This is a genomic window from Dyella sp. PARNA 12/25, assembly GCF_055702865.1.
Genome location: NZ_JBVQCI010000003.1, coordinates 169420 through 400105 on the forward strand (window position 1 = coordinate 169420; position 230686 = coordinate 400105).

197 protein-coding genes and 1 tRNA gene (2 of these 198 running past the window's edge) are annotated in these 230686 nt (G+C 61.4%); 102 read left to right on the forward strand and 96 right to left on the reverse strand.

Annotated elements, in window-relative coordinates; all coding sequences use genetic code 11:
- From zipA to AC0GUR_RS08535, 3 genes are all read left to right on the forward strand, one after another.
- Nucleotides 1-435, forward strand: partial view of a cell division protein ZipA gene (gene zipA / locus AC0GUR_RS08525; RefSeq protein WP_472877367.1) — the final stretch only. The gene continues 537 nt to the left of window position 1, outside the view; the window shows 435 of its 972 coding nt (coding positions 538-972); its start codon lies beyond the left edge, outside the window; it ends in the stop codon at nucleotides 433-435.
- A 169-nt stretch (nucleotides 436-604) separates the two neighbouring features.
- A complete protein-coding gene (locus AC0GUR_RS08530) occupies nucleotides 605-2176 on the forward strand; it encodes a phospholipase D-like domain-containing protein (RefSeq protein WP_472877031.1) in 1572 nt (523 codons plus the stop codon).
- Nucleotides 2177-2735: 559 nt separating this feature from the next.
- Nucleotides 2736-3053: a DUF2384 domain-containing protein gene (locus AC0GUR_RS08535; protein ID WP_472877032.1), complete on the forward strand. Its 318-nt coding sequence runs from the start codon at nucleotides 2736-2738 to the stop codon at nucleotides 3051-3053.
- A 150-nt stretch (nucleotides 3054-3203) separates the two neighbouring features.
- On the opposite strand, the gene AC0GUR_RS08540 is transcribed toward AC0GUR_RS08535, so the two are convergent.
- The 4 genes from AC0GUR_RS08540 to AC0GUR_RS08555 form a co-directional block, all read right to left on the reverse strand.
- The gene (locus AC0GUR_RS08540; protein ID WP_472877033.1) at nucleotides 3204-4775 is read right to left on the reverse strand and encodes a PepSY-associated TM helix domain-containing protein; all 1572 of its coding nucleotides are present in this window, start codon (nucleotides 4773-4775) and stop codon (nucleotides 3204-3206) included.
- Nucleotide 4776: 1 nt separating this feature from the next.
- Nucleotides 4777-5034 carry a hypothetical protein gene (locus AC0GUR_RS08545; RefSeq protein WP_472877034.1) on the reverse strand — a complete coding sequence of 86 codons (258 nt, stop codon included), beginning with the start codon at nucleotides 5032-5034 and terminating at the stop codon, nucleotides 4777-4779.
- Complete coding sequence (locus tag AC0GUR_RS08550) at nucleotides 5031-5303, reverse strand: hypothetical protein (RefSeq protein WP_472877035.1); 273 nt, start codon at nucleotides 5301-5303, stop codon at nucleotides 5031-5033. The genes AC0GUR_RS08545 and AC0GUR_RS08550 overlap by 4 nt, the downstream gene beginning before the upstream one ends.
- Nucleotides 5304-5389: 86 nt before the next feature.
- Nucleotides 5390-6247, reverse strand: coding sequence for a transporter (locus AC0GUR_RS08555; RefSeq protein ID WP_472877036.1), 858 nt, complete (start codon nucleotides 6245-6247; stop codon nucleotides 5390-5392).
- A gap of 420 nt (nucleotides 6248-6667) precedes the next feature.
- Here AC0GUR_RS08555 and AC0GUR_RS08560 point away from each other — a divergent pair, with 420 nt between their 5' ends.
- Together AC0GUR_RS08560 and AC0GUR_RS08565 are read left to right on the forward strand one after the other, a co-directional pair.
- The gene (locus tag AC0GUR_RS08560) at nucleotides 6668-8146 is read left to right on the forward strand and encodes a DUF1254 domain-containing protein (RefSeq protein ID WP_472877037.1); all 1479 of its coding nucleotides are present in this window, start codon (nucleotides 6668-6670) and stop codon (nucleotides 8144-8146) included.
- A gap of 60 nt (nucleotides 8147-8206) precedes the next feature.
- The gene (locus tag AC0GUR_RS08565; RefSeq protein WP_472877038.1) at nucleotides 8207-9703 is read left to right on the forward strand and encodes a DUF1254 domain-containing protein; all 1497 of its coding nucleotides are present in this window, start codon (nucleotides 8207-8209) and stop codon (nucleotides 9701-9703) included.
- Between the two features lie 22 nt (nucleotides 9704-9725).
- On the opposite strand, the gene AC0GUR_RS08570 is transcribed toward AC0GUR_RS08565, so the two are convergent.
- Nucleotides 9726-11042: an OprO/OprP family phosphate-selective porin gene (locus AC0GUR_RS08570; RefSeq protein ID WP_472877039.1), complete on the reverse strand. Its 1317-nt coding sequence runs from the start codon at nucleotides 11040-11042 to the stop codon at nucleotides 9726-9728.
- A 271-nt stretch (nucleotides 11043-11313) separates the two neighbouring features.
- Between AC0GUR_RS08570 and fabV the strand changes: the two genes are divergently transcribed.
- Both fabV and AC0GUR_RS08580 read left to right on the forward strand, forming a co-directional pair.
- Nucleotides 11314-12519, forward strand: coding sequence for an enoyl-ACP reductase FabV (gene fabV, locus AC0GUR_RS08575; protein ID WP_472877040.1), 1206 nt, complete (start codon nucleotides 11314-11316; stop codon nucleotides 12517-12519).
- Nucleotides 12520-12670: 151 nt separating this feature from the next.
- Nucleotides 12671-14089, forward strand: coding sequence for a cryptochrome/photolyase family protein (locus tag AC0GUR_RS08580; RefSeq protein ID WP_472877041.1), 1419 nt, complete (start codon nucleotides 12671-12673; stop codon nucleotides 14087-14089).
- A 1-nt stretch (nucleotide 14090) separates the two neighbouring features.
- Here AC0GUR_RS08580 and AC0GUR_RS08585 read toward each other — a convergent pair whose 3' ends face one another.
- Nucleotides 14091-15281, reverse strand: a complete 1191-nt coding sequence (locus tag AC0GUR_RS08585) for a cation:proton antiporter (protein WP_472877042.1) — start codon at nucleotides 15279-15281, stop codon at nucleotides 14091-14093.
- Between the two features lie 62 nt (nucleotides 15282-15343).
- Entirely contained in the window at nucleotides 15344-16819 is a 1476-nt protein-coding gene (locus AC0GUR_RS08590; RefSeq protein ID WP_472877043.1) for an MFS transporter, read from the reverse strand.
- A gap of 238 nt (nucleotides 16820-17057) precedes the next feature.
- Between AC0GUR_RS08590 and rnk the strand changes: the two genes are divergently transcribed.
- The gene (rnk, locus tag AC0GUR_RS08595; protein WP_472877044.1) at nucleotides 17058-17468 is read left to right on the forward strand and encodes a nucleoside diphosphate kinase regulator; all 411 of its coding nucleotides are present in this window, start codon (nucleotides 17058-17060) and stop codon (nucleotides 17466-17468) included.
- A 58-nt stretch (nucleotides 17469-17526) separates the two neighbouring features.
- Here the strand turns inward: rnk and AC0GUR_RS08600 are convergent, their stop codons facing one another.
- A complete protein-coding gene (locus AC0GUR_RS08600) occupies nucleotides 17527-18147 on the reverse strand; it encodes a phosphatase PAP2 family protein (protein WP_472877045.1) in 621 nt (206 codons plus the stop codon).
- A gap of 267 nt (nucleotides 18148-18414) precedes the next feature.
- Here AC0GUR_RS08600 and ligA point away from each other — a divergent pair, with 267 nt between their 5' ends.
- The 3 genes from ligA to gloA2 are packed head-to-tail and all read left to right on the forward strand — an operon-like array spanning nucleotide 18415 to nucleotide 22185.
- The gene (gene ligA, locus AC0GUR_RS08605; protein ID WP_472877046.1) at nucleotides 18415-20832 is read left to right on the forward strand and encodes an NAD-dependent DNA ligase LigA; all 2418 of its coding nucleotides are present in this window, start codon (nucleotides 18415-18417) and stop codon (nucleotides 20830-20832) included.
- The gene (epmA, locus tag AC0GUR_RS08610) at nucleotides 20829-21785 is read left to right on the forward strand and encodes an EF-P lysine aminoacylase EpmA (RefSeq protein ID WP_472877047.1); all 957 of its coding nucleotides are present in this window, start codon (nucleotides 20829-20831) and stop codon (nucleotides 21783-21785) included. Before ligA ends, epmA begins: the two co-directional genes overlap by 4 nt.
- A 4-nt stretch (nucleotides 21786-21789) precedes the next feature.
- Nucleotides 21790-22185: an SMU1112c/YaeR family gloxylase I-like metalloprotein gene (gene gloA2 / locus AC0GUR_RS08615; RefSeq protein ID WP_472877048.1), complete on the forward strand. Its 396-nt coding sequence runs from the start codon at nucleotides 21790-21792 to the stop codon at nucleotides 22183-22185.
- A gap of 82 nt (nucleotides 22186-22267) precedes the next feature.
- Here gloA2 and aqpZ read toward each other — a convergent pair whose 3' ends face one another.
- Nucleotides 22268-22972, reverse strand: coding sequence for an aquaporin Z (gene aqpZ / locus AC0GUR_RS08620; RefSeq protein ID WP_472877049.1), 705 nt, complete (start codon nucleotides 22970-22972; stop codon nucleotides 22268-22270).
- Between the two features lie 239 nt (nucleotides 22973-23211).
- Here aqpZ and AC0GUR_RS08625 point away from each other — a divergent pair, with 239 nt between their 5' ends.
- Nucleotides 23212-24534, forward strand: a complete 1323-nt coding sequence (locus tag AC0GUR_RS08625) for an MFS transporter (RefSeq protein WP_472877050.1) — start codon at nucleotides 23212-23214, stop codon at nucleotides 24532-24534.
- 27 nt (nucleotides 24535-24561) lie between these two features.
- Here the strand turns inward: AC0GUR_RS08625 and hflD are convergent, their stop codons facing one another.
- From hflD to AC0GUR_RS08640, 3 genes are read right to left on the reverse strand one after another with little or no spacing between them, the layout of a single operon-like run.
- Complete coding sequence (gene hflD, locus AC0GUR_RS08630; protein ID WP_472877051.1) at nucleotides 24562-25185, reverse strand: high frequency lysogenization protein HflD; 624 nt, start codon at nucleotides 25183-25185, stop codon at nucleotides 24562-24564.
- Between the two features lie 10 nt (nucleotides 25186-25195).
- On the reverse strand, nucleotides 25196-26326 hold the full coding sequence (gene mnmA, locus AC0GUR_RS08635) for a tRNA 2-thiouridine(34) synthase MnmA (RefSeq protein ID WP_472877052.1): 1131 nt from the start codon (nucleotides 26324-26326) through the stop codon (nucleotides 25196-25198).
- Nucleotides 26323-26817, reverse strand: coding sequence for an NUDIX hydrolase (locus AC0GUR_RS08640; protein WP_472877053.1), 495 nt, complete (start codon nucleotides 26815-26817; stop codon nucleotides 26323-26325). Before AC0GUR_RS08640 ends, mnmA begins: the two co-directional genes overlap by 4 nt.
- Before the next feature lie 122 nt (nucleotides 26818-26939).
- Between AC0GUR_RS08640 and clpS the strand changes: the two genes are divergently transcribed.
- On the forward strand, nucleotides 26940-27266 hold the full coding sequence (gene clpS / locus AC0GUR_RS08645; RefSeq protein WP_019466735.1) for an ATP-dependent Clp protease adapter ClpS: 327 nt from the start codon (nucleotides 26940-26942) through the stop codon (nucleotides 27264-27266).
- A gap of 134 nt (nucleotides 27267-27400) precedes the next feature.
- The gene (gene clpA, locus AC0GUR_RS08650; RefSeq protein ID WP_472877054.1) at nucleotides 27401-29668 is read left to right on the forward strand and encodes an ATP-dependent Clp protease ATP-binding subunit ClpA; all 2268 of its coding nucleotides are present in this window, start codon (nucleotides 27401-27403) and stop codon (nucleotides 29666-29668) included.
- 154 nt (nucleotides 29669-29822) lie between these two features.
- Here the strand turns inward: clpA and infA are convergent, their stop codons facing one another.
- Nucleotides 29823-30041 (reverse strand): translation initiation factor IF-1, encoded by a 219-nt coding sequence (gene infA / locus AC0GUR_RS08655; protein WP_019466733.1) that lies wholly within the window; start codon nucleotides 30039-30041, stop codon nucleotides 29823-29825.
- A gap of 82 nt (nucleotides 30042-30123) precedes the next feature.
- Nucleotides 30124-30399: a polyhydroxyalkanoic acid system family protein gene (locus AC0GUR_RS08660; RefSeq protein ID WP_472877055.1), complete on the reverse strand. Its 276-nt coding sequence runs from the start codon at nucleotides 30397-30399 to the stop codon at nucleotides 30124-30126.
- A 102-nt stretch (nucleotides 30400-30501) separates the two neighbouring features.
- Here AC0GUR_RS08660 and AC0GUR_RS08665 point away from each other — a divergent pair, with 102 nt between their 5' ends.
- The 5 genes from AC0GUR_RS08665 (at nucleotide 30502) to kdsB (ending at nucleotide 35947) form a co-directional block, all read left to right on the forward strand.
- A complete protein-coding gene (locus tag AC0GUR_RS08665; protein ID WP_472877056.1) occupies nucleotides 30502-31269 on the forward strand; it encodes an FHA domain-containing protein in 768 nt (255 codons plus the stop codon).
- Nucleotides 31270-31369: 100 nt separating this feature from the next.
- Entirely contained in the window at nucleotides 31370-32455 is a 1086-nt protein-coding gene (gene serC / locus AC0GUR_RS08670) for a 3-phosphoserine/phosphohydroxythreonine transaminase (RefSeq protein ID WP_472877057.1), read from the forward strand.
- A gap of 80 nt (nucleotides 32456-32535) precedes the next feature.
- Complete coding sequence (gene pheA, locus AC0GUR_RS08675; protein ID WP_472877058.1) at nucleotides 32536-33624, forward strand: prephenate dehydratase; 1089 nt, start codon at nucleotides 32536-32538, stop codon at nucleotides 33622-33624.
- 43 nt (nucleotides 33625-33667) lie between these two features.
- On the forward strand, nucleotides 33668-34972 hold the full coding sequence (gene aroA / locus AC0GUR_RS08680) for a 3-phosphoshikimate 1-carboxyvinyltransferase (protein WP_472877059.1): 1305 nt from the start codon (nucleotides 33668-33670) through the stop codon (nucleotides 34970-34972).
- A 195-nt stretch (nucleotides 34973-35167) separates the two neighbouring features.
- Nucleotides 35168-35947: a 3-deoxy-manno-octulosonate cytidylyltransferase gene (gene kdsB / locus AC0GUR_RS08685; protein WP_472877060.1), complete on the forward strand. Its 780-nt coding sequence runs from the start codon at nucleotides 35168-35170 to the stop codon at nucleotides 35945-35947.
- Here kdsB and AC0GUR_RS08690 read toward each other — a convergent pair.
- Nucleotides 35944-36093 (reverse strand): LPXTG cell wall anchor domain-containing protein, encoded by a 150-nt coding sequence (locus AC0GUR_RS08690; RefSeq protein ID WP_472877381.1) that lies wholly within the window; start codon nucleotides 36091-36093, stop codon nucleotides 35944-35946. The two genes, kdsB and AC0GUR_RS08690, sit on opposite strands and share 4 nt — an antisense overlap.
- A gap of 134 nt (nucleotides 36094-36227) precedes the next feature.
- Here AC0GUR_RS08690 and AC0GUR_RS08695 point away from each other — a divergent pair, with 134 nt between their 5' ends.
- The 4 genes from AC0GUR_RS08695 to AC0GUR_RS08710 all read left to right on the forward strand — a co-directional run bounded on the left by AC0GUR_RS08695 (nucleotide 36228) and on the right by AC0GUR_RS08710 (nucleotide 39356).
- Nucleotides 36228-36704 carry a low molecular weight protein-tyrosine-phosphatase gene (locus tag AC0GUR_RS08695; RefSeq protein WP_472877061.1) on the forward strand — a complete coding sequence of 159 codons (477 nt, stop codon included), beginning with the start codon at nucleotides 36228-36230 and terminating at the stop codon, nucleotides 36702-36704.
- A 17-nt stretch (nucleotides 36705-36721) separates the two neighbouring features.
- Entirely contained in the window at nucleotides 36722-38548 is a 1827-nt protein-coding gene (gene uvrC / locus AC0GUR_RS08700) for an excinuclease ABC subunit UvrC (RefSeq protein WP_472877062.1), read from the forward strand.
- 49 nt (nucleotides 38549-38597) lie between these two features.
- Complete coding sequence (gene pgsA / locus AC0GUR_RS08705; RefSeq protein WP_472877063.1) at nucleotides 38598-39206, forward strand: CDP-diacylglycerol--glycerol-3-phosphate 3-phosphatidyltransferase; 609 nt, start codon at nucleotides 38598-38600, stop codon at nucleotides 39204-39206.
- Nucleotides 39207-39280: 74 nt separating this feature from the next.
- Nucleotides 39281-39356, forward strand: a tRNA-Gly gene (locus tag AC0GUR_RS08710).
- Between the two features lie 126 nt (nucleotides 39357-39482).
- Here the strand turns inward: AC0GUR_RS08710 and cycA are convergent.
- The 5 genes from cycA to AC0GUR_RS08735 all read right to left on the reverse strand — a co-directional run bounded on the left by cycA (nucleotide 39483) and on the right by AC0GUR_RS08735 (nucleotide 44326).
- Nucleotides 39483-40895, reverse strand: a complete 1413-nt coding sequence (gene cycA / locus AC0GUR_RS08715) for a D-serine/D-alanine/glycine transporter (protein ID WP_472877064.1) — start codon at nucleotides 40893-40895, stop codon at nucleotides 39483-39485.
- Nucleotides 40896-40974: 79 nt separating this feature from the next.
- Nucleotides 40975-41700, reverse strand: a complete 726-nt coding sequence (locus AC0GUR_RS08720) for a 2OG-Fe(II) oxygenase (protein ID WP_472877065.1) — start codon at nucleotides 41698-41700, stop codon at nucleotides 40975-40977.
- Nucleotides 41701-41785: 85 nt separating this feature from the next.
- Nucleotides 41786-42784 (reverse strand): AraC family transcriptional regulator, encoded by a 999-nt coding sequence (locus tag AC0GUR_RS08725; protein ID WP_472877066.1) that lies wholly within the window; start codon nucleotides 42782-42784, stop codon nucleotides 41786-41788.
- Between the two features lie 21 nt (nucleotides 42785-42805).
- Nucleotides 42806-43690 (reverse strand): oxidoreductase, encoded by an 885-nt coding sequence (locus tag AC0GUR_RS08730; protein ID WP_472877067.1) that lies wholly within the window; start codon nucleotides 43688-43690, stop codon nucleotides 42806-42808.
- A 96-nt stretch (nucleotides 43691-43786) separates the two neighbouring features.
- Entirely contained in the window at nucleotides 43787-44326 is a 540-nt protein-coding gene (locus AC0GUR_RS08735; RefSeq protein ID WP_472877068.1) for a DUF2058 domain-containing protein, read from the reverse strand.
- Between the two features lie 83 nt (nucleotides 44327-44409).
- Here AC0GUR_RS08735 and AC0GUR_RS08740 point away from each other — a divergent pair, with 83 nt between their 5' ends.
- Nucleotides 44410-44793 carry a YidH family protein gene (locus AC0GUR_RS08740; RefSeq protein WP_472877069.1) on the forward strand — a complete coding sequence of 128 codons (384 nt, stop codon included), beginning with the start codon at nucleotides 44410-44412 and terminating at the stop codon, nucleotides 44791-44793.
- A 91-nt stretch (nucleotides 44794-44884) separates the two neighbouring features.
- Here the strand turns inward: AC0GUR_RS08740 and AC0GUR_RS08745 are convergent, their stop codons facing one another.
- The 3 genes from AC0GUR_RS08745 to AC0GUR_RS08755 form a co-directional block, all read right to left on the reverse strand.
- On the reverse strand, nucleotides 44885-46093 hold the full coding sequence (locus tag AC0GUR_RS08745) for an acetyl-CoA C-acyltransferase (RefSeq protein ID WP_472877070.1): 1209 nt from the start codon (nucleotides 46091-46093) through the stop codon (nucleotides 44885-44887).
- Nucleotides 46094-46240: 147 nt separating this feature from the next.
- A complete protein-coding gene (locus AC0GUR_RS08750; RefSeq protein ID WP_472877071.1) occupies nucleotides 46241-48625 on the reverse strand; it encodes a 3-hydroxyacyl-CoA dehydrogenase/enoyl-CoA hydratase family protein in 2385 nt (794 codons plus the stop codon).
- A 79-nt stretch (nucleotides 48626-48704) separates the two neighbouring features.
- Nucleotides 48705-49328: a TetR/AcrR family transcriptional regulator gene (locus tag AC0GUR_RS08755; protein WP_472877072.1), complete on the reverse strand. Its 624-nt coding sequence runs from the start codon at nucleotides 49326-49328 to the stop codon at nucleotides 48705-48707.
- Nucleotides 49329-49562: 234 nt separating this feature from the next.
- Here AC0GUR_RS08755 and ndk point away from each other — a divergent pair, with 234 nt between their 5' ends.
- The 8 genes from ndk (at nucleotide 49563) to moeB (ending at nucleotide 57792) form a co-directional block, all read left to right on the forward strand.
- On the forward strand, nucleotides 49563-49988 hold the full coding sequence (ndk, locus tag AC0GUR_RS08760; protein WP_472877073.1) for a nucleoside-diphosphate kinase: 426 nt from the start codon (nucleotides 49563-49565) through the stop codon (nucleotides 49986-49988).
- 11 nt (nucleotides 49989-49999) lie between these two features.
- Complete coding sequence (gene rlmN, locus AC0GUR_RS08765) at nucleotides 50000-51136, forward strand: dual-specificity RNA methyltransferase RlmN (protein WP_472877074.1); 1137 nt, start codon at nucleotides 50000-50002, stop codon at nucleotides 51134-51136.
- Complete coding sequence (gene pilW / locus AC0GUR_RS08770) at nucleotides 51126-51923, forward strand: type IV pilus biogenesis/stability protein PilW (RefSeq protein ID WP_472877075.1); 798 nt, start codon at nucleotides 51126-51128, stop codon at nucleotides 51921-51923. Before rlmN ends, pilW begins: the two co-directional genes overlap by 11 nt.
- A gap of 71 nt (nucleotides 51924-51994) precedes the next feature.
- Nucleotides 51995-52972, forward strand: coding sequence for a RodZ domain-containing protein (locus AC0GUR_RS08775; RefSeq protein WP_472877076.1), 978 nt, complete (start codon nucleotides 51995-51997; stop codon nucleotides 52970-52972).
- 151 nt (nucleotides 52973-53123) lie between these two features.
- Nucleotides 53124-53768, forward strand: a complete 645-nt coding sequence (locus tag AC0GUR_RS08780) for a YfgM family protein (protein ID WP_472877077.1) — start codon at nucleotides 53124-53126, stop codon at nucleotides 53766-53768.
- Complete coding sequence (gene bamB / locus AC0GUR_RS08785) at nucleotides 53765-54991, forward strand: outer membrane protein assembly factor BamB (RefSeq protein WP_472877078.1); 1227 nt, start codon at nucleotides 53765-53767, stop codon at nucleotides 54989-54991. The genes AC0GUR_RS08780 and bamB overlap by 4 nt, the downstream gene beginning before the upstream one ends.
- A 23-nt stretch (nucleotides 54992-55014) precedes the next feature.
- Complete coding sequence (gene der / locus AC0GUR_RS08790) at nucleotides 55015-56415, forward strand: ribosome biogenesis GTPase Der (protein ID WP_472877079.1); 1401 nt, start codon at nucleotides 55015-55017, stop codon at nucleotides 56413-56415.
- Nucleotides 56416-56625: 210 nt separating this feature from the next.
- The gene (gene moeB, locus AC0GUR_RS08795; protein WP_472877080.1) at nucleotides 56626-57792 is read left to right on the forward strand and encodes a molybdopterin-synthase adenylyltransferase MoeB; all 1167 of its coding nucleotides are present in this window, start codon (nucleotides 56626-56628) and stop codon (nucleotides 57790-57792) included.
- A 6-nt stretch (nucleotides 57793-57798) separates the two neighbouring features.
- On the opposite strand, the gene AC0GUR_RS08800 is transcribed toward moeB, so the two are convergent.
- Complete coding sequence (locus tag AC0GUR_RS08800) at nucleotides 57799-58920, reverse strand: GNAT family N-acetyltransferase (protein ID WP_472877081.1); 1122 nt, start codon at nucleotides 58918-58920, stop codon at nucleotides 57799-57801.
- 65 nt (nucleotides 58921-58985) lie between these two features.
- On the opposite strand from AC0GUR_RS08800, the gene folD reads away from it, so the two are divergent.
- The 3 genes from folD to guaA all read left to right on the forward strand — a co-directional run bounded on the left by folD (nucleotide 58986) and on the right by guaA (nucleotide 63128).
- Nucleotides 58986-59855, forward strand: coding sequence for a bifunctional methylenetetrahydrofolate dehydrogenase/methenyltetrahydrofolate cyclohydrolase FolD (gene folD, locus AC0GUR_RS08805; RefSeq protein ID WP_472877082.1), 870 nt, complete (start codon nucleotides 58986-58988; stop codon nucleotides 59853-59855).
- 108 nt (nucleotides 59856-59963) lie between these two features.
- Nucleotides 59964-61421, forward strand: a complete 1458-nt coding sequence (gene guaB, locus AC0GUR_RS08810) for an IMP dehydrogenase (protein WP_472877083.1) — start codon at nucleotides 59964-59966, stop codon at nucleotides 61419-61421.
- A 126-nt stretch (nucleotides 61422-61547) separates the two neighbouring features.
- Nucleotides 61548-63128 (forward strand): glutamine-hydrolyzing GMP synthase, encoded by a 1581-nt coding sequence (gene guaA, locus AC0GUR_RS08815; protein WP_472877084.1) that lies wholly within the window; start codon nucleotides 61548-61550, stop codon nucleotides 63126-63128.
- A 79-nt stretch (nucleotides 63129-63207) separates the two neighbouring features.
- On the opposite strand, the gene AC0GUR_RS08820 is transcribed toward guaA, so the two are convergent.
- A complete protein-coding gene (locus AC0GUR_RS08820; protein ID WP_472877085.1) occupies nucleotides 63208-63909 on the reverse strand; it encodes an SDR family NAD(P)-dependent oxidoreductase in 702 nt (233 codons plus the stop codon).
- Between the two features lie 78 nt (nucleotides 63910-63987).
- On the opposite strand from AC0GUR_RS08820, the gene tadA reads away from it, so the two are divergent.
- Nucleotides 63988-64476, forward strand: a complete 489-nt coding sequence (tadA, locus tag AC0GUR_RS08825) for a tRNA adenosine(34) deaminase TadA (RefSeq protein WP_472877086.1) — start codon at nucleotides 63988-63990, stop codon at nucleotides 64474-64476.
- Nucleotides 64477-64486: 10 nt separating this feature from the next.
- Here the strand turns inward: tadA and AC0GUR_RS08830 are convergent, their stop codons facing one another.
- From AC0GUR_RS08830 to AC0GUR_RS08840, 3 genes are all read right to left on the reverse strand, one after another.
- On the reverse strand, nucleotides 64487-65404 hold the full coding sequence (locus tag AC0GUR_RS08830; RefSeq protein WP_472877087.1) for a CHAD domain-containing protein: 918 nt from the start codon (nucleotides 65402-65404) through the stop codon (nucleotides 64487-64489).
- 75 nt (nucleotides 65405-65479) lie between these two features.
- Nucleotides 65480-66334 carry an NAD-dependent protein deacetylase gene (locus AC0GUR_RS08835; RefSeq protein ID WP_472877368.1) on the reverse strand — a complete coding sequence of 285 codons (855 nt, stop codon included), beginning with the start codon at nucleotides 66332-66334 and terminating at the stop codon, nucleotides 65480-65482.
- A 4-nt stretch (nucleotides 66335-66338) separates the two neighbouring features.
- Nucleotides 66339-67070 (reverse strand): HAD family hydrolase, encoded by a 732-nt coding sequence (locus AC0GUR_RS08840; RefSeq protein ID WP_472877369.1) that lies wholly within the window; start codon nucleotides 67068-67070, stop codon nucleotides 66339-66341.
- A 182-nt stretch (nucleotides 67071-67252) separates the two neighbouring features.
- Between AC0GUR_RS08840 and AC0GUR_RS08845 the strand changes: the two genes are divergently transcribed.
- Nucleotides 67253-68026, forward strand: a complete 774-nt coding sequence (locus AC0GUR_RS08845; protein WP_472877088.1) for a helix-turn-helix domain-containing protein — start codon at nucleotides 67253-67255, stop codon at nucleotides 68024-68026.
- Between the two features lie 9 nt (nucleotides 68027-68035).
- Here AC0GUR_RS08845 and ccoS read toward each other — a convergent pair whose 3' ends face one another.
- From ccoS to ccoN, 6 genes are all read right to left on the reverse strand, one after another.
- The gene (gene ccoS / locus AC0GUR_RS08850) at nucleotides 68036-68242 is read right to left on the reverse strand and encodes a cbb3-type cytochrome oxidase assembly protein CcoS (RefSeq protein WP_472877089.1); all 207 of its coding nucleotides are present in this window, start codon (nucleotides 68240-68242) and stop codon (nucleotides 68036-68038) included.
- Complete coding sequence (locus AC0GUR_RS08855; RefSeq protein WP_472877090.1) at nucleotides 68239-70461, reverse strand: heavy metal translocating P-type ATPase; 2223 nt, start codon at nucleotides 70459-70461, stop codon at nucleotides 68239-68241. The genes ccoS and AC0GUR_RS08855 overlap by 4 nt, the downstream gene beginning before the upstream one ends.
- Before the next feature lie 198 nt (nucleotides 70462-70659).
- Nucleotides 70660-71562, reverse strand: a complete 903-nt coding sequence (gene ccoP, locus AC0GUR_RS08860; protein ID WP_472877091.1) for a cytochrome-c oxidase, cbb3-type subunit III — start codon at nucleotides 71560-71562, stop codon at nucleotides 70660-70662.
- The gene (locus AC0GUR_RS08865; RefSeq protein WP_472877092.1) at nucleotides 71559-71765 is read right to left on the reverse strand and encodes a cbb3-type cytochrome oxidase subunit 3; all 207 of its coding nucleotides are present in this window, start codon (nucleotides 71763-71765) and stop codon (nucleotides 71559-71561) included. Before AC0GUR_RS08865 ends, ccoP begins: the two co-directional genes overlap by 4 nt.
- Complete coding sequence (gene ccoO / locus AC0GUR_RS08870) at nucleotides 71762-72424, reverse strand: cytochrome-c oxidase, cbb3-type subunit II (RefSeq protein WP_472877093.1); 663 nt, start codon at nucleotides 72422-72424, stop codon at nucleotides 71762-71764. Before ccoO ends, AC0GUR_RS08865 begins: the two co-directional genes overlap by 4 nt.
- A gap of 10 nt (nucleotides 72425-72434) precedes the next feature.
- Nucleotides 72435-73901, reverse strand: coding sequence for a cytochrome-c oxidase, cbb3-type subunit I (gene ccoN / locus AC0GUR_RS08875; RefSeq protein ID WP_472877094.1), 1467 nt, complete (start codon nucleotides 73899-73901; stop codon nucleotides 72435-72437).
- Between the two features lie 242 nt (nucleotides 73902-74143).
- On the opposite strand from ccoN, the gene fdxA reads away from it, so the two are divergent.
- Nucleotides 74144-74467 carry a ferredoxin FdxA gene (gene fdxA / locus AC0GUR_RS08880; protein ID WP_472877095.1) on the forward strand — a complete coding sequence of 108 codons (324 nt, stop codon included), beginning with the start codon at nucleotides 74144-74146 and terminating at the stop codon, nucleotides 74465-74467.
- A 5-nt stretch (nucleotides 74468-74472) separates the two neighbouring features.
- Here the strand turns inward: fdxA and AC0GUR_RS08885 are convergent, their stop codons facing one another.
- From AC0GUR_RS08885 to AC0GUR_RS08900, 4 genes are all read right to left on the reverse strand, one after another.
- Nucleotides 74473-76401, reverse strand: coding sequence for an FTR1 family protein (locus tag AC0GUR_RS08885; RefSeq protein WP_472877096.1), 1929 nt, complete (start codon nucleotides 76399-76401; stop codon nucleotides 74473-74475).
- Between the two features lie 73 nt (nucleotides 76402-76474).
- Nucleotides 76475-76894 carry a group III truncated hemoglobin gene (locus tag AC0GUR_RS08890; RefSeq protein WP_472877097.1) on the reverse strand — a complete coding sequence of 140 codons (420 nt, stop codon included), beginning with the start codon at nucleotides 76892-76894 and terminating at the stop codon, nucleotides 76475-76477.
- A gap of 31 nt (nucleotides 76895-76925) precedes the next feature.
- Nucleotides 76926-78158 carry an NnrS family protein gene (locus AC0GUR_RS08895; protein ID WP_472877098.1) on the reverse strand — a complete coding sequence of 411 codons (1233 nt, stop codon included), beginning with the start codon at nucleotides 78156-78158 and terminating at the stop codon, nucleotides 76926-76928.
- 160 nt (nucleotides 78159-78318) lie between these two features.
- Nucleotides 78319-80061 carry an amidohydrolase gene (locus tag AC0GUR_RS08900; RefSeq protein WP_472877099.1) on the reverse strand — a complete coding sequence of 581 codons (1743 nt, stop codon included), beginning with the start codon at nucleotides 80059-80061 and terminating at the stop codon, nucleotides 78319-78321.
- A gap of 271 nt (nucleotides 80062-80332) precedes the next feature.
- Between AC0GUR_RS08900 and AC0GUR_RS08905 the strand changes: the two genes are divergently transcribed.
- Complete coding sequence (locus tag AC0GUR_RS08905) at nucleotides 80333-81577, forward strand: OprO/OprP family phosphate-selective porin (RefSeq protein ID WP_472877100.1); 1245 nt, start codon at nucleotides 80333-80335, stop codon at nucleotides 81575-81577.
- A gap of 56 nt (nucleotides 81578-81633) precedes the next feature.
- Here AC0GUR_RS08905 and AC0GUR_RS08910 read toward each other — a convergent pair whose 3' ends face one another.
- The 3 genes from AC0GUR_RS08910 to AC0GUR_RS08920 form a co-directional block, all read right to left on the reverse strand.
- Complete coding sequence (locus AC0GUR_RS08910) at nucleotides 81634-83067, reverse strand: amidohydrolase family protein (RefSeq protein WP_472877101.1); 1434 nt, start codon at nucleotides 83065-83067, stop codon at nucleotides 81634-81636.
- A 154-nt stretch (nucleotides 83068-83221) separates the two neighbouring features.
- A complete protein-coding gene (gene msrB / locus AC0GUR_RS08915) occupies nucleotides 83222-83701 on the reverse strand; it encodes a peptide-methionine (R)-S-oxide reductase MsrB (RefSeq protein WP_472877102.1) in 480 nt (159 codons plus the stop codon).
- 67 nt (nucleotides 83702-83768) lie between these two features.
- On the reverse strand, nucleotides 83769-84149 hold the full coding sequence (locus tag AC0GUR_RS08920; protein WP_472877103.1) for a TraR/DksA family transcriptional regulator: 381 nt from the start codon (nucleotides 84147-84149) through the stop codon (nucleotides 83769-83771).
- Nucleotides 84150-84480: 331 nt separating this feature from the next.
- Between AC0GUR_RS08920 and fusA the strand changes: the two genes are divergently transcribed.
- A complete protein-coding gene (gene fusA, locus AC0GUR_RS08925) occupies nucleotides 84481-86610 on the forward strand; it encodes an elongation factor G (RefSeq protein WP_472877104.1) in 2130 nt (709 codons plus the stop codon).
- Between the two features lie 67 nt (nucleotides 86611-86677).
- On the opposite strand, the gene AC0GUR_RS08930 is transcribed toward fusA, so the two are convergent.
- The gene (locus AC0GUR_RS08930) at nucleotides 86678-87361 is read right to left on the reverse strand and encodes an aspartyl/asparaginyl beta-hydroxylase domain-containing protein (RefSeq protein ID WP_472877105.1); all 684 of its coding nucleotides are present in this window, start codon (nucleotides 87359-87361) and stop codon (nucleotides 86678-86680) included.
- A 252-nt stretch (nucleotides 87362-87613) separates the two neighbouring features.
- Here AC0GUR_RS08930 and AC0GUR_RS08935 point away from each other — a divergent pair, with 252 nt between their 5' ends.
- The 3 genes from AC0GUR_RS08935 (at nucleotide 87614) to AC0GUR_RS08945 (ending at nucleotide 89980) form a co-directional block, all read left to right on the forward strand.
- On the forward strand, nucleotides 87614-87871 hold the full coding sequence (locus AC0GUR_RS08935) for a hypothetical protein (protein ID WP_472877106.1): 258 nt from the start codon (nucleotides 87614-87616) through the stop codon (nucleotides 87869-87871).
- Nucleotides 87872-88285: 414 nt separating this feature from the next.
- The gene (locus AC0GUR_RS08940) at nucleotides 88286-89071 is read left to right on the forward strand and encodes a hypothetical protein (RefSeq protein WP_472877107.1); all 786 of its coding nucleotides are present in this window, start codon (nucleotides 88286-88288) and stop codon (nucleotides 89069-89071) included.
- A gap of 72 nt (nucleotides 89072-89143) precedes the next feature.
- Nucleotides 89144-89980: a transporter gene (locus tag AC0GUR_RS08945; RefSeq protein ID WP_472877108.1), complete on the forward strand. Its 837-nt coding sequence runs from the start codon at nucleotides 89144-89146 to the stop codon at nucleotides 89978-89980.
- Between the two features lie 191 nt (nucleotides 89981-90171).
- On the opposite strand, the gene ahpF is transcribed toward AC0GUR_RS08945, so the two are convergent.
- Complete coding sequence (gene ahpF / locus AC0GUR_RS08950; protein ID WP_472877109.1) at nucleotides 90172-91761, reverse strand: alkyl hydroperoxide reductase subunit F; 1590 nt, start codon at nucleotides 91759-91761, stop codon at nucleotides 90172-90174.
- 149 nt (nucleotides 91762-91910) lie between these two features.
- Complete coding sequence (gene ahpC / locus AC0GUR_RS08955) at nucleotides 91911-92474, reverse strand: alkyl hydroperoxide reductase subunit C (protein ID WP_472877110.1); 564 nt, start codon at nucleotides 92472-92474, stop codon at nucleotides 91911-91913.
- Between the two features lie 555 nt (nucleotides 92475-93029).
- Here ahpC and AC0GUR_RS08960 point away from each other — a divergent pair.
- From AC0GUR_RS08960 to AC0GUR_RS08970, 3 genes are all read left to right on the forward strand, one after another.
- A complete protein-coding gene (locus AC0GUR_RS08960; RefSeq protein ID WP_472877111.1) occupies nucleotides 93030-93806 on the forward strand; it encodes a ferredoxin--NADP reductase in 777 nt (258 codons plus the stop codon).
- Between the two features lie 98 nt (nucleotides 93807-93904).
- Entirely contained in the window at nucleotides 93905-95119 is a 1215-nt protein-coding gene (gene ispC, locus AC0GUR_RS08965; RefSeq protein ID WP_472877112.1) for a 1-deoxy-D-xylulose-5-phosphate reductoisomerase, read from the forward strand.
- 12 nt (nucleotides 95120-95131) lie between these two features.
- On the forward strand, nucleotides 95132-96070 hold the full coding sequence (locus AC0GUR_RS08970) for a polyprenyl synthetase family protein (RefSeq protein WP_472877113.1): 939 nt from the start codon (nucleotides 95132-95134) through the stop codon (nucleotides 96068-96070).
- 41 nt (nucleotides 96071-96111) lie between these two features.
- On the opposite strand, the gene AC0GUR_RS08975 is transcribed toward AC0GUR_RS08970, so the two are convergent.
- The 6 genes from AC0GUR_RS08975 to AC0GUR_RS09000 all read right to left on the reverse strand — a co-directional run bounded on the left by AC0GUR_RS08975 (nucleotide 96112) and on the right by AC0GUR_RS09000 (nucleotide 104809).
- A complete protein-coding gene (locus AC0GUR_RS08975) occupies nucleotides 96112-97767 on the reverse strand; it encodes a copper resistance D family protein (protein WP_472877114.1) in 1656 nt (551 codons plus the stop codon).
- Between the two features lie 58 nt (nucleotides 97768-97825).
- Nucleotides 97826-98194: a copper resistance CopC family protein gene (locus AC0GUR_RS08980; RefSeq protein ID WP_472877115.1), complete on the reverse strand. Its 369-nt coding sequence runs from the start codon at nucleotides 98192-98194 to the stop codon at nucleotides 97826-97828.
- A 28-nt stretch (nucleotides 98195-98222) separates the two neighbouring features.
- Nucleotides 98223-100835 (reverse strand): MMPL family transporter, encoded by a 2613-nt coding sequence (locus tag AC0GUR_RS08985; RefSeq protein ID WP_472877116.1) that lies wholly within the window; start codon nucleotides 100833-100835, stop codon nucleotides 98223-98225.
- 76 nt (nucleotides 100836-100911) lie between these two features.
- Nucleotides 100912-101649 carry a phosphorylase family protein gene (locus AC0GUR_RS08990; protein WP_472877117.1) on the reverse strand — a complete coding sequence of 246 codons (738 nt, stop codon included), beginning with the start codon at nucleotides 101647-101649 and terminating at the stop codon, nucleotides 100912-100914.
- Nucleotides 101646-103652 (reverse strand): squalene--hopene cyclase, encoded by a 2007-nt coding sequence (shc, locus tag AC0GUR_RS08995; protein ID WP_472877118.1) that lies wholly within the window; start codon nucleotides 103650-103652, stop codon nucleotides 101646-101648. Before shc ends, AC0GUR_RS08990 begins: the two co-directional genes overlap by 4 nt.
- On the reverse strand, nucleotides 103649-104809 hold the full coding sequence (locus tag AC0GUR_RS09000; RefSeq protein WP_472877119.1) for a phytoene/squalene synthase family protein: 1161 nt from the start codon (nucleotides 104807-104809) through the stop codon (nucleotides 103649-103651). Before AC0GUR_RS09000 ends, shc begins: the two co-directional genes overlap by 4 nt.
- A 314-nt stretch (nucleotides 104810-105123) precedes the next feature.
- Here AC0GUR_RS09000 and hpnA point away from each other — a divergent pair, with 314 nt between their 5' ends.
- The gene (hpnA, locus tag AC0GUR_RS09005) at nucleotides 105124-106101 is read left to right on the forward strand and encodes a hopanoid-associated sugar epimerase (protein WP_472877120.1); all 978 of its coding nucleotides are present in this window, start codon (nucleotides 105124-105126) and stop codon (nucleotides 106099-106101) included.
- 159 nt (nucleotides 106102-106260) lie between these two features.
- Here the strand turns inward: hpnA and AC0GUR_RS09010 are convergent, their stop codons facing one another.
- The 5 genes from AC0GUR_RS09010 to hpnI form a co-directional block, all read right to left on the reverse strand.
- Nucleotides 106261-107151, reverse strand: a complete 891-nt coding sequence (locus tag AC0GUR_RS09010; protein ID WP_472877121.1) for a ferritin-like domain-containing protein — start codon at nucleotides 107149-107151, stop codon at nucleotides 106261-106263.
- 163 nt (nucleotides 107152-107314) lie between these two features.
- Nucleotides 107315-108349, reverse strand: a complete 1035-nt coding sequence (locus AC0GUR_RS09015; protein ID WP_472877122.1) for a lysylphosphatidylglycerol synthase domain-containing protein — start codon at nucleotides 108347-108349, stop codon at nucleotides 107315-107317.
- The gene (hpnK, locus tag AC0GUR_RS09020) at nucleotides 108346-109176 is read right to left on the reverse strand and encodes a hopanoid biosynthesis-associated protein HpnK (RefSeq protein WP_472877123.1); all 831 of its coding nucleotides are present in this window, start codon (nucleotides 109174-109176) and stop codon (nucleotides 108346-108348) included. The genes AC0GUR_RS09015 and hpnK overlap by 4 nt, the downstream gene beginning before the upstream one ends.
- A gap of 21 nt (nucleotides 109177-109197) precedes the next feature.
- On the reverse strand, nucleotides 109198-110625 hold the full coding sequence (hpnJ, locus tag AC0GUR_RS09025) for a hopanoid biosynthesis associated radical SAM protein HpnJ (RefSeq protein WP_472877124.1): 1428 nt from the start codon (nucleotides 110623-110625) through the stop codon (nucleotides 109198-109200).
- A gap of 66 nt (nucleotides 110626-110691) precedes the next feature.
- Nucleotides 110692-111852: a bacteriohopanetetrol glucosamine biosynthesis glycosyltransferase HpnI gene (gene hpnI, locus AC0GUR_RS09030; protein ID WP_472877125.1), complete on the reverse strand. Its 1161-nt coding sequence runs from the start codon at nucleotides 111850-111852 to the stop codon at nucleotides 110692-110694.
- 115 nt (nucleotides 111853-111967) lie between these two features.
- Between hpnI and AC0GUR_RS09035 the strand changes: the two genes are divergently transcribed.
- From AC0GUR_RS09035 to AC0GUR_RS09075, 9 genes are all read left to right on the forward strand, one after another.
- Entirely contained in the window at nucleotides 111968-112489 is a 522-nt protein-coding gene (locus tag AC0GUR_RS09035) for a DUF2147 domain-containing protein (protein ID WP_472877126.1), read from the forward strand.
- A 158-nt stretch (nucleotides 112490-112647) separates the two neighbouring features.
- A complete protein-coding gene (gene idi, locus AC0GUR_RS09040; RefSeq protein WP_472877127.1) occupies nucleotides 112648-113256 on the forward strand; it encodes an isopentenyl-diphosphate Delta-isomerase in 609 nt (202 codons plus the stop codon).
- 115 nt (nucleotides 113257-113371) lie between these two features.
- On the forward strand, nucleotides 113372-114514 hold the full coding sequence (gene hpnH / locus AC0GUR_RS09045; RefSeq protein ID WP_472877128.1) for an adenosyl-hopene transferase HpnH: 1143 nt from the start codon (nucleotides 113372-113374) through the stop codon (nucleotides 114512-114514).
- Nucleotides 114515-114617: 103 nt separating this feature from the next.
- Nucleotides 114618-115733 (forward strand): glycosyltransferase, encoded by a 1116-nt coding sequence (locus AC0GUR_RS09050; RefSeq protein ID WP_472877129.1) that lies wholly within the window; start codon nucleotides 114618-114620, stop codon nucleotides 115731-115733.
- 121 nt (nucleotides 115734-115854) lie between these two features.
- Nucleotides 115855-116424, forward strand: a complete 570-nt coding sequence (locus AC0GUR_RS09055) for a LexA family protein (protein WP_472877130.1) — start codon at nucleotides 115855-115857, stop codon at nucleotides 116422-116424.
- Between the two features lie 15 nt (nucleotides 116425-116439).
- Entirely contained in the window at nucleotides 116440-117063 is a 624-nt protein-coding gene (gene imuA / locus AC0GUR_RS09060) for a translesion DNA synthesis-associated protein ImuA (protein ID WP_472877131.1), read from the forward strand.
- A gap of 12 nt (nucleotides 117064-117075) precedes the next feature.
- The gene (locus tag AC0GUR_RS09065) at nucleotides 117076-118488 is read left to right on the forward strand and encodes a Y-family DNA polymerase (RefSeq protein WP_472877132.1); all 1413 of its coding nucleotides are present in this window, start codon (nucleotides 117076-117078) and stop codon (nucleotides 118486-118488) included.
- A 186-nt stretch (nucleotides 118489-118674) separates the two neighbouring features.
- Nucleotides 118675-121752 (forward strand): error-prone DNA polymerase, encoded by a 3078-nt coding sequence (locus tag AC0GUR_RS09070; protein ID WP_472877133.1) that lies wholly within the window; start codon nucleotides 118675-118677, stop codon nucleotides 121750-121752.
- A gap of 179 nt (nucleotides 121753-121931) precedes the next feature.
- Nucleotides 121932-122675, forward strand: coding sequence for a nuclear transport factor 2 family protein (locus tag AC0GUR_RS09075; RefSeq protein WP_472877134.1), 744 nt, complete (start codon nucleotides 121932-121934; stop codon nucleotides 122673-122675).
- 37 nt (nucleotides 122676-122712) lie between these two features.
- Here AC0GUR_RS09075 and AC0GUR_RS09080 read toward each other — a convergent pair whose 3' ends face one another.
- The 3 genes from AC0GUR_RS09080 to AC0GUR_RS09090 form a co-directional block, all read right to left on the reverse strand.
- Nucleotides 122713-124116: an MBL fold metallo-hydrolase RNA specificity domain-containing protein gene (locus AC0GUR_RS09080; RefSeq protein ID WP_472877135.1), complete on the reverse strand. Its 1404-nt coding sequence runs from the start codon at nucleotides 124114-124116 to the stop codon at nucleotides 122713-122715.
- 65 nt (nucleotides 124117-124181) lie between these two features.
- Nucleotides 124182-125039, reverse strand: a complete 858-nt coding sequence (locus AC0GUR_RS09085) for a universal stress protein (RefSeq protein WP_472877136.1) — start codon at nucleotides 125037-125039, stop codon at nucleotides 124182-124184.
- Between the two features lie 40 nt (nucleotides 125040-125079).
- Nucleotides 125080-125517 carry a universal stress protein gene (locus AC0GUR_RS09090; RefSeq protein WP_472877137.1) on the reverse strand — a complete coding sequence of 146 codons (438 nt, stop codon included), beginning with the start codon at nucleotides 125515-125517 and terminating at the stop codon, nucleotides 125080-125082.
- Nucleotides 125518-125787: 270 nt separating this feature from the next.
- Between AC0GUR_RS09090 and AC0GUR_RS09095 the strand changes: the two genes are divergently transcribed.
- A complete protein-coding gene (locus AC0GUR_RS09095) occupies nucleotides 125788-126222 on the forward strand; it encodes a universal stress protein (protein WP_472877138.1) in 435 nt (144 codons plus the stop codon).
- 310 nt (nucleotides 126223-126532) lie between these two features.
- On the opposite strand, the gene AC0GUR_RS09100 is transcribed toward AC0GUR_RS09095, so the two are convergent.
- The gene (locus tag AC0GUR_RS09100) at nucleotides 126533-126760 is read right to left on the reverse strand and encodes a hypothetical protein (RefSeq protein WP_472877139.1); all 228 of its coding nucleotides are present in this window, start codon (nucleotides 126758-126760) and stop codon (nucleotides 126533-126535) included.
- A gap of 120 nt (nucleotides 126761-126880) precedes the next feature.
- Here AC0GUR_RS09100 and AC0GUR_RS09105 point away from each other — a divergent pair, with 120 nt between their 5' ends.
- Complete coding sequence (locus AC0GUR_RS09105) at nucleotides 126881-127111, forward strand: hypothetical protein (RefSeq protein WP_472877140.1); 231 nt, start codon at nucleotides 126881-126883, stop codon at nucleotides 127109-127111.
- A gap of 43 nt (nucleotides 127112-127154) precedes the next feature.
- Here the strand turns inward: AC0GUR_RS09105 and AC0GUR_RS09110 are convergent, their stop codons facing one another.
- Nucleotides 127155-128150 carry an NAD(P)H-quinone oxidoreductase gene (locus AC0GUR_RS09110; RefSeq protein ID WP_472877141.1) on the reverse strand — a complete coding sequence of 332 codons (996 nt, stop codon included), beginning with the start codon at nucleotides 128148-128150 and terminating at the stop codon, nucleotides 127155-127157.
- A gap of 336 nt (nucleotides 128151-128486) precedes the next feature.
- Between AC0GUR_RS09110 and AC0GUR_RS09115 the strand changes: the two genes are divergently transcribed.
- Nucleotides 128487-128888, forward strand: a complete 402-nt coding sequence (locus AC0GUR_RS09115; protein ID WP_472877142.1) for a hypothetical protein — start codon at nucleotides 128487-128489, stop codon at nucleotides 128886-128888.
- Between the two features lie 27 nt (nucleotides 128889-128915).
- Here the strand turns inward: AC0GUR_RS09115 and AC0GUR_RS09120 are convergent, their stop codons facing one another.
- Together AC0GUR_RS09120 and AC0GUR_RS09125 are read right to left on the reverse strand one after the other, a co-directional pair.
- Nucleotides 128916-130568 carry an MASE1 domain-containing protein gene (locus tag AC0GUR_RS09120; RefSeq protein WP_472877143.1) on the reverse strand — a complete coding sequence of 551 codons (1653 nt, stop codon included), beginning with the start codon at nucleotides 130566-130568 and terminating at the stop codon, nucleotides 128916-128918.
- A 389-nt stretch (nucleotides 130569-130957) separates the two neighbouring features.
- Nucleotides 130958-131347: an OsmC family protein gene (locus tag AC0GUR_RS09125; RefSeq protein WP_472877370.1), complete on the reverse strand. Its 390-nt coding sequence runs from the start codon at nucleotides 131345-131347 to the stop codon at nucleotides 130958-130960.
- 326 nt (nucleotides 131348-131673) lie between these two features.
- Between AC0GUR_RS09125 and AC0GUR_RS09130 the strand changes: the two genes are divergently transcribed.
- The 4 genes from AC0GUR_RS09130 (at nucleotide 131674) to pgm (ending at nucleotide 135804) form a co-directional block, all read left to right on the forward strand.
- Nucleotides 131674-133167: an efflux transporter outer membrane subunit gene (locus AC0GUR_RS09130; RefSeq protein ID WP_472877144.1), complete on the forward strand. Its 1494-nt coding sequence runs from the start codon at nucleotides 131674-131676 to the stop codon at nucleotides 133165-133167.
- Between the two features lie 79 nt (nucleotides 133168-133246).
- A complete protein-coding gene (locus tag AC0GUR_RS09135) occupies nucleotides 133247-133666 on the forward strand; it encodes a GNAT family N-acetyltransferase (protein ID WP_472877145.1) in 420 nt (139 codons plus the stop codon).
- A gap of 153 nt (nucleotides 133667-133819) precedes the next feature.
- A complete protein-coding gene (locus AC0GUR_RS09140; protein WP_472877146.1) occupies nucleotides 133820-134083 on the forward strand; it encodes a DksA/TraR family C4-type zinc finger protein in 264 nt (87 codons plus the stop codon).
- Nucleotides 134084-134151: 68 nt separating this feature from the next.
- Nucleotides 134152-135804 carry a phosphoglucomutase (alpha-D-glucose-1,6-bisphosphate-dependent) gene (pgm, locus tag AC0GUR_RS09145; RefSeq protein ID WP_472877147.1) on the forward strand — a complete coding sequence of 551 codons (1653 nt, stop codon included), beginning with the start codon at nucleotides 134152-134154 and terminating at the stop codon, nucleotides 135802-135804.
- Nucleotides 135805-135874: 70 nt separating this feature from the next.
- On the opposite strand, the gene AC0GUR_RS09150 is transcribed toward pgm, so the two are convergent.
- On the reverse strand, nucleotides 135875-136900 hold the full coding sequence (locus tag AC0GUR_RS09150) for an aldo/keto reductase (RefSeq protein WP_472877148.1): 1026 nt from the start codon (nucleotides 136898-136900) through the stop codon (nucleotides 135875-135877).
- 553 nt (nucleotides 136901-137453) lie between these two features.
- Complete coding sequence (locus AC0GUR_RS09155) at nucleotides 137454-138905, reverse strand: amidohydrolase family protein (protein WP_472877149.1); 1452 nt, start codon at nucleotides 138903-138905, stop codon at nucleotides 137454-137456.
- A 132-nt stretch (nucleotides 138906-139037) separates the two neighbouring features.
- On the opposite strand from AC0GUR_RS09155, the gene AC0GUR_RS09160 reads away from it, so the two are divergent.
- Entirely contained in the window at nucleotides 139038-139919 is an 882-nt protein-coding gene (locus AC0GUR_RS09160) for a LysR family transcriptional regulator (protein ID WP_472877150.1), read from the forward strand.
- A 119-nt stretch (nucleotides 139920-140038) separates the two neighbouring features.
- Here AC0GUR_RS09160 and AC0GUR_RS09165 read toward each other — a convergent pair whose 3' ends face one another.
- Both AC0GUR_RS09165 and AC0GUR_RS09170 read right to left on the reverse strand, forming a co-directional pair.
- Nucleotides 140039-140515, reverse strand: coding sequence for a molybdopterin-dependent oxidoreductase (locus AC0GUR_RS09165; RefSeq protein ID WP_472877151.1), 477 nt, complete (start codon nucleotides 140513-140515; stop codon nucleotides 140039-140041).
- A gap of 157 nt (nucleotides 140516-140672) precedes the next feature.
- Nucleotides 140673-141845 (reverse strand): amidohydrolase family protein, encoded by a 1173-nt coding sequence (locus AC0GUR_RS09170; protein ID WP_472877152.1) that lies wholly within the window; start codon nucleotides 141843-141845, stop codon nucleotides 140673-140675.
- Between the two features lie 264 nt (nucleotides 141846-142109).
- On the opposite strand from AC0GUR_RS09170, the gene sorA reads away from it, so the two are divergent.
- From sorA to AC0GUR_RS09185, 3 genes are all read left to right on the forward strand, one after another.
- Nucleotides 142110-143351, forward strand: a complete 1242-nt coding sequence (sorA, locus tag AC0GUR_RS09175) for a SorA family sulfite dehydrogenase catalytic subunit (protein ID WP_472877153.1) — start codon at nucleotides 142110-142112, stop codon at nucleotides 143349-143351.
- Nucleotide 143352: 1 nt separating this feature from the next.
- Nucleotides 143353-143703, forward strand: coding sequence for a hypothetical protein (locus tag AC0GUR_RS09180; RefSeq protein ID WP_472877154.1), 351 nt, complete (start codon nucleotides 143353-143355; stop codon nucleotides 143701-143703).
- A 69-nt stretch (nucleotides 143704-143772) separates the two neighbouring features.
- Complete coding sequence (locus AC0GUR_RS09185) at nucleotides 143773-145158, forward strand: FAD-containing oxidoreductase (RefSeq protein ID WP_472877155.1); 1386 nt, start codon at nucleotides 143773-143775, stop codon at nucleotides 145156-145158.
- A gap of 41 nt (nucleotides 145159-145199) precedes the next feature.
- Here the strand turns inward: AC0GUR_RS09185 and AC0GUR_RS09190 are convergent, their stop codons facing one another.
- Nucleotides 145200-146663 (reverse strand): GntP family permease, encoded by a 1464-nt coding sequence (locus tag AC0GUR_RS09190; protein ID WP_472877156.1) that lies wholly within the window; start codon nucleotides 146661-146663, stop codon nucleotides 145200-145202.
- The gene (locus tag AC0GUR_RS09195; RefSeq protein WP_472877157.1) at nucleotides 146653-146895 is read right to left on the reverse strand and encodes a hypothetical protein; all 243 of its coding nucleotides are present in this window, start codon (nucleotides 146893-146895) and stop codon (nucleotides 146653-146655) included. The genes AC0GUR_RS09190 and AC0GUR_RS09195 overlap by 11 nt, the downstream gene beginning before the upstream one ends.
- A 249-nt stretch (nucleotides 146896-147144) precedes the next feature.
- On the opposite strand from AC0GUR_RS09195, the gene AC0GUR_RS09200 reads away from it, so the two are divergent.
- Nucleotides 147145-149277, forward strand: coding sequence for an eCIS core domain-containing protein (locus tag AC0GUR_RS09200; protein WP_472877158.1), 2133 nt, complete (start codon nucleotides 147145-147147; stop codon nucleotides 149275-149277).
- Nucleotides 149278-149383: 106 nt separating this feature from the next.
- On the opposite strand, the gene AC0GUR_RS09205 is transcribed toward AC0GUR_RS09200, so the two are convergent.
- The 18 genes from AC0GUR_RS09205 to AC0GUR_RS09290 form a co-directional block, all read right to left on the reverse strand.
- Nucleotides 149384-149782: a tail protein X gene (locus AC0GUR_RS09205; protein ID WP_472877159.1), complete on the reverse strand. Its 399-nt coding sequence runs from the start codon at nucleotides 149780-149782 to the stop codon at nucleotides 149384-149386.
- 34 nt (nucleotides 149783-149816) lie between these two features.
- Entirely contained in the window at nucleotides 149817-153188 is a 3372-nt protein-coding gene (locus AC0GUR_RS09210) for a DUF6519 domain-containing protein (RefSeq protein WP_472877160.1), read from the reverse strand.
- 13 nt (nucleotides 153189-153201) lie between these two features.
- Nucleotides 153202-155415, reverse strand: a complete 2214-nt coding sequence (locus tag AC0GUR_RS09215) for a hypothetical protein (protein ID WP_472877161.1) — start codon at nucleotides 155413-155415, stop codon at nucleotides 153202-153204.
- Entirely contained in the window at nucleotides 155415-158144 is a 2730-nt protein-coding gene (locus tag AC0GUR_RS09220; RefSeq protein WP_472877162.1) for a putative baseplate assembly protein, read from the reverse strand. Before AC0GUR_RS09220 ends, AC0GUR_RS09215 begins: the two co-directional genes overlap by 1 nt.
- The gene (locus tag AC0GUR_RS09225) at nucleotides 158141-160696 is read right to left on the reverse strand and encodes a putative baseplate assembly protein (RefSeq protein ID WP_472877163.1); all 2556 of its coding nucleotides are present in this window, start codon (nucleotides 160694-160696) and stop codon (nucleotides 158141-158143) included. The genes AC0GUR_RS09220 and AC0GUR_RS09225 overlap by 4 nt, the downstream gene beginning before the upstream one ends.
- A complete protein-coding gene (locus tag AC0GUR_RS09230) occupies nucleotides 160693-161064 on the reverse strand; it encodes a GPW/gp25 family protein (RefSeq protein WP_472877164.1) in 372 nt (123 codons plus the stop codon). Before AC0GUR_RS09230 ends, AC0GUR_RS09225 begins: the two co-directional genes overlap by 4 nt.
- A gap of 4 nt (nucleotides 161065-161068) precedes the next feature.
- Entirely contained in the window at nucleotides 161069-161392 is a 324-nt protein-coding gene (locus AC0GUR_RS09235; RefSeq protein WP_472877165.1) for a hypothetical protein, read from the reverse strand.
- 44 nt (nucleotides 161393-161436) lie between these two features.
- Nucleotides 161437-161985 (reverse strand): phage baseplate assembly protein V, encoded by a 549-nt coding sequence (locus AC0GUR_RS09240; RefSeq protein WP_472877166.1) that lies wholly within the window; start codon nucleotides 161983-161985, stop codon nucleotides 161437-161439.
- A 5-nt stretch (nucleotides 161986-161990) separates the two neighbouring features.
- Nucleotides 161991-163121: a hypothetical protein gene (locus tag AC0GUR_RS09245; RefSeq protein ID WP_472877167.1), complete on the reverse strand. Its 1131-nt coding sequence runs from the start codon at nucleotides 163119-163121 to the stop codon at nucleotides 161991-161993.
- Complete coding sequence (locus AC0GUR_RS09250) at nucleotides 163114-163461, reverse strand: LysM domain-containing protein (protein WP_472877168.1); 348 nt, start codon at nucleotides 163459-163461, stop codon at nucleotides 163114-163116. The genes AC0GUR_RS09245 and AC0GUR_RS09250 overlap by 8 nt, the downstream gene beginning before the upstream one ends.
- Before the next feature lie 29 nt (nucleotides 163462-163490).
- Nucleotides 163491-164147, reverse strand: coding sequence for a hypothetical protein (locus AC0GUR_RS09255; RefSeq protein ID WP_472877169.1), 657 nt, complete (start codon nucleotides 164145-164147; stop codon nucleotides 163491-163493).
- On the reverse strand, nucleotides 164144-164425 hold the full coding sequence (locus tag AC0GUR_RS09260; RefSeq protein ID WP_472877170.1) for a hypothetical protein: 282 nt from the start codon (nucleotides 164423-164425) through the stop codon (nucleotides 164144-164146). The genes AC0GUR_RS09255 and AC0GUR_RS09260 overlap by 4 nt, the downstream gene beginning before the upstream one ends.
- A complete protein-coding gene (locus tag AC0GUR_RS09265) occupies nucleotides 164422-166371 on the reverse strand; it encodes an ATP-binding protein (protein ID WP_472877171.1) in 1950 nt (649 codons plus the stop codon). The genes AC0GUR_RS09260 and AC0GUR_RS09265 overlap by 4 nt, the downstream gene beginning before the upstream one ends.
- Complete coding sequence (locus AC0GUR_RS09270; RefSeq protein ID WP_472877172.1) at nucleotides 166368-167633, reverse strand: Pvc16 family protein; 1266 nt, start codon at nucleotides 167631-167633, stop codon at nucleotides 166368-166370. The genes AC0GUR_RS09265 and AC0GUR_RS09270 overlap by 4 nt, the downstream gene beginning before the upstream one ends.
- Nucleotides 167630-168334: a hypothetical protein gene (locus AC0GUR_RS09275; RefSeq protein ID WP_472877173.1), complete on the reverse strand. Its 705-nt coding sequence runs from the start codon at nucleotides 168332-168334 to the stop codon at nucleotides 167630-167632. Before AC0GUR_RS09275 ends, AC0GUR_RS09270 begins: the two co-directional genes overlap by 4 nt.
- Nucleotides 168331-168984: a T4 family baseplate hub assembly chaperone gene (locus AC0GUR_RS09280; RefSeq protein ID WP_472877174.1), complete on the reverse strand. Its 654-nt coding sequence runs from the start codon at nucleotides 168982-168984 to the stop codon at nucleotides 168331-168333. The genes AC0GUR_RS09275 and AC0GUR_RS09280 overlap by 4 nt, the downstream gene beginning before the upstream one ends.
- Nucleotides 168985-169141: 157 nt before the next feature.
- On the reverse strand, nucleotides 169142-169657 hold the full coding sequence (locus AC0GUR_RS09285) for a phage tail protein (protein WP_472877175.1): 516 nt from the start codon (nucleotides 169655-169657) through the stop codon (nucleotides 169142-169144).
- A gap of 35 nt (nucleotides 169658-169692) precedes the next feature.
- Entirely contained in the window at nucleotides 169693-171492 is a 1800-nt protein-coding gene (locus AC0GUR_RS09290; RefSeq protein ID WP_472877176.1) for a phage tail sheath family protein, read from the reverse strand.
- A gap of 1267 nt (nucleotides 171493-172759) precedes the next feature.
- On the opposite strand from AC0GUR_RS09290, the gene AC0GUR_RS09295 reads away from it, so the two are divergent.
- The 21 genes from AC0GUR_RS09295 (at nucleotide 172760) to AC0GUR_RS09395 (ending at nucleotide 199669) form a co-directional block, all read left to right on the forward strand.
- Nucleotides 172760-173524: a sensor histidine kinase gene (locus AC0GUR_RS09295; protein ID WP_472877177.1), complete on the forward strand. Its 765-nt coding sequence runs from the start codon at nucleotides 172760-172762 to the stop codon at nucleotides 173522-173524.
- Complete coding sequence (locus tag AC0GUR_RS09300) at nucleotides 173521-174171, forward strand: LuxR C-terminal-related transcriptional regulator (RefSeq protein ID WP_472877178.1); 651 nt, start codon at nucleotides 173521-173523, stop codon at nucleotides 174169-174171. Before AC0GUR_RS09295 ends, AC0GUR_RS09300 begins: the two co-directional genes overlap by 4 nt.
- Nucleotides 174172-174328: 157 nt before the next feature.
- Complete coding sequence (locus AC0GUR_RS09305) at nucleotides 174329-174580, forward strand: hypothetical protein (protein ID WP_472877179.1); 252 nt, start codon at nucleotides 174329-174331, stop codon at nucleotides 174578-174580.
- A gap of 426 nt (nucleotides 174581-175006) precedes the next feature.
- Nucleotides 175007-175570: a Pvc16 family protein gene (locus AC0GUR_RS09310; protein ID WP_472877180.1), complete on the forward strand. Its 564-nt coding sequence runs from the start codon at nucleotides 175007-175009 to the stop codon at nucleotides 175568-175570.
- A 43-nt stretch (nucleotides 175571-175613) separates the two neighbouring features.
- Nucleotides 175614-176393, forward strand: coding sequence for a hypothetical protein (locus AC0GUR_RS09315; protein ID WP_472877181.1), 780 nt, complete (start codon nucleotides 175614-175616; stop codon nucleotides 176391-176393).
- A gap of 21 nt (nucleotides 176394-176414) precedes the next feature.
- On the forward strand, nucleotides 176415-177986 hold the full coding sequence (locus tag AC0GUR_RS09320; protein ID WP_472877182.1) for a phage tail sheath family protein: 1572 nt from the start codon (nucleotides 176415-176417) through the stop codon (nucleotides 177984-177986).
- A gap of 65 nt (nucleotides 177987-178051) precedes the next feature.
- Nucleotides 178052-178510 (forward strand): phage tail protein, encoded by a 459-nt coding sequence (locus AC0GUR_RS09325; protein WP_472877183.1) that lies wholly within the window; start codon nucleotides 178052-178054, stop codon nucleotides 178508-178510.
- The gene (locus AC0GUR_RS09330; RefSeq protein ID WP_472877184.1) at nucleotides 178503-179000 is read left to right on the forward strand and encodes a phage tail protein; all 498 of its coding nucleotides are present in this window, start codon (nucleotides 178503-178505) and stop codon (nucleotides 178998-179000) included. Before AC0GUR_RS09325 ends, AC0GUR_RS09330 begins: the two co-directional genes overlap by 8 nt.
- A 9-nt stretch (nucleotides 179001-179009) precedes the next feature.
- Complete coding sequence (locus AC0GUR_RS09335) at nucleotides 179010-179207, forward strand: hypothetical protein (protein WP_472877185.1); 198 nt, start codon at nucleotides 179010-179012, stop codon at nucleotides 179205-179207.
- Nucleotides 179208-179900, forward strand: coding sequence for a CIS tube protein (locus tag AC0GUR_RS09340; protein WP_472877186.1), 693 nt, complete (start codon nucleotides 179208-179210; stop codon nucleotides 179898-179900).
- A 3-nt stretch (nucleotides 179901-179903) separates the two neighbouring features.
- On the forward strand, nucleotides 179904-181691 hold the full coding sequence (gene vgrG / locus AC0GUR_RS09345; protein WP_472877187.1) for a type VI secretion system tip protein VgrG: 1788 nt from the start codon (nucleotides 179904-179906) through the stop codon (nucleotides 181689-181691).
- Nucleotides 181692-181722: 31 nt separating this feature from the next.
- Entirely contained in the window at nucleotides 181723-182022 is a 300-nt protein-coding gene (locus AC0GUR_RS09350) for a PAAR domain-containing protein (protein ID WP_472877188.1), read from the forward strand.
- Nucleotides 182023-182024: 2 nt separating this feature from the next.
- Nucleotides 182025-182435 (forward strand): GPW/gp25 family protein, encoded by a 411-nt coding sequence (locus tag AC0GUR_RS09355; protein WP_472877189.1) that lies wholly within the window; start codon nucleotides 182025-182027, stop codon nucleotides 182433-182435.
- A 15-nt stretch (nucleotides 182436-182450) separates the two neighbouring features.
- Entirely contained in the window at nucleotides 182451-186485 is a 4035-nt protein-coding gene (locus tag AC0GUR_RS09360; RefSeq protein WP_472877190.1) for a hypothetical protein, read from the forward strand.
- Nucleotides 186482-187285 carry a hypothetical protein gene (locus AC0GUR_RS09365; protein ID WP_472877191.1) on the forward strand — a complete coding sequence of 268 codons (804 nt, stop codon included), beginning with the start codon at nucleotides 186482-186484 and terminating at the stop codon, nucleotides 187283-187285. The genes AC0GUR_RS09360 and AC0GUR_RS09365 overlap by 4 nt, the downstream gene beginning before the upstream one ends.
- Nucleotides 187282-189834 (forward strand): hypothetical protein, encoded by a 2553-nt coding sequence (locus tag AC0GUR_RS09370; protein WP_472877192.1) that lies wholly within the window; start codon nucleotides 187282-187284, stop codon nucleotides 189832-189834. Before AC0GUR_RS09365 ends, AC0GUR_RS09370 begins: the two co-directional genes overlap by 4 nt.
- The gene (locus AC0GUR_RS09375) at nucleotides 189831-191684 is read left to right on the forward strand and encodes a contractile injection system tape measure protein (protein ID WP_472877193.1); all 1854 of its coding nucleotides are present in this window, start codon (nucleotides 189831-189833) and stop codon (nucleotides 191682-191684) included. The genes AC0GUR_RS09370 and AC0GUR_RS09375 overlap by 4 nt, the downstream gene beginning before the upstream one ends.
- Complete coding sequence (locus AC0GUR_RS09380; RefSeq protein ID WP_472877194.1) at nucleotides 191668-193029, forward strand: ATP-binding protein; 1362 nt, start codon at nucleotides 191668-191670, stop codon at nucleotides 193027-193029. The genes AC0GUR_RS09375 and AC0GUR_RS09380 overlap by 17 nt, the downstream gene beginning before the upstream one ends.
- Nucleotides 193030-193145: 116 nt before the next feature.
- Entirely contained in the window at nucleotides 193146-195443 is a 2298-nt protein-coding gene (locus AC0GUR_RS09385) for a hypothetical protein (protein WP_472877195.1), read from the forward strand.
- 273 nt (nucleotides 195444-195716) lie between these two features.
- Nucleotides 195717-197195, forward strand: a complete 1479-nt coding sequence (locus AC0GUR_RS09390) for an eCIS core domain-containing protein (RefSeq protein WP_472877196.1) — start codon at nucleotides 195717-195719, stop codon at nucleotides 197193-197195.
- A 107-nt stretch (nucleotides 197196-197302) separates the two neighbouring features.
- Nucleotides 197303-199669, forward strand: coding sequence for an eCIS core domain-containing protein (locus AC0GUR_RS09395; protein WP_472877371.1), 2367 nt, complete (start codon nucleotides 197303-197305; stop codon nucleotides 199667-199669).
- A gap of 62 nt (nucleotides 199670-199731) precedes the next feature.
- On the opposite strand, the gene AC0GUR_RS09400 is transcribed toward AC0GUR_RS09395, so the two are convergent.
- The 3 genes from AC0GUR_RS09400 to AC0GUR_RS09410 all read right to left on the reverse strand — a co-directional run bounded on the left by AC0GUR_RS09400 (nucleotide 199732) and on the right by AC0GUR_RS09410 (nucleotide 203913).
- Complete coding sequence (locus AC0GUR_RS09400; protein ID WP_472877197.1) at nucleotides 199732-201867, reverse strand: FUSC family protein; 2136 nt, start codon at nucleotides 201865-201867, stop codon at nucleotides 199732-199734.
- 178 nt (nucleotides 201868-202045) lie between these two features.
- A complete protein-coding gene (locus AC0GUR_RS09405) occupies nucleotides 202046-202558 on the reverse strand; it encodes a hypothetical protein (protein WP_472877198.1) in 513 nt (170 codons plus the stop codon).
- A gap of 425 nt (nucleotides 202559-202983) precedes the next feature.
- On the reverse strand, nucleotides 202984-203913 hold the full coding sequence (locus AC0GUR_RS09410; protein WP_472877199.1) for a LysR family transcriptional regulator: 930 nt from the start codon (nucleotides 203911-203913) through the stop codon (nucleotides 202984-202986).
- Between the two features lie 716 nt (nucleotides 203914-204629).
- Here AC0GUR_RS09410 and AC0GUR_RS09415 point away from each other — a divergent pair.
- The gene (locus AC0GUR_RS09415; protein ID WP_472877200.1) at nucleotides 204630-205721 is read left to right on the forward strand and encodes an AI-2E family transporter; all 1092 of its coding nucleotides are present in this window, start codon (nucleotides 204630-204632) and stop codon (nucleotides 205719-205721) included.
- A gap of 54 nt (nucleotides 205722-205775) precedes the next feature.
- Here the strand turns inward: AC0GUR_RS09415 and AC0GUR_RS09420 are convergent, their stop codons facing one another.
- Complete coding sequence (locus AC0GUR_RS09420) at nucleotides 205776-206663, reverse strand: META domain-containing protein (RefSeq protein WP_472877201.1); 888 nt, start codon at nucleotides 206661-206663, stop codon at nucleotides 205776-205778.
- Nucleotides 206664-207286: 623 nt separating this feature from the next.
- Between AC0GUR_RS09420 and AC0GUR_RS09425 the strand changes: the two genes are divergently transcribed.
- Genes AC0GUR_RS09425 through AC0GUR_RS09435 form a run of 3 tightly spaced genes read left to right on the forward strand, consistent with a single transcriptional unit; the run spans nucleotide 207287 to nucleotide 212893 of the window.
- Nucleotides 207287-208339 (forward strand): efflux RND transporter periplasmic adaptor subunit, encoded by a 1053-nt coding sequence (locus tag AC0GUR_RS09425; RefSeq protein ID WP_472877202.1) that lies wholly within the window; start codon nucleotides 207287-207289, stop codon nucleotides 208337-208339.
- On the forward strand, nucleotides 208336-211476 hold the full coding sequence (locus AC0GUR_RS09430; RefSeq protein ID WP_472877203.1) for a multidrug efflux RND transporter permease subunit: 3141 nt from the start codon (nucleotides 208336-208338) through the stop codon (nucleotides 211474-211476). The genes AC0GUR_RS09425 and AC0GUR_RS09430 overlap by 4 nt, the downstream gene beginning before the upstream one ends.
- Nucleotides 211469-212893, forward strand: coding sequence for an efflux transporter outer membrane subunit (locus tag AC0GUR_RS09435; protein ID WP_472877204.1), 1425 nt, complete (start codon nucleotides 211469-211471; stop codon nucleotides 212891-212893). Before AC0GUR_RS09430 ends, AC0GUR_RS09435 begins: the two co-directional genes overlap by 8 nt.
- A gap of 52 nt (nucleotides 212894-212945) precedes the next feature.
- Here AC0GUR_RS09435 and AC0GUR_RS09440 read toward each other — a convergent pair whose 3' ends face one another.
- The 3 genes from AC0GUR_RS09440 to AC0GUR_RS09450 form a co-directional block, all read right to left on the reverse strand.
- On the reverse strand, nucleotides 212946-213206 hold the full coding sequence (locus AC0GUR_RS09440; protein WP_472877205.1) for a hypothetical protein: 261 nt from the start codon (nucleotides 213204-213206) through the stop codon (nucleotides 212946-212948).
- 734 nt (nucleotides 213207-213940) lie between these two features.
- A complete protein-coding gene (locus AC0GUR_RS09445) occupies nucleotides 213941-215458 on the reverse strand; it encodes a Na+/H+ antiporter NhaC family protein (protein ID WP_472877206.1) in 1518 nt (505 codons plus the stop codon).
- Nucleotides 215459-215569: 111 nt separating this feature from the next.
- Nucleotides 215570-217027: a tetratricopeptide repeat protein gene (locus AC0GUR_RS09450; protein ID WP_472877207.1), complete on the reverse strand. Its 1458-nt coding sequence runs from the start codon at nucleotides 217025-217027 to the stop codon at nucleotides 215570-215572.
- Between the two features lie 517 nt (nucleotides 217028-217544).
- On the opposite strand from AC0GUR_RS09450, the gene AC0GUR_RS09455 reads away from it, so the two are divergent.
- Nucleotides 217545-218969: a basic amino acid/polyamine antiporter gene (locus AC0GUR_RS09455; protein WP_472877208.1), complete on the forward strand. Its 1425-nt coding sequence runs from the start codon at nucleotides 217545-217547 to the stop codon at nucleotides 218967-218969.
- A 33-nt stretch (nucleotides 218970-219002) separates the two neighbouring features.
- Nucleotides 219003-220256, forward strand: coding sequence for an arginine deiminase (arcA, locus tag AC0GUR_RS09460; protein ID WP_472877209.1), 1254 nt, complete (start codon nucleotides 219003-219005; stop codon nucleotides 220254-220256).
- A 111-nt stretch (nucleotides 220257-220367) separates the two neighbouring features.
- Here arcA and AC0GUR_RS09465 read toward each other — a convergent pair whose 3' ends face one another.
- Entirely contained in the window at nucleotides 220368-220913 is a 546-nt protein-coding gene (locus tag AC0GUR_RS09465; RefSeq protein WP_472877210.1) for a TIGR00645 family protein, read from the reverse strand.
- 637 nt (nucleotides 220914-221550) lie between these two features.
- On the opposite strand from AC0GUR_RS09465, the gene AC0GUR_RS09470 reads away from it, so the two are divergent.
- From AC0GUR_RS09470 to AC0GUR_RS09490, 5 genes are all read left to right on the forward strand, one after another.
- Nucleotides 221551-222474, forward strand: a complete 924-nt coding sequence (locus AC0GUR_RS09470; RefSeq protein WP_472877211.1) for a LysR family transcriptional regulator — start codon at nucleotides 221551-221553, stop codon at nucleotides 222472-222474.
- A 143-nt stretch (nucleotides 222475-222617) separates the two neighbouring features.
- On the forward strand, nucleotides 222618-223343 hold the full coding sequence (locus tag AC0GUR_RS09475) for an alpha/beta fold hydrolase (RefSeq protein ID WP_472877212.1): 726 nt from the start codon (nucleotides 222618-222620) through the stop codon (nucleotides 223341-223343).
- A gap of 1469 nt (nucleotides 223344-224812) precedes the next feature.
- The gene (locus AC0GUR_RS09480) at nucleotides 224813-225139 is read left to right on the forward strand and encodes a hypothetical protein (RefSeq protein WP_472877213.1); all 327 of its coding nucleotides are present in this window, start codon (nucleotides 224813-224815) and stop codon (nucleotides 225137-225139) included.
- Nucleotides 225136-226620, forward strand: coding sequence for an ATP-dependent nuclease (locus AC0GUR_RS09485; RefSeq protein ID WP_472877214.1), 1485 nt, complete (start codon nucleotides 225136-225138; stop codon nucleotides 226618-226620). The genes AC0GUR_RS09480 and AC0GUR_RS09485 overlap by 4 nt, the downstream gene beginning before the upstream one ends.
- Before the next feature lie 50 nt (nucleotides 226621-226670).
- Nucleotides 226671-227372: a hypothetical protein gene (locus AC0GUR_RS09490; protein ID WP_472877215.1), complete on the forward strand. Its 702-nt coding sequence runs from the start codon at nucleotides 226671-226673 to the stop codon at nucleotides 227370-227372.
- A gap of 132 nt (nucleotides 227373-227504) precedes the next feature.
- Here the strand turns inward: AC0GUR_RS09490 and AC0GUR_RS09495 are convergent, their stop codons facing one another.
- Nucleotides 227505-228584: a site-specific integrase gene (locus AC0GUR_RS09495; protein WP_472877216.1), complete on the reverse strand. Its 1080-nt coding sequence runs from the start codon at nucleotides 228582-228584 to the stop codon at nucleotides 227505-227507.
- Between the two features lie 116 nt (nucleotides 228585-228700).
- Here AC0GUR_RS09495 and AC0GUR_RS09500 point away from each other — a divergent pair, with 116 nt between their 5' ends.
- Nucleotides 228701-229636 (forward strand): DNA-binding protein, encoded by a 936-nt coding sequence (locus AC0GUR_RS09500; protein WP_472877372.1) that lies wholly within the window; start codon nucleotides 228701-228703, stop codon nucleotides 229634-229636.
- A 303-nt stretch (nucleotides 229637-229939) separates the two neighbouring features.
- Here the strand turns inward: AC0GUR_RS09500 and AC0GUR_RS09505 are convergent, their stop codons facing one another.
- Nucleotides 229940-230311: a DUF3693 domain-containing protein gene (locus AC0GUR_RS09505; RefSeq protein ID WP_472877217.1), complete on the reverse strand. Its 372-nt coding sequence runs from the start codon at nucleotides 230309-230311 to the stop codon at nucleotides 229940-229942.
- A gap of 210 nt (nucleotides 230312-230521) precedes the next feature.
- Here AC0GUR_RS09505 and AC0GUR_RS09510 point away from each other — a divergent pair, with 210 nt between their 5' ends.
- Nucleotides 230522-230686: the 5' portion of a hypothetical protein gene (locus tag AC0GUR_RS09510; protein ID WP_472877218.1), read on the forward strand. The gene runs 21 nt beyond the window's last position; only the first 165 of its 186 coding nucleotides appear in the window; the start codon lies at nucleotides 230522-230524; its stop codon lies off the right edge, out of view.

Here is a 230686-nt window from a genome sequence, read left to right on the forward strand (position 1 = left end):
ATCGTCACCCTGTTCGTGGTGGCGCGCGAAGGCAGCGTGTTCAATGGTGCCGACCTTATCGTTGCCGCCGAAAAGACCGGGCTGGAATTCGGCGACATGGGCATCTACCACCGTCTGGTGGACGGCAAGCGCGAGCTGGGACCGATCTTCAGCGTGGCCAACATGCTCAAACCGGGCAACTTCGACCTGACCCGCGTCGATGTGCTGCGCACGCCGGGCCTGAGTTTCTTCATGACGCTGCCGGCACCCATCCCGGCGCTGGATGCATGGGACGCCATGCTGCCTACCGCGCAGCGTCTGGCCGAGCTGCTGGATGGTCAGGTGCTGGACGAGGAGCGCAATGCGCTGGGACGTCAGCGCGTGGCCCATATCCGCGACGAGTTGCGTGGCTGGGATCGCGACCACGAGGGCAAGGAAATCACCTTCGGGCGGTAAGCGGCCTTCGCTGCGGAACGTTTGAACGATAGCTCGGCAAGGAGCGAGCGCCATCGCAGCATCGGCGCCTCACTCCGGCCCCTCCCGGCAAGGGAGAGGGAGTAGTACAAGTACGTACAGCTTGTGCAGGGTCGCCGCTTCTCCCAGGTTCCACCTCAAGGAGATATGCATGACCGGGATATCGCTACGTCACCTTGCATGCCTCGGGCTGCTAGCGCTCGCTGCCTGCACCAATTCGCAGCTGCGCCTCGATTACCCCCGTGTCCCCAGTTCAATACTGCCCACCGAGGCGGATGCGCCACTGGTGGCGTATGCGACGCGTGTAACCGCGCCACATGGCCAGGACTCCGGTCTCCATTTGATCAGCGACGCCAACGATGCCTTGTTGGCCCGTATTGCACTGGCTGATCGTGCCAAGCACTCGCTCGACGTGCAGTACTACATCTTCGAAAGCGATGCGACCGGGGAATTGTTGGCGCAACACCTGCTTTCGGCAGCCAATCGTGGTGTTCGCGTCCGCCTGCTGCTGGATGATTTGCATGTGGCGGGCAATGACGAAGTGCTGCGCGCGCTGGATGGCCATCCCAACATCGCCATCCGGCTGTTCAATCCATTTCTGGAGCGCAACAACTCGCTTTGGGGCATAGGCAAGCAGTTTGCGGGAGATTTCTCGCGGCTCAACCGCCGTATGCACAACAAGGTGTTCATTGCCGACAGCGCGATGGCCATCATTGGTGGACGCAATATCGGTGATGCGTATTTTGATGCGAGCGGCAACGTCAACTTCCGCGACCTGGACGTCATGCTCATGGGTCCCGTGGTGCCGCAGATCGGGCAGGTTTTCGACCGCTATTGGAACAGTCCGCAATCGGTCCCTATCGGAGCCTTTCATCACGGTACGCCGGACCCTGCCGAGCTGGCCAAACTCAGTAACGCCCTGGCGCAGCATGCGCGCCAGTTCAGCCAGAGCAGCTACGCGCAGAACCTGGTGAGCCAGATGGGCAATATCGCCCATGAATCCTCCGACACCGATTGGGCGTGGGGGCCGACCACCTATCTCGCGGATGATCCCGACAAAGGCAATCCGGAGTTGAACAGCAAAGACCTGCACATGGGACCCGTGGTGCATGCGTGGGCGGACGGTGCCACGCAGCGGCTGACCTTGATCTCGCCGTACTTCGTGCCCGGCAATCGTGGCATGGGCTATCTGCAAAGCCTGCGTGACCGCGGCGTCGAAGTGGACGTTCTGACCAATTCACTGGCCTCTACCGATGCAGGCAATGTCTATCGCGCCTATTCGACCTACCGCCCGCCACTGCTGAAAGCCGGCATCCGCATCTACGAGCTGAAACCCGGCGCAACGCGTGAGCATGGCGGCAGCCACTTCTTCGGGTCTACTGCCAGCACCAGCAGCCTGCACGCCAAGGCCATTGTGGTGGATGACCAGCACGCCTTCGTGGGGTCGATGAACCTTGATCCGCGTTCGATCGACATCAATACCGAAGACGGTGTCATTGTCGACTCGCCAGTGCTCGCCAAAGCGTTGCTGCACATCTTTGCCGATGCCACCCAGCCCATACACAGCTATGAGGTGCTGCTGGACGGCAACGGCCGCGAGTACTGGCAGGCTACGCAGTCGAACGGCCAACTGATCCGTTTTGATCATGCACCGGAAACCACCTGGTGGCGGCGCTTCAAGATGGAGCTCAACGTTTTGCTGCCGATCGAAGACTTGCTTTGAACGATCGTTGCACGGCGCACTCGCGTTCTACGAAGCCGGCGCACGCTGCGGCTATGCTCGAATGACGGACGCAGTAAGCGTCACGCGGGAAAATCACAGAATGCGGTCCGCGCTGTTCGCCGAAGAGAGCGCAAGGCTCGCAGCGCTGTCCTCGATGACGATGGGAGCACCCGCAGGCTAGCGCAATGACACGCTAGTTGATGGCGAGGCAGAAGCCAGCATGGCTGAAGCCAGCGCGTGTTTTCGCGTGAGTGGAGGTCGCTCGGATCTGGTCAGCGAGGGCGGCGCCGATCCACACATGCTATGACCATTTCATAGCCTAGGGACGCTATCCAAAAGTCTTAGTCGGCAGCCTGGGGGAATTCACGCGAATTCAGCATTTGCTTCCGCATGATCCGGCCGCAAGGGCCCGAACGAATGGCTTCCGTCGCCGGGCGCGTGACATGAGTGTTACCAGGCACAGGGAGGGGCGATAGCGGTTCTCGCGTTTCTCCGGCCCCGGCGGGAGAACGCCGTGGACGGTGGGAGCGGACGGCGTAGGGGGAAAAGGGAGGAGCGTATGCGTAAAGTGACCATCAGGTTTCAGGACGTCGCCACCGAACTAGCCCAGATCAATGCCCAGCGCGACGGTGTGATGGAGCGCGCCTTTGCCATGCTCGAGCAGCGACACGGCACACTGGCCGCGATGCTGGTGCAGAGCCTGGGCGACCGGCAGCGTGCCGTACGCTGGATGTGCCGGCATCAGCATGCCTTTGATGGGCGCAGCGCCTACGAGCTGCTGGCCGACGGTGAAGAAGACACTGTGTGGGACGAGATCGCCCTGATGAGCGATGGCCCTACCGCTGCGCGGCTTAACGCGGTGCGCATGGCGTATTGAGTCGCTGCGCGACAGAGGCCGTCAGGGGCGTTCCATTCGCGGCACGCGTCGCCGCGAGGCAAAGCTCGTATTAATTTGCGATAGTCGCCTCCAGGGGCCCGCGAAGCCGTGCTATCCGCCGGTACCAAAAGTGCGAAGCGGTCGTGCCCCTCAGTGCGCGGACTCCGCGGAGGCAGGCAGCGCCCACACGCTGTTGGCGGTGCCATGGCATGCACGCCGCATGGCAGCGCGCGCAAAGCATGCGAAGACGACGCCGAGTGCAATGCCGGTCAGGTCTACGCCCAACACGCGCCAGCTCAACGGCGACGCACTAAGGACCATGGCGGGTGCATTGCTGATCAGGTCGATCATGGCGACGCCGCCAGTGAGTGCCGCCGTGGCCCACAGCAACTCCACCGTTGCTCGCGCAATGGGGCGCAGGCAGGCGTACACGCATGCGGTCAGGAAAAGGCCGTAGCAGGCGACACGCTGCGGCAGGCCGGCATCGATGCCCCAGCGTGCGGCGAACCAGGTAGCGGCGAAGGCGCCCGAGACGCCCAGGCAGGTACCGATGCACACGCCGATGGTGGCGCGCGCCATCACCTGCGTGCGTCGTGGTTGATCGGGGTGACGGCGCTTGCGTCGCGATTCGATCCACAGCAGGTTGCCGGAATAGAACAGGAATGCTCCGGCCAGTCCCAGCAAGAAATAAAGCCACTGCACTGCACGACCGCCAAAGCTGCCGAAGTGCAGGCCAAACAATGAGGCGTAGCTGATGCCGTTGAGGCTGTAGCGGTTTCCCACGTAGGTGGCGAGCACGCTGCCGTCGTGGGCAGACATGGCCACCGTGCCGTAGCTGCCCAGCGTGTGCTGCGAGAGTCCCCGCACTTCGGCCACCGCATTGCGATCGCCGTAATGCACGAAATGCAGATAGTCCGGCTCGAAAGTGGTGACGCCACTCGCCAATGCGGCAGCACGCGCGCGTTCCATCAGTGCGTCAGCCGAAAGCATGCTGGCCGGCGTGCCGCTGACGGTGACCGTGGGCGTGGTCTGCGTGGCCTTGCCGAAGGCATCGAGCAATTTGCCATCGAAGGCCACGGTATTGAGCGCAGCAAGCGTGATGGCGAACAAACAGAACAGCGCACCCGTCACCGCGAAAATCACATGAAAGGGCAGGCTGATGACGCCGATGGCGTTGTGTGCGTCCTGCCAGAGGCGTTTGATGTTGCGTCCCACGCGCAAGGCAAACAGATCGCTGACCAATTGCGGCAGATGGATGAGGATGCCGGATACCAAAGCCAAGCCATAAAGCACGCTGACGATGCCCATCAGGTAGAGACCCACTACCGGCAAACCCAGCGAGTCATGCAGGGCGTAGACGAAATCGGCCAACTCGTTCTGTGCCGCCTCGGCACGGGGCGCTTCCATCTGTTTCACGGTGGCAAAACGGGCGTGATCGCCGTCCTGCCAATACGCATACGCCGCATGCGAACTATCGGTAGGCAGCACGACACCGAAATCGTCGCGAGCGGCTGGGTGTTTGGCCAGCAGCTGCTGGATCAGCGTTTCGAGGGGTACCTCGGCATCCACGGCGCTGCGCCACGGTGGGTTTTGCCATGCCGCGATGTCGTCGTGGAATACGGTGAGTGCGCCGGCATAGAACGCGACAAACAACGCAAAACCAGCCAACAAGCCGGTCCAGGTATGCACGGTCTGATACGTGCGGATCGTGGCGGATTTCATCTCACACTCCGGCCATTCGCGCAGCCCACAACGTCATAAACACCGCGGCATTGGCGGCGCCAAGTGCCAGCCATGCCCGCGCGCCGCTGCGGAACATATACGTGCCCGCCATCACCGCGATCCACAGCGGAAAGAACAGAATCAGCGCCGGTACCACCCACGCCTCGCCGTGATTCGGCGAGACGTGCAGCGCGAGCGCAAGCAGGGCGGCAGCCAGGGGAAACCCCAGCAGGGTGCCGGCAAGGCAACGGGCCATCATGGCGCGCCGTTTTCCGCGCGAGCGCCACGCCACCAGGCGAGATACGGCAAGGCGACCCAGCTCAACATCAGCGTTGCCAGCGCCGCGGCGACGCCAGCGCCCATACCCGCCTCGTGCAGCCAACATCCCGTACCGGCCGCCAACAGCAACCAACCGATGCCACGAACGGTGGCGGGCAACGATTGAGAGCGCAGGCGTTGATGCTCACCGGTCAGGTAAACCAGCAGCGCACCTGAAAACATCAACAGCAAGGCAAAAGCGACAATCACACAGGCGTCCTGGGGCTCTAAGGTCCACTATTACTGAGAATAATTCTCATTAATAAATGGTGGGCCTGTCAAGCCAGCGTCGGACCTCAGCCTTCCGGCAGCAGCACTGTGGCTACCATGCGGAAGCCCCAGCCCTTCGCACTGCCTGGCGTGTCCTGCACCCAGTAGCGCACGCCACCGGTGAAGCTGACCGGCAGTTTGCCGACGCGCGTCAACTTCGCCACGGTAAGGTTCACCGGCACCACCCACTGGTGGTGTTTCCAGTCGTAGCTCGATTCGGCGTTGAGTCCGTAGGTCCACGCCTTCGGCGTGGTAAAGCTCAAAAAGGGCTGAATAAAGGTGCTGCTAATGTCCGGGTGCTTCGGATCGTTGCTGCGCACCGACGCGACCGACCAGATGTGGTTGGCCAACATGCCGTAGGTCCAGCCATGGGACTGCTTGAGCAGCACCGCCGTGGGGCCCAGGCCCCATTTCTTGCTACCCAGTAGCCCGTCGGTAGCGGTCGGGATAAGAAATGCAGGGCCCGCACCCCAGATGAGCCCGCTGCTGGTGGGTTTGGCAGGCGAGAAGAACAAACTCTGCGTGATGTCGCCCAGACCGCTCTGGTGACCTGATCCCGGAGAAATGTCTGATTGCGACACGACCGGAAGGATCGTGCGCGAGATCATGGTCCAGTCCTGATTCAAGTGAATCGGAATGACGGGCTGAAAGTTCAGATACGTTTTATGCCCGTCGTCCGCGGGGCCGATCTTCTGATCGTAGTTGAACTGGAAGGGCACGCTGATCAGGCTGGCCACGGGATTGGACAGCTTTTCCGCCAGCTCGGCGTTCGCCGACTGCTGGGCCTGTGCCCAACCCGGTGAGAACGCGCCCAAGGCGAGCAAAGCCAGCATCGCGACGTGCAGTGAATGCATCTTGCGTGGCGTCGTATGCGTACGAGACATCACTGATCTCCTTCGTGGTTGCCCGATCTGGCCTCAGACCTGTCGCGTGCACCTGGAGCGGCGCCGATGGCCAGCAGTCAGGTGCAAGGATGTTTTGCTGCGCGCTGCGCGAACAGCGAAGAAATACTTAGATCTTCTCGCGGCTGCACAGGGTGACTGGGTCACGGAGCGGCTGTATGGCGTCGCGCGCCAGACAATCGGTCAGGTCATCCACGTGCTGAAGAAGAGGGCATCACCTTCGCCGTGCCGGGTTCAGTTGACTTGTTTGGCTCTACGTAGTTCTACCAAGCGAACCTGCGTAGTTTCGCGATTGTCTCGCAGGCGTGCCCTCACCGAAGCTTCAGGCTGACGCCAGCCATGTGAGCAAGTCTCATGAAGATGGAACGGATGCCGCGCCCGCTGTTTCTCGGTGTAGCGCTCATGTCTGCACTGCTAACCGTGGATGGAGCACACGCCAGCGACCCCAAGGCGCCGCATCTGAAAATGACGACGCCCATTCCTGCGCAAATCACCACGCCGGCGCAGGTGGAAACCAGCATCGGCACATTGCATTACACCGATGGCATTCCCTCGGCTGAGACGGCCAGGAACGTGTACGACAATCTCGACACCATCCGCGCCACCGAGGTGTTTCTCAACGGCATTCCTGGTGCATCGATGGCGGCTATTCGAGCCGGCCTGCGCAAGGCGGGCGCGGTGGATGGGACCATTGGCGTGTTCGAAAACCTGATGGATTCGAAGTCGCTGTTTCTCACCGCCAACACCGAAACCATCTATTTCTGGAGCTGGATGGATCTGAAGAACGGGCCGGTCGTGGTGGAAACGCCGCCCAACATTCTCGGTGTGGTGGATGACTTCTGGTTTCGCTATGTCACCGACATGGGCAACGCGGGACCGGACAAAGGGAAGGGCGGCAAGTACCTGTTCGTGCCGCCGGGCTATCAGGGCGAGATTCCCTCAGGCTATTTCGTCGTCAAGCCCCCGACCTTCGGCAATCTGCTGTTTGGTCGCGCCTTCATGAAGGACGGCGATCCCAAGCCGGGTGTGGCCAGTCTCAAGCGGGGGCTGCGCGTGTACCCGCTTGCCAAGGCCTCTGCGCCGCCGGAGAACCATTTCATCAACCTCTCCGGCACGGTGATGAATACGGTGCATGCCAACAACATCGAGTTCTATGACGAGATCAACCAGATCGTGCAGGAGGAACCTGCCGGTGCCTACGGCCCGGATATGACGGGACTGTTCGCGTCGATCGGTATGGTGAAGGGCAAGCCATTCGCGCCCGATGAGCGCATGAAGAAGATCCTTGCCGACGCGGTGGCGATCGGGAATGCATCGGCGCGCGCCATTGATTTCCGCAATCGCGACAAGGCCGCACTCATCTATCCGGACCGCCACTGGAACACGCCCTTCATTGGCGGAAGCTACGAATGGCTCAATGAAGGGGCGCGCAACTTTGACGCCCGCACCATGTTCTTCTACGCGGCCACCATCGACACGCCGGCCATGGCCGTGGCCATGCCGGGCATCGGTTCGCAGTACGCCGCTGCCAACCTGGACGGCAAGGGGGAGCCATTCGATGGTGCCAAGACCTATCGCCTGCACGTGCCGGCCAAGGTGCCGGTGAAGGATTTCTGGTCGGTGGTGGTCTATGACCCGCAAACGCGCTCGATGCTGCAGACCGATCAGCAGTTCCCGAGTCTGTCCAGCGCACGCGGCCTGAAGGTCAACGCCGACGGTACGACGGATATCTACTTTTCGCCGCAACAACCCAAAGACGCCGCCAACTGGATAGAGACGGTGCCCGGCAAGGGCTGGTTCCTGATCTTCCGGCTTTATGGCCCATTGCAGGCGTGGTTCGACAAGCGGTGGCAGTTGGAAGACATCCAGCCGGTCAATTGAACGCGTCACTCCGTCTGTTGCTGCCCTGCCTGACTGTACTTTCGACGAGGAACCCACGTCATGAAGAATCACCACACCCGTTTGCTGCCCTTTGCAACCGTCTCTGTGGCGTTGTCACTCTATGCCGGCATATCGATGGCGCAAAGCAAAGATGCCAACGGTTGGCTCGACAATGATCATCTGCAGACGCGCTACGGATCGCTGGAATTCAGGGGCGGCTACCCCTCGGCAGATACCAGCCAGCGTTTGCGCGAAGCGATCACCGTCAATCGCGCTGTTGAGGTTTACATGGCGCAGATGCCAACCGTGTCCTGGTATGCCGTATGGAAAGGCACGGCCGAAGCGGGTGATAAACAGTCCAATCAGATCATCATCTGGGAGAACTTGATGGACGCCCAGACGCTGTTGCTCACCGGCAATACCGAAACTGTCTACGGGCTCGGCGCCATCGACTTGCGCAAGGGTCCAGTGGTCGTTGAAGTACCTCCGAAAATGCTCGGCGGTTTTAGCGACATTCGCCAGACGGAGATTCTCGGTATTGGTCCGACAGGCGCGGACAAGGGGCTGGGTGGCAAAGTGTTACTCCTGCCACCCGGTTACAAAGGCAATGTTCCCGGCGGCTACATCGTCGGGCACTCGCCCACCTTTCGCGTGGTGTTCGGTGTGCGCGGATTTCTCGTCGATGGCAAGACAGATGAAGCCGTCGCGTTGATGAAGAAAGCCCATATCTATGCGCTCGCTGACGCCGGGGCTCCCCCCGTTCAGGCCTTCATCAATGGCTCCGGCAAGGAAATCAAAACCGTATTCCCTGATACCGAAGCCTTCTTTGATGATCTTGGCCGCATCGCACAGGACGAACCTGCAGATATCTTCACCACCTCTGATCGCTTTGCCATGGCGAGCATAGGCATCGAAAGCGGTAAGCCTTTTCAACCAAGTGAAGCACAGCGCAAGTTGCTGGGCGAGGCAGCGCGTCTTGGCGGCGCGTATGCGCGTGTCAACGGCTTTGATTCCCAGGATCCTGCGCGACTGGTCTATCCAGATCGGAAGTGGGAGTGGATCTTCGTAGGCGGCAGCGCCACCTGGGATGCACAAGGTTTTGTCAATTCGGACCGTCGCGCGGCTTTCGCCTATTCGGCGATTGGTATGTCGCCGGCCATGGCCTCGAAGGCCGTTGGCGTGGGCTCTCAATACATCTGGGCCGTGCGCGACAAACAGGGCACCTTCCTGGATGGCGCTAAGAGCTATCACCTGCACATTCCGCCCAACGTTCCGGTAAAAAACTTCTGGTCAGTGGTGGTGTATGACGCCGTTACCCGTTCGCTGTTGCGCAATGGCCAGAAGTTTCCGACGGTAAGCCAGTATTCGGGTGCCGAGAAGAACGCAGATGGCTCTTACGATATTTACTTCGGTCCGAAGGCCCCTGCTGGCAAAGAGAAGAACTGGATCGAAACGGTGCCAGGCCGAGGCTGGTTCACGCTTATGCGCTTTTATGGTCCGCTGCAGCCCTTCTTCGATCTGAGCTGGAAGCCGGACGATATCGAAGGGGTCAAGTAGGTGTTCATTCGTGGGGCGCTGCCTAGAACTGATACTGCAGTCGCCCCACGATGGCGGTGGGATGCTTGCCGTCGGCGGGATCGCCCGGCTTGTTGAGGTTCAGCGCGTGCACCAGGTTGGCGGACAGGCGCAGGGATTTGTCGAGGTACCAATTGACTCCCACACTTAGGTTGGCTTCCTTGCCACCCATCACGTCTCGATCGTTGAGGTCGGTATTGCTGAGGCGCACGGCGAGCTCCAGCGCGCCGCCGCCACGACCGTTCCATGGGGAGTTGGGCACCACCGGGCCGAAGGTGGCGTTGCTTGCGCGATAGGGGCGGCTTTCGCCGGTGAGCATCCAGCTGGCGAAGGCGTACCAGCCGGCGAAACGTAGCGTGGGCAGCCCGTCGTCACGCTGCACGTGGGCCATCATGTACTCCGCTTGCCAGGAGAACGGACCTTCGACATGAGCAGCCTCCAGTCCAAAACGCTGCACCTGGTTCGACTCCTTGATGGTGCCCGTGTCGAGGAAGTCCGGACTGGTGGACAGCGCGACCTCCGGAGGCGATTTGAATCGCTGATTGTTGCCGGATCCCAGATTGCGCGTGGAATAGTCGACCGCCAGGTGATAAGACCCCTCGTTGGTCTGCAGTGCATAGGCCAGTCGCCCGGTAAGGGCGACACCTCGCTGTTTCTGGTCTTCGTCCTTGGCGCCGGCGGTGAAGAAGCCGTAGGTCCATATCCAGGGGCCGTGATAATCGCTTGAGCTGATGCCGACGCTTCGACTCGGGGCGAGCGCAGTGGTGGTGGCACGTTCGAGGAAGGTGGTGTTTTTGAAGCTGCCGAATTGCTCAAGCCCAAACGGCTCTTGCTGGTTGCCGATGGTAAGTACGCCGAAGTGCTCCGTTTGTTTGCGCACATAGACGTCCTTGAACTCGAAGTGCTTGTCCACCAGCTGGGCGTCGGCGTAGAGCAGCCAGTCCAGCCAAAGCTTATGCGTCAGGTTGATGTCGAGGCGGCGCAGGCTCAACTCAGAGCCTCCCAGCCCGTTGCCTGTGTAGGCGGCAGCGTCGACCATCGCATAGCCATGGATCTGAGTGTGAGTCAGGGGCGTGTCGATGCCACCATCGAGAGGGCGCATCAGCGTAAGTTTGCGTAGTGCGGTGAGGTTCTCGCCGTTCGCCGGCGGTGTCGCTGATGACGAGGCGTCGGTCGACGGGGCTGTAGACGGCGTGGCATCTACCGGCGACGTGGGCCTGGATGGCTGATTGACGCAGCCCGAAGCGAGCGCGCAAGCGAGGCTCGCTGCAATCAACGCAGTGAGCTGCCGCGTCGATGATCTACGCCCGACTTCGCCCATGGTTCCCCGTTTATCCTCAGTCCTTTGTTGCCGATGGTGACTCTGCTGGTCGCCTTTATCCCTGCAGCCGCTATTCATAGTGCTGTGATTGTGAAATCGCAGTCTGTATGTGTGCTGTTCGTGAACGAGTAGGCGGACTGCCCGACATGGCATCAGGGCTGCCGTGGCCGACCACAAAGCGGGTCCTTGGCTCCGAACCTCCCTACGGCAGCGCATGGCCGGCCACGCGGGTTAAGATGGCGGTTTGTACTGCCCTCTCAGGAGTCTTCGAGTGATCATCAACCCCAAGGTGCGTGGTTTTATCTGCGTGACGGCCCATCCGGTCGGGTGCGAGCGCAACGTGCTCGAACAGATCAACATCACCAAGGCGCAGGGTGACCTGGGCGAGGGCCCCAAGCGCGTGCTGGTCATCGGCGCGTCCACCGGCTACGGCCTGGCCTCACGCATCACGGCGGCCTTCGGCTACGGCGCGGACACCCTGGGCGTGTTCTTCGAAAAGCCCAGCAGCGAGAGCAAGCCGGGTACGGCGGGCTGGTACAACGCGGCGGCATTCGACAAGTTCGCGAAGCAAGCCGGCCTCTACAGCCGCTCGATCAATGGTGACGCGTTCTCCAATGAAACGCGCGCGCGTGCCATCGACATGATCAAGAACGAGATGGGCGGCAAGATCGACCTCGTCGTCTATTCGCTCGCCTCGCCGGTGCGCAAGCTGCCGGACACCGGCGAGCTGGTGCGTTCGTCGCTCAAGACCATCGGCGAGACCTTTACGGCCAACTCGGTCGACACCAACCGTGACACGGTGATTCAGGCCTCGGTGGAGCCGGCGACCGAGCAGGAGATCAAGGACACCGTCACCGTCATGGGCGGCGAGGACTGGAAGCTCTGGATCGACGCACTGAGCAACGCCGGCGTGCTCGCCGATCATGCCAAGACGGTGGCCTACAGCTACATCGGTACCGAGATCACCTGGCCGATGTACTGGCACGGCACGCTGGGTCAGGCCAAGCAGCATCTGGACAACACGGCCAAGCAACTGATCGCCGAGCACAAGGCCGAACATCTCGACGCTTACGTGGGCGTGATGAAGTCGGTGGTGACGCAGGCGAGCGCGGCGATCCCCGTGCTGCCGCTCTACATCGCCATTTCCTTCCGCGTCATGAAGGAGAAAGGCATCCACGAAGGCACCATCGAACAGATCAACCGCCTGTTCCGCGATCGCATGTACCGCAAGGATCACAAGGCGCCTGAGCTCGACAACGATGGTCGCCTGCGCCTGGACGACTGGGAGCTGCGCGAGGATGTGCAGCAGGTCTGCAAGGCGCTGTGGCCGACCATCACCACCGAAAACCTCAATCAGCTGACGGACTACGCCGGCTACAAGCACGACTTCCTGCGCCTGTTCGGCTTCGACCGTGACGACGTGAATTACCAGGAAGAGGTTGAGGCCGACCGCCGCTTCGACGTCGTCGAGCTCTGATGCGACATGCGGGATGCCGCCACTGGCGGCATCCCCTTCGGTACATATCTCCAGCCCACCGTGACTGCCAGCAGCAAGCACTGTCGGTTACTCCCCGTGGCGGAACGGAAGCCGGGCATACTTCGGTACCCTTTCTCCATATGCGTTCGCGATGAGTACAGCCATCGTCTGGTTTCGCCGGGACCTCCGCCTCGCCGATCATCCGGCGCTCAGTGCGGCTGCTGTGGCGCACGAACGCGTTCTTCCGCTCTATATCCACGCCCCCGACGAGGACGGCTTATGGCCGCCTGGCAGTGCGAGTCGATGGTGGCTTCATCATTCCCTTTTCAGCCTCGACCTGAGCTTGCGTGAGCGCGGCAATGCGCTGCACCTGGCACAAGGGGACAGCCTGCACGTGCTTTTCGATCTGATCGAGCGCACGGGCGCCAGCGCGGTGTACTGGAGTCGCCAGTACGAACCCTCGGCCATGGCGCGCGACACCCTCATCAAATCGGCGTTGCGCGAGCGAGGTATCGAGGCGCATAGCTTCAACGCGTCCTTGTGGTGCGAGCCGTGGCAGATCGAGACGAAGCAGCAGGGACCCTATAGCGTCTTCACTCCCTTCTGGCGGAACCTTCGCACGCGCCTCGACGCAGCAAAGCCCTTGCCGGCACCTTCATCGTTGCGTGGCGTGGTCGTCGAGGGAAGCCTGCCGCTGGAGGCACTCCGACTGCTCCCATCGATTCGCTGGGACATTGGCCTGCAAGAGACATGGCAGCCGGGAGAGCAGGGTGCGCGCGAGCTGCTGGATATCTTCATGGATGATGCGGCGGGTGATTACGCGCAGTCTCGTGATTTTCCTGCGCGTCACGGAACCTCCCACCTTTCGCCCCATCTGCATTTCGGTGAGATATCGCCGGGGCAGATCCATCATCTGTTGGCGAATGGGGCCGCAGCCATCGAGGTACGCCAGCGCCCCGATATCGAGCCTTATCTGCGCGAGCTGGGCTGGCGCGAATTCGCGCATCACTTGCTATACCACTTTCACGACACGCCCACGGAGAACTTCAACAAGCAGTTCGACAAGTTTCCCTGGGTCGACAACGATGCGTCATTCCTCGAGCGCTGGCAGCAGGGGAAGACGGGCGTCCCCCTGGTGGACGCCGGCATGCGCGAGCTCTGGCATACCGGATGGATGCACAACCGCGTGCGGATGATTGTCGCCAGCTTCCTTACCAAAAACCTGAGGCAGCACTGGCTTCATGGTGCGCGATGGTTTTGGGATACGCTGGTCGATGCGGACCTCGCCAACAACACGTTGGGCTGGCAGTGGGTGGCCGGTAGCGGCGCCGATGCCGCGCCGTATTTTCGCGTATTCAATCCGGCGACACAGGCGCAGAAATTCGATCCGCAGGGACTTTATCTGCGTCGCTGGCTGCCTGAGTTGTCTTCGGCGCCGCTACCCCTGTTGTTCGAGCCCTGGAAGGATCCCGGGCTGCTGCGTCGCAGTGGTTATCCTGCACCCATGCTTGATCTTGGCGAGACGCGTCTGGCGGCGCTCGATGCGTGGCGCGTGATGCGCAGCGCGTAGTTCAGCCGGGCTTGTCGGCTGAGGTGTCGGGTCGCCGAAGCAGCCAGGCGAGCACGGGCGGCGTCACCATGGCAGTGAGCAACGACATCGCCACGATAATGGCGTAAATCTGGTCGGTGAATACGCCGGCGGTCAATCCCAGACTGGCTATCACGACACCCACCTCGCCGCGCGGCACCATGCCGAAGCCCACGATGAGGGCGCTGCGCGAGCGCAGTGACAATGCACCGAGGTAGCCGCCGATCAGCTTGGAAGCAATGGCGATCAGGGTGACCACCAGCAACATCACGTCAGCCTCCCAGCTTGCCAGCTGATGCAGGTCGATCTTGCTGCCGGTGACAACAAAGAAGATCGGTGTGAGCAGGGCCAGCAAGGGTTGCGTCTGCTTTTCCAGTGTGTGCTGCTGGCGCGTTTCGGAGGCGATCATGCCGGCGAGAAAGGCACCGATGATGGCCGCCAGGCCAAACAAGGTGGAGACATAGGCAAGGCCAAGGCACAACGCCAGCACGATGGCGAGTGCTGAGTGAGGGCTGCGCGGCTTGTCCAGCCAGCTTGAATTCCATCGCATCATGCGGGCGCCGCCAAAGCCGATGATGGCGATAAAACCGATGGCGCCGGCCAGCACGGCCAGCAGATGGACCAGATCCACGCCTTCGCCGCCTTGCAGCGATACCACCACACCCAATAGCAACATGGCGAGAATGTCGTCGATCACGGCAGCGCCCAGGATCACTTTGCTCTCGGTGCGTTGCAGTGCACCGAGTTCCTGAAGCACGCGCGCAGTGATGCCGGCCGAGGTGGCCACGAACGCAGCTGCAATAAACAGCGAGCGGCTCCAGTCAAAACCATTGCCGTGAGCCCACACGCTTCCCATCGCAAACGGCACCACCACACCAAGCACACCCACCAGGAAGGCGACTTTGCCGACCTTCTTCAGATCTTCCAGGCGCGTTTCCAGGCCCACGGAAAACAGCAGCAGCACGACGCCGATTTCTGCCAGCACATCCAGTGGCGTGCCCGCGGCGATCAGGTCAGGCGCAATCCAGCCAAGCACGGAAGGGCCGATCACGCAGCCGGCCGCGATTTCGCCCACCACGCCGGGAAGCTTGAGGCGCTGCGCGATCTCGCCGCCAATCTGGGCGGCGATGAAAACGATGAAGAGCGTGAGCAGGATGTCGCTGGCGTGGTGCATGGAGAAGAGCCGGCCCGTGATCAGGTCTGGTGCATGCTACATGCTGGATGCGCGACTCGTCCCTAACCGGCAGCTTGCCTTGATCGCGGCGAGACATTGCTCTCCAGTCGACTGAACACCCAGCTTGCCGTGGCCGTGACGATGCCCAGCAGCAATACCGTCCAGCGGAAGGCAGGAATGTAGTCCTCGTGCGCGTGCCCTTTCAGCAGGGCTTCCATCAGCAGCGACGCGAGTGCGATGCCAAAGCTCATCGACAGGTATTGCGCGGTCGATGCCATCGATGACGCCTGTGAAGCGTATTTCACATCCAAATCGTTGTAGATCAGCGTGTTCATGGCGGTGTACTGCATGCCCATGAAGCCGCCATAGATAAACACCATCAGGGCAATCACCCACATCGGCGAACCCTTGCCAAGCAGGGCGAACGAAGCAAGCAAGACGGCGACGATCAGCGTGTTGGAAAACAGCAGATTGCGGTAACCGAAGCGGTTGAGCAGACGATTGATGAACCACTTGGCGCTGATCGAGCCAAGCGCCTGCGGCACCATCATCATGCCGGCCATCAACGGCGACCAGCCACAACCGACCTGCAGAAACAGCACGAGCAACAGGAACATGCCCGACACGCCCAGTCGCGTGAACAGGTTGCCCGCCAGCGACACCCACACGCTGCGCACGCGCAGCAGATTAAGATCGGCGACGGGGTGATCGGCGCGTCGGCTGTGCCACACGTAGGCGGTGCCGAATACGATGGCCAGCGCGCCGTAAATCGCTATCGACACCCAGCGCCCACCGCCACCGCTGGCAACTTCGGACGCGGTCAGCAACATGGACGACGCAGCGGCGAACAGCAGAAAGCCAAAGATATCGAAGCGGGGCGGCTCATCGAGCCGGTAGTCGGGCATGTCGCGTCGATTCATCCACATGCCGATCACGCCCACTGGCACGTTGATAAGGAAGATCAGTCGCCATGAGGTGTACTGCGCCAACGCGCCGCCCAGCAGTGGGCCAAGTACCGAGCCCAGCAGGCCCACGGTGGCCACGGTACTCATGGCCCTGACGAATTCACGCTTGTCGATGCTGCGCACGAGCACGTAACGACCCACCGGCATCAACGCGGCACCGCCGAGGCCTTGCAGCACGCGTGCTGCCACCAGTTGCGGTAGCGTCTGGGCGATGCCGCACAACAGTGAGCCGATGGTGAAGGTGGCGATGGCCGCGGCGAAGATACGTCGTGTGCCGAAGCGGTCGCACAGCCAGGGGCTGGCCGGAATGAAAATCGCCAGTGTCAGCACGTAGCTGGTCAAGGCGGTGCGCATGCCCAGGGGTGTGACATTAAGCGCATCGGCCATGGCGGGCACGGCGGTGTTGACGATGGTGGAGTCCAGCGCCTGCATGAAGAACGCCGCAGCCACCAGCCAGATCAGGCCACGGTAACGCTCACGGGATGATGCGGCCGGCGTCGCGGGAGCTGGCGCCTCATCGCTCGGAGGCGGATGGGGGAGGTTGGCCTCAGGGGCGGCGAAGTTTTCTGGCATGCCTCTCCATGATACCTGCTATGACAGCTTGCTTTTGTGCGCTGTCATGTCCACAGTCGTTCCCTTATCATCTTAAAGTCTGCGTGTTCGCTTCACGTCAATGGCCGCAAGGCTGGCGGCGCCACCGTTGCGAACGGACGTTGATCGCTATGCGGTCACTTATGGACCAGGCGCGCTGGGGCGGTTCCGTCCCGGCGCGTCGTCTTTTGTGATCGCCTGTACGAAGACAGGAGTCAGCATGAGCACCAAGCCCGCCATTGTCATTTCCCGCCTGGACATCGAGCGTATCGAGGCCCTGCTGGAGCGCATGCCGCACACGCAGGCGACCCAGTACGACGCGCTGCGCGCGGAGCTGGACCGTGCCGATGTGGTGGAGCCGTCGGCCATGCCGGCCGATGTGGTGACCATGAACTCCGTGGTGACGTTCAAGGACGAGGATTCCAGCGATGAGCTGACCATCAGCCTGGTCTACCCCTCGGGCGCCGGCGTGCCCGGCACGGTGTCGATCCTGGCGCCGGTGGGCAGCGCCCTGCTGGGGCTGCGGGTGGGGCAGCAGATCGCGTGGCCCACACCCGATGGCCGCAAGCGCACCCTGCGCGTGCTGGAAATCGAGTATCAGCCCGAAGCCTCGGGCGATCTTCACCGTTGACGCCATCATCACGTGATACCGCTCACGCCGGCATCACGTGGATGAATGTCAGGTGCCATCAGTCGAAGTGGTGCACATAGCCCACCTGGAAACCGCCCGGCAGCAGTGAAAGTATCCAGGGCGAGTCGCGATGGCTGGCCCACAAGCCAACACCGACACCGATAGCCGCACCGAACAGCACGTCGCTCTGCCAGTGGCCGTGGGTTTTTACGCGGGCCACCGCGTCATAGGCGGGCAACAAGGCGAGCAGATAGACGGCCGGGTGTTCGCTGCCGTAGGTGGCAATAAACGGCGTGACAGCGGCTGATACGGCTGCGACTTCACCGCTAGGGAAACTCTGGTACTGAGTACCCTGGAACCATTTGTTGGGGTTGGTGTTTTGCGAGGGGCGTGGGCGCTGAAAAGTCCATTTCATCGCCTGCGTACCGACCGCAGTAACCGCCATGGAATCCACCGAGCGCCAGAACGTGTCGCCCAGTTGATCGTTGCCGCCCAGCCAGAGGGCGCCACCCGCCACCGTGACAATGGTGCCGTAGATCAGGATCTCCTGGTTGCTGCGTTTCCAGATACCGCTGTTGTCGTAGGGCACAAGGTGGTCCATGCCCAGGATGCCGCTACCGGCCCAGGCGGGGCCGCAGGCAAGGACAAACGCCAAAGCCGCCAGCTGTCGAGTACGCATAAGCTCACCCTCCAGAGTGCAATCGGCTTGAGTTGTCAACGAACCGTACGCCGGTCCTCTTTCTTTGTGCTTACGAATTGCTGAAAACCGTTGCCTTGCCGTGAAGGCAACATTGACCACATTCCGCACACCGGCGGTGTCTCGGCTCGACCGACCACCATCCTCCCCTCGCTATGGGCGCGGTGGCCCGCGAACAGGTGGTGCTGGGGGCAACAGCGATACTTGATCAGTGTTGCCTTAAACTCCGCGGGCTATGAGGACACCTGCATGAGCCAGAGCCAAGCCCACGATGACCTCGCCCGCGCCGCCGAGCTGCGCGCGAAGATCGAGCGCGCCAACTACCGTTATCACGTGCTCGATGATCCAGAGATCACGGACATCGACTACGACCGGATGCAGCGCGAGCTGGAAGCGCTGGAGCTTGCACATCCCGAGCTGGCCACACCCGATTCGCCGACCCGCAAGGTCGGCGCGCGTGCACAAGGTGGCTTCGCGGAAGTGCGCCATGCCATACCCATGCTGTCGCTCAATAACGCGTTTGAGCTGGATGGCGACAACGATCGCGAGCGCTATCGCGAAGTGGTGGAGTTCGAACGTCGCATTGAACAGACCTTGGACAGGCGCAACCCGGTGTTCTCGGTGGAGCCCAAGCTTGACGGTCTGGCCATCAGCCTTCGCTACGAAAATGGCGTGTTCGTGCAGGGTGCCACGCGCGGCGATGGTGAGACCGGCGAAGACGTGACCACCAATTTGCGCACCGTTCGCGCGATTCCGTTGCGCCTCATGGGTGAGGGCTGGCCGCGCGTGCTGGAAGTGCGCGGCGAAGTCATCATGCGGCACAAGGATTTCGAGGCATTCAACGCCTATGCCCGTGCGCACGGCGAAAAGGTGCTTGCCAATCCGCGCAACGGTGCGGCAGGCTCGTTGCGTCAGCTCGATCCTGCCATCACGGCCAAGCGCAAGCTGAGTTTCTTTGCCTACGCCGTGGGCGACGTGCAGGGCGGTGACTTGCCTGCAACACATTCGAAGACATTGGCGCAGCTGCGTGACTGGGGTTTTCCGGTGTCGAGCGAGGTGGAAACGGCGCGCGGCTTCGATGGCCTGATTGCGTACTATCGCCGCATTGGTGCCAAGCGCGACAGCCTGCCTTACGACATCGATGGTGTGGTCTACAAGCTGGATGATTACGAAGGCCAGCGTGTCATGGGCTTCGTGTCGCGAGCGCCGCGCTGGGCGATTGCGCACAAGTTTCCCGCGCAGGAACAGACCACCACGGTCGAAGCCATCGAGATCCAGATCGGGCGCACTGGTGCCGCCACACCGGTCGCTCGCCTCGCGCCGGTGCAGGTGGCCGGTGTTACCGTCACCAACGCCACGCTGCACAACGCCGATCAGGTGGCGCGCCTGGATGTGCGCGTCGGCGATACCGTGATTGTGCGCCGCGCAGGCGATGTGATTCCCGAGGTCGTCCGCGTGATGCCTGAGCTGCGTCCCGGGCATACCCACGCCTGGCATATGCCCTCGAATTGCCCGGTGTGCGGTTCGGCGTTGCTGCGCGAAGAGGGTGAGGCCGCGTGGCGCTGCTCAGGTGGCTTGATCTGCCCGGCGCAGCGCAAGGAAGCCCTCATTCATTTCGCGGCGCGTCGCGCTATGGATATCGAAGGCATCGGCGAGCGTTTCGTCGATGCCTTGGTGGATTTCGGTTACGTGCACACGCCGGCCGATCTCTACAAACTCACGTTGGACGATTTCCTGGAGATGAAGCGTCGCGCCGACGCAGTGCAACAAGCCCCCTTGGGGGGCGAGCGCGATGGCACCACGCCGGAAACGGTCAAGCAGGGCAAGGTTGCCACGAAGTGGGCGGAGAACCTCATCGAGGCCATCGAGGCCAGCAAGCACACAACCTTGCCGCGCTTCCTGTTTGCGCTTGGCATCATGCACATCGGTGAAAGCACGGCGAAGACGCTGGTTGCCTGGCTGGGCAGTTTGGCGGTGATTCGCCGCATGCCGGCCTCCATCCTGCGCGTGCTGCCCGATATCGGCCAGGAAGTGGCAACCTCGATTGCCGGTTTCTTCGCGCAGAAGGGCAACCAGAAGGTGGTCGACGCGTTGCTGGCGTCCGGTATCGTGTTCTCCGACGAAACCCATCCGTCACCGAAGCTGCGTCAGCGCCTGGACCTTTCCGTGTTGCTCGACATGGCGGGCATCAACAAACTGGGCCCCAAGAGCATCAAGCTGTTGGCCGAGCGCTTCCCGTCGTTGGATAAGCTGCTCGCTGCCGGTCCGTCGCATTGGGTGACCGCCGGCTTGCCATCGGCAGCCTCGACCAGCCTGGGGGCATTTTTTGCGCACGAGAAGAACCTGCATCCCCTGCGCGAAGCGGACGTGGCGATGAACGAGTTGCTCGCCGCGATTCCGGCCGCTTCGAGCTCGGCGTCGGCACCACTCGACGGCCAGACCTTCGTGCTCACCGGTACGCTGGCGTCGCTCAGTCGCGATGAAGCAAAGGAGCGGCTGGAAGCGCTGGGCGCCAAAGTGGCGGGCTCAGTATCGAAAAAGACCAGCTTTGTGGTGGCTGGCGAGGCAGCTGGCTCCAAGCTCGACAAGGCGCGCGAGCTCGGCGTGGATGTATGGGACGAGGGGCAGCTGCTCGCCTTGCTGGCGCAACACGAGGGCGGGGCATGAACCTGCATCTGGCGGGCCGACTGCACCTGCGCGCGAGGCTGTATGCGCAGATCCGCGCCTTTTTTGCGGCGCGCGAAGTGTTGGAGGTGGAGACGCCCATTTTGTCCGCGGCGGGCAATACCGATCCCAATATCGAGAGCTTCAGCACCACCTTCAGTGGTCATGTCGACGCTGGTTCGCCCCAACGTTGGTTGCGCACCTCGCCCGAATATCCGTTGAAGCGACTACTCGCTTCTGGCGTAGGCGACTGCTACGAACTGGGGCGCGTCTTTCGCAACGGCGAAGCTGGTGGGCGGCACAATCCCGAGTTCACCATGCTCGAGTGGTACCGCGTCGGTTGGGACCATCATCAGCTGATGGAAGAAGCGATTGCGCTGGTGGAAATGGCACTCTCGCTGGTGGGGCGGCGCGCCGAGGTATGGGTGGAGGGTTATCGCCAGCTATTCATCGACGAGCTCGGCATTGATCCCGTACATGCACCGGTGTCGCAGCTGCAGGCGGCACTGGATGAGTTCAATATCTCCGGTGAAGGCCTTACGCGCGATGACTGGCTGGACCTGCTGATCACACACCGTCTGCAGCCATCTTTTCCCGCCAATCGCATCACCGTCATTCACGACTATCCGGCATCGCAGTGCGCCCTCGCCAGGATTCGGCCGGGGGATCCGCCGATGGCTGAGCGCTTCGAGCTTTACCTGGGGCGCTATGAATTGGCCAACGGTTATCACGAGCTCAACGATGCCGCAGAGCAGCGCCGCCGTTTCGAGCGCGACAACACCGTGCGCCAGTCACGTGGCCAGTCGCCCATTCCCCGCGATGACCAACTGCTTGAAGTGTTGGATGGCATGCCTGATTGCGCGGGTGTGGCGCTCGGTATTGAGCGGTTGCTGATGTGCCTGGTGGGCACGGACGCCATTGCCGACGTGCTCACGTTCCCGTTTTCGGAAGCCTGAGCTCGTGGCAACGCCGCTGTTGCCCGTGATCCACCACGTGGCATTGATCTGCTCGGACTATGCGCGCTCCAAAGCGTTCTATACCGAGACGCTGGGGTTTCGGATTCTCCACGAGGTTTACCGGGCGGAGCGCGATTCGTGGAAACTCGACCTGGAAGTGAGCCATGGCGTGAGCCTGGAGCTGTTTTCATTTCCTTCACCGCCACCACGCCCATCGCGACCGGAAGCGCAGGGCTTGCGCCATCTGGCATTTGCCGTGCCGGAGTTGGCGGTAGTGATCACTACGCTGGAGACGCGTGGCGTGAGCTGTGAGCCGATACGGGTGGACGAATACACCGGCCGACGCTTCACCTTTTTCGCCGACCCGGATGGATTGCCCATCGAGCTCTACGAGGCGTAACGCGGCGCCTTGACCTAAAGAAAACCCGACGGCTCTCGCGAGCGGCCGGGTTTTCTATCGGGGCGTTACGAAATATCTGCGCTTAGCTCTCGCTTGAATCGAGAAGGTGTCGATAGATCAGACCACCCACGACACCACCGATCAACGGAACTACCCAGAACATCCACAGCTGGCCCATGGCCCAGCTGCCCTGGAACACGGCCACCGCCGTGCTTCGTGCCGGATTGACCGAGGTGTTGGTGATCGGAATGGAAATCAGATGGATAAGCGTAAGGCAGAGGCCGATGGCCAATGGCGCAAAGCCGGTCGGTGCCAGCTTGTGCGTGGCGCCATTGATCACGATGAGGAAGGACGCCGTCAGTACGAACTCGGCCGCCATGCAGGCCATCAAGGAGTAGTGACCTGGCGAATGCTCGCCATAGCCGTTCGAGGCAAAGCCACCTTCGATGGGGTCGAACACAGGACGGCCGCTGGCAATCATGTAGATCATGGCACCGGCCGCGATACCGCCAATGACCTGGGCGATCCAGTAAGGCACTACATCCTTGGCGGGCAGACGTCCGCTGGCCCACATGCCTGCGGTCACGGCGGGGTTGAAGTGAGCACCGGAAATGTGACCCACGGCGTAGGCCATGGTCACTACGGTGAGGCCGAAGGCGAGGGCGACGCCAGCAAAGCCGATGCCCAGTTCAGGAAAGGTTGCAGCAAAAACAGCGCTGCCGCAGCCGCCAAACACCAGCCAGAACGTACCGAAGAACTCTGCTCCCAAACGCTTGCCCATACTCATACGGACTCTCCTTGCCAGATTTTCGGGGGAATGGCCTGGGCAGCATCCTTGCGTGACTTCCACAACGATCCCAAATTGAAACAGGCTCTTAGTGCTGGGCCCAGGTGGCCATAGGCTAGCAAAGTACCCGGCTGGGTAGTCCACGGAGCGTGACGTAACGGCAAAGCGTGACGCAGCGAATAGGCATTGTCTTTCTGTATGCTGCCCCGTCGCTCTCATCTGGAACCGTAGGATTACTGATGACGCAGGTTTTCCCGACTACGCCGGCACTGGCGCCCCCTGCGCGCCGCCTTGGCGCTCGCGATATCCAGACGCTGCTGCTGGCCTCATTGGGTGGCGCGCTGGAGTTCTATGACTTCGTGGTATTCGTGTTCTTCACGATCCCACTCAGTCATCTGTTCTTCCCGGAAAACACCGCGCCCTGGCTGGCTCAATTGCAGGTTTACGGCATATTCGCCGCGGGCTATCTGGCGCGCCCGCTGGGCGGCATCGTGATGGCCCATTTTGGTGATCGGCAAGGGCGCAAGCGCATGTTTACGCTCAGCGTGTTCCTGATGGCGCTACCCACCTTGGCCATCGGCCTGTTACCCGTCTACAAGAGCGTTGGTCTGCTGGCGCCGTTGTTGCTCCTGTTGATGCGGGTGGTGCAGGGTGTGGCGATTGGCGGAGAGGTGCCGGGAGCCTGGGTGTTTGTCGCAGAGCACGCACCGCGTGGGCGCGTGGGTTTTGCCTGCGCGTGCCTCACGTCGGGGCTGACGGCGGGCATCCTGATCGGTTCGCTGACCGCAGCATGGATCAACCATCACCTGGCTCCAGAAGAGGTGCTGCGCTGGGGCTGGCGCGTGCCCTTCTGGTTGGGCGGCTTGTTCGGCTTCATTGCGGTGTGGCTGCGACGCTGGCTCAGCGAAACGCCCGTATTTGCCGAGTTGCGCGAACGCAAGGCGCTGAGCCGCGAGTTACCTTTGCGTAGCGTGTTGCAGAGTCACCGACGCAGCGTGGTGCTGTCCATGGCGGTGACATGGTTGCTTACGGCGGCCATTCTCGTGCTGATTCTGATGTTGCCCAATCTTGCGCAGAAGTCGTTTGGCATGGCGCCGGACCTGGCCTTTTTCGGCAACAGCGTCGCCGCGTTCTGTCTTGGTCTCGGCTGCCTGGCTTATGGGTGGCTAGTGGATCGCATCGGCGCGCCGCTGGCTTTGCTCATCGGTTCGTTGGCGCTGGTGGCGTGTACCTACGCGTTGTTTGGTGATCTCGCAGCGGGTGGTGCGCACTTTCTACCCCTGTATGCGCTTACCGGCTTTCTGGTAGGTGTTGTTGGGGTAGTGCCCACCATCATGGTGGCTGCGTTTCCCGCGCCCGTCCGTTATTCCGGCATTTCGTTTGGCTACAACGTGGCCTACGCGGTGTTTGGTGCAAGCACGGCAACGCTGATCGGCTATCTCGCCGAGAAAGCGGGGCACATGGCACCCGCTCACTATGTGGCGATGACAGCGGTAGTCAGCGTGGTCGCTGCGTTGTGGCTGCTGGGATCGCGGCGCGGCTCAGGGGACGTGGCGATATAAGAAAGGGATTTGCCACTCCTCTGCTCGTCAGGTGTTGTTGATGGTCGACCCTGTCAGCAATCCGCGCGCCAGCATGCTGCACTGCTTGCGGTAGAGCAGCATTTGCCATTGGCGCCCACCCACCTGATGCCACAGCACGGCCGAACGCACGGCAGCAAGCAGGTTGGTGCGAACCTTTTCCACCACGGCCGGTTGCTGCAGTTGCTGCGGGTTGCCTGTCACCATCACGCGAGGCTTCAGCGTGGACAGCGTGCTGGCATACAAGCCAGCCAGCCGCTTCACGACTTGCGGTGAATCGGCGCCGAAATGTTCCACCTGGCGCTGGGCGGAAACGATGCCCTGCTGCAACTGCTCAAGCAGGTCGGAACGACGCGCCAGGCTGCGCTCAAGTCGCATGACGGTAAAAGCCATACGGGTGATCGCCACGTCGCGATTGTTCTCGTCCAGCAAGCTGATGAGCTGGCGCAACCCCAGTCGCACGGCGGCGACGTCGCCATAGACGCCCACCACAGATGGCGCATCGATGCGGAACACGCTGGCCATGCTGGCAGCCATGGCAATGTCGTCGCAGCGGCCATCATTGGCCAGTTGCTGGGCGAGCGTGGTGGCCTGAAACAGACCAGCCAGGGCCAGCACGCGCTCTTCATTCATGGCAAAGGCTTCAAGCACCGGAAAGGGTCTCTGAGAGGGAAGGGGCATCATTCCAGCCGCCGAACGGTGCGTCGGTGCGGTCGATCACGGCGCCACCCAGGCAGGCTTCGCCGTCGTAAAAGACGACCGACTGGCCGGGGGTGACGGCCCGCTGCGGTTCGTCGAAGATGACTTCGAGGCCGTCTTCACGTACGAACACTTCACAGGCCTGATCTGCCTGGCGATAGCGTGTCTTGGCGGTGCAGCGGAAGCGACTCGCCGGAGGCTCGCCAGCCACCCAGCTGGGTGATTCGGTATGCAGGCGTCGCGAATACAGCCAGTGGTTCTCGCCGCCCTGTGCCACGTAAAGCACATTGTTGGCTACGTCCTTGCCCACCACGTACCAGGCCTCGCCGCTGGCGCCGTGACGGCCACCAATGCCCAGGCCGTTGCGTTGGCCCAGGGTGTAATACATCACGCCCTGATGCTCGCCCACGGCCTCCCCATCCGGCGTGCGCATGGGGCCGGGCTGGGCGGGAATGTACTGAGTCAGGAAGCTGCGAAAGTCACGCTCGCCGATGAAACAGATGCCGGTGGAGTCTTTCTTGGCGTGGGTCGGCAGGGCAGCCTCCAGCGCCATCTGGCGCACCTTCGACTTCTCGATCTCGCCTACCGGGAACAAGGTGGCGGCCAATTGTTTCTGGCCTAGCGCGTGAAGGAAGTAGGTCTGGTCCTTGGACGCATCCACGGCACGCAGCAGGCGGTATTTGCCCTCATGAAAATCCACGCGGGCATAGTGGCCCGTGGCGATCTTGTCAGCGCCCAGGGCGCGGGCCTCGTCCAGAAAGGTCTTGAACTTGATCTCGCGGTTGCACAGCACATCCGGGTTTGGCGTGCGGCCCGCGCGGTATTCGGCCAGGAAGTGCTCAAACACGCCGTCCCAGTATTCGGCGGCAAAGTTGCGGGCATGAAAGGGAATGCCCAGGCGTCCACAGACGGCCACGGCGTCCTTGCGGTCGATGTCGGCAGTGCAGGGGCCGTTGCGGTCGTCCTCTTCCCAGTTCTGCATGAACAGGCCTTCGACCTCGTGGCCGGCCTGTTGCAGCAGCAGTGCAGCCACCGAGGAATCGACACCGCCCGAGATGCCAAGCATGACTTTCACGGGTAGCGGTCCTCAACCAGCAGGCTGTGCAGCATCGCCAGCGGGTAGCGTTGGCCAGCCAGCCAGGCGTCGATGCTCATCAGCACCAGCGGGCTACGCAGTTGATCGCCCAGAGCCACGATTTCCTCGCGGGTGAGCCACAGGGCGCGGCGAATACCGTCGTCGAGGGGGCGGTCAGGGTCATGACGCACCGCACGGGCGCCAAAGCTGAATCGCACGACACCATCGCCATGCTCGGTGCTACGCCACTGGTGCACACCGATCAGGTGTTCCAGCGCCACCGTCCAGCCGGTTTCCTCTAACGTTTCACGCACGGCAGCGGAAACCAGGCTTTCCCTGTCATCCAGATGGCCCGCCGGTTGGTTATAGGCAAGGCGACCGTTCACCTCTTCCTCGACCATCAGGAAACGGTCACCGTCGGCAACGACGCATGCGACCGTGACATGCGGGCACCAGACAGAGCGGGAGGTGATGGGGTGGGAATCAGCCATTGGGAATAGTTGGCGACGATATCGCCACTGGAAAAGCGGCCATTGTGCCATTACCTGAAGCCGATCATGTCCGCCAAGCCACGGCGGTATACTTTTCCCCAAGGAAAACCAACGTAGAACCCATGGCTCACGAACCCGAACACGAACAAGGCAGCGGTCACGGCCTGGCACTGGAAACCTCTCGGCCGGAGGTGGCTCGCCCCCCTCTCTTCCAGGTGGTGCTGCTGAACGACGATTTCACACCGATGGACTTTGTGGTTGAGGTACTACGCAGCTTCTTCAATCTGGATCAGGAGCGGGCCGTGCAGGTGATGCTGCATGTCCATACGCGCGGGAAGGGAGTCTGCGGGGTGTTCACCCGGGAAGTCGCTGAAACCAAGGTGACCCAGGTGAACGAATATTCACGTGCCCATCAGCACCCGTTGTTGTGCACTATGGAAAAGCTCTGAAAACGGTAGCGAGGGCGCCAATAGTTATCCCATGCCCTGTTACTCATGGCACGGATATTGAAAGGCTACGGGTATCCCCCCATCTCGTAACCATCGCGGCAATGCCGCCCTGTAACACAGCGGAGTAGGTCCGGATGTTCAGCAAGGATCTCGAAGTCACCATAGGCCAGTGCTATAAACAGGCCCGCGAGCAACGTCATGAATTCATGACGGTGGAGCACCTGCTGCTCGCGCTTACCGAAAATCAATCCGCCCTGGGCGCCCTGCGTGCCTGCGGGGTCGACCTGCCGCGCCTCTCCCGCGAGCTGGAAAAGATCATTGCCGAAACCGTGCCGGTGTTGCCGCACGGGGACGAGCGCGATACCCAGCCGACGCTGGGCTTCCAGCGCGTGCTGCAGCGCGCGGTGTACCACGTGCAATCCTCGGGGCGTAAGGAAGTCACCGGCGCCAATGTGCTGGTGGCCATCTTCGGCGAAAAGGATTCGCACGCCGTGTATTTCCTGCACCAGCAGGAGATCACCCGGCTCGACGTGGTCAATTACATTTCCCATGGCATCGCCAAGATTGGCGACGAGCCTTCCTCCAGCATGCCGGGCGCCGAGCGCGAGAGCGAAGACGGCGAGCCCAAGGGCAACCCGCTGAGCGAGTACGCCAGCAACCTCAATGAGCTGGCGCTGGAGGGCAAGATCGATCCGCTGATTGGCCGCCAGGACGAAATCGAGCGCACCATCCAGGTGTTGTGTCGCCGCCGCAAGAACAACCCGCTGTACGTGGGTGAGGCCGGCGTGGGCAAAACCGCTCTGGCGGAAGGTCTGGCCAAGCGCATCGTCGATGGCGATGTGCCGGAGGTGCTGGAAAACGCCACCATCTGGTCGCTGGACCTGGGCGCACTCGTCGCTGGCACCAAGTACCGCGGCGATTTCGAGAAGCGCCTGAAGGCGGTCATCGGTCAGCTGAAGAAGCAGCCGGGTGCGATTCTGTTTATCGACGAAATCCACACCATTATCGGTGCAGGTTCCGCCTCGGGCGGCACCATGGATGCCAGCAATCTGATCAAGCCCATGCTGGCATCGGGCGAGTTGCGCTGCATCGGTTCCACCACGTTCCAGGAATTCCGCGGCATATTCGAGAAGGATCGCGCGCTGGCACGTCGCTTCCAGAAGATCGACGTGGTCGAGCCGACCGTGGCCGACAGCTTTGAGATCCTCAAGGGCCTGCGTTCGCGCTTCGAGGAACACCACAACGTCACCTACACCAGCGAAGCACTGAAGGCAGCGGTGGATTTGTCGGTGAAACATATTCCCGACCGTCTGCTGCCCGACAAGGCGATTGACGTGATCGATGAAGCTGGCGCGCGTCAGCGCCTGCTGCCGGCAGATCAGCGCACCGGCAAGGTCGACGTGCCTGAGGTCGAGTACATCGTCGCGAAGATGGCGCGCATTCCTGCCAAGCAGGTGTCGGCGTCGGATCGCGACGTGCTGAAGAACCTCGAGCGCAACCTCAAGATGGTCGTGTTCGGTCAGGACCAGGCCATCGAGGCGCTGGCGGCATCCATCAAGATGGCGCGTTCGGGCCTTGCCGATCCGTCCAAGCCGATCGGCTGCTTCCTGCTCGCCGGCCCCACCGGTGTCGGCAAGACGGAAGTGACCAAGCAGCTGGCCATGCAGCTGGGCATCGAGATGATCCGCTTCGACATGTCCGAGTACATGGAAGCGCATTCGGTGTCGCGCCTGGTGGGTGCACCTCCGGGGTACGTCGGTTTCGACCAGGGCGGCCTGTTGACCGAAGCGGTGACCAAGCATCCGCATGCGGTGCTGCTGCTCGACGAGATCGAGAAGGCGCATCCGGATGTGTACAACATCCTGCTGCAGGTGATGGACCGTGGCGTGCTCACCGACACCAACGGTCGCGAAGCCAACTTCAAGAACGTGATCGTGGTGATGACCACCAATGCGGGTGCGCAGCAGGCGTCGCGTCGCGGCATCGGCTTCGTCAAGCAAAGTCACACGATGGACGCGATGGAGGTGATCCGACGCATGTTCACGCCAGAGTTCCGCAACCGTCTGGACGCGATCATCCAGTTCAATGCGCTGGGCTTCGACCACATCCTGCGTGTGGTCGACAAGTTCCTGATCGAACTGGAGGCCCAGCTCACCGAGAAACACGTGAGCCTGGATGTGGACGGCGATGCCCGCCGCTGGCTGGCCGAGCACGGTTTCGATCCGCAGATGGGTGCGCGTCCGATGGCTCGTGTGATTCAGGAGAAGGTGAAGCGTCCGCTGGCCGACGAGCTGCTGTTCGGCAAGCTGGCCGATGGCGGCAAGGTGCGCCTGAGCGTCGCCGATGGCGAGCTGCTGGTGACCACTGAGGCGGCCGAGGCGCTGCCGGCAACGGTGACCTGACTGTCGCTTATCTGGGAGCAAGAAAAAGGCCGCGCACCGCGCGGCCTTTTTTAAGCCTCTGTAGGAGCGCACTTGTGCGCGACCACAGGGCTGGGCTGTACCTCTTCGTAGGCCTGTCGCGCACAAGTGCGCTCCTACAAAAGAGAGCCGCGGATTACTTCATGCGGTAGGTGATACGACCCTTGGTCAGGTCGTATGGGGTCATCTCCACCTTCACCTTGTCGCCGGTGAGGATGCGGATGTAATGCTTGCGCATGCGGCCGGAAATATGGGCCGTGATGACGTGGCCGTTTTCCAGCTGCACGCGGAACATGGTGTTGGGCAGGGTCTCCTGGACCGTACCTTCCATTTCGATGACGTCGTCTTTGGCCATGCGTTCCGGTGGGGCTTGGGCAGCCGTCATGGCCGCGTAAGCCGGCGATTATGCCACGGAAGTTCCTCTGGTTAAACAATCATCAGGCAAAATGCTCATCCAGCTTGCGACGGATCTCCTGTTCCACCATGCCCTTGAGCGGGGCCAGCATCATGCCAAGCTCGGCCGTGACCTGGATGGCGTCGGTGGTCACGGCAATGCTGCCGGTCACGCCCGGGCGCGAGAAACGCAAGGTGTCGCCTTGCCACTGGCCTTCCATGCCGAACTTTTCCTGCATGCGTGCGGCCACCTTGTCGACCACGGCGCGGGCCGCGGCGACGGGGAGCTGGTGCGGTCGGCGGATATCGATTTTGGGCATGTAAGCGCTCCTGAACAGGCAAACCTACATGGTATGCCAGATAGGCTCGGAGAGAGCGCACGCATCTGTTAGAGTCCCGGCCGTCTATCGACTGGTTCACTGATGCGCATCGAGTTTCCCAATTCAGCCCGAGAGGACTTTCACTGGGACGCTCCTGCGCTACGTGTCGGCAGTGCGCCGGACAACGATCTGATCCTTGCCACGCACCAGGCCGTCGCCTATCACCTGCGCATCCAGCTGGATCGCCGTGGCTGGGTGCTGCAAGTGCTGCCCCAGGGTGGTCGCATCTACGTCAATGCGCGTCCGGTACGAGAGAAGGCGCTGGTACGTCCGGGTGACATTCTCAGCGTCGGCGATTGCCGCATGCTGCTGCGCACGGACGAGGAGCCTGCCCATAGTCTGCCGGTCACGGTGCCCGCCGAGGGGCGTTGCACCGTGGCGCTGCGCACGGTGGCGGGGCCGCTTTCCGGTCGAGTGCTGTCGCTTCAGAACAAGCTGGAACTGGGCCCGCTGGGCCGCATCCCGCTGGAGCTGCCGCAAGGCGAAAGTGCCTCCTTGTCCGTGTTCTGGCGCGACGGCTTGCTGTTGCTGGAGGCTGGGCAGCGTTCGGCCCGATATCCGCTGCGCGTCAACGGGGTGCCGGTGGAGCAGGCTAGCCTGCGACCAGGCGACCAGATTGGCCTGGGCATGCATCGCTTTGTGGTCGATGCCCCGGGCCTGGAGCCCGAGCCCGAGATTCCGCAGCCCGAACCTGAGCCCACCCATTTGCCAGAAGAAGACGCTGGCCCTCGCGGTGAAGTGTGGTGGCTGATCGCCACGGCGGCCGTGCTGGCCCTGGGCATTGCCGTGGTGCTGTTGGTCCGCTTCTGAGGCGACCAACGGGGCCGTTTCGTGGCACCTTCGCACGGGTTGACGCTGCATTGCTGCGACGCGGCATAATGCGGTGACTCTACCCGCGAAGGCTTCGTCAGTGAGCAGACTCTGGAATTTCAGCGCCGGCCCGGCCGCGCTGCCGCAACCGGTACTGGAGCGCGCCCAGCGCGAATTGTTGGACTGGAACGGTTGTGGCGCCTCCGTCATGGAGCTGTCCCATCGCGGCAAGCTGTTCATGGGGCTGGCCCAGCAGGCCGAAGCGGATCTGCGCGAGCTGCTTGGCATTCCCGAGAACTTTGCGGTGCTGTTCCTGCAGGGCGGCGCCACCCAGCATTTTGCCCAGATTCCGATGAACCTGGCGGGCGAGGGTGAGGGTGCCGACTACATCGTCACCGGCCACTGGAGCGAAAAGGCGGTAAGTGAGGCGGCGCCGTATGTGAAGGTGAGTGTGGCTGCCAGCAGCAAGGGCGAGCAGTACCGGCGCACCCCTCCACGTGATACCTGGCAGCTCAATCCACGCGCTGCCTACGTGCATTACACGCCGAACGAAACCATCCACGGCGTCGAGTTCCACGACATTCCCAACGTCGGTGAAGTGCCGCTGGTGGCCGACATGTCGTCGGACATCCTGTCAGGCCCGATCGATGTGTCGAAGTTCGGGCTGATCTATGCCGGTGCGCAGAAGAATATCGGCCCCTCCGGGCTGGTGGTGATGATCATCCGGCGCGATCTGCTCGACCGGGCCTCGCGCCCGATGGCGCGCATCTTCCGCTACGCCGATCACGCGGCGAACGACTCCATGCTCAACACTCCCAACACCTGGGGTTGGTACCTGGCAGGCCTGACCTTTCAGTGGCTGAAAGAGCAGGGCGGTCTCGCCGTGATGAGCGAACGCAACCAGGCCAAGGCGGATCTTCTGTACAGCACCATCGATGGTTCTGGCGGCTACTACTGCAACCCGGTGGAGCATGCCTCGCGCTCGCGCATGAATGTGCCGTTTACGCTGCACGACAGCGCGCTGGATGCGGATTTCCTCAAGGAGTCGGAAGCGGTCGGCCTGCTCGCGCTCAAGGGCCACAAGGCGGTAGGTGGCATGCGTGCATCGATCTACAACGCGGTGCCGCTGGAGGCGGTGCAGGCGCTGGTGTCGTTCATGGGTGATTTCGCAAAACGTCACGGATGAAACCGTTGCACGAGGACCGATAGATCAAGCAGGATCACTGGTTCCCCGTTTGGACATCTTTCCCTCCAGGTCTTCACGACATGACCGACAAGAAATCCTCGTTATCCGACGTGCGCGAGCGCATCGACAGCATCGATCAGCAGATTCAGCAGCTGATCTCCGAACGCGCCGGCTGGGCGCAGGAAGTGGCGCGCGTCAAGGGTGAGGGGCTCTCGGCCATCGACTATTACCGCCCGGAGCGCGAGGCGCACGTACTGCGCATGGTGGTGGATCGCAATGACGGCCCGCTGACCGATACCGAGATGGTGCGGCTGTTTCGCGAGATTATGTCGTCCTGCCTTGCCCAGGAAGATCCGCTCAAGGTGGGTTTCCTTGGTCCCGAGGGCACCTTCAGCGAACAGGCGGTGCGCAAGCATTTCGGCCACGCTGCCTACGGTTTGCCGTTGGGCAGCATCGAGGAAGTGTTCCAGGAGGTCGCCGCAGGTCATGCCGATTTCGGCGTGGTGCCGGTGGAGAATTCCGGGCAGGGCATGATCCAGGTGACGCTGGATATGTTTCTCACCTCCGAAGCCACCATTTGCGGTGAAGTGGAACTGCGCGTTCACCAATGCCTGCATTCGTTGCACGGCAAGCTGGAAGAGATCAAGCGCGTCTATGGACATGCGCAGTCGCTGCAGCAGTGCAAGACGTGGTTGCGCATCAATCTGCCGGGCGTCGAATGCATCGCCGTCAGCAGCAATGCGGAAGCCGCGCGCCTTGCACGGCATGCCGATGATGCCGGTGCGATCGCGGGTGAAACGGCGGGTCGTGTGTATGGCCTCAAGACAGTGGCGCAGGCCATCGAGGATCGCGCCGACAACACCACGCGCTTTCTGGTGATCGGTCGCTCGCTGTTTCCACCGTCAGGAAACGATCGCACGTCGCTGCTGATCACCGTGAACGACAAGCCGGGTGCGCTGTATCACGTGCTTAAGCCATTTGCCGATCACGGCGTCAGCCTCAATCGCATCGAGTCGCGCCCGGCGCATTCGGGCAAGTGGCAGTACGCATTCTTCATCGACGTGTCCGGCCATATCAATGACGGGCCGATGCAGGCCGCGATGTCGGAAATGGGTGAGGCCGCCGCCAAGGTGCGTGTGCTTGGGTCCTACCCGGTGGCGTTGCCCTGATACCTGCCTGACCGCACGAAGCGGCGGTCACTGGAGATTGCTTGTGAGTCGACTTGACTGGACCAGTCACAACAGCCGTGCCTTGCATGGCAGCGTGCGTGTGCCGGGCGATAAATCCGTATCGCACCGAGCGCTGATGCTGGGTGCACTGGCGGATGGCACTTCGCATATTCGTGGCTTCCTGGAAGGAGAGGACACACGCGCAACCGCTGCGGTGCTGCAACAGCTGGGCGTGCGCATAGGAACGCCGGCCGATGGCGAGCGCGTGGTGCATGGCGCGGGCCTGCACGGCCTACGAGCCACGACGGAGCGACTGGATTGCGGCAATGCCGGTACGGGCATGCGCCTGCTTGCCGGCTTGCTCGCCGGACAGGCGTTCGATAGCACGCTGGTCGGCGACGAATCGCTCTCGAAGCGACCCATGCGCCGCGTGACCGATCCGCTGGCGAGAATGGGGGCGCGTATCGATACGCAGGAAGGCTTGCCACCGCTGCATGTGCGTGGCGGCCAGCCTTTGCATGGCATTTCATACACACTGCCGGTGGCCAGTGCGCAGGTGAAGTCGGCCCTGCTGCTGGCTGGCCTCTACGCGCAGGATGAGACTGAGGTGATCGAGCCGCATCCCACGCGCGACTACACCGAGCGCATGCTGGCTGCGTTTGGCTGGCCGATCGAATTCTCGCCGGGTCGCGCACGCCTTAGTGGTGGACATCATCTGCGTGCTACTAACGTGGACGTGCCGGCGGATTTCTCCTCTGCAGCCTTTTTCCTGGTTGCGGCCAGCATCGTCCCGGGTTCAGAGCTGCGTTTGCCTGCCGTCGGCCTGAATCCGCGTCGCACCGGGCTGCTGCAGGCCTTGCGCCTGATGGGCGCGGATATCCGCATCGACAACGAACGCGAGAGCGGCGGCGAACCGGTGGGTGATCTGCTGGTGCGCCACGCGCCGCTGCATGGCATCGAGCTGCCGGAAGCGCTGGTGCCGGACATGATCGACGAGTTCCCGGTGTTGTTCGTGGCCGCCGCGGCTGCCAAGGGGCGTACCGTGGTGCGCGGTGCCGCCGAGCTGCGCGTGAAGGAGTCCGATCGTATTGCCACCATGGCCACCGGCCTGCGCGCACTGGGTGTGACCATCGAGGAGGCGCCGGATGGCGCGATCATTGAAGGTGGCGCGATCGGTGGCGGGACCATCGAGAGCCATGGCGATCACCGCATTGCCATGAGTTTTGCGGTGGCGGGGTTGGTCGCTACGGGGGCAGTGCGGCTGAACGATTGCGCCAATGTGGCGACGTCGTTTCCCGGCTTTATCGACCTGGCCAACGGCTGCGGCTTCCAGTTGGTCCCCTTGTAGGAGCGCACTGGTGCGCGACCGCAGAGGTAGGGCGACGGTTGCGTACGATTTCCACGTTCCGTTGGAGGGACTGTTGGACGCCAGTCCTTGCATGGTCCATGCGACAGAGGTTTCCCTGCCTGCGCGGTCGCGCACCAGTGCGCTCCTACAAGGGTCGGTTTGCGGTTAGGCTTTGCGTCTCACTTCGAGGTTGCCATGCCCGTCGATACACCGCCCTTCATCGTCGCCATTCCCGCCCGCTACGGCTCCACTCGCCTGCCGGCCAAGCCGCTGCGTTTGCTTGGCGGTGTGCCGATGGTGGTGCGCGTGGCGCAACGCGCGCTGCAGGCGGGGGCGGCGCAGGTGGTGGTGGCGGTGGATGATCAGCGCATTGCCGATGCTTTGGCCGGGCAGGGTGTGGAGGTGTGCATGACGCGCAGCGACCATGCCTCCGGTAGTGATCGTCTGGCTGAGTGTGCGCTTCACTATGGCTGGGCTGACGACGCGATCGTGGTGAATCTGCAGGGTGACGAGCCATTCGCACCAGCAGCCGGTATTCGCGAAGTGGCGCGTGCCCTGGCGGAAGACGACGCACCCATGGCGACGCTGGCCACGCCGATCATCGAGGCGCACGAATTGTTCGATCCCAATGTGGTGAAGCTGGTGCGTACCGCCACCGGTCGTGCCCTGTATTTCAGCAGGGCGCCATTGCCGTGGGCGCGCGATGCATTCGCCATGCATCGCAACGTGCTGCCGGAAGACGTGCCGTTTCTGCGCCACATTGGCATCTACGCCTATCGCGCCGGATTCCTTAAGCGCTATACGCAACTCTCGCGTACCCCGCTGGAGCAGGCAGAGTCGCTGGAGCAGTTGCGCGTGATCGAGCACGGCCACCCGATCGCGGTGAGGCTCACCCCTGAGCCATTCCCGCCCGGCATCGATACCGAAGCGGATGTGGAGCGCGCCGAACGCTGGTTGGCGCAAGCCAGAGGCTAGTGCCGCCTCCGCACCACGACGATGAAAAGGCCTGCCAACAACAGGCCCACAACCAACCCGATGCCGGCGCCCGATAGGGCGCCCTGGTCGCCACCCAAGTAGCGGCCCATCACGAAGCCAAGCACGAACAGAACGGGTAGTGGCAAGCAGCCCATCGCGGATCCTCCGCGCCTATCGTGGCAGCGCGTCGTCGAATCGAGCAAGACTGCCAGCTTGTGTGTGGCCGCGTTCGCCCATAAGTCTTGGCGACGGCGCATGCCGCGAGAACGACCACGACCAGATGACGCCGAAAACTCCACCAACATCCATCCTCTTCGTTTGCTTGGGTAACATTTGCCGATCCCCGCTGGTAGAGGCGGTGGCACGCCAGCGCTGTGCCGAAGCCGGACTGGATGTACAGCTTGCATCCTGCGGCACGGGCAACTGGCATGTAGGCAAGGGCGCCGACCCGCGCATGCTCAAGGCTGCGTCGGTGGCTGGCTATGACCTTTCGCAGCACCGTGCACGCCAGGTGCGCGCCGGAGACTTTCTCGCCTATGACTGGGTGCTGGCGATGGACGCCGACAATCTCGATGCGCTGCTGCCGCTGCGTGGCTCGCAAGGAGCGCAGGTCGAATTGTTCCTGCCCTGGGCCGGCCTGAGCGAGCCGTCAGAGTTCCCAGACCCTTATTTTGGCGACGCGGAAGGCTTCAGCGAAGCGGTGGCACTGGCCGAGCGGGCGGTGGATGGACTCATCGCACGACTGCGGACACGTTGAGCGGCTAGAATCGAACGATGCTGCCCACTCCGCCGCAGGCCTTCGACGGCAAGGCTTTCGTCAAGACTCTCACCACGTCGCCCGGCGTCTATCGTTATTTCGACGAGGACGGCGATCTGTTGTACGTCGGCAAGGCCGCCAACCTCAAGAAGCGCGTCAGCAACTACTTTCTGAAGCCCAAGATGGAGCCGCGCATTGCGGCGATGGTGGCGCAGATTGCGCGCGTCGAGATCACGGTGACGCGCACCGCGGGCGAGGCGCTGCTGCTCGAGTCGCAGCTGATCAAGTCGCTGAAGCCGCGCTACAACATCCTGCTGCGCGACGACAAAAGTTATCCCTACATCTACCTGTCCGGTGGCGAGGATTACCCGCGACTGGCCTTCCATCGTGGCGCGAAGAACTTGCCGGGGCGTTACTTCGGCCCCTATCCGAGCGCGTTCGCCGTGCGCGAAAGCCTCAACCTGATGCAGAAGCTGTTCAAGGTGCGTCAGTGTGAGGACAGCTATTTCAAGAACCGTTCGCGTCCGTGCCTGCAGCACCAGATTGGTCGCTGCACCGCGCCGTGCGTCAAGCTGATCACCGTGGACGACTACCGCAACGACGTGCGTCACGCGGAGATGTTCCTCGAAGGCCGCAGCAGCGCGGTGATCGACGAGCTGGCTGGCGAGATGGATAAGGCCAGCAAGGCGCTGGAGTTCGAGCGTGCCGCCTCGATGCGCGACCAGGTGGCAGCGCTTCGCAAGCTGCAGGCGGAGCATCACGTGCAAGGCGCCAGCGCGGATATGGACGTGATCGCTTGCCGCATCGAAGCCGGCATGGCCTGCGTCAGCGTGCTGTTTTTCCGTAACGGCATCAGCCTCGGTACGCGCGACTTCTTCCCGCGCTTGCCGCTGGATGCGGAACCGTCCGACGTGCTGGAGCAGTTCATTGCGCAGTACTACCTGGATCGCCCGGTGCCGCGCGAGCTGATTCTTGGCGAGGCGTTGCCCGATCAGCAGATTCTCGCCGAGATGCTGACGCAGCAATCCGGTCACGCGGTCGAGCTGAAGTCCAGCGTGCGCGGTGAGCGCGCGCGCTTCCTGCAAATGGCCGAGCGCAACGCGCAGGCCTCACTCACCGCACGTCTGGCCAGTCGACAGACGCTGGGTGCACGCTTCGACGATCTGCAGAAACTGCTCGAACTGGACGAGCCGCCGCGTCGCATTGAATGCTTCGACATCAGCCATACACAAGGCGAGCTGACGGTGGCCTCGTGTGTCGTGTTCGGCCCGGAAGGGCCGGAGAAATCGCACTACCGCCGCTTCAATATCACCGGCATCACCCCCGGCGATGACTACGCCGCCATGCATCAGGCCCTGGTGCGACGTTTCCGCAAGGTGGCGGAAGGCGAGGGCGCACGCCCGGACCTGCTGCTGATCGACGGCGGCAGCGGTCAGGTGGCGCAGGCGCTGGACGTACTCAAGGAGCTAGGAGTCACCGGCATCCAGATCGTGGGCGTGGCCAAGGGGCCGGGGCGCCGGGCGGGCGAGGAAACGCTGGTGCTCGCGGACTCCGGTCGCAACCTGCACCCCGGCTCGGCATCTCCCGCGCTTCACCTGGTAGCCGCGGTTCGCGACGAAGCGCACCGTTTCGCCATCAGCGGGCATCGCAAGCGACGCGAGAAAGCGCGCGAGCGCAGTGTGCTTGAGGATGTGCCAGGCGTCGGTGCAAGGCGTCGCTCGGCGCTGCTCAAGGCGTTCGGTGGCCTTGCCGGCGTGGAGGCCGCCGGCGTCGAGGAACTGATGCAAGTGAAAGGCATTGATCGCGGACTGGCAGAACGCATTTATGCTGTGCTCCATGGCTAGGCGCCAAGGTGCCCAAGCCCAAAGAAGAATTCACCCGGATTAAGGATTTATGCGCATCAACCTGCCCACCTGGCTGACCCTGTTCCGCGTGCTGTTGCTGCCGGTCATGGTGGTGGTGTTCTACTGGCAGTTTCCAGGGCACAACATCACGGCGGCCATCGTGTTCATGCTGGCGGCGGTGACGGACTGGCTGGACGGCTACCTGGCCCGGCGCATGAACCTCACCTCGGCCTTCGGCGCGTTTCTGGATCCTGTTGCCGACAAGCTGATGGTGGCAGTAACCCTGTTCCTGCTGGTGGAAACGCATCGTGGCGGTTGGCCCGGCATCCTGATGGCAGTGACGGCAGCCGTCATTGTGGGGCGTGAGATCAGCGTTTCGGCATTACGTGAGTGGATGGCCGAGATCGGCATGCGCTCCACCGTGCGGGTGGCCTTTATCGGCAAGCTCAAGACCGCCATGCAGATGGTGGCCCTGGTGGTGCTGATCGTGCAGCACGAGAAGAGCGCCGAGGCGCTGCGTCTGTATCACATTGGTGAGGGGCTGTTGGTCATCGCCGGCATTCTCACCATTTGGTCGGGCCTGTATTACCTGCGCGCCGCATGGCCCAGCCTCAAAGGTGAGGCTACTGCCGGCACACTGCCGCGCGACGACGGGTAAAAACGCCTTTCTGAACACATTTGTGACGAGTGCTTGACGGCCAGCGATTACCCATTACAATGCGCGACTCCGATGCGGGAATAGCTCAGTTGGTAGAGCACGACCTTGCCAAGGTCGGGGTCGCGAGTTCGAGTCTCGTTTCCCGCTCCAAATTCCGTTGATCGAAGCATCGCGATCAACAACAAGAAGCGACCGAAAGGTCGCTTTTTTGTTGCCTCGAATTTACTGGTGTGGCGTCAGCGCCTGACCGGCGAGGTGCCGGTCAGGCAGTTATCGTCAAAGCGTTTGCTTGCGGTGCTCGATCGCCTGCTTGCGGTAGAACGGATAGCAGCATGCCAACGACACGAACCAGATCGGCGCATAAATCAGGCCAGTCAGCGTGTCCTCCTTCTGTGCAAACACCCACAGCACGAAAGCAAAGAAGGCCAGCACCAGCCAGCACATGGCCACGCCGCCGGGCATCTTGAAAATCGACTTGGCATGCCGTTCCGGGTGAAGCTTCCGATAGCGCATGTACGCAATCATGATCAGCGACCACACGAAGATGAAGCAGATGCTGGAGATGGTGGTGACGATGGTGAAGGCTTTCATGATGTCGCCTTCCTGGTAGAGCAGGAACACGCCAATGAAGAGCAGCAGGCACGAATAGGCGAGGCCATTGGCCGGCACGTTGTTGTTGCTGAGTCGCGCAAACGGATGCGGACCGAGCTTGCTCTTGGAGAGGCCGAACAGCATGCGACCCGTCGAGTAGATGCCGCTGTTGGCCGAGGAGGTGGCGGAGGTCAGCACCACGAAGTTGATCAGTGTCGCTGCGATCGGAACGCCAATCAGCATGAACAGATTCACGAACGGGCTCTTGTCCGGCGATACCTGATTCCACGGTGTCACCGTCATGATCACCAGCAAAGCCAGGATGTAGAACACGATCACGCGAACAGGAATAGAGTTGATCGCTTTGGGCAGTGTGCGTTCCGGATCCTTTGTTTCCGCCGACGCTGTACCCACCAGCTCGATGCCGACAAAGGCGAATACCGCGATCTGGAAAGCCGCGAGGAAGCCCGTGCCACCATGCGGGAACCAGCCGCCTTGCGTCCACAGGTTTGACACCGCAGCCTTCGCGCCGCTGGGCGAGGTGAAGCCGATGCCGATGAGCACAGCGCCAATGGCGATCAGCGACACGATGGCGACAATTTTCACCAAGGCGAACCAGAACTCCATCTCGCCGAACAGCTTGACGGTGAGCAGGTTCAGCCCGAGTAGCAGCGAAATGCATAGCGTGCCGGGCAGCCACAGTGGCACGCCCGGCACCCAGAACTGGATGTAACCGGTGATGGCCACCACATCGGCGATGCCGGTTACCACCCAGCAGAACCAATAGGTCCAACCGGTGAAGAAGCCGGCGCATGGGCCCAGCAGGTCGTAATTGAAATCGACAAAGGATTTGTAGTGCAGGTTGGAGAGCAGCAGCTCCCCCATCGCCCGCATCATGAAGAACAGCACGCTGCCGATGATGGCGTAGGCAAAGATCACCGAAGGGCCGGCGAGGCTGATGGTCTTGCCGGAGCCCATGAACAGGCCGGTACCAATGGCACCGCCAATGGCAATCAGCTGCAGGTGACGGTTATGCAGGTTTCGCTGCAGGTGATGGTCGGACGTGGCGGGCTCTATGGCGACTTCGCGGTTTTTCATCGGCGGCACGATCCCTTCGGCGGCGGGGCGAAAGCAGCCATCCTAAAGGAATACCGGCAGGGTGTGCCGGCCCGAGTGCTCACTGCGCGTCGTGGAAAATGATCCCCACCGTGTGGCGATGCCCCGAGCGTACTTGGCTGACGCCGTGGCGCAGGTTCACCCGATACGTGCCCCGGGTGCCCTGCACGGGCCGGTGATGCACGGCGAAGATAACGGCATCCCCCTGGTGCAGCGGCACCACGGCTGGCCGCGATTGCATGCGCGGGCGCTGTTCGGTGAGGACGAATTCGCCGCCGGTGAAATCCCGTTCGGGCTCGGACAGCAGGATGGCCATCTGCAATGGAAATACATGTTCACCATAGAGATCCTGGTGCAGGCAGTTGTAGTCGCCAGCACCGTATTGCAGTAGCAGCGGCGTAGGGCGGCACTGTCCGGCGGCGTGGCAGCGCGCCAAGAAGTCCTCCAATGCCTCGGGGAAGCGTGTTTCGATGCCGAGCTGCGCGTGCCAGGCGTTGGCGATGGGCGCCAGTCTCGGATACATGTGCGATCGCAGCTGAGCGATCAGATCGGGCAGGGGATAGGCGAAGTACTTGTATTCACCACGGCCAAAGCCATGGCGCGCCATCATCACGCGGCTGCGGAAGATGTCGTTCCGTGGATAGAGCGACGCAAGCTCGGCGCAATCGTCCGAGCCCAGCAAGGCAGGCAGCATGGCGTGGCCCGTTGAGTTCAGCTGTGCGGCAACATCCACCCAGTCGATGCATTGCAGTCGCAAATCCAGTTCTGTGAATGTCTCTGCCAGCATGGGGTTCACCCGTCGTGTGTTGCTGTGCAGCTTAGGCAAAAGCGAGCCGAAAGCTCTCCGTTTCTTGCGCTGGTGACGGCGCCTTTCAGCTCACTGCCACCTGCCGTCGACGGGTGGGCGTGGCGCCCTCCCATTGGCGGAAGGCGCGATTGAACGAATTGAGTTCATCGAAACCTAGCAGGAACGCAATTTCACCCACGTCGAGATCGGTGGCGTCGAGCAGGCGGCGTGCGAGGTGATGGCGCACCTGATCCAGCACTTGCTGATAGCTGGTACCGGCGTCGCTCAGGCGACGTTGCAGGGTGCGGGGACTCAAATGCAATGCATCCGCCACCTGGGCCATGTGCAGATGGCTGCCGCGCATGCCGCGCGATAGCACGTTCCATACCTTGTCGCGCAAGGGCGTGGCTGCGCTTTGCTCGCGCAGCGAACCTTCAAGCAACGGCAGCACCTTGGCGAGATGTGCATCGTCCTGGGTAATGAAAGGCAGATCCAGATCGGACCGCTGATACACGATACGATCCTGCGGTGCGTTGAAACGCAACTCGCAGTGAAAATGCGCTGGCAGCAGCTCGCCCTCGGCAGCGCGGCGTGTCAGTTCCAAACGGCGCAGGTGCAGTTTGCGACCGGTGCCGCGTTCGGCGAGGGCAAGGTTGGAGGCGAACATGGCGTCCACCAGCAGCCGTGGCGTGTGGCCTTCGGCGAGCATCCAACGCATCGACACGGCGGCTTCATCGCGTGTGAGTTCGACCGTCACGTCCTCAGGGCAAGTGAGGCGTTTGTAGCGGGCCAGCTTGTCCAGTGCATCGCCGAGGGTGCTCGCATGCAAGGCGGCAGCAGTCACCATGTCGTAGACCTCGGTGCGCGTACCGTCGCCTAGCCGCAGGCCCAGCGAAGGGTCTGCGCTGATGGTCTCGACCGCGTGCCAGAACGCGAAGAACTGCGCCGTGGTCACCATTGGTCGCGCTGTCGCCATCAGGTCTTGCGACAGGCCCGCGCGTGTAAGCACGGCGGGCACATCCAGGCCGACCGCGGTCATCCGCGCAAAAGCGCCACGGCTGAGCGGAATCTGGTCGGCTCTCATCGTCATCTCACCTCGATGTCTTCAGAGGACCGAGCGCACCATTCGTTCGCGGTCCGCGGCGGCCTGCGGCGAAAGATCGTAGTCGGTCGAAAGGCTGAGCGTACGCCACTTGGCATCTTCCGCGGCCATCTTGACCGCCTGTTGCTCGGCCAGATAGACCGCATCGGAGCCCAGCAGCAGGCGCAATGGCGGCTGTGGTTCGCGAGCAATCGTGAGGATCGCCTGAGCAGCCTTCACCGGGTCGCCAGTTTCGTTGCCCACGTAACCTTGCCGGGCATGGAGCATAGGAGCGAGCACCTCGGCATATTCCGAATCCGCTGCGGGCTCGTGCACGGTCATGGAAGGGCCACCCCAGTCGGTACGGAACCCGCCCGGCTCAACCAGGGTGACCTTGACGCCGAACGCGGCTACTTCCTTGGCCAGTACTTCGGAGAAACCTTCCACGGCCCATTTCGCCGATTGGTAAGCGGCAAGACCCGGCACGCCGATACGTCCACCGATAGACGAGAACTGGATGATGTGGCCCGAGCGCTGGCGGCGCAGCACAGGCAGGGCGGCGCGGGTGACGTTCACGGTGCCGTAGAAGTTGGTTTCCATCTGCGCGCGAAAATCGGCGTCGCCCCCTTCCTCGATGGTGGCCAGATTGCCGTAGCCGGCGTTGTTGACCACCACGTCGAGACGCCCGAAGGCTTCTACGGCTGCCTGCACGGCAGCCTGTGCGGCCGATGCATCAGTCACGTCCAAGGCGACCGTACGCACTTGGTTGCCGTAGCGTTTGGTGAGCGAAGCTAGCTGTGAGGGTTGGCGTGCGGTGGCGACGAGCCGGTGGCCCGCCTCAAGCACAGCTTCCGCCAATGCTTTGCCGAAACCGCGAGAGCTGCCGGTGATAAGCCAGACCTGGGACATGGGTAACCTCCTGCTGGGGTCGTGTGGGTAGACAGACCTTAGGAGGCAGGCGGGCGTGCCCGGTAATCCGATCGCGCCAAATTGTGTGGAGCTGGGCTACCAAGTCAGGTCGTCGGGGACCTTGAACTGGCTATAGAACTCATCGTCCTCGCTGCCCGGCGTAGCTTCCTTGGACTGGCCGTGATCCAGCACGATGGCGGCAGCGTCTCGCTCCCGAACTTTTTCTGCGGCGGCGCGCGGCAGCAGCTCATAGCCTTCACCCGCGCGGACGATGACCAGCCCCCCCTTGGCAAGCTGCGCGCGCAGCGCTTCATTCACCAGCACGCTTTTCATCGCGGCGCCGTCGGTGAAGCGATAGCTGATCTCGCCTTCGCGCTTGACCTTGTTGGCATCGACGATCTGGCGCACTTGCGCGACGATCTCGCGAGCATGGGCCTGCGCGTTGCGCTCGGCTGCCAGCGCGCGATCACGCTCGGCGCGCTCGGCCTGCAGGCGATGCGTATCTATTTTCTCGGCCGGCGCCGAGACCGTGCTCTTACCCTGGCGCTGCTTGGCCTGTTCGCGCGCGGCCTGGTCAACCTTGCCCTTCTTGGCGAGGCCGGCCTTGAGAAGTTGTTCCTGTAGCGGATTGCGCATACGCGAGATGTGCCTGGGATCAGCGGGGTCGAGTATTGTAACCCCACGTGGCGTCGTCGCTTCCCACCCGAGAAGGGGCTACCGTGATACCTCATTTCACCGACCATGCGGCCAATGAGCGGACCTACCTGGCCTGGGTGCGCACCGCCATATCCGTCATGGCCTTCGGCTTCCTGCTGGAACGCTTCGATATCTTTTTGCTCTATGCGGCGAGGGCGACATCGCAGGTCCCCGCAACGCTGCACACCAAGGCCTCGCAGTGGCTTGGCCTGACCTTGTTGCTGGTTGGCGCACTGATGATCGTCGGCGCTACGCTGCGCTTCTATCGCAACCGTCGCGCCATTGAGGCTGCGGAGGCGTCGGTCTACGGCGACAGCTGGGCAGCGCGTGGCATGGCTCTGTTGCTGGTGCTGATGGCGATATTCCTGACCATGTATGTGGCGAGGCAGATTGCGGCACTGAGTTGATTGGGAATGACAGTGAGGGTTCCTTGCGACACGAAGTAAAACGGCGCCGTATCGCTACGGCGCCGTTCTCATTTCCAGCAGGTATTGTTGATCAGAGCGCTTCGAACACGCCTGCTGCGCCCATGCCGGTGCCGATGCACATGGTCACCATGCCGTACTTCTGCTTGCGACGGCGCATGCCGTGAATCAGCGTGGCGGCGCGGATGGCGCCGGTGGCGCCCAGCGGGTGGCCGAGCGCAATGGCGCCGCCCAGCGGGTTGACCTTGGCCGGGTCGAGGCCGAGGTCGCCGATCACGGCCAGCGCCTGCGCAGCGAAGGCTTCGTTGAGCTCGATCCAGTCCAGCTGGTCCTTGGTGAGGCCGACCTGCTTGAGCGCCTTCGGGATCGCTTCCTTCGGACCAATGCCCATCACTTCCGGCTTCACGCCCGCCACCGAGTAACCGACGAAGCGGGCGATCGGGGTGAGGTTGAATTCCTTGATGGCCTTTTCGCTGGCCAGCAGCAGTGCGCCGGCACCGTCAGACATCTGCGAAGAGTTGCCGGCAGTTACCGAGCCGCCGAACTTGTCGTTGCGGAACACCGTGCGCAGCTTGGACAGCACGTCCAGCGTGGTGCCGGCGCGCGGGCCTTCATCGGTGTCGATCAGGCGACTGTCGGTCTTGATGCCGCGTGTCGCGAGATCGGGGTAATGGTCGTCGAGCTGGAACGGGGTGATTTCTTCCTTGAATTCACCAGCGGCAATGGCAGCCAGCGCGCGGCGATGGCTTTCCACCGCGAACGCATCCTGCTGCTCACGCGTGACCTTCCACTGCTCGGCCACCTTCTCAGCGGTGATGCCCATGCCGTAGGCGATGGCGACATCTTCCTTGTTGGCGAAGATGGCGGGGTTCATCGCCACCTTGTGGCCCATCATCGGCACCATGCTCATGCTCTCGGTGCCGGCAGCGATCATCAGGTCGGCCACGCCGAGCTGGATGCGATCGGCGGCCATGGCGATAGCCTGCACGCCCGACGAGCAGAAGCGGTTGATGGTGACGCCCGGCACGGTGTACGGCAGGCCGGCCAGCAGCGCACCGATGCGGGCGACGTTCATGCCTTGCTCGGCTTCCGGCATGGCGCAGCCGACGATGACGTCTTCGATGCGATGCGGATCGATGCCCGGTGCCTGCGCCATCACGGCGCGGATCACGTGGGCGAGCATGTCGTCCGGACGGGTGTTGCGGAACACGCCGCGCGGCGCCTTACCGACCGGCGTGCGGGTGGCGGCGACGATGTAGGCGTCTTGCACTTGCTTGGTCATGGTTTTGCTCCGTGGCGTCGCGCGACATTCGCAGCGACGCTATTGGTGTATTTGATCGTCATCAGTACTGCGTGATGACGAGCCAAAACGGTCTTTGCCCTTTGCTCGTCATTCCCGCCTATGCGGGGATGACGAGCCTTGAGGTACTTAGTTACGCAGCGGCTTGCCCGTAGTCATGGTGTGCGCGATGCGGGCCTGGGTCTTCTCCGTCTTGGCCAGCTCCACGAAGTGCTTGCGCTCCAGCGCGAGCAGCCATTCCTCGTCCACCTGCGAACCGCGCTCGATCTTGCCGCCGCACAACGTGTCCGCGATGCGCGTGGCGATGGCCACGTCATGCGGCGAAGCGAAGTAGCCTTCCGCGAGGTTGGCGAGCGATGCCTGGAACGTCGCGGTGCCTACGTCGCCGGCGACCGGGATGTTGCGATTCATCATCGGCGGACGCCAGCCACTTTCGGCCAGCGACAGCGCGACCTTCTTGGCGACGTAGAGCAGTTCGTAAGCGTTGAACACGACGATGTCGCTGTCGCGCAGCAGGCCCAGCTGCTTGGCTTCCATGGCGCTGCCAGAGACCTTGGCCATGGCAACCGTTTCGAACACCTTCTTCAGCGACTCGAACGGATCTTCCGGGTTGGCCTTCGCTGCGCGAATCGCCAGTTCATGGAGGCCACCACCAGCCGGCAGCAGGCCGACGCCGGCTTCAACCAGACCGATGTAGCTTTCGAGCGCAGCCACGGTGCGGGCCGAATGCATCTGGAACTCGCAGCCACCGCCGAGGGCGAGGCCACGCACCGCCGACACCACCGGCACCAGCGAATGCTTGATGCGCATGCTGGTGGCCTGGAAGTTGGCGACCATCTTGTCGAAGTCGTCGAACTTGCCGGCCTGCAGCAGACCCAGTGCGCCCTTGAGGTCGGCACCGGCCGAGAACGGCTCGCCGGTCTGCCAGATCACCACGGCCTTGAGCTGCTGTTCGGCGACATCGATCGCCTGCTGCACGCCATTGAGCACGTGGTCGTTGACCGTGTTCATCTTGGTCTTGAACGAGATGATGCCCACACCGTCGTCGCCCAGCGTCCACAGGCGAACGCCTTCGTTCTCCCACACGGTGGTGCCCTGGTCGAACTTCTCGCCCAGAATGGGATCGGGGAACAGCTGACGCTGGTACACCGGATGCTGCGAGCGCGGCTTGTCGGTGTTGGCGCTGGCCGAGTACGAACCGTCCTTGCCGTGCACACCGGTGCGGCCGTCGGTAACCCATGCGGGCAGCGGCGCATTGCTCATGGCCTTGCCCGCGGCGATGTCTTCGGCGATCCAGCCGGCCACCTGCTGCCACCCGGCAGCCTGCCAGGTTTCAAACGGACCAAGCTTCCAGCCGTAGCCCCAGCGGATGGCGAAATCGACGTCACGCGCGGTGTCGGCGATGTCGGCCAGGTGATAGGCGGTGTAGTGGAACAGGTCGCGGAAGGTCGCCCACAGGAACTGCGCCTGCGGATCGCTGGACGCACGCAGCTTGCCGAACTTCTCGGCCGGGTCCTTGATGGCGAGGATGGCGGACACTTCATCCGACGCTTTCTGCTCGGACGGGCGGTAGTCCTGCTTGGCCACGTCGATCACGACGATGTCCTTGCCCGCCTTGCGGTAGAAGCCAGCGCCGGTCTTCTGGCCCAGTGCGCCCTTTTCGATCAGTGCAGAGAGCCACACCGGTGCCTTGAAGTACTGGTGCCACGGGTCGTCGGCCAGCGTATCGGCCATGGTCTTGATCACGTGCGCCATGGTGTCCAGGCCCACCACGTCGGCGGTGCGATAGGTGGCGCTCTTCGGGCGACCCACGGCCGGGCCGGTGAGCGCGTCCACCACGTCGAAGCCCAGGCCGAACTGCTGCGTGTGATGCATGGTGGCCAGCATCGAGAACACACCAATGCGGTTGCCGATGAAGTTCGGCGTGTCCTTCGCGTACACCACGCCCTTGCCGAGCGCGGTGGTCAGGAATGCTTCAAGGCCAACCAGCACATTCTTGTCCGTGAGCTTGGTCGGGATCAGCTCGACCAGATGCATGTAGCGCGGCGGGTTGAAGAAGTGCACGCCGCTGAAGCGGTGGCGCATTTCTTCCGGTAGCGCTTCGGCCAGGCCATTGATTGACAGGCCCGAGGTGTTGGAAGCGATGACGGCGGTCGGCGACAGGTGCGAAGCGATCTTCTTGTAGAGATCCAGCTTCCAGTCCATCCGTTCGGCGATCGCCTCGATCACCAGGTCGACGTCCTTCAGGTGTTCCAGGTCTTCGTCGTAGTTGGCCGGGATGATGGTGGCGGCGACATTCTTGTCGGCCAACGGGGCAGGGGACAGCTTCTGCAGGTTGGCAATGGCCTTCAGCGCGATGCCGCTCTTGGGACCTTCCTTGGCGGCCAGGTCGAACAGCACGGTTTCGACGCCGGCATTGCTCAGGTGCGCGGCGATCTGCGCGCCCATGACGCCGGCACCAAGTACCGCGGCTTTGCGGATACGTAGCGCTTTGGGGGTGGATGGAGCGGTCATTGGCTTCTCCGTAGTGCGAAACGCTTGTGTGGGTAAGACGGGCGGCCGTCGCCGGCCGAAGAGATTCGGTGAGGCGGAATCAGGGGGACTTGAGACCCGCCGCGGCAAAGCGGATCAGATGCTCCGCGGTCTGCTCGCGGTGACGGTGCTCGGGGACGTCGCTCTTGCGCTGGATCATGCCGAAGCCCGACATGGCGTGCGTCAGGGCGCCAGTCACCAGGTCGACGCGCCAGTACAGCTCCTCCTTGCTGAGGTGGGGCAGCAGGCGAGCGAACTCGGCGGTGAACTGGCGCATCACGTGGCCGTAGTTATCCGACAGGAACTTGCGAAGGGTGTCGTCGTGCTCGGCGAAGGCGCGGGCCAGCACTCGCATGAACAGTGAACCGTTGCCATCGTGGGAAAGCTCCAGTGCAGGCACGATGAAGGCGCCCAGCACGTCCTCGATGGTGGTGCCGGGCTCACTGGCGATCTCCTGCAGCGCTGCCAGACGGCGGCCGTTCAACTGATCCAGGCGTCGCCGGAACACCTCTTCGATCAGGCGATCCTTGGAGCCGAAGTGGTAGTTCACGGCCGCCAGGTTGACGCCGGCAGCCGCGGTCAGCTGGCGCAGGGAGGCGCCTTCGAAGCCGTGGCGGGCGAACAGCTCTTCGGCGGCACCGAGTATGCGTTCCTTGGTCGGCATGGACGAACTGGTAACGGTCATGGTCCACGGCCTCGGGTGAAATCAAACGATCGTTTGAGCATACGCGGGTCGATTTATGCCCGTCAAACGGTCGTTTCAAGGGGCGTCGGAATCCCGGCGCGTGGCTTGCGTATCGGGTAGAATCTGTCAAACTTTCGTGAGCTAAATCCGCATATCTAGGCCGGATTTGGCGTAAGTTTGCCGGCAACGACCGGCCCGCCCATTCAGATACCAGTTTTCCCGGAGCAGACCCTCATGGCGCTGGAGCGCACCCTTTCCATCATCAAGCCCGACGCAGTTGCCAAGAACGTGATCGGCGAAATCTACGCACGCTTCGAAAAGGCCGGCCTCAAGGTCGTTGCCTCCAAGATGAAGTACCTGTCGCGCAAAGAAGCTGAAGGCTTCTACGCCGTGCACAAGGAGCGTCCGTTCTTCAATGCACTCGTCGAGTTCATGATCTCCGGCCCGGTGATGATCCAGGTGCTGCAGGGTGACAATGCCGTCCTCGCGCATCGCGACCTGATGGGCGCCACCAATCCGAAGGACGCTGCGCCGGGCACGATCCGCGCCGACTTCGCCGACTCCATCGATGCCAATGCAGTGCATGGTTCCGACGCAGCTGAAACCGCTACCGTCGAGATCGCGTACTTCTTCGCCTCGACGGAAGTCTTTCCGCGCTGAGGTATGACGTTGTGAACCAGGTTGTATCCACTACCACCAACGAAAAGGTCAACCTGCTCGATTTCGATCGACAGGGCCTTCGTGATTTCTTCGCGCAACTCGGCGAGAAGCCGTATCGCGCCGAACAGGTGATGAAGTGGATCTACCACCGCCTGGAAGACAACTTCGAAAACATGACCGATGTCGGCAAGGCGCTTCGAGCCAAGCTCGAAGCGTCCTGCTATGTCGGCCCGCCGAAAACCCTGTTCGAAAAGGGTGCTGCCGACGGCACACACAAGTGGCTGCTCGGCATGGATGGCGGCAACGCCATCGAAGCGGTGTACATCCCCGAGCCGACTCGCGGCACGCTATGCGTGTCCTCGCAGGTCGGCTGCGGTCTCAATTGCCAGTTCTGCTCCACCGCGACGCAGGGCTTCAACCGCAACCTGTCGACGGCTGAAATCATCGGCCAGATGTGGGTGGCGGCCAAATACCTCGGCAATGTCACGCACCAGAACCGCCGCATCACCAACGTTGTGATGATGGGCATGGGCGAGCCGCTGCTGAACTTCGACAACGTCACCAAGGCGATGAGCCTGATGCGCGATGACCTGGGCTTTGGCCTGGCATCCAAGCGCGTCACGCTGTCCACCGCCGGTCTGGTGCCGATGATCGACAAGCTTTCGGAAACCATCGACGTGTCGCTGGCCGTGTCGCTGCACGCGGCCAACGATGAGCTGCGCACCGAGCTGGTGCCACTCAACAAGCGTTACCCGATCGCCGAGCTGATGGCGGCCTGCCAGCGCTGGCTGGACCGCAAGGCGCGTACGTCGATCACCTTTGAGTACACCCTGATGAAGGGTGTCAACGACCAGCCCGAGCATGCCCGTCAGTTGATCAAGCTGATGCGCCGCATGCCCACGTGCAAGGTCAACCTGATTCCGTTCAATCCATTTCCTGGCACGCGTTTCGAGCGTTCGGACGCCGAAACCATCCGCGCCTTCCAGACCCAGTTGCTCAATGCCAACGTGCTGACCATGCTTCGCCGCACCCGCGGTGACGACATCGATGCGGCATGTGGTCAGCTCAAAGGGCAGGTATTGGACCGCACCCGTCGCCAGGCCGAATTTCGCAAGCGTCTGGACGAAGGGGCGAGTCATGCGGCTTGATCGAATCTTGCTGAGCGCTGGCCTGGCCATGCTCATGGCAGGCTGTGTCACCACGACGACCACCGAGGCGGGCGGTCTGTCGACCAAGATTCCGAAGGCCACCAAGGCCGATAAAAAGCTGGAGGGTGCACGCATCCACACCGAGCTGGCCCAGCAGTACCTGGTCAACGGCGACCTGGAGGACGCACTGGTCAAGGTCAACAAGGCGCTGGAGTTCGATCCGAACTACGTGCCAGCGCATACCGTCGCAGCGGTGATCTACGACCGTATCAACGACCTGCCCAACGCAGAGCTGCATTATCGCAAGGCGCAGGCGCTGAGCCCGGACAAGGGCGACACCAACAATAACCTCGGCTGGTTCCTGTGCGATCGCGACGGCAAGCCGGCCGAGGCCATGACGTATTTCCAGAAGGCCGTGGCCGACCCGTTCTACCAGACACCGGCGCTGGCCTGGACCAATGCTGGCACCTGTCTGGTGCGCTCGAAGGATTTTGCGGGGGCCGAAGTGGACTTCCGCAAGGCGCTCGACATCGATCGCCAGAACGGCGAGGCGTTGTATCAGCTCGCCAATGTGCTTTATCTTCAGAGCGATGCGTTCCGTGCTCGTGCCTTCATCCAGCGTTTCGATACGTTGGGTCAGCCGACTGCGGCATCGCTCAAGCTTGGTCACGACATTGAATCCCGGCTGGGCAACAAGGATGCTGCTCTCACCTACAGCAGGCGACTGCAAAGCCAGTTCCCCGATTCGGAGCAGGCGCACGCCCTCGACGCAACTGCACGCCAATGACATCCCAGCAGTCACATTCGGTCGATAGCAGCAAACGAGCCCTCCACCTTACTGAAGCATCCGACGTCACCATGGATACGGAACACACTCTTTCGGAAGCGGGTACGGGCAGCCTGGGTGGGCGTCTGCGGGCAGCGCGGGAAGCGCGAGGCCTGGATATTGAGTCGTGCGGGCATGCATTGCGCCTGCCGATCCGCGTACTGCGCCAGATCGAGAGCAACGAATACGGCGGTATCGACTACCAGGTATACCTGGCTAGCTACCTGACCAAATATGCGCGTTACCTGGGTGTCGACGAGACCGAGGTGAAGGCCGAGCTGGAGCGCATCAAGCCCGGTCAGCCGACGCTGGTCGCCACCGGCGGCATCTCTCATTCACGTTACCTGCTGGAACACTACGCGCGCGCCGCCACCTATGTGGTGCTTACCGCCGCCATCGTGGTGCCGACCATCTGGCTGGGTGTGCGCGGCACACTGGATCGCGACGTCAGCCATCTGGCTCCGCTGGATGCCGCCCCGGTGGCACAGGTTGACGCTCCCATGGCTCCGGCCAATGCTGCCACCACGGCGGATGCAGCAGTGGATGCACCGGCGAAGGTTGATGACGGCACGGCTGTGGCTGTAGCGCCGGCCACGCAGTCAGGCCAGCCTCCGGCCCAGGCGCCCGCGCAGGATCAGCAGCCGCTGATGGCGTCCATGACACCATTCCCCAATCTTGGCTCCGATGCGTCCCGCACGCAGTCGCAGCCAGTCGCGGCCTCCGACACGGCTGATAAAGGTGCGCACAGTCTCGTGCTGAGCCTGCAGGGCGCCAGCTGGGTCGAAGTGACCACGAAGGATGGTTCCCGCCTAGAGTACGGCCTGCTACCGGCCGGCAGCTCCAAGACCTATCACAGCGACCAGCCGATGGAAGTTCGCATCGGAAATGCCACGGGTGCCCAGGTCACCCTGGATGGCCAGCCCATGGCGCTGGACAATTTCCGCCGCTCCAACGTCGCCCACTTCCGTATCGAAGTGCGTGACGGCAAGGCTGAGCCTACTGGCGCGTGATCCGCTTGCCGGGCCTGTGCGGTCCGGCGCAATCGGTTATGCTTGCCCATTGTCCGCTCGATACCGAGCGGGCCATGGGCTGATTTCATTTTCCGCATGACAGGCATTGCCTCCAGATGCCTCTGGTGTGCGGCTCCCCGAGGGTGATTGCATGGCTTTTGAAGAGTACGACGAGTACGAACAGGGCGAACGCGTACAGCAGTGGCTGCGTCAAAACGGTCTGTCCATCGTCGTCGGCATTGCGATTGGTCTGGTCGGCATTTTCGGCTGGGGCAAGTGGAACGATCACAAGACGGCTCATCAGACCGACGCCGCCAACCTCTATCAGCAGGTGCAGGTCGCGGTCGCCGGCGGCAAGTCCGATAGCGCCGACGCGCTCACCGAGCAGCTGACCAAGGATTTCACCGATACCCCGTACGCCATGTTCGCGATGAGCGACCGTGCCGAGCGTCAGGTGCGGGCCAAGCAGCTGGACAAGGCGCTTGAGTCACTTGCCTGGGCCGAAGCCCACGCCACGGATGACAACCTGAAAGCACTGGTGCAGATGCGCATTGCGCGCGTGCTGCTGGCGCAGGGCAAGGACGCCGAAGCGCTCGCCGCGCTCGACCGCATGCCGCCCAAGAGCTATGAGGGCGTGGCACAGGAACTACGCGGCGATGTGCTGGTCAAGCTTGGGCGTCCTGACGATGCTCGCAAGGCATACGAAGCTGCCAAGCTGGCGATGGGCGAGAGCGCGCCTCAGAGCGTGCAGATGAAAATCGATGATCTGGCCGTGGCCGGGAAGCAGGGTGCATGAAACCTGAAGTGAAGAAGCGCGGTGCGATGAAGCGCGTTTGGCTGGTAGCGCTGACCTCCCTGGTAGCCCTTGCCGGTTGCCATTCGTTCAAGAAGGAAAACGTCCAGCCGCCGACTCCGCTGGATAAGGACTTCAAGCCCACGGTCCAGGTCACCAAGGTCTGGACCAACAGTGTTGGCAGTGGCGCCGGTGATAGCGGCGTGCGCCTGCGCCCGGCATTTGCCGACGGCGTTCTCTACGCCGCCAGCACCGACGGCAAGCTGGCCGCCATCGACGCTGCCAGCGGCAAAACCCTGTGGTCCAAGAGCTCCCGTACCCAAGGCTGGTTCGGCTGGGGCGACAAGAAGCGGGCTGACGCCCTCTATGCGGGCGGTCCCACGGTTTCCGGCGACCTGCTCGTGGTGGGTACGCTGGACGGCCATATCTATGGCATCAACGCGAAGGACGGTAGTCCGCGTTGGGAGTCCGTAGTCAACTCCGAAGTGATTTCTTCGCCGGCCATCGCCGGCAATGTAGTGATCGCCCGTACCCAGGACGGTCGCCTGTACGGCTTCGACAGCGCCACCGGCGAGCGCCGCTGGGTGTACGACCAGGACAGCGTGCCGCTGCTCAGCCTGCGCGGCAATGGTCCGCTGTTGGTCGCCAACGGCGTGGTGTTCTACGGCAGTGACGCTGGCAAGTTGGTTGCGCTGCGCCTGGACAACGGCGAGAAGCTGTGGGAACAGACACTCGCCAGCGGCGAAGGCCGCACCGAAATCGATCGCCTCAGCGACGTGGATGGCGGCATCCTGCTTGATGGCACCACGCTCTTCGGTGCTGCCTATCACGGCAATCTGGTGGCAGTGGATGGCCCCAGCGGCCGTCCGCTGTGGGGTCGCCCGTTCTCCACCTTCACCTCGATCGACGTCAATAACAACGCCATCTATGGCGTGAATGATGAGTCGCAGGTGTGGGCGTTCGACAAGAACGGCGGCGCCGACATGTGGAAGAACGAGGCGCTGAGATACCGCTGGCTCACCGGTCCGGCCGTGCTGGGCGATCACGTTGTCGTCGGCGACCTGGAAGGCTATGTGCACTTCTTGCAGACCAGCGATGGTGCACTGGCTGCGCGCATCCGCCTTTCCAAGAAGCCCATTCGTGCCCAGCCTTTGGTGGTGGGTGACATGGTGTACGTCGTGGACGTGAAGGGCCGCATCGGCGCTTTCCGTCTCGGCGCGCGCTGATAGATTGCAAGGTTGTCTGACACATGTTGCCCGTCGTTGCCCTGGTCGGTCGTCCCAATGTCGGTAAATCGACCCTATTCAACGCAATGACGCGCAGTCGTGACGCCCTGGTGGCTGATATGCCGGGCGTCACGCGAGATCGTCACTACGGCGTGTGCCGCACCGGTGCACGCCCCTTCGTGGTGGTGGACACCGGCGGCTTGTCCGGTGAAGAAGAAGGCATCGAGGGCCTTACCGCGCAGCAGGTGCGTTTGGCTATCGAAGAAGCCAGCGTGCTGGTCTTTGTGGTGGATGCGCGTGATGGCCTGCTGCCGCAGGATCGCACCATCCTCGACGAGCTGCGCCGTAGCGGCAAGCCGATCATTGCTGCGGTCAACAAGACCGACGGCCTGGATCTGCAGAACGCCATGGCGGAATTCGCCGTGTTCGGCATTGCCAATACGCTGCCGCTGTCCGCTGCGCACAATCGCGGCACCGAAGATCTGATCGCGTCGGCGCTCACGCTGCTGCCGGAAGATGCGCACGAAGAAATCGAGGCGGCCGACCCGGATAGCATTCGCGTCGCCATCGTGGGGCGCCCGAATGCGGGCAAGTCCACCTTGATCAATCGACTGCTGGGCGAGGATCGCCTGATCGTCTCCAATGTGGCGGGCACCACGCGCGACCCGATCAAGGTGTCGCTGGAGCGCGATGGTCGCAAATACACCCTGATCGATACCGCCGGCGTGCGTCGCAAGGCGCGCGTCGAAGAGGCGGTGGAGAAATTCAGTGTCATCAAGACGCTGCAGTCGATGGCCGCCGCGCAGGTCGTGGTGGTGATGATCGATGCGCGCGAGAACCTCGCCGACCAGGATCTCACCCTGATCGGCCACGCGGTCGACGAGGGCAGGGCGCTCGTCATTGCCGTCAACAAGTGGGACGGCATGGACAGCTACCAGCGCGAAATGTGCGAGAAAGCGCTGGAGCGTCGCCTGCAGTTCGTCGACTGGGCCAAGACGGTGTTCATTTCGGCACTGCACGGCTCGGGCCTGCGTGAGTTGATGAAGTCCGTCGTGCGCGCCCATCACGCAGCAACCAAAGAGCTGGGTTCGTCTGAGCTCACCAAGACGCTGGAGCGCGCCTACGAGGGTTACCAGCCGCCGCTGGTGCGCGGTCATGCCCCCAAACTGCGCTTCGCGCATCCGGGCGGCACCAACCCGCCGACCATCGTCATCCACGGCAGTCGCACCAAGCATATTGCGCCGGCTTACCGCCGTTACCTGGAAAACTTCTTCCGCAAGCGCTATCGCCTGGAAGGCACGCCGGTGCGCATCGAGTTCCGCGACGGTGAGAACCCGTTCGCTGGCAAGAAGAACGTGCTCACCGAAGGTCAGATGCGCAAGCGTCAGCGCATGATCCGCGAGATGAAGAAGCGCAAGCGCTGAGCTAGTTCCAGCGCCGTTGCTTTCCTGTAGGAGCGCACTTGTGCGCGACCGCAGGGTTATGTCGTCACCGTCGTGATCGTTTGTCGCGTCAACGCCTCCCTGTGGTGAGCCCTTCAGGTTGCGGTCGCGCACAAGTGCGCTCCTACAGGAATGGCGCCTAGGAAACGGCGTACTCTTGGAGTGGCGGATATACCGCCGTAAGCTAGTTCAATGACAAGCCTCAACCGCGATAGCTGGCTCGAGTCCCTGCGCGCCAGCATTCCCGAAATCACTCCTGCCGACGCTCTGGCCCGGCAAGCCCAGGGCGGCCTGCTGATTGACGTTCGTGAAGATGGTGAGCGTGCCAGTGGCTCGCCGGCTGGTGCAGTGGGTCTTTCGCGAGGCTTCCTTGAGCTGCGCATCGAGCAGATCGAGGCTGATCGTGGGCGCCCCATCGTGCTGATGTGCGGCAGTGGGGTGCGTTCACTGCTCGCCTCCGAAGCGCTGCAGCGCATGGGCTATCGACAGGTGATGTCGATGTCCGGTGGCTTTCAGCGCTGGAAAGAAGAAGGGTTGCCGGTTACCCAGGGAGCCTTGGATGCCGATGCAGCCGAACGTTACGCCCGTCAGTTGGTACTCCCTCAAGTAGGCGAGGCGGGGCAGGCGAAGCTCGCTGAGGCACGCATAGCGATGTTGGGTGCGGGCGGGCTCGGGGCACCGGCAGCGCTCTATCTCGCCGCTGCGGGCGTAGGTCAGATCACACTGATCGATGACGATCGCGTCGAGCGATCGAATCTGCATCGCCAGGTGATCCATGCCGACGCTCGGGTGGGCATGCACAAGACCGAGTCGGCACAAATCGCATTGGCGGGACTCAACCCCCGCGTGCGCGTGGAGGTCCGCAACGAGCGCCTGCAAGCCAGCAATGTGGAGCGCCTGCTGGCGGACCATGATCTTGTCTTCGATGGAGCCGACAATTTCTCCGCACGCTATCTGGTGGCGGCGGCGTCCCGGCAATTGGGTCTGCCGATGGTGTACGGCGCCGTCGAGCGTTTCATTGGACAGGTGAGCGTATTTGATCCGCGGCGCGCGGATTCGCCCTGCTATCGCTGCCTGTTCCCGGAACCGCCCTCGGCGGCGGAGGCACCTAATTGCAGCGAAGCGGGTGTGCTCGGTGTGCTGCCCGGCATGGTGGGGCTGTTGCAGGCGACCGAGGTTCTAAAGCTTGTCCTTGGCATCGGCGAGCCGCTGGTGGGGCGGCTGCTGACCTTTGATGCGTTGGCCATGCGTTTCCGCGAAACACGTTTGCCGCGCGATCCGGGTTGTCCCGGTTGCGGCAGCCACGCCACCTTCACCGGCTACGAAGATATTGCGCAGCTGTGCGCTGCGGCGGGCTGAGTCCGCTCAGAGCATGTCGGTGGCGACAATCGAGTACATGGCTGCATCCAGCGACTGACCATGCAGGACAAGCCGGTTGCGGGCGATGCCTTCGAGCCGTGCGCCTGCTTTTTCCGCAACGCGTCGGCTTGCCGCATTTTCCGTTGCAATCACGATTTCCAATCGTTGCAATTCGGTGGACTGCAGCGCATGGCGGGCGAGCAGGCGTACCGCGGCCGATGCTGCACCCAGCCCCTGTCGGCTCTGGCGTACCCAGTACCCAAGATTGGCGGTGCAATATTCGGGCTGCCAATGATTGATGGCGATGCTGCCGACCAGTTCGTCGGTAGTGCGGTCAATAATGGCCAATGCGCATTCATCTCCCGCGCCACGCCATGCCAGGCGGCTGCGCGTGATCCAGTGGCGGGCGTCATCTCGGGAATAGCGCGGCGTCATCCAGTCCTGCCAGCGACCGATGCTGTCGGCGGATTCGTGCAGCGCGTCGAGGAGGGCATCCAGATCGGATAACTGGTAAGGCCGCAGGCGAATCGGCCCTTCCTCAATGACCGGGCCCGACGCAAGAGCGTCATCGTCTGCCCGCAGTAATGAATAAACGGCGGCGTTGGCGGGCTTGCCGCGATGAACGATGCGGTTGGGTGAGATGCCATCAAAGCTGGCGCCAGCGCGCTCCGCCACGCGTCGGCTGGCTGCATTGTCGATCGCGGTGACGATCTCGATGCGAATCAAGTTCAATGCGTCAAAGCCGAAGGAGGCAATGGCGCGCAGGGCGCGCGCGGCAATGCCTTTCCCTTGTTCCTGTTCGCGTACCCAGTAGCCCAGGTTGGCGTTGAGACGCTGCGGGTCCAGTCGGTTGAGACTCATGCTGCCAAGCAGGCGACCTTGCTGGTCAAAAATGCCGAAGGCGTAGAGCTCGCCACGTTTCCAGGCAGACTGGCAGTGCGCGACCCAGTGCTTGCTGTCCTCTGGGCGGTAATCCTCATGGAGCCAAGGCAGCCATGCCCCAACTGTGGCGAGTGACTCCCTGGCCGCCTCGTAGAGTGCGGCGGCGTCACCGGGTTGCCAGGGGCGCAGACACAGGTCGTCTGCTGCAAGTTCCAACGAAGCGGGCGGGCTTGGGATGGCGGCCATTCGATTTGGTTTGTATGCGTGCGGTTGAGCTTGGATAATACGTCTCTTTGCAGGCAGGCCCGACCATGACCGCACGCATCCTCGACGGTAAACGCATCGCTCAGGAATTGATGGATCGGATCGGCCAGCGTGTCATCGAGCGCAAGGCCAAGGGTTTGGACGAGCCCGGCCTCGCCGTGGTACTGGTCGGCGATGACGCGGCTTCATCGGTCTACGTGCGCAATAAACGCAAAGCCTGCCATCAGGTTGGCTTCCGTTCCTTCGATTTCGATCTGCCCTCGAGCACTACCCAGGAAGAGCTGATCGCATTGATCGACCGACTCAATGCCGACCCGGCCGTGCACGGCATCCTGGTGCAGTCGCCGCTGCCCGATCACATCGATGAGGATGCGCTGGTCGACCGCATCGACCCGGCCAAGGATGTGGACGGCTTTCAGGCGGTCAACGTTGGCCGTCTCGCCTTGCGTCGCTTCGGTTTGCGCCCCTGTACGCCCCGTGGCGTGATGACCTTGCTGGGCCACACCGATCGCCCGGTACGGGGCCAGCATGCGGTGGTGGTGGGCGTATCCAACCACGTAGGCCGGCCGCTTGCGCTGGAGCTGCTGATTGCCGGTTGCACTACCACCTGTTGCCATCGTTTCACTCGCGACCTTGAGCACTTCGTGCGTCAGGCCGACATCGTGATCGTGGCGGTGGGCAAGCCCGGGTTGGTCAAGGGCGAGTGGATCAAGCAGGGTGCTGTGGTCGTCGATGTGGGCATTAACCGCCTGGAAGATGGCCGCCTGGTGGGCGATGTCGACTTCGCCGCCGCTGCCGAGCGCGCCAGCTGGATCACGCCGGTGCCCGGTGGCGTGGGTCCGATGACCGTGGCGACGCTGCTTGAAAACACGCTGGAAGCCGCGGAGGCACGCGCGCTTCTGCATCGCGGCGCTTGAGATTCGATGTTGCCATCGTCGCGTCGGTGGCAACTGATTGTTCATGTAGCGTGTGGCGGTGCAGCAGCCTTCCGCGTATAATCCTCTCTTTGCAGCGGGACTTTTCGCATGCGCATCCTCGCCGAGGCTCTCACCTACGACGATGTTTATCTCGTTCCGGCCCATTCGGCCGTTCTGCCGCGTGACGTAGACACTTCCACGCGACTTACCCGAAACCTGCGCCTGAACATTCCCATCGTGTCCGCCGCCATGGACACGGTGACCGAAGCCCGCCTCGCCATCACGATGGCCCAGCAGGGCGGCATCGGCATCATCCACAAAAACATGACCGCCGAGCAGCAGGCCGCCGAAGTGCGCCTGGTCAAGAAGTTCGAAGCCGGCGTCATTCGCAGCCCCATTACCGTTGGCCCGCACACCTCCATTGGCGAAGTGCTGCGCCTTACCCGCGCGCACAACATCTCCGGCGTGCCGGTGGTGGAAGGCGAGAAGCTGGTCGGCATCGTCACCAGTCGCGATCTGCGCTTCGAGCGCAAGCATGAAGACCCCGTGCGCAACATCATGACCCGCCAGGACAAGCTGGTGACGGTGCGTGAGGGCGCCAGCCAGGACGACGTGCTGGAGCTGCTACACAAGCACCGCATCGAAAAGGTGCTGGTGGTGAACGACGACTATCAGCTGCGCGGGCTGATCACCGTCAAAGATATCCAGAAGGCCCGTGACAACCCGAACGCTGCCAAGGATCGCCTCGAGCGCCTACTGGTCGGCGCCGCGGTGGGCGTGGGTGGCGATACCGAGCAGCGCGTCGAAGCGCTGATCGATGCCGGCGTGGACGTGCTGGTGGTCGACACCGCGCACGGTCATTCGCAGGGCGTGATCGAACGTGCTGCCTGGGTGAAGAAGCGCTACCCGCAGGTGCAGGTGATTGCCGGCAACATCGTTACCGGTGAAGCGGCGCGTGCGCTGCTCGATGCTGGCGTCGATGCCGTGAAGGTAGGCGTGGGCCCGGGCTCGATCTGCACCACGCGCGTTGTCGCTGGCGTGGGCGTGCCGCAGATCACCGCCATCGATCTGGTCGCTACCGCGCTGAAGGATGAGATTCCGCTCATCGCCGACGGCGGCATCCGCTACTCGGGCGATATCCCCAAGGCGCTTGCCGCCGGTGCGTCCACCGTGATGCTGGGCTCGATGTTCGCCGGTACCGAAGAGTCGCCGGGCGATGTGGAACTGTTCCAGGGCCGTTCGTACAAGAGCTACCGCGGCATGGGTTCGCTCGGTGCCATGGCGCTGGGCTCCAAGGATCGCTACTTCCAGGACGAAGCCGACGCCGACAAGCTGGTGCCGGAAGGCATTGAAGGTCGCGTGCCGTACCGCGGCCCGCTGCGTAACATCATCCATCAGCTGATCGGCGGCCTGCGTGCCTCGATGGGCTACCTGGGTGCGGCCACCGTCGAGGACGTGCGCCACAAGGCGCAGTTTGTGAAGGTGACCAGCGCTGGCGTCACCGAAGCGCATCCGCACGACATCCAGATCACGAAGGAAGCGCCGAACTATCGGCTCAATTCGTAACGGATCCGCGCCGGCCTTATGGCCGGCGCATCGTTTCAACGGAAGGTGACGCTTTCCGGCGTCGCTTTCGCATTCCAAGATTCAAGCGCAGGGCAGGGCAAGCCTGCCGCGCACCGGAGCCGCACCGTGACCGATATCCATAGCGACAAAATCCTCATCCTCGATTTCGGCGCGCAGTACACCCAGCTGATCGCCCGCCGCGTGCGCGAGATCGGCGTGTATTGCGAAATCTGGGCGTGGGACCACGACCCGGCAGAGATCGCTGCGTTCGGCGCCAAGGGCATCATTCTCTCGGGTGGCCCGGAGTCGACCACGCTGCCGGGTGCGCCGCGGGCGCCGCAGGAAGCGTTCGATTCGGGCTTGCCGATCCTCGGCATCTGCTACGGCATGCAGACACTGGCTGCCCAGTTGGGCGGCGCCACCGAAGCCGCTGATTCGCGCGAATTCGGCTACGCCGAAGTGGACATCGTGGCAAAGAGCCGCCTGTTCGCTGGCTTGAGCGACCACGACAGCGCACATCGTCTGGACGTCTGGATGAGCCACGGCGATCACGTCGCCAAGGCACCGCCGGGCTTCACCATCACCGGCACCACCGACCGCATCCCGGTGGCGGTGATGGAGAACGAGGACAAACGCTGGTACGGCGTGCAATTCCATCCGGAAGTGACGCACACCAAGCAGGGCATGGCGTTGCTTGAACGTTTCGTCACGGAAATTTGTGGCTGCCAGACATTGTGGACCGCAGCGCACATCATTGAAGACCAGATCTCGCGTGTGCGCGAGCAGGTCGGTGACGACCATGTGTTGCTTGGTCTTTCCGGCGGCGTCGATTCCTCCGTGGTTGCCGCGCTGCTGCACCGGGCCATCGGCAAGCAGCTGACCTGTGTGTTCGTCGACACGGGCCTCCTGCGCTGGCAGGAAGGTGACCAGGTGATGGCCACCATGGCCGAGCACATGGGCGTCAAGGTCATTCGCGTCAACGCCGCTGAGCGCTACTTCAAGGCGCTGGAAGGCGTCGCCGACCCGGAGGCCAAGCGCAAGATCATCGGCCGCCTGTTCGTCGAGATCTTCGACGAGGAATCGGCCAAGGTCACCGCAGCCGGCCACGGCCAGGTGAAGTGGCTGGCGCAGGGCACCATCTACCCGGACGTGATCGAGTCCGCCGGCAGCAAGACCGGCAAGGCCCACGTCATCAAGAGCCACCACAACGTCGGCGGCCTGCCGGAGCACATGAAGCTCAAGTTGGTCGAGCCGCTGCGTGAGTTGTTCAAGGACGAAGTGCGCCGCATCGGCGTAGAGCTCGGCCTGCCGCGCGAGATGGTCTACCGTCACCCGTTCCCGGGTCCGGGCCTGGGTGTTCGCATCCTGGGCGAGGTCAAGCCGGAGTACGCCGAGCTGCTGGCCCGCGCCGACGCCATCTTCATTGAAGAGCTGCGCGCCTGGGATCTGTACGACAAGACCAGCCAGGCCTTCGCCGTGTTCCTGCCGGTGAAGTCGGTGGGTGTGGTGGGCGATGCCCGTGCCTATGAATGGGTGATCGCGCTGCGTGCCGTCGAGACCATCGACTTCATGACGGCCCATTGGGCGCACCTGCCGTACGACTTCCTTGGCAAGGTTTCCAATCGTATTATCAATGAGTTGCGCGGTGTTTCTCGCGTCGTTTATGACATCAGTGGCAAGCCGCCCGCAACCATTGAGTGGGAGTGAGTTTCCGCGGTCATGAATAGGCAGACTTTCTCAGGAAGTCTGCGTATCTCACTGATTTTGCGTAACTTGTACGCAACTCTCACCAGGGGACTGTTCGCCCCAGGTAATCGAGGTAATGCAGGCCGGCGCGACCGGCCTGCGCCGTGATGGTGTCGACTACACGGGGAATGCTCTCCTCGATCGATAGCTCGGCATCCGGCCCGCCCATATCCGTGCGCACCCAGCCCGGTGCAATCAGCAGCAGGCAGCGTGGATCGCCCGAATGGCGGGCGGCAAAGCTGCGCATCAAGGTGTTGAGTGCCGCCTTGCTGGCCCGATAAGCCTCCCAGCCTCCCTCCACGTTCTCGGAGACGCTGCCCAGGTCGGACGACATGGCGGCGATGGTGCCGGTCGCCGGCACCAGGGTCTCGAAGGCTTCGATCACCCGCATGGGGCCAAGCGCATTGGTGACCATCATGCGCACGAAGTCCTCGGTGCGTACGTCACCGATGTCCGTGTCCGGATCGATGGCGATGCCGGCGTTGACGAACAACAGGTCGATGCGTCGGGAGGCGAGCTGGCGGCGCAATGCAGCCACTTCCTGCACCATGTCGATATCGACCCACGCCACCTCCAATCGTCCGCTGGCGGCTACGGCGAGATCGTGCAGCCGAGTAGGGCGTTCGCCACGCACGGTGGCGATGACCTGCCAGCCGCGTCTGAGATATTCGGCGGCGAGTGCCAGTCCCAGTCCGCGCGAGGCGCCGATGATGAGTGCTGTGGATGGGCTGGTCGGTGGCATAGGGTTCTCCCGTATGGTGCGGCACTTGGGCGGCGTGGACGATAGAATGTCGCGCTGTGCCTGAGGCTTTCCTGTTCCATGACCGACGATCTGCCGCTTTCCGCCCCGCTATTCTCTGCCGAGGACGAGGGCTATATGCGCCGCGCCTTGCAGCTGGCTGCCCATGCGCGCGACGCCGAAAACGAGGTGCCGGTGGGCGCCGTGCTGGTGCAGGATAGCGAGATCATCGGCCTGGGCTGGAACCGTAATATCACGCTCAACGACCCCAGCGCGCACGCGGAAATCATGGCGCTGCGCGCGGCGGGTGAGAAGCTTTCCAACTACCGCATGCCCGGTGCCACGCTGTACGTGACACTGGAGCCGTGCGCGATGTGCGCCATGGCGTTGGTGCATGCGCGTATCGGTCGTGTGGTTTACGCGGCGACCGATCCCAAGACGGGTGCAGCGGGTAGCGTGTTCGATACGTTGATTTCCGACCGCCACAATCACCGCATCATGGTGAATGGTGGTCTGTTGGCCGACGAGTCGTCGGCCATGCTGCGAGAGTTTTTTCGAGCGCGCCGCTGATGCGGCAAACTCATTTGCGCCAGTAGTGGTGCAGCTTGTCCAGCTTATCCAGCGATTGTGTGGCTTTCTTGGACGCCTCGTAGGCCGATTTCTTGGCCCACTTGCGGAACGCCTTGACCGGTGCCCGGTCGCTTTCGGCGAGGGGCAAGGCAGTCACCAGCTCGCGCGCCATCATGCGATCGTGAGCCAGGCCGAAGTGTGACTGCAGATCAGCAAGCTGCGCCAGCCAGCGGGTAACTGCCTGCTTGGGGAACAGGTGTTGGTACAGCTCCATGCTATAGCGCAGCTTTTTGACCGCCGCCCGCAGGCGATGCAGCCGCTTCTTTCCGCCGTCGAGTTTGGTGATGCGCTTGGTCACCACAACAAAGCGCTCATCAATGATCTGGGCGGCATTCTTGCGGAGGCGTTCGTTGCTCGGTGGATCGAGCGTCGCGGCCCAGTGCTGCCATGACTGCGTGGACATGGTCAGGCTGACTTTCTTTAGTGCCGCGATGGCCTGCGCATGCGCCTGTTGCTGCAAGTCCATGATCGCTTGCTGCATGGTTGCCGCTGGCGGCGGTATCACGTGGCACTCGCGAAGGAAGGCGGGCAGCGTTTCCAGTGCAAGAATATCGATGTCGCGGCAGCGTCCGGTTGCTTCGCGGCACGCGCGCAAATAAGCCTGTACGTCGTCGAGCCGATCATCCGAAATGTCGGTGACCTTCTTGATGGTGGCCGTGATGCGCCGCAGACCTACGCGCCACGCGTGCAGTTGCTTGGGTGTATACGGTTGCTCGAGCAGATGCTTGCGGGCATCAGCCGCTTTGGCGAAGTAACCGTCCACCATCTGGCGGACCTGTTCGAACGCCAAATTGTTGCCAGGCGGTCCCTTGAGACGGGTCCGTGAGACACGCGAAGTTGAGGCGCGATGCTGCAACCTGGCATTCATGGAGCGATTCCAGATGACCGGTTCGTCTACTTTGCATCAAATTGTCATATTGCGCGAGCGTGCAAGATGCCGCGTTCAATCGACGAAAGCCAAGGCCTCGGCGCAGGATTGTTCGATCTTCAGGGCAAGCAGCGGGTCAGCCCGGGTACGCCCCAGATTGACGGCCGCAATGGGCTTGCCGTCCCGCGCAGCGGCGGCCGCGAAGCGGTAACCCGAAAACACCATCAACGATGAGCCGACCACCAACATCGCGTCGGCCTCGTTTAGTGATGTGATGGCTGCGTCAACGCGCTCACGCGGCACGCCCTCGCCAAAGAACACCACGTCGGGTTTCATCACACCGCCACACGCCGGGCATGGCGGAACGTCAAAGGTCGCGAAGTCGAGACCCTCCAGGTCGGCATCGCCATCCGGCGCGTCGCCCGCATCCAGCTGGGCCCAGTCCGGGTTGAGTCGCACCAGTTCGTGCTGGAAGGTGCCGCGTGGCAGGCGCTGCGTGCACTGCATGCAGCGTACTTCGTCGAGACGTCCGTGCAGGTCGATCACCTTTTGCTGCCCGGCCGCTTGATGCAGGCCGTCGACATTCTGGGTCAGCAGGGTGGTGATGTGCCCGCGTTGTTCCAGGCGAGCCAGGGCGCGATGCGTGGCGTTGGGTTTCGCACGACCAAAGCGGCGCCAGCCCACCAGGCTGCGTGCCCAGTAGCGTTGCCGCGTGGCCTGTTCGCCCATGAAGGCCTGATGGGTCACCGGCTGCGGGCGCTTCCAGCCACCGTCGGTATCGCGGTAGTCGGGGATGCCGGAGTCGGTGCTGCAGCCAGCGCCGGTCAGCACGAACAGGCGCGGGTGTGCGGCGATGAAGTCTTGCAGGCGCTGACGATCGCGAAGCAGGCCGTCGGCAGATGGCGACAGGGTGGCGCGGTCGTCGGCCATGGTGTCAGACGGCTGCACGGGCCTGCAGCTCCTCGATGGCATTCGCGATGCCGCCCGGACCATCCACCTGCACCACGCGCGAATCCTGGTCGACGAAGTCGGTATCGGTTTCGTGGGCCCAGGTCACGTGATAAGGCATGTAGACACCCCAGCCACCCATCTGCACCACCGGGGCGATGTCCGAACGCAGCGAGTTGCCGACCATCGCAAAACGATCCGCCGACAGCGCGAATTCTTCAAGGACGTTGCGATAGGCGCGCTCGTCTTTCTCGGACACAATTTCTATGCGATGGAACAGGTCGGCCAGGCCGCTGTTCGCCACTTTCTGTTCCTGATGAAACAGATCGCCCTTGGTAATCAGCACCACCCGGTGCCGCTGGGCCACGGCTTCCACCGCAGCGCGGATGCCAGGCAGCAAGTCTACCGGGTGGGCGAGCACCTGCTTGCCAAGTGCAATGATGCGATGCAGATCGGCGGCGCTGATGCGTTGCTCGGTAATCGCAATGGCCGACTCCAGCATCGAGAGGGTCATGCCCTTGGCGCCGTAGCCGAACAACTGAATGTTCTGTCGCTCGGTGGCGAGCAGCCGATCGTGCACGTGGATATTGGCGATATCGACATAGTTGCCGATGATCTGCTCGAACTCGCTGTGCGCCGACTGGTAAAAGCCTTCGCTATGCCACAGCGTGTCGTCGCCATCAAAACCTATCAGCTCAATCACTTCCGTCACCTGCATCAAACCAAGAGATGGCACGGATGGGGCCGTGCGGAGTCGCCATTTTCCCAGAAAATGCCTGAATCCCATCGTCCATGCGGGATATCAATTAACCCTGTGACAGGCAGCCGCAGCACAGACTTGTCAGATCAGACGGCATAATAGGCCGCCGCGCCGTCCCCGCGCTTGTCCCCGATACCGTCATGTCCAGCACTCTGTCGATCGTGTACCAGCAGCCGCGTGCCGAGTCGGGCGCATCACAGGGCGACAACGAGAGGTTCTGCAACTCCTGCGCGTTCTCCGATTCCTGCCTGGCGACTGGTTACGGCAAGAGTGAGCTGTCGGCGCTGCATTGCCTGGTGGAACACATCCAGCCACATGCGGAGGGCGCGCATATATTTCGTCGGGGCGAGCCATTTCGCGCCATTTATGCGGTACGCAGCGGTTGCGTGAAGACCTCGTTGTTTGGGCGTGACGGTCGCGAGCAGGTGCTGGGTTTCTATCTACCGGGTGAAGTGATCGGCTTGAACGGTATCTACCCGGAATGCTACCCGTGCGATGCCATTGCACTGGAATCGTCGACTTTCTGCCGTTTCTCTTTTCCGGCCGTGAGTCAGTTGGCTGCGGAATTGCCGACCGTACAGCAGCACCTGTTTCGCCTGCTGAGTCGCGAGCTCGGCATGGCGAGCCTGTTGGCGGGTGATCACACCGCAGACGAACGCGTGGCGGCGTTTCTGTTGGATCTGGGGGCGAGGCAGGCGAAGCGTGGCCTCTCCGATACCGTATTCCGCTTTCCGATGTCGCGCAGCGACATGGCCAACTATCTGCGTCTGGCGTCCGAGACGGTGAGCCGCGTGCTCAGTCGATTTCGCGAGAAGCACTGGGTGGAGATTACCGGTCGACGGGTGACGCTGCGCGCCCCAGAGGCGCTCACCGATGTCGCCGGGCCGCTGCTGCCCACCGCCGTGCAACGCTGAGTCGGTCGCTCAATCGTTTTCGGTCTGCCTGGCTTTCTCGCAAGGGGGCGTGGCTTCCTGCGGCTTGTTGTCGGACTCCGCTTCTTCCATGAGCGGCAGCACGCCCGGACTGTCCAGGTCGTCAAACTGCTGATGATTGACCGCCCAGAAGAAGATAGCGACCGCGACGATCACGATCACCATGGTCACTGGAATGAGCACGAGCAGGATATTCATGCGGGCATCGCTGGCTTGGCCTGATCGTCGCGTCCAATACGCCACGCGTTGAGCACCACCACGATCGAGCTGACCGACATGCCAATGGCGGCCAGCCAAGGCGGCACCAGGCCGAGTGCCGCAAACGGCACGGCGCACAGATTATAGCCCAGCGACCAACGGCGGCCCTGCGCGATGACCTGCTCGACCTGGCGGGCGACGGCGCGCGCGTCGACGAGGCCCTGCAGGCACCCATGAAGCAGCAGGAAATCCGCGTGCGCCTGCGCCAGCTCGGTGCCAGAAGCGAGCGCGGCAGAAACATCGGCGCCTGCGAGTATCGGCGCATCATTGCTGCCGTCGCCGACTGCCAGTGTCACGTACCCCTGGCTACGCTGGTGCTGCAACAGCGCGAGTTTGTCTTCCGGCGAACAGGGGGCATGCCACTCGGTGATGCCCAGTTCAGTGGCAATCGATGCCGCGCGCAGAGCGGTGTCACCGCTGGCCATGATGGTGACCATGCCTTCATCGCGAAGGGCCTGCAGAGCGTGCATCGCATCCGGGCGTAGCGTTTCGTGCACGCGAAAGGCGACAAGCGGGCCGGAGGCATCGGCGAGCCAGAGGTCTCCCTCACCTTGGTGCGAGGTGGTGTCGCCGTCCAGCGCGAAATCGGCGCGACCGAGACGAAGCATCTGGCCACCGGCCTGCGCGGTGATGCCTTTGCCCAGCGACACGCGGACATCCTGCATGTCCTGATGCGTGACGGGGCCGGTGGCGTGGGCCACCGCGCGGGCGATGGGGTGGGAGCTCTCTCTCGCCAGGGCAGCAGCCAGCGGCAGCCACGCCGGCGTGTCGAATGAGCCCACTGCGCGCGCTTGCGACAGATCGATATGGGGTTCGGTCAACGTGCCAGTCTTGTCGAACATCGCGACATTGACGCTGGCCATTCGCGTCAGCGCACGGCTGTCGGCGACCAGTACGCCACGTTGCGCCAACACACCCAGTGCGCGCGTCAACGCACTGGGTGCCGTGAGTGCGAACGCGCAGGGGCAGGCGATGACCAGCACGGCAACGGCAGACTCGAATGCGCGTGACGGATCAAACAGCAGCCAGCCGATGGCCGTGACCAGGGTGAGCACCAGCACGCGCGCCACAAAACGCCCCAGCTCGACGTCGTTCACCATGGATGCGGCGTCGCGAGCGATGCGGGTGCGCGTACTGAGCTCACCCACGCGTGCCGCTGCCGTCTCGTTTCCGCTGTGCTCTACCCGCAGCTCGGCGGGGCCATCGATAAGTACGCTGCCTGCCACCAGTCGCTCGCCACGCTGACGGCATACGGGTCGTGATTCGCCCGACAGCAGCGATTCGTCTACCTGTACCGTGTTGCTTTCCAGCAGGCCGTCGGCCGGCACGGCCGCACCTTCGCTGACGTGGACGCGATCGCCGGGCAGCAGTTCGATGGCTGGAATGGTTTCCAGGCTCCCATCGTCGCGACGGCGTTCCGCAAGCAGCGGGGTGCCGTCGATCACGGCGTCGCCAAGTGCCCCGCTGCGATGGCGCGCCTTCAGCTCGACATAGCGGCCGGCGAGCAGCAGAAACACGAACATGCTTACCGAGTCGAAGTAGACATCGCCGCTGCCGCGCAAGGTGTTGAGCGTGCTGGCGAGAAACACGAGCCAAACGGCCAGCGCCACCGGCAAGTTGATGCCGAGCCGGCGTTCCCGCAATTCCTGCCATGCGCCACGTACGAACGGGTGTGCCGAATAGAACACCACCGGTGCGGTGGAAATCAGGCTCAACCAGCGGAACAGTCCGCGCGTGGTGAAGTCCACGAAGTCCACCACGCCGATGTAGATCACAAAGGCATAGGTCATCACCTGCATGGCGCACATGCCGGCGACAAGCAGTCGCTTAAGCATGTCGTTGGCTTCGCGCGAGCGGGCGTCGTCGATGCTGTCGCTGCGCAGCGGCTGGGCGACGCAACGCGCCGAGGCAAAGGTTTGGAGCAGGGCCGGCAGCGAGGTGCGTTCGCGATCCCATACAACGCGCACACGTTTGGACGCTGCGTCGACCGAGACGCGGCGCACGCCGGGCAGGGCATGGATCACCTGTTCCAGCCGCAGAATCTGGCGAGCGCCTTGCAGCGCATCGACACGCAAGGCGACTTCGCTTTGACCATCACGCCTCTGGCGCAACACCTGCGCAGCAAGCTGCGGGTGTGCCCAGGCCTCGTAAGCGTTCATGACGGCTTGCGGCTGCTATGGCTGCTGGAGGGCACGCCGAATACCTTGTGCGGCGTGTCCACGGCGTCGTCAGAGTGTTGTGCGCCCAGTGCGATCATCCAAATGCAGCCGGCGAGCGACGCGCCGAAAATCGCCAGCCCCAGCCAGAGTATGGGTTGTCGATACCAGGCAGAGGCGGGCGATTTTGTGGGTGAGTGACTAGTCAGCATGGTCCGGATTGGAGAGGTGATACACGTAGGCGGCCACCACGCGGATCTGGTCATCGGTCAGTCGCGGACTCCATGCCGGCATCTGACCCTGGCGACCATTGCGGATGCTGTTCTCGATGTCGGACACCGTGCCACCGTGCAACCAGATCTTGTCGGTAAGGTTGGGTGCGCCAAGCGCCTGATTGCCCTTGCCATCCGGGCCATGACAAGCCGCACAGGTGGCGAACAGCGGTTTAGCGGCCGCCGCCTGTTGCTCGTTGTGCGGCGAGCCCGACAGGCTGAGCACGTACTGGGCAAGGTTCTTTACGTTCTCTTCGCCCAGGCTTGCCCAGGGGGGCATCACGCCACCGCGTCCGTCGTGGATGGAGGTGAAGATGGCCTTGCCGTCGCCGCCGTACAACCAGTCGTTATCGGTGAGGTCGGGCGCGCCCACCAGTTGGTTGCCTTTGCCCTCACGACCGTGACAGGCCGCGCAGTTATCCCGGAACAGGCGTTGGCCGGCCTGCTGCGCGTCCGGGTCGTGAGCGAGCTGCTCGATCGGATAGAGCGAGAAGCGTGACGTCACGTCACCAAGTTTGGCGTTGTTGGCGGCGGTGTGCTCGGCCAGCTCGCTATGCGAGGTCCAGTTCAACAGACCCTTGGATCGGCCGAAGCCAGGGAACAGCGCCAAATAGATAAAGCCGATGATGAACATGGTTGCCGACATCACGATCCACCAGCGCGGCAGATCGTGCACCCCTTCGCGCAGCACACCGTGGGCCCAGACGTGACCGCTGGTGCCGTCCTTCTGTACCGGAATCTTTGCGCGAGGCGCCCATAGAAACAGGAACAGCGTGATGCCCAGGTTCAACACAATCAGAAACATGATCCATAGCGACCAGAACAGGCTCATGGCTGCTGATCCTTTGCGTGCGCCTGTTGCGCTACGCGGTAGGGGTCCATGTCATCTTCCATCGGGAGTTGCGCCATGCGATCGAACGGCCTCTTGTGGCGGCTGCTCCACGCCCAGGCCCAGATGCAGATAAAGGTGACCATGATCACCACGATGATCACGCCGGTGAGGTGTCCCCAGAAATCGGCCCAGACGTCGCTCATGGCTCACCTCCATCACTGGCCGGTGCAGCTGACGCCGCGCCGGTGGCGGCCGGCTCGTTCTTGATGCCCAGGCCTTGCAGATAGGCAATCAGGGCCTGCATCTCGGTCTTGTCCTTCACCGCGTCCGGTGCGCCGGCGATATCAGCATCGGTGTATGGATCGCCCAGCTTGCGCAGCCCGCGCATGCGCGCCTGGATGTCAGCGCCGTCAAGTTTGGTCTTGGCCAGCCACGGGTAACCGGGCATGTTGGATTGCGGGACCACCTGGCGCGGATTCATCAGGTGCAGGTCGTGCCACAGGTCGGAGTACTTGCCGCCCACTCGCGCAAGGTCAGGGCCGGTGCGCTTGGAGCCCCACTGGAACGGACGGTCGTAGACCGACTCTTCCGCAATCGAGTAGTGGCCATAGCGCTGGGTTTCGGCGCGCAGGGCGCGAATCATCTGCGAATGGCACAGATAGCAGCCTTCGCGCACATAGATGTCGCGCCCAGCCAGGCGCAGCGGGTCATATGGCTTGACGTTGAGTGGCGCCTTGACCGCATGGGCTTCCATGAACAGCGGCGTGATCTCGGCCAGGCCACCGATCGACACCATCACGGCGGTGAGGATGCCGAGCAGGGCGGCGTGCTTTTCAATCGCTTCGAATTGTTTATAGGACATGGCGCGCTCCTCAACCGGCTGCCGGCAGGGGAGCTGGCACCTGATGCGGTTCCGGCTCGGGAATGGGCACAGGGATCGGCTTGATGATCCGGGCTCGCGCATCGGCCGCCGTATGCCACAGGTTCCAGGCCATCACCACCATGCCCGACAGCACCAGCACACCGCCAAACCAGCGGATGAGGTACATCGGCTTGATGGCGATAAGGCTGTCCAGGAACGAATAGGTCAGCGAGCCATCGGTGTTGGTGGCGCGCCACATCAGGCCTTCAGTGACGCCAGCGGTCCACATGGAGCCCACATACAGCAGCAGGCCGCTGAGGTGCAGCCAGAAGTGCAGTTCCATGGCGTTGCGTGAGTACATCGCCTCCTGGCCGAGTGCGCGCGGCGCCATGGCATAGAGCGAGCCGATGGTGATCATCGCCACCCAGCCGATGGCGCCAGAGTGCACGTGCGCAATGGTCCAGTCGGTGTAGTGCGAGAGCGAGTTGACGGTCTTGATCGCCATCATCGAACCCTCGAAGGTGGCCGCCGCGTAAAACACCAGCGAGATCACCATGAACTTGGCCGCCGGGTCGGTCTTCAACCGGTGCCAGGAGCCATTGAAGGTCAGCAGGCCGTTGGCCGCCGAGCCCCAGCTGGGCATCAGCAGAATCAGCGAGAACGCCATGCCGACCGACTGCACCCAGTCAGGCAGGGCCGTATACATCAGATGGTGTGAGCCGGCCCACATGTAGACCGAAATCAGCGCCCAGAAATTGACGATGGAGAAGCGGTAGCTCCACAGCGGCTGCTGCGCCTGCCGCGGCACGAAGTAGTACATCATGCCGAGGAAGCCGGCGGTGAGGAAAAACGCCACCGCGTTGTGGCCGTACCACCATTGCACCATGGCATCGACCACGCCCGAGTACACCGGGTACGACTTGGTGAGGCTGATGGGCAGCGCGATGTTGTTGACGATGTGCAGCAGGCCCACGGCGATGATGAACGCGCCGTAGTACCAGTTGGCGACATAGATGTGCCTGATGCGGCGGCGCGCCAGCGTGGCGAAGAACACGACGCCGAAGGACACCCAGACCACCGCAATCAGGATATCGACGAACCATTCGGGTTCTGCGTATTCCTTGCTCTGAGTGATGCCCAGGGGCATGGTCGTCATGGCCAGCACACACACCAATTGCCAGCCCCAGAAAGTCAACAGCGCCAACTTGGGCAACGCCAGCCGGGTGTGGCCAGTGCGCTGCACCACGTAATAGCAGGTGCCCATCAGGGCAGAGCCGCCGAAGGCGAAGATCACGCCGAAGGTGTGGTCAGGGCGGAGGCGACTGAAGGTCAGCCAGGGGATATCGAAATTGAGGGCGGGCCACATCAGCTCCGCGGCGACGTAAACGCCGACCGCCATACCGATGATGCCCCACACCGCAGCGGCTAATAGGAACAGTCGGACCACTCTGTCGTGGTAGTACTCGGTGTTCGGCATACGGAAACCACCCTCGTAAATTGGCGGGATGTTGCCCTGCAGAAACGTCGCACTTCGATGACACAGATCATTTTTTTGCGGCCGAGCCCCCACCACTCGCGTGGTACGTTGCCGCAGGTTGATGCCCCTCTGCCCATCATGCGACTTTCCCGTGCCGGTGTCTTCAGTAATTTCTCTGACATGAATCAGGGAGATAGGCCTGCTTCATGGGTACCCTGCGCGGTCAGGCCCGAGGGAAAAGCATGACCCACGTCGTCACCGAGAACTGCATCAACTGCAAGCACACCGATTGCGTGGAGGTGTGTCCGGTGGACTGCTTCCACGAAGGCCCCAACTTCCTGGTGATCGACCCAGATGAATGCATCGACTGCACTCTGTGCGTCGATGAGTGCCCGGTGGACGCCATCTACGCCGAGGGTGACGTGCCGTCGGGCCAGTCGGTGTTCATCACCATCAATGCGGAGCTATCCCGCCAGTGGCCGGTGATCACCGCCAAGAAGCCGGCCATGCAGGACGCCGCCGCCTGGGACGGCAAGCCCGGCAAGCGCGACCTGTTGATCCGCTGAAGGTGTCAGGCGGTACGCGCGCGCCAGCGATTGAAGGCAAAGCCGACCGCCAGCATCACAGCGACCGCGAGCTGGGCCAGCAGCGATTGCCAGGTGGGGTAGATACCCAATAGCTCGATGGAGGGCACTGGCGCCACTGTAACCCCGGTCCAGCCGGCCTCCTGCAGTGCCGCCACGCCTTTGCCGGTCAGCACGACGGCAAGCACGGCGATGAGCCCTGAGCTGATCGAGAAGAACAGTCCCAGTGGCAGGCGTCGGCTGGTGCGCAGCAGCACCCACGCGATCAGGCCCAGCACCAGCGCGCCGGCGGCGATGCCGGCGAGCAACCACACCCCTTGACCCTCGCTCCACAGCGCCGCGTAAAACAGGATGGTTTCGAACACTTCGCGGTAGACGGAGATGAAGGTCAGGCCAAACACGAACCACGCGGACTTCCGATCCAGCGCCGTCGCCATCTTGGACTTGAGGTAAGCCTGCCAGCGACCGCCGATGCTCTTCTGATGCATCCATAGGCCCACGCCAAGCAGTACCGCTGCGGCGAACAGCGAGGAGAGCCCTTCGGTCAGCTCACGGCTCGCGCCACTGATGGAGATGGCGTAGCGCGCGAAGGCCCATGTGATGACGCCAGCCAACAGCGCCAGCAGCCAGCCGGCATGCACATAGTGTGCGGCGTCATGACGATCGGCCTTTCGCAGAAAGGCGAGCAGCGCCACGACCACCAGCAAGGCCTCCAGTCCCTCGCGCACCAGAATGGTGAACGCGCCCAGGAAGATCGTCAGCGGATTGCTGGCCGCCTCGGCTACCGCGGCATCCGCCCTGACCAGCAGCGCGTCGATGGAGGCGGCGCTCGAAGCCACGTCATCAGCGCCCGCTTGCCTCGACAACTGTGTGCGGTAAGCGCCCATGGCCGTTTCAATCTGCGCGCGCAGGTTGGCGTCATGCGCGTTGAGCTGCGCTTCCACCGGTTCCACGCCGTCGAGATAAGCCGACAGCGCGAACTGACGTGACTCTTCGACAGAGCCGCTTCGATAGGCGGCTACGCTGGCTGCCAGTCGTGCACGCGCCAACGGAATACCGGCCAGCGCCTGGTGCACAGCCTGTGGGTGACTACGCAAGTAGCCCACGATCAGTCGTGCCTGCTCTTGACCCAGCGTATCCCCCAACTGGGTGACTCGGGCACGTGAGAGTTCGTTGAGTGAGGTGATGTCGCTGCGTGCAGTCTTGCTGTCCCGCCATGCCTGCTCGCCCTGAGTGGCCGCCTCCGGGTAAGCCAGCGCGCCAACGAAAAAGGCAAGGGCCCAGCGGTCATCATCGGAGAGCGTGGCGGCGTAACTCGTCATCGGCGTGCCTTCCACACCGTGCGTGATCACCTCGTAGAGCGAAAGCACACTGCGTTGGTCGGCGCGTGACTGGTCGGTGAAATCGACCGGGCGCGGCGACAGGGTCTGTCCGACCGGCCCGTCACCGCGGCCGCTCGCGCCATGGCAGGCGGCGCACTGCGCCTGGTACAGCGAAGCGCCGCGGGAGAGATCCGGCGTGTGCGACGGCGCGGTGGGGACGGGATACGCCTGCAGCAAGGCATCCGCCAACGCGTGCGCCTGTTGCGCCACATCGCCTTGCGTTGCCTTGGCGTCGATCGACGCCACGAGTGCGTCAGCATCGTGCACCAGGTTCGACGTGGCAGGTGAAGGCGGCAAACTGCGGATGCGCTCGCGAGCATTGCGCGCAAACTCGCGCATTTCGGCGTATTCCGAGCTGCTCACCACGGTGCCGTCGTGGACGGCGCCGGCGTAGTCAGTGGCGAGATAGTCCAGCATCTGCCACGTTTGCGAGACGGTGGCGGAAGTGTCTGGCGCTTGCGTGGCTGCACTGAGGTTGGCGCAGCCCAGCCAAAGCACGAGCAGGCAGAGCATCCACTTACTAATGCGAGTCATTCTCATCTAGTAAGTGTACACCGGTTTCCGTGCGCGTGCGGCGACGTAGCTCCTGACGTGTCGTTCCGTAGCGTCAGGACACGATGTGGAGCGGTCCGATCACCCGTGAAGGCTGCTGCAGGGACAGCCGGCCCATGTTCATCCCCATGCTCAGGCTCTGGGCGATACGCTCCGCCGTGCCAATGAACAGGTCAGCCACCGGCGGCTCGAATATCTCCAGTGTGGTTTCGCGCCATAGCCCCAGCCAGCGATGGAACAGCGCCTGCGGAAAGGGCGGCAGCGCGCGATGCACACCCATGGGATTGCCCTGGTAACGGCGTGAGCGCAGCACCAGCGACGACCAGAAGTCGCGCAGAAGTACTTTGTGCGCCGGCCAGTCTTCTATGGCTGCGTTGAAAACCGGGCCAAGCTGTTCGTCAGCGCGCACCTTGTCGTAGAAGCGATCGATCAAGGTGGCAATGCCTACTTCGTTGGCCTGCGGGAAAAGCGCCATGCGCAGGTCCTCCATCCAAAAATCGTTTGACTCAGCCGGGCTTGCCATCGCGGCGCGGCGTCAGATAGATCCACGCCGATCGCAGCACCCATGGCAGCAAAGCGAGCAGCCATAGCACCGCTGCCGCCACATAAACGGGCCAGGGATGCGGGGTGGCGTCCGCCAGCAGGCGAGCCACGGTGGCCGACTGGATGCCGATAAAGGCGATCCACGGAATGGTACCCATCGCCAGCGGCCTTCCGGAGTGACCATGTGTCACACGCGTCACCATGCCCACCAGCATCGAGCTGAAAAAGCCAATGGTTAGGGCGTGGAGAGGCGCGCGCCCCCAGCCGGTGCTCCCGTGTAGCCACAGCGTCAGGCTGTCGGCCGCAAAAAGGGTAAAGGCCAGTGGCAGCCAGGCCAGTGCGATATGCAGTACCGCGAGCAGCCCCGGTCGGCGGGCTTTCCACGGTTGCCAGGCCAGCCACTGCCACCACAACAATCCGGCCAGCGGTAGATCGGCCAACCAGCGCCAGCGGCTCGCGGCACAGAGCTCAAAAGCGAGGTGGGCAAGCGCGAAGATCCAGAGGCCGACCAGCGACCAGGTGGGTCGTACTACGCGATAGCCGGGAACCACATTGTTCGAGAAGAACGGCACCATGCGATGCGCCACGGTGAAGTACACCGGCAGCAGCAGGCCAAAGGTGCCGATATCAATAGCCGCCCGCATCAGCATCGGTGAAGCGCCGCAGGCAAAAGCTAGTGCGAGCGCCAGGCCGACGGCGCCAAAGGCGACCGAAGCAAAGGCCGAGCGAGCCCAGATGTCACGGTAATGGTTCTGGTGCAGCCGCAAACCCAGTGCTGCCGTCGCCACCAGCCAACCCACCAGCATCGCCAGCAGGCCGAAGGGCATGACGGCCGGTGCGCCGCTTTGTGCGGCAAGCACCAGCAAGCCGCCACCGAGAATCAACCCGAATACCGCGGCATACGTGCGGCGCGGCACATCGGTCAGATTCATCCAGCGTGGAAACACGGTGAGGAGAAAGCCAAAGATGAATGGCGCCAGCGTCGCGTACTGCATCAGGAAGCCGTGGGCCCACGCGACGGGCATGGCAGTGCGCGCGAACGGCAACCCCTTCCATGCGGCAATCAATGCCCATGTCCACCAGATCATGTTGCCGAGCAGGGCAACGGCGCCCAGCAAAAACATTGGCCGGTGCGGTGCGGCCAGCAGAACAGGCAGGGGCGAAATGGGCCGCTGCTGCGAGGTGACGGTAGACATGAGAGGTGGGATGGGACCGGATGAGAGCGAATAAAGTCTGGCAACGGCTACGGTGGCGAGGCCATGACCTGAGTCAGATTATGCTGACGGCTCGGGCTGTGAGCGTTTGTATATAACGCTCCAAGTGGAGAAAGTCCCGGCGGCCCATGGCGTAGGCAGGCTAGGGCCCCGAGGCGCGGCGCGGCGGCGACGCCGTCAACGGTGATTTCGTGCAACGGCTGCCAAAGTTCACGGGTGACCAGTCGGGCAGGATTGGTGGCGCAGCAAGATCGTGCGCGCGGAAGTCACCATCGGCATAGACCACGCGCCCATCCACCACGGTCAGCTCGGCGACGATCTGTCGGATCTGCTCGTCGGGTACCTCGAAATAATCCCGCGAGAGTACGGCGAAGTCGGCCAGCTGTCCGATGTCGAGCTGGCCCTTCGTGCCTTCCTCGCCAGAGAACCAGGCATTGGCTCGCGTGCACAGTGCAAGGGCGGTGCCGCGGTCAACACAATGTTGGGTGGGGTAGAGCGTTACACCGCCCACGGATTTGCCGGTGGTCAGCCAGTACAGCAAGGTCCACGGATCGTAGCTGGCCAGGTGCGTAGCATCGGTGCCTGCGCCCACGCGTACGCCCATCTCCAGCATGCGCTTCAACGGCGGCGCGTGTGCTGCAGCCTCGGCGCCATAGCGCTCCACGAAATAGTTTCCCTGATAGGCCATGCGGTGTTGCACGGCGATGCCGCCGCCGAGCTGGGCGATACGTGCCAGATTTCGGTCGGAGATCGTTTCTGCGTGGTCGAAGAACCAGGGCAGGCCTTGTAACGGTGTGTCGCGATCGACGCGTTCAAAGACATCCAGCGCACGGCTGATGGTCTCGTCATAGGTGGCATGCATGCGCCACGGCCACTTGCGCACGGCAAGCAAACGAATCACTTGCTCAAGGTCGTGCTCCATGCTTGGGGGCAAGTCGGGGCGCGGTTGCCGGAAGTTGCCATGATCGATCGCCGAATACACCAGCACTTCACCCGCACCCTGCAGTCGATAGAACTCGTCTCCGTCACCGCGTCGCTGGGTGGAAGTCCAACGCGTGAAATCACGCAACTCTTCGCCGGCCGTCGGCGCAGACAAGTGATGGGCGACACGAACCGTCAGCAAGTGGTGCTGCTGGAGTTCTTCGATGGCGCGGTAATCGTCGGGGTAGCGCAAGCGGCTGCCGCCCGCGTCGATGACGCTGGTGACGCCCAGCCGGTTGAGCTCGCGCATGAAGTGGCGCGTGGAATTGATCTGGTACTCGTAGGGCAGCGCCGGTCCGTGCGCCAGGGCGTCATCGAGCAGTGACGCATCAGGCGCGGCCAGCAACAGGCCTGAAGGCGCGCCCGAGCTGTCCCATTCGATATGGCCACCGGCTGGATCCGGCGTATCGCGTGTGTAGCCGCAGGCTCGCAATGCTGCGGCGTTGAGCAATGCACGGTCGCCAAGGTGCAGGATGAACACCGGCGTGGAAGGCGCCACCTGATTGAGTTCGTCGAGTGTCGGCAAGCGCTGCTCCGCAAACTGATGCTCACTGAAGCCGCCGGCCACCCGTACCCATTGCGGCGGGGGCGTGCGTGCTACCTGGTCGGCGAGCAGGCGCATGGCATCGTCCAGCGACGGCACCCCATCCCAGCGCAGTTCCAGGTTGTAACTGAGGCCGCCGCGAATGAAGTGGATGTGGGAGTCGATCAGGCCGGGGATGACCCGTCGCCGCCCCGCATCGATCACCAGCGTGGCCGGGCCGGCCAGTGACCGAATCTGACCATTGGTGCCAATCGCCGCGATGTGCCGGCCATGAACCGCCATGGCCTGCGCTTCCGGGCGGTGCGCCACGCCGGTGTGGATTCTTGCGTTGTAGACAATCAGTGTCGGATACGCAGTCATCGGTATCGCCTCGATATCGATCCCACCATCTGGACTCACAAATACGGCCTGATGCGTGGAGCTTTCGTGACTGGGCCCCTGACACGTCGGCAACGACTGTCAAGCAGCCGAAACAAGTTGCCCGCTGTGAAATGCATGTAGGGTCACCTGCAACAAGCGGCATGCAACTGGACGGCCAAACGGGAGTGTCGGCATGTGCATATGCACAAATGTCATTTCCTGGGGCCCTGAGGGATGGCCAGCATGGAATGACTCGTTAGGAGGCGAGCCTATGACCGGAAAACGACCACGTCACACCAAGCCGAAGCGGGTAGCACGCCGCGTGCTGTCGCTGTGTCTGCTGTCGCTGGCCTGGCCGGTGGTCTGTTCTGCCGACAACTACGACTTCTACGGCAACTGGCCCACCCATATCACCGCGTCGGACGGTACAGATGTGGGGCTGGCTGTGCTTTACCAGTACGACGTCAACCGGTTCTCCAACGATGGTGGCCGGTTCGAGGATGCGGCCACCAACCGGCGCAAATACCTGGGTTTCTACATACGCAAGCCGGGCTTGTATGACGCCATCGTGCAATACGACTTTCAGGCCAACGTGTGGGCGGATGCGTTCGTGCGTTTTCGCAGCAGTGGTGTCGTCGGCCAGGATCTAGGCAACTTCCGCTTTGGCTATTCGAAGACGCCAGTAGGCTTTGAAGGTGTCACCAGCACCTCGGCCACCACCTTCATTGAGGCCGCCTTGCCAACCCAGGCTGTGTGGGAAGGGCGGCGCGCCGGTGTGGATTGGGCGTTCGTGCGCCAGCACTTCATCATCAATATCGGCGACTATTTCTGGCGCAAGGACCTCGACGGCAATAATCCGGGGCGCACCTGGGCGGGTCGTGCGGCCTGGATGCCTCTTAATCAGCCGGGTAAGGTGCTGCACCTCGGAGTGTCCGCATCGCGCGAGAAGCTGGACTGGGCTGACCAGGGCAAGGTGCCGCCATCCGCGCGCTTGCGAGCGCGTCCCGAAGATGGCTTGTCGCCGATTCGCCTGGTCGATTCCGGCAATCTGCCATACAGCAAGAGCGTGAATCGCCAAGGGTTCGAGGCGTTGTGGATCGATGGCCCCTGGTCCGTCCAGGGCGAATACCTGCAGGCGCAGGTGGATCGCTATCACGGTAAGCCCGACTACGACGTGCACGGCTTCTACGTGTTCACCACCTGGACGCTGACCGGCGAGGCTCGTTACTACAGTGACGGCAACGTCGGCGACCGGCGCTACAACGGGCGCGACCTGCAAACCATTCGCCCTGCTCACGCATGGGGTGCGGTGGAACTGGCGGTGCGCTACAGCGAGCTCGACCTCACTGATGGCGCCATTACGGGCGGCAAAGAGCACGACTGGACGCTAGGCGCCAACTGGTACATCGGCGAGCACCTGAAAGTGCAGGCCAACTATGTCTGGGCGTTCAGTGATCGCGGCCGGCTACAGGTCAATCCGCAGATCTTCGAAATGCGGGCGCAGGTGTACTTCTGAGTCGGGTGGTCGATGTCGCTGCCCCCGCGTCGGGTGCAGCGACACATCCAGCTCGTTTAGTGCAGACCCACGGTGCCGCGCATCGAGTCGAAGATCTTTTGAGTGTCGTAACCCACACCGTTCTTGAACACGAGTGGCATGTGCTCGATGGCGTTGGTGTCCTTTGAGGGGTCACCCTCGATCACCGTCAGGTCGGCGCGTTTGCCAACGGCCAGCGTGCCCACGTCCTTGTCGCGTCCCAGATATCTGGCGCCATTGAGCGTGGCGATCTTCAACGCCTGTTCGAAGCTGAAGCCCGCTTCCACCAGCAGCTGCACCTCACGCTTGGATGAGTAGCCAGGTACCACGCCGCCATAACCTGTGGGGTCGGTGCCGGCCAGCAGCAGGCCGCCGGCCTCGGCAAACTGTTTCTCCAGTTTCGCCAGCTTGAAATAGGTGTCTGCGGAGAATCGGCCCTTGTTGTCCTGCACCTTGTTCCAGCTTTTTTCGTACTGATCACGTACTTCGGGCAGCATCAGGCCCAGTGCTCCCTGCGGTGCCTTGGGGCGGCCGGCGACAAAGGTCTCAAACACGGTCAATGTCGAGGTGAGCGCGACATGGTGGTCCACCATCAGATGAATCAGTGATCTGACCTCCGGTGACGATGGATCGAGTGCGGTTTGCGACTGGGTCACATCGGGGCCGCGTGGGCACTCGTCCGGATGTTTGTCCTTCACGAAGTCCGTGGCGACAAAGAAGCCATGTTCGAGGTTGTCGATGCCCATATCCACCGCTTCGCGATAAGTCACCGAGCACAGATGCGCCGTGACCTTGCTGCCGCGGCGGTGCGCCACATCGATGACGCGCTGCAGTTCAGGGCGCGTGATCTGCATATACGCCTTGTACGAGGTCACGCCCTCATCCGCCCAGTAGTTGACGGTGCGTTCGGCATCGTCCGCGTCCTTGAGCACGTGCACGGCGGGAATCGGCAAGCCGGGCCCGTTGAGGTACGGACCGGTGATGTCCATGTCGGGGCCGATGGCGTCGCCGCGCGTGATGGCATCGCGCACATTGATATCGGCATAAGGCATCATCGAGCCCGCCGTGCGCATGGTGGTAGTGCCGCCGGCAAGGTAGAGGCGGGGAAAGCTGAAGCTCATTTCGTTGTATTCGACGCCACCGGCCGGATAGAACATATGCTCATGCACCATCACGAAACCGGGCAACAGCGTTTTGCCGCGAGCATCAATGATTGTCGCGCCATCAGGCAGCTTCACTTTGCTGCTTTTTCCGAGAGCGGTGATGCGCCCCTTCTCGATGACAAGCGTCTGGTCGTGTGCCGGCTTCGCGCCGGTGCCGTCGATCAGTGTGGCGTGGGTAAACGCAATCACTGGCTGATCGTACGCCACCACATCCTTGCCATTGGCCGGCTTGCTGTCGGCGGCCCATGTGGATGCCGATACCAGCAAGCCACTCAAAATCATCGCGCAAAGCGAACGCTGTCGTGCCATGGTGCTCCCCACCCCTGAAGATGGGGCATCCTAACAAATCAGACCCATCTCGCTGATCGGCCGGCTTTCAGTAGTGCAGCCGTGACTTGGCCACCCTCGGCCGCAGGCTCAATACTGTCATTCAGGTGGCGAAAGTAGCTTGATCTGCCGTTGTTCAAAATGGCCAGGCGACCCCCTCGGGCGCGCCTCGCTTCAGCTTGTCGGGCAGCAGGTCGGTCGAGGCCACGAATTCCAGCGAAACGGAGTTGATGCAGTAGCGTTGGTGGGTGGGCGGCGGTCCGTCGTCGAACACATGGCCTTGATGGCTACCGCAGCGCGCGCAGCGGATTTCGGTGCGCACCATGCCGTAGCTGGTGTCGCGAATGGTGGCGAGGTGCGCCTCGTTGAAGGGCGCGGTGAAGCTGGGCCAGCCGGTGCGGCTGTCGAACTTGGTGCCCGCCAGAAAGAGCGGCAGCCCGCACAGGCGGCAGCAATAAACCCCGGCACGCTTCTCGGTAAGCAGCACGCCACAGAACGGTGCTTCCGTGCCGTGCTTGAGCAACACGTCCATCTCGCTGGCGGTGAGCCTGGCGGTAAGCTCGTCCCATTGCGGTGGCGTGGGTGGCGACAGATCGAACGGCGTGGACACGCTCACGGCACCGCTCCTTGGCGTTCCTTGGTGGAGAAGGGCCTTGTTGGGGCGTGGACCAGCGGTGGCACGTTCAGTCGCTCCGCTCGCGGGCCTTTTCTTCATCGATAGTCAGGATGGCCTCTGGCGTCGCCTCCAGACGTGCCATCGGTATGCGCTCACCACTGAGGTCGGAGAGCCCATAGGTACCGTCGTCGATCTTTTGCAAGGCGCGCTCGATGTCGTGGACGCGCTGTTCGTCCACGTCGTGTTGCGCCTGTCGCACCTCCTCGATCTCGAGGTCTTGCGCCGTATCCTCGAACTCTTCGGCCTCGTCGCCAAACTGCTCCGTGTAGGAGCGGAGTCGTGCGTTCACGGTCAGTTCGCTACCCAATACCTGGCGGCGCAGGGCTTCCAGACGTTCGCGCTGGTGTGCAATGAACTCCGGACTCAACGGGGCCTGATCGGCGGACATGGCATCTCTCCATCGGGCAGGATGAAAAGCAAGTGTTGGCCCTGTAGCTATCGCACAGGCATTGTTTCAATGTGGTGAAGAGTTGCGCCAGCGCCAAGGGTGAGGTGCGGTTCCTGTCGCCACGCCTTTGACGGTGTGACGTCAGGTGGCGTTGAGTCCTCTGCCTGAGGCGAGGCTTGCGTCATGGTCGGGTTTTTCCATGAGCCTTGACGACCATGAGGTTCACGGCGCATTGATGGCGCACCGGATGACCCTATATCGGACGCCATTCCGGACGGCCGCCGCGCGGCTGTTAGACCGGTTTGGGCACGGACCTTTGAGGCAGGACTACATGACACGCAAGAAAGCGCTTCCTCTGTACCGCAACATTGGCATCATCGCGCACATCGATGCGGGCAAGACCACCACGACCGAGCGCATTCTCTATTACACGGGGAGGAAGCATCAGATCGTCGACGTGCACGACACCAAGGAAGGCAAGGGCTCGACCACCACCGACTATCTGGAGCAGGAGCGCAAGCGCGGTATCACCATCCAGTCCGCCGCGGTGTCGACCGAGTGGAAGGGTTACCAGATCAACCTGATCGATACACCCGGCCACGTCGATTTCACCATCGAGGTGAATCGCAGTCTGCGCGTGCTGGATGGCGCCGTCGTGGTGTTCGACGGTGTGGCCGGCGTGGAGCCGCAGACCGAGACCAATTGGCGTCTGGCGGATCAGTACAACGTGCCGCGCATCTGCTACGTCAACAAGATGGATCGCATCGGCGCGAATTTCGCCCATTGCGTCAAAGGCATCCGCGAGCGCCTAAGTGCCAACGTCTTGCTGTGTCAGGTGCCGCTGGGCAGCCATGATGAGTTCATCGGCATGGCCGACCTGGTGGCCGGCGTCGGCTATCTGTGGAAAGGCGACGACAAGGACAGTGCCTGGGACACCGTGCCGCTGGACGAAATTGCCGGGCGGGTGAAGTTCTCCACCGTGGGTGACCAGGCGTGGGTGCATGATCTGGCCCGACTGCGCCAGGAAACCCTGGAGTACGCGCTGGCGATGGATGATGCTGCGTTTGATCGCTTGATTGAAACTGGCGAGTTCGACCAGGAAACGCTGAAGCGCTGCATTCGCGAGGGCTGCGTGTCGGGCAAGCTGGTGCCGGTGTTCTGCGGGTCGTCCTATCGAAACAAGGGTGTGCAGCAGTTGCTGGATGGCGTGGTGGATTACCTGCCGTACCCAGGCGAAAACGGCGGCATTGCGTTGGTGGATGAAGATGGTCACGTGATCGGCGAACAAGGTGTGGTCGACGACGCGCCAGCGCGCGCGCTTGCCTTCAAGGTGATCAACGATCAGTTCGGCACGCTGACTTTTTGCCGTATCTATTCGGGTGTGATCAGCAAGGGCGACAGCTTGCTCAATGTCACGCGCGGCAAGAAGGAGCGGATCGGGCGCATCGTGGAAGTGCAGGCCAATGCGACCAAGGAAATCGATGAGGTTCGTGCCGGCGACATTTGCGCCTTTGTGTCGATGAAGGAAACTGAGACGGGCGATTCGCTGGCCGATCCCGCGCATCCGGCCTTGCTGGAGCGCATGCGTTTCCCTGATCCGGTGATCAGCGTGTCGGTGGAACCCAAGCATCGCAATGACGTGGATAAGTTGTCGGCAGCCATCTACAAAATGGTGAAGGCCGACCCTTCGCTACAGCTGGAAGTGGACAAGGAGACCGGTCAGACCGTGCTCAAGGGAATGGGCGAATTGCACCTGGAAGTCACCATCGACCGGATGCGTACGGAGCTGGGCGTGGACGCCAACATGGGTAAACCCAAGGTGAGCTTTCGCGAGGCGTTTGGACGTCCGGTGGAACACACCTATACCCACAAGAAGCAATCGGGTGGCTCAGGTCAGTTCGCCGAAGTCACCATGGTGTTCGAGCCCCTGGCGTCCGGTAGTGGCGTGGTGTTTGCCGATGAGATCGTGGGTGGTCGCGTGCCTCGCGAATACATTCCAACCGTGGAGCACGCGGTGCGGGTGGAGTCACGCGAAGGGCAGGTGGCAGGCTACGAAGTGGTCGACTTCAAGGCGCGGCTTATCGATGGCAAATTCCATGACGTGGACTCCTCGGCGCTGGCTTTCGAAATCGCCACCCGTCAATGCTTCCGCGAGGCGCAGCGCTTGAGCAAGCCCAAGCTGCTGGAGCCCGTGATGCGGCTGGAGGTGGTGACCGAAGCGGACTATCTCGGTGATGTGATCGGCGATATCAACCGTCGCCGCGGCAGCGTCAGTGACCAGGGGCAGCGTGGTTCGCAAGCGTTCGTGCAGGGTTTCGTGCCGCTGTCGGAGATGTTCGGTTACATCAACTTCCTCCGCTCGGCGACCCGTGGCCGCGGCACGTACACCATGGAGTTCGATCACTACGAGGAAGTGCCCGCCAGCCTGGTGGATACGCTGATGGAGAAAGAGGCGAAGTAACTTCCAGCGTTGCTTCGTACTGCAAAGTGTCTCGCCGGCGCGGCCGATAGGCGGCCGGCGAGACCATTCAGGCAAACCCGCGCCAACGTGCCACCATGCCCACGCCCGCTGTGATTGCGCGTGATAACAGGCGCAGATCCAGCGGCATTTCGGCGCGGCGCACATCCAGCAGCAGTGCGATGCGCGTCTGCTCGCTGCGATTCCACACCTCGTGCGGGTAGGTGTCATCCCACAGCAAATGCTCACCATTCGCCAGGCGATATTCGTCACCGGCCAGCCACAGCACGGCGCCCGGTTGGCCATCGCCATTGAGCGGGGCTTCGAGATTCAGTTGATAGCGCAGGATGCCTCGGAAGGGGCCGGTGTGTTTCGGGATGTGCTTGCCCGGTGCGAGGAAGGACAGGGTGGCTGACAGCACATCCGGCGACTCGGTGAGCAGTCTCATGAGTACGGGGCAGTTCGCTTGGTTCGAACCTATGTCCAGCCCGTAGACCCTGAGCAGAAACATCCGCCAGTCCTTGCCGTCGGTCGCCGAGATGGCCGCCTGAGCCGGCATGAGCTCGTGAAAGCGCGGCAGGCTCTGCGCGTCACGATAAATCGTCAGCGCTTCGCGACGAATGTCCTGCCAGGCGGCACGAAAGCGATAGCCGTTGGGGAAGTGGGTGTCGAGATCTAGCACGGGCGGCGTGCTGAGGCGGGCATCGTAGATCCGGCGAAGAGTCCGCGATGACAGCTCGTAGAGCGAATCCATATCCGGCGTTCCCTGGGTGCTCGGTGACGAGGGGCGTGGTGTCGCGAGGGCCGCTTCCTCGACCTGTGCAAGCCACGGTAGCGGCTGGGGCCTCCTCCACACGTGAACGCATGGCCATGTCCGGGGAGGACTCGGCTTTCCAACGCCTTTCTCTGAGAAATGTTGCCTTAGTGGCTGAAATTAAGTCGATTTTTTCTTGCTAATTTACGTGACGTCACTTAAAATAAGCGCCACTTCAACGGAGGATGCGCCATGGTTGACCCCCTCGATCCAGGCACCCTTGCTTTGCCGCTGAGCTTCAAGCGGTCGCGCGGCCGACCGCGCAAGCCCAATGCCTTGACGGCGGCTGAGCGCGCCCGGCGCTACCGCGCGAGAAAGAAGACTTTGTCCATGCATGTCGTGCCGCTTGCCGTGCACAACGGGGTGGTGCGCGAGCGCGATGCTGCGAAGGCGCAGGTCGCACTTCTGCGTGCTGAGTTGGAGCAGTTGTTGCGTCAGTTCTCCCGCTAAGTACGGGAGGGGTGGTCGACTAGGTCGTCATCGGGGCGGCTGGACGATGTTTCTCTTCCCGGCGGCGGCATGGCTGTCCATGCGGATACGTCCGCATGCGGTGATCACGTGTGACGGGCTGCCGGCGTGGCTGTGCCCGTTCAGAAAGTGAGATGACGTGTCAGTTTTGTGCAAGAAAACCACTCTCAAATTGCGACTTTTGTCGTGAAAAGAGGCGTTTTCTAACCGGCACCTGAAGTGACTGCCGGCGCTGCCTGAACAAGTGCCCCAAACCCCTTCACACAAACCGTGTGTTCCAAGAATATTCGGCGCCGAGGCCGCGACATGGTGCATGCGCGGTGGATGCGGAGATCATCTGTCATGCCCTTGGGCACCTCAACAGGAGTGTTTCTTTCCTTCTAACTGGGGTGAATCATGAAAAGGCATCTGCTCGCGCTCTCCGTACTCAGTGCAGTCCTTGGTTTTGGTAGTTCAGTTGCCTTTGCCGTCGACGCGCCGGCCACATCGGATGGTGCTCAGGACGCAAGCAAGCTCACTCAGTCGTACACCGCATTTGCCGGGTCGAGCAGTAACGCGCAGGCATTGGTGAATGGGTTGCGCAATGGCACCCCTGTTGTGCTGGTCACTCCTGCAACGGCAACCAGCCCCGCCGTGCAAACCACCTTCACGCCGGACACCGGCAAGATGGGCTACGGCAACGTCAATATCGCGTTGGCGCTGGCGCAGGCGGACCTGGTCAAGGCGGGTATCGCGAACCCCACGGCGGCGCAGATCGAGGCGGCGTTGAATGGCGGCACGTTGACCGGTGGTCATGGCACAGTGCAGTTGCCCGGCGTGCTGGCCCTGCGTGACAAGCACGAAGGCTGGGGCAGTGTTGCTAAGGCGCTCGGTGTGAAACTTGGCGATGTTGAGCATGCGGCCAAGGCGAATGGTCCTGTGCCGGATCGCGACGATGTCGCTCATGCCGACAAGGACGCCAAGGCGGATAAGGACGCCAGGGCTGACAAGGACGCCAAGGCGGACAAGGACGCCAAGGCGGACAAGGACGCCAAGGCGGACAAGGACGCCAAGGCGGACAAGCTCGCCAAGGCGGACAAGGTGGCTGACATCAGCCATCCCGATAAAGTCGATCGCCCTGAAAAAGCGGATCGCCCGGAAAAGCCGGAGCGGCCCGATAAGCCCGAACACGGCGGCCGCTGATTCTTTCCGAAAAACCTCGATCGAGAGGCTCCTCGTGAGCCTCTCGCGTTTTGTTATACCCAAGGAATTTTCATGAGTTTGAAGAACACGGGCACGCTGTGTGCCATGGGTGTGTTTGGCCTGATGGCACAGGCGGCCCATGCGGATGACAGTTCGGTCATCAAGGTTGGCGCGGGCGTCGACTACACCACCGGCAAGTACGGCACGTCGACCACCACAGATATCACGGAAGTGCCGGTGACGTTCGGTTACGACGTCGGCGACTGGTCGTTCAAGCTGGATGTGCCGTATATCCACGTGACCGGTGCCGATAACGTGATTCCTGGCGTGGGTCCGGTAGACAACACGAACCCGAAGAAGCGCGGCCACAACAAGCACCAACCGGTAACGCCGGTGCCCACTCCGGTGACACCGACCACTGGCTCTGCCTCCGGCCTTGGCGACATCGTTGCTGCTGCGACGTATGAGGCGTACAGCAATAAGGCTGCGAACTTCGGCATTGATCTCACCGGCAAGATCAAGTTTGGTACGGCGAGCGCAGACGAGGGTCTCGGTACCGGCAAGAACGACTACAGTTTCAATGTCGACCTGTACAAGGGTTTCGGCGCATGGACGCTATTCGGTGGCGTGGGCTACACCTGGCTCGGCAGTTCGCAGTACGTCCGTTTGAATGACGTTTTCACCGCCAACGTCGGCGCGAGCTACAAGATCGATCGCCAGAGCACCATTGGTGCCTATTACGACTACCGCGAAAAGGCCTCAAGCACCAGCTTCGCACGCAATGAGCTGACGGGTTACTACTCGTACAAGTTCGCCAGCGCGTGGAAGGCCCAAGCCTATGTCACCAAGGGCTTTACGGATGGCAGCCCCGACTGGGGTGTTGGCGCCCACGTGGTGTACTCGTTCTAAAAGTCGCCAACGAAATAATAGAACGCCGCAGACCAGCCCCGGTCGTGTTCGTCATCCCCGCTTTCGTGGGGATGACGATGTCGCGAGTTGCCATGCCTCAGGGGTGTCGTTGGCGAATCTAGAATTCGCGCGCAAAAAAAGTCGGCAACCGCGATGGTTGCCGACTTGAGTTTGCACAAGGTCGCGGGTGATCAGGCGACGGCTGTTTGTTTCGCCGTTTCTTCAACAGGCAGGCGGATCAGGTAATCGAAGGCGCTCAACGATGCCTTGGAGCCTTCGCCCATGGCAATGACGATCTGCTTGTAAGGCACCGTGGTGACATCGCCTGCGGCGAACACGCCCGGTACCGAAGTCTCGCCGCGTGCATCCACTTCAATCTCGTGTCGCGGCGACAGCTTGATCGTGCCCTTCAGCCATTCTGTGTTGGGCAGCAAACCAATCTGCACGAACACGCCTTCCAGTACCACATGGCGAGCCTCGCCGCTGCTGCGGTCGGTGTAGTTCAGGCCGGTGACCTTCTGGCCATCACCAACCACCTCGGTGGTCTGCGCGCTGACGATCACGTCTACATTCGGCAAGCTGCGCAGCTTGCGTTGCAGCACTTCATCCGCACGCAACTTGCTGTCGAATTCGAGCAGGGTGACGTGGCCCACGATGCCGGCCAGATCGATCGCTGCCTCAACGCCGGAGTTGCCGCCGCCGATCACCGCCACGCGCTTGCCCTTGAACAGCGGGCCATCGCAGTGAGGGCAATAGGTGACGCCCTTGTTGCGGTACTCCTGCTCACCCGGCACGTTCATGTTGCGCCAGCGCGCACCAGTGGAAAGAATCACCGTCTTGGCTTTCAGCGTGGCGCCATTGGCCAGGCGCACTTCATGCAGGCCACCTTCAGTAGTAGCTGGAATTAGCTGCTCGGCGCGCTGCAGGTTCATCACATCCACGTCGTATTCGTGTACGTGCTGCTCCAGTGCGGCGGCCAGCTTCGGGCCTTCCGTATACGTCACGGAAATAAAGTTTTCGATGGCCATGGTGTCGAGCACCTGGCCGCCGAAACGCTCGGCTGCCACGCCGGTGCGGATGCCCTTGCGAGCGGCGTAGATGGCCGCTGCCGCGCCGGCGGGGCCGCCGCCGACCACGAGCACATCAAATGGCGCCTTGGTCTTCAGCTTTTCGACGGCGCGTTCGCTGGCGTTGATGTCCAGGCGACCGGCGATCTGCTCAATGGACATGCGGCCGGTATCGAAGAACTCACCGTTGAGATACACCGTGGGCACGGCCATCACCTGGCGCTTGTTTACTTCGTCCTGGAACAGCGCGCCGTCAATCGCCACATGCTTGATGTTGGGATTGAGCACGCTCATCAAGTTCAGCGCCTGCACCGTATCCGGGCAGCTGTGGCAGCTAAGCGACATGAAGGTCTCGAAGCGGTATTCGCCGTCGAGGTTGCGCACCTGATCGATGACTTCCTGCGTCGCCTTGGAGGGGTGGCCGCCCACTTGCAGTAACGCCAGCACCAGCGAGGTGAATTCGTGACCCAGCGGGATGCCGGCGAAGCGCACGCTGACGTCGGTGCCAAGGCGATTGATCGCGAACGACGGTTTGCGCGCGTCGTTGCCATCGAGACGCAGCGATACCTTGTCCGACAGCGAGGCGATGTCTTCCAGCAGGCCTTTCAGTTCCTGCGACGAATCCTGGTTATCGAGGGAGGCCAGGAGCTCGATCGGGTGTACCACCTTTTCGAGGTAGGCCTGCAACTGGGTCTTCAGATCGGCATCCAACATGGTGACTCCATCGTTTCTTTTGGGTGTGCGCTATCAGCACCCGGCATGCCGGGCGTTGCGCGCCTTGGTCTTCGGAAAACGGACCCGGCGGTCGCCGGGTCCTGAGGCAACCCGATGCAGCGGGTTGCAAGTACAGGTAAAGCAGTGACTTAGATCTTGCCAACCAGGTCGAGCGACGGCTTCAGGGTCTTCTCGCCTTCCTTCCACTTGGCCGGGCACACTTCGCCCGGGTGGGAGGCAACGTACTGCGCGGCCTTCACCTTGCGCAGCAGCTCGGAAGCGTCGCGGCCGATGCCGTTGTCGTGGATCTCGCACAGCTTGATCTGGCCTTCCGGATTGATCAGGAACGTGCCGCGCAGCGCCAGGCCTTCTTCTTCGATCATCACGTCGAAGTTACGGGTGATGGCGCCGGTCGGGTCGCCGATCATCGTGTACTTGACCTTCTTGATCGCGTCGGAGGTGTCGTGCCAGGCCTTGTGGGCGAAATGGGTGTCGGTCGAGACCGAGTAGATTTCCACGCCCAGCTTCTGGAACTGGTCGTAGTAATCGGCCAGGTCTTCCAGCTCCGTCGGGCACACGAAGGTGAAGTCGGCGGGGTAGAACACCACCACGGACCACTTGCCCTTCAGCGACGCATCGGTCACTTCGACAAACTGGCCATTCTTGAGAGCCTGGGCCTTGAACGGTTTGATTTCGGTATTGATCAACGACATCGTTGTTTTTCCGTTGGTTGTGGTTGGTGAAACGAAAGATTACGGGTTTTGTGACGATTGATCCAATTGATTGTTAAGATGACCGTCATTGGTATTGGCTATGGCAAACGTCCTGCGACGCCGAGCGGGGCGGCCGCCCTGGTATCGCAATAAGCGTTGTGACGCGGTGACCACGTAGGGTCGTCCGCGGCGCGTCATGGGGCGGTGATTTTGGCGTAAGTCGAAGAGGCGGGGTTTGATCTGTCGTGCATCCTGTTCGTCAGGTGCCTGGCGCGTTTTCCTTGCACGGAAATCCCTGAGGCTTGGCGTGAGCGGGGTGCGCCGAGGGCCGCTCAATGTTCGCTAATTCGTGGCGTCCGCTAGCAAGCGTGACGTGACGTCGGTGTGATCGCATGCATGCCTGCGCTCGCAGGGCGATGGATTGACTTCGACCAGCCGGAACTTGTACCAAGGCAGCAACAGTTGTGCGTCTGACAGTGGGCCAGGTCGTGCCTGCTCCGGTGAGCGGGCAGGGTTGTACGCAAGACATCTCCTGACTTCGAAACGGTGGCGGCGATGGTGGCGTTGGCGACGGAGTACGTGATCGAGGTTCATCACTGGAACGATAGCCTTTTCAGCTTTCGCACCACGCGCGACCCTGGGTTTCGCTTCGATAGCGGGCACTTCGTGATGCTCGGCCTGGAAGTCGAAGGCAAGCCGATGCTGCGCGCCTATTCCATTGCGAGCGCCAGCTACGAAGAGCACTTGGAGTTCGTCAGCATCAAGGTGCCTGACGGCCCGCTGACCTCTCGACTGCAGCACCTCAAGCCTGGCGATCCCATCATCGTCAGCCGCAAGCCCACTGGCACACTGGTGCTCAATGACCTCAAACCCGGCAAGCATCTTTACCTGCTTGGTACCGGTACTGGCCTGGCACCGTTCCTGAGCATTGTGCGTGACCCGGAAACTTACGAGCGCTTCGATCGCATCGTGCTTGCTCATGGCGTGAGACGCATCAGTGATCTGGTCTTTGCACAGTATCTGGAGCACGAGCTCCCAAGGCACGAATACGTGGGCGAACTGGCGCGCCAAAAGCTGGTCTACTACCCCAGTGTTACTCGCGAACCGTTTCGTCATCGCGGCCGGCTTACCGATGCCATTGTGGATGGACAGATGAGTGAGCACGCCGGCCTGCCGCCGATGAATCCAGAAACAGATCGAGTGATGCTGTGCGGCAGTCCAGCCATGCTGGAGGATGCCTGCGCGTTGCTTGATGGCCGCGGCTTCCGGGCGTCACCGCGCACGCGCGAGCCGGGCGACTATGTGATTGAGCGCGCCTTTGTTGAAAGGTGAGCGCAGATGAATGGGTTTCTTCGAGAGCGTTTCAGGGACGGCTACGTGTCACCCAGCCTGGGTGGCGTCTCAAGGCATGTCCTTTGTGAGGTAGCGATATGAGCACACCCCGACAACGGCTCACCATTCTGGGATCCACTGGCTCCATCGGCACCAGTACGCTGGATGTAGTGGCTCGTCACCCTGATCGGTTCGCGGTGTTTGCACTGACGGCGCATCGCCGTGTCGATCGCTTGTTCGAACAATGCCTGGCTTTTCGACCCGCCTTGGCTGTGGTGGGTGCGGCAGCTGATGCCGCCGTGCTGCAACAGAAGTTGCGCGCCGCCCATCTTGCCACCGAGGTGGTCCACGGGCCTGCCGCGCTTTGCGATGCGGCGAGCAGCTCCCAGTGTGATTCCGTGGTTGCCGCTATCGTAGGGGCGGCAGGATTACCCTCATCGCTGGCGGCTGCAAAGGCCGGCAAGCGAGTCTTGTTGGCAAACAAGGAGGCGCTGGTGATGTCCGGCGCGTTGTTCATGCGTGCCGTTTCCGAGCACAGTGCCACCTTGTTGCCGCTGGACAGCGAGCACAATGCCATCTTCCAGTGCCTGGGTACCGGTCAGCGTGGCACCTTTGGTGTAGAGCGGTTGATTCTCACTGCATCGGGCGGGCCTTTCCTGCATCGTGAGCTGAGTACGCTTCACGATGTGACTCCCGATCAGGCTTGCGCACATCCCAACTGGGTGATGGGGCGCAAGATCTCTGTCGACTCGGCCACCATGATGAACAAGGGCCTTGAGGTGATCGAGGCTCGTTGGCTGTTCGATATGCCGGCTGAGCGCATCGAAGTGGTGATTCATCCGCAGAGCGTGATCCACTCCATGGTGGCTTATGCCGACCAGTCGGTGCTGGCTCAGCTGGGGAATCCCGATATGCGCACGCCGATTGCCCATGCGCTGGCCTACCCGGATCGCGTCGAATCTGGTGTGGCGCCGTTGAGCTTTCCCAAGATGACCGATCTCAGCTTTCACGAGCCCGATCTGGAGCGCTTTCCTTGCCTGCGGCTTGGGCTTGAAGTGTTGCGGAACGGCTGCGCGGCCAGTGTGACGCTGAATGCCGCCAATGAAGTGGCAGTGGATGCCTTCTTGCACGAACAGATTCGGTTCACCGATATCGCCAGGGTCGTGGAGCAGACGCTGCAGCGCTTGCCAGAGCTCACGGCACAGGCGCAGCTGGAAGATATCCTTGACGCGGATCAGCGTTCCCGCGCCACAGCATCACAATTTATTCGAGATCTGCCGAGCAGACAGGCCCAACCATACGCCATTCATTGAGTGGAGAGATTTGTGAGCGAAGTCGTCCAGCTGTGGCCCGAGTCGGCCACGCCCGCACCCGCCGTCGAATCGCTGGAACGGTGGATCCCGACTATTCTTCGGCGTACGGAACATGCGCTGGAGCGTTACCTCCCATCTGCCGAATGTTTGCCCGCCACGCTGCACGAAGCGATGCGCTACGCGACGCTTGGTGGCGGCAAGCGCTTGCGTGCACTGCTCTGTCACGCCGCCGGCGAGCTTGTCGAGGCGGACCCAGAATTGCTCGATGGCGCCGCGAGCGCGGTGGAGATGATTCACGCCTATTCGCTGGTACATGACGATTTGCCCGCGATGGACAACGACCTGTTGCGACGTGGTCAACCCACCGTGCACGTGCGCTACGGCGAGGCGGTGGCGATTCTGGTGGGGGATGGGCTGCAGGCTCAGGCCTTTGCCGTCATCGGCGACCTGCCTGCTACGCCATCGCAAAAAGTGGCATTACTGCAGGAGCTGGCTCGCGCGAGCAGCTCGCATGGGTTGGTAGGCGGTCAGGCGATCGATCTGGCCAGCGTCGGCGTGCCGTTGCCACGTGATGAGTTGGAGTGCATGCACCGCATGAAGACTGGCGCCTTGCTTCGTGCGGCAATTTTCATGGGGGCATCGTGCGGCGATTCGCCTCTGGGGCACGACGTGCATGCGGCGTTGGATGATTACCAGCGAGCGGTGGGGCTGGCGTTTCAAGTGGTAGATGACGTGCTCGATGTCACCACGGACGCGGCGACGCTTGGAAAAACACCAGGCAAGGATGCGCAGGATCACAAACCCACTTACGTGTCGCTGTTGGGGCTAGACGCATCACGAGAGTTGGCCGAGCAGCTTGGCGAACGCGCCTGCCATGCACTGGCACCGTTGGGTGAAAAGGCGGCCCATCTGCATGCGTTGGTGGATATGATCGTGCATCGCATTCGTTGAAGGTGGCGCCACGACGTTATATGGTCGTGGCACCTCATCGCTTAGGCCTCGCGATACCAGAGCAGGATGACGCCGATCAGCACAAAGCAGACCGGCCACACATAGCCGGCGACGCTGCCGTTGCGTCCCGGCAGGCGCAGCTCCAGCCAGCGCGCCCAGCCTGCGGTGACGCCCGCCAATGCCAGTGGTGTGTGCGTCAACTCGATCAGCAGCTGGTCCTTGACGTTGGAAATCTGGTGGCTGTGAGTGAGCAGCATCGCGCCGCCGGCGGCGACCAGCAACGGAAACACCAGTGCCGCGCTGCTGTTGCGCAATCGTCCCGTAATCACAGACCACTCAAAGGTGCCGAACAGGATGATCAGCAGCACGAAGAAGCGGTGTTGAGCCACTTCGACATCGCGCCACGCCACCCACCAGCCCTCCTGTCCCATGGGCCACACTTCCGGGTCGGAGCGAATCAACAGAAAGCCCGCCATCAGTAGAAATAGCACCGGCCAATGCCGGGCCCAGCCGACACCGCTGCGACTGAGAAGAGCCAGCAGGCCGATCAGCAGTACGAAGATGCCGGCCCAATGATGGTTGTATTCCGACCAGGCAATGTCCTCTGCATTGCGTGGCGGCAGCACGCCCGAGCCGGGTGTGGTCGCGGCCTGCGCTACCTGGTGGTTGCGCTCGGCGTCGCGGTCCAGTGAGGCTTGCAATTGCGAGATGGCCAGGGTGTCATGGTCGGGCGAGCTGAGTCGTGGCCACGCCGGTGCGTTACGCTCCGCAATCTCGTGCAGGCTCACCCGGTCGGTGCCCAGATCGATCGCTGGTGGCACCGAGGTGAGCGATGCAGCAGCAAAGAAAAGGGTAAAGCCGATGCCGATTTCCACCTCGGCGAAACGACGCATGCGCATGACCGGTGCATCACCTCCCTTGCGCAACTGCTCGGTGACCATCAGGTTGCCCAGGCCTAGCGTGAGCAGGCCGAGGAACATGGCGATCTTTGCGCCCACCATCACGCCATACGCCGTGCCATAGAAGCCGGACAGGCTGCCGATATAGAACACGCACATGGTGACGCCGGAGAGCAGAATGCACGCCACGCCGAGCATCGACATGCGTGAAAACCGTGCGCCGACCAGACGCAGGCTTTCACGATCCTCAAGGTGCCGGAGCACCAACACAAAGCTGGGAATGCCGCCAATCCAGATCGCAGCGCCGAACTGATGCAGGCCTTCAATCAGCATCAGCAAGGCGTTGTCATTGAGGCGGGCATACGCATGCGTGGTCACCGTGGCAGCGGCCAGCGTGACGAAGACGATCAGTAGCAGGGCAAATCGAGCGGGGCCATGGGCCAGTATTTGTCCTCGCAAGCTCACGGCAATCAACAGCGCGCAAAGCATCTTGACGCTGCCCGACAGGGCAAACGACGCGTGCATCACATTGGTCAGCGGCAGATCGACGGTCGCCATCAACACCGACACTTGCAGTGCCGTCGTGGTCAACTCGGTCACCAGTAAACCAATCGCGCTCCAGCGCGTGAGCCACTGCACACGCTGCACCAGGGTATCGCCTTGTATCAGTTTGGGCGCAAGCGGATGGAGCAAGCCTGTCAGGAACAGCAGGCCGCCAAGCATCATGGATTGGGAGACGATGACCAGGCCGTGCAGGATGACGCTGAGATATCCAAAGATGTCGATAAGTAGTGCCACGGAACCCCCGGTGGTCAGCAGTGGCGATCCATCTGGTAGGTAGCGAAGGACGTCACGCCTAGGGCGCGGTGACGGTGAACGGCAGATCGCCTCGCGTGATATGCCCGTCCAGTGCCAGTGCCTGCCAGTGGATGACGTAACTGCCGGGTTTGAGTTCGGCCTCACTGTCCAGTTCGTTGGGCTTTTGCGTGTCGCTGACGATGTGTAGCGGTGTTTCGCGGTGGTCCGGCCCGATCAGCACCAGCTTGGAGCGCTCCTGGTCGATCTTGCTGTTGTACTTGAGTATCAGGGCGGCGTGCCCCGCGGGCAGGCTGCCTTTGGCCTTGGGGGTGCTGTCCAGCAAGATGGCGTGAGCGCTTACGCCCAGGCTGGTCAGGGTGACGGTGGTGGAGAAAGCGAGCATCGCGAAACGGCGGGAAGAACGCATGAACGGCTCCGGCAGCGTGGCGGCTGAATCAGTGTGAATGTTGGTTCGCGTCGCAAGGTCCCGTGGCGTACAGCGCAGCCGGCAGAAACGCGAAGGTGGAAAGCAGTACCGCAAACAGGCTCAGCAGCAACACCGTGCCCATGCTGGCTGTACCGGGATGGCGCGCGATAGCCAGGCTGCCAAATGCCGTGCCGGTGGTCAGTGCCGAAAACAGGATGGCGCGGGCAGTGGGCGAGCCGAGAAATTGATGCATGCCATGGCGCCAGTTCATCACGAAGTACACGTTGAACGACACGCCGACGCCGAGCAGCAGGGGCAGGGCGATGATGTTGGCAAAATTGATGGCAATGCCAAGTGCTCGCGCCAGCAGGGCGGTGAGCAGTGCCGACATCAGCAGCGTGGCCAGCACCAGTCCGGCATCCTGCAGGCGTCGCAGTACCAGCAGCAACACGATGGCGATGGCGATGGTTGCGTAGATCGCCGCCTCGCGAAAGGCGTCCAGGATGGTGTCGGCTGCCTTGATGGTGTCCACCGCGGAGCCGGCAGCGTCGGGCGCTATCTGTTGCACCACTTGCACGAACCGGCGCAAGCCTGCCGTGTTCTGCGCTTTGGTAGTGGGGGTGACCTGCACCCGCACGCGCCCGTCAGGGGCGAACCAATCGCGTTTCAGTTCCTCCGGCAGGCTCTGCATGGTGATGGTTTCGGCGGACAGCGAATCGCCGAGCTGGTTGAGCGTATAGGGCAGGAACTCGGTAAGCGCCTTGTTGGCCGTTGCCATCTGCTGGTCGGAGCCTTGCGCCAGCCGTGTCAGCGCCTTGCCGATGCGTCGCAGTGGCGAGTTGGCGGCCAGTTTGTCGGAAACACTGGCAATACCCTCGGCGGTGTCTTTGGCAGCCTCGCGCATCTCGGCGTAGCTAGGCGCAGGCGCTTTTTCGCCGGGATTGAGCACGGCGTACATCAGGTCGGAGGCCTGCTGGATCTGCTCAAGTTTGTCGGCCTGATCGACCGGCACGAAATCAACGCCAGAAATGACTTGTGCCACTTCGGGTAGTTTGCCCAGGCGGTCGCTGAGCTGTTTGGCGTCGTCAAGATGCTTGACCAGCACGTCCATGGTGAATGGATTGGTGTTGGGATCATCCATCAGTGATGCGAGCGTGCGCATCGCTTCGCTGTCGGCGCGTTTGGTATGCAGCGGATTAGCATCGAACGGAATGGTGATGGCGCCCCACAAGCCGACCAGGCCCAGCACGGCAAACACGATAAGTACACGTTTGCGATGCCGTTGCAGCCAGGTGTCCGCGGTAGCGCCGCCGGGGAGCGCGACCTCACTGTGGGCAGGGCTGCCGGCAAACACGTGGAGCAGGGCGGGCAGCACGGTCATGGTGCAGACCAGGGCAAGCAACATGCCCACGCCGGCAATGATGCCCAGCTCGGCAACGCCGGTGAAATCGGTGGGTGCGAAAGCAAGGAAGCCACATGCGGTGGCGAGTGCGGCGAGGCCGATCTGGCTGGCGACGCGCTCGGCGGTTTCATGCAGGGATTCGTCGAACGAGCGATCGCTGGACTGACGGGCACGCAAGCGCACGGCGAACTGGATACCGAAATCCACTGCGAGTCCGACAAACAGCACGGCGAACGCTACCGATACCAGGTTGAGTCGCCCCACGGCAAACGCTGCGAAACCCAGGGTGTAGATCAGGCCCACGATAAGGGTAATCACCACGGGAACGATTAGCCGCCACGAGCCCAGCGCTAGCACCAGCCAGAACACCAGCAGCACGCTACTGCCGATGGCGATAGGGCCGGCGCGATCGGTCAGTGAGGCGAACTCTTCGTCGGCCAGCGGCACCGAGCCGGTGTAGTTGATATGCACACGCCCCGAAGCCACTTCGGGCAATTGCGACGCCATGCGCAGCATGACTTCGGTGGCGGCGCGCCCGGGCTCCAGTGCGCTGTGGTCCAGTACCGGGTGCACAAGGATGAATTCTTGTCCGCCGCTGGCACGGACCAGCTCAGGCGTTAGCAGCGCCTGCCAGGAAAGCGGCGATGCATGACCGGCCACGGCGTCTTCCATGGTCTTGGCGACATTGCCAAGCGCGGCATCGTAAGAGGAAAGATCTTCCGCCATGCCGCGGCGTACACCTTCGACCATCAGGTCGATACCTTTGAACAAGCCGCGTGCCGAGGGGTCGGTGGCCAAAGGACCGAGAAGTGGTTGAGCCTGCAGCATGCTGTCCAGTGTGCTCGATAGCTCTTTCTGCGGCAGCAGCAACAGCCCTTGCCGGTTGAAGAACGGGCTGATGCCGGGCGTAACGGAAGAGCGGAAGTGCGTAGTGTCCGCAGCCACCTTCTGGTTTAACGCCTGCGCGACGATGCGCGCCTCTTCCGGCGTGGGTGCTCGCACCACGACAGTCAGCGTGTCGCTGAACTGTGGAAACAGGCGTGCAAAGGCCTGGCTCTGCTGCCGCCAGGGCAGCTTCTCCGAAAACAGGTGATCGGAATCAGTGTCGACGCTCAAGTGTTTGGTAGCGCCATACAGGCATAGAGCCACCAAGAGCGCGGCTATCGAGAGCACGACAAACCGGCGCCGGCCACTGCGATCAACCAACCAAACCAAGCCGTTGTGAATCGTTTTGAGCACGCCGCCGGGTCTCCTGGCTCTGGATGCGGCCGGCCGTACGCCAAGGCCTGGCCTGACTTCAAACGATGGGCTGAGGTTAGCAGGGCTGCGGCGGATCGCGTCCTAGTCCGGCGCCTGCCAGTTCGGCTGCTGCACGCAACGCGCGCGTGGCCTTGCCCATGCGAGATGCCAGCCCAGGTAGTCGCCCGAGCAGGGAAGGATGGCGCATGAGTAGGGTGGCTACGCGTAGTGGCATGGGACGCCCCCACGCATCAATACCCGATTGCAGTTCGGCGGGAATGTCATCGCCACGCTCATCAACAATGGCGCGTAGCACGACGAACGGCAATCGATGCTCGGTGGCGACGGCCGCCACGGCCGCACTCTCCATATCGACAGCAGCAGCAAGATGATGCTCGCGCATGGCTGCCTTGTCTCCAGCACTTAGTAGTGGTGATGGCAGGCTGAGCAAATGGCCTTCCATCAATATGGGCGAAGCAACGGATAGCAGGTGCTGGTGCAGAGACGCACGCCACGATGGTGTAGGCAAGTAGTCGCGGCCACGCTCATCGATAATGTACGAAGGGCAAAAGAGCGTTCCGCTGCGAAGGCCGGGTGCCAGCGCACCGGCGACGCCAAACGAGGCCAGTGCGGTGGCGCCCGCGGCAACGAGTCCCTCTGCCGCGTGCCTTGCCGCTTCCTGACCCATGCCACTCAGCCAGGCAAGATCACCATTGGGAAGAGTGATGGCCTGCCCGGTGCGTAAGGGCTTCCGCGAAAGTGCCTTTGCCTCGGCCGCGAGAGCGACCACGATGCCCACGGGGTGAGTGCTCACTGCTTGATCCGTGGCGATGTGGCGGATGTCAGTTGTCGATAGCGCGTCAGTGCCCATAGCGGAAAGTACGCGGTATAGCCGTGATACTTGAGAAAGAACACGCGCGGGAACCCCGGAGCGTTGAAGCTCGGGTGATACCAAAGCCCTTCTTCGCGCTCACCGTCATTCTGCTGGTCGTCCAGCAGCCACTGCACGCCACGTTGCGCCGCGTCGCTGGCATGCTCGCCAGCGGCAAACAACCCCAGTAGCGCCCATGCCGTGCTGTGGGCGGTGCTCACGCCCTGATTGGTGCCGCGCAGCGAGGCGTCGTAATAGCTGTCGTTGGTTTCGCCCCAGCCGCCATCGGTATGCTGTTTCGCGAGCAACCACTCCACCGATTTGCGTATCCAGGGCTGACGCATGTCTTCGTCGACCAGGGCCAGGCCGGCAAGCACGGACCACGTGCCGTAGATGTAATTCGTGCCCCAACGCCCCCAGAAGGAACCATCGGGCATTTGCGCCTGCCTGAGATACGTGACGCAGCGCCGAATCGCTTCGGCATCCTGCGGGCGCTTGAGTACGCCAAGGCCGGCCAGCACGCGTCCCGATACGTCCTCGGTGGGTGGGTCGAGCATGGCGCCGTGGTCGGCGAAGGGGATCTCGTTGATGTGGTAGTGCGTGTTGTTGCGATCGAAAGCAGCGAAGCCGCCGTTGTCCGACTGCATGCCGATAAGCCAGTCGGCCGCGCGCTCGATGCGTTCGCGATAGACGTTTTCCTGCGGCGTGCCGCGAACCGCAACATGCAGCAATCCGGCAATCACCGCCGTGTCGTCGAGGTCGGGAAAGTATGCATTGGCGTACTGGAACGCCCATCCACCCGGTGCAAGATCCGGTGCCTGTGTTGCCCAGTCACCCTGGAGATCCTGCTCCTGCAGCGGGGCCAGCCAATCCAGTGCGCGTGTCACCGCGGACTGGGTCGTCTCGTCCGGCGAGGCACGCAACAAAGCCATCGCCGCCCAACCGGTATCCCATACAGGGGACACGCAAGGCTGGCAGTACGCCGTGCCGTCCTCGCGATACACGATGAGTTTTTGCAGCGACTTCAGGCAGGTGGCGCGTGCGGCGTGATCCTTGGGATAGCCCAGCAGATCCATCGCCTCCAGTGCGTTCACCATGGGCGGGAAGATGGCGCCTAGACCATCCTCACCATTGAGGCGTGGCAAAAACCATTGCTCGGCCTTGCGCACGGCCCTGCGCCTGAGCGACGCGGGAATCAACGGGTCACAGGCGCGGCCGATCTTGTCCAGTACCAGAAACAATCGGCTGGTGAGATTGTGGGTGGCGAAGTAATGACGTTCTTGATCAGGTGGCGTGACGAACAGTTCGGGTATGGCTACACCGCGGGGGTTTCTGGCGCGCGCTTTCAGCGAGCAGAGAATGAATAGCGGCACCATGGTGCTGCGCGCCCAGTACGACACTTTGTCGAGATGGAATGGTGCCCACCGTGGAAACAACATGATCTCCACCGGCACATACGGCGCGGCGCGCCATGGCACCTGTTGGAACACGGCCAGAAGAATGCGCGTGAACACATTGCTTTTGGCTGCGCCACCGATGGCAAGAATGGCTTCGCGCGCGCGGCGCATGTGCGGAGTATCCGCATCGTCACCGGCAGCCTTGAGCGCGTAATAGGCCTTCACCGAACAAGAGACGTCGATGGGGCCGCCGTAATAAAGTGGCCAGCCGCCATGCGTGTCGAGGCATTGCTTGAGGCGAATGTAGCGCGCCAGTTTCTCTTGCAGCACTTCATCGATCTCGTCGAGGAAATGCATCATCAGGATGTATTCGGAGGAGATCGTGCAGTCCGTCTCGAACTCGAAGCACCAGTGGCCTTCGGGTTGCTGCCGCGCAAGCAATGCCTTGCGTGCGCGGTCGATAGCCCGGTCAAGCCGGCTGCGTTCGGGTTGCGATTGACGCGTGTCGGAGTGGGCGGCTTCGGCGATGGTGGCCGGCGTATCCGTCATAGCGAGCGGGCGTCTTTGGAATCGCGTCGTGACACCATGCCGTTGAGGTAGGACGCCCGACGCCACGGCCAGACGCGTGGTGCCACATGGGCGTTGTCCCACTCCGGCGCCAGCGGGGTCAGCGGCAATTTGCGCGCGGCAGCGCCGAACAGCCAGCGAACGGCCGGGTCGTACTTGTCGGTCAGCCGGGTCAGGCTGATGGTTTGCGCGACAGCAGCGCGCGAAACCTTGACCTGGGCGCCCGAGGAAAAGTCCAGCCGGTCCTGAAGATTGCGCAGGGTGAGCACGGCCAGGCTGATGCTCCACAGACAAAAGCGGCGGAAGCCGGCATGCCGTGCCGGTACGATCAAGGTGTATTCCACGGCGCGGCACAAGTGGGCGTGGGCCACGCCGATCAGTTCGATCATTGCGTTGGCGTAGCGTGCATCCTGCTTCCCGGCGTGCAGGTCGGTCAGTCGCGCGCCATGGCGGGAGAACACATCCTGCGGCAGCCAGCACACGCCATGGCTGCGATCTTCCCACTGGTCCTTCAGGATGTTGGTCATCTGCAGGCCCTGGCCAAACGAGACAGCCAGATGCATCAGCGTAGCGCGTTGCGATGCCAGTTCCGGTTCAAAGTCAATCAGCATGCGTGTCAGCATTTCGCCGACGACACCTGCTACGCAATAGCAGTAGCGATCCATGTCGCGCAACGTTTCGAGTCCGTGCAGGCCCACGATGCGCTGAAAGTCGTGCATGCCTTCCGTCATTACCTTGAGGCAATCGACGATGGCGGTGCGCTGGGTGGTGTTGAACGTGCGGGTAATTTCCAGCACGAGCGGCAACTGGGAGAGCAGGTCGCGCTCGCTTTCCGAGGTGGCGTTCGAAAATCGTGGAGAGAGATCGGCGGCGAAGCGGTGGGCGTCGGCGGCGCCCGTCACCGCATCGACAAACGCCCTTTCATAGACGCCTTTCTCCTCCGCGGAGAAAGTGGGTTCGTCTTCGATGGTGTCGGCAATGCGACAAAGCAGGTAGGCATTTGCGACGACGTCACGCAGTGCCGGCGGCAGCTGCGGGATGGTCAGTGCGAACGTTCGTGACACTTTAGGAAGAATGACTTCCTGGTAAGCGCTGGCCTTGCTCGGGGCGACCGCAGCGGCTTGTTTCACTTCGAACATTGGCTTGCCTCGGCCTTCTTATGTATTCACATACAGAGAAACGCGCGACATTGGCATGGTAGCACCCCGCTCCTCCAGGACGCAGCCATCTGAGCAGAGGAAATGTCTTTGAAGCGTCTAGAGGGTAATCGTGGCTCCGGGATGCGTTGCGTATCACTAAAGTGGGGTATACAAAGCGACCTATCCGCGCGTTATCTCGCTCGTGGTTCGTTCATAATTAACCGCAACTCTTCCACGGGTTCAGGGATTACCGATCTTATGTGTCCAGGGTTCCAGCTGGCGATGGTCGGGTACGCCTCGGCGGTGGCGCGACCATGAAATCATTGGTAACGGGCGCTACCGGATTTGTCGGGTCCGCGGTGGTTCGCCGGCTATTGCGGGAAGATCATCGTGTTCGCGTATTGGCGCGCGCCGGCTCGGATCGCAGGAATCTGCAAGGGATCGATGTCGAAGTGGTGGAGGGTGACCTCACCGACGTCGCATCCCTGGCCAGGGTATGCGATGGCTGCGATGCCGTGTTTCACGTTGCTGCCGACTATCGCCTGTGGGCGCCGCAGCCGGAGCAGCTGTACCGGACCAACGTCGATGGGACGCGAGCCTTGCTTGAAGCTTCCAAAAAGGCCGGTGTGCCTCGCGTGGTTTACACCAGTAGTGTGGCGACCCTGGGCATTCCCAAGAATGGTAGTCCCGGCGACGAAACCACGGACGTATCACTCGGGGACATGGTGGGGCATTACAAACGCTCCAAGTTTCTTGCCGAGGCCTTGGTTCGCGAATTCGCGGCGCAGGGGTTGCCTGTGGTCATCGTCAATCCGTCCACACCGATCGGGCCTCGCGACATCAAACCCACACCGACTGGCCGCATCGTGCGCGATGCCATGGCTGGCCGCATGCCTGCTTATGTCGATACCGGCCTCAATGTGGTGCACGTGGACGATGTGGCCGATGGACATTGGCTCGCGTTCCAACGAGGCGTGATAGGCGAGCGCTATATCCTCGGCGGCACCAATTTGAGCCTGCGTGAATTGCTGTTCGAGATCGCGGATATCGTGGGTCGCGCGCCGCCACGCTGGCAATTGCCGCATGCGGCGGTCATGCCGGTGGCGTATGTGGCGGAGGCCTGGGCTCGTCTTACGGGCGTGCCGCCGATTGCCACGATCGAGGAAGTGCGCATGTCAAAGAAGCGCATGTTTTTTACCAGCGCCAAAGCTGAGCGCGAGCTCGGCTATGCCGCGGGCCCAGTGCGGTTGGCGCTGGAGGATGCGGTGGGCTGGTTCAGTCTGCATCACTAAGAGTAGCTAACGTTCCCTCAGGTCCCAAGGTCGTCATTCCGGCGCCGGCCGGAATCCAGTAGCCGCAGTTGCCGGTTATCGCGAAAACCGTGCATTACTGTTGCTGGATTCCGGCCGGCGCCGGAATGACGAGCTTGAAGTTGGCGAGTTTTGGAAGGTTCAACGCATAAAGCGGCGAGCCAGCCGTGCCAGGCGCGGCACGACGGTGGGGCGAAGCAGGCGTTCGTCGTAGCCATCCATACGATGCGCGTCCTGGGCGAGGCAGAGATCGAGCAATTCGCCAAGCTTCAGGTCGAGGCCGATCTGTTCGTGTCCGGTCAATGTGAAGTTGGCATCCTGCATCTCACCCTTGTCGTCCAGGCCTTTGGCCATGCCCATGCGCTCCCAGATGAGGAAAAGCCAAACCCGCCACACCTTGAACTCGAAAGCTGGCCGCTGCCACCAGGACAGTTGACGCCGATACCAGGCAACCCAGTTGGCAAAAAACAGGATGTGACGCGCTTCCTCTTGCATCACCGGCTCAAAGGTTTCCACCAGTCCCGCCGGAAAATAGCCGGTGCGCTTGGCCGACTCGAACAGGCCGAAGGCAAAGAAACTGTCGATGCACTCGCTGTAGCCGGTGACCAGCCAGCCCCATTGTGGATCCTTGGGTACTTCGTAGATCGGCTCGGGCGCGAGCTCAATGCCATACGCCGCCACCATTTTGCTCAGCACCACTTTGTGGCGAGCTTCCTCATCGCCGTCCATGGTCAGCGCTTCATGCAGAAGCGCATCGTTCACAGTGTTGGTATAGGTGGCAACGCGCAGCTTGGCCTTGCCTTCGGTTTGTACGGCGATATCCCAGATGGGCAGCGACGTGATGCGGTGCAGTGCGTCCGCACTCAGGGTGGGCCATTCGATGACAGCTGGTTTGTACGGGTTGTGCGTATCCAGCAGCATGCGGCAGAAAAGACGCTTGTGTGCCTCCGAGCCGATCTTGATATGGCCGGGCTCGGTGCTCGCCCAGTGACGCATGGTGTGATCGGCGGCGGCTACGGCGTCATGCGTCATCGTTCACCTCGCTGAGGACCTGCTCGAAATTCTCTGCGGCTTTGCTATCACATCACCGTCATCCCCGCGAGGCGCTGTTCAACAGCCGAAGGCTGGTCAAGCGGGGATGACGGTGATGGTCGTTGTGAGGAATGGGGAAGGTCTTTCATTAGGCGCCCCTGCGTCACGAAAGCTTGCTGTCGGTGGCCTCAGGCAGCGAGGAGTTATGCGTTGCCAGCCAGCGCCGGCGCAGGCGATGCGCCTCCGCCCATTGCCACGACAACAGCGCGGGCACGCCAAAGCCTACCTCACGCGCACGCTTGACCAATGACAAGGCGATGGCTGCATCCGCAGGTAGCCCGATGACGCTACCAAACAGTACCAACCCGCCTTCCTGTACGCCCAGTCCAGCCGGCACGAAGAAAATGATGTGCCGCACCGCCTGGGTGGCGGCCTCGATGGCAATGGCGTCCCATACCGTGATGGGGAAGCCCAGCAACTGCAGCGCCAGCCAGCTTTCGAAGCTGCCTGCCAGAAAGCCGAGAATCTGCCACAGGCACGCCACGGTGAGTCGCAATGGCTGGCCGTACAGGGCGCGAACTTCGTGATCGAGCCGCGAGCCGTCGAGCAATTCCGTAAAGCGTGACGGACCATTGAGCAGCTTGACGGCGAATGCTTCCAGACGCGAAAAAAGCTGGCCATGCCGCAGCAGGTAGAGCAGCGCGATCGGTAGCGGCAAGCTGGCTGCCAGGGCGCCCAGGATCGAGTTGAGCGTACCGATGTGCTGGGACAGGCCTACCAGCAAAAGAATGCCGAGTGCGGCGAACACGTACTGGCTGATCAGCGTCAGCAGTACCTCCATCACCACGCTTGCGGCGACGGCGGCGCCGTCGAGGCCGCGCCATTTCACCAGGCGAATCCCAACGATTTCGCCACCGACGTTGGCCACCGGAAGCAGGCGGTTGCAGGCCTCTCGAACCGTGGCGACCCAGAACAGGAACGGTACATCGGCCCGTCGCTGCGGGTCGCTTGGCTTGAGCAGCGCGCGCCAGCCCATCACGTCAAGCAGCAAAGGAAACGCATGGAATGGCAGCAGCCACAGCAGCGCCCAGCCCGCGTGATCAAAAGCGCTGCGAATGGCGGCCCAGTCCTGGTGCACCACCAGCACGATGGCAACGGTGAGGCCGACAAGGCCGGTGAGATAGAAAAAATACTTCATGCGGCTGCTGGATCGCTGAAGCCATGGCAGAGCAGGCAATGCTCAGCGATGGCCTGGTGTACACGCGGCGACAACAAGGCCGCCAGTTCGTCCGTGTGCCGGTAGTCGGCCATGGCGGGCGTGAGTTTGCCATGGGTGGCCGGGTGCATATATAGCTCGCTCAAGCCATCTGGCAGCTGACGCACGACATCGAGCAAGGCGGCCTCATCCATGCCGCCGGTATGCCGGATGCCGAATACGTGGTCATTGCAGCGCACGCCGGCACGCCGGAGACGCCAGCGCATCAACGCCAACCAGGGTTGCAGCCACGGCCCCATGCCGGGCTCAGCGGGGAGACGTACGGCACGCAGGCCGTAATCGCGGCCAATGGATAGCATCAGTGAGAGCACGGTGGGGTGCAGGTGAAAATGCTTGTGCGCATTCACGTGGTCAAGGGGCAGGCCGGTGGCCGCAAACGCGTTGAACTGCGCGCGGATTTCCATTGCCAGCTGGCGACGTACCTGGGGCAGGAAGAAGAAGCGAACGCCATCACGCGCCATGTGACTGCTGAAGTGGCCCTCAGCATCGACCAGATCCGGTATCTGCGATGGTGGTAGTGCCGCGACGCCATCGGCCAACACAAGGTGAAGGCCCACGGCCAAGCCCGGAAGGCGTCGCGCACGTGCAACAGCGTCACCCGCGGCAGGCGCGGTCACCATCAGGCTGGCCGCGCGTAATACGCCATCGCAATAGCCGCGTTCGACCGCGAGGTTCACGGCTTCGTGCAGGCCGAAATCATCGGCGGTGACGATCAGGCGCGGGCGCGCGGTGTCCGGTGATGCGTTCATGGGGTTCCGCGCGCCGCTGGTTTACGCCTCGTGCGCATGCAGGAAGCGGAAGAATTCCACGCCCTCGCGCAATCGTCGCTTGGTCATTTCCCAGCTGCCGAGCATCTCTTTCACGATCTCCCAGATCTTGGAGGGTCGGAAATAGAAGCTGCGGTAGAAGGTTTCCACGCCGTGGAAAATATCTTCCTTGGACAGGTGCGGGTAACTGATCATCGCCAATTGCACGCCCTTGTCGTTGACCAGGTGCGTCGCCGTATTCGGTTCAAGCCAGCCGTTTTCGATGGCCTGCTTGTACAGCGTGGTGCCGGGGTAGGGGGCGGCCAGCGACACCTGGATGGTGTGCGGGTTGATCTCCTTGGCGTACTCGATGGTGCGGGCAATGGTTTCCTTGGTTTCGCCCGGCAGGCCGAGGATGAAGGTGCCATGCACGGTAATGCCGAGCTTGCGGCAGTTCTCGGTGAAGGTGCGCGCGATATCCGTGCGCAAGCCTTTCTTGATGTTGTGCAGAATCTGGTCGTCGCCCGACTCGTAACCCACCAGCAGCAGGCGCAGGCCATGCTCTTTCATGATCTTCAGCGACTCGTAAGGCACGTTGGCCTTGGCGTTGCAGCTCCAGGTCCAGCCCATCGCATGCAGTCCACGAGCGATTTCGTGCACGCGCTCCATGTTGGAGCTGTCGGTAAACGTGTCGTCATCGAACATCAGTTCGCGGACTTCGGGCATGTTCTCTTTAATCCACTTTGCCTCGGCCAGCACGTTGGCCGCCGAGCGGACACGGTAGCGATGGCCGCCCACGGTTTGTGGCCACAGGCAGAACGTGCACTTGGATCGACAGCCGCGCCCGGTATAGATTGAGACGTAGGGGTGCTTGAGGTAGCCGATGAAATAGCGCTCTATCTTCAGGTCGCGCTTGTAGATGGGGGCGACAAAGGGCAGGTCGTCCATGTTCTCGATGGTTGCGCGTGACGGATTGTGCTGCACGCTGCCATCGGCAAGCTTGTAGCTGAGGCCGGCGATGTCGGATAGCGGGCGGCCTTCGGCGACTTCTTTGCAGGTGTAATCGAACTCCTCGCGACAAACGAAATCGATGGCGGGCGATGCCTGCAGCGATTCGGTGGGCTCCACCGCCACCTTGGCGCCGACCATCCCGATGAGGATGTCGGAGCGCCGGGCCTTCAGCAGCTCGGCGAACTTGGCGTCGGTGGGGAACGACGGCGTACTGGTATGAATGATCACCAGATCGTAGACGGCGGCAAGGCTCAGTGTGTCCTCCACCGAGAGCTCTTCCACCGGTGCGTCCAGTACGCGCGAGCCGGGTATCAGTGCGGCCGGCTGTGCCAGCCAGGTGGGATACCAGAAACTTTTGATCTCGCGTTTGGCCTGATAACGAGATCCCGCGCCACCATCAAAACCGTCAAACGACGGCGCCTGCAGAAAAAGCGTCTTCATGAGATTGCCAGGCTCCTGCGTGTACGCAACGAGTGGTTCACTGCACTTAAAACGTCGTTCTCAAGGTCAGCGCGACGGCGCATGGTCACGTGCATGCAGCACCTGGCCGCGCCACTCGACCCGCCAGCGGATCAGTGCGCCCGCCCATTCCACCAGCAACAGGGCGTCGCGAAAAGGGGTGAGCCAAATGTCGAGTCGAGGTGAAGATCTTGCGGTGCTCCGCCACGAGACCCCATAGCGCGCAATGCGAGCACCAGCGCCAAGCGCTGCGATGACGAAGGTGGGTAGCGTGGGGGACAGGCACAGCGCCAGCACCAGCACCGGCCACGTGAAGCAGATGAAACTCATGGCGAAACCTGCCGGCGAGATGGCTCGGATGGTGCGCAGCCAGCGCAGTTCATGCGTCCACAGGCTGGATAGGTCGGTTTCGCTGACCTCGGTGCCCACCACCAAGGGTGACAGTTCCGTGCGCAGGCCCAGTCGACGACTGAATTCCCCTAGCCAGTAATCGTCGGCAAGTGTGTTGCGCAGTGCTTCAAAGCCACCGATGGCGATCAGGGTGTCGCGGCGCAAGGCAATGGTCGAGCCGAAGGCGAAACGGGTGGAGCCAAACACATGCGCCAAGCGGACGGAGGGCGCAAACCAGTCGTCAATGAACAGTCGGCCCAGGCGTGAACTCCATGCGCGTTGCGCGAGACCGTGATACAGGCAGGTGACAATGCCGACATCGGGTGACGCCAGGGGTGCAGTGACTCGCGTGAGGTAATCGGGCGGCACATGGATGTCGCTGTCGGCCAGCACCAGCCAGTCATAACGGGCGTGGGCGAACAGGTTGATCAGATTGCCAACCTTGAGGTTGTCGCCGTGAACCCGTTGATCGATGACCAGAGTGATGTGTCGTTCCGGAAACTCCTGCTGAAGCCGTTGCACGACGGTAATGGCAGGGTCGGCTGGATCGTGCACGCCGAACAGCAGTTCATGACAGGCGTGTTGTTGCTGGCAGAAACTGCGCAGGTTTTCATAGAGGCGTGGCTCAGCGCCATGCAGCGGCTTGAGTACGCTGACCGGGCGGTTTGTCTGATCGTTCACGTCCGGCTGCTGATGCTTGGCCGCGCGATCGCACCGGAACCACGCCCATAAGCTAAGGCAGGCGTACGCCGCCGCGGACAGGCCAAGCCCGGTGCCTAGCCATGACCAAAGCGTTGCGAGGGCAGGATAAGTCGGCATGAACTCGGGTTCGGTCGCATCCTCCTGAGGACATTAACGCTAACGCATGCGCTTGGCGAATGCCTTGGCCAAAACGGGTGACTCTTGCCTCATGTTGCGACAACGCGCCAGAAGGTTGAGCAGGTTTCTCGCAGGCATCGTTCTGCTGTGTCTGGTTGGCTGCGCAGCAGCGATGCAGGCACAAGGCCAGGGCACGCCGGAAACCATGACCATCGAAGGTGATTGGCTGGTTCAGAGCCGTGACGCCATCATTCGCATCGAACGCAGGGGTGACCAATACGAAGGACGCATTGTCTGGCAATTGCATGACACCTATGGCCCGGAGGATGGACCTGAGCTCAACGGCAGCATAGTGACCGACCGCAACAACCCGGATCCGGCATTGCGCGTGCAGCCGCTGACAGGTTTGCGAATGCTATGGGGGCTGCGTTATGACCCTGACCGTCACATGTGGGTGGATGGCCGCGTCTACAACTCGGAAAACGGCAAGACATATCAATGTCAGGTTCGCCTGCGCGATAACGATCACCTGATGCTTCGCGGCTATATCGGCATCAGTCTTCTGGGTGGCAGTACTACATGGACTCGCACGAAATTTCCTGAGCAGACGCTAGGTACGGGTGGTGTGATCCACTGATCAGGAGAGTCCGCTGTTACCTCGGGGACTACACCCCCGCGACCAACCTTGCTAGGCTGACAACGCATACCTGTCATGGCTTGGCCTCTTTCATCATGAATGTGATGAAGACGTGATGATGGGCTTTCATATGTGTCCGCCGGAAGAGAGGTTGAACCTTGGCTAGCCGCGAACAGGACTATTACGAGGGTGCTTGGTCGAGGAGCGAAGTCTCCTTTCATGACGAACCGTTGGTGCTGGTGGACGAGCACGATCAGGAAACCGGTTTTCTGGACAAGGCGTCTGCGCATAGCGGGCAGGGCATTCTGCATCGCGCCTTTTCATTGTTCGTGTTCAATACGGCGGGCGAGCTGCTGCTGCAGCAGCGCGCGTCATGCAAGCGCTTGTGGCCCGAGTTTTGGTCCAACACCTGTTGTAGTCATCCGCGGCGCGGCGAAACCATGGAAAAGGCTATTCATCGCCGGCTGGGTGAAGAGCTTGGCATGCCATGCGAGTTCCAGTTTCGGTTCAAGTTCCAGTATCAGGCGCAATTCGATGCGGAAGGCGCCGAGAACGAGCTTTGCTGGGTGTATACCGGTCGCAGTGATGCGGCACCTGTTGCCAACATGAATGAAATTGCCGCGCTGCGTTATGTTTCACCCGATGCGCTTGATCGCGAGATCGAGACGCACCCGGAGCGGTTTACGCCCTGGTTCAAGATCGAGTGGGATTGCCTGCGTCGGGAACATGCGCACGTATTTCAGTCGTTTGCCGCGCTGCCGTCCTGAACGGGGTGGCGTGCTGCAGGTGGCTATACTCGGGTTCACAAGATAGATATTCGTCACCCTGATACCCGCACAGGTCGGATCGAAGAATCCGGCGAGATGCGGCGAGGAGAATCCTTTGGGCATTCCTCTGATTCAGCAGGTCAAGATCGCGAGCTACATCATCGGCAAAAAGATGAGTGGTCAGGCGCGTTATCCGTTGGCGATGATGTTGGAGCCATTATTCCAGTGCAATCTGGCTTGCGCCGGATGCGGCAAGATTGATTACCCCAAGGAAATTCTGCAGAAGCGCATGAGCGTGGAGGATGCGCTTCGCGCGGTGGACGAATGCGACGCGCCAGTGGTGTCCATTCCCGGTGGCGAGCCGCTTATCCACAAGGATCTGCCGCAGATCGTGCAGGGCATCATTGCGCGAGAGAAATTCGTTTACCTGTGTACGAACGCGGTGCTGCTACCCAAGCACATCGATGAATACATGCCCTCGCCGTATTTCACCTGGTCGATTCATCTGGACGGCCTGGAGAAACGCCATGACGCGTCGGTGTGCATGGAAGGTGTGTTCGACAAGGCGGTGACGGCGATCAAGCTGGCCCTGTCGCGTGGCTTCCGCGTCACCATCAATTGCACGCTGTTCAACAACGAGAACCCGGAAGAGATTGCCGAGTTCTTTGATTTCGCCATGTCGCTGGGCATCGAAGGCATCACCGTCTCGCCCGGCTACAGCTACCAGCATGCACCGCGTCAGGATGTGTTTCTTGGGCGCACCGAGAGCAAGAATCTGTTCCGCGACATCTTTCGTATCGGCAAGCAGCGCAAGAGTAAATGGGTGTTCAACCAGTCGTCGATGTTCCTCGATTTCATTGCGGGTAACCAGAATTACCAGTGCACACCGTGGTCCAACCCTACCTACAACGTCTTCGGTTGGCAGAAACCGTGCTATCTGTTGGTGGATGAAGGCTATGCCAGCTCCTACAAGGAGCTGATGGAAGGTACGGACTGGGACAAGTACGGCGTCGGCATCAATCCCAAGTGCGATAACTGCATGGCCCACTGCGGGTTCGAGGGAAGCGCGGTGAACGATACGTTCGCTCATCCGCTGAAGGCGGCGCGCGTGGCGACGTTCGGTCCGCGCACCGAAGGCGCCATGGCTCCCGACCTGCCGGTGCTCTACGGCGATCGCGCTGATGCTACGGCCATCCATATTCCGGTGAGCGCTATCCAGCGTCGCAGCTCGACCACGGAAGTGGACGTTGGGCGCTGAGCGCCTAAATGCATCTACTGGCCCACGGATTTCCCTTGCCGTCATTCCCGCGTAGGCGGGAATGACGGTGGGGTGTGTCGCGGGTCTTGAAGGGGCCTTGTCCATGTGGCTGATTCTTTGTGCCATTGCTCCGGCCGTGATGTGGCTGGGGGTGTTGCTTGTGCCGTGGCGACCGTGGAGCACGCGCGAGCATCTCGAGGCGGACCTGTCGTTGAGCGTGCGCTTCGACGACATCACCGTGTTGATCCCTGCGCGCAACGAAGCTGATGTGATCGGCACGACGCTGCACGGGTTACAGGCCCAGGGCCCGGGCCTGCAGATCATCGTGATCGACGATCAGTCGATCGATGATACGGCAGCGATAGCGAGCACCTTTCCAAACATTCGAGTGATTTCCGGCGCGCCCTTGCCGGATGGCTGGGCCGGCAAGCTATGGGCACTGGAGCAGGGCAGGCGGTATGTGCGCACGCCACTGACCTTGCTGCTGGATGCGGACATCGAGCTGCGCCCTGGCATGCTTTCGACCTTGCTAAGTCACAAGCAGCGCGAGCGGCGGCAGTTCGTCTCGATCATGGCGGACCTGCGCCGCACCAGCTTCTGGGATCGCCTGCTGCTACCCGCCTTCGTCTACTACTTCAAGCTGCTTTATCCGTTCGCCATTTCCAACTCGCGTTCCACGCTGGTGGCAGCGGGTGCCGGTGGCTGCATTCTGGTGGACACGGACATGCTGGATCGCATCGGCGCATTCGCCAGCCTGCATGATGCGTTGATCGACGATTGCGCGCTGGCGAAGTTGGTCAAGCGGGCAGGTGGGCGTACATGGATCGGGCTGAGTCGTGACGTTGTGAGCCTGCGGCCCTATGGCAGCTTCGCTTCGATCCATCGCATGGTGGCTCGCTCGGCGTTCACCCAGCTGGGTTATTCAACCGCGCTGCTGCTGGTGGTCACCGCGCTGTTCCTGCTGGCTTATGGTGCGCCGTTGGTGCTGTTGGGGGTGCCTCATGCCTGGCCGTTCGCCTGGCTTGCCCTGGTGGCCATGATGCTGGGCTACTTGCCCATGCTGCGGTACTACCGGATGCCCCTGTGGTGGACCTTGTTGCTGCCGTTGGGGGCGGGTTTGTACCTCGGCATGACGTGGAGCTCGGCCATTCGCTACTGGCGTGGTGTGCGCTCCCGGTGGAAAGGGCGGGTCTACGATGCGGGCTCGTCAAGTGGCTGATTTTATTCATTTCTTAAGTTCCCTGCCATCTTCGGATGTAAGTGAAATTCGGCGTTGTATCTCAGGAAATGAGAGCGGCGGCGTGGTATCTTGATTACCGTCCCGACAATCAAGATTGCTCATGTCTCCTATAGAACACGGTGGACGTCGCCCGGGAGCCGGTCGACCGGCTGGTGAGCCCAGTCAGCGCGTCCGTGTGCCTGAAAGCCAGGTGCCCACCGTGCTGGCCTACCTGGAGGCGTATCGCAGCAACACCACGCTGGAGGCGCCGCGCCCCGTGTCGCTGACGCCTTCCACGGTGGCGCTCACCGCGTTTCTCAGCCGCGTGCCTGCCGGCGTGCCTTCGATGGCGGAGGATGACGTCGATGAGGTGGTCGATCTCAACGAACACCTGGTGCTGCCAGGCCACGAGCCGAGCACTTTCATCATTCGTGTGTCGGGCTGGTCGATGATCGGCGCCGGCATCTTCGACGGTGACGAGGTGCTGGTGGATCGCGCGTTGTCGCCACGGCAGGGCGATATCGTGGTGGCCGTGGTCAACAACGAGCTGACCATCAAGCGCCTGGGCAGGGTGGATGGGCACATCGCGTTGCTGCCGGAGAACGCGCACTTCAAGCCCATCGTGTTCCGCGAGGGCGAGACGCTCAGCGTCTGGGGCGTCGTCACACGCTGTCTTCGTACCCTGCGCTAAGAGGCGAGGCACGCCATGGGTCAGGTTCTTGCCCTCGATTCGCTGATTCACAGTCGCCAGGTCTGGCAAGGGCGAGCCGCTCCATTGCCATCGAGCAGCCAGCCGACGGGTTGGCCGACGCTCGACGCCATGTTGCCGACCGGTGGCTGGCCCGAGCATGCGATGACTGAAATCCTGCTGCCCGCCGATGGCGTGGGTGAGCTGCAACTGGTGTTGCCCACATTGGCACGCCTGACGCGCGAAGAGCGCACGGTGATGGTGATCGCGCCGCCATACGTGCCTTACGTGGCGGGATGGGAGGCGCGCGGCGTGGTGATGTCGCGCGTGGATATCGTGCGGGCGAATGAGCGCGACGTGCTGTGGGCCGCCGAGCAATGCCTGCGTTCGGCCAGCTGCGCTGCAGTGCTGGCGTGGCCCATGCACGCGGATGATCGCTCCCTGCGCCGCCTGCAGGTGGCGGCCGATACCGGCAAGGCGCTGGCCTTTGTGTTTCGTGATCGCCGCCATGCGGTACAGGCTTCGCCGGCGGCTTTGCGACTGGAGCTGGAAAGCACGCCCACGTGGCAGGTGCGCGTGCGCAAATGCCGTGGTGGCAACCCGCCGGTGAGCGCGGTGCCGCTGGCTTCCGGCTGGTCGTGACGGAGCGCCACTATGCTCTGGGCTTGCATATTGCTGCCGCAACTGGCGCTGGATGGTGTCCTCCGGCGACGGCCGCCATCGGGTGAGCCGCTGGTGCTGGTGAGTGGCCCTGCACAGGCGCGCATCGTGCACGCCGCCAATGCACAGGCGCGCGCGGCGGGCATCTATCGTGGACAACGGCTTGTCGCGGCGCAGGCTTTGCTGCAGCAGTTCGCGATGATCGAGCACGATGTGGAAGACGAGGCGCGTTGGCATCGATTGCTCGCAGCATGGGCGTATCGCTATAGCGCCGAGGTCGGCTTGTATGCGCATGCGGTGGTATTGGAAGTCAGTCGCAGCCTTAACCTGTTCGGGCCATGGCCGCGTTTTGAATCGTTGCTGCGGGAGGATCTGCAGGAACTCGGTTTTCGGCATCGCATCGCGCTTGCGCCGACACCGCATGCCGCCTATGTGCTGGCGGGCGTGCATGACGGTCTTGCGGTGATGTCGCCGGACATCCTGCGTGACGCACTGTCACCCGTACCTATGGCGCGTGCGCGCCTGCCGATCGAAGCCACGCAAGGGCTGCCTTCGATGGGCATACGCACACTGGGGCAGGTGTTCCGCCTACCGCGTGCGGGCCTGCAACGCCGCTTCGGCGCGGAGCTGGTGGCGCAGCTTGATCGACTGACCGGTGAGGCGCCAACACCGATCGATAGCTATCGCCCGCCTGATGCGTTTGAGCAGCGCATGGAGTGGACGCACGAGATCGAGCACGTCGAGGCACTGGTGTTTCCACTTCGTCGCCTTACCAGTGATCTGGCGGCCTATCTCGCCGGCCGCGACGGTGGCGTGCAGCGTTTCGAACTGGAGCTGGAGCATCGCAGCGGGCCACCCACCCGCGTAACGGTCGGCATGCTTACCGCCGCGCGCGATGCCACCTTGCTGTTCGATTGCGCGCGTGGGCGCCTCGAACGCATCGAGTTGCCGCAGCCCGTCATGGCGATGCGGCTGGTGGCGCGCGAGCTGCCACCGTTCGTGCCGGCCGGCCGTGACCTGTTCGATACGCGTCCGGTGAATGCCGTGCCGCTGGAGCAATTACGTGAACGCCTGCGTGCGCGGCTGGGCGAACAGGCCATCCAGCATCTGCATCGCACGGTCGATCCGCGGCCTGAAAAAGCGCAATCCGATGTGTTGCATGTGAAGGCAGCGACCACGCCCGAGACGTTGCCGCGCCCGACCTGGCTGCTGGACACACCACACCCCTTGCGCGGTCCGCCACCTGAAGTGCTTGCCGGCCCCGAGCGCATCGAAACCGGCTGGTGGGATGGCGGCGACATGCGGCGTGACTATTACGTGGTGCGCACCTCGCAGGGGCAGTGCGCGTGGGTGTTCTGTGCGCCGGGTGAGCAAGATGGCTGGATGCTGCATGGATGGTTCGCATGACTCACATGACTCGCACGCGTCTTCAAGGAAATCGTCATTCCCGCGAAAGCGGGAGGCGCTTTACAACAGCAAAGCTGGTCATCCAGCGACTTTTGCCTCAAAAACAAAGGCACTGGATTCCCGCTTTCGCGGGAATGACGGAGAGGGGCGGCGGAGTAGCGGCGGAGTAGCGGAGGAAGCATGTCTATGCCTGACTATGCTGAGCTGCATTGCCTGTCGAATTTCTCGTTCCAGCGTGGCGCATCGAGTGCGCGCGAGCTGTTCGAGCGGGCGAAGGCATGTGGCTATCGCGCGCTGGCCATCACTGACGAGTGTTCGTTGGCTGGCATCGTGCGCGCCTATGAAGCATCACGTGACACCGGTTTGCCGCTGATCGTTGGAGCTGAATTCCAGATCGAAGACGGTCCGAAACTGGCGCTGCTGTGCGAAAACCTGGAGGGCTACACGGCGTTGTGCGCGCTCATTACGCGTGGCCGGCGCGTTGCCGAAAAAGGTTCGTATCGCGTGATGCGTGAGGATTTTTCCGGTGGTTTACCCGGTACGCTGGCCTTATGGTTGCCGCAGGCTGAGCCACAACCGGCGGATGGTTCATGGTTGCAATCGCTGTTCCATGAGCGGCTCTGGCTTGCAGTCGAACTGCATCATGGTCCGAATGATGCGCGCCGCCTCGATGCATTGCGTGCGCTCGCCAAATCGCTGGGGTTGCCGATGGTGGCGACCGGCGATGTGCACATGCATGTACGTCGGCGGCGCGCCCTGCAGGATGTGATGACGGCGACCCGTTATCACCGCACCGTGGCCGAGGCTGGCGATCTGCTGTTTCCCAATGGCGAGCGGCATCTGCGCACACGTGAGGCTTTGTCGGCGATCTATCCCGTGGAGCTGATGGCCGAAAGCGTGCGCATCGCCGAGCGCTGCCATTTTGTGATGACCGACCTCAAATACCGCTATCCCGCTGAGCTGGTGCCTGCGGGATATACGCCGACCACCTGGCTGCGACAATTGACAGAGGAGGGTGTCCGCTGGCGTTGGCCGCAGGGCGAGCCGCGCAAGGTGCGGGAGCAGATCGAGCACGAGTTGGCGCTGGTCGAGCAGCTTGAATACGAGTCGTACTTCCTCACCGTACAGGAGATCGTGGCGTACGCCCGCAGCAAGGACATCCTCTGTCAGGGGCGTGGGTCGGCGGCGAATTCGGCGGTCTGCTACGCACTCGGCGTGACCGCAGTGGACCCCGCCACGACCACGCTGCTGGTCGAGCGCTTCATCTCCGCCGAGCGCAACGAGCCACCGGATATCGATATCGATTTCGAACACGAGCGGCGCGAAGAGGTCATTCAGCACATTTACGAGAAGTACGGCCGCGAGCGTGCCGCGTTGGCCGCTACGGTGATCAGCTATCGCGGCCGCAGCGCCGTGCGCGACGTGGCGCGTGCCCTCGGCTTGCCGTCCGATCAGATCGACCTGCTGTCGCGCACCTTTGCCTGGCAGGATGGTGACGATCCGGTAGACGATCGCCTGCGGGAGCGCGGCTTTGATCCTGAGAGCCCGCTATTGCGCCGTGTGCTCATGCTTACTGCGGAGCTGATCGGTTTCCCGCGCCATCTGTCGCAGCACGTCGGTGGCTTCGTCATCTCCGACCAGCCGCTGTCGCATCTGGTGCCGGTCGAAAATGCCTCGATGCCTGATCGCACCATCATCCAGTGGGACAAGGATGATCTGGACACCATGCGCCTGCTCAAGGTGGATTGCCTGGCGTTGGGTATGCTCACCTGTATCCGCAAATGCCTCGACCTGCTGAAGCAGCATCACGGGGTGGGAGAAACGCTGGCATCGATTCCGCCGGACGATAGACCCACCTACGACCTTATCCAGCGTGCCGACACCATTGGCGTGTTCCAGATCGAATCACGTGCGCAGATGGCGATGTTGCCGCGGCATCGGCCAGAAAATTTCTACGACCTGGTGATCCAGGTGGCCATCGTGCGGCCCGGTCCCATTCAGGGCGACATGGTGCATCCGTACCTGCGTCGCAAGCGTGGCGAGGAGGATGTCACTTATCCCTCGGAGAAGTTGCGTAGCGTGTTTGAGCGCACCCTGGGTGTGCCGCTGTTCCAGGAACAGGTAATGAAGCTGGCCATTGAGGCTGCCGATTACACGCCGGGCGAGGCGGATCAGTTGCGCCGTTCCATGGCGGCATGGCGGCGCAATGGCGACATGGAGATCCATCGCCAACGATTGATGGCCGGCATGCTGAAGAACGGGTTTACGCCAGATTTCGCCGCACGCCTGTTTGAGCAGATCAAGGGCTTCGGGTCCTATGGTTTTCCTGAAAGCCATGCGGCGAGTTTTGCCTTGCTGGTGTACGCCAGCTGCTGGCTCAAATGTCATTACCGCGCGGCTTTCATCTGTGCGCTGCTCAATGCGCAGCCGATGGGCTTCTACGGCCCCAGCCAGATCGTGCAGGACACACAGCGTCACGGCATCAAGGTGCGGCCGGTGGATGTGCGCCACAGCGATTGGGACAACACGCTCGAGCCTGATCCGTTATCACGCGGCGGCTTTGCGCTGCGGCTGGGGTTTCGGCAGGTGCGTGGTTGCCAACAACAAGTGATGGAGCAGTTGGTGGTAGTGCGTGCGCAGCGGCCTTTCGAGGACGTGGCTGATTTGTGCGCGCGTGCGGGCCTCAATCGTCATCACCAGGAAGCCCTGGCAGAAGCCGACGCACTACGCGGGCTGGTCGGTCATCGCCATCGCGCGCGCTGGGCGATGGCAGGCATCGAGGTACAGCTACCGTTGTTCGGCCATGCCAGCCCGAAAGAAGAAGATGTGGCTTTGCCGCCACCGTCGCAGGGCGAGAGTACGCTGGCCGACTACGCGCGCATGGGGCTCAGCTTGGGGCCGCATCCGTTGCAGCAGATTCGCGCACGCTTGCGCGCGGCGCGATGCATGGACTCACGCAGCCTGCATAGTCGGCCGCATGCCAGCTTGGTGCGTGCTGCCGGGCTGGTGACACAGCGTCAACGGCCGCAAACCGCCAGCGGCGTCACCTTCATCACCATCGAAGACGAGTTCGGCCCCATCAATGTGGTGGTGTGGAGTCACGTCGCCGAGCGTCAGCGGCGCATCTTCCTCGAGTCGCGCTTGCTGGGCGTGGATGGTCGCTGGGAGCAGGCGGATGGGGTAAGTCACCTTATCGCTCACCGATTGCATGATCTGAGCGAGTTGCTGGGGTCGCTGGATACCCGTTCGCGGGATTTCCATTAGAGCCTATTTGAAGGTTAAAAGTTGCCCATAGAACCAAACGTCATTCCCGCTTTCGCGGGAACGACGGGCAATGGATAAGGCATCCCGGTTTGAGATGGATCCTGGCGAACAATGACTTCATGCACGGGTGGGCAGGCAAGAACGAAGGCATGCTCTGTCCACCCTGAGGAGGTGTCGCCATGCGTATGTCGTCGCTTGCTTGCTTCCTGGCTGGTGCCGCGTTGACGGCTTGCCTCGCGCCCGCACATGCCGCCGAAGCGTCGGCTGCCCTGCGCGATCAATTACTGAAGACCACGCAGAACCTGGTTGATGCCTTGCCTGTCGGCGACAAGATTGCCTGGCAAAAGGCGCTGACCGAAGACGCCGTGATCATCGACGAGTTTGGCAGGATCGCCAACAAGGCGGATTCAGTAGCATCGCTGCACCCCTTTCCCACCGGTTTCTCCGGCAGCATCGAGCTGCGCAACGCGCACGCGTGGCAATACGGCAATACCGCCTTGCTCCAGGTCGAGGAGTACGAGCGGGAAACCATATTTGGCCAGAACCTCGTGGTGCGGTACCAGTCGTTGCTTACGTTTGTGAAGCAGGGTGATGCATGGAAGGTGGCTGGCTATCAGGACGTGACGATACCCACGCCGCCACCGAAGCTCGATGTGCCTGGTCTTGTGCCTGGCGACTACGTCGGCACGTTTCGCTATGGCCCCCAACGGGCGTGGACCATCACCGATGATCATGGCGCGCTTCAATGTGCCACTCGCCCTGGCGGTCAGCCTCATGTGCTGGAGCCCATCGCGAAGGATGTGTTCATGAGCAGCGACGACGAACGCAATCTGCTGATCTTTCGCCGTGACGAACATGGCAAGGTGATCGCGTTGATCGAGCGACGCAAGTTCAACGATCTGCGGCTGGATAAAGAAGGCTGAGCCCCGGACTTTGATTGCGGAGGCTGGGGCCTTGCGTTCAATCCAGAAGTATCGGCTCACCTTTGCCAGGCACGCGAACCGGGATGCCTTGCGACGCCATATGTTCTTCCAGTGACTGCATGCCGCGCTCATATTCGCCATGCACAAGAAAAACTCCGCGTCGTGGCTGATTGCCCAGCCAGTCCATCAGTTCGGCGCGGCCCGCGTGGGCTGAAAAGCCGTTGATGGTCCAGATGCGGGCGTTGACCGCGATGTCTTCGCCAAAAATCTGCACTCGCTTGGCGCCGTTGACGATGCGGCGGGCCAGTGTGCCTTCGGCGGCATAGCCTACGAAGACGACGCTGCTTTTTCCGCGCCAGAGGTTATGGCGCAAGTGATGACGTATACGCCCGCCATTGCACATGCCCGAGCCGGCCATAATGATGGCGCCGCCTTCAATCCGGTTGATGGCCATCGAATCCGACGTTTCGCGGGAAAAGCGCAAGTTGGGGATAGCGAAAGGGTCGTCGTGACGCAGTACTTCGGTGAACTCATCGTCGAAGCATTCCGGGTGGCGTCGGAACATTTCGGTCACGGAGATCGCCATGGGCGAATCGAGAAACACGGGTGTGTGCGGCGGGATGCGTTGCTGGCGAATGCCCTGGTGCAGGTAGTAAAGCACCTCCTGGGTACGCTCCAGCGCGAAAGTGGGGATGATCACGTTGCCGCCGCGACGCAGGGTGTCGTTTATCGCTTCGTACAGTTCATCGACGGAGTCGGGCAGGGCGCGGTGATCACGGTCGCCATAAGTGCTTTCCATGACCACGTAGTCTGCCGCCGGCGCGGGTGTGGGGTCGCGCAGAATGGGGCGGCCGGGGCTGCCCAGGTCGCCTGACAATACGATGCGACGAGTTTCCTGCCCGTCGTTCAGCGTCAGCAGAATGCTGGCCGAGCCGAGGATGTGTCCGGCATCGAGAAACTGAGCCTCGATGCCTGGCGCCACCTTCACCGTTTCGCCATAGGCGACGGGATCGGCGAATCGCTCCAGTGCGCTAAAGGCGTCATCGAGCGTCGAGATGGGTTGTGACGCAGCGTCGCCGCGCCGTCGCCCGCTGCGTTCCGCGCGTGCAGCGTCTTCTTCCTGGATGCGCGCGGCGTCGAGCAGGACGATGCGTGCCAGGTCGCGGGTGGCGGCTGTCGCCAGGATGGGGCCGCGAAAACCTTGCCGCACCAGGCGCGGAATGCGGCCGCAGTGATCCAGGTGTGCGTGCGTCAGCAGCAGAGCGTCGACGTTTGCCGGGTCGAATCCGAACGGCTCGCTATTGGCTTGTTCTTCCTCACGGGTGCCCTGGAACATGCCGCAGTCGATCAGAACTTGCCGTTCGCCGCAGCGAACGAGATGGCATGAGCCTGTGACTTGCTTGGCCGCGCCATGGCAGCTGTAGAACATCGTTGGGTGCATGAAGCAATCCTTGTCGCGACCTGCGCAGTGGTCGCCAGGGTCTGGTAAGCGCGCGATCAGTCCAGCTAGTGCCGCATCAATACCGGCACGCTGGCGTTCTGAAGAATGTGTCGGGTGGCGCCACCCAGTACGCGTTCGCGCACCCGGGAGCGACCATAGGCACCCATCACCAGCAGGTCGGCCCGCATTTGATGGACTTCCTGCAGCAGCGCGGCCCCCGCTTCATGCGGGGTGGTGTGTATGCGGCGAGTGCGCGCCTTGATGCCGTGATGGGCAAGCCAGGTTTGCGGATCGACATGCGGGGCGCGTTCCTGGTCATCGTCGTACTCTGGCGTTTCACCATCGATCAACCAGACCTCCTCCGCCAGTCGGGCGAAGGGAAGTGCGGCATGAATGGCTCGTGCCGACTCGATGCTGCCATTCCATGTGATGACCACGCGGGTGGGGCGCAGCTGGCCCTGCCATGCGGGTGGGAGCAGCAGGCAGGTGGTGCGGCAAGTCAGTAGTGCCTCGCTCAGCACATCGAAGGCGTCACCCTCGTTCACCATGTCGCGCTCAATGACGGCAAGGTCGTGCCATGCGCCGAGCTGCCGAAGCGTGCGTGCGATGCCCGTGCGCGTGGCTGTCCACAAGGCATGAGGCACGCCGGCTCGCCGCGCCAGTTCATGGAAATCCTCACGTTCCCTGGAGTTTTCGTGAGGCAGGTCCATTAGCAGTGCTAGCACGGATGGTTCGGCCTCGCCGCCTTGCTGCGTGCGCAATGATGGATCCACGTAACAGCCGGTCAGAAGGGCACCAAAATCCGCCGCCAGCGCAACGGCGACATGAGTGGCAGGGCTCCACGGGGAGCATGACGACACCAGTGCGAGTACATCGGTGGGCGCGCCGGGCGGTGGCGAGGTAACGGCGGAAGAAGCGTTCATGGCGACTGAGCCTGTCAATCGAGCGTCTGGATGGCTGGTGTCAGTGACACACCAGCACAGGCACTTCGCTGCGCAGCAACACCTTGTGGGTTTCGCTGCCAAGCAATAGCCGTGTCATGCCGCGCCGGCCATTCGACCCCATCACGATCAGGTCGCACTGTTTGGCGGCAACCGTTTTGACGATGGCCTCCCACGGCTGGTCGTTGGAGAGGATCTCGCTGTCGAAGGCAACGCCCTCTGCGGCAGCCATGGCTTTTACCTCGTCCAGGTAATGCTCGGCATTGGTCTGGGCTTGTTCGTTGTAGGCGTACTCGGTGGCCGCGAGCAGTGAGCCCATATAGGCGATGGCTTGGTAGGGCGCGACCACCTGGATGGCGGTTACCTTTGCTTTGCACAACTTGGCCAGTTCGATGCCGGCTTTGGCTGCGCGCAAAGAAAGTTCGGAGCCATCGGTGGGAATGAGAATGTGCTTGTACATGGGACCCTCGCTGAAGGCCGTCTGGGCGGCGGATTGAGGCGGGACATGAATGCCGCCCCGTAGCGTTGCGCAGGTTCTGTGTATGACCTGTCACGGATGCGGCCCTGTCATTGGAGATTAGAAGCCCAGCGGCGCCTTGAGGGGTGTCGGCGTCAATCTGCCACGGGGTGACTGCCCTGGCTGTCGCACTCGCGAGGTGGCGCTTATCGTGTACGTCACGCCGACATGGCGGGACTACACTTGAGCCAGGAAGCCAAGGGAGGCAACGAAATGTTCAAGAACATTCTTCTGCCGGTGGATGGTTCTGAGCATGCATTGAGGGCGGTAGATGCCGGTATCCAGCTGGCAAGTCAGTTGCAGGCCAAGGTCTATGGCGTTCACGTGCTTCCACCGCTGAATACGGTGAGCTATGTCTCCGAGCTGCTTCAGTCGCGTGGCTGTTACACCGATGTCTCAAAAAAGCGCGCGCAGGAATTTCTCGATGAGGTCAGCAGGCGTGCCGCCGCTGCCGGAGTCTCCTGCGAAACGGAGTATGTGTTTGACCTGCGCCCCTATGTGGCCATCGTGGCGACAGCCGCCAAGCATCAGTGCGACCTGATCGTGATGGGGTCGCGCGGGTTCCAGGGCCTGGAGCGCATCCTGCTCGGCAGCGTGACGCACAAGGTCATGCTGAGCTGCGATATACCTGTGCTGGTCTGGCATTGAAACGACCGTGCGGTTGCCGACCTAGGGATGCCCTGATTAAATCCCCGTGCCCGGCATGACATCCAGAAGGCCTACAGGCGGTGGTGCGTGACGCGGGGCAGACTGGCCGTCTGTTCAAGTCGCGCGCCGCCGCCTGTGGGCCTTCTGGATGTCACCCCTTCATTTACCTTCAAACTGTTGGGCCCGCACGGTAGGCGCGCAACGCTTCGCCCCGCCGCCTCGACAGGCAACCAGCCTGCCTTCGACGGCGTGACTGTGCGTTGCGCGCCTACCGTGCGGTGACGGGCACGGGGATTTAATCAGGGCATCCCTAGATCTGGTCCGCTGGCGGCATCAGGTGATGCTTGACCTGGATGGCGTCCAGGCGGTCACACACCCAGCCGTGGTCGTTCGGGCCGGCGCGATCCTGAATGGCATTGGCCATGCTCATGAAGCTGGCCCAGAAGTCGTCGGCCCTGGGCTTGTTTTGCACCAGCCGGGGAATGGACGCATCCAGGGCGTCCAGCATCTGGTCGAGTTCGGTGTGCGATTTGACCATGAAGGGAGCGTACACCTGTCAAACATCAAGGCGGCGCGAAAATCTTAGCCAAAGGGTCACGCTGGCTTAACGGTACTGGATGCAGCTTGGTTATCCCACGGCAAGACGGTGGTGCCTGCTATGGAATGGGATAGAGAAAGCGACCTGCTCTCGCGAGCTTGCGATGAGCTGCTGGAGCAGAACGCGCTGCTGCAGCAGGAAGTAGAGCTGCTTCGTGCGCAGCTGCGTCGCCACCCGGCCGGTGAAATGCAGATCAGGGAAGCTCGCCGCCAGATGGAAGAAATGGTGGAAACCACCCGTGGACGCACGCCCTTGCCTACGGCTGCACATCTCGAGGCAGTGGTCTACTAAAAGTCGCCAGTGAAACGATGACCTTGCCGCGCGCGATGGCCGGCTAGGGTGATTGCCTGTGACTGACCTCCAGCACAATTTTGCCAATGTGCTGACTGGACTCCATTTCCCGATGTGCGTCTGCCGCGCGCGCCAGCGGATAAACCGCGTGGATGATCGGCACACAACGTCCTTCCGTCAGTGCGGGCCATACATGAGTGTGTAGCGATTCCGCGATGGCCGCTTTCTCGCGACGGGTGCGGCTACGCAGAGTCGAGCCGGTTACAACGGCGCGCTTGATGGCGATAGCCTGCAAATTGACTTGCTGGGCCACGGCGCCGCCCAGAAAGCCGATGATCAGCAGGCGCCCGTCGCGAGCCAGCGCAGTGAGGTTGTCCTCGAAATAGTTCGCGCCCATGATGTCGAGAATGACGTCGGCGCCATGGCGATCGGTTTTGGCAAGCACGACTTCCGCAAACGCTTCGTGCCGGTAGTTGATGGGCTCGCCACCCAGCTCCCGGATCGCCTCGCACTTTTCCGCGCCGCCGGCCGTGGCGAAAGCGCGGATGCCAAACTCGCGACACAACATCAGTGCTGTCGTGCCAATGCCGCTGGTGCCGCCGTGGATCAGTGCAATCTCTCCCCGGTGGGCTCGCCCCATCTCGAACAGGTTGACCCATACCGTAAAAAACGTTTCGGGGATGGCTGCCGCCTGCACCATCGTCAGTCCCTTGGGGGTGGGTAGCACTTGCCCGAAGGGAATGCTGCAGTACTCGGCGTAACCGCCGCCGTTGGTCAAGGCGCACACGGCGTCGCCCAGGGCGAAACCAACGACACCTTCGCCCAGTGCCGCCACCGTACCTGCAACCTCGAGCCCCGGAATGGGGCTGACGCCGGGCGGCGGCGGGTAATGTCCGGCGCGCTGCAAAACGTCTGGCCGATTCACGCCGGCAGCGGCGACGCGAACCAGTAGTTCTCCCGGGGCGGGCTTGGGAACGGCGGCTGTGAACGGCTGCAAAGTTTCCGGTCCACCGTGTGCGGTGATCCGGATCTCGGTCATCGTGGTCGGAAGTGCTGGCTGGCTCGACATGACTGTGAGGGGAGGTTTGTCGGAAACGTCATGGGGACGATGTCGTCGTCATGATCACTCCGTGGGGTGTGGTCCCGGCGTGATCAGTGAGGGGAGTCGGGCACTTACGCTGGGTGTCGGGGATAAGGCACATTCAGTGGGCCGCCGGCCCGATGTCGCATGGGTCGGCGTTGTTGCGTTCAAAGGGTTGGATGCCTGAGGCATCCAGGGATACACAATGGAGCTATGGAGGGAAAGCACATGCAGCATGTATCGAATAGGCGGTTTTGGCGTTTTGCAGCCCTGGGTCTTTTGCTAGCGACCTCGGTGTCGACTCAGGCCCTGGCCGGCGGCGGCCTGCCGTCTACCGGGCTGGGTCAATCGTGGCCGAATGCCACGGATGTGAGCGCCAGCCCGCATTGGCATGTCTATGTGTTTGAACGCAGCGGTATCCGGTACGTGCAGATCAATGATCTTGGCGGACATGTGCGCGCCGCTTTTGCGGAGTCGAATGGCAACTTCCTTACCTTGCCGGTGGGTGCCGACGCAGCGCGCGTTGCCACTCCCCAGGAGCCGCAGGTCGCTGCAGCTGGCACCAAGGGTGAAGTCGTTTATCACGACGCGTCAGTGAACGTGCTGGTGGCGCCGATGGCGGGCGGTGCGGTGGGCGTGTACGTCGCCAATGGCGAGTGCAAAGACCCGATTGAGTGCAGTTCCCGTATCAACTAAACAACAATGAGAAGGGGAGGGGCGCTTCTACTTGGAGGCGCCCCGTGAAACTACCGCACTGCGTAGCGAATCGTGCAGCAACAGGGTCACGCTGACACTGTGTGATTGATTGCGCAGGTGCACGTCGCCGCCGTAAATGTGCGTGCGATCACGAATGCTGGAGATACCAAGCCCGCTGGCGCCAAGCAGGGTCATCGCTTGTTTCCAGGGCTCTCCACCGGGTGCGAGCGGCCCTTCGGGATCATGCATGGCCTCGCTGAGGGTGGCGAGTTCGCCGGTGAGTCGCATCACGACCCAGCGCCTGCCGCGGGTCAGGCCGCCACGCAAGCGCAGCTGCACATGACGTGTGGGGCCACGGGACATAACGTAGACCAATACTTCGCAGGCGAGGCGATACAGCGCCATGTGCACATCGGGCGCCAATTGGCTCAAGCCGCGGCCGGATAGCTCGCATTGATAAGTGGCGCCCGCCATGTGAATGGCCTGGGCGAATGGGCCTTCGCGCAACGTCGCCGGCACGCCACGCTCGCGCCAGCCGCGCGGGTAGAGTGCATTGGCGAGGCGATGCATCTCGTGCTGTGCTTGCGCCACCTGTTTTGCATAGGTGCGCTCTTCGTTCGATGGCAACACGTGGCGAAGACGGTCCAATAGTCGATTGTGGTTTTCGCGGATGTTGTGCCCAATGTGCTCGAGCGCATCTGCTGCCTGACGCAGACGCAGTTCTTCGAGATAGAGCCCTTGCTGGGCGAGCTGAAACCCCCGCAGCACGTCAACGCGGTTCGATTGGTCGCTATGCGCCTGATGCGCAATGCGCGATCCAAGCATCAGCAGCGTAGTAATGGCGAAGGCAATCAATGCCTGGGCTTGCATCACGGCGGGGTCACGCACGATCGATGAAGTCAGCGTGACAGCGAAACTTGCCAGCGTGCCGCCCAGAGCGGCGCCTTGCCAGCCGTGTCGCGCGGTCAGCCACACCACGGGCAGGAACATGGCAATGCGAAACACTTGCATGCTGTCGCCCTGGCTGCTGAATACCAGGCCCATGAGTACGAGCAGGGAGGTGACTACGCCGATCAGGCAGTCGCGCACGAGCGGGCATCGCCATAGCGGCTCCCTGTTTGCTTTGCCGGTATTTGCGGTGAGCTTGAGGTTCAGCGCGACGGCGGTGGGTGCAATAGCCAGTGCACCCAGGTAATTGCCCAGGAAGTAACCGAAGATGACGTGTGCATTGATCTCCGGCAGCGCTTCGCCTGGCGGCATGCGCACTGCGGCCAGCACCAGGGCATTGTCAGTGGCGGTAAGCGCGGCGCCGGCGAGAATGACCCCAAGCAACATGGTCAGATTGACCTGCTGCCCGCCAAGGAAAAGTCTTGCGTGATGGCGTGCCCAGGCCACCACGGCGGCGAGTGGCCAGGTAGGCGGTATGGCCGCAACCAAGGCCCAGCGCCACCCAAAATCGTCCTGACAGTGCCAGGCGTGGAAACCGACAGGAACAAGCTCGCCCAGCAGCATGGCGGGCCAGTAGCGATAAGGGACCAGCAAAAGGGTGGCTACGCGCAATCCCGCCGGCAGGTTCCAATGCGATACGGAAACCTCGCGAAGCCATGCATAGCACAGTGCGTAAGCAGCGCCGACGGCCAGCTGGCTGGCCCAGGCGCGCAGCGCCTTAGCTTCCCCCATGATGGTCTTTCCCCCTTGGTTGTCCTGACTTGCTCCGGCTCGCGTAGGCCGGTCTTTGTGCAAACGAACAAAAGACACTTGTCGAGCAGCACTGCCAGGTCTGTGGCCCGGCTTGGGTGCTCATGAGCGCCAACATCGGTACGTTACGTTGCCGTTGTGTCATTGCGACCACGGGGCTGCACTGACCATCAGACATCCATTGCCGGGCGCGACCTCATATCGCGCATGGCACTGTCTCACGAAAGAAGGTGACGTTCGGGTGAAAGAAGTCGCATTGTCAGCAACGGCAGGTACTTGCGATACTTGCCGGCTGGCTCGGTGATGGCTGTTATATGAGGTAGGCGCAGCGGCGCCGCCGTTGATCCCTCCAGCCTTGTGCCGCGAGGTGATTAGCCACGCTGACTGGTGATCTCGACACCTTCACGCATGGCCTTGGTCACCGGTGTGTTGGTAACGATCTCGAGCAGGCGCTGCCATTGCTCGTCAGTGAGTGCCTGGTTCGAGTGCAGGGTGCGATGAACGTGCAAGCGGCCGTTGTCGTCACGCTCGAGCTGCAGCTCCGCACGAAACTCCCCCAGATCCCAACCCTTGTGTTGCGCGTACATGCGCAACGTGATGGCGGTGCACGCTGCGAGCGAGGCCAGGTAATAGTCGAACGGCGCCGGCCCCGCGCCTTGTCCGCCCAGCTTGGCCGGCTCGTCGGTGTCCAGTGGGAAGTGCCCTGCGTGGACGTGATGCAGGTAGTTGTTGTCGGTGGAGACGACGGTCGCGAACGCGATGCGGGGCATGGGGCACTCCTGTGGATGATCTGTCGAAACCAGCGTCAATAAGCGGGTTGTGAGCACAGCGTAAGCATGGCGGCCATGCAGGCCAAGCATGTCGACGTGTATTCACGTGGCGCATGCAATTGGACATAGGTCGTGCTCAACGTGCCGGCCTGTTTGCCGATTTTGCGGTGCGTCATGGCGGGTGCGGCAATATAATCACTCCAAAGGTGTCTTCACGCCGCACATGGATGGCCTGTCCATCCGCCAGTAGTCAGCGCAAGGTTCTGAAGTTCGCGCACCGACCGACGCCCGTTTTTTTCTTCTGGACAATCCCTGTCATGCGCTCTTCCGCACTCTCCGCAGCCATTGCACTCTGTCTCGTTCTGACTGGCTGTGTCACCAGTCGTGGGCTGCATACCACCGGCAGCATGAAGGACCCGGTCAGCCTCACGTCCGAGCGCAGCCTGGAAGATGCGCAGCTGAGTGCCACCGCTTGGCCTTCGCAGGACTGGTGGGTGAGTTATGGCGATCCGCAACTCACGGCGCTGATCGAAGAGGCATTGAAGAACAATCCCAGTCTGGATCAGGCGCAGGCACGTGCACGACAGGCGCAGGCCGTCGCCCAAGGCCTGAACGCCGGGCGCCAGCCACAGGCGCAGCTTGATGTGTCGATGACCGGTGCGCGACTGTCCGAAAAGGATCCCATCTATCCCATCTATGCGCTGGGCACGTTCGCCTGGAGCAAGTCGATCACGGCAGGCTTCTCGTGGGATCTCGATCTTTGGGGTGGCAAGCGAGCGGCATGGGAGGCTGCGCTTGGGCGCAGCCGTGCCGCCGAGATCGACGCTTACGCCGCCCGCATCGAACTGTCGGTCAACGTGGCACGTGCTTACGTGCGTCTGAGCTACGCATTTGCCTTGCAGGATGTCGCCATCGCCGAACTGGATCGCGCCACCAAGACGCTGGAGGTGACGCGTCGCCGTGTCGAGGGCGGTCTCGATACGCCACAGCAGGAACATTTTGCGGATTCACAGCTGGCCGGTGCCGAGCAACAGAAGGTGGCGGCGGATCGCGCCATCGACGCGGCACGCAGCAGCCTGTCTGTGTTGCTGGGGCAGGGGCCGGATCGCGGTCTCGCCATCGAGCGGCCCCATCTCGCGGACCGCGGTGAAACGGTGTTGCCCGACAAGCTGCCGGTCGACCTGTTGGGTCGCCGCGCCGACCTGGTGGCTGCGCGATGGGAAATCGAGGCCGCCAACAAGGACATCAAGGCCGCCAAGAAGGAATTTCTGCCGAACGTCAGCCTGACCGCCATGGCTGGCTTCGTGGCCGTGGGTGCCAGCACCAACGTGCTGCAGTTGCCGGCTCGCACCTATGCATTCGCGCCGGCACTTAGCCTGCCCATCTTTGACGGTGGCCGGCGTCGTGCTCACCTGGCCATGGCGGACGCCGACTACGATGCACTGGTGGCGCGCTACAACGGGCTGCTGATTGGTGCGATCAACGATGTGGCCGATGAGGTGTCTGCGCTCACCTCGATTCGCCAGCAGATCGTGCTGGAGAAACGCTCGGTGGATGATGCCCAGAAGAGTTGGGACGATGCCCTCAAGGCGTACCAGGGTGGCCTGAGGGGGCCGCTCACGCCACTCACCAGTCGGCAGCAACTGCTGGCAGCCCAGCAGCGGCTTGCATTGCTTGAGAGTCAGCAGGCGGATATTTCCGTTCGCCTGATCGAGGCGCTGGGCGGCGGTTTCGACGGCACCGCGGAAGTGGCCCAGATCGCCCCGTTGCCTGCGCCGCAGGCGTCGCCCAGCAAGGGCACGCCGCGCTGACGCGAGCCTCGTCCCGTTGAGGGGGCATGCGAGCCCATGGCACCCGGTTACACTGCCGGGCCCTGCTATGGAACGTGTCATGGAATATCGACTGCACAGCATCGAGGAGCCGACGGGCGCGGATCGGGACGCCATCGCGGCTCCGCTGCAGGCCTACAACCGTGACAGGGTGCCGGATCTCGACATTCGCCCGCTGGTGATCGCGCTGCAGGATGAAAGTGGCCACACGGTGGGTGGCTTGTGGGGCGAAACGGCGCTCGATTGGCTGCACGTCGACCTGCTCGTCGTGCCTGAGTCCATGCGTGGCCATAACGTGGGCAGCGCTGTGCTGCGCCGCGCCGAGGACATCGCGCGTGAGCGCGGCTGCATCGGCGCCTGGCTCGATACCTTTGCGTTCCAGGCCCGTGGCTTCTACGAGAAGCAGGGCTATGCGGTGTTCGGGGAAATTCCTGACCACCCGGTGGGTGGCGCGCGTTACTTTCTGAGCAAGCGTCTTTAAGGCGATACTTAATCAGTATTGCCTTAACTGAACGCCCATTTCGCGTGGGGTGTGAAAAAGGTGCTCCTGCCTCCATAGTGGTTGAACATGCCCCTGCCGAGGGCATGCCTTTGGCGCCCACGGGCGCATCGCCACTGTATGCGGGAGGCGACCATGGCAACGGGCTGGGCCGGCGACGGCGCCGTACAAGATCAGATCGACGCAACCGTGGAAGATGCGGTCAAGCGTGCGCGCAGCCAGCTGAAGAAGGGGCCGGGGCTCACGCACTGCGAAGAGTGTGACGCAGTCATTCCTGCTGCGCGGCGTGAGGCGGTGCCCGGTGTGCGCCTGTGTGTGGCGTGCCAAACGGCGCATGATGACGAGGCGGCCTTCAGCGGCTACAACCGCCGTGGCAGCAAGGACAGCCAACTGCGCTGAGCTTGACAGCCCTGAGTGTGGCATCCGTCAATACACCGTTTTCCTCCACCCATTGAACAAGTGACTGCATGAGCAACCGACTCAGCCCGCTTGCCGGAAAGCCGGCCCCCGAAACGATGCTGGTCGATGTTGCCCGGCTGCGTGACGCCTATATCGATTTGAAGCCTGAACCGGGTGTCGCCAGCCAGCGCGTGGCATTTGGCACGTCGGGCCATCGTGGCAGTTCGTTCGAGCGCAGCTTCAATGAATGGCACGTGCTGGCGATTACCCAGGCGATCTGCGAATACCGTGCCGAGCAGGGTATCGATGGCCCGCTCTATATCGGCATCGATACGCATGCGCTGTCACAGCCCGCGTTTGAAAGCGCACTGGAAGTGCTGGCCGCCAACGGCGTGCAGACCCTGGTGGCGAAAGGCGGCGAATACACGCCCACGCCGGCGATTTCCCACGCCATTCTTACCTACAACCGTGGTCGCGACAGCGGCCTCGCCGATGGCATCGTGGTGACGCCGTCGCACAATCCACCGGATGGTGGTGGCTTCAAGTACAACCCGCCTAATGGTGGCCCTGCAGATACCGATGTCACCGGCTGGATCCAGAAGCGCGCCAATGCACTGATTGAAGGTGGTCTGCGCGAAGTGCGCCGCGTGCCCTTCGCTCAGGCCATGCGCGCGTCCACCACGCGCGAACACGACTTTGTCGCGGCCTATGTGAGCGATCTGGCCCATGTGATTGACTTCGATGCCATCCGAGGCAGCGGCGTGCATCTCGGTGTGGATCCGCTGGGTGGTGCCGGCGTGCACTATTGGGCGCCTATTGCCGAGCGTTACCGCATCGACCTGACCGTGGTCAGCGATGTGGTGGATTTCACTTTCCGCTTTATGAGCGTGGATTGGGACGGCAAGATCCGCATGGATCCGTCGTCGTCTCATGCCATGCAGCGCCTGATCGGCCTCAAGGGCAGCTACGACGTGGCGTTTGCCTGCGACACCGATCACGACCGCCACGGCATCGTCACGCGCAGCAGCGGCCTGATGTTGCCCAATCACTATCTCTCCGTGCTGGTGGACTACCTGTACCAGCATCGTCCGCAGTGGAAGAGCGATGCGGCGGTCGGCAAGACGCTGGTGAGTACGGCAATGATCGATCGCGTGGCCAAGCGTCTTGGTCGCCGTCTGTACGAAGTGCCGGTGGGCTTCAAGTGGTTCGTCGATGGCTTGTTCGACGGCTCACTGGGGTTTGGCGGCGAAGAAAGCGCCGGCGCTTCCTTTCTGCGCAAGGATGGCACCGTGTGGAGCACCGACAAGGATGGCATCGCCGCCGCGCTGATGGCGGCAGAAATCACCGCGCGCACCAACCGCGATCCGGGTGAGCTGTACCGTCAGATGACCGATGCGCTTGGTAGCCCGCTGTCTGAGCGTGTCGATGCGCCCGCCAATGTGGAGCAGAAGGCGCGGCTCTCCAAGCTGTCGCCGCAGCAGGTGAAGAGCACTCAGCTTGCCGGCGAAAAGATCGAAAGCGTGCTCGATCGCGCGCCGGGCAATCATGCATCGATCGGTGGCATCAAGGTGGCGTCCGCCAACGGCTGGTTTGCCGCGCGTCCCTCGGGTACCGAAGACATCTACAAGATCTACGCGGAGAGCTTCAAGGACGAAGCTCACCTGCAGCAGTTGCTGGAAGAAGCGCAGGCCATGGTGGATCAGGCGCTCAGCGCGCCCTGAGCCTTCCGTATGCTCGCCAAGATCGAGCCCGGCACTATCCGTGCTGGGCTTGATCTAATCCGGGTGGCGCTTACACCGGCGACGGATTGCGCTCTTCAAAGATGCGCTGATGCCAATACGGATACGCCGGCGTCACCTGACTGGCCGCGTCGAGTCGCGCAATGTGTTCGCGACTGAGGTTCCAGCCAACCGCGCCGAGATTCTGTAGCAACTGTTCCTCGTTGCGTGCGCCAATCACCACGGTGGAAACGGTAGGGCGCTGCAGCAGCCAGTTCAGCGCAATTTGTGGCACGCTTTTGCCGGTTTCGGCGGCCACTTCGTCCAGTGCGTCGATCACGCGATAGAGATATTCCTCGGCAACAGGCGGCCCAATGTCGGCGGTCTTATGCAGTCGGCTTTGGGCGGGCAGGGGAGCGCCGCGGCGCAGCTTGCCGGTGAGGCGACCCCAGCCGAGCGGACTCCAGGCGACGGCGCCGATGCCCTGGTCGAGACCCAGCGGCATCAGTTCCCACTCATAGTCGCGACCGATCAGCGAGTAGTAGGTCTGGTTGGCCACGTAGCGCGGGTAGCCATGGCGATCCGCTACCGCGAGCGACTTCATCAGGTGCCAGCCTGAGAAATTGGAGACGCCCACGTAGCGGATCTTGCCGCTGCGTATCAAGTCGTCGAGGGTGGATAGCGTCTCTTCGATCGGCGTCATGGCGTCGAAGCCATGCAGCTGGAAGAGGTCGATGTAGTCGGTGCCCAGACGTTTAAGCGCCGCGTCGCAAGCATTGATCAGGTGGAAGCGCGAGGAGCCGACGTCGTTGGGACCTTCGCCGGAGCGGAAGGTAGCCTTGGTGGAAATGAGCACCTTGTCGCGACGCCCCTTGATGGCTTCACCCAGCACAGACTCGGCGGTGCCATCGGAATAGACATCGGCACTGTCGAACATGGTGAGGCCGGCGTCGAGGCAAATGTCGACAAGTCGCTTGGCTTCCGCTACGCCCGTGTTGCCCCAGGCGCTGAACAGCTCGCCCTTGCCGCCAAACGTGCCTGTGCCAAAACTCAACACGGGAACCCTGAAACCCGATGCGCCTAGTTGCCGGTAGTCCATGAAAGTCCTTGATGGTTGAAGGGGACAACGCAAGGAAGAAGTGTCGACTATTTGCGGCGCCGTGAGGTTTTACTTGTTGGACAAGCTGCTTCTACCGATCGTTGAAGTTGAAGCAGCAAGGAACAGCGAGCCTCGCATGGGGCGGGTCGTGCGGCAGTGAAGCTTTCCGGGTTGGGTGGTGAGCAGGTATTTGCGACGCGCGGCATCGCGAAATCATGCGAATAGCTTGAAACACAAGCTGAATCAGATACGTACGCCTGCAGGCGTTTCCTCGCGAAGTAACCTCATCGCCACCTGCCAGTCACACTGCTGAACGAGGCTGACGCTTGACTGATCAGCAGTAGCTGACCCGTCGTTCGCATTATCAGGGTTCGGGAGGACTGACCATGACGCCCATGATCATCGGCTTACTGGCCGCAGCCGCCATCGTCGTAGAGATCGCCATTGCTTATCACCTGGAGCGCCGCTGGGTGCATGCGCGAGCCGTTCGATCACTGCAGTGATGCGGTAGGCTGGCCCGCTCGAATCAAGTGTGTCGCTCCTGATCGGGGTGCTATGACGCGCTATTCCGGCCCCGGGAGGCGACCTGGGCTTTGGTTTTCTCGAGCATGGCGTCCAGTGCTTTACGGTTGTAGACGTGGCCGCGCAGGATCACCGTGTCGATGTCGCGAGTGGCCTGGATGTCTTCCAGTGGATTGCGCTTGAGCAACACCAGGTCCGCTGCCGTGCCTTCGGCAATCGCGCCGTAGCGGTCGAGTTTGCCGAACCATGCTGGGCCGGAGCGCGTTGCCGATGCCAGGGCCTGTGCTGGTGTCAGGCCGTTTTGCACGAACAGGCTCAGTTCCTCGTGAAGCCCGATGCCCGGGTAGTTGAACGAGTTGAGAAAGCCCGCATCCGTCCCCGCCATGATGGTCACGCCTGCTTGTTGCAGCATCGGCAGCACCGCCGCCAGGTGTTGGTAATGTGCGTGCCGCGCGGCAATCTGCTCGGGCGTTGCCTTGCTTGCGCGTTCGATGCGCCAGTCGTAGGTCTTGCGTAACTTGGGGCCGATATACGCCAGGTACGGATCGTTGGCGTGAGTATCGGTATCGAGAAAGTCGAGAATCCGGCCGCCATTGAGAGTAGGGGTGACAAACACACCCTTTTCAGCGAAGCGTCGATAGGCAGCCATGGCCGTCGCCTTGTCGAATCCCTCGTCGAGCCGGTGGTTGGCTTCTGCGCGAGTGATGTGCCCCGCGGCAAAGTCCGCCGCGATGGATGCTTCATTCTTTACGCCAGCCTTGTAGGCGTAGTCGATGTGTTCGATCGAGCTGATGCCGGCATCGACTGCCTGTTCGACGGTGATGGCCATGGGAATGTGGCCCGACGAACGGATGCCGAGCCGCTTCGCTTCAGCGACAGCGTAGAGAAAGAGCTGGGGATCGAGCGTGCTGTCGGTGATCTTGACGAAGTCCACCCGGTCCTTCTGAAGCTTGCCGAAGGCGGCGTCCACATCGGCCTCGCTACCGACTTCGATCGTGCCCTTCCACACGGGGTGAATGCCCTCGATCTTTGCACCCGAGGTAAACAGCTGCGGGCCAAACAGCGCGCCCTTGGCAATGTCGCTACGCCATTCAAGCACTTCATTGGGCAGGTCGCCGGAGCAGTCGCGCACCGTAGTGATGCCATGCGCAACGTAAAGTGGCAGTAAGGCTTTGTTCTCCTCCACCAGGTCGGGGCCGCCACCGAAATGCACATGCATGTCCCATAAGCCCGGGATGACGTAGCGATCCTTGCCTTCAATCGTCAGTCCGGCCTTCCAGCTCTTCGCTGTCTCGCCGTCAGCGCCTACGGCGACGATATCGCCACCACGAAGCACTACCGCCTGATTGGGAATGGTTTTGGCGTGCTCGACGTCGACCACGGTCGCGTGCCGGATGATCACATCTCCTTGGGAGGTGGCGGCAAACGCAGGTGACGACACGGCAAGCAGCGCCGTCGCGGCGAGGGAGAGAGGCTTCTGCATTGGACGGGGATTCCTCAGGCGGTGCCGGGGGCGATGACGGCCTGGAAGAAGCCGTCAGTGCGTACAAGTCGTTGTTCGGCAGGTTTCGGCATGTTAGAAGTGGGATGGTGCATTTAGAAGTCAAATATTCAAATGGCTGCCAGTGAAAAATCGAATAGATTGCTGTTCGACCTGGATCTGTTGCGCACGCTCATGACGGTTGCCGATTGCGGCAGCTTTACGGCGGCATCGGCGCGTTTGCACTCGACGCAATCGACAGTGAGTCAGAAGGTGCGTCGTCTGGAAGAGATGGCTGGGTACCCGTTGTTGGTGCGTGGCGGTCGCGATGTGCGCCCCACGGATCAGGGTGAAAAACTGCTTGCCTACGCGCGTCGCATGCTTTCACTCAATCATGAAATGCTGGACGCGCTCTCCGGCGCCGCCGAGGCAATGACCTTGCGGCTCGGCGTGCCAGAGGATTTCGTGGCTGGGCGAACCACGCAGCTTCTCGCTCGCTTCAGCCGAAAGCACCCCCACGTGAAGCTGGAAGTCACGACTGGCCTGAGTCGCGACCTCACACATGGTTACGATCACGGCGAACTGGACTTGGTCATCATCAAGCAACGCCGCAACAGTCGCGAGGCGGTGGCGCGATGGCCGGAAACACTTGTGTGGATCGATAGTGCCCGTCATCCCGCCATTGCTCTCGACCCGCTGCCGCTGGTGACATTCCCGCCGCGTGGCTTATATCGGGAGGAAATGGTCAGGGCGCTAGAGAGCCAGGGGCGCGATTGGCGCATCAGTTTCACCAGCTCCAGTCTGTTCGGCGTCCAGTCCGCTGTCGCAGGCGGTCTTGGCGTCAGCCTCGTGCCCGCGCGGGCTGCAACGGCGGACCACGTGATCCTGGCGCGAAAGCATGGGTTGCCTGCGATCCACGCGATGGATATTGCTCTTCACCATCGGCCCAATGCGGACCCGATGGTGAAGGAGCTTGGCACTGAGCTGTCCCGGATGTTTGAGCGCTTTCGTGACTGAGGGCGGTCGCTCCATGGGTGCGTCATGGATCAGTTGCGGGCTCGGGTGAGGCTGAGCGGCAAGTCTGGCAAGTGTTGAGCGTATTGCGTGGTTCGTTTCGGGCGTGAACCATTGGAGACTCACGGCGTCGCGCCGTCTCCGACCTCGATGGTCGTGACGCGATTCACCCAGCGATCTGCGCGCTTGTCTTTGGGCACAATCAGCTTGAAGGGGCCGTCTTGCGCAAGCGGTTTCCCATCCCGGGTGTCCGCCACGATCACTTCGACATGTTCAAAGTCAGGCGCAAGTTCGGCGGCGCTGAAAACCACCTGATAGCCATCTGCGCCAGTGACACGCACGATTCTTGTCATGGCTCGCCCATGCAGTGCGTCGCCCGACGCCACGCAGGTGCGCTCCACTATCTCTTGGAGTGATACGCCCTGCCAGACGCTTGGCCGCTCGCCCTCTTTGGCAGCGGCACTGACAGTGGTTCGTGACATCGCTGCCAACGCTGGCAGGTCCAGTCGGTAGGCGGGCTTGCCGTCCAGAATCAGCTTGATGGATGGGTGGTCAGCCAGGCCTGAAGTGATATCTGTTGCGCAAGGTGACAAGGCCATGCATAGCAGAAGGCCAGACACTAACCCTTGGCGCGTGGCGTGCCCTCGCATCGCCGGGCTCCCCCGAACGGACCGCTGAATAGGTACCCTTGCGCAAGCTAACGGAGTGCCCGTCAAAACTTCGAAAAGGGATCGGCGATTGGGCCAATGGTTTGCGTCAGGCAGTCGGCGTCCAGAATTCGCCCCGCCGAACGATGGTGCGTTCTGCAGGAGCGCCTGCTACCGCCGCGGCGCCATGGAGTGCGTTCACGATAAGAAAGTTTGCTTCGCCGCCCGCCGTCAATCCGTAGTCCGCTTTGCCAATCACGGATGCTCCGGCCTGGGTGGCCATATCCAGGGCAACCCGTAACTCTTCGTCGGTATAGAACCCGGAGCGATAGCCGATCAACATGGCCCGCTGAAGCATGTCGCCATTGCCGTAGGGCCACCACGCGTCGCGGATATTGTCGCTGCCTGCGAATACGCGCACACCCGCCGCGCGCAGCTGCAAGATGGGAGGGAAGGGGCGGTCACCGGGCGCATTCGTCATGAGGGCGATGTCCGCGTTCGCCAGCGCGTGCGCTGTGCGCTCGACGACATCCGTCGGCACCTCGCCAAGCGCATAGGCATGGCTGACCGCAACCCGCCCCTGCAGGCCTGCGGCGGTCGTTCGTTGCGCAATGCGCAACAGTTGTTCGATGCCTTGCCTGGCGGGTTCGTGCAGATGAATGTCGATCTTGACGCCGCGACGTTCGGCAATGTCGAAGATGATGTCGAGCTGGGCGTCCGCGTTCCCGTCGAGCGTCGTGGGGTCGATGCCACCGATAACGTTGGCCCCTTCCTGTAGGGCGGCATCGAGTATGTCGGCGGTCCCGGGGCAAGACACCACGCCCGCCTGCGGGAATGCGACAAGCTCGATATCAACCACATCACGCCACTTGTCACGCGCGTCCATCACCGCATGGAGGTGCGAAAGGCCAGTGGTGGCATCTACGTCAACATGGCATCGCATGGTCATCGTGCCAAATGCAGCGGCCTGGGCAATCAGTGCGTCGGCGCGTTCCACCATCGGGCGTGCAACGGCCAGCGCCCGTTTTTCGGCAGTCAGTCGTTCCCGCAGCGAGGATGCAGGTACATGCGGATGCCACCGGTCGCCGACGAAGCTCTTGTCGAGATGGATATGCCCGTCGACGAGTCCTGGCAGGACCAGATGCCCCTTCAGGTCGATCACCTCGGTGGCGAGCGACGCATTGCCATGGGAGCCGATTTCCACGAAGCGACCGTTCCGCACGGCCAGGCACAATCGGTTGCCGTGCACGTCCACAGCGTTGTCAAAGAGTCGATCAAACACGTTGCATATCCAGTCAGTTGCGCGGTGATGTGCGTTGATCGTCACACGATAGAAGTTGGCTCAGTCATTCACCAATTAAATGATGCGATGGCCATCATTCAGTATTTGGATGATGGCTTTGCCTCGCTGCCATGACTGCTGGTGCAGCGGTTTCACGTGTTTTGGACGAGCAGGGGCAGTTACTACACGTATGATTTGTCGCCTGGCCGACCGGGTGATGTGGTCCATAGGACATGAATTGGCCAACACCGAGGGGTTACCTCAATGGGGCAGAAGTGGAGCACCAGCGACATCTCCCGGCGTCGCTTCCTGCAAATCGCCGGCCTGGCTGGTTCCGTCGGCGCAATCGGTGGAGCTCGGGCACTGAGGGCGGAGGCAGCGACCGCGCGTTTGCCATTCGCCAATGGCGAGCGCGAACTCAGTCGAGCCTTTCCCCAGAAGGGCGAGATGATTTTGCTGAGGACACGCCCGCCGTTGCTCGAGACGCCGTTCGACGTGTTTGACCACGGAGTCTTTACGCCCAATGATCGTTTTTTTGTGCGTTGGCACCTTGCCTACATACCCACCCAGATTGATGCAGCGAGCTTCCGCCTGGTGGTGCGGGGCAAGGTTGGAAAACCGTTGTCGCTCAGTGTCGAGCAGTTGATGAAGGAATTCGAGCCGGTGGAGCTCGCCGCCGTCAATCAATGCTCCGGGAATTCCCGAGGTCTGTTCAGTCCGCGGGTCGCCGGTGGGCAGTGGGCTAACGGCGCCATGGGCTGTGCACGATGGACCGGTGTGCGCCTGAAGGACATTCTGGATCGTGCAGGGGTGGATGCCGGTGCGGTGCAGGTGCGCTTCAATGGACTCGATAGCGGGGTGGTTCAGGCGACGCCCGACTTTATCAAGTCGCTGGACGTCGATCATGCGAGGGACGGCGAGGTCATGGTGGCCTATGGCATGAACGGTGAGCAGCTGCCGTTGCTCAATGGGTTCCCCCTACGGCTGGTGGTGCCAGGCTGGTACTCCACCTATTGGGTGAAGATGCTCAACGACATCGAGGTTCTGGACAAGCCCGACGACAACTTCTGGATGGCCAAGGCCTACCTCATTCCCGATACACCTCATGCGAGTGTCACACCAGGTCAGACGGGATTCAAAAGTGTGCCGATCAATCGCATGGTGCCGCGTTCGTTCTTTACCAATCTGAGGGATGGCGACCGTGTGCTACCCGGTCACCCAGTGCAGATGCGCGGCATCGCTTTCGGTGGAGATACCGGTGTGGCAAAAGTACTTTGGTCCAGTGATGGCGGTGCGCGCTGGGCAGAGGCCACGCTGGAACAAGATATTGGCAAGTACAGCTTTCGTCGCTGGCATGCGCACTACACACCCGCATCGCACGGCGAAGACACGCTCATGGTCAAGGCCGTCAACAGCAGCGGCGTGGAGCAACCAATTGCGGCCAACTGGAATCCCGGTGGCTACATGCGCAATGTCATCGAGTCGGTCAAGGTGAAGGTTGGCTGATATGAAACCCAAGCGGACACTTGTTGCTCCCATGGTTTTGGCTTCCGTGGCAATGGGACTGGCCTGGGCTCAACCACCCCACACCCCTTCCATCGCCATTCATTCGGTGGCGGTCGATTTGCCGGCCAGCGACGCGGTGTTCCCGCCGGGGCCCGGTTCAGACAAGGCTGGGCAGTGCCTCATCTGTCATTCCGCCGATATGGTGTTGAAGCAGCCTGCGCTTACCCAGCCAGAGTGGAAGGCCGAGATCAACAAGATGAGAACGGTCTACGGGGCGCCCATCGCCGAAAGTGACGTTGATGGCCTGAGCGTCTACATGAGTAAGGTCAATGCCGATCAGCAGACCAAGTGATGCGAAAGGCCTGGTGCGGCAGGTGATGTAGCGGAGCCTTTTCCCGACACTCTTTACTGAGGTGAGTCAGTGGCCCGGCAATTCGACGCGGTGGTGGTAGGGGCGGGGCAGGCGGGGCCGTCGCTGGCGGAACGGCTGGGTCGTTCCGGTCGAAAAGTGGCGGTGATCGAGCGAAAGCTCGTCGGTGGTACCTGCGTCAACACCGGGTGCATCCCCACCAAGTCGATGGTGGCGAGTGCCTATGTGGCCCATATGAGTGGCCGCGCCGCGGAGTATGGCGTGCGACATGACGGCGTCATCAAGGTGGACATGGAGCGCGTATGGGAGCGCACGCGCGGCATATCGGGGCAATCTCGAGCTGGCGTGGAGAAGTGGTTGGAAAACATGCCGAATGTCAGTCTGTTGCGTGGTCATGCTTCGTTTGAATCACCGCGCCAGCTACGTGTGGGCGATACGCTGATCGAGGCCAACGAAATTTTCCTTAATGTGGGTGGCCGTGCGATGGCTCCGAATTTTCCAGGCGCCGACACCGTGCCGTATCTCACCAATGTCGGCATGATGGATCTGCGCGAGCTTCCCGAGCATCTGGTGATTGTCGGTGGCAGTTATATCGGGCTTGAGTTCGGGCAGATGTTTCGCCGCTTCGGCGCGGAGGTAAGCATTGTCGAGCGTAGTGAGCGGCTGCTTCCTCGCGAGGATCCAGACATCGCGGCTGCCGTGGTCGACATACTGCAGGCGGAAGGCATTGCATTGCACCTGGGTGCCGAATGCATTGAGTTTCAAGGCAAGCCAGGCGACGTTTGCATCATTGCAAAGTGTGCCGACCCGCGCATGGAGGTGCGTGGCACGCACTTGCTTGCCGCCATGGGACGTCAGCCCAATACGGATGCATTAGGTCTCGAGAAGGCTGGCGTGCAAAAGGACGAGCGCGGTTACATCGTCGTAGACGACCAGTGCCGTACCAATGTGGAAGGCATCTGGGCCATGGGCGACTGCAACGGCAAGGGCGCATTCACTCATACCTCTTACAACGACTACGAGATCGTTGCCGCGAACCTGCTGGATAACGAGCCGCGACGCATTTCCGATCGCATTCCGGCCTATGCGCTGTTTATCGATCCGCCGCTGGGTCGTGTTGGCTTGTCGGAGCAGGAGGCTATGCGGCAGGGGCGCGACATCTGCGTCGGTGTGCGACCCATGGCACGCGTGGGCCGCGCCGTGGAGCGCGGCGAATCGACGGGTTTCATGAAAGTCATCGTCGACAGAGGGAGTAAGCAACTGCTCGGTGCTGCCATCCTTGGTGTCAATGGCGATGAAGCCATTCACAGCCTTCTGGACACCATGTATGCGCAAACGCCGTACACCACCGTGACCCATGCGGTGCACATTCACCCCACCGTGGCGGAGCTACTGCCCACCGTGCTGCAGGATCTCAGGGCGCCGAATGAGCAGTGAAGGTTGAGTTGCGGGATCCCCGGCCATGAGCGTCACTCAAATCAGAATGAGCCAAACAGGGCACCCAGTGGAATGATGATGAGCAACGCTACGATGGATGGCGCGATGCCCACAGCGACGATGGTGCGATAGCTTTCCCTGTGCGTGGTGCCGCACAGCGCCAGTAAGGTCACGATGGCGCCGTTATGAGGCAATACGTCGAGCGTGCCCGAACCAATTGCCGCCACCCGATGCAAGAGCGATGGATCGATACCGGCCGCCTCTGCCGCTGCCTTGTAGATGGCGCCCATCGCATCCAGTGCGATGGTGAGTCCGCCGGATGCCGAGCCGGTGAGGCCTGCAAGTACATTGGTGGCGATGGCGAGCGAGACGACGGGTCCACCTGGTACGGCCAGCACCTGTTCGCGTATGAAGTGAAACGCAGGCAGGGCGGCGATCACACTGCCGAAGCCGGCAAGGCAGGCCACGCTGAGTGCGGGTATGACCGCGGCATGCGCGCCCGCATCCACGCTTTCGCGCAGGCTGGGCAGGCGAGCGCGATGCAGCACGATCAGCACCAGAATGGCGGCAGCCAACGCCACGATAACCGACCACACGCCAGCCACGGCGGCCACGAAGGTCGCCCCCCACTTCGGTTCAGCCAGATACCCCAGATCCATGCGTGGCAGTACCAGCATGGACATCACCAGATTGACCGCCGTGACTACCAGTAGTGGAGCAAAGGCAGCGAGCGCTGATGGTGTGGCCCTGGCGGGTTCGGACTCCCGGGCCTCGGCGAGATCGAACTCGTCGGCCAGCGCGCCGCGGGAACGGTTGGATTCCGTCTCGGATGGTGTATCGAGCGCAGTGATGCCGCTAAAGCCCTCGCCTTTGCTTTGCGCGTTCCTGCGTTCGTACGACAACCAGAGCATGCCCAGCGCAAACATGATGGCGGCGGCGATCAACCCCAGGCCAGGCGCCGCAAACGGGGTGGTGCCAAAAAAGGGCATGGGTATCGCGTTCTGGATGGCGGGTGTGCCCGGCAGTGCGGACATGGTGAACGAGCACGTGCCAAGCACGATCGTTGCCGGCATGAGCCGTCGGGGCACGTTGGCCGCGCGAAACAGCTCAGTGGCCATGGGCACCAGCACGAAGAAAGCGACAAACAGGCTGACGCCACCGTAGGTGACCATGGCGCCTGCGAGAACCACGGCGAGCATGGCGCGCTCCTCGCCCAGCCAGCGAATCATGGCGTCGGCTATGGCGCGGACCGAGCCGCTGTCGTTCATCAACTTGCCAAAGATGGCGCCAAGCAAAAACAAGGGGAAAAAGCGCCCCAGGAAATCTGCCGTGCCAACCATGAACAGCTGCGTCCAGCTCGCCAGTAGCGGATAGCCGGAGAACAGGGCGGCCACCAGTGCGGTCAGCGGCGCCAATACCAGCACGCTCCATCCTCGGAAGGCGAGTCCGGTGAGCAGCACCAGTGACACGAGCATGCCGATGAGGCCGATGGCGTCAGAGATCATAGGAGAACGCGTCGATATCGAGGGTGGCGGTACGACCAAGTTTCGAGCCATGTTCATCGAGAAACTGCGAGGCCGCATGGCGGCCAGCTTCGCGCAGCATCAACAGGAACGGCCACTCCGCATTGAGCTTGGAGGAATACCACCAGCACCGGATCGCGATTCGTGAGCTGACATTCCCTGATGTTCCGCCACATCGTGCGCTTGCGGTTTGAAGCAATGATGACGGCTGCATGCGGCCCCCATGGTCGGCCGCCAATGTGCCTGCGCTGAGGTCAAGGCATGGTGCATGAGGTCGATGTCTGGCAGCTCGGCTCACGCGTGAAGGGTGTGCCCTTCACCCCTTCTTCATATCGGCTGCATCGCGATGAGCGGGCTTTCGGAAAAGTGAGTCCGGGCTCCTGCGTGGCGTGGGCTGGCCTGCGAGGATCCGACGTATACTCACTCGAGGGGTCGCGCCGGCATTCTCTGGGAGGCCGCAGTCATGAGTGCGCGCCAATGGATCCAGCCTAAAGCTGCGAGCGGAACGGCGGCACAGCGGTTGCCGGGTCCGAGCAATCTGCTCAAGCGCACATCGGTGCATGTGCAAGCTCCCGGGCAACTTGCGGCTGCGGCGAAGAGTCCTCGTGGAGAACAGCGAGCGATCGCGCCTGCCGGGATGGATGGTGAAGGGCCTGGCGCCGCTTCTTCAGGTTTCGGATTCGATGTGTCGCGAATTCCCATTACAGCTTCGCCAGGCCATCGCGAACAGGTTGCGAGAGCACACCATGATTCGTTGGGCGCGCAGCACGCGCGCAGAGAGCGACAAACCCAGTTCAATGCCGAACCATCTGGTGAACCATTTCCTTTCCTGGCCACCATTCAAAAGTCGTTCGGTCATCACGATCTCTCTCGCGTTCGCGTGCACACGGGGCGAGCGGCCACAGCGACTGCGTTGGCCGTAGGCGCGGAGGCGTTTACCCATGGATCGACCGTGACTTTCGCACGAACACCAAGCCTGCATACGGCAGCTCACGAAGCCGCTCATGTGATTCAGCAGCGCAACGGGGTGATAGTTGCCGGTGGCATGGGGCGGGCAGGGGATGTCTACGAAAAGCATGCCGACGAGGTGGCGGATAGGGTGGTGCGCGGCCAATCCAGTGAGGCGCTGCTCGACGCGCTACCGCAAGGCATCGCGACTCCAGCACCGGTCATGCAGCTTCGGCGTATTCCGCCCAATGTTCGCGCGCTGCTTGCCACTACCACAAACCTGCCGGCAGACAGGGCGGGTGCGCAGCGGTTGGTTGATCTTGCCATGGCCGAGCTTACGCCCGCCGAGCGAACCAAGGTGCTGACCAGTCGCCGCGGCAAATTGTCGGAGGCTGATTTCAACGCACTGCCGGTCGCGGAACAGCTGGCCAGGCATGCCGAGGCGATCGTCGCGTTATTCCCTGATCGGAAGTTGGGTGACCCGGCGTCGATGGATATCGCGCCACGGCCGGCCACCGCGGATGCCGCCAACATCGCCAAATTGGTTGCCCATGCAGATGCAGCCTTCAATGCGATCGCCACCCATGCCCACGACACGAGTATCGAGCAGGTGTTCGGCAAGGGGACTGTTGCCACGGTGAAGGCAAAATGCGCTGAAGCCCGCAAATGGATGAACAAGTTGCATGCGGATAACAAGATCCTGACCGATCGCTCCGGTTATTCAGGCGAGGTCGGTCGGGGTGGACTGTCCGACTTCCATGATGTCATTCGTCTCATTTCGTGGGCCATAGACGATCCTGATCAGCATCGCTCAGCTGATTTGCTTATGCACGAAAGCATGCATGCGGGCAATGACGATGTAAAAGATAATATTTACATGGGTGCTACCGGATTCAAGGAGCAGGAGCCGGACAAGAAACTCGCCAACGCGGCACATTACGAGGTGATCTTTTGGCGCGTCCTGGAACCGACTAACGCCAGCGCTTTCCCGGTCACGCCACCGACGGTGCCGCCAAGCTTTGAGACCTTCACTCCGGCCGGCACCCAGAAGACTCCAGCCCGATCGGTTGCGGAGAAGAGCGTCAAGTTTGCGTATGAAGAGCTGAGATCCAGCTGGGCACTGGCGCTCAATCTGCATGTGGTCTACGTCCAGCTACTTGGTACCCCGACCGACTGGACAGTGCCACAGCCTGATTACGGCGGCGTGCGTCTCGACAAGTCGGTGCCGTTCTGGTCGAAGGTCCAAAAGCTCACTGTGCATCTCAAGACCGACATTGATCCGACGTCGGCAGACAAGGCCAAGCATCCGGTGTCACAAATCGATATTGCCTTGTCGGAGGGATTCACCCGCAAGCTCCATGCTGGCATGCACGTGCTCAGTCCGCTGAAAACCGAGGGCCAGGTTTTCGCATTCGAATGGGCCATGGCCACGGGCGCCGAGCTGAGTGCTACCTTCCCCGGCGCCAAGCATAACGATGTGAACAAGGAACGCGACTTCCTGCTGACATTGGCCTTGCGAGATCCCACGGTCGGGCCGGTCACCGGCAGTGCGGCGCGCGACCTTCGGGTCGTCAAGCAGCTCAATGCGCCAACCGGCGGTTGGCCCGACATATTGAAACCCACCAACCCAACCGCCTTTGCTGATTGAAGGGTTGCCACCGAGACTCATGTCGCCCTTGGCCGTGCAGGGCGCGATTCATCAGGCGCTCCTGCGGGGCTTGCCCATCGAGCGCTGCCCCGCTGCTCAATGATGCTCAGCTGTGAAGTTTGATGAACGCGCCGAGGTCGTCATTCAATGTCTGGATGGCAGTGGTGCGCGTCGCTGATTGGGTTTGACCGGATCCCTCGGTGACACCGGCCAATTGCGCGACGGATGCCTGTTTTACCGACCTCCCGAGTTGATTAAGTATGGTCAGAAGCGCCTCGCGCTGAGGGTTGATGTTGTTTGCCGCGGTGATGGTCAGGTCCGACAACGGTGGCACGACAATGGGAGTGCCGGTTGGAAGCTTGCTGATATCTGCGCTGAGCCCCGGGTTGGCGGCGGTCAATGCCGCGCTCGCCTGGGTCAGTCGTGGGTCTTTTGCCTTCAGTCCGTAAATGCGTGAAGCAAGGTCGGCTAGTGTGGTTTCGTTGGACAAGGACACGATCTGCATGGAATTCGCTCCAATGAAAAACGGGTGATCTTGCTCAAGCGATGACGTTTAGTGGAGCCCATGGTGCAGCAAGCGGCGCGGTATTGAGGGTAATGCCATGGCTGACGATATTGCCAAGTACGGTGGCTGGATACGGCGCCTTGGGGTCGCCGGTGCCAACGGTGATGGCCATGTCCGTAAGGGCGCCGGCGCAGACAATGCGATTATTTCCGACGATGGCGCTATCACAGTTCAATTGAATGGCCGGTTCGCCACCTTGCTGAGTGTTGAACTGGTTGCAGACGTTTCCGCTAAACCCGCAGTGACCGCCGTGTCCGATATTGACCAGCGGGACGGAGCTGTTGCCGGACATGATGTTGCCTTCAGCTGTGTGCATTTCACCGGCGCCCTTGGCGTCATTGACGAACAGCGCAGTGAAGCGTCCGGTTTTCGTGGTGTCTATGCTGTTTTGACGGACCAGATTGCCCGAGGTGATCAACTGGGCGAAGTTGGATGCCACTGCGATGCCATAGCTTGATTGATCCAGCGAGCCGGGCACCCCGATGTCGGCGATGTCATTGCCCGACACCGTGGCCGCCTGCACCTTTTGCAGAAGAATGCCAGCCGCCGGGATCGGCTGGTTGGCGATGTTGCCGATCAGGCCAACGGTGTTGTTCTGGATTACCGTGGTAGGAATGCCGACGACTTCGATGCCCGCAATGACAACCGTAGCCGCCTGGCGGCTGATGTCGACTTTGAGATAATCCCTGGCGAAGCTGCCGGTGAGGTTGTTGCCGGAAATATTCTGCGATGGCGTGGGTGGTTCCAGCACGGCCAAAACTTCATTGTTGCGGATGATGATTTCCGCGGGCGTGCCTGAGCCTACGGCCAAAATGCCCTGTCCAGTGACTTCGGTGATCGAGTTTTCGATGATGGAGCTGATCAGCACGGTGCCCGTCACCTGAATGCCTGGGCCGCCGAAAAGCGTGATGTGATTGCGACTGACGTGTGCCTCGGTTACTGGCAGCTTGCCGCCGGGAACCGAGCCGATCTGAATTGCGGCAGGTGGCGACTGCACGTTGACTTTGCCGAGTGTCGACGCGTTCGTGCCACTCATCGCCTGCGTGATGAAGTTGTCGGAGACGACCAGCCCATCCGTGCCGCAAACAATGCCGATGCTTTGTACGTCAACATGGTTCCGCTCAATGCGCACCACGGCATCGGGCAGGGCTACACCTTCAATGCCGATACCGGCCGTACGGCAACCCAGGATGCGGTTTGCCGACAGGGATATCTCAAGCAGAAACGCGCTCAATGCGGTGCTGCTGTTGATGTCGGCGATACCAATACCGGCAAGGGCACACGGCATCCAGTTGTCGATGATCTCAAGGTCACCCAGGATCAGGATGTCGCGAACGACCGCCAGGGTTGCACCTTTGGCGATGGCAGCACCGGCTGCCGCGTTGTTGAGGAGCAGGCCAAGCTTGCCGACACCCAGATCTGCCACCAAGACGTTGTCGCGAATCAGCACTTCCAGCAGGAATCCATCCAGCGCAATCGCCATGCTGCCGGGATTGAATGAGCTGGCGAGTGGGGCCTGATAAGCAAGGGTCACATTTTCCAGTTCGCTCACGGGCGCGGGCGCAGGGGCGGGTGTTGGCGCAGGTGCAGGCGCTCCCGCCACGGTTCGATTGGCGGCGGACGACACGGCCAGAACACCGCAGCGTTCGATGGCAATCTCCGCTGAGTTGCGCAACAGAATGCCGATGGCCACGGGGATGCTTGCGGATGCTGAAGCGCCAGTCGCCAGCGTTGCGTTGTTGGTGCCGGGGGCAACCGCAACGGCTAACACGTTGAGTTCCTCAATGCTCAGCCCGAGGCTCGTGGCAATTTGTATGGCCGGCCCGTCTCCCGCAAACAGCAGCACGGTGGATGGGCCTTGTCCGTAAAGGGTCACGGCACTCAGGCTCTCCATCATCAGTGTTGCGCTAAGGTGGAACACGCCCGGCCCCAGGCAGATGCGCCCACCGGCACTCCTGACTTTCTCGATGGCCATTTCAATGGTTGCGGTGCCGGCGTTGTGGTCCGTCGCATCCACGCACACGGTGCAGCCGCATCCGGTTTCAGAAGGCACATTCGGGGGCCATGGCACGCGACAGTCACTGCCGACTGACACGGTGCTGCCTGAAGTCGTATAGCTGGCCAGCACAGCGTAATGGTGATGAATGGCAAGTGGCGGCGCCTTGGTCAGGGTTTGCACTGAGGCGTTGATGGTGCGCGCCGCAAAACACCAATGATCGGCAGTGTGGAATTGTCCGTTGGTGACTGTGCCGTCCAGGGTCAGCTCAACCTGTACACCATCTTCGAGATCCATCCATCCCGCTGCGATGGGCAGCAGGCCATTGCTGTCGACACCCTGGGACTGGTCCCAGCGAATGAGGCGTGTATGGCGCGAGGGGGCGGCCGCGTTGAAGCCTGCCGGTAACGGCCGATCCAGGGTGATGCTTCGGGTCGTCTCATCCGGTGGGCCGACGATCTGAGCCATCGTCCCGGGCAGGCCCGCCAGCTCGGTGGCATCATCAATGATCTCCACCCAGTCATTGGCCTCAAAGCGCAACACCGCGTCGCGCCCGATGCGATCGACCGTGATCTTGCAACTCGTGGCGGCATTGGTAATGCCGGTGATGCGACTGACGATCGAGGCGTTTTCTCGCGACCATTTCCAGCGCGCAGTGTTGATGTCGCCGGCGGTATGAATCTCTACCCGGTACAGGCGATTCTCGATGCCACGATAGCCACCCTGGTCCGGCAGAATGCACGGATCGGTCGGCGCCACCGGCGCGACGGCCTGGCTGGAGATCTGTCCGGCGGATGGCGGGAGCAGTCCGTTGAGGTTCGTGCTGCACGAAAGCTGGACGCCTCCCGCTGAGGCGCTTGAGAGCAGTTTGACCTGCCAAACCGTCTGGATGCGGGTGGTGGTGTCCACGCCACCTAGCGCGACATCCAGTAGATCCGGGTCCTCGATGTAGGTGACCTCACGCTTCCACACGTCCAGGTACACCAGGCCGCTACCGCTGATGGCCGGTGGGTTGGGGTAGAAGGGTTGGTTGAGATACGTCACCGGCTGACCATTGACGGTCTCCCCGTTGAACAGCTCGGCCTGGATGCCATCGACGTAGCAGCGGCCAACGCCGACGGCCAGATCGGTGCCACTGCTCGTGGCTGTGATCTTGAAGCCGTTGGGCGTGGTCAGTGTTGGCACGGCCGCGGGCCCGAAGGTATCGGCCGCCTGCGTATCCCAGCGTCGCGCTGCGAAGTGCGCCATGCTGTTCCAGTCGGCGTCCAGGTGGACCCGACCTTGCTGCATCAGCACCTCGGCGTAGTGCTTGTAGAGCCCATTCGCGATGCGGGAATAGTCCCCGGCCATAACGGTTCTCCGCTCAGGTAACGAACAGGGGTGCTGCCTCGCGGCCGAAGGGCAGATACTCCTGCAGTCTGATTTGCAGGTTTTTCAGCGCTTGCGGTTGCTTGAGGTGGCTATAGGCGCCCATTTCGGAGCCGTCTTGCGCGCCTTGACGAATCTGTCGTGGCGCATGCAAATGCAGCTGCAAATAGGCAGGTTGTCCGTAGTTGCGTTGGGTGAAAGAAGGCAGCAGCCATGACACGACGTGGTCGTGGATGGCTTTGACTTGTGCATCTGAAAGCGGCGGGCCGCTGCCGGTGGCCTTGTCGACTTCATTGCTGATTTCGAGGTCGGGCTGACAGCGATAGCGACGTGGGGTGCTAGACCCATCTGGCACGAAACTGAAGCGCACGCAGCCTTGCTGTCGATGCAGCGTCGACACCACGCCGGTAAACAGTGCTTCGGTTGCCGTAAGCAGCTGACGGAAAGAACTCGTGCCCACCAGCGTGCTGCGCTCGATCCAGACGGGTGGTCCCCAGTTGGGTGTGCCACTCAGTCCAGTCACGGCTGGTCCATTCACACCGTCGATGATGCTGTCGAGCACCCACAGGCGGCTGTTTTCCAGCGGCGCCATTTGCACGGAACCGCTGACGCTGAAGACAAGTTCGATATCGACTGGCGTATCTGCGTTCTCTGCGACCAGGCTGGGCAGCACTGGCGACGGCGGCGCAACGTCGATGGCAAGGCCAGGCACGAGCGTCGTGTGGATGAGCCGTAAGCGCAACAGGCTGTCGGCAATCTGCACGGCGCCTTCGATCAGCAGTCCCGATAGCGAGACCGTCGATGTCGGGTGTGCGCCGTTGATGGTTACTGAGCCTTGCAGGTGTGGCCAATGCTGGTCGGCGGCCTCAATGGTCACTGTGCCGGCATCGACCGGTTCGATATCAATTGATTCCGCATAAGTGGCGCTGTCCTGAATCGAGATCAGCACCTCCTTGACGCCGGCCGCAGCGGTCAGGGCTGCCGAAATCGTAGCGTAGGTGCCGCCGGTGCCAACGGTGAACACTTGCAGGCCCGGCATGGTGCGATTGAGCAGCCAGTTCTGCCGGTCATAACCGCCGCCGCCCAGGTTTGCCGGAAAACCACGGAAGCTACTGACGCGTACCTGCTTCGGCCCGGAAAGGCCCGCTGCCGCCCATGCCGTGCCGAAACTCAATCGACCGAGCGCAACGTCAACGCCGACCATGTTCGCAGGCGGCTGTCGCCATTGCGAAAGATTCATGCTTTGAATCTGCGCAATAGGCACTGCCGTGCCATCCGCCACGATAAAGAAGCTGCCGGCGGGCACGCCGGGCGTGGGCAAGTCCAGCCCGAAACGTCCGTAGTATTGCGAGTACGGTGCGGTGCTTCCGGCGGCCGCGTACTGAGTGAGATCGTCGTAGAACGCCGCGGGGCGAATGGGGCCGGGCAGCAGCGGTTCGGCGCTGGGCAGCGTGGCATCCAGGCTGGATTGCCAGCGAGTGAACATCGGTGCGTCCTGGCCTAGTGCGCTGACATGAAAGCCGCTGCCTCCGCTGCTGGTATCCGGTCGTGCGGTGGCTTGGTAAAGCGGGGAGCTGAAAAGCCGCCACAGGAAGATGCCGACGTTCGGGATGTTATGCCAGCCTTCGAGTTGGCGCGGTGTGCGTACATCCACCACGCGCGGCGCGGTATCGAAGGGGCCGTTGATCCGATCGATGTCGGGAATGCCACGCAGGTCCGGCGCGTAGAAGCTGTCGAGCCGCACGTGGTTGCGTACGCACTGTGTCCAGGCCAGTGTCACGAAGAATTCGCGTACATGTGCTGCCCAGCCGGTCACATCGGACGAGAGCTGCTCCAGCATGGGCAGGGTGGTCTTGCGACGCCGGTAATAGATGGTCTTGGCGACATCCGCACGCGAGCGCAAGCCGATGCCGGGGAGAAAAGTCGGACCGACCAGGTCGGTGGTCAACGCTGCGATGGTGGTGGAAAGAGCGATACGTGTCTCGTCCGTCAGCGGCGTCGCCTGCACCAGATCCCCGATATAGGGCACCACCCAGGGTGCACAAGTCTCGATAAACAGGTTGTCGTAGTTCTGTGCGAGGTCCTCCTCCAGCGTCGCTACCTGATCGACAATCACCGACAGAAAGTCCTTGAGCGCACCGCCCTGCAACGCGTCACGCGAACGCGTCCACGCCGGCAGCAGGGCATAGACTGTTTCGATGTCGAACATCAGTTCATCGCTCCCATGTTGGCGAGAGGCCCTGGGTCGAGCGTCAGCAGTTCGGCCGGCGCGGCAGCTTGTCCGCCCGATGGTGCTGCTGCCGCTACCAGCAACGGATTGAGCCCGGGTGTGTCACCGCTGCGATAGAGCTGGGTGATCTGTACGGCCTGGACACCAGCCACGTTCTGAGCCACCTCCAGTACCTCTGACAAGCTGACCCATTGGCCGAAGTCGCGCGCCTGAAAACTGAAGGCTGACCGCAATGCATGGGTCACTGCCTTCTGCGTGTCAGTCAGTGCGGTGGGATCCACCGGCAGGATGTTGATGCCAAGTTGGAAAGTGATGGGCGTGTAGCTTTGCAGGCTGATCGGCAAGGTGACATCGCCAAAATTCGCCAGGGCCGCGGCGAGGTTGCCGGCGAGCTGGCCATCCGATGGCACCTTGGCGCCATCAATGCCGGCCAGCGTCAGCACCACGCCGCGCACGGAGCCATCCCATGTCCATGTCGCCAACGCCTTGGTGATGCCGGCAAAGCCGCGCGCGAAGTTTTCGTAGTCCTTGATGGATACCGCGCGACCCAGGGTCGAGACGCTCAGTGGAGCATTGGCGCGTGCCTGTTCCTGCGGTTCCGCGTCGGCACCGTCGATGGCCGGTAACGGATTGGTGACTGACTTCAAGCCAAGCGGCCGGCTCAGCAGCACGTTGACCTGACCCGCATCGACATTGCCACCACTGCCGATGCCGGTGCGATAGATCGCCCGCACATTCATGGAGCCGGTGGCCAGCCGCGCACCGTAGGTCACACCATCGCCAAACAATACGCGTGTATTGCCCGCATCGTCGCGACGTGTCGTAAAAACATTGGTACGCGGGCCTTGGGCATACAGCGTGTCGACGAATGACCATTCGACATCGTTGCAAAAAACCCTGAGCGTTGACTTGATGCCGCTTGGTGTCGCCGCTGCGACATAGGTCAGTGGTGGTTGTTTCAGTGTGAAACTCTGGAATGGCGTCGATGCGTCACCATTGCCCAAAAGCTCTTGCACGGTCTGTCCGGCGGTGGCGGAGGCGACATTGGCGTAGACGATGACCGAGGCGCGATCGAAGGCGTGCGTCAATGCGGTGGCCACGTCGATGTAGGTGTGCAGCATGTCGTCCGCGTCGTACGTATCAGCAATCGTGGTGAGGTCGGCAAGTACCGGGTCCGCATCGGCGGGTGGCGTCCACGGCAGTTGCGTGTCGTCCGTGGTCACCGTGCCGGTAAACCCGTCCATGGTCTGCAGTGTGTAGGCACGCGAACCGTTGGTCGCTTTGGCACCGAGACTCATCACGAATAGCTGTTCACCGGACACAAGCGTTCGCGCGCTTGACGAATCCAGTGCCTCCAGGCTCAGCGTCACCGCCGATGGCACGGTCACCCGCGCGCGCTTGCCGGCGACGATGATGGACTGCCCGGCCACAAGTCCGGCGACCCGGCTGCTCAGTTGAATCGTTCCGGTATCCAGCGGGTCGACCAGAGGGCGTTCAGCCAGCGGAATCAGCTCGCTCTGTACGTAGGCCGCGGCCTTGCGAGGCGAAAACCAGTCGATGTGTTTTCCTGCAATGCCGAGGCGCGTGACGCGTCCGGTCAGCGCATAGGCGGCCATGTTGGTGTCGGCAGTATCAGTCACCTGGTAGAGCTGGGCCGGGGGCTTGACGTTGGCGCCCTCCTCGGCGAGCACGATCCACGATGCATTGGTAATTTGTGAATACACCGCGTCGAGGTAGATGTGCGTGGTTCCTGCCGCCAGTAGCGCATCGGCCCATTGGGTTTGGTCGGCGTAGATGCCTTGGATGAAGTGGCTCCAGTTGCTGGGATCGCGTTCGCCGATGCGCAGGGCTACAGGCAAGCTGGCCCATGCAGGCGCGTTGTATCCGAATAGCGATGCTTGTCGCCGTAGCGCATAGACGCGTGGCAGCGCGGCAGGCACTTCCGGCGGCGTAGGCGCTACGGGTATTTCCAGGGTGAGGTGCGTGATGCCGCGTTTGGCGTCGCTATCCACCGAGGCAATGCGCCGGAAATCCCAGTGGTCGCTCTTTGGGTCAAGCACCTTCTCGCTACCCACCAGCACCAGCGGGTCGCCAGGCTTGAGGCTCAATGAGGTGCCCTGCAGCCAGATCTCCGCATCGCCTTTGTGGGGAATCGCGGTTTCCGTTAGTCGCACAGTCAGTGCACTGAAAGCAGCCTGCGCGGTCATCGCTTCGATGGATTCGAAAGCTTGCGCTTGCTGCCCCGGCCCCGGCGTACTTTGAACCAAAGTACCGCTCGGCAGACTCAACGTGGTCGGCGAGCCTGCCGTGGTATCCATGCCGAAAGCGAGCGTGGTATGCGCTGCCACGCCAGGGCTGAGCTCGTAGCCGATCAGGCGCGCCAGTTCGAGAACGGAGCGGCGCTCCGTCGCCGTGCGCAGATACGACTCCTGCGCGAACTGTTGCTGATAGAACGTGTGGATGTCGGCCACGATGGCGAATGCATCCAGCACCGCCACGGAGAAGTCATCGCTGGTGCGTGCGGTCAGCGGCACCAGGGCTGGGCGGTCGGTATCGGACAAGCCAGCCAGCATGCTGCGCAAGAATGTGGTGTACGTGCCGATGCGCACGGAGATCGAGGGCAGGCCTGGTCGATTGCTGATGCCCGACGGTGTTGATGCGGTCACGCCCGCGCAGGCGCCGCACGGTGTCGTCGACAAGGCGCTCATTGGCCACCTCGCACCATCAGGTTCAACACGCCGTGGCTCGGATAGCTCGGATCATTGTCGCAGCGCGGTATTTCCGTTTGCGCGAACGTCAACTTCCACCGTTCCAACCCGTCGTTGCTTGGTTGATAGAGCCGCTCGAATCGCGTGATGTCGACGGCATCCACACCGGGGACGGACTGAGCGAGTGCATAGAGAGCACTTAGATAAAGCGTTTCGCCAAAGGTGTGCTGATTGGGATTGAAGAATGCGTCCGTACCGTCCGCTAGCGTTCCCATGCCGAAGAGCAATCGAAGCTCGCGCTCGATATCGGCGCGGAACCATGGCGATTGCACACATACCTGCATATCGATGCGCAGCGGCACCATGCTTGGTGCATTGACCTGAAGATCGTGGCCGATCACGCGATAGCGTTCCAGCCAGGACCTCATGGAGGTGGTGAAGGGCAAGTCCACGGTCAGGCCATTCGGGCGATCGACTGTGTCGAACACGGTGTACCAGCTGCCAGTCCAGCGGAAATCGGCCGACGCTGCGGACACCAACGGATTGCGCAATGAGACGGCGGCGTAATCCGCCGGAGTCACCGCGCGCTCCTGCACCAGAAAGGCTGCGGGTGCCGCCTGGCGGACGCTCTCAATGGTTTCCGGCTCAACGCCACCCAAGGCGGGCATAGGGTTGGTGACGGTTTGAACGCCAGGCGGCAACGCGCCGGTCAGGGGCGCCACGATGTTGGCGATGCTGCCAGCGCCTACCAACCCGGCTGCGCCGTTGCCCACCCGATACGCGGCGGAGAACGTGTCGCCAGCGACAGGCCGCGACCCATACTCGTCGTCGCCAAAGCGCAGGCGCGCCAGCATGTCGCTGTCGATCTCGACCACGAAATCCGGTGACGTGGGGTGGCTTTCCAATAAGTCGTGACGCGCCGTCCAAAGTTCGGTGCCGCCGGCTCCTGAGCTGGCAAGCGCGATGGCCGGAACGGTATTGGCGATGTCCCATTGCATGGCGGCACTGGCTGCCGCCGTGGGGTCAAAGGGCAATAGCGCCGCCTCTGGCTCGCCCTCGAACACGCTATCAACGATCACTTGCCCTTGTTGCGTGAGCGGCCACTGCGCCAGCGCGGGGTTGAAGCGGGCAGGGATGGCGTTGGGGGGCGATGGTTGGCAAGGATCGCCTGCACAGGCGGCAACGGCGTATAGCGAAGGCTCTGGCATGGCGCCAAGGCTTTCCACGCTTTGACTCAATCCATGATCCGCGAGCACGACATTGCCCCAGGCGATACTCACGTTGTCCAGCGGCACACCGCCATGCTCGGTGTCGGTTACCGACGAGATGCACAGGGGGAAGGTCAGCGCATCGGCGTTACCCCAGGTGATATCGATGATCGACGTACCGGTGACCGGGTCGGTCTTTGCTGGCTGTCCTGGCAGCGGGTCCTGGGTGACCACACGCAGCGCCTGTCGGTGAGAAGTATCGGCATCGGCGGCGAGACTGGTGGTTGGGCTGCGCATCTCCTGTACCAGCAATACGCGGCCACGCAGGTCGATGTTGGTGGAAGGTGCGAGCAGGGTGGCGCAAGTGCTGCCTTTCGGCAGGCAGCAACGGGTGTCGCCCCACGTATAGAAGTCGAGGCTGTTGAGTTCGCTGTACAGCGTCAGGTCGTGCATGGTTTCGAAGCACGTTGGCGCCGTCGAAAGCGCCGCGTTGCGATGGGGTAGATCGATCACCGCGTCGTTCGTTACCTTCGTTACCAGCAGGCTGCCCGGCTGAGGTGGAAAGCTGCTCGCCTGAGGGCCGGACAGGGTTTTGCCATCCGCGGTCGACGCTACGGTCAGCACGATCCACGCGCGCGCGTTGCATCCGTCATGCATCGCATAGTCCACCAGCTTGGCATGTCGACGCACAGAAACGCGGCGTCGCGCGGTGCCAAGGTAGGCCTCTGTGGCAATGGCGTCTTGCTGATAGCTCAAATGATCGGCGACATACGCCAGCACCTCGACCAGTGCAACGCCGGGATCAGCCTCGCCACGCTCGGTCCAGCTCGGCGCCGTGACGCTCATGCGATCGAGCATTTGCTGGCGAAATGTGGCGTAGTCCTTGGCCATGTAGTCGATGGGCGGCAAGGGCTCGGCCGGAGGTCGACAGCACTCCGTTTGTTGGCAATCGATATCGGTTGGGCACTCCACCTTGAAGTTGAAGGTGATGCTTGCCAACAGAGGGTCGAGCCCAGTCAAGGGATTGCCGCTGGAGTCGACAATATGCAGCGAATAGGAAGAAAAGTCGCCATACGCACTGAGGTGCAGTACGGCGACGGTGCCGTCGTAAGTCACCTGATCGACCACGATGCCGACAATGCGCTCACCGCCGGTGATGGTGAAATTGGCGGGTGTCAGCCCGGTCGGTGGCGGGTTGTTGATGAAACCCACGCGAAGTTGGCGCTGCCGCAATAGCGGTGTAGGTGCCTCCAGATCCACCACGTCCAGCCAGTCGATGCCATTCAAGCCGCTGCCGCGCACCAGCGTGCGGCGATTCTGGTCGCAGCACATATACATGGTCATGGCGATGGCACCGGCGACGTAAAGCTGGCCGTGCGTTGTTCCTGCGTCAGCCGGTTGAGGTAGACGATGTCGATGACCAGCTCATCGTCCTGCGCGGTTACGGTGAGATTCTGCAGAAGGATTTCCTGTGCCATCCAGCGCTGAAGCGCACCCTGAATCAGAAACTGCACCGTGGCGGCTACCGTGTCTGAGGCGGGGCCGAACAGCAGTTGCGGTACGCTACACCCAAAGCTGGGAATGTTGACGCGCTCGCCGGCACAGGTCATCAGCACTTGCTCGATCATGTCGCGCAGGTGCGTGTCGTCATCGGTTGTGGCGGTGCGGCCGCGCACATCGAAGTGGTAGGGAAAGGCGATGTTTCCGCTCATGGCATCACATCCCGGTGGCTCTGACTTGGGTGCTTACGACGATCAGGGGTGTTGCGGTCGGCACGCAAAGCGCCTGGCTATCGAGTAGTAGCAGTGGTTGTCCGTTACTGGTGATGCGCAGCGCGCTGGTGACAAATTGCGCCGTAACGCAAGGGCCGTTGCCTGCCGGTGGTGGCGGGAATGCGCAGCCGGCGATGACATACGGGCCGGCTATGGTGGTGGTGGGCATGCCACTGACCAGCACGCGCGGGTTCGGCACCGTTGGCTGTGCCATGCCGCCGTGCGTGCAGGTCACCACCGCGCCTTGATGCAACAGGAATCCGGGCATGCGTATTCTCCTGTCCAATCCGCTGCTGGCTGCTCGCCGTCGTTCTAAATCACCACCAATGCACCTTCATTGATCGTCACCGATGGCCCCACCATGGCAATCGATGCGCCTTGTCCGTTCTGGATGATGATGCCGGTCTCGTTTACCGTGATGGATGCGCCGGTCATGCTCTTGATCATGATCCCGCCCGTGGGTCCGGGCAGATCGGAGATGGAGAGGCTGTTCTGCAACGGGGTTTGCATGGTGATCGCCGGTACAGGCGGTGGTGATAGCAGGGCCGCTGCAGGCACTTCGGCCGCGCTGCCCCAGTAACACCCCGTCCAGATGGGATAGTCCGGGTCACCTTGCTCGAACTCGATCCACACGCCTGCGCCAACAATGGGTACGCAAAATGCACCCGTCTGAATGCCGCCCCAGGGCAAGCACGGCATGGCCCACGACGTCGGCAAAAAGCCGGACACATCCGGCACCAGGGCCATGATGCGACCGATCTGCATCGGGTCGACGTTGTTGACGACGGTGCCACGGTATTTGCCGTAGTAGCGCCCTGAACCAAGCGCAGTCATGCCACCAGATGTCTCTGTCTCGGCCATGTCGCTTACACCGGTATGTTTGAGAACGTGGAAAGCAATCCATTGCGCACTAATGAAAAGCTTTGCTTGTACTCCCCGCGTTTGATCTTGTGGGTCACCTTCTTGACGTAATGCAGTCCGTCGAATGCAGGGCCTACGCCGCGCACACCCACCAGGCGCCGAGCCTTGAGTGGCTGCCCGTAGCGCAAGACGTCCAACGTGCCATCGCCAAATACGCAGTCGGATGATTTCGCCGCCTTGGTGAGTGCGATCACAATGCCTTGCAAGACGGAATACTTGGCATTGCCCTTGAGCAGATCGATCTGCGGCGGAATGGGCGGAATCAAGCCAAGCGGCGGATTCAGTGGCGTGATGTCAGGGATGGGAATCGGAATGGGAACCTTGGTAAACGGCTCCTGCACCATCACGACCGGCATCACCTTGGCGTTCTTGTCAAAGCGGAAACTGATCTGCTCGATGTTGGTCTCTGCATCCATGTTGAGGTTGAGTGCCGGCTGCGGCTGTCCAACGCGAATCTCGGGGCCCCAGTAGGCGTAACTCATGCCAGGCGTCGAGCTCGGCTCGATGCAGAAGATGTAACCCACCTCGTCGGCCAGTTGCCGGACATAGGCCAGGTCCTTGCCTTGCTGGCGCGGAATGGTCTGGATGGGCAGTGGCACGTCGAGCAGAATGCTGGGGATCACCATCGGCACCAGGCCAAGCACCGCATACTTTGCTACCACCAGGGCTACCCGTGCTTCGCGCGGCATCGCGGGGTAGGGGATGCCGGAGAAGTCGATGATGCTCATGATGTTCGCCAGATCCGTGCCTTTGACGGTGAGCGTGCTGTGTCCGTCTGCCGTGCCGGGGCTGAACTGGTGATCGGTCATCACGCCATCCATGATGACTTCGGAGTTGCCCGCGACCGTCACCACAATGACCACGCGCGTGAACGGAATGGCGCCGCCGCCAACCAGCAGAAACAAGGTTTGCAGTGGGGAGTTGTTGCTTAGCGTGAATACCAGCTCGAAGCCGCTGGGCTCGTTGCCTGAGTTGGCAACAACCTCTACGCTCACCAGGGCATCGAGCACGCTTTCGGGAACCGGCATGGGTATGCCCGGCCCGATCATCAAGGTGAGATGCACGCCCTTAAGCACTGGTCGCTCCCGGAATACCCGCCGGCAAGGTGATGCGCAAGGTCTCGCCCGCGGTGTCGGTGAGTTCATCCGGCCGCAACACGCCATTGGCATCGCACAGGCGCCAAAACAGCAACGGATCGCCAAGGTATTGCGCCGCAAGTCGGTCTAGCCTGTCGCCTTCGCGCACGGTGATAAGTTGCAGCGTGGCAAAGGCTGTGGGTTGCGGCACAACGCGGCGGGTCAGGCATGTGACGGTAAGGCCAGTTTCCGTGGTTACCTGCTTGGCTGCCACGCCGTAATACCGACTGTTCTGCGGGTATGCCTGCGCCGGAAGGCCGAGCGGGGCCAGCATACTCATCAAGCTGTTCGACGTGTTCGGCACGCTGCTCACGAGAGACTCCCCAGGCCAAGCGCGGACAGTGTTGCCGCCGGACCTTTACGTGCCAGGTTTTCCTTCTGCTGCTGGTACACCATGTAGAGACTGGTGCCGCGGTGATCGAAGGGAAAATCATCCACGGACAGCACGCGCATGCCGAGCGACACTTTGGCGCGAATTGGATGCAGCGAAGGATCGAAGGCCTCCTCGGTGACGCTGAAGTCGGTCAGTCGCACAGGCACGATGCGGCTGCTGTTCCATACGAACAGCGTCAGGGGTGCCTCCATGGGTGCAATTTCCAGCACCCCGGATTGTGCCAGCGCATGATTGGCGAGCAGGGTCTGGCTGGATGGATAGATGATGGTTTCCAATACGGCCAGTTGCGGCAGCAGGCCTACTTGCACGGCCGTCTGGTTCTGGTCGGGAAATTCAAGCTGATCGGTGGCATCCAACTCGGCATCGAGTTTGAACGTCTCGATGGGTGGTCCCTTCAGACGCAATGGTTCGGAGCGGTTGTGTTCTTGCGTGGCTACCGACTGGGCCTGCAGTGTGCGCGTAATGCTGTCGGGGTTGTATTGAAGGGAAATGACACGCAGCATGGCGCCGCTGTCGGCGTCGAGCATTACGATGCCGCCCTTGATGAGTTGTGGCGAGCCCGAAAAGCTCATGGGCGCCCTCCGCGCATGGTCGCGACACTTCGATGGATGGCGGCCCCGATAGCCTTGCCATCGCGCCGGGCCTGGGAAGAGAGCGTCACTGAAGGTGCGACCAGGCGATCGATCGCGCCGCCCTGGGTCATCATCGCCGTCGCCTTCGACGACCAGGAAGCCGCAAATCGCTGCTGCAGCTCTGCTTGCACGGCGTCGGCGATGGCGTGCCGACTGGCAGCTTCGAATCCGTGCAGAACCAGCTCGTCGATATGGATGCGAACGGTGGTTACGCTCATACCCAGTCTCCGGTCTCATTGCGGCTGAAGGGTCTCTTGATCTTGGCCGACTCGATCTCGGCCGCCGCGCGCAAATGCGGCATGGCAACGGACTTACCTTCGCTTGCCGCGAGGAAAGCAGCAGTGAGCGCGACATTCCGGATTGTTCCGCCAGAAAACTGCAGGCGCGCGAGCTTGTCGGCACGCACGCCGTCGAGTGGCGTCTGCGCAGGAAAGATGCGTTGCCAGATGCGCTCACGCATGTGTGCATCAGGGAAGGGGAATTGCACGATGACGCGAAGTCGGCGCAGAAACGCCTGGTCCAGCGAGCCTTCGTTGTTTGTGGTGAGAATGGCCAGGCCGCGATAGCTTTCCATGCGCTGCAGCAGATAACTGATCTCCAGGTTGGCGTAGCGGTCGTGGCTGTCCTTGACCTCGCTGCGCTTGCCGAACAGTGCGTCCGCCTCATCGAACAGGAGCACGGCGCCGCCTGCGTCGGCGGCGTCGAAGATCTGCGAGAGGTTCTTCTCGGTTTCGCCAATCCATTTGCTTACGATCTGGGATAGATCGATGCGCCACAGATCCAGCTGCAGGGCGCCAGCGACGATTTCCGCCGCCATGGTCTTTCCCGTGCCGCTGGCTCCACAGAACAATGCGGTGGCGCCCAGGCCGCGCGCGCTGTGTTCGGCGAAGCCCCAGTCATCGAAGACCTGTGTGCGGTTCTGCAGGTGCGAAACCAGGCCTTGCAACAAGCTGGTCTGCGTCTCCGGCAGGACAAGATCGTCCCAACGTGCCCGTACAGGAACGGGCTCTGCCAGGCCGGCGAGAATCACGGCGCTTTCCTCACGGCATTGGAGCCAGAGTAGCTCCGCAAGATCTCTCGTCATGGCATCCGATCCCGCCGCCTCGATGCCGGCTTCGGACTCGCTGATGCTTTCGCGCAGCTGCTGCGCAACGCGTCGCAGTGCGGTGGGCGACAAGCGGAACTGCCCCATCGCGCGCTCCAGGGCGCCGGCGTGCAAGGGGATGTCGTGCAATGCATCGAGCCACATGCGTCGACGGTCTTCGCCCTCGGGCGGCTTGAGCGAAATCAAGTGTGGCCGACGCGGCAGCCATTCACGCACCGGATGCCGAACGATAAGGATGGGCCCTCGGTCGATCCGCTCGACGATATGGGGCAGTTTGTCGTGGCTGTCGCCGACATCCAGCAACAAGCAGCCATTCATCAGCTTGAGGTCGCGCTGCAATCTGCGCAGCTGCACGTCAAGCAACTCCGGCACGGCCGACAAGTCGCACGCGGCGACGCAGACCAGTTCCAGGTCGGCGTTGGTGCACAAATGCATGGCTGCAGCGCGCAGCTCTGTCGCATCAGCGCCAATGAGCTCCAATGCAGGCAACGCGCCGCCATCCTCAAGCTCGCCAGGCCAGCGATGGGCGAAGCGGTGCAAAGTCTCGGCGTGATTGGGCGCGAGGGCATCCACAGGGGGCGATGACCTCACCAGTGGCACCAGGGCTTCGTCGATCTCGACCAGGCCGAGCAGGTGGTGCAGTACCGGCTCGGTGATACGTATGCGGCTGGTGACGACACTGTCTGCGCTTTCCAGTTCAATCAAGCATTCGTGGCGTAGCGCTGCGCTCGGGCCGAGTGCGGACCAGTGGCCGTCCGGCAGCAGCGATAGCGCCAAGCCAAAGCTTGGCCATGGCTGCGCATTGTTGTCTTGGCGCTTTGCGCAAGCGGGCCCGATTGAGCCATCCAGCTCCTGCGCCGCACAGAGCAGGAGCACGCTCGCTTCAAAATGTGACAGCCTGAACACGCGGGCCAGACGAGCGAGACTCGGTACCGAAAGCGGATCCACCGGCGGCGTGTCGGACTCCCCGCGCAGGGTGGCGCGGAGCACAGCAAGCGCGGATGACAGGGCTTGCTGGTTCTCCGTCAGCCAGTGTTCGGAGCGCGTGAGTACCGTCATGGCGGCACCACCTGGCTTGAATCAAACACGGGCGGAGTGACGGTGTTGTTCACGAGGATGCTGTCGAGGCCGTCGACGCGCAGGCGTATCCAAGGCTTGTTGACGGCGCTGAACAGCGTGGCGTCAAAGGTGAAGATCAGTGTGTCGGTCGAGTCGCCCACCCACTGGGCCGGAAACACTTGCTGGCTGCCGATCAGTGCGCTGACCTCCTGGTCTTGCCACACCTTGGGTGCGCAGGTCAGTGTCAGTACCTTGGCGTTGACAGGGCCTGCTGTCATCATCGTTTCGATCGATGGTGCCAGTGCTAGTGGCAACACATTTGTTGCGCGCTGGTCCACACCGGTACCGACAAGGGCTTGAACGTTGTACAGCCCCGCGCGCAGTGAGTCGGGGGCGGCGGCGGGCGTGGGCAGCTGCACTGTGAGCGTGGATGCATTGGGGGCGACGGCAGCCAATGACGTCTGCTCAGAGGTCGTGGTGTTGGTAAGCACCACGGTTGCCGGCCCATCGGCGAGATGAAAGCCCGAGAGCGTCAGCAATTCTTTGAGGCGAACCGAAGACTGTTTGGCGGGAGGTGTCGCTGCCGTCAAGGTGGGCAAGGGTGGCAGCATGTCGGCATTGACCATGACGCCGGCGGCATCTTTGCCGATCGTCAGTACGGGCAGTGCAGACGTGACCGGTTGCGGATCCTCAATGAGCACCACTGAAACGTGGTAAGCCATCGAAGGCCGGTAGGTGGTCTGCAAGGCCATCCACAGCTTGGACATTTCCTCCGTGTCCATCACATGCGGAACAATCTTGATCTGCTCGATTTGTTGCAGCAGATCGGCCGGCGTCATGAAGCTCACTTCCGGTGGCGCTGGCGACAACGCGTTATGGATCGATTGCTGGGTGAGTATGGGCACTTCATGCAGATACTGCGCCGCGTACCCAAGCAATACGTCGGCATAGAGCTCCTGCTGACTGTAGGCGGTGATCAGGTAGTAGAGATCAACAGCCAACACGGGATTGTTGATGCGATTGCCGACGTTGTCGCGGCTGGGCAGGTTGGCATTGCGCCAGCCGGCATTCGGCGTCACGTGATACATGAACAGGTTGAGCTGATCGGGCAGGTTCTTTTGATCGGTGTCGATAAGGTCCGGGGCTTTTGCAGTGACCGCGACCGGACCTTGTGCACCGAGATTCACATGATCCACGATGCCCTGATGCAACAGATAGCGCAGGGTCGCGGTGACGCCGGCAATGGCGAGATCCGTGCTCATCGCTTGGTGGTGCCGCGCAAGTAGTCATCAAGGGTTCGGCGCGGCAGTTCGTGGCGCGGCGACGGTTTTGGCGCTGCCGGCGCTACCGCGCGAACATCCACACGTCCGATCGTTACGTGCACCACCGTTTCATTCTTCTCGACGGTGCGTGCGGACTCAGCGGCGGTCCTGGCTGACTGCATACGCAGTGGCAGTGGCATGTCAGGCGAAAGGGGTATCGCTTGCCGGATCGTCAGCGAATCGGCAGGAAGTGGCTTGTCGGTGATGGCGCCCGATGTGGCGGGGTGCGCTGGATAGTTGTGCACTTGGTGATGGTTGCCTGGGTCTACTGAGCCTTCGCTGGATTCCCATATCACCTCATGCCGAAGCGGCGAATGTGCTGATGAAACAGTCGGTGGCATGCCATCACGCGAGAGATCGCCGGGTAAGGGGGCGGCGTGATACGCGTCATGAGTCGCGTCGGAGAACAGTGGATTTGAGTGGCGAGAGGCCCTCGGGAAGTCAGGCTCGCTCACTCCACCTGGCGGCTGGTGCTGGGTGCCGGTAGCCGGCGCAGCAGCCACATCTGCGTCGAGCGCAGCGCCATTCGGGTTTGACATCTCGTGACCCGCCATAGGCTCATAGCGGCCGGGCAGGCGCGGTTGCACCGTCGGCAGCTCGCCACGGCTCTGTGCCACCAGTCGCTCCAGATAATGACTCACCCACAGATCAGGTCGAGATAGACCTGCCTCCGTGTGGGTGACAGCAAAAGAATCTCATTCTCCGACCAGCCGTAAGCGCTGGCGATGGTGTGCACGTCACCCAGGAGGCGCGCGATCCAACCTTCGATCTCGCGCCAAAGAAACGCAGCAATGTCAAACGCGAGGGTGAACGGATGTCCGCATGCCTGGCACGTCAGCGCAAGTCTCGGCTCCGCAAGGGGGTCCATGCGCGCCATTTCGGCGAGCAGTGGTTCCGTGAGTTGCGTGGCCTCTTCGAGATCGATGTCATGCACGCAAGCACACAGGAGCTTCGCTTGTGCGTCCGCCGGAGAGAGGCTTTCGTCCACCGCTTCCAGGTCTTCAAGGGTAGGCAGGCGAAAGTGCAGAACTTTCCCGTTGATCTCCAGGGCACGGACACTATTCGGGCGCTCCTGGTCATGGTACGTGACGAGAAAATCCTCGACATGCATGGTGACGTCCAGCTTTGACCCGCACGAAGGGCAGGTGGCAATGCCGGCGATAGCCGAGCCAAACAGAGAGCGCCGAATATTCAGGAGGTGGGCATTGGTTTCGCCGATAGATGGTGCCGTCTGCGGTGTCGTGCTCGGGCTCAGGGTTGACAGCAGCCGTGCGCGGCGCAAGGCAGGCATCCGCCTCCCGTCCTCCCAGATCGCAAGTAGATCGGCTGCATTCACCGTAACACTCCCGTAAGCGAGTGCGCTTCTGGACTATCAGTGCGAACGACCCCGCGTTGCAGGGCGCATCGCTACCGTCATAGCCGGTATGACGCGCCCAGTACTGGATGAATCAGGTAAAGCTCGGCTCGCTAGGCTCGGGCACGGAGGTGTCGCGCTCCCAGCCTTCGTTCTCCAGCTTAAGGTGCTGGATCGCCACGGCATTGGCATTCGCATCAAGATCGGGCAGGGCCTGATACTCGGAAACCCAGCAGCGATAGATCTTGTATGCCAGGGCCAGTTGGCCGGCTTCGTTGTAGAACTCAAGAATCAGATCCTTGCGGAAATCCTTCAGCGACGATTCGGCGCCCAGTCCCGCACCGAAATTCCACACCTTGCGCGCCCAGGCCTCGAACGCCGTGTCATGGGTGACGCCCCGGTCCATGGTGATGGCATCGAACTCAGTGCGTCCGGGCGATTTTCGACTGGTGCTGGGGTCGCCACCCTCGCGGTGTTTCACCACTTCCGTGGTGCGCTTGAGTCCGCCGACCTTGCTCATGCCGGCGACATACTGGCCATCCCACTTCACACGAAACTTGAAGTTCTTGTACGGATCGAAGCGTTGGGAATTCTGGGTGAACTGCGCCATGACCATAGTCTCCGTTCATGCCGTTGGCTTCAGGCCTATACCGCTACTTGTCCCGCCATCTGCTGCAACTGGATGACAACAAACTCAGCGGGTACGAGGGGTGCGAAACCAACCTGGATGTTCACGATGCCGGCGTTGATATCGGCTTGCGTCGTGGTGGAGCTATCGCACATCACGTAGTACGCCTGCGCTGGCGTCTTCCCCTGAAAGGCGTGTTGCAGGAACAGGTTCTGCATGAACGAGGTGACGTTCATACGTATCTGGGCCCACAGCGGTTCCGCATTCGGTTCAAAGACTGCCCATTGCAAGCCTCGATAGAGGCTTTCCTCCAGGAATAGGGCGAAGCGGCGTACGGGCACGTATTTCCATTCGGATGCTTCCGCGTCTGATCCAACCAGCGTGCGTGCGCCCCATATCACCGCGCCGTAGATGGGGAAGGTGCGGAAGCAATTGAGGGCGATCGGATTGAGTACGCCTTGCTCATCGTTGCTGAGGTTGTAGGTGAGCTTCTGCACGCCGGACATGACGGTCTCGATGCCCGCCGGTGCTTTCCATACACCGCGATTGCCGTCTTCAGTAGCGTAGACGCCTGCGACCACGCCACATGGTGCAAAGCTTCGCAGCTGGTTTTGATTCAGGGGGTCGGCAAGGCGCAGGCGCGGGAAATACACCGCGCCGTTAAGGTCGTGAACGGTCAGCCGGTTGGTGCGCCAATTGATTGCCGAAGCGACGTCAACAACATCCGGTGGCGAATCCAGCAACAGAAATGCGCGGCGCTTCTTGCAATAGACCATGGCCTCGGCGTAGGCGGCGTTGAGGTCAGTGTCACCAATATCAGCTTTTACGGGGTTGCCGGCCTGGGCTCGCGTCAAGTCGGGTATGCAAAGCAGGTTGAACAGGTCCACTTTGTCGAGTGCGTAGATGCCGGTACCGGGCAACTGCTGTCCTATCAGCTCAATGCTCGACGGCAGCTTTTTACCTGTGTCGTCGGCAGGCGTGATGGTGATTTTGAATGGGGTGGTTGTTGACGTGCCACCCAGCCAGTATGCCCCGACGTTATCGATCGTTAAGGCGCCTGAAGCGAGCTTCAATAATGCCGATGCATCGATGATAGTGGTTGATGCTGGCTTGCTGAATGCGATCGCGGCATCGGGCTTATTTGGTATTTGAACAACGATGCTCAGCGCGTCGATCGTTGTGGCGCTCAGGTCGCTCTTTACTGGGGTAACGATGACTTGTGCGCCCGGATAGCTTTGCTGCAGTGCGCGTGCCGTATTGGAAGACAGTGTGCGAGTAACCTCGACTAGAGACGCCGGCCTTGGATCGCTGGTGCCGAGAAGCGACACCGGAATGGCGGTGCCACCATCGATGGCGACGGTAAACGCAGCCACCGCGTTTGGTGCTGTCAGGGCGGTGAGGATGGCGGCTGGGTCGATGGAGCCGGAGACCAGTCCGGTTCGAGGCGCCCTGGCCGGCCCTGCAACGGACACCACCTGGATAAGGCGCGATCCCGTATCTGGGTCATTGACGACCGCCAGGACATAATTTGCCAGAGTCGAATCCGTTGTGACGTTGAGGAAGCTCTCGGAGACACCGGTGCTGGTGTTGAGCACGGTAAGGTTGAATGCATTCTTGTCAGCTGTTGACAGCCCAACGTAGTCCACCGTCATGGCGATGCTGTTGCCCCAGTTTCCCGTGCTGGCCGCTTGGATCTTCAGCAGGGGCGTGGTGGCGCTGGCAAGGTCCGGTATCACGATGGAGGCCGGCACTGCACCATCTCGCGGCACCCGCACGACAAACGCAGTCGTGCCGCCGTTGGCAAAGAACTGCTGCACGGCATACGACAACTCACTGTCTGCTGCGAGCCCACCGAAATTGCGCTGGAAGTCCGCAAAGCTGAATAGCTCCACGGCTTGGTTGTCGGGTCCGCTCGACGTGTAGCCAACAAACGCCGCAATCGACGTGGCGACGCCAATAATGGCATGCACGCCACTCGAAATTTCTTCGACATAAACACCCGGGTAAGTGAGCTGCATGACTGACAACCCCTATGTTCGAATGAACGATGGGAGAGCAAGCAGAAGAGCTTGATGGGGTGCGCGGAGCACGCACACGGCGACTACGCCGGATGGCTGTGGCTCGGCTGGATCAGGTGCGTCCAGGCTTTCGCGACGCATAAGCCCGCCCCTTTCTGCTGGGCTTGCAGATGAAGTTGGCGATCGGATCAGTGCTGCGGTGATTCTCGGCAACCCCTTACGGCCGAGGCGGCAATAGTTTCAGCGCGCGGGTCATGGCGGCGTGAATTCTTGAGGGTGCGCCGCTGTTCGTTCGACGCTTCGATCGATCCAGCACTACTCACCGAAGAGGTGCCTTGCGTTACATGTGGCACGGTTGGATTTGCCGCGCGCACAGGGGCGCGGGCATGACAGCTGCTTGATTGCGTTGGTGGCTCGATGAGCCATGTCGCTGCTGCCGGCAATCGCATGGTTGCGACGCGTAGAACTTCTTTCCGGACGGGTGATGCCCTTTGCGCGGTATGCATGCACGGCGGTTGCAGGACTGATGAATGGTCTCAAGGGAGGCAGGTGCGACGTTGCCGCTACGTGGTCACCCTGTATCGGTGAAGTGTCAGCTCGAGGACGAAAAATCCTCGTTGGATCGTCCGTGTGGCGACCCTGCTTGCGCGCTGGCCATGTGTGACGCCCATGTGAAAGTTGATGCTGCGGACCCAAGAACTTACGCAATACAGCCGGAGGCGATTGCCTTTCGTCACCAACTTGATTGCTACACGACAACTTTCGGTGCGAACATGAGTGCTGGTATATCCGGGGGGAATTGCCAGGCGCTCTATCCGTACACCATGGTGATGCCCGTCGGCACTCTCTACTTGAGTGTGGCGACTCGATCACCTGGATGATGGCGTGCGCAAAGTGGCCATCGACATCAAGCAGCGGAAGAGCGTGGTGGGTAAGTGCTATCGGATTCTGCGCTGACCCTGCATGTCGTGGTGTGTCGTATCGTTTCCTCCGTGTCGCATGGGGCGCTGGCGCAATGCGTCAGTCGTGGGACTTTGATTGAGTCGATGCAGCGGGTGGCGCACGAATGAAATCGGAGACATTGCGAACTCATGAATCCATTGATCGCGATGATGTTGTGCCGTTGCGTCGTGCGACATCGCATGCCGCGGCTGCGCAGGTTGCCACGCGCCTGATGCAACGCCTGCACGACGGCCCTGCGCAATGGATGGCGTTGGCGCTGCTCGAGCTTGATCTAGCCAAACAGGCGCCATTCCACACCAGCATGCAAACGCTTTGCGGCATTCGCGAACTCGTAAGCGAGGCGCTGCGAGGTACCCGGCAAGTGCTGCAGGAATGGGAATGCGGTACGGCGGCAGCGAGGCCGATGCCGCTGGCTGCATCGCTGATCCATTTGGGGCGTCGGCTTTCCTCATTTACAGGACTGGCGCTGCACCTCGATTGTGATGATTCGGTTTTCGACCCGCCGAAGCCGGTGGCCATTATTGTTTTGCAGGCGACGCAGGAGTTACTTCTCAATACCTGCAAGCACGCACCCGATGCGAATGCGCAATTGGTGTTGAGGGCAACGGCCCATGGCTTTGAGCTTTCGGTGAGTGACGACGGCCCGGGTTTTGATCCTGTGACCATCTACCAACGCCATAGCCGACGTGGCGGCTGGGGTCTGGGTGCGATGCCTGAGCGGCTGGCCCATGCAGATGCCGCGTTTGACCTGCAAGCAGCTCCTGGCGCCGGGGTGCGTGCGTGCATCCGTTGGCCGGGTGATTTCGCTGAAAAGCGTTGGAAGGGCAGGCGTGTCGTTCGGCTTCCCGGCCGGAAGGCTTCGCGATGAAGGTGCGGGTGATTCTCGGTGACGATCATCTAATGTTACGCGAAGGTCTGGTGGCGCTATTGCAGCGCGAACCAGACCTGGAGCTGCTTGGGCATGCCGGTCACGGCGTGGACCTGCTGCGGCTCGCTCGCAGCCTGAATCCGGACGTGGTGGTTGCGGATGTCACGATGCCCGTGATGAATGGCATCGAAGTGGCCCGGCGTGTGCGCAGCGAACGGTTACCGAGCAGGGTGCTGTGTCTTTCGGCCAGCGCACAGCCCGGACAAGTGCTGATGGCGATGGAGGCGGGGGCTTCAGGTTACGTGCTGAAAGAGAACTGCTGCGACGAACTGGCGCGAGCCATTCGCCACGCCTTCAACGGGCAGATTTTCCTGAGCGCGGAGCTGATGGCCCCCATTCTGAGCGCCTGTCGTGAGGTCGGCAATGGCCAGGACGGCTGGACGCCGCCACCCCTGACGTGGCGCGAGCGCGAAGTTACTCGGCTTTTTGCGGAAGGCCTTTCCACTCAGCAGGTGGCGGATCGCCTTCATATCAGTGCCAAGACTGTGGCCACGCATCGCGCGCACGTGTTTCGTAAGCTGAATATTCGCAGTGTGGCCGAACTGACCCGCTATGCCGTCAAGCAAGGTATGGCCGCGCTTGAGTGAACGTCACGTTGCCGGAAGCGCATGCGTCGAGTCGACGCTTGTTCGAAGTGGTGGCTGGGTTTGCGCGCGAGCAAGGAGTCCATGTCAGGCGTTGCGCTCAGCGATGTGTGGGTGCATCGCAATTCAACCCAGCCAGCGCAGCTCAATGCGCTGGCCTATGCTCAACGAGGCGACATCTGCCTGGGCCACGGACAGGAGCGCCAGGGTGTGCGCGGATATAAACCTTGGAGATGCCGGCAAGCGGGATGTCACTTGGATAAACGAGGATTTTCAAACCCTGGACGACAGCTGGCTGTTTGAGGGTGATTTCGCCGAAACGCCTGCGCGGGAATGGCAACATCGCCAGAAATCGACTGACAGCACATCTGAGAAGATTGAGTTTTCGGGCAGCTCCTTCTTGCTGAAGTGATGGGGCGGCACAGCGACCGCCCACCGCTGAGTGTTCCCCGAATCACGGGTGCGACGCGATCGACGGTGCGCCGCGCCGTTGGATGACGTTGCAGGAAACGCCTGGGAAACATTGCCACATTGGCGCTGTGTGCGCGCTTGCCAGGGATGCCGTTGGCGTGAGCGGCGACCCTTCGGCGTCTGTGCTTGTACGAACGGAACAAGCCCGGTCCAGGCTGGCCATCTGCTTGCTCGCCCTCGGCATAGTGCATCTGTGTTGTCCATGCGGCCTCCCGCCTCAGCAAAACGGAAATGAATATCAGCAGATTGCTGATAGGCCTCGCTGACATGGCGGCGTAACGTAGCCAGACCTTTCACGCCAGGCCTGGAGCCTGCGTGGAAGAGGCTGTGTCATGAAGACCAAAGGGGCGGGCCAGTGATTGATCGGGTGCTCGAACAGCTTGCGTCGCACCTCAACGGCCACTTCCGCCGGCAATTCGACGTGGTCGAGGACGCGGTGGTTGTCTGCAACTTGCAGGAGCTGGGCGGCGCGCCCGTGAGTCAGGTCGCGAATAAGATGGTGCTGTTCTTGAGCGGCGTGGAGCGTGACACGGTGGCGCATCGCGCTACTTCGGTACCCATGACCTACAGCAACGGCATTTTAAAGAACGCGCCGCCCGTGTACCTCAATCTGCTGGTGATGTGTGCGGCCAATTTCAGCGGCAATCATTACCCCGAGGCGCTGAAGTTCCTTTCCGGCGCGATTGCGTTCTTTCAAGGCAACCCCGTATTCGATCACCAGAACACACCCGACATGGATGCGCGCCTGGAGAGAATGGCGCTCAACATGGAAAACCTCAGCAGTCATGAGATGCACAGCCTGTGGAGCATCCACGGGGGGCGCTATCTGCCGTCTGCGCTGTTTCGGGTGCGGATGATCACGCTTGATGCGGGCACGGCGCGCGGTCGCGATCCGCTGATTCGCCAGACCGAAACCGAGGCGACGCCATGAACGCGGCCATGGATGGCAACGGTATCGGGCGGGAGGGGTGACCATGCAACGGTATCGCTCTTTTGCCACGGTCGACGTGCGGCATGACTATTTTGCCGACGGCGGTGCACGCCATCTGGTGTTTAGGCCGCATGCGGATACCTCGGTGTTTCTTGAGCGATTTGCCATGCTGTGGCGTGCCGATGGGCGTGGCCTGAGCATCCACGTTGCCGAGTCCGAGTTGCGGGGCATGTGGAGCGAGCGCTTGGATGAGGGTAAGCCTCGCACGCTGCGCTTCGACGTGCGTTCGTCCGATGCCGCCTGTGTGTACTACACCGGCGTCATCTGCACACCGCCAGAAGCCCTGGACGATGGCACTCGAGCGGTGCCGCTTTTACACATCTTGCCAACGCCAATGGCGCCACTGACAACCGTGGCCTTGCCACTTAATGGCACGGAGAGTGACGATTTCGCTACGTGGGAGGCGGCCCTTGGCACGCCGTATCGACTGTGCCTGCAAAGCCGCAGCACCATCTGGAAGTACCTGCTGGTAGGTGATTGGCGTGGCCGCACGCTGTCGATTGTCGATCAGCGTGGCGAGGTGGACTTCACGGCTCCCTCCACGGAGCGCCTGCCGGATGGGCGATCCGCACTGGTTGTGCAATCGACCTCGCCTATTGCCTTGCGAGAGCGGCCATCTCAGCGCTTTCAACTGCGTGACGTGACGGATGACCGCGAGCGCGTGCTTATTTCAAGGTTGCCGGGCGCTGCGCCGCAGCGCTTGTGGCGCGAGTCCGTACACGGCGAGATGACGGCCGTGTCGGAAATTTTTGTTCACAGCTAACCCACTGACAGGAGCCCACCGATGGGTGCAATGAAGACACCGGGTGTCTATATCGTCGAGAAGAATGCGTTTCCCAACTCGGTGGTGGAAGTGGCTACCGCCGTGCCCGCATTCATCGGCCACACCGAGATCGCTGACAATCGCAGCAAGCCACTTTCGTTCAAGCCCTGGCGCATCAGCTCGATGGCCGAGTATCACCAGTACTTCGGTTTCGGGCCCAATCCGCGCTTCAACATCGTCGAAAATACCAACCCTGCTGTTCTGACGGATTTCAAGGCGGCGGGTAAGGACAACAAGGTCACTGATTACATATTCCAGCAACCGGCCGGCAAGGATGGCGGCCGTTACGGCCTGTACAACGCCATGCGCCACTTCTTCCAGAACGGTGGCGGCCCTTGCTACATCGTCTCGGTCGGCGACTACGAGTCAGACCTGGATCCGGACAAATTCACCCGAGGCATCGACGAACTGCTCAAAGAGCAAGAGCCGACCATGGTGCTGATACCGGAAGCGGTCATGCTGGATAAGGACCCGTGCATCAGCTTGCAGCAAGCCATGCTGCAGCATTGTGGCGACAAGATGAAGAACCGCGTGGCGATCCTCGATATCTGGGGAGGCGACAAGTCGCGCAATGACCCTGATGGCGATCCGATCGACCGGTTCCGCAACGGCCTGGGCATCAACTTCCTCAATTTCGCCGCAGCGTATTACCCGTGGTTGAACACTACGGTGGTTGGTGAGAAGGAGTTGAACTTCGAGAACATCGCCTCCGCCGATGTGCTGCAACTGCTGCTGCGCAATGAGCTTGGCTTGCCCGAGACAGCCCCGGATGGTGCGTCACTCAAGGACAAGGAGCAGATTCAGGCCATTGCCGATATCGCCAAAGATTGGAGCAAGGTCGATCCCGCCCCGACACCGGACGCGATCCTGGCCAACAAGGCGCTGCTCCACAAGACGCTCAGCACCATCAGTCCGCTGTTCAACACGGTGATGGATCTGATCAAAGGCAAGTTGAATCTGATGCCGCCCAGCGCAGCGATGGCTGGCATCTACACCATGGTCGACAATAGTCGTGGCGTATGGAAGGCACCGGCCAATGTCAGCCTGTCGGGCGTGGTGTCGCCGGCTGTGACTATTTCTGCAGTGGATCAGGAAGATCTCAACGTCACCACTCAAGGTAAGTCGATCAACGCGATTCGCTCGTTCATCGGTGAAGGCGTACTGGTCTGGGGCGCACGCACGCTGGATGGCAACAGTCTGGATTGGCGCTACATCAACGTGCGTCGCACCATGATCATGCTGGAGGAATCTTGCAAGCTCGCCGCCAAGGCGTTGGTGTTCGAGCCGAACGTGGCCAATACCTGGGTCACCATCAAGAGCATGATCCAGAACTTCCTCACCAGCATCTGGAAACGCGGTGGCCTGGCCGGTGCTGTGCCGGAAGATGCATTTGGCGTGTACTGCGGTCTGGCTGAAACCATGACGCCGGACGATATTCTCGAGGGTATCCTGCGCGTCACCGTGTTGGTGGCCATGGTGCGTCCCGCTGAATTTATCGAAATCACCTTCCAGCAGCAGATGCAGAAATCGTGACGTAGCGCGGGCGTCGCTCGGCGCCCGCCGCGTATCGCCTCACCTTGTACTGACGGAGAAATCGTATGGCAGACGACGGTTCGCAGCAGTCAACCAACGTATGGCCGATGCCCAAGTTCTACTTTCAGGTGAAGTGGGATTCGGCCGTGATGTCGTTTGAAGAGGTATCCGGGCTCGATGTCGAAGCGCAGCCAATCGAGTATCGCCATGGCGACAGCCCGGTGCATGCGACGATCAAGATGCCGGGGCTGAAGAAGTACAGCAACGTGACCATGAAGAAGGGCGTGTTCAAGGGCGATAACAAGTTCTGGGATTGGTTCAACAAGATAAAGATGAACACGATCCAGCGCGTGCCGGTCACGATCAGCCTGCTCGACGAATCCGGTAACCCGACCATGGTTTGGACGCTGGCTAATGCCTGGCCGACCAAAATCACCGGCACCGACCTGAAGGCGCAAGGCAACGAGGTGTCGATTGAAACCATTGAGATCGCGCACGAAGGCCTGACTATCGCCAATGGATAATCCCGCCGCCTGGCCCGCCAAGCAGGTGGTGGAGGACACGCTGGGGCAGCTGCTTCCCGCAGCGTTCCAGTTCACCGTCAGCATCGGCAGCGAATCATCGAGCGTGGACTGTTCGTTCCAGGAGGTGTCAGGGCTGGAGTTGAGCATGGAAGTGGACGAGCTGCGCGAAGGTGGCGAAAACCGCTTCATGCATCAATTGCCCACTGGGGTTAAACAGAAGCGGTTGACCCTGAAACGAGGTGTCGCATCGATCAATTCACCACTGGTGGGTTGGTGCAAACACACCTTGGAAGCCGGGCTGTCGGTGAAGATCAAGCTTGCGCCGGTGACGGTGAAGCTGCTCGATGCCAAGGGCAATCCGTTACGCACCTGGTCGTTCACCCGCGCTTATCCGGTGCGGTGGGAGATCGATAGTTTCCAGTCCACCAAGAATGAGGTGGCACTGGAGACCATCGAGCTCGCCTATCAGGAAATACGACGAAGTGGTTGAGGCCGAATCGTGACGATCGAAATTCGCCAGATGGTGATCAAGTCCAACGTGGGCCAAGGCGTGGGCCGCGGCGGTGAACCGTTATCGGAAGACGACGATAACGAAGACGACGACTGCTGCGGCAAGGACGGCCCTGGTGGCATTGAAGAGCGCCGGCGCCTTCGTGCGCTGTTGGCGTCCGAACGTGACCGGATGCGGGAGCGATAAATGCCAGATAGCCTCTCCACTGGGAAATCCCAGCTGAAAATCACCGCTTGCGATACCAAGGGCAATACGCCGACGCCCAATGGCAACTCGATTTCGCTGTTGATCAACCCGTCTGAGCTCACCTTGTCGCGTAAGACGCGATTCGGTGGCTGCGTGCCGATGGGTGACATCGGCACCGGACGGAATTTTTCGCACATACAGCCGGGCACGCTGGATTTCTCGACCGTGTTCGACGGCACCGGCGTGGTGCCGGTGCCCTCCAACCTAAATCTGCCGGCTGAGGTGGAGGATCAGCTCAATGCGTTAAACGACATCGTCTATACCTATAAGGGCCAGCAACATCAGCCCAATGTGGTGCGGGTGTTGTGGGGGCGGCTCGCTTTCTATGGGCGACTTACCGCGTTCAATATCGACTACACGCTTTTTCGCCCAAGCGGCGCACCGCTGCGCGCCAAGGCGAAGATGACCTTCCAGGGCTTCAAGAACCCGCAAGAGGCGATATTGGAGGCGGACATGTCATCCCCCGATCTCAGTCACTCGGTGATCGTGACGGAGGGCGACACGCTGCCGCTGTTGTGCCATCGCATCTACGGCGACAGCCGGTATTACGTCGATGTGGCCCGCTTCAATGGCCTGCATGGGTTCCGCGCGCTCAAGCCGGGCCTGACGCTTCACTTTCCACCGCTGGGTTGAGCGATGGCTGAGTCTCCCAATGCCAACACGAATGGCCCGATCCGCGTGACGGTCAGTGCGAGCGGTCAGGTGCTCACTACGTTGCCGATCGTGTCGGTGACGGTGCGGCGTGCCGTCAATCGCATCCCCTGGGCGGAGATTGTGCTGGTTGATGGCGATATGACTACCGGTGACTTCGCCTTGAGTGATGCCGCAACCTTCGCGCCGGGTGCCGACATAACGATCAACGCAGGTTATGACGAAGACGAAGCGCCCGTGTTCAAAGGCATCGTGGTGCGGCACAGCGTAAAGATCGACGGCGACACGAATTCGCGCTTGATCATCGAGTGCCGCGACAAGGCAACCAAGATGACCATCGGGCGCAGTAACGCCAACTACCTGCAGACCAAGGATAGCGACATCATCTCCACCTTGATCGGCAATCACGGGCTATCGGCCGATGTGACCAGCACCACCACGCAGTACGACGAGCTGGTTCAGTTCTACTGCAGCGATTGGGATTTCATGCTTGCGCGCGCAGATGCCAATGGCCTGCTGGTGAACGTCGACGGCGGCGCGGTAAGCGTTAAGGCTCCGAATACTTCAGGCTCCGCCGTGCTGTCGGTTACCTGGGGTAGCGACCTGATCGCCTTCGAGGCGGATATCGACGCGCGCAATCAGTACACCGCGGTGCAGGCGGTTTCATGGGACCCCAAACAGCAAGCAGTGATGCAAGGCAATTCGGCCAGTCCGACCACGCTCAACCGGCAGGGTGACCTCACCGGGTCAGCGTTGGCGCAGGTCGCCAGCCCTTCCACGTTCCTGTTGCAGACGGGTGCGACTCAACCCATGGCTAGCTTGACCGATTGGGCCAAGGCAGCGCAGCTGAAGGCAGCGCTGGGGCGCATTCGTGGGCGCATGAGTTTTCGCGGCAGCTCCGCCGCCATGCCAGACAGCGTGATTGAGGTCAGCGGGGTCGGTACGCGTTTCAAGGGTTCGGTGTATGTGTCGGCGGTTGAGCACGACATCACCAGCGGCAACTGGACCACACATGTGGAATTTGGCCTGCGGCCGGAGTGGCACGTTGAGCGCGAAGACGTGGTGGCGCCGCTCAATGGTGGGTTGTTGCCTGGCGTGAGTGGCCTGCAGATCGGCGTAGTGATGAAGCTCGATGGCGATCCGGAGGGCGAGCAGCGCATCCAGGTCAACGTGCCCGTGTTGCAGGCGCAGACGCAGGGAGTGTGGGCGCGCCTGTTGCAGTTCTATGCATCGAGTGCGTTTGGTGCGTTCTTTCTGCCGGAAGTCGGTGATGAAGTATTGCTCGGCTATTTGAATGACGACCCCAGTCACCCGGTGGTGCTGGGTTCGCTTTACAGCAGCTCGCGCAAGCCGCCGTACACGATTGAGGCGAAGAACAACACCAAGGCCATCGTTACTCGCTGCCTGCACAAGATCGAGTTCAACGAGGAGGACAAAATTATCACGGTGATCACGCCGGGCAAGAACCAGATGGTGCTCGATGACAAGAACCAGTCGATCACCGTGCAGGACCAGCACAACAACAGCGTCAAACTGTCCAGCGCCGGCATCGCCCTGACAAGCCAGTCCGACATCAAGCTCACCGCGCAAGGCAACGTGACGATCACCGCCAACGCGGCGGTCAATATCAAGGCCACCACCGATCTGAAGGCTGCCGGCATGAACGTCACCTGCGAAGCGCAAGTGGGGTTCACAGGCAAGGGCTCGGCCACCGCCGAGCTGTCCGCTGCCGGTCAAACCACGGTGAAGGGCGCAATGGTGATGATCAACTGAGGCCCTAGCAGGCTCTAACCAAGGAATTTCCATGCCACCAGCCGCCCGACTGACCGATATGCACACATGCCCGATGGTGACGCCGGGCTTGCCGCCGGTGCCGCATGTGGGCGGCCCGATTCTCGGTCCCTGTGTGCCGAATGTGCTGATAGCGAAGCTGCCAGCGGCGGTGGTCGGCAACCTTGCGACCTGCGTTGGCCCGCCCGATTCCATCGTAAAAGGGTCGGCCACGGTGATGATCGGCGGTATGCCGGCAGCACGCATTGGCGATACCACGGCGCACGGCGGCAGCATCGTGATGGGTTGTCCCACCGTCATGATCGGGGGCTGACGATGGCGGACTTTCTGGGAAGGGGCTGGAGTTTTCCGCCGCGTTTCGACCCTCGCACCAAGGAGGCGGTGATGGTGACCGATAACGAGGATGTCGCCGAAAGCCTTCGCATCCTCTTGTCGACGCAGCCAGGCGAGCGAGTGATGTTGCCGAACTATGGCTGTGGCCTGCGACGCATGGTGTTCGAAGAGGCCAGCGAACAAACGGTGACTGAAATCAAGGAGATGATCCGCAAGGCCATTCTGTTCTACGAGCCGCGCATCAGCTTGAACAGCATGGACGCCCAGCTTGCGGATGCTTTGACGGGCCGACTGGAGATCCTGATCGACTACACCATTCGCACCACCAATACGCGTCACAACCTCGTCTACCCGTTCTATTTGCATCAGGCTACTAACCCAGTGGAGGCCTAAGCGGCTTTCGTCCCCATGAATGCTGGCACCCAACAGGATCAACGCCTCGCCGACGCGCTCCGCCCTGGCTATATCGTGCCGGAGGAGTTCACGTTGGCCGAGCGAGTTCGCCTGACGCTCGGCTACGCCGCACAATTGCGGTTCGCAAGCGATGACGGCTCGAACGCCGGCTGCTGGGATGAAGCACTGCTGCGTGACGAAAGCGTGCTGCTGTCGGATATCGCCTCGTTTCCGCTGGCCAGCGCCCAGGAAGGATTCGCTGAAGCCTGGCCATGGGCGGATGAGCGGCACTTATGGTGGCGCGTTCGCCAATTGCTGTTTCGCTTCAATGGTTGGTGCCAATGGCTGGCCAGGCATGACACGCCGATGGCAGTGCAGGTGTTGCAGGCGATGATGGCCGCGATTGGAAGCAGCCTGCGCGATTTGCTGCGCGATGCGGTGAACTGCTTTGGGCTGGACCCTGCCGAAGCAAGGCAACTGGACCCGGCGTGGCGTCTAAGCTCCCAGACAGGGGTGGTGGCGATGGCGCCGACCGACCCTGCACAACGCAAGCAATTGCTGCGGCGACTATGGGGTTCCCTTGGCGTTACCATCGCGCGCCTTCGGCCTCTGGCGCTTTCGCAATTGCCATCAAGCCTTGCCAGCGGCAAGCATGAGCCGGCGATGGGGTTGCTGCTGACGGCACTGCAGCTGTATCAGGACTCGCGCGCGGTAGTGAATCGGTTCCCCGAGCGTCTCACTGATTTCTATTATCTCGAGTTGCTGCGCATGCAGCCGCGCAAGCCGAGGCACGAGCAGGTGTATCTGCGCTTCGAGCGCGATCCGCGCTTTGCCGCGCCGGTGCAGGTCGCGCGTGGTGCGCGTTTTATGGGTGGCAAGGACAGCAATGGCCAGGCGATAGAGTTTGCCGCCGAGCATGCGTTGGAAGTAACCGACAACCAGGTCGAGGCCCTCTACAGCCTGCGACTGGAGCGTGACGCGCTGATCTCCCCCGAGCGGCAGTTCGGCTACGCCACGCGCGTGCTGTCGCAGGAGATCCCCTTGATGCAGCCCGATGCGGCCTACGCGGAGGACCCTGAATGGTGGCCCTTGCTCGGCGGGCAAGCGAAGGGTTCGGCCTCTGATGCGGAGAACGCAACGCTGGGTTTTGCCATTGCCTCGCCGATGCTTGCATTGAAGGAGGGCGATCGCCGGGTGCGCCTGTTGTTGCGCCTGTCGCATCCAGCCAACGATGACGACCAGTTGGCCAAGTTGTTGCGACTCTCAGGCAAAGGTCGCAATGCGGTCTGGCTTGGGGATGTGTTCAAGCAGCTCGACCTTGCCGAGGCGCGGCATCATCCGATTCGTGGTGGGCAGGGGAGCTTACCCAGCGCGGAACAGCTTGCTGTGTCAGTCTGGGCGCGAGCGCCACGCGAGGAAGGCGATGTTCGCCTGTGTTATCTGATTGCGCATTGCCTGGCTGCCGATGACGGCGATTCGTTCCGCCAGAGCCTGGGTCGCTTGTTCGCCGTATGGCTGATTGCCAGCAACGAATTATTGCATCCCCTCGATGTTACTGCGTTGCGCAAACATGCCGCCGGCTTTCCAGGTTGCAAGAGGGACAAAGGGGTTGAAATCGACGATCCGTTGATTCTGATTTATCCGCACGAGCACGACGATGGTCACGACGCCGACCACGGCCTGCCGGATCGTGGGTTGATTTTCGAGCGCGTTTTCCGTGACGCATGGTTGGCTGAGTTCAGCGTAACGGGTGGTTGGCTGTCGCTGAGTGACGTGGCTGCGCGGCGGCGCGATAGCGAGGGATTTGGCTGGGGTGGCTGCATCGAATTGTCGATGCACCTGGGCCTGGAGCGCCCGCCGATAGTGCCGTGCAAACCCGCCATCCACGGGCAGGCATGGCCAGCACAGCCGATGCTGCGGCTGACTCTTCAGAATCGCACGCGGTTGTATGCCTACAGCCTGCTGCAGCAGGTGATCCTGCACGACGTGGTGCTCTCTGTGAACGTCACCGGGGTGCGCGATATCGTGCTGTACAACCAGTTGGGTCGGCTCGATGCAGGCAAGCCGTTCCAGCCGTTTGGCCCGCTTCCGGCGCGTGGCGCCTATTGCCTGTTCGGTAATGACGAGTTGGCCGGCAAGTCTCTGCGTGCGCTCCGCCTCAATCTGCGTTGGGGCCAGGTACCGGATGATGAGGGTGGATTTGCCGCGCACTACCACGGCTATCCCGGCGAGTGGTCGACCGAGGGTTTCCAGGTGAGGCCGGAGGTCTTGCGCGACGGTCAGTGGCGAGGCGGGACTGGCGACAATCTGAAGTTGTTCCGCGGCGAACGTCATGTGTGCGACACCATGAGCCTGGTGCTGCCGGAGACGGATCTCGCGCTCTACCATCGCCCGCAACCGCGGGGGCAGGAGCCGTTGGCCTATGGCACCGGCACACGCAACAGCTTTTTCAGGCTGGAGCTGTCTGCACCCAATGCCGCGTTTGGCCACGCGCTGTATCCGCGCCTGCTGTCCGAGGCGCTGACCATCAATGCACGCCTGAAGCGCGCCAAGCTGGCCATGCCGTTGCCGCAGGAGCCTTACACGCCGACTGTCGAGCAAGTCTCGATCGATTACATCGCCAGTCAACGGATATCGCTCAAGCAAATCGCGGAAGAGTCATGGTCCGGCCAGTTGTTCCACTTATATCCGTTTGGCTATGGCACACCGCGCGCTCGGCCCGGCATGGATGGCGTGCCGTTACTGCCGCGCTATTTTTTTGACGGCAACTTGTACGTGGGCTTGTCGGGCTCGGAGCCAGTTGGCGCATTGAGCCTGTACTTCCATTTGCGCTCCGAGAGTGCGGCAGAATGCTGGCAAGCAGCACTACCCAGGCCCCGATGGGCAGCGTGGTGCGAGAAAGGGTGGCGTACGCTCGAAACCGATCGTGTGTTGTCGGATGCCACCCTGGGTCTTCTGCGCAACGGCGTGGTGGTGCTCGATTTGCCGGAAGGCATGACGCGCAACTGTACCGAGATGCCGGGTGGCCTGTTTTGGCTGCGCCTCAGTGCGAATGGTGTGCTTGAACGGTTGGCGGGGTTGTACGGCGTCTACACGCAGGCAATCACAGCCCGGCGCGTCAATCCACGCAGCCCGGGCGAGGCGAGCACGCCGCTGCCACCCGCCACCATCCGCACGCCGCTCCACGCTATCGGTGGCCTGCGTTCTATTCGGCAGATGGGTCCGTCGTTCGGTTTGAGTCAGCCCGAGGCGGGCGACATGTTGCGCGTGCGTAGTGCTGAGCGATTGCGCCATAAGGATCGCGCCAGCACACCATGGGACTACGAGCGTTTACTACTGGATGCATTCCCCGCACTGGCCAAGGTGAAGTGCTTTGTGAATGGCGAAGCGGGCGGCGCGGAGGTCGCCGGCGAGCCTGGAGGTGTGCTGGTTGTCGTGGTGCCGGCGCCGCGCCAAGGCGTGTTGTTCCATAGCACCGAGGCGCCGCGCTTCGACGCGGCCGTGCTCGAGCAAATGACCGCTCATCTGCGTGACCGTAGCGTGCCGGGTCTGCATATTGTGGTGCGCAATGCGGTCTACGAGCGGATTCAGGTGCGTTGCGCGCTGCGCCTGACGCGCGGGGTTCATCCTGGGGCGGCGATGATTCGCATCAATCAGGCGATTGTCGAATTTCTGTCGCCGTGGCATGCGAACGGTTGCCGCGCGATCTTCAACTGGGACGTGCGCGCGGAGGCTATTGAGGCGCGGCTTCGCGAACTCGAGGACGTCGATGTGGTTTGCGCCCTGTCGCTGCTGCACATCGTGCGCACCGACAATAACACCTACCAACTGCTGGACACTGCCCGCACCAGCGACGGTACGCCTGTGCGACAGGTATGTCCGGTGCAGCCATGGAGCCTGGCGCTGCCAACTGCGCGGCATCTGATCGAGGTGATTGGCGCGCCGCCGACCCATGGCGCAGAAGCGACGGGTGTGGGCAAGCTTGAAATTGGCGGCACTTTTATCGTGCGCAGCGTGCCGGAAGACGAGCCTGCGCAGGGCGCGCCATGACCATTCGCAACCGGGAGTCGCTGCGAGATTATTTCAGTGACGGTGCTCTACCGACGCAGGAGCATTTTGCCGACCTGATCGACTCGATGCTCAACATGAGCGACGAGGGTTTCCGCAAGACGGTCGAGCGCGGGTTCGAAATATATGCGGCATCGGGTTACGAGGCACTGCTGAGTTTCTTCCGCGATCATGACTCGCAGTCCCCGTTATGGTCGGTGCTGTTTGGTGGCGCGCAAGGGCAATTACTGTTTCGAGTCAATCGCGAGTCTAAGGATGGTCAGGCTGACACGTCGCCGCCCTTGTTGTGCCTGGACCCGGAAGGGCGCATCGGCATCCGTAATGCCAATCCTGACGCGGAACTCGATGTCGACGGGGCGTTGCGCAGCAAAGGCCGTCGTGGCAGTTACACGCCGGCTACGGCGGTGCCCTTGCCGGCCGATGGTGAGTGGCATGACCTCACCGATGATCTGGATGGTTGCCAGGCGTTTGAGGTGACGGCCGGCGCCGGTCATCAAGGCAAAGGGCGCTTTGCGCTGATGCATGCGGTCGCACTCAATACCTACAACCCCACGCTGGGTGTCCTCAATCTTCTCAATCGCAAGCGTGGCATTCGCAGCACCAGTGCGTTCTACGCACGTCGCTGCGATCGCCTGCAATTACGTTGGCTCGGCAGTAGCGGCCGCAACGCGACGTATCGGCTGCAGATCCGTACTGGCTGTGACTATGGCCGCGGCATAAGCATCACCGCGCATGTCACCCAGCTGTGGTTCGACCCGCACATGGATAAGGGGCAGAAATGAACGCCCGGGTCGAGAGCGGCATGGTTGAGCCCATGATGATTCCTTCCGCGGCATTCACGCCCATCGATCCTCCCGTGCCTGCGCAGATCGAGCGGCATCGCGGCGACGATCCGTTCGCCTACGAGGCGCTGCGCGCAAGGGCGTTGACGTGGCTTCAGGCACTCAGTGGCGAGACGTGGACTGACTACAACCACCACGACCCCGGCGTTACGCTGCTTGATGCGTTGTGCTTCGCGCTCACTGAGGACTTGTTCGGTGCGCAGCAACCGTTGCTGGATTTGCTTACGTCGCCGGACAATCGCGTTCACTACCGTCGCCTCGGCCTGCACGCCGCTGAGGAGATCCTGCCAAGCCGCGCTTGCACCGGCATGGACTACATGCGCTGGCTGCTTGACCGGGTGCCGGGCGCACTGCAGGCGCACGCACAAATGCCTGCCGGCAATGGCTTGTGGCATATGAGTATGGAGGTGACCACCGCTCAGGCGGAGGGGGCCACCGCCGCTGCCGCGCGTGCCTACTGGGCACAGCGCAATCTCGGTGAGGATCTGGATGCTTTGCCGGTGGTGCTGAAGCCACGTTGGTGCATGTTGCAGATCGACGTGAACATCGATGGCACGCGGGCGCCGGAGGACATCCTGGCGGAACTGGTGGCGAAGTGCGCCGACCATATTGATGCGGCGCCGCGCCATCTTTCGCTCATGCAGCGTATGCAGGCACGACATGACGATCCGTCGCTGGCTGATCTTTTGAACGGCCCGTCCATGCGCCAAGGGTGGATTGATACCGCCAGCCTCGAGCGTGATCTGGACAGTCGCGTGTACTTTGGCGACCTCGCGCGCATTGCGCTGACCGTAGAGGGTGTGGCCGAAGTCAGGGGAATCAGCCTCAAGGCGGATGGTATGGATAGTTCCGGCGGTGCGCTGCCCCGCCGTGGCGACGGCTGGGTATTGCGCCTGCGTTGGCCAGATCAACATGACGCCATGCAGGACTGGCAGGTCAAGCGACGTAATAACCCCATCGCGGTGGTCGAGCACACCTTGTTGCATCGTCTGGACGACCTGCGACGCAACACCGGTGGGCGCGCTGCCGCAGACAGTCCGCCTGACGTAGCGGGTTCCCCGCTGGAGCGCCCGCAGGGTCACTACCTACCGCCGGATGCGTACGTATCGCTGTTCCGTCATTTGCCGCGTATCTATCGCGAGCGCTTCGACCTGATGGTCAATGCCGTGGATGCAGCGGACACCTCGCAGTTCCGCGCCCTTTTGGCATTGCTCGAGCAGTGGCTGGCCCATGGCAACGCACAGACTCACTACTTGCGCGCGCTCTATACCGTTGGCCCCAAGCCGCGCTCAAGTTACGCCTGGGAAGTATTGGGCGACGAGCAGATGCCGGGCCTCGAAGCACTCTATGCGATCGATGGCGAGCGCGTTCGAGACACCGTGTTTGCTCCGGCCGATGCCGTGCTCGATCGGCGCGGGCGCGTGCTCGATCATTTGCTGGCTCTCTACGGTGAGGGTTGTTGGCAGGGCAGCATCCGGCCATTTGGTTGGTATTTTGGCGCGGAGGCGTGGTCAGTCCATCTGTTCGAGCAGAAGCGGACCATGCTTCGGCGCATTGCCTCGCTGACGCGCGATCGCTACGGCGCGATCGACTATAGCCGGCGTTCCCTGGGGCGGCGTGGCAACACCTCGGCCCTGCAGCAGCGCGTGAGCTTGCTGCTGGCTTTCAAGTACTGCCACAGCCGTTTGCTGATGACTGCGTTGCGAGAGGCGCATGTCGGGTTGGCTGACGAAGGCGTCATTCCGGATACCACGAGTGAGTTGCCCTCCGAGACAACGCCGCCCGCATTGTGGAGCCCGCGCCGTCGCCGGGTAGTCGACAGTATGGGGCCTGACCTGGCGAGTGCGGCGCAGGCGCTGGCGTTGCATTTTTCGGGGCTTGATCTGCGTTCCATGCCACCAGCGCTGCTGCGAAGTGCGGCGCAGGCGGACCGCTATCGGCATATCGATACGGACTCGATATGGCTGGGCAGTGATGACAAGCAGGCGTGTTGGCGGCTGAGGTTGCGCTTCCGGCGTGGTTCGTCGGAAGCGGCAGCTATTTGCCTGCATGAATTTGCATGCCGATTGCAGCTCGAGTGCGAGGGTATGCACGTGGTCGAGCATGTCTTGTTGCGACCGTTGACGAGCAGCGATCCGGACATACCCGACGATTTCTATCATTACCGGTTGACTGCCGTTTTCCCCGCGTGGACAGCACGCGGGCGCGATGCATCGTTCCGTCGTGTAGCCAAAGAGACCTTGGCGCTCAACGCGCCTGCACATCTTCGCCTGCAAACCTTGTGGCTGGATGCCAAGGCCATGCTGCGCTTTGAGCACAGCTATGCGGCATGGCTGAAAGCCAAGCAAGCTCATTGCGCCGCGATGCTTGCACCCAGTGGTGGGCAAGAGGAGGCGGCGCGCAGATTGGAAGACTGGACCCGCATGCTTCGCTGGTTGCTGTGGCGACACCTTGAGGCCGGCGGCAATGGCCCGGAGGGCGGCGCATGAGTCGTCATGTAATCGAAACGCTGCAATGGACTTGCCAAAGCACCGATCGACAGCCCGTGCTGGCTCAGCAGAGCATGAGCGATTTTTTGCACGGCCCCGGTGCGCAAATACTGGAGACTGTGTTCGACAGGCTATCGGCGCGTGGCGAAGTGTGGCGCATCGATCAGCTGGAGATTGACCTCGGTGATGTACCACCCGATACCGACGCCGACGGTTGGGCGGTGCGGCTGGAACTCGCCTTGGATACCGCGCTTCGGCGCTTGCGACCGAATGGTGTGATTGCGCCAGCCACCTATCAGATCACGCAGACTACCAGCCGTGTAGAAGACCGCGATCTCGATCATTTTCTGTATTACCTCGAGCATGGGAGACTGCACTGGTCCATGTCGCCACTCACTGGCAGCGGCATGGCCGACTGGCTGGCTCGTTTGACGAAGCAAACCGGGCCGCGTCTGTGGCCGGCGCTCCTGCGTTTGCCACACGCCGATCGCACTCTGCGTCGGCTAAGTCACATCACGCCGCACCACGGCTTGCACGCCTTGCTGGCGTTGCGGCATGGCGATCTCGCGCACGCGCTGGAGCTTCTGGACGACACGGTGCTGGAGCCATTGCGCGCGCAAGGGCGATTAAGTGCTTACCAACTTGGCCAGGTGCGACAGGCCTGGCGTGTCGCGGGTCTGCAGGCGTTGTGGGGGCAGGGTGGCAGTGCCTTGGGCGTGGCGCGGGTACAGAGGTTGCTTACCGCGTTGGGCAGTAGCTTGCTGACGCAGCTTGGCGCCAATGAAACATCGCGATTGGGTGCCTGGCTAGATCTCGCATCTTCGGCGTGGGCGTCCAGCGGACTGCAGCGAAGTCTTCTACTTGGTGTGCAGTCGCGATTGTTTGGCAAGGCATCTGAAGCACAACGCCAACGTCTCTATCCATTGCATGCATCCGCTGATGGCACGGGTGCGTCCAATGGTGGCGGCGACCATATGCTTCTCTCTGCGACCTGGCACGAATCGCTTCGTCAGTTCGCGCTCGTGCATCAGTCGGATTCGATGGTGCGAGCGGCGGGGTTGGGCTTGTCAGATCTGCAGATCTATTTGGTCGACTACAGCCTCGCCTACCTCAGCGAGACCGATCGAGTGCCACAGGATCACGTTGCTTGGCAGCAGGTGTGGAATAGTGCCTTGCTCGCATTGGCGGATGAATCCCCGGGGCACGCCACGCAGCATCTTCGCGAGTCCGCCTTGTCACCGTCCGGAAGCGCATCGGCCGCGCAGGGCGAGCGGCCGAAGGTCCGTCATAGCCGCAACGGTGACGGCACGGTGTCGCCTGCCGACGATCATCCGGATAACGAGGCGATTTACGTCGCCAATGCCGGGCTTGTGTTGCTCGCCAACTACACGCCGCGGCTGTTCGACATGCTCGGTCTGCTTCAAGGGGATGCCTTTGTCGACGAAGCTGCGCGTGACCGAGCTGTGCATTGCCTGGTCTATCTGGGCGATGGGCATACCGATACTGAGGAGCACGAATGGGTGCTCAACAAGCTGTTGTGCGGCGTACCGATGGACGAGCTCGTGCCGCCTGCCAAGCCGCTGGATGACATCACGCCGATGCTCGACAGCCTTCTGCAGGGTGTGATTGCGCATTGGCGTGCGCTGGGTGGTACGTCGCCTGATGGGTTGCGCCAGACCTTTTTGCGCCGCATTGGCCGACTGGTCGAGCACGAAGCGCTCGAGGGCGAGCACTGGCGCTTAAAGGTGCAGCCCGGCCCGTTCGATCTGCTGCTGGACCGGCTGCCGTGGAGTTACGGGACGATCAAGTTGCCGTGGATGAAAGGGGCCATTCATGTCGACTGGCGTTGATGATCGCTACGCATTGCACGCCACAGCCCTGAGCCAGGAGCTCGACTGGCTGGGCGCCGTGCTCAATCTGCGACTGGAACAACATTTCCAGCAACACCCGGAGGGCTTCGGCGCCGCGCCGCCGCCGCCGTTGTTGCCAGCAGAAAGCGCATTGGCTGAGCTTGTAGAAGAACTCGGCCTCAAGCCGATCGAGCGCGCCGTGCTGGCGTTGGCATTGGCTCCTCATTTACGCCCCGGCGCCCTTGATCTGTTATTCGTGCGTAATCAGAATCTGGATCGTGGCTTCACCGAATTTGGTGGCTGGAAAGCGCAGCGTCACGGCGGTTTTCTGCCTACCGGCGAGACCGCCGCATTTCTCGTTGCCGGAGAGCATCTTGCCGGACGTATTGCGCTTCTGGATCTGTTCGATGCCCAGCATCCATTCATTGCGCGCGACATTCTTCGCCTCGATTGCGAAGCGGCCGGCAATGAGCCTCAGCTCAGTGGTGCGCTGAGCGTAGGTGCCGAAATGCTGCAACGCCTGCAGACGGGTGTGTGGCACAAGCCCGACTACAACATCCAGTTCCCGGCCAAGCGCATCACTACCGACCTGGACTGGTCGGATCTGGTGCTTACGCCCGATGTCATGGATGAAATCATGGTGATTCAGACCTGGATGCGGCAGGGCGCCGAGCTCATGCACGACTGGGGACTGGCTCGCGCGGTCAAGCCCGGCTATCGAAGCCTGTTCTACGGCCCGCCCGGCACCGGCAAAACGCTCACGGCGACCCTGCTGGGTCAAAGCGTTGGTGTGGATGTCTATCGCATCGACCTGTCGATGGTGGTGTCCAAATACATCGGTGAAACCGAGAAAAATCTGGCGCGCGTGTTCGACCAGGCGCAAAACCGGCGCTGGGTATTGTTTTTCGATGAAGCCGATGCGTTGTTCGGAAAGCGCGCCGCCGTGCAGAACAGCAACGACCGGCATGCCAACCAGGAAATCGCCTATCTGCTTCAACGTGTCGAGGATTTCCCGGGCGTCGTGATCCTGGCCAGCAACCTTCGCGGCAATATCGACGAGGCGTTTGCGCGCCGGTTTCAGTCGATGGTGTATTTCCCGATGCCGGATGCTGAGCAGCGCCTGCGACTTTGGCGTGGCCTGCTGCCACAAGCAGAGCGCGTAGCACCCGGCGTCGACCTGGAGACCATCGCCGAGCGGCATGTTTTATCGGGTGGTGCGATCGTGAACGTGCTGCGCTTTGCGGTGCTGCAGGCGGCACGCAGCGGTGCGACGCAAATTGGTGCCGCGCATTTGCGTATCGCATTGGCCAAGGAGTTGAGCAAGGAAGGGAGGACGGTGGGATGAGGCCGCTCGTGCATCTTCTCGCTTCCTTGCGACATGCCGTCAGGCGCGGCGGGTGGGTGGCGCTGATTCTTTTGGGGTTCGTGCCTTGGACGGCAAAGGCGGCGTCGTGTGCCGACATGCAATTTCTTCAACTCGGTAATGGCGTCGTAAATTTGCCTAACGGCACCGTCGGCCAGCCGTACCAGTACACCTTGCGCGCCACCGGGGGCGAGCCGCCCTATACCTACCGTGCCGGCAGCTTGCCCCCGGGGTTTTCGGTCAGTGCTGCCGGTGAACTGTCGGGTGAGCCGAGTCCATTGCCGTTGATCACTGTGTTCGTGGCAGGTGTGCGCGATCAACACGACTGCACTGCGCAGCAAACGTACAGGGTGTCGATCGTTGCACCTTGGCAGCCGGCGCCAGTGCCTTCGCCTAAACCCGCGCCAAAGCCGAAACCGCCACAACCACCGACACCGGCGCCAAAGGCAATAGAGCCGCCCGCGCCAAAGTCGCTGACCACGCTGCCGCTGTCCGACACCTTGGCGGCACCGTTTCCGTCCGAATCGGCCATGGATGTTTACATGCTCACCGAGGACATTTTCACTGACAAAGATGTACTGATCGAGCTCAAACAGATGACGGTCGATGCCACGCCCGTAGATGTCAGCACAGACGCTGCGGCCGGCAAGAACGACCCTGGTAAAGACGATGCATCGAAAGACGATTCGACGTCGCAGAGTCCCCCCGTGAACGATGTGGATCAGCCCGTGGATGAAGCGACCGAGGCCGATGTCAACGCGCAATTCCAGCGCCTGCTGAAGCCGCTGCTTGGGGTGGAATATCCAGGGGAGGAGTTGTTCAAAGCTGCACTCGATACCCGGCTCTGCCGTTTCTCAGCGGACCTGATCATCGCCACGGCGAACAAGAACAAGTTGGCTCCGCCTTCGGACGAGGAAAGTGCTTGTCCGCCGAAATGGGACGAGCTTCCGGGGAAGGCCGTCAACTCGCCACCCAATCCGCTGCCATGGAAAGAGCTGCCTCAATGGCTGATGAGTCGAGCGATGCGCGATGTTCTGATCCAGAAGGCCAAGCAATCACACTCGCTGCTCCCATGGCCGGCACCACAATGGAGCGGCAAGGGTTGCGGTTGTGTACGGCCGCTCACCGGCGAGATCTACGGCTTCTACCCCTACTGGCACAACGGGAAAAAACCAGTGCCTTTGGACTTCAGTCTGGTCTCGCGCATCAATGTGTTCGCACTATGGTTTAAGGATAACGGCGACCTGGTTGAGCCGAAGTGGAAGGAACAGCAGAGCACGGACTTCATCCGCGAAGCACATACGCATCGCGCTGCATTGGATTACACGCTCTATCACAATGATTGGCGATTCTTGAAAAGTGCCAACGACGAAGAGATCACGGCCATGGCGCAGCGGCTGGCCGTGCAGGCTGCGAGGTTCATTGACACACCGCTCGATGATCTGGCGTCACGTAGTCATGCCTGGGTGCCGGGGTTTGCCGACGTTGAGCGTTATGGCAACGGGTTGACGTTATATCTGGACAAAATACCGGCGGATGATGATCTTCGCCGCGAATTCAAGCGCTATCTCGACCGCCAGATCCGGGAGCTAATCGCCGAACTGCGCCGACGCGATCGCCATTACGTGCTCAATATCGTGGTGCGAGACGAAGATCTGACGGCGCCGGGCGGCATCTGGCAAGTCGACCAGATGACCGATTATCTGCGACTTGCCGAGTCGGTCGATCCGCGCGGTGGCACCATCGCCAGCGAGAACGCTCGCGCGCGCAGCAGCACCAACCTGACCCTACGTTACCTCGTGCTGCTAAAACAACCCACTGAGCACAGCATGCGCGAAGTGTTGACGATGATTGATCGGGACAAGAAGATCGACGAGGAAGAATGTCGGATACTGCTTCACCGGTTGATCCCTGTCCTTTCCACGGGCGCCTCCTCTGAGCCGGAGCTCTACGAAGATCTGGCGTATGCCTCCGATAACTTTGGCGGCGCCGGCTTCTGGGCTGCACCGAGTCTGGATACGCCTGCTGGGCGTATGACCGCCGGGCGCATTCGCGGCAGCTTTCTGCAACGCATTCCACGAGCAGAGCAATTGAATGCGTGGATTTGCGAATACCGCTGGCCGCTGCGCATGGCCGCCGAAGCACTGCTGCTGGTATGGCTGGTCGCCTTTGTGATCTACCAGTCCAGCTGCCGATTCCGGCAGGTGGGTCTGGCGTATCCGCTGGGTCTGCTGCTGGGCGCCATCGCGTTTCTGATTCTTGGTGCGCTATTGCTGGCTGGCGATCCCAGGCTCAGGCAGCTCCGACAAGGCAACGCCTTGCTAGGGCTGATACTGGTGGTGCTGATAGCCATCATTGGTTACCACATGCTCAAACCACGCGTGGAGAAGCCATGAAAATGCATGAGATGACACAGGGCAAAAGTGGCGAGCCGGCCGCGGGGCGGAACGAAGGTGCCGGGCTGATGCAGCGAAGGGTCGCCGATACGCCAAGGCAGGCGGGAGAGGCAGCTCACATCACACAGCTGAAGGGCGCGGAGAAATCGAAGAGCAAGGCTCCGCCGTCAAGGAAAAGCGGAGGTAAGTAGCGTGCGGGGGTGTTGCCCTTTTGGATCAAGGGTGAGCTTGCGTGAACAATTCGCCCAGGCGCACCTGTTGATGTTGTAAGCCATGTCGTTCACTTTTCATGCGTCAACGTTCGTTGCTCTGGAGGGTCATCTGATGCGCCAGGCCGTGGCGGTTCAGTGTAACGAAGTGGACTTGATCGATAAGGAGAGAACCCAGCCGGCCCCGTCGAGCGTGTTGCAACGATGGATTGACGGAAGTCCAAAGCAAATATCGCAGAGCGCTACTCTGGCGCAACTTCGCGCTTACCCGGCGGCAGAGCAATCCAATGGCTTGCCACCGCAGTTGCGCGCTGGCATCGAGGCCCTGTCGGGCGTGGACATGGCAGATGTCGTGGTGCATCGCAATTCCACCAGCCCGGCCCAATTCAGTGCGCATGCCTACGCGCAGGGTAATGCGATTCACCTTGGCCCAGGGGAAGATCGACATCTACCGCACGAGGCTTGGCACGTCGCACAGCAAAAGCAGGGCCGGGTAAGGTCGTCGTTCCTGACGCAAGGTGGTGTCCACATCAATGATGATGTCACCCTGGAGCGCGAGGCGGATGCCATGGGGGCGGTGGCCGAAAAAGAAAGCGTCAATGCGCCAAAAGCTTCAAGTGAGCAAGGCAGAAATGTCGGGCAGCACCAGGTGCGCCAGTTATCTATCTGGAGCTGGGTAAAGAAATCGGCGGTTAGTCTTTTTAATTTTGCAGCGGGAAGTGTTTACCGCGTTCCCGCGCGGGTACTGGACTTGGCTCATCATCTAACGATCGACCTTGTGAAAGCCATTTACTTCGCCATCCATCGCCCCGCTACGGCGGGAGGCGTTGGCCTGATGCAGGAGCAAGCACCCTTGGCGAACTGGGGCCTTGGTGTGCTCACCAGAATTTTGGACATCGCCAACGTGCGTGAGCTCATTGGGGTGCTCACGACGATTGTAGGTACACCATTGAGCGATGTTCGGGGACTGTCCGATGCTGAGAAGCAGCTTGCGCGCGAAATCTTTGGAGACAGTATGAATCTGGCCGACGTATCCCTTTTGGAGAACTCCGCCATTGCTGGAATCACCGCCGGCCCCGGTGGCGCGTTTACAGCGGCGCATACGATTCATGCTGATCGGCCTTTTACGAACCCGGGAAATCAAGGGGCGCATGTGGACAGACAAGCCATCTTGATGCATGAGCTTTTGCATATCGCGCAGGAGCAGAAGCAGGGGATCCTGTCGTGGATCGAGTTGCAGTGGGGGAGAAATGCAACGCGGGCTGTGGCGCCGCAGGGAGTTGATCCCGACTATTTCTATGGGCCCATTGGACCGGGTACGCCGTTGAGGGATTTCAGCAGAGAGCAGCAGGGCGCCATCATTCAGGATTACGCCACCTATCTGCAGACGACGGCTCCACAAGCGAGGAACCCCGCAGATCCCATCCAAAGTGCGCTTGGGTGGGGGCAATATCAGGATTATCAAACGATGCTGCAGGGTCTCCGGCAAGGTCACTGGGCGCTACCCTTTCATCACCCGCAGTGGAAAGACACCATAGGTTGATCGAGGCAGTGACGTGGACGTTGCAGCGCTGCCGGCCTCCCCAAAAGCGCTGATGAGTAGGTCACAACAACACTTCACGATGTACGTACGCTGAGGGCTTCTTGAACGTGAAGCTGAGCGATTCAACGCATCAGGACAAGTTTAACCTCGATCAAGAGCCGCCCCATGTGGGTGACGCCATGCTGCACCCGATGCAGCGAAAAATTGATGGCAGCCCACGGCAGCGCGCCCAGCACAGTCGTCTCACCCAGTTACAAAAGGTGGCGCATCGATCAAAACCGGACGGCCTGCCATTGCCGTTGCGTAGGCGTATTGAATCTCTGTCTGGGATGGATATGGGCGACGTTGTGGTGCATCGCCATTCTGCCAAGCCAGCTCAGTTGAATGCCTTGGCCTATGCGCAGGGAAGTGACATCTATCTTGGCCCAGGGCAAGACCAACATCTGCCCCATGAGGCCTGGCATGTGATGCAACAGAAGCAAGGCAGGGTCAGGCCCATCAAGCAGATGAAAGGAGGCGTGGCTATCAATGACGACGTCCGCTTGGAAAAGGAGGCGGACCAGATGGGGGCGAAATCACTAAGTAGCCTTGGTGGCCAGCTGAGAAGTCCCGACCCATCCATCACGACGAATGATTTGGCTGGATCAGATCTGCCCGTTCAACGCTTTGTCCGCGACAGCCAAATAGGCGAGTTCCTGACGGATTTGCTAGGTCAGGCGGCCGACCCAGGCATGATTGATGTATTCAAAAATGCGCATGGCGAAGGCGTCAGTGATGCCAAGGGCGTCACGGAAGCGCAAAAACGCTATCAGGGCTTCTTGTGTGGCCATCTTGGCAGCGGAAAGATCATGGATGCCCATCGGAGCATTGGCTTTGAATATGAGTTCGCCACCTACAACATCAAGCGTGGCGACATCGATATCGATTCGCACAACGAGCTTGGGCGCTCCGAGCTGCTGGGCGACCTATTTAGCATCCCTTTCAGGCTTGAGACCGATTCCGAGAACGAGCTTGAAGTGACGACGCCGCCGCTCTTGATCGCAAACATAGGCGGCACCATCCATCGATCCGCTGCAAGCAATCTTTATAAGCATTACAAGGCTGCGGCAAAGAGCGCGCGAACAGAAAACGAAGGTGAGTTGGTTTCAGCCCTTGCCATGGCGGATGAGGGGTTTGGTGATGGCTGGAGTTTCGAGCCGAAAGCGTCAATGCTTTCCGTCAGCACCGAAAGGGGAAAGCACCAGTACTCGGATGATCAGATCTATTCTCAGCTGAATATATCGCTAACCTCTGGAGAAATTGCTGACTTCATGGATCAGCAGTCACTGAACTGGACTGCAGACCAGGATGCGGAAGTTCTCGAAGGTACTGACGTATTTTCTACCGCCTACTTCAGGATTCAAAATGCGCTCAACGAAGAGGCGGCCGAAAGAATAGACGCTCACTTGCGCAAAGTCAGTGCGGTGGCGGATTTGCGCAAAGCGGAGCCGTCTGGCGAGGAGCAGCTTGATGAGAAGCTTCTGGGGGAGGCATCGCCTGGAGATGAGTGGTCCGAAGAGGGGTGGCCCGCATACAGGGCGGATCCGGTGCGTGAAAAGCTCGAAGACGAAACAAGCGCGCTGATCACATTGATTAGTCGATCGTTAGCCAATGTCCTCGCGATACCAAGCATCGTATTTAACGAAAGATTCCGCAAAGAGGGATTGCTTGACTCTCTTCATTCGGAGGTTAAGGAAATATTCGGTGTCTGGATCAAAGATACCGTTCATCACCTCATTTCCAGTTACGTCAAAGGCAATGCGGTGACTAGAGCCTTGATGGCATTGATCATCAGGTCGAAGGCCGAAGACGTCGAGAAGATATTGTTTGAAGAGTTGCTTCGCGACGGAAACAGCACATTTCCAAAGGTCAATGCCGATCCGTTCGGCTCGGGTTTTGCCGCCAAGGAAAAGGGGCCGAGAGAATCCAAGGGATCTCCCCGTTCGCTAGCCGGGAACGAGGCAAGGTCGTCAAGCGAAAATAGGGCTCTCCCAAACATCGATGTCGATTACTCTCAGGAACGCTTGGCTGCCATTGAAAAGGAGTCGGAGCAACTAAAGATTGCTCTGCGCGACACGGTAGCGAAGGAAGCAAAGGCATCGATAGCGTTAATGCTTAGGGTTCTCGAGAAGGACGAACAGCCCCAGTTCGACTATCAGTCCGAGTTCTTGAAAGAATCGTTTGAAGGTAGGTACGCGGGTTACGGCGTGCGCAAGGAGACATTCATACCCATCGAGTCTGGAGAAAACATCAGGCTTCATCTGGCAGAGATCAGGAGTGACGAGACCATCGACAGATTCCTGGGTCGAGCTGGCGATGGTGCTCCGTTCGATGGCGAAAGCGAACAGGGGAGCTGGTCAAGTACGCGCGGCTCAGGCGAGGCAACAAGGCGAAAGCGCGAAAAATCGCATCCCACGCGCGGCCGGCGCGAATGACGCCGATGTCACAGCTGCGCTTCTCGGCCAACGCTGATTACATCTTTCGTCTTTTGTCGTGCTTACAAGGCGACTGAATGATTTGCGGGCTTGGCCATGTACGGCGCGAGGGCGGAGTCATCGTCACGCAATGCGCTGCGTAGCTGCAGAAGATGAGACAGGGCTGGCTGGCAACTGGCGCGTGCCCGCGGCAACGCCTGGGATGCCAGTGCGATAGCATGATCCACCGACCAGTCGGCTTCTTTCCATCGTGCCCTGCTCGGGGCGTCGTACAGCCGAGCCAAAGCTTGCACCGCCTGCTCCACCGAGATGCGCACAGCAGCCGGCAAAGACACGTGCTGTATGTCTCCCCGAAGCTCGATCAGGGTGCGACCGCAGTCGTGTATCGCCAGGCCCCAGCCCATCAGACTGCGTGATTGTGCGCTGCCGGGCCGGGTGTGCTGGACGATCTGGTGAAAAAGATCGCGGTTGCCGCTTTCGAAGGCGTAGAGCAGGCCATGCATGGGGGCGGTTGCTGCCAGTTGTACCTGTCGACGCAATCGCTGCATCTGGCGTTTCCACAGCCAACGGGTGCCATGCACCGCGGGCACCAGCATAAAGGCCATGCCTGTGGTCATTACGCCAAACAGCGAGGCCAGCGCTTCGTTGATGAAGTGCTCCGGGTCGTACACCATCGGATTCTTCAGGGCGAGGGTGAGCACGAAACCCAGCGTGTAGGCTGCGCCTATGCCAGGCAGAGTGGAGTTACGAGTGGTCAGGTAGGGGCCAATCATCAGCAAGGGCGCGGTGGCCAGCATGAGCATGATGAAGCCGTCGCTGCCCGGCAGCAGCCAGAACGAGGAGGCATACGAGGCGACGACGCCAAGTGCGAAACCGATCATCGTGTTGGTAGTGACTGCCATAGGCGCCGTGCTGGTGGCGAGTAGCCCGCTGAACAGCGTCGCCAGCAGCATGGCCGTGGTGCCTGAAGGCCAGTTGGTTGCCTGCCAGAGCACGCCAAGGCCAAGCATGGTAAGGAACGTTCGCGCTGCCGCGATCAGGGCGGGCATCTTGTCATTGGGGCGCTTGAAGGCGACGCGCTCTGTCGTGCCACGGAGTCGCCCTTGGGTCTCGCGCAGCGTAGCCTCGAGTGCCGCGAAGTCGCGTAATTCGCCGGCGAAGCGGCGTAGTAGCGTGGCGCCGCTATCGAACTCCAGCAGAAGGTCCGGATCCTGGCGCAAGGTCGCGCGCAGTTGTGTCGCCAATGACTGGAGTCGTTCTTCGCAAGCATCGAGTCGAGCGGCGAGTGGTCGCGGCGCCAGAGCACCGGATGATGTGAGCGCCTCGCCGACAGGTGTGTAGAGCTCGATCAATGCCTTCGCGGTGCGTCCGTGGTGATTCCGTTCCAGTCTGTTGATCAGGTGATGCAGGGACTGAAAGCTGGTGGCCGCGGCCATGTAACGTAGATTCAATAGACGCATGCGACTACTGCGGACGCGCGTTTGGGGATCTTCGAAGATCACCGAGGCGCGTAGATCCTCCAGTTGCACGGCTGCGAGCACGCAACGCAGATGAGCCTTTTCTAGCTCCGCGCGAGGAATGCTGCCGAGCATGCTTTCGCGTGCGAAAGCGATGAAGTCCTCGTAGTGTTCGCGTTCGGTGCGCTGCAAGACGGCGCGCAAGCTCTCAGGCCACACGATGTCGCTGACCAGCGCGGCGACGATGATGCCGATCATCACCTCGCTCACGCGGAGCATCGCGGTATCGAAGACCCGGTAGGGGTCATTGAATGCCGCCAGGGCCACCACCGCTGCGGTATAGCCGGCCAATACAAAGCCGTAAGACCTGAAATTGCGATGGAGTACGGCGCCACCTGAGCATAAGGCTACCCACAAGGACAGGCACAATATGAGCAGCTCGGGCTGCTGCGGAACGACCGCCATCAGCAAGAGCGCGAAGAGGCTGCCGGCGACCGTTCCTATGGCGCGATAGAAGCTCTTGGCGAGCACCATGCCGCGCTGCGGATGCATCACGATGGAAACGGTGATCATCGCTGTGGCTGGCTGTTGCAACTCAAGCAACATGGATAGCCAGGCGGTGAGATAGAGCGCTGCCAGGCACTTGAATACAAAGATCCATGCCTGCCGCTCACCAGCAAGAAACAAAGTCAGGCGGGCGCGTGATCGCGTCATAAGGCGATCGATAAGCAACGAGTTCATCAAGCCCTGCGGCGCGAAAAGTGTTAGATGGGCGGAGCAGGGGCGGCAGCGCAAAGCATGCCGCGGGGCGTCGGTTGGGAGGCGAGTCGCCAAAATGCGTTCCGCTGGCAGCGGGCATCCGTCTGCGCAGCGGAGCGTGTTGGTTAGCCCTGCGCTATCGCGGGGCTAACCGTGTCGATCAGCCCTGGATCTGGTACTCGTCGGTGCGGCTACGTGCGATACCGATAAGTGCGAGCTTCTTCAGGCTGTCCACTTGCTTGGGAAGCTCGGACACCGGCGTTTTGGTGGGATCGAACGCCTTGCTCGACGTGACGACGAGGCGCGAGCCATCGCAGACGGCGAGGGTGATGGTCGTCTGTGGGCCGCCCGTACCGGTGGCTTCGGGGGACTTGGCGCAGTAAGCATCATCGCTCGGCTTGGCTGCGCTACCCACTTCCACGACGAGGCGCGGTGCTGCGGAGCTGGTATTCGGCGAACCTGCGTTCGGAATGGCCTGGGCGATCTGCTGGTTAGTGGCCTCCGGCAGGGCGCCGCGCACTTCAACCGGAAGTTTCGGCATGGCCTTCTTCCAGTAATCGACCGTGTCGTCGGTGTTCGACCAGTGTGCATCGACGGTGGTGCGGCATCCAACCAGCATCAGTAGCGTGGCGGCGGCGCAGGCAATGACTATCAAGCGGGAATGAGTTTGCATGGTGAAAGTTCTCTGGGGAGTAGAGGCACGGCAGGTGTCGTGCGTTAGGGCGCATCGGCTCGGCGGGCGGCACGCGGTCCCCGGAAAAGGCGATGCAGTGATAGGGCTCGCGCAAAGGGCGCGCACGTTCGTGCGGCGACTACGTTTCCGCGTCGTGCTTCACAGGTGTGTTTGGGGAGATATCAGCCGGTGGCTGTGCCCGGCTTGCCGGAGTGGTATGGCCGATGCGTGGCCATGCGGTCAGCGCATTGCAGTTGCCGCGCGGTTAAAACAGAAGCAGTCATTGCCTGGGCTTGCGGGGTTCGGCGAGGGGCGTCAGTGTTATGGAATTGTGATCAGCGATAAATCGCTTGAAGCGCCCCTCACATGGTCCTGCGAGTCCCCAATGGCCGGGAGATGGCGACTGGCGACGAAGCCGCCTGTGCTTATCGAGGAGGCGTGCCACCCGTTTCCCACGGCGCACCTGCCTCCCATTGCTCGACCAGAAAGTCGATAAACGCGCGGGTGCGTGGCGTGAGATGTCGTTTGCTGGGGTAGACCAGTCGTATCGGGTCCGGTGGTGGACGGCAGGCCTCCAATACTTCCACCAGCCTGCCGGCACGCAGGTCGTCACCAATGACGTAATTGGCAAGATAGGCAAGCCCGAATCCCGCCAGGGCTGACTCACGGATGGCTTCGGAATTGTCGACACTCATCCTGCCTGGGCCTTCGTAGAGGAAGGGGCCATCCTCCGATTGCAGGCGCCACGGAATGGGGCGCTCGCCCCGGATGTAAACAATGGTGTCGTGGCGATCCAGATCGCGCGGAGTCTGCGGTGCGCCGCGTTGGGACAGGTACTCGGGTGATGCGCAAACGATGAACTGCTGCCACGCCACAGTGCGCGTCAGGATCAGGGAGTCGTCCTTGGGTGCGCCAATGCGGACGGCAACATCAAACCCTTCTTCGATGAGGCTCACAAAACGATCCGTGAACCACAACTCCGTACGCACTTCCGGCCACTGCTTCAGGTAGGCATGGATCAACGGCAGGATGTGGCGTTGGCCGAACGAGGGTGGGGCCATGAGCCTGAGCGTGCCGGTGGGTCGGCTGCGCCGAAGTGCCATGGTGGCGTCGACATCTTCCAGCTCTTCCAGAATCTGCCGCCAGCGATCATAGACGGTGGCCCCTTCGTCGGTGAGGCTCAACTTGCGCGTGGTGCGATGGAGTAGTCGCACACCCAGCTGGCTTTCCAGCCGCACGATGCTCTTGCCTACTGCCGAGCGAGTGAGCCCGAGGCCTGTGGCGGCGGCAGTAAAGCTGCCGGACCTTACCGCGGCAACGAATGCTGCGATATCGCCGAATCGATAGGGTTCCATGAGCGTTGACGTCGTGGTGGTCGAGATGGGGAAGGGTTGACCAGCGAAGAGCCTTCGGGCGGTTTCGCTTTCAGACGCAAGGCATGTGGGGAGATGGGCCTGCGCCTGGGCGTATCGTACAGGGGGTGGTCGCGCGCAAGGGTGGCGGCCATTATCCAGGCTCTCCCGTTGCTCAGCAGTGTGTGCCTTAAGTCTTCGATTTCAACGATTTAGAGTGAAGCGTCGACTTTCTTGCGGCTGCTTTCAAGCCGCCCGCAGTCCCGGCACCTCGCGCCATGTCATTGGCACTGCGGTCTCGGTGGTGCAGGCCGCTCAGGTCAGACTGCTCTCGCCATAGAAGCAGAAATCAGCGGGTAAGTCCGTGTGGTTGTTGCAGGTGCAGAAATGACCATTGGGTATGCGCCGGAACTGTCAATGGCACTGACGATGGTGCACGTGCGCTACCTTTGTGGATCGCTCATCGCCGCGATGCGAATGGAACACGACATGATCCCTCGCTGCGCCAGGCATGGCCGGCAGGTACGCTTCGCACCCAGCGACCTTGGTCAGGCGATGGGTCGCATCCAACGGCAGTGTGAGCCAGGTGGTTCTGCGCACTCCGCATTTCACAATCACTTCATTATTTGTCTTCTACTTTTTGGTGGAGGGATTGAGAAGTCACATTCCGCGTTCACCCGGCTTCCAGGAAGCTGATAGATACGCACACTGCAGGCAGCTTGCGCCGCGCCCGAATGAGCAGACGATTTCCATCCCTAGTCAGAGGAAGCATCTTCTTCCTAGCCGTAGGATGGGTGCTGCACGTCGGTCGCCAAATTTTCGAGCCCATCATCATCAGCGTCCTGGTGGTCTATGTGATCGTGGGCGTTGCGCGACAAACGCAGCGTATCCCTGGTCTTGGCCCGCGGATACCAGTAAAGCTGCATTACACGTTGGCGATTCTATTGATTGGCCTGGCCCTGGTTGGCATCGCCTCACTCATCATTGGCAACATCAGCCGCATGGCGACGTTGGGGCCTCAATATCAGGCCAGCCTCATAGGGCTCATCCAGAAGTGGTTTGTGCGCCTGGGAGGTGAGTCGGAGCCGACCTGGGCCACGCTTCGTCGCGACATCATCGGTCAGATCAACGTCCAGCGACTGATAAGCTCCACCGTGGTTTCGATCACCTCCATCATGAGTGGCCTGATCGTTATCTTGTTGTATGCGGTGTTCCTGCTGATTGAGCAATTCAATCTGCATCACAAGATTTCGATGATCGAGAAGGAATACCCGGGGGCCTCGCGCTTGCAGAGCGCCATCGCCGATATCAATCAGCGTATCGGTACTTATCTCGCGCTCAAGACCTTCGCTAGCGTGCTTCTTGGCGTGATCAGCTGGGCGATCATGGCGCTGTTCGGACTGGAGTTCGCCGCCTTATGGGCCATTCTCATTGCCTTGCTGAATTATGTGCCGTATCTGGGCACTTTTCTTGGCGTGCTGTTTCCTTCGATCTTTGCCATTGTCCAGTTCGGAGAGTTTGAATCGGCGGCCAAAGTGGCTCTCGCACTATGTGTACCGCAGTTCCTTATTGGCAACTTCCTTGATCCCTACCTCATGGGAAGCTCCTTGAACCTGAGTCCATTCGCGATACTGGTTAGCCTTGCCGTGTGGAGCGCACTGTGGGGCGTCACCGGGGCATTCTGTGCGGTGCCGATCACGGCTTGTATCGCCATGGCGCTTTCTGAGTTTCCCGGAACCCGCCCAATCGCCATCTTGCTTTCAAAGAATGGCAGCCTGGGCGATACGGACGAAGTCGCTCCGACGAGTTGAGTTTGCGCCGGCGCACCGCACCCTCAATTTTTCGACCGCTCCCTATGTAAGGCGCTACGGACTTACTTTCTCCGATTCGACGATCAGATCCAGCACGAAGGCAAAGGGCGGTGTACCGGCAGGCGCGTTGGCGATGCGATAGCGCTTCACCCGCAGCACGTTGCGGATACCGGGCTCGTGCATATAGCCCTCGATGGTTTCCGTCATGGGTTTCCAAGGGCCGGGTTGTCCGACTTGCAGTCCGTGTTCGTCGTAGTGTCTCTCACGCACTTGCAGGCACGAAGCGTGGGTGGTGTCGCCGGGTTTGCATGGCACGGTCTGGGCCGCAACTTCCAGAAACACAGTTTCGCCAGGTCCACCGTACCGCGTCTCTGCCGTGGCATGTCCGGCAAAGCTCAGCGTGTCGCCTGACCGGGTCACCAGCCGAAGTTGCGGTGATGGCTCGCCCGCTTTCACGGAAAACGCGAGTCGCCCCTCCAGGCGCTGCGCAATTGCCTTGTCCAGCGCCGACAACGAAGGGTTGACGCAGGCCATCAGGGTGCTGGCCATCGGATTTATTCGTAGCTGGTCACCCTTGGCGGTGAAGCTTCCGCTCATGCGATTGCAGCTGTTGCTGACGTAGATACTGTTGGCTGTGAAATCCAGCTGCAGGGGCTTGTCGGGCTGGACAAATAGCGTATCGATACGCTTCCCGGCCTTGTCAGTGGCATCGACGAGTTGCCAATGGTATTGCTCAAGCTTTGGTGTGTCGACGGAGGCCGTGCCATGGGATGCTGCCGAGGGTGCCGGCGCATTGGCTGCCTCAAGAGTTCCTGCACAGGCTGTCTTCGACAAGGGCGCGCATACGACCGCGGCGAGCAATGGAAGCCACAGCAATCGAAGTAATTTCCTTTGCGTGCATGACGACAGAATGGTTTTGCCAGCGATGAATTGAGTTTTCATGAAAGTCCCCGGGGTTAAGGCGCTTCAAGGCCCATGGTACGGATGGTTTGCACTGCCGTGCCGGCGGTTGGCGTGCACCCGGTGGGGCAGAGATAGAAACACCACAAATCTCCAAGCAAGTCGTGCTGATGACCCATGTGCTGAATAGTGAGGCCGCTGGCGCGAATGGCATGTAAATCAGTGTGGATACGCCGAAGGCCAGAGCAAAACTTTCTCTCCACCTCGGCAGCATTTTCACGGGACCATGACGACTCTTTGTATCAACTCAATGACCGTCACGTCATCTGCGTCTGCACAACGTCTTTCTGAAGGGCATGAATGCTTGGGCGTGCAGGCAGCGAGCCTGGCAAGGCAGCGCGCGTCGCATAGGTTGAGCCGGGAGTCCCGGGGGCAATGTGACCATCTGCAACTGGATAGGGTTCCTTCCTTGGCTAGCGTCCAGGCGTCGATGCCGCTCGGGCACGCGTGCTGTTCAAGCGGCCGTGTATCAGTCGGATCGCCCCCGAACTTTTAGCCCCACCATGCCCGCAGGCTCGCGCATGCTTCGCGCTGTTCTCTGCTGCGGATTCACGTTACTGACTGCTTGCGGACGTGATGATGAATCGGGGCGTGAAAGGGCAGGCATGTTTGCCCCCACAGTTTCTGTGGAGGAGGTGCACACGGGGCCGGTGCCCAACCTTATCGAGCTGCCGGGCAGGGTGGAAGCCGTGCGGTCAGCAGAGGTGCGCGCACGCGCCGACGGCATAGTCCAGCGACAGCTCTACGTCGAGGGAACCGACGTGGCAGCTGGCGCGCAGCTGTTCCAGATCGATCCGCGCGACCTGCAGGCGCGATTGCAGCAGGCGCGTGCCTCGCTCGCTTCGGCTCAGGCGGGGCGTGCCCAAACTGCCGGGCTGCGCTCACGACTGTCTTCGCTCGTGCAGCGCAAGGCTGTAAGTGTGCAGGAGTACGAAACGGCGCAAGCCTCGTTCCAGCAGGCTGATGCAGCCCTGCTTGAAGCGCAGGCCGCGGTTGATCGCGCTACGCTGCAGCTGAGCTACGCCACAGTGCGCGCCCCGATCGCCGGCCGCGTCGGCCGCGCCCTGGTCAGTGAAGGTGCGCTTATGAGCGCGGCTTCAGCCACCTTGATGACCCAGGTGGATCAGCTCGATTCGGTCTTCGTCACGTTTCATCCGTCCAATGCCACGATGAGCGAGTTGCAAAGTGGCATTGCCAGTGGCCGGATCGATCCAGGCGACAGCAAACACATGCGTGTGACGTTGTTGCTCGAGGACGGTTCGCGCTATCCCGTGCAAGGCGAAGTCGACTTCACTGAAAAGGCGGTCGATCCTTCCACCGGAAGCCGCATGCTGCGCGCGCGCTTTGAGAATCCAGGCCGCCATTTGCTGCCAGGCCAGTTCGTGCGAGGCATTCTCGCGGCTGGCGTCATGCGTGACGGAATCAGTTTGCCGGAACGGGCCATCGCCATTGGGGAGGATGAGGCGAGCGTCATGATCGTCAACGCCGAGGGCGTGGCGATGCGCCAGCCAGTCACGTTGGCCGGTCAGGCCGATGGGCGATGGGTGGTGCAGTCGGGGCTCGCCTCGGGAGAAAAGGTGATCGTGGATGGCTGGCACAAGGTGCGCCCCGGCCAGCACGTGACCGCACAGCCAGTGAAAGCGGCGCCCGACTCATGAGCGGGTTCTTTGTCTACCGGCCAGTGTTCGCCTGGGTCGTGGCGCTGTTTGCCATCCTGTTTGGAGTGATTGCGCTTTATTCGCTGCCGGTGGAGCAATACCCCGATGTCGCACCACCATCCCTGAGTATTTCCGCCACCTTCATTGGCGCCGATGCGCAGACGGTAGATCGCACGGTGACCTCACTCATTGAGAATGAGCTCAATGGTGTCGACGATTTCCTCTTTCTGAGTTCAACCAGCCGTTCCAACGGAACGGCACAGATCCGCGTGACGTTTCGCAGTGGCACCGATCTGGATCGCGCCCGCTCGCAGGTCCAGGACCGGCTGGCACGCGTAGAGACTCGCCTGCCGGAAGAGGTGCGGCAACGGGGCTTGCAGGTCACCCAATCAACCACCGGGTTCCTGATGCTGGTTACCCTGAGTTCGCAGAATGGCAAGCGCAGTGCGCTGGAACTGGGTGATTTTGCTTCCAACAATATCGTTGAGGAACTGCGCCGCTTGCACGGCGTCGGTGACGTCTCGTTGTTTGGCTCAAGCTATGCCATGCGTGTCTGGCTGGATCGCGAAAAACTGGTCAGCTACGGCCTGTCGCCCGGTGAGGTGATAGCCGCCATTCGCGAACAAAATTCGCAGACGGCGGGCGGTGGTCTTGGCTTGCAGCCTCTTGCGCCGAACACGGAATCGACAGCGCAGATCATCACGCGCGGGCGATTCACCAATGCCGAACAATTCAGGCAGGTGATTGTGCGTGCCACACCCGGTGGCGCGACGGTGCGGCTGGGCGATGTTGCTGACGTTGAACTGGGCAACGACTCCTACGGGCTGGACATGACGCTCAACGGCAGGCCCGCTGCCGGCATGGCGATTTCGCTGGCTTCCGGTGCAAACGCACTGGCCACTGCCAACGCGGTGCGACAGCGCATGCAGGCACTGCAAGCGTCCTTTCCATCCGATATCCAGTGGAGTGTGCCGTTCGATTCCACACCATTTATAAGCGAATCGGTACGGGGTGTGCTGCGCACCATGATCGAGGCGATGGTGCTGGTGTCGATCGTGGTGCTGCTGTTCTTGCAGAGTTGGCGGGCGATGTTGCTGCCGACGCTGGTCGTTCCTATTTCCTTGATCGGCACATGCCTTGGCCTGATGGCTTTTGGTGCATCCATCAATCTGTTGTCGCTATTTGCGATGGTGGTGGCGATCGGCATTCTCAACGACGACGCGATCGTTATCGTCGAGAACGTCGAGCGCATCATGCGCGACGATCAGTTGCCCGCTCGCGAGGCCACCGTCAAGGCCATGAGCCAGCTGACGGGCGCGATCATCGCCACCACGCTGGTGTTGCTGGCCGTATTCATTCCCATGGGCTTTTTCCCTGGCTCGGCGGGCGGCATCTATCGACAGTTCGCGATAACGCTGAGCGTGTCGTTGGTCGTGTCGACGATTCTGTCACTGACTCTGGCGCCGGCGATTTGCGGCGCGACGCTTCGCCCGGCTGGGCCCGCAGGGCAGGGGCCGGCGCTGATCAGGCAACTGTTTGACGTCATTAATCGCGGACTGGACCGAAGCACGCGCGCCTATGTCAACGTGGTGGAGAAGATTCTGCGGCGTCCCTGGCTGTGGATGGGTCTATTCGTACTGGTAACAGGGGTAACTGCACTCGGCTACTCGCGACTTCCGGGCAGCTTTCTTCCGGACGAAGATCAGGGCAACCTGTTTGTCGCCTACAACGGCGCCCCCGGTTCGACCGCGCCACTAACGCGAGATGCGGTGAGGCAGGCCGAAGCGATTCTCCTGCAGCAACCCGAAGTGCTCAGCGTCTCCAGCGTCATCGGCTTCAGTTTCTTCGGGCAAGGACAGAGCATGGCGATGTCCTTCGTCAACCTGAGGCCATGGGGCGAGCGCGGCAGGGGGCATAGCTCACTGGAACTCGCGCAACGCCTGAACGTGATACTGGCGCGAATTCCGCAAGCGCAGATCTTCGTACTGAACCCACCGCCGATCCAGTCTCTGGGCAATGCCTCCGGCTTCACCATGAAGGTGGAAGATCGTGGCGGCAACGGCACGCGCGCCCTGCAGGCCGTCGCCATGGCCATGGTGCAGCGTGCCGCGGCGAGTTCATTGGTTACCGGTGTGCGACCCGAAGGCCTGCCGCTGGCACCGCAACTTTATCTGGACATTGACCGCACAAAAGCCCGCGCACTCGGCGTGCCACTCTCACAGATCAACCAGACGCTGGGGATCATGTTCGGTTCGTCCTACGTCAATGACTTCATTCGCCAGGGCAATGTGCTTCGTGTCTTCGTGCAGGGGGAGGCATCGCAACGCATGCGCGCCGAGGACGTGGCCGACCTGCGTGTGATGGGAAGCAACGGGCAGTCGGTGCCGTTCTCCGCGTTCTCTCGTGCGCATTGGACAGTGGGTGAGCAGCAGGTGGAGCGATACAACGGATTCCTGTCGACGACGGTGTCGGGTCAGGCTGCGGCGGGCCGCTCCAGCGGCACAGGCATGCGCGAGATGGAGCGCATCGCGGCCGAAGTGCTGCCACCCGGCATGCGCTACGAATGGACCGGCACTGCGCGTGAGGAGCAGGAGGCCGCGGGGCAGGTTGGGCTACTGCTTGGGTTGGCGCTGCTGGTGGCTTTCTTGTTGCTGGCAGCGCTGTATGAGAGTTGGAGTACCCCCGTGGCCGTTTTACTGGTGGTGCCATTTGGCATCTTCGGCGCGGTATTGCTTACGGCTGCGCGTGGCATGTCGGCCGACGTGTATTTTAATGTCGGTCTGATCACCATCATTGGACTGGCGGCGAAGAACGCGATCCTGATTGTGCAGTTTGGCCTCGACGAAGAAGCTCGCGGCATACCGACAACGGAGGCAGTACTCGCAGCGACGCGTCTACGCTTGCGTCCCATCCTGATGACCAGCCTGACCTTCATCGTCGGCATGTTGCCATTGGCGTTTGCAAGTGGTGCCGGCGCAGCGAGCAGACAGGCCGTGGGCACTGGTGTGCTGGGCAGCATGTTTACCGCCACGGCCTTCGGCATCTTCTTCACTCCGTTGTTCTACTTCTTGTTGCGGCGACGCGCGGCGCGCAGTGATGTTCCCAAAACGGCCGCACCCGAGGCCGGCTATGAGTAAGGGGGCGCTGCTTCTGAGCGTGGTGCTGCTACTGGCGGGCTGCAATCTTGCGCCTCATTACCAGCCGCCACCGGCAGCAGTACCGAATGGATATCGCACATCGGGTGCCACTGGCGTGCGTGCACAAGACCTCGCCTGGCAGGATTTCTTCCACGACCCGGTACTACGCGAACTGATTGGACAAGCACTCGAACACAACCGTGATCTCGGCGCCGCCACCGCACGGATCGAGCAGGCGAGGGCACAGTTTCGCATTCAACGCAGTCAACGCCTGCCGAGCGTCGATGTCGGTGCTTCCGCGCAACGCTTGCGCACTACCGTTAGTCCGGCCGAAGACGCGCCGCGGGTTACGGTCGACAGCTACGCCGCCCAGGTGGCGATACCTTCCTTCGAACTGGATTTTTGGGGTCGCGTAGCCAACCTCAGCGAATCGGCGCGTCGCCAGTACCTTGCCACGGAAGAGGCGCAGCGCGCCTTCCGGCTATCGTTGATTGCCAACGTTGCCGCCAGCTATTACGCGCTGCGATCAAGCGAGGAGGGCATCGTACTGGCCCAAAGCTCACTGGATAGCCGGCGGCAGACGCTGGAGTTGGCGCAGCTGCGCATGGATGCAGGGCTGACCTCCTCCATTGACTATCACCAGTCCTATGCGCTGGTTACGCAGGCTGAAACCCAACTGGCCCAACTGAAGCGAAGCCGCGAGCAGGCCCTGCATTTGCTGCAGTGGCTGGTCGGCACGCCCTTGCCGGATCCATTGCAACCGGGGTTGCCTATCGAGGATGTCACTCAGCTGACGGCGCTCGATCCTGGTCTTCCATCCGATCTGCTCAACGATCGCCCTGACATTCGCATGGCGGAACAGCGCCTGCGCGCCGCCAACGCCAATATTGGGGCCGCGCGTGCATTGTATTTCCCGACCATTGCGCTGACCGGCGGCGCAGGGTACGCCTCAGACGAGCTATCCAACCTGTTCTCGGGCCCCAACCACCTTTGGTCATTTGGCGTTGGCGCAGCATTACCGCTGCTGGACTGGGGCCGCCGCCGGGCGCAGGTCGATCTGGCTCAAGGTCAACGTGACGAACTTGAGATGTCGTATCAGTCCACCGTGCAGAATGCCTTCCGCGAAGTAGCCGACGGACTCAGTGCCGCGCAACACAATGCTGAGCAGATTCGAGCGCAAGCGCGCACCGTCGATGTACAAGCGGCACTGAGTACCACTGCCCAAGACCGTTACGAGGTCGGCCTGACAACTTATCTGGAAGTGCTCGATGCCCAACGCAATCACTTTGCCGCCGAACAGACGTTGTTGCAGCTCCGCGCCACCGCATTACAAGACCGCGTAAACCTCTACACGGCACTCGGCGGAGGCGATGCGCCGCAGAGCGAACCAGAGACGCCTGGTTTTGCCCGGCACTGAAGAATCGCGCTGTCTTTCATTGCACTGGCTCTGCCGGGATCGCGGAAATGGATCAGTGCACCGTTATTCGCTTCTCCATTTCATCGATGCTCCGCTGCACCTTTTCCTCGATTTGTTGCATGAGTGCCATTTGCCCCTTATTGGCCGGATCTCGCTGCTTGACGTCGAGTATCGTTTTATTCATGTCTTCCATTTTGTGCAGATAGTTGAACCGTTCTTGATAGGAGTAGTGTTGCGCGTGTACTCCGTTGGTGCAGAACAGTGTCACAACTGCGAGAACCGCAATGACAGGCGGTGCAAATGCATTTCTCATTCCATTTCTCCCGGTAGTCGAACCATTGGTTACGTTTACTAGGTAATCCATAGCGTCACCGCCTCGCAGCGGGTGTTGTCGCAGGTGCAATGGGTGGCATTTGAAGTGCAGGGGCCAAAGATCGTTTTTTCCGACGCCATGCGTGGACGCCGAACTCGATCGACAGGCTTTCAAAATGTCTTGCTTTGATCTGGCGCAGCAAAGCGTCCGGAAAGCGTGGTCGTCCCGGAGTAGTTCCGACGGTGAATGAAATCGCCAAATAAGCCGAACTGGCGCAGCCGCCGGATGGAGCGAATCAACGATTCCCCGTTTGGCACGGCGCTGGCGCTTTCCAGTCCTTGGTGTGCCGGGGGCTTATGGTGCTCTGGCCTGTCATCGGGCGCAACTTTTTGTATGCGCCTGGGAGTCCGGGCGTCCGTCGGCTCGGCGAGGCGGTCGGGGGGCATCGCAGTCCATGTACGCCTGGAGGGTGGTTGATCTGCCAGGATGACTGCCTCGAGGATCAAATCCTTTTGGCGCTTGCCGGGTCGGCAAGGGCTCCGAAGCCTTCGATCCAGGCGTTTTGGCTCGCTCACCGGCGATGACGCATTGGAGGGTGGCCACTACCTTTGGTGCCGCACACCCTACGAAAGAACGGGTGTGCGCACCTGCACGATGCGAGCTGCTGCGACACATTGCGGGGAAAGCCTTGGCGAACGACCGCCGCGGCTTGCTATCCATGTCGGTTAGCGATGCTATTCATCCGGCGGTGATGGATCGTTTGAGAGAGGCTTGAGAGTGGCTGCGACCGGACCGCCCGGGAGGTGGCGAATCTTGAAGCCCGTGATGCCAAGCAGCAATGTGCAAACGGGCGCGGCCATATTGAATAAGGCGAAAGGCAAGTAGGCTAGCGTTGATACACCGAGCACCGCCGCCATGTAGGCCCCGCAGGAATTCCATGGCACCAAGGGGGACGTCACGATACCGGCATCACCTACAGAGCGGGACAGGTTTTCGGGAGCCAATCCTCGCTCGGAGAACTCCGTCTTGAACAACCGGCTTGGCAGCAGAAGCGCTATATATTGGTCGCCAGCAACGATGTTGAGCCCAATGGCGGTGAGCACGACGGCGAAGAACAGGCGACCCACGGTCTTGGCGCGCCGAAGGACCGGAGTGATTAACTTGCCGAGCATTCCGAAATCGTCGGCCAGGATGCCAAAAGTGACTGCCGCGATGATCAGCCAGATGGTCGGTAACATGCTCTCCATGCCGCCGCGAGACAACAACTGGTCTATCTGCGGGATGCCGGAATTGGCCCGAAAGCCATTGGCCATGGCCAGCCATATACCTTTGATGGCGATAATCGGCGCAGGTGTACCCGGTTCTCCGATGAAACGTGCGATGGCCTGCGGTTGAAGGAAGGCCGCCATGATGCCGGCCAACAGGGCTGAGCTCATGATCGCAAGCGACGCGGGTACTTTGCGAATCGACATTCCAAGCAGAAACGCCAGCGGAATGAGGTTCCACGGGGTAATGGAAAACAGTGTATCGAGCTTGTTGAGCTCGGCATGGGTTATCGAGCTGTCGAAGCCGCCGCTGTTGTTGAGGCCAAACACCGTAAAGACGGCCAGGGCGAACAAGCCGGCAGGTATCGTGGTCCATGCCTGCGAGCGAATATGCACGTAAAGATCCACATCGCTCAATTGAGCCGCAAGCACGGTACTCTCTGACAAGGGCGAGACTTTGTCGCCGACATAGGCGCCGGAAATGATTGCTCCAGCGGTGATCGCCGGGGATAGTCCGGTGACATGGGCGAGCCCAACCAGGCCCACTCCGACAGTGCCGGCGGTGGTCCATGAGCTGCCGATACTCAGCGAAGTGCCCGTGCACACCAGAAAGGTGATCGGGTAGAACCATGCCGGCGTGATCAATTTGATGCCGTAATAGACCAGCGTGGGAATGGTTCCCGACATGTTCCACGTACCGATCAGCGCGCCCACTGCAAGCAGGATAAAGATCGCGCCAACAATGGACGCAATGCCTTTGCGACCGGATTCTTGTACTTCTTCCCACGCATGCCCATTCTTGAAGATGATCAGAATGACGATCATCGTGCTGAGGGTTATGGCGACCTGTAGCGGGCCATCGACCGCCGTGAGGCCAAAGAGCGCCACGGACGCCCCCACCAAACCGACCAGTGCAAGTAACGGGATCAGCGCATCCAGGTAGGAAGGTGGCTTCGTGGCGCGCCGTTTCGGAGGTACGTCGTTCATGGGCGTCTCGACGGAAGGTGTGAAGCTTCGAAGGACAGATTTATCGTCGGGCCAGGCTGATGGCGTCACACAGCCGCGGGTAGCTCGCTAGTGAAAGAGCTATCCGATGTTTCAGAAGCCTTTTCGCACGTTGACAAGGATCTCAGTCGAGCTGTAGTTGAACCCGATGTCTGCATTGCTCTTGTCGTGGAGCCACACAATCTGGGGTCTCAATGTCCAGCTCGGGGCAAACTCCCACGTAAGATAGGTTCCCGCCTCGTGCAGGTTGTCGTTGCGCTGGGCCAGGATCACATTGTCGAGCGCAGTGGGGTGAAAATGGAGCGCCTCCATGTCGTATGCATTGTGCTCCCACCAGTAATAGATACCCCAGTCCACCTTGTCACTGAACGCGAAATCCAACGTGGCCGATGCGCCGTAGAGGTCGGAGTTTCCATCGGGCAGGTTGGTTGAAACATAGCGCCCGTAACGCCCGTCGATCGTCAGGCTTGCACGGCCATCCATGAACGAATGAATCCAGCCAGCCGAGCCCTGGGCGGTCGTGCGGGTCCAGGTGACGACTGGCTCTCCCGGAAACCAACGCCGAGAGTAGAGCAGCTCGAAGCTCAGCTGATTGGCGGCATCGAGGCGATGCAGGTAGTTCCCGTAGATGCCTGCGTCGTTGCGATAATTGCCGCTACCCCTGTAGCTCACACGGCCCCTGATGCCGATGCCCAGGTTATTGTCGCCGAACGAGCGGCTTCCCCCGAAGTTCCAGCGAAGATCGGAGTCGTCGCGGCTGTTGTTGTTGTCGTAGTAGCGGAAGCGATAGTCGAGTGTTCCGGTGAGCGAGTAACCGTCGTCGAGTGCGTAGTTAAGTCCGCCGCCAACGCGAAGATTGTAGAAGGTATCCTTGCGATCGCTACCGCCAAATGTCTGCGTCCCGATCGTGTCGTGCACATCGTAGACACCTATGCCTGTTTCCAGATAGCCGAAACCTGTCAGGCGCTTGCCTTCTTCCACAGACTGCTTGGCTGCTTCATTGTAGATCTTGACCTGGCTTAGCAAATCAGGCGGCAGATTTTCGAAACGCAGCACCGTCTCGAATTCGATCTTCGCCTCTGCGAATCGCCCAAGGGCGTAGTAAGCGCGCCCAAGTGCGAGATGCACCGATGGCGCATCACGTTGCGCAGCAATACTTGCCTGGAACAGATCCTTTGCCTGCTCGGCGTGCCCGGAGCCGAGTGCCGCCTGCCCGAATACGTAGTCGAAGTCAGGGTCGCCACGGTCGGCGTCAGCCAAGGGCGAAAGGAGGTCATACGCCTCCGTGTACTTACCATCACCTAGCAGCTGCCTGGCCTGCGAGACATTGCTTGCGGCATGGCTTGTCGCGAGAGTGGATTCGCTCGCAAAAACGACACACACCGTCTGCGGTGCCAGGTTGACGATCAATAGCATGAGCGCAACAGAGCAACGCGAGCGCAAACGATCGCGGGAAGCCGTGATAGTGGAGATGAATCCGTTCATTGTCTCACCTGATTTATAGATGGATTGACAGTGCTCTATTGCGGGTCGACCTATGGGGTCGAGCAAAGGACTAGTCAGACACAAATCAAAGCGGCAATCGAAACAATGAAGCTGCCCAAAACATCCTTGAATAGCTGATGGTGGCTTCCGGAGTAGTAGGCGGAACTGGGCCGATCACAGATGCCAACTACACGGGTGGTTTTTGCGGCTGGGCACATGAAGAATGCGTGATGGCCCAGGCGAAGTCTCCCATGTCTTGGTTTCAATTGTGACAGGTTGTTGTCAACGCTCCAGCGAGTACTGCCGTGATTGCCAACAGGGCGCCCGAGCGAGCGCCCTGCGAGACGCATAGAAGCAATGGCTTTTGCTGTCTTCGCCGTTGCGCTACGCCCAGCCTCCAACCAGTATTTCTACTAATATCCAAGCTCCAAAGATCTTCTTACCATGACGGAGCATTTTCGCGCCCTAAATTTGGTGGTGCTGCGAGAAGCGGCTTAGTCGATCAACTGCGTTAGGTAAAGAAGCTTGGTGGCGCAATCTTGCGCCGCATGTCTGGAATGCCGATCCACAAGAGGGAGCGGGCATGGCTACGACAGAAAGGAAAATGTCGCGGTTACAACTAACCGCGATGGTGGTAGGGGGAATGGTCGGCGCGGGCATTTTCTCGCTACCACGCACCTTCGCCAATGCTACGGGCCCCCTGGGTGCGCTCATTGCCTGGCTTATCGCTGGCACCGGCATGTACATGCTGGCAAGGGTGTTCCAGCTGCTCGCACAACGAAAACCTGATCTCGATGCTGGTGTGTATGCCTATGCAAAGGCCGGCTTCGGCGACTATCCCGGCTTTTTATCCGCTTTTGGATACTGGATCGGCAGTTGCATTGGCAATGTGTCCTATTGGGTGCTTATCAAGTCAACCTTGGGCGCGTTCTTTCCGGTGTTCGGCGATGGCAACACCGTCATCGCCATCGTGGTGGCCTCTATTGGCATCTGGCTATTTCATTTCATGATACTCCGGGGCATTCAGCAGGCCGCGTTCATCAATAGCGTGGTCACGGTGGCTAAGATCATTCCGATCCTGACATTCATCGTGATCCTGATCTTCGCCTTCCAGGGGAACAAGTTCAGCAGCAACCTATATGGGGGTGGACTGCAAGGGGGCATCTTCGAGCAGGTTCGCGCCACCATGATGGTTACAGTCTTTGTGTTTCTCGGCATCGAGGGGGCGAGCGTGTACTCCCGCTATGCGAAGAAGCGCTCAGACGTCGGCACTGCCACCATTGGTGGCTTCATTGTCGTGACAACGCTGATGGTTCTGGTGACGCTGCTTCCCTATGCCGTCTTGCCACGCATCGATGTTGCAGGCATGCGCCAGCCCTCAATGGCCGCGGTGCTCGAGGCGGTAGTGGGGCGATGGGGCGCAGTCTTCGTCAGCATCGGGTTGCTTGTATCAGTCCTGGGTGCCTACCTTGCTTGGTCGCTGATTTGCGCGGAAGTGCTGTTCACGGCTGCGAAGACCAACGACATGCCCTCGGTCTTCGCCAGGGAAAACAAGAACAAGGTTCCCGCAGCAGCGCTTTGGTTGACCAATATTGTCGTCCAGCTGATTGTCATCACTACCTATTGGTCGAGAGACGCTTTTTCGCTGATGTTGAATTTGACGAGTGCCATGAGCCTCATCCCATTCTTTCTGGTGGCTGGCTACGGACTTCAACTCACTACGCGGGGCGAGACGTACGACGTGCAGCCAAGCGATAAAAGGCGCGATCTCATCGTTGCCGTTATCGCCACGATCTATACCGCCTTCCTGCTTTATGCGGGAGGCATAAGGTACATCGTCTTGTCGGCGGTTCTGTATGCGCCAGGCACGGCACTCTATTTCTGGAGTCAGCGCGAGCAGGGCAAGCCAGTCTTCCTCAAGGTATCTGACAAGGTCATCTTTGCCCTCGCGGTCATAGGGGCGTTCGTGGGTGTCTACTGGATCGCGACGGGATACATCACGATTTAAGCATTCTTTTTTTCTGTGAGAGCGGAGAACGTCATGACGAGTGGGAATGCAGGTGAATTCGGTGTGTATTCAGAGGTTGGGCAGCTGCGCAAGGTGATGGTATGCGCACCGGGGCTCGCACATTCACGATTGACACCAAGCAACTGCGATGAACTGCTCTTTGATGATGTTCTCTGGGTGGACAACGCCAAGCGAGACCACTTCGACTTTGTCAACAAGATGCGTGATCGGGGCATTGACGTGCTGGAAATGCACAATCTGCTGGCCGAGACCGTGGCGGCTCCGGAAGGGAAGAAATGGATTCTGGACAATCAGGTCGTTCCTAACCAGGTTGGACTTGGCTTCATGGACGAGCTGCGCAGCTACCTGGAAGGATTGGAGCATCGGAAACTCGCCGAAACGCTGCTTGGCGGCTTGTCGACACACGACTTTCCTGAAGATGTCGGAGGCAAAGCATTGGCTGTCGTCAAAGAGGCGGCGGGTGTCACCGAATATCTGCTGCCGCCGCTCCCGAATACCTTGTACACACGAGACACTACCTGCTGGATCTACGGCGGGGTAACTCTCAACCCACTGTACTGGCCTGCGCGTCACGAAGAAACCATTCTCACGACCGCCATCTACAAGTTTCATCCCAACTTTGCGGGAAAGGTCAACGTATGGTGGGGCGATCCGACTGAGGATCATGGGCTCGCCACGCTAGAGGGCGGCGACGTGATGCCTATCGGGAAGGGCGTCGTGTTAATCGGGATGAGTGAGCGTACTTCGCGTCAAGCCATCAGTCAGCTGGCCGCTACTTTGTTCAAGAAGGGCGCCGCACAGCGGGTAATTGTGGCGGCGATGCCAAAGATTCGAGCAGCGATGCACTTGGATACGGTGTTCACCTTTGCTGATCGCGATTGCGTGCTGGTGGCGCCGGACTTTCTGGTAAAAACGCGTGCATTCTCCTACCGGCCGAGCAGTCACCCTAGTGGCGTCGAACTTCACAAAGAAGAGAAGCCCTTCGTTGATGTGGTAGCTGAATCGCTTGGCCTCCATAAATTGCGTGTGATCGAGGCTGGTGGCAGCGACTACCAACGCGAGCGCACCCAATGGGATAGTGGTGCCAACCTGGTGTGCGCTTCGCCGGGAGTCGTCTATGCTTACGATCGCAACACCTACACGAACACCTTACTGCGCAAGGCCGGAATCGAAGTGATCACGATTGTCGGTGCAGAACTGGGTCGAGGGCGCGGCGGTGGTCATTGCATGACCTGTCCCATTAGTCGCGACGCGGTGGACTATTGACGGCCTAGCGACGTCTGCGTTGCTCGCGGATTGGAGCAAAGTCGCATCGTATGGTGCGCGATACGGAGATGACCATCTTGGGTCCTCTTCAACTGACGATGCGCGCCACGCTCAGTCGCCCTCTATCCCTTGCCGCCGCGTGGTCAGTGACGAAACGCGATCAGAAACCGCTAGTGCGATGGCCGAAAGCAATAGCGTGACATGGATGATCGCCATCCAGATCAGCGTGCCTCTTTCAAAGCTCTCGCCATCTTCCATCTTCATGAAGGCCCGTAGCAGGGCGATGGCTGAGATGGCGATGATGGAACCCATCAGCTTCATCTTCATGTCTGTGAAGTCCACCTTGCCCATCCAGGATGGACGGATTTCGCTGGCCGAATCAATACGGTCGACGAAATTCTCGTAGCCGGCCAGCGTGACGATCAGTAGTAGATTGGCCACCAAGGTCAAATCAATCAGCGCCAAGGCCATCAAGATAGCGGCGCTTGGCGTAAGCTCAAGCAAATGCCGGAGGTTGAAGATCAGCTCGCGCAGAAATACTACCAGCAGAGCGAATATCGTCATCATCAGGCCGAAATAGAATGGCACCATCACCCAGCGTGTGCCGAATAGGATGCGCGAAAGGGCATTGCGAAATTGGCGAGGTTGATCGTCCACGGCATGCTCCTGGCTCAGCGAGAGGCAGTCTCGAGGTTGCTCACTCTAAGTGCATGGCTTCGCGCGATCTATGTCCGTTCGTTGCGCGCTTCGTGATGTAATGACGTCGCGAATTCCGTCTCCTCAGCGCCACCGTCGTGCGACGAGCCGACAAATGGGCTTGACGCGATGCTGCAAAATGGTACGCGTATCAATTCGCTCGGGACCCACCCGCAACCCCGCCTGGCGCGACCCCTGTCGTCGTGGAGATGGGGTGTTTGGTGAACGGAGAATACACCCAGTGTGCGTCAACGCCTATGCCATGCCTGCGACGTAAAAGGCTAGTGTGGGAACTATTTAGGTGGTAAAGCAATTCGACCCTGCGCCCAAAAGGCGATTGCAGGGCAGGGCGATTAGCCCGTGCTATCGTCGGTATAGCTGACGTCCGATTTTGATGGCGATGTCGTTTAATCGCATCCTAATCGGAGCGGCTTTAGTTGCCATCCATGACATGCAGCAGTAGTTGGCACGCAACCTTGCGCATGAAACATTTTGGAGCGCGGAGAGGCGCCGGGCGCTTCTATTTCGACGCTGCCCCCGAGCATGCGGGCTACGGAACTCCCGAACATCAATGGATGAGCGAAGAGGCCAATGCACTATGAAGCCCCTGGATCTAACACGATTCGATCTCAATCTTCTGGTTGTATTGGAGGCACTCTGGATCGAAAGGCATGTTGGCAGGGCAGCCGAACGATTGCATTTGTCCCAGTCCGCAACCAGCCACGCCTTGTCGAGACTGCGCATGGCTTTTGCCGATCAGCTATTCGTGCGTAACCCTCGAGGGATTGCACCGACGCCACTGGCCATCGAGTTGATGCCGAGAGTAGCGGCGGTGCTCGAGTCGGTCAGGCTCGTCGCCAGTCCACGTGGCCCATTCGACCCCAGTCGCTTGCAGGCAATCCTCTCGGTGGCGGCCACCGACCTCGCCGTAATGAGCGTCATTGCCCCAGTCCTGGCCAGAATTCAGGCTGCTGCGCCGGGCGTGGTGCTGAGGCTTCGGCCGGCCGATATCGAATCCGCCGTGCGCATGTTGGACGCCGGTGATCTCGACATTGCGCTGGGGTCAGGCTCTTTTGCCCAGATCCCGCAGCGGCTTGATTGCCAGCTTGTCCATAAGGAGCGCTTCGTAGGTATAGCGCGCAAGGGGCACCCGGCTCTGGTCAAGCGGGGGAGGAAGCTGCACATGGAACTGGAGGACTTCATCCGTCTGCCGCACATCTTGGTTTCACCGCGTGGCGATACCCGTGGCGCCGTCGACGATGCGCTGGAGGCCCTCGGTCATACCCGCAAAGTGAGCGCCACTTGCTCCAGCTTTCTCGCCGTTCCGTTCATGGTCGGCGCTTCGCAATCGATTGCCGTCATCGCCGAGCGGGTTGCTCTTCGGATGCAGGAGACCGCGCAGTTGAGCCTATTTGAGCTGCCTTTGGCGTTGCCCTCGTGGGAGGTGCTTGTCATGCGAGCCCGCGGACGTGCCAACGAACCGATTGTTCGTTGGATTACGGACATGATGATCGCCGATTAGGAGCGGCAGGGGTCTGCTGCCGCTGGAGCCATCGAGGGATCATGCATTTTGTGCATCGACATGGTGCGCAAATGCCATTGGATCGAAAGCGCCGGCGTTCCTAGAGTCTGCTCGTCGTTCATTCAATGCGCGAGACGCAGCCCATGAAAACAGAACCCACCTTGGTCATGATCCCTTGCTTCGCAGGGGCTCCGTGGAAGCTTGACCAGTTGACTCACTTGCAGGGTCACGCCATGCGTACACTGCGATTGCCGGACGACGTGCGTGAACTGGAAACCCTGGCTGACTTCATTGCGGACCAGGTGAAAGACCTCGATAGCTACGTGATGGTGGGCGATTCGTACGGCGCGGTCTCCTCGATCGCGTTTGCGACGCGGCAGCCGAAAGGCCTCAAGGGCTTGGTGATCTCTGGTGGTTTTGCCAAGAGCCCCATCACATCGCCCTTGCTCAAGGCGTTGGCAGCGCTGGCACCCTTCTTTCCCGGGCCTTTTTACCGGCAGACGACCCTTAGGGTCCACGCAGCGCAATTGGCTTCGTCGTTTGACAAGGAGGGGGAGATCCCCTGGTCAGCCGAAAAGAGCCGCGCTTTCTTTGTGAAGGAGACGCCCCACAAGGCCTACGTCAATCGCATGCGCTCGATCGAGAAGGCGGACTATACGGCGTTGCTGAAAAAGATCGACGTCCCCACGCTGATCCTGACTCCCGAGGAAGACCACCTGATCGGCAAAGAGGCCGCGGGGATCCTCTTGAAGGGCATCAAGGGTTCACAGGAAGTCATCATGCCGCGCACCGGCCACATGTTCCGGTTCTCGCATCCCGGGGCCTATTCTCACGAGATCAGCAAGTTTCTGGAACGGGCGTCGCTTTAGCTTATGAAGAGGGGCGTGGATGGCGGTCCCGTGGTCTAGTTGCCTGATCCCTCAAGGCGTTGACTGTCGAAATGTCTGGCTTGGGGGCTCCGATACTTGCGGTCGCTACAGTCGGTGCGACAGAAACTCACGGGTTTCACGTCAGCCATGCGCTGAGCTAGGGTTGGTCTGGTGAGGCATGATGGTGCTGCGACGCACAAAGCCGGATGTCCGAATGTCGTTCGAGAAGCGTCTCTCTCTACAGAGCGCGAGTGAAATTCGCAGGGCGATCCCATGAGCGATGTTCTAACGATATTTCGAAAGGTCCGGGCGGTCGTGCTGCGGCACGGGGTTGCTCCGCAGGACGCTGACGACATCACAAGATGCCAAGCAATGGCAGCAGCGACATAAGGCTGCCGAGCGAGCGCATCGAGATGCTTTCATCGCGATGCAAATCCGACATGACTCGACTAGAGATGAGGTACGCCGTCTCGAACAGGAAGTTGCGCGTCAAACAGGTGTCGCCATCCGGTTAACTCTGTCACGCAAGTTAAAGAGGTTGGTTTCTCCAAATAATCAAAGAGTTGCATTGTTGTCGCGGCCTGTTCTCGAGGGCGTGCCGTAAAAGGTGACATGGCTAAGCGGTATTTTTGAACAAGATGACACGGCTAATGGTGGTGCGGCGAAACGGTGGTCGCATTCAATCCAGGCGGCTTCATCTCCTAGGGGCTTATAGCCGGTCGTCAAAGGCCTCGAGCGTGGCGTGACTCTGTCCTTCGATCCAACCCCTACAGAAATTTTGATCCAGACGGCAAGGCTGCCTGTCCAACGGGGACGCATATTTGCTATGACTCACCGAGAACTGAAAGTGGGACAACAAGGCAACCGGGGCAGTCGGCTCAGCAGCAAGCCACGAACAACCAAGTCAGGTCAGCATCTCGCAGCGGGCAGTTGTCAGATGGCACAAGACTGGACTTGTCAGGAAGCAAAGAACAGGGATTTAGTGCGTCGCCTAGTGGAACAGCCGCCAAGAGTCTCACCGACCAAGTGTGTGCGAAATGCAGCGATGGAACTACTCGTACAGTCGCGGGATTCGACATCTCAAAGCTAGGGGCCGATGAGAGTGGCGGGCATACACATCCCGCTGGAATCGTCCCCCTTCCGGGACCGGAAGATGGAAGGCTGGCAGGCGCGACAAGGCGGCCGGCATACATGATTTCAGGGCGAGGAGCATTTTCCATCGAGAGGACTGATGTGGGATATAGGGTTTTGCAAATTGATGGTGCCCCCCTCAATTCCAGAGAAGCAGCCGCTGTTAGATCAACTATTGATCGTTGGAATCAAAACCAAGGAGGCTCGGGAGTGTCATGTCAGTCCGGCTGTTGATCTTAGGTGTTCTTGCAGTTCAGGGTCTTCTGGGTTGCGCCTCACCATCCCATCGTGGTGCAGGCCGTCACTTCGAAGCATGTGTTGCGGGGAAAGAGTGCACCGTGAAGGGTAGGCTGGCTTTGCACGCAGGGCAGCCCGCATGGGCAGCGCTGTTGGTGGCTGGTAACGAGTGCGCCAAGCTTGCATTGCCCGACACGTTTTACATCGATGCAGAGAAATGGAACGACTTAGACGTCGTTGTTACAGGGCGCGCCTTTAGTCAGCCTTCCTTTGACGAAAGAGGTGGCTTGGTCACGCTTTGGTACACGGAGAAAGAACGCAAGCTTGCAATGGGCATGTGTGATGGTGGCATTGGCATTTACGTCGACGAAATGAGGTCTCATGGTGGCCGTTCTTGGCCGGCGCAGTCAAAGCAAATGGCCAAATGAAGGTGCGGACATCATTGATTTCTACCGGGGTGCGTTCAGGTCTACGGAACAATGAGGTCAACACGCGCTCTTCTGAGCCCCAACCCAATCCGACTGGGATTGATAACGCCATTTCAGCCCTGTTCCCAGACCCTATCCGCATCGGGGCGATGGAGAACGCCGAAGAGGATGCCAGTAAAGCCAAGACCACCACCACCATCGGGAAGCTGTTAGCCTCGATGTTGACCGCCATCCAGGACCAACATGAGCAAGCCTTGACGCCTCATTTGGCTGCTATCTTGGGAATGATTTCGGCGGAAGGCGGCGAGCGCTTCGAAGAGCTGGGCCGCATCGACGAATCGATTAACCGCAAGATCTCGGACCTATTTCCCGGTATCAGCATCAAGCTGGACTTTCCGGTTCCCATTTTCAATGACCTTATCAAGGCTGGAACAGTCAAGGTCTACGAAGGCGATGGACGGGGTCGTGCCTTTGGCGCCTTTGGGCATGGAGCTCAACGCGCCATTCAGATGGCCATGGTGCGCCACTTAGCCGATCTAAAGCGCGGAGGGGCGGCTGCAGGCGGCGCCACCCTGCTCTTGGTCGATGAGCCCGAACTATTCATGCACCCCTTTGCGGTGGAGCAGGTTCGGGAGGCACTGCGTGCCTTGTCCAACGTTGGGTATCAGGTTGTTTTCTCGACCCACTCAGCCCAGATGATTCTGGCCAAGGACGCGAAGAACGCCCTACTGATGACCAAGAAGCACCCTGACGGCACAGTGGCACGGCCACGCATGCAGTCCGTCGTGGAGCGGCTGGTGAAGGATCCAACGCACCAACTCCACCAACTTTTCAGCCTTACTAATTCTTCTCAAGTGCTGTTCGCCGACAGGGTTTTGCTCACGGAAGGCAAGACCGAACTTCGTTTGCTGCCTACGCTGTTCCAGGTGATCACCGGCAAGACCATGGGGCAGTCGTCCTTAGCCATCGTGCCCATGACCGGGGCATCGGACACCCGCAAGTCTATGGAGATCTTGTCAGCACTTGGCTTGCCCGCGTGTGCGATTGTGGATCTTGATTTTGCGTTTCGACAGGCTGTGAAGCATGGCCTGCTACAGGCGGAAGATGCTGATCTCACAACCTGCAAGGCCGTTCTTCAGCAGATGTCGGATGCAGGGTTAATTTCGCTTAAAGACGGGTTGCCCTGCGGTGGCATTCAGGGCTCGGCCTCAAAGGCATTTGAGCTCTTGGCCCGCCGTGACGACGCTAAAGCTCCAATAGCCGCCCTGGTCCAGAAGTTGCAGGCGCACCAGATTTGGCTGTGGAGGGGCGGAGCCATCGAGCCACACATCGGGCTTTCCGAGAAGTCCGAACAGGCCTGGCTTTCAATTCAAGTCCGACTGGAAAGCGAGCCGCTTGAAGCAGTATGCGCGGATGTCGAGGGCGTTCGTTCGCTAGTGCGCTGGCTCGGCGCCGAACCCGTGGCCTCCCAACCAGCATGAGTGACCACGTGTGCAGCGCATTCCAATTGGCGGATTCGGAACGAGAGAGCTTGATCGCCGAGCACCGGTTCTACGTCGAGCAGGCCCAGGCAAGACTCCTATCCCAATTTGCCAACATCGAAGCCGAGGCCGAATCAGCAGAGCAGGAGCATTGGGATCGAAGCGGCGAGAGTTTCGACCCCGAATGGCACGACCCAGGGGACCTTGCCGAGGCTGCCCGTGACCACGGAGTGCAGTTCTATCAACTTTTGAGCGATATGCATGATCGAACACGGCTGAGCGTCGTGGCGGGCATGTATCACCACTGGGACAAGAGCTTTCGGCGCTTTCTAATCCGGGAACTTCGATGGCCGCGGCTGGTTATCGGTGATCACACTCGGCGCGCCCTATGGAAGTTGGACAGCATCAAGCTTGAGCAGCTCTTGCGGGCATTGGGATTGGATGTTCGCCAATTTGACAGCTTTCCGCGCATGGATGCCATGCGCTTGGTCGTAAACGTCTTCAAACATGGTGAAGGCCAGTCGCTGGATGACCTTCGACAGCATTTCCCGGAGTTTCTGCGCAAGCATACTTATGACTGGGGCTTTTCCGATGACGCGGATATGCTGGTCACGGATGAGCACATAGACACGTTTGCTGCTGCCATCGAGTCATTCTGGCGGGAGCTTCCCCCAGAACTCACCTTTGATGAAGATTCAGAGCTAGACGTTCCTAAAGATTTCGAGAGGGCCTGGCACAAGGATCAGGCTTAAGTAGTTGCCAACGGTCCGTCCGAATCCGCCGCAGCCCACTAGTCCCAGCATCGCCCTCGCATCGGACTCCATCCAGCCCGGCATGAGCTTCTAGAAACAGGCGATCTCAACCACACGCGGCCATCAGCGCCGTTACTTCAGCAGACGAGCCGCCGGGTTCTCCTCTGCTGCGCCTGCTTGAAAGTATCCAATTACGCTGGCCACGGATCGGTGTTCGGTCATCGCCATCACGGCAGGCAACGGCACGCCTTGTCGGCCCGCTTCGGTAACAAAGCCCGAGCGCAGACTGTGCGCCCCAAAGTTCCCCTCCAGCCCCGCCAGCGCGGCCCGGCGTTTGACGATCGTCGCGACCGAGCCCGGGAGTAGGGCGGGGCCGACACGGTCTTTCCAGATTCGTCGGAAGATTGCTCCCTCGGAGATTTTTGCTGCCTCCAGCCAGGCGGATAGCGCCTGGGCGCTGCGCCCGAGGATCGGCTTGTCCGGGGTCGAATCCACCGTCACACCCGCCTGCTGGGTCTTCGAAAACTCCAGCCGGTAGATGTAAGCGTCCTCGACGGTCTTGCGTAGATCGCGCAGGTCGGCCGCGGCGATCTCGCTGCGCCGGCGGCCGCCGCTGGCGAAGCCAAAGCAAAGCAGGGCGCGGTCGCGGAGGCCTTCCAGCGAGTCGTCGCAGGTGGCCAGCATGGCTTCCAGTTCCTGGCGCGTGATGGCCGTCTTCTTGGTCGGCCGCTCGCCACGCTTCACCGCCGCGCGACGGGCGCGGCTCAGCAGCGTACGGACGCTCGCTAGTTCGCACGGATTGGTCAGTCGCTTGAGCTTGTGCGCCGTCGACAGCACGGCCACGCGCTGGGTCACGGTGGCGAGCTTGAGTGGCCCGAGCTTGGCCTTGAGGCCTGCCGCGACCAGCGCCTGGTCGATCGCTGGCGGCAGCTCGCTGACCAGGCCGGCCTTGTTTTTGCGCTGGATATGGTCGACCAGGAACTGGATCACCACCGCCTCGCTCACCGGCAGCGCCAATTCGAAACCGAAACGCGCCTGGTGCCAGCCGGCCCAGTAGCGCAGGGCGGCGGCGTAACTACGGGTGGTGTTGGCCGCGGCCGCTTCGGCCAGCAGTTCGCGCACGGCGTCGGCCGCTTGCTGGGCCAGTTGTTCCGGCAATACCAGGCTGGCCGCGGGTGCAGTCAGGGTCGGCAAGGTGGATTTATGCTTCATAATATGTAGTGTATATTACGAAATAGGGCGCGTACTGGCGATAATCATCACTTATCGCGAGTACGAAACCAAGCGGGCAGGGCGCGGATCGAGGAGACCTTTTCAGGGCACGCGGCATCACCCAAGACCAGGTCAACGCGGCGGCGGACGCCATTCTGGCAATCGGCGAGAACCCGACCGTCGAGAAGGTGCGCGCCGCGCTCGGTACCGGCTCGCCCAACACCATCACGCGCTTGCTCGATGCCTGGCGCGGCCAGCTGGGCGAACGGTTGCGACAACTCAGCACGCTCCCGGAGGTGCCGAGTTCGGTGGGGCAGGCGATGATCGAGTTGTGGCGCCTCGCCTCCGACCACGCCGCGAGTGCTCTGGACAGTCGTTTCGCCAACGAACGTGCCACCCTGTCGGCGGCGCAGGCTCAATTGGCCCAGGAGCGCGAGCATTGGGAAAGGCGGCTACAGGCCGCTGAAACCAGCGTCGCGCAGGCAGCGGCCGCCCGAGATCTCGCCGAACATGTCTGCAGCAACCTAGACGGCCAGTTGCAGGACAGTCATGCATTGCGGGCCGATCTTGTGCAGCAACGTGATCGTCTACAGGAATCCGGCGATCGCCAACTGATGGAAATTCAGGCGTTACGGGCTCGATTAGAAGACAGCCAAGTCGCGCTGCAAGCCGAACGTGAACGCCAAGAGGCTCACATTCGAGCCATCGAAGATCATTCTCACCAGGAGGTTGATCGTGCTCGGCAAGAATCCAAGCAATGGCAACAGCGGCACGAGGCGGCTGAACGAGCGCATCGAGATGCGATCACCGGAATACAGGGCCGGCATGACTCGACTATTGCCGAGCTCCGCGGTTTAGAACAGGAAGTCGCACGCCAATCCGGGCAAATCACAGCCTTAGAAAAGACGCTCTCGGAGGTTTCATCGACCGCACCGGTGAAACGGAGGAAATCTCCTGCCTCCAATGCTCCAGGCAATCGTGGTCAACGGAAAGACCTGCCAACGAGCGCCCGCATCTCCAAGCGGTCCACAAAGCCCCGGCGTGACGAATAGCATTGGTGATCGAAGCTACAGGACAGTCGGTCAGATAGACGCTGCGGACCTATAAATCGATGACATGGTTAGCTGGGTGACATGGTTAAGCGGATCGCCATATGTCAGGCAATCTGCTCTCCAATCAGAAGATCGTTCGTAATGACACACCACTCGGAGACCCGTGGTCTGGATTGGTCACGCGGAGGACTTCAATTTCACCAAAACGCGACACGGTAACGCGGAGTGACATGGTTAACTGGGTAGGTGACACGGTTAACCGGGTGACGACAGTGCCATTGCGGCGACGGCGATTCTGGAATTTTACATAATATATACATGGCTCGGATTACGCGCAGAAAATGCCGCATCCTGAGCATGAGTAGGGGAGGTTGCGACGCCCCCTAGGCCAACCACGAGCGTCACGCCTGCGGCTATTTGAGCAAGCCGAAGCCATGCCTTTTTCGCGCTCGGGGTGCGTGCTCGCTCGGACTCGATAAGGGGTAGCCATCGTGCTGTCGGCTCTCCAATTTCTTCGCACATCCGCTCGACGGTATCCGCCTCCGGGTGATTTTCCCCGTGACGCCACTTGCTGACAGCCTGACGCGATACACCAAGCGCGACCGCGCAAGCGTTGTCTGATGCGATGGAGCAGGCTTTCTTGTATTTGTCAAGCAAATTAATTGTCGAGTTCATGTCCCGAGTCTCTTGACGTTGCGTGTCCCGGGACACTATACATGCGCCCATGTCTCGGGTCTCGGGACACCTCAAGGGGCCATTCATGCATACCGTCTTTCTCGCAGGAACCCTTCTAGGAGTCGTGCTCGGCGCTTACGCGACGTACATCGTCGCTGTGTTGATCGGCGTGGCTCGCGACTGCCGCGCCTCTCTGGCCGGGGTGACGGCATGAACCGCATTCCTCAAGCCGATGTGATTTTGACGCTGACGCCGGAGCAGGCATCCCGCCTTGCCGCGGTCTTGTCGTTCTATCGCCGCGACGCAGTAGCGCGGGCGGGCGACCAGGCCGAGTTGTATCGCGACGTGATTGCTGTGTTTTTTGAGCAGTGCGCC

Excerpts from the sequence above, each read along its gene's own strand:
- AC0GUR_RS08530 (WP_472877031.1), top strand. The coding sequence starts at position 605 with ATGACCGGGATATCGCTACGTCACCTTGCATGCCTCGGGCTGCTAGCG.
- AC0GUR_RS08535 (WP_472877032.1), top strand. The coding sequence starts at position 2,736 with ATGCGTAAAGTGACCATCAGGTTTCAGGACGTCGCCACCGAACTAGCC.
- AC0GUR_RS08540 (WP_472877033.1), bottom strand. The coding sequence starts at position 4,775 with ATGAAATCCGCCACGATCCGCACGTATCAGACCGTGCATACCTGGACC.
- AC0GUR_RS08545 (WP_472877034.1), bottom strand. The coding sequence starts at position 5,034 with ATGATGGCCCGTTGCCTTGCCGGCACCCTGCTGGGGTTTCCCCTGGCT.
- AC0GUR_RS08555 (WP_472877036.1), bottom strand. The coding sequence starts at position 6,247 with ATGTCTCGTACGCATACGACGCCACGCAAGATGCATTCACTGCACGTC.
- AC0GUR_RS08560 (WP_472877037.1), top strand. The coding sequence starts at position 6,668 with ATGTCTGCACTGCTAACCGTGGATGGAGCACACGCCAGCGACCCCAAG.
- AC0GUR_RS08565 (WP_472877038.1), top strand. The coding sequence starts at position 8,207 with ATGAAGAATCACCACACCCGTTTGCTGCCCTTTGCAACCGTCTCTGTG.
- AC0GUR_RS08570 (WP_472877039.1), bottom strand. The coding sequence starts at position 11,042 with ATGGGCGAAGTCGGGCGTAGATCATCGACGCGGCAGCTCACTGCGTTG.
- AC0GUR_RS08580 (WP_472877041.1), top strand. The coding sequence starts at position 12,671 with ATGAGTACAGCCATCGTCTGGTTTCGCCGGGACCTCCGCCTCGCCGAT.
- AC0GUR_RS08585 (WP_472877042.1), bottom strand. The coding sequence starts at position 15,281 with ATGCACCACGCCAGCGACATCCTGCTCACGCTCTTCATCGTTTTCATC.
- AC0GUR_RS08590 (WP_472877043.1), bottom strand. The coding sequence starts at position 16,819 with ATGCCAGAAAACTTCGCCGCCCCTGAGGCCAACCTCCCCCATCCGCCT.
- rnk (WP_472877044.1), top strand. The coding sequence starts at position 17,058 with ATGAGCACCAAGCCCGCCATTGTCATTTCCCGCCTGGACATCGAGCGT.
- AC0GUR_RS08600 (WP_472877045.1), bottom strand. The coding sequence starts at position 18,147 with ATGCGTACTCGACAGCTGGCGGCTTTGGCGTTTGTCCTTGCCTGCGGC.
- ligA (WP_472877046.1), top strand. The coding sequence starts at position 18,415 with ATGAGCCAGAGCCAAGCCCACGATGACCTCGCCCGCGCCGCCGAGCTG.
- epmA (WP_472877047.1), top strand. The coding sequence starts at position 20,829 with ATGAACCTGCATCTGGCGGGCCGACTGCACCTGCGCGCGAGGCTGTAT.
- aqpZ (WP_472877049.1), bottom strand. The coding sequence starts at position 22,972 with ATGAGTATGGGCAAGCGTTTGGGAGCAGAGTTCTTCGGTACGTTCTGG.
- AC0GUR_RS08625 (WP_472877050.1), top strand. The coding sequence starts at position 23,212 with ATGACGCAGGTTTTCCCGACTACGCCGGCACTGGCGCCCCCTGCGCGC.
- hflD (WP_472877051.1), bottom strand. The coding sequence starts at position 25,185 with ATGAATGAAGAGCGCGTGCTGGCCCTGGCTGGTCTGTTTCAGGCCACC.
- AC0GUR_RS08640 (WP_472877053.1), bottom strand. The coding sequence starts at position 26,817 with ATGGCTGATTCCCACCCCATCACCTCCCGCTCTGTCTGGTGCCCGCAT.
- clpS (WP_019466735.1), top strand. The coding sequence starts at position 26,940 with ATGGCTCACGAACCCGAACACGAACAAGGCAGCGGTCACGGCCTGGCA.
- clpA (WP_472877054.1), top strand. The coding sequence starts at position 27,401 with ATGTTCAGCAAGGATCTCGAAGTCACCATAGGCCAGTGCTATAAACAG.
- infA (WP_019466733.1), bottom strand. The coding sequence starts at position 30,041 with ATGGCCAAAGACGACGTCATCGAAATGGAAGGTACGGTCCAGGAGACC.
- AC0GUR_RS08660 (WP_472877055.1), bottom strand. The coding sequence starts at position 30,399 with ATGCCCAAAATCGATATCCGCCGACCGCACCAGCTCCCCGTCGCCGCG.
- AC0GUR_RS08665 (WP_472877056.1), top strand. The coding sequence starts at position 30,502 with ATGCGCATCGAGTTTCCCAATTCAGCCCGAGAGGACTTTCACTGGGAC.
- pheA (WP_472877058.1), top strand. The coding sequence starts at position 32,536 with ATGACCGACAAGAAATCCTCGTTATCCGACGTGCGCGAGCGCATCGAC.
- kdsB (WP_472877060.1), top strand. The coding sequence starts at position 35,168 with ATGCCCGTCGATACACCGCCCTTCATCGTCGCCATTCCCGCCCGCTAC.
- AC0GUR_RS08695 (WP_472877061.1), top strand. The coding sequence starts at position 36,228 with ATGACGCCGAAAACTCCACCAACATCCATCCTCTTCGTTTGCTTGGGT.
- uvrC (WP_472877062.1), top strand. The coding sequence starts at position 36,722 with ATGCTGCCCACTCCGCCGCAGGCCTTCGACGGCAAGGCTTTCGTCAAG.
- pgsA (WP_472877063.1), top strand. The coding sequence starts at position 38,598 with ATGCGCATCAACCTGCCCACCTGGCTGACCCTGTTCCGCGTGCTGTTG.
- cycA (WP_472877064.1), bottom strand. The coding sequence starts at position 40,895 with ATGAAAAACCGCGAAGTCGCCATAGAGCCCGCCACGTCCGACCATCAC.
- AC0GUR_RS08720 (WP_472877065.1), bottom strand. The coding sequence starts at position 41,700 with ATGCTGGCAGAGACATTCACAGAACTGGATTTGCGACTGCAATGCATC.
- AC0GUR_RS08725 (WP_472877066.1), bottom strand. The coding sequence starts at position 42,784 with ATGAGAGCCGACCAGATTCCGCTCAGCCGTGGCGCTTTTGCGCGGATG.
- AC0GUR_RS08730 (WP_472877067.1), bottom strand. The coding sequence starts at position 43,690 with ATGTCCCAGGTCTGGCTTATCACCGGCAGCTCTCGCGGTTTCGGCAAA.
- AC0GUR_RS08735 (WP_472877068.1), bottom strand. The coding sequence starts at position 44,326 with ATGCGCAATCCGCTACAGGAACAACTTCTCAAGGCCGGCCTCGCCAAG.
- AC0GUR_RS08745 (WP_472877070.1), bottom strand. The coding sequence starts at position 46,093 with ATGACCAAGCAAGTGCAAGACGCCTACATCGTCGCCGCCACCCGCACG.
- AC0GUR_RS08750 (WP_472877071.1), bottom strand. The coding sequence starts at position 48,625 with ATGACCGCTCCATCCACCCCCAAAGCGCTACGTATCCGCAAAGCCGCG.
- AC0GUR_RS08755 (WP_472877072.1), bottom strand. The coding sequence starts at position 49,328 with ATGACCGTTACCAGTTCGTCCATGCCGACCAAGGAACGCATACTCGGT.
- ndk (WP_472877073.1), top strand. The coding sequence starts at position 49,563 with ATGGCGCTGGAGCGCACCCTTTCCATCATCAAGCCCGACGCAGTTGCC.
- pilW (WP_472877075.1), top strand. The coding sequence starts at position 51,126 with ATGCGGCTTGATCGAATCTTGCTGAGCGCTGGCCTGGCCATGCTCATG.
- AC0GUR_RS08775 (WP_472877076.1), top strand. The coding sequence starts at position 51,995 with ATGGATACGGAACACACTCTTTCGGAAGCGGGTACGGGCAGCCTGGGT.
- AC0GUR_RS08780 (WP_472877077.1), top strand. The coding sequence starts at position 53,124 with ATGGCTTTTGAAGAGTACGACGAGTACGAACAGGGCGAACGCGTACAG.
- bamB (WP_472877078.1), top strand. The coding sequence starts at position 53,765 with ATGAAACCTGAAGTGAAGAAGCGCGGTGCGATGAAGCGCGTTTGGCTG.
- der (WP_472877079.1), top strand. The coding sequence starts at position 55,015 with ATGTTGCCCGTCGTTGCCCTGGTCGGTCGTCCCAATGTCGGTAAATCG.
- moeB (WP_472877080.1), top strand. The coding sequence starts at position 56,626 with ATGACAAGCCTCAACCGCGATAGCTGGCTCGAGTCCCTGCGCGCCAGC.
- AC0GUR_RS08800 (WP_472877081.1), bottom strand. The coding sequence starts at position 58,920 with ATGGCCGCCATCCCAAGCCCGCCCGCTTCGTTGGAACTTGCAGCAGAC.
- folD (WP_472877082.1), top strand. The coding sequence starts at position 58,986 with ATGACCGCACGCATCCTCGACGGTAAACGCATCGCTCAGGAATTGATG.
- guaB (WP_472877083.1), top strand. The coding sequence starts at position 59,964 with ATGCGCATCCTCGCCGAGGCTCTCACCTACGACGATGTTTATCTCGTT.
- AC0GUR_RS08820 (WP_472877085.1), bottom strand. The coding sequence starts at position 63,909 with ATGCCACCGACCAGCCCATCCACAGCACTCATCATCGGCGCCTCGCGC.
- tadA (WP_472877086.1), top strand. The coding sequence starts at position 63,988 with ATGACCGACGATCTGCCGCTTTCCGCCCCGCTATTCTCTGCCGAGGAC.
- AC0GUR_RS08830 (WP_472877087.1), bottom strand. The coding sequence starts at position 65,404 with ATGAATGCCAGGTTGCAGCATCGCGCCTCAACTTCGCGTGTCTCACGG.
- AC0GUR_RS08835 (WP_472877368.1), bottom strand. The coding sequence starts at position 66,334 with ATGGCCGACGACCGCGCCACCCTGTCGCCATCTGCCGACGGCCTGCTT.
- AC0GUR_RS08840 (WP_472877369.1), bottom strand. The coding sequence starts at position 67,070 with ATGCAGGTGACGGAAGTGATTGAGCTGATAGGTTTTGATGGCGACGAC.
- AC0GUR_RS08845 (WP_472877088.1), top strand. The coding sequence starts at position 67,253 with ATGTCCAGCACTCTGTCGATCGTGTACCAGCAGCCGCGTGCCGAGTCG.
- ccoS (WP_472877089.1), bottom strand. The coding sequence starts at position 68,242 with ATGAATATCCTGCTCGTGCTCATTCCAGTGACCATGGTGATCGTGATC.
- AC0GUR_RS08855 (WP_472877090.1), bottom strand. The coding sequence starts at position 70,461 with ATGAACGCTTACGAGGCCTGGGCACACCCGCAGCTTGCTGCGCAGGTG.
- ccoP (WP_472877091.1), bottom strand. The coding sequence starts at position 71,562 with ATGAGCCTGTTCTGGTCGCTATGGATCATGTTTCTGATTGTGTTGAAC.
- AC0GUR_RS08865 (WP_472877092.1), bottom strand. The coding sequence starts at position 71,765 with ATGAGCGACGTCTGGGCCGATTTCTGGGGACACCTCACCGGCGTGATC.
- ccoO (WP_472877093.1), bottom strand. The coding sequence starts at position 72,424 with ATGTCCTATAAACAATTCGAAGCGATTGAAAAGCACGCCGCCCTGCTC.
- ccoN (WP_472877094.1), bottom strand. The coding sequence starts at position 73,901 with ATGCCGAACACCGAGTACTACCACGACAGAGTGGTCCGACTGTTCCTA.
- fdxA (WP_472877095.1), top strand. The coding sequence starts at position 74,144 with ATGACCCACGTCGTCACCGAGAACTGCATCAACTGCAAGCACACCGAT.
- AC0GUR_RS08885 (WP_472877096.1), bottom strand. The coding sequence starts at position 76,401 with ATGACTCGCATTAGTAAGTGGATGCTCTGCCTGCTCGTGCTTTGGCTG.
- AC0GUR_RS08890 (WP_472877097.1), bottom strand. The coding sequence starts at position 76,894 with ATGGCGCTTTTCCCGCAGGCCAACGAAGTAGGCATTGCCACCTTGATC.
- AC0GUR_RS08895 (WP_472877098.1), bottom strand. The coding sequence starts at position 78,158 with ATGTCTACCGTCACCTCGCAGCAGCGGCCCATTTCGCCCCTGCCTGTT.
- AC0GUR_RS08900 (WP_472877099.1), bottom strand. The coding sequence starts at position 80,061 with ATGACTGCGTATCCGACACTGATTGTCTACAACGCAAGAATCCACACC.
- AC0GUR_RS08905 (WP_472877100.1), top strand. The coding sequence starts at position 80,333 with ATGACCGGAAAACGACCACGTCACACCAAGCCGAAGCGGGTAGCACGC.
- AC0GUR_RS08910 (WP_472877101.1), bottom strand. The coding sequence starts at position 83,067 with ATGGCACGACAGCGTTCGCTTTGCGCGATGATTTTGAGTGGCTTGCTG.
- AC0GUR_RS08920 (WP_472877103.1), bottom strand. The coding sequence starts at position 84,149 with ATGTCCGCCGATCAGGCCCCGTTGAGTCCGGAGTTCATTGCACACCAG.
- fusA (WP_472877104.1), top strand. The coding sequence starts at position 84,481 with ATGACACGCAAGAAAGCGCTTCCTCTGTACCGCAACATTGGCATCATC.
- AC0GUR_RS08930 (WP_472877105.1), bottom strand. The coding sequence starts at position 87,361 with ATGGATTCGCTCTACGAGCTGTCATCGCGGACTCTTCGCCGGATCTAC.
- AC0GUR_RS08935 (WP_472877106.1), top strand. The coding sequence starts at position 87,614 with ATGGTTGACCCCCTCGATCCAGGCACCCTTGCTTTGCCGCTGAGCTTC.
- AC0GUR_RS08940 (WP_472877107.1), top strand. The coding sequence starts at position 88,286 with ATGAAAAGGCATCTGCTCGCGCTCTCCGTACTCAGTGCAGTCCTTGGT.
- AC0GUR_RS08945 (WP_472877108.1), top strand. The coding sequence starts at position 89,144 with ATGAGTTTGAAGAACACGGGCACGCTGTGTGCCATGGGTGTGTTTGGC.
- ahpF (WP_472877109.1), bottom strand. The coding sequence starts at position 91,761 with ATGTTGGATGCCGATCTGAAGACCCAGTTGCAGGCCTACCTCGAAAAG.
- ahpC (WP_472877110.1), bottom strand. The coding sequence starts at position 92,474 with ATGTCGTTGATCAATACCGAAATCAAACCGTTCAAGGCCCAGGCTCTC.
- AC0GUR_RS08960 (WP_472877111.1), top strand. The coding sequence starts at position 93,030 with ATGGTGGCGTTGGCGACGGAGTACGTGATCGAGGTTCATCACTGGAAC.
- ispC (WP_472877112.1), top strand. The coding sequence starts at position 93,905 with ATGAGCACACCCCGACAACGGCTCACCATTCTGGGATCCACTGGCTCC.
- AC0GUR_RS08980 (WP_472877115.1), bottom strand. The coding sequence starts at position 98,194 with ATGCGTTCTTCCCGCCGTTTCGCGATGCTCGCTTTCTCCACCACCGTC.
- shc (WP_472877118.1), bottom strand. The coding sequence starts at position 103,652 with ATGACGGATACGCCGGCCACCATCGCCGAAGCCGCCCACTCCGACACG.
- AC0GUR_RS09000 (WP_472877119.1), bottom strand. The coding sequence starts at position 104,809 with ATGTTCGAAGTGAAACAAGCCGCTGCGGTCGCCCCGAGCAAGGCCAGC.
- hpnA (WP_472877120.1), top strand. The coding sequence starts at position 105,124 with ATGAAATCATTGGTAACGGGCGCTACCGGATTTGTCGGGTCCGCGGTG.
- AC0GUR_RS09010 (WP_472877121.1), bottom strand. The coding sequence starts at position 107,151 with ATGACGCATGACGCCGTAGCCGCCGCCGATCACACCATGCGTCACTGG.
- AC0GUR_RS09015 (WP_472877122.1), bottom strand. The coding sequence starts at position 108,349 with ATGAAGTATTTTTTCTATCTCACCGGCCTTGTCGGCCTCACCGTTGCC.
- hpnK (WP_472877123.1), bottom strand. The coding sequence starts at position 109,176 with ATGAACGCATCACCGGACACCGCGCGCCCGCGCCTGATCGTCACCGCC.
- hpnJ (WP_472877124.1), bottom strand. The coding sequence starts at position 110,625 with ATGAAGACGCTTTTTCTGCAGGCGCCGTCGTTTGACGGTTTTGATGGT.
- hpnI (WP_472877125.1), bottom strand. The coding sequence starts at position 111,852 with ATGCCGACTTATCCTGCCCTCGCAACGCTTTGGTCATGGCTAGGCACC.
- AC0GUR_RS09050 (WP_472877129.1), top strand. The coding sequence starts at position 114,618 with ATGTGGCTGATTCTTTGTGCCATTGCTCCGGCCGTGATGTGGCTGGGG.
- AC0GUR_RS09055 (WP_472877130.1), top strand. The coding sequence starts at position 115,855 with ATGTCTCCTATAGAACACGGTGGACGTCGCCCGGGAGCCGGTCGACCG.
- imuA (WP_472877131.1), top strand. The coding sequence starts at position 116,440 with ATGGGTCAGGTTCTTGCCCTCGATTCGCTGATTCACAGTCGCCAGGTC.
- AC0GUR_RS09065 (WP_472877132.1), top strand. The coding sequence starts at position 117,076 with ATGCTCTGGGCTTGCATATTGCTGCCGCAACTGGCGCTGGATGGTGTC.
- AC0GUR_RS09070 (WP_472877133.1), top strand. The coding sequence starts at position 118,675 with ATGCCTGACTATGCTGAGCTGCATTGCCTGTCGAATTTCTCGTTCCAG.
- AC0GUR_RS09075 (WP_472877134.1), top strand. The coding sequence starts at position 121,932 with ATGCGTATGTCGTCGCTTGCTTGCTTCCTGGCTGGTGCCGCGTTGACG.
- AC0GUR_RS09080 (WP_472877135.1), bottom strand. The coding sequence starts at position 124,116 with ATGCACCCAACGATGTTCTACAGCTGCCATGGCGCGGCCAAGCAAGTC.
- AC0GUR_RS09085 (WP_472877136.1), bottom strand. The coding sequence starts at position 125,039 with ATGAACGCTTCTTCCGCCGTTACCTCGCCACCGCCCGGCGCGCCCACC.
- AC0GUR_RS09090 (WP_472877137.1), bottom strand. The coding sequence starts at position 125,517 with ATGTACAAGCACATTCTCATTCCCACCGATGGCTCCGAACTTTCTTTG.
- AC0GUR_RS09095 (WP_472877138.1), top strand. The coding sequence starts at position 125,788 with ATGTTCAAGAACATTCTTCTGCCGGTGGATGGTTCTGAGCATGCATTG.
- AC0GUR_RS09100 (WP_472877139.1), bottom strand. The coding sequence starts at position 126,760 with ATGGTCAAATCGCACACCGAACTCGACCAGATGCTGGACGCCCTGGAT.
- AC0GUR_RS09105 (WP_472877140.1), top strand. The coding sequence starts at position 126,881 with ATGGAATGGGATAGAGAAAGCGACCTGCTCTCGCGAGCTTGCGATGAG.
- AC0GUR_RS09110 (WP_472877141.1), bottom strand. The coding sequence starts at position 128,150 with ATGACCGAGATCCGGATCACCGCACACGGTGGACCGGAAACTTTGCAG.
- AC0GUR_RS09120 (WP_472877143.1), bottom strand. The coding sequence starts at position 130,568 with ATGGGGGAAGCTAAGGCGCTGCGCGCCTGGGCCAGCCAGCTGGCCGTC.
- AC0GUR_RS09130 (WP_472877144.1), top strand. The coding sequence starts at position 131,674 with ATGCGCTCTTCCGCACTCTCCGCAGCCATTGCACTCTGTCTCGTTCTG.
- AC0GUR_RS09135 (WP_472877145.1), top strand. The coding sequence starts at position 133,247 with ATGGAATATCGACTGCACAGCATCGAGGAGCCGACGGGCGCGGATCGG.
- AC0GUR_RS09140 (WP_472877146.1), top strand. The coding sequence starts at position 133,820 with ATGGCAACGGGCTGGGCCGGCGACGGCGCCGTACAAGATCAGATCGAC.
- pgm (WP_472877147.1), top strand. The coding sequence starts at position 134,152 with ATGAGCAACCGACTCAGCCCGCTTGCCGGAAAGCCGGCCCCCGAAACG.
- AC0GUR_RS09150 (WP_472877148.1), bottom strand. The coding sequence starts at position 136,900 with ATGGACTACCGGCAACTAGGCGCATCGGGTTTCAGGGTTCCCGTGTTG.
- AC0GUR_RS09155 (WP_472877149.1), bottom strand. The coding sequence starts at position 138,905 with ATGCAGAAGCCTCTCTCCCTCGCCGCGACGGCGCTGCTTGCCGTGTCG.
- AC0GUR_RS09160 (WP_472877150.1), top strand. The coding sequence starts at position 139,038 with ATGGCTGCCAGTGAAAAATCGAATAGATTGCTGTTCGACCTGGATCTG.
- AC0GUR_RS09165 (WP_472877151.1), bottom strand. The coding sequence starts at position 140,515 with ATGGCCTTGTCACCTTGCGCAACAGATATCACTTCAGGCCTGGCTGAC.
- sorA (WP_472877153.1), top strand. The coding sequence starts at position 142,110 with ATGGGGCAGAAGTGGAGCACCAGCGACATCTCCCGGCGTCGCTTCCTG.
- AC0GUR_RS09180 (WP_472877154.1), top strand. The coding sequence starts at position 143,353 with ATGAAACCCAAGCGGACACTTGTTGCTCCCATGGTTTTGGCTTCCGTG.
- AC0GUR_RS09190 (WP_472877156.1), bottom strand. The coding sequence starts at position 146,663 with ATGATCTCTGACGCCATCGGCCTCATCGGCATGCTCGTGTCACTGGTG.
- AC0GUR_RS09195 (WP_472877157.1), bottom strand. The coding sequence starts at position 146,895 with ATGCAGCCGTCATCATTGCTTCAAACCGCAAGCGCACGATGTGGCGGA.
- AC0GUR_RS09200 (WP_472877158.1), top strand. The coding sequence starts at position 147,145 with ATGAGTGCGCGCCAATGGATCCAGCCTAAAGCTGCGAGCGGAACGGCG.
- AC0GUR_RS09205 (WP_472877159.1), bottom strand. The coding sequence starts at position 149,782 with ATGCAGATCGTGTCCTTGTCCAACGAAACCACACTAGCCGACCTTGCT.
- AC0GUR_RS09210 (WP_472877160.1), bottom strand. The coding sequence starts at position 153,188 with ATGGCCGGGGACTATTCCCGCATCGCGAATGGGCTCTACAAGCACTAC.
- AC0GUR_RS09215 (WP_472877161.1), bottom strand. The coding sequence starts at position 155,415 with ATGTTCGACATCGAAACAGTCTATGCCCTGCTGCCGGCGTGGACGCGT.
- AC0GUR_RS09220 (WP_472877162.1), bottom strand. The coding sequence starts at position 158,144 with ATGAGCGCCTTGTCGACGACACCGTGCGGCGCCTGCGCGGGCGTGACC.
- AC0GUR_RS09225 (WP_472877163.1), bottom strand. The coding sequence starts at position 160,696 with ATGACCATGTATATGTGCTGCGACCAGAATCGCCGCACGCTGGTGCGC.
- AC0GUR_RS09230 (WP_472877164.1), bottom strand. The coding sequence starts at position 161,064 with ATGAGCGGAAACATCGCCTTTCCCTACCACTTCGATGTGCGCGGCCGC.
- AC0GUR_RS09235 (WP_472877165.1), bottom strand. The coding sequence starts at position 161,392 with ATGCCCGGATTCCTGTTGCATCAAGGCGCGGTGGTGACCTGCACGCAC.
- AC0GUR_RS09240 (WP_472877166.1), bottom strand. The coding sequence starts at position 161,985 with ATGGCCGAGACAGAGACATCTGGTGGCATGACTGCGCTTGGTTCAGGG.
- AC0GUR_RS09250 (WP_472877168.1), bottom strand. The coding sequence starts at position 163,461 with ATGAGTATGCTGGCCCCGCTCGGCCTTCCGGCGCAGGCATACCCGCAG.
- AC0GUR_RS09255 (WP_472877169.1), bottom strand. The coding sequence starts at position 164,147 with ATGAGCTTTTCGGGCTCGCCACAACTCATCAAGGGCGGCATCGTAATG.
- AC0GUR_RS09260 (WP_472877170.1), bottom strand. The coding sequence starts at position 164,425 with ATGAGCGTAACCACCGTTCGCATCCATATCGACGAGCTGGTTCTGCAC.
- AC0GUR_RS09265 (WP_472877171.1), bottom strand. The coding sequence starts at position 166,371 with ATGACGGTACTCACGCGCTCCGAACACTGGCTGACGGAGAACCAGCAA.
- AC0GUR_RS09270 (WP_472877172.1), bottom strand. The coding sequence starts at position 167,633 with ATGAGCACGGATCTCGCCATTGCCGGCGTCACCGCGACCCTGCGCTAT.
- AC0GUR_RS09280 (WP_472877174.1), bottom strand. The coding sequence starts at position 168,984 with ATGCCTGCCTTGCGCCGCGCACGGCTGCTGTCAACCCTGAGCCCGAGC.
- AC0GUR_RS09285 (WP_472877175.1), bottom strand. The coding sequence starts at position 169,657 with ATGGCGCAGTTCACCCAGAATTCCCAACGCTTCGATCCGTACAAGAAC.
- AC0GUR_RS09295 (WP_472877177.1), top strand. The coding sequence starts at position 172,760 with ATGAAATCGGAGACATTGCGAACTCATGAATCCATTGATCGCGATGAT.
- AC0GUR_RS09300 (WP_472877178.1), top strand. The coding sequence starts at position 173,521 with ATGAAGGTGCGGGTGATTCTCGGTGACGATCATCTAATGTTACGCGAA.
- AC0GUR_RS09305 (WP_472877179.1), top strand. The coding sequence starts at position 174,329 with ATGCTCAACGAGGCGACATCTGCCTGGGCCACGGACAGGAGCGCCAGG.
- AC0GUR_RS09315 (WP_472877181.1), top strand. The coding sequence starts at position 175,614 with ATGCAACGGTATCGCTCTTTTGCCACGGTCGACGTGCGGCATGACTAT.
- AC0GUR_RS09320 (WP_472877182.1), top strand. The coding sequence starts at position 176,415 with ATGGGTGCAATGAAGACACCGGGTGTCTATATCGTCGAGAAGAATGCG.
- AC0GUR_RS09325 (WP_472877183.1), top strand. The coding sequence starts at position 178,052 with ATGGCAGACGACGGTTCGCAGCAGTCAACCAACGTATGGCCGATGCCC.
- AC0GUR_RS09330 (WP_472877184.1), top strand. The coding sequence starts at position 178,503 with ATGGATAATCCCGCCGCCTGGCCCGCCAAGCAGGTGGTGGAGGACACG.
- AC0GUR_RS09340 (WP_472877186.1), top strand. The coding sequence starts at position 179,208 with ATGCCAGATAGCCTCTCCACTGGGAAATCCCAGCTGAAAATCACCGCT.
- vgrG (WP_472877187.1), top strand. The coding sequence starts at position 179,904 with ATGGCTGAGTCTCCCAATGCCAACACGAATGGCCCGATCCGCGTGACG.
- AC0GUR_RS09350 (WP_472877188.1), top strand. The coding sequence starts at position 181,723 with ATGCCACCAGCCGCCCGACTGACCGATATGCACACATGCCCGATGGTG.
- AC0GUR_RS09355 (WP_472877189.1), top strand. The coding sequence starts at position 182,025 with ATGGCGGACTTTCTGGGAAGGGGCTGGAGTTTTCCGCCGCGTTTCGAC.
- AC0GUR_RS09360 (WP_472877190.1), top strand. The coding sequence starts at position 182,451 with ATGAATGCTGGCACCCAACAGGATCAACGCCTCGCCGACGCGCTCCGC.
- AC0GUR_RS09365 (WP_472877191.1), top strand. The coding sequence starts at position 186,482 with ATGACCATTCGCAACCGGGAGTCGCTGCGAGATTATTTCAGTGACGGT.
- AC0GUR_RS09370 (WP_472877192.1), top strand. The coding sequence starts at position 187,282 with ATGAACGCCCGGGTCGAGAGCGGCATGGTTGAGCCCATGATGATTCCT.
- AC0GUR_RS09375 (WP_472877193.1), top strand. The coding sequence starts at position 189,831 with ATGAGTCGTCATGTAATCGAAACGCTGCAATGGACTTGCCAAAGCACC.
- AC0GUR_RS09380 (WP_472877194.1), top strand. The coding sequence starts at position 191,668 with ATGTCGACTGGCGTTGATGATCGCTACGCATTGCACGCCACAGCCCTG.
- AC0GUR_RS09385 (WP_472877195.1), top strand. The coding sequence starts at position 193,146 with ATGCAATTTCTTCAACTCGGTAATGGCGTCGTAAATTTGCCTAACGGC.
- AC0GUR_RS09390 (WP_472877196.1), top strand. The coding sequence starts at position 195,717 with ATGTCGTTCACTTTTCATGCGTCAACGTTCGTTGCTCTGGAGGGTCAT.
- AC0GUR_RS09400 (WP_472877197.1), bottom strand. The coding sequence starts at position 201,867 with ATGAACTCGTTGCTTATCGATCGCCTTATGACGCGATCACGCGCCCGC.
- AC0GUR_RS09405 (WP_472877198.1), bottom strand. The coding sequence starts at position 202,558 with ATGCAAACTCATTCCCGCTTGATAGTCATTGCCTGCGCCGCCGCCACG.
- AC0GUR_RS09410 (WP_472877199.1), bottom strand. The coding sequence starts at position 203,913 with ATGGAACCCTATCGATTCGGCGATATCGCAGCATTCGTTGCCGCGGTA.
- AC0GUR_RS09420 (WP_472877201.1), bottom strand. The coding sequence starts at position 206,663 with ATGAAAACTCAATTCATCGCTGGCAAAACCATTCTGTCGTCATGCACG.
- AC0GUR_RS09425 (WP_472877202.1), top strand. The coding sequence starts at position 207,287 with ATGTTTGCCCCCACAGTTTCTGTGGAGGAGGTGCACACGGGGCCGGTG.
- AC0GUR_RS09430 (WP_472877203.1), top strand. The coding sequence starts at position 208,336 with ATGAGCGGGTTCTTTGTCTACCGGCCAGTGTTCGCCTGGGTCGTGGCG.
- AC0GUR_RS09435 (WP_472877204.1), top strand. The coding sequence starts at position 211,469 with ATGAGTAAGGGGGCGCTGCTTCTGAGCGTGGTGCTGCTACTGGCGGGC.
- AC0GUR_RS09440 (WP_472877205.1), bottom strand. The coding sequence starts at position 213,206 with ATGAGAAATGCATTTGCACCGCCTGTCATTGCGGTTCTCGCAGTTGTG.
- AC0GUR_RS09445 (WP_472877206.1), bottom strand. The coding sequence starts at position 215,458 with ATGAACGACGTACCTCCGAAACGGCGCGCCACGAAGCCACCTTCCTAC.
- AC0GUR_RS09455 (WP_472877208.1), top strand. The coding sequence starts at position 217,545 with ATGGCTACGACAGAAAGGAAAATGTCGCGGTTACAACTAACCGCGATG.
- arcA (WP_472877209.1), top strand. The coding sequence starts at position 219,003 with ATGACGAGTGGGAATGCAGGTGAATTCGGTGTGTATTCAGAGGTTGGG.
- AC0GUR_RS09470 (WP_472877211.1), top strand. The coding sequence starts at position 221,551 with ATGAAGCCCCTGGATCTAACACGATTCGATCTCAATCTTCTGGTTGTA.
- AC0GUR_RS09475 (WP_472877212.1), top strand. The coding sequence starts at position 222,618 with ATGAAAACAGAACCCACCTTGGTCATGATCCCTTGCTTCGCAGGGGCT.
- AC0GUR_RS09485 (WP_472877214.1), top strand. The coding sequence starts at position 225,136 with ATGAAGGTGCGGACATCATTGATTTCTACCGGGGTGCGTTCAGGTCTA.
- AC0GUR_RS09495 (WP_472877216.1), bottom strand. The coding sequence starts at position 228,584 with ATGAAGCATAAATCCACCTTGCCGACCCTGACTGCACCCGCGGCCAGC.
- AC0GUR_RS09505 (WP_472877217.1), bottom strand. The coding sequence starts at position 230,311 with ATGAACTCGACAATTAATTTGCTTGACAAATACAAGAAAGCCTGCTCC.